Origin of the sequence: Kitasatospora sp. NBC_00240, from assembly GCF_026342405.1 — a bacterium.
Taxonomy (GTDB): Bacteria; Actinomycetota; Actinomycetes; order Streptomycetales; family Streptomycetaceae; genus Kitasatospora.
The window spans coordinates 5,956,699-6,187,384 of record NZ_JAPEMU010000001.1 but is presented as its reverse complement, the minus strand read 5'-3'; the positions used below and the strand labels follow the sequence as shown (position 1 = coordinate 6,187,384).

Genomic DNA, 230,686 nt, shown 5'->3' with positions numbered 1-230,686 from the left:
GGGTCCGACATGGCGGTGGAGTCCTGTTCGTGCGTCCCGCCGAGGGAGGACCTGGCCTCCTCGCCGGCATCGTGCGCCTTGTGGCGGAACCTGTCGAAGATGCCCATGTCTCCTCCTCCGGGTGGTTACCGGGCTGTCCTCACTCTCACACCGCGCCGCACGGCCCGCATCCGCAGGCCGGACCGGGCCCGCCCACCCCGCCGGCACCCGCACCGGCAGCCGGCGCAGGCCGGCGCCCCGGCCCGGCCTCACCGCAGGGTGCCGATCCGGGCACCGGTGTCCAGCAGGCCGGTCAGCCGCACCTCGCCCTGGCCGGCCCCGGGCACGGCCAGCGCGCGGGCCGGCACCTTGGTCTCGGGCATGGTGAGCGCGCCGGTGGCGGAGACGCTCACCAGCCGCCGGCTGCCCGCCATCAGCAGGTACGACCTGCCGGACTTCCCGCGCCACCAGGTGGCCGCCAGCACGTTCTGGTCGAAGCGGCTGCAGGCCCGGGTCTCCGGCGCCCCGGCCGTGCGCAGCGGCGCCGCGGCGGTGCGGCGCGGGTCGGGCAGCAGGATCGCGGTGGCCGCCGACCCGCCGCCGTCCCAGCCGTCCCGGCGGACGCAGACCCAGGTCGCGGCGCCCTCCCCCTCCGGGAGCTGCTGGGTGGCGAAGGCCCAGGTGTTCAGGGCCCGGGTGCCCGGGCCGGCGTCGGCCGGGCCGGCCCCGGGCAGCCCGCAGGAGGTACGGGCCCAGGCGGCCAGCGCCTCCGGACCGGTCGCCTCGCGCGGCGGGCCGGCCGGGGTGCCGTCCGGGGGCGGGGTCCAGGTCAGGTGGGCGGGCAGCAGGCCGCCGACGTCGGCCAGCAGGAAGGCGTGCTGCTCCGCCACCACCGGCGAGGAGCGCAGCTGCAGCACCGGCCGCCGGGTGCAGGAGCCGTCGCCGGTCATAGCCAGCACCGGGGTGAGGCCGTCGGGATGCGGCACCGGGCGGGCGGCCGCGTCCGGGGTGCGCAGGTCCCGGGTCTCGGCCGCGTCGACCCAGGGGGCGAGCAGGTAACGGGCGCCGTCGGGGGTACGGGTGACGGCGAGCGCCGCGGCCGTGGTGACGTCGGCGTCGTCGGCCCGGGCGAGGGCCAGCTCCGGCTGCCGGCCCTCGGTGTAGCGGGCCAGCCGGCCCTCGCCGTACAGGACGACCACGGCCGCGCCGTCCAGCCGCCCGGCGTACAGCAGTTGGGCGGCGCCGGGCGGGCCGTCGGGGGTGCCGGGCTCGGCGGTCCGGCGGACCTGCGGGGTGGGGCCGGCCCAGGCGGCGGCCGCCCGGCCGAGCAGGGCCTGGTCGGTGGTGAGGTCGCCGCGGGCGGGCCAGACGCCGAAGTCCAGCCGTGCGGTCTGCCGCCAGGCGTCGGCGGCCGCCCGGCGCGGCGCCGGGAGGGCCCGCCCGGCCGGGTCGGCGGCGGAGGCGGCCCGCTGCGGCGGCCGGGCCTGGCCCGGCAGCAGCGGCAGGCCCACCGCGGCGGCCAGCACGGCGGCGGCCGCCGCGGCCAGCATCCGGCCCTTGGCCCGGCGCCGGAGCAGGTCGGTGGGCTGGGCCCGGACGGCGCAGGGGTCGAACTCCGGTGAGCGGTCGAGGTCCCGGCCGGCCGCCCGGTGCCCCGCGTGGATCCGCTCGGCCTCGGCCAGTGCCCGGCCGGGGTCGGGCACGCCGGCCCGGGCGAGCAGCGCGGTGACCCGGTCGGAGGGCAGCCCCTCCAGGACCCGCAGGGCGTAGCCGGCCCGGGTGTGCGGCGTGGCCCGGGCCAGCTCCTGGTCGAGGGCGAGGTCCTCGGGGCTGCCGGCGGCGGTGAACAGCCGCAGCCCCCAGAGCCGGGGCAGCGGCAGCAGCCGGCGGCGCAGCGGGTGGGCGAGCGCGCCGCGCAGCACCTGCAGCCGGACGGCCTCCTGGGCGCGGCCCTCGTACGGCCCGGTGGAGGTGTCGGCGCACGGATCGTCCGGCGGGGCCCCGCGCAGGGCCCGCTGGACGACGGCGTGGGCGGCCAGGATCCGGTGGTGCCGGTCGGTGCCGCCGGGCAGCACCAGGTAGGCGAGTCTGGCCAGTTCGCGGTAGCCGCCGACCAGGGCGGCCTCGTGCTCCTTGAGCCGGGCGCGCCGGGCGGCTCCGGGCAGGCGGCGGGCCCGGGCGCGTGGGGGCGCGGCCGGGGACGGGTGCCGGGGCTCCTGCCGGACCTGCCGCGGGGGCTGCTCCGGGCCGGACGGTTCGAGTGCTATCGGTGCCACGGAGGTGGCGGCTTCCCGACCGTTCATACGGAGGCTCCCCTGCTGTGCGCCGCGCTGGCGCCCGCCCAAAGTCCGGCCGGGCGCCGCCTGACCCAGTGCCAAACGAACGGATCATGGGATCGTCACGATGTCCCACCTCCCGGCCCCGCGCTCCCGGCCCCGCGCTCCCGGCCGCCGCGGCCCGGCCCGCACGCTCCCCCGGCGGTTCCCCCGACTGTTTCCCCCCACCGGGGCGGGGCAGGCGAGGCCCATGGCCATCAACAGCGGTAGACGCGGCTCCCTCCTCTCCCGGGGACGGCGGCTGGGGCGCGGCCCGGTCGTGCGGGCCGCCGGGCGGGCCGGGTTCACGGCCCGCGGGGTGATCTACGTCCTGGTCGGCGTACTGGCGGTGCGGATCGCCCTCGGCGGCTCCGACGGCAAGGAGGCGGACCGCTCCGGGGCGGTGGCAGCCATCGGCGAGCAGCCGTTCGGCCAGGTGATGCTGTGGGCGCTGGCGGCCGGTCTGGCCGGGATGGCGCTGTGGCGGCTGTCGGTCGCCGTGCTCGGCCGGGGCACCGGTGAGGACGGCTGGACCGAGCGGGCCGCGGACCTCGGCCGGGCCGTCTTCAACGCCTTCCTCTGCTCCGGCGTGCTGCAGACCCTGCTGGTGGGCACCGGCGGGACACGCTCCGGCGACGAGTCGTCCAAGGAGTACACGGCGACGGTGCTGGGCTGGCCCGGCGGGCGGTGGCTGGTCGGCGCGGCCGGCCTCGCGGTGATCGTCACCGGCGTGGTGCTGGGCGTGCGCGCCGCGCTGCGGACGTTCGAGAAGAAGCTGGACACCGGCGCGATGGGCCCCCGGGTGCGTACGGCTGTCCGCACCCTCGGTGTGGTCGGCGGCGGGGTGCGCGGACTGGTCTTCGCCGGCGCGGGCGTGTTCGTCCTGCTGGCGGCGGTGGCCTTCGCCCCGGCCCGGGCGAAGGGCTTGGACGAGACGCTGCGCTCCTTCGCGGGCACGGCCGCGGGCCCGGCCCTGCTGGTCGCGGTCGGCGGCGGGCTGGCGCTGTACGGCTGCTTCTCGTTCTGCCAGGCCCGCTGGTACCGGCTGCGCTGAGCGGCCGGCACCGCCCCGGGTCCCGGCCACGCCGGGTGGCCGGGACCTGGGGCCCTACGAGACCGGTCAGCCGGTGACGCTCGCCGCGCCGGTCTCCAGGTGACCGGAGAAGCGCTGCGACCAGCTGCTGTCCGAGTTCACCGTGACGGTGAAGTCGTACCAGCCGTTCTGGCCCGCCACCGCGTTGAAGAAGTCGCTGACGTCGCCGCCGGCCGGCACCTGGTACGTCCAGGTGCCGGTGCGGTAGTTGTTCGAGGTGATGGTGAAGGTCACCGCCGAGGTGCCGGAGTTGGCGAGCTTGAACCAGATCGCCAGCTTGCCGCTGCCCGGCTCGATCGCGTAGGAGGCGGTGACCGCGGCGGTCCGGCCCGCCTTGGTGGCGTCGCCCTTGAAGCGGCGCAGGAAGCGGTTGGGGCCGGTGACGCCGAGGTCGTACGGGCCGTTGCCGTAGCCCGGGCCGCAGTTGAAGAAGTCGCTCTGCTCGCCGCCGGCGTCCACGGTGTACTGCCAGGGCCCGCCGCTGCGGTAGGCGTTGGCGTACGCGGCGAAGTGCGCGGCGCTGGTGGCGGCGGTGCCCGTGTTGGACATCTTGAGCCAGACCTTCATCACGCCGCCCGAGCCGAACTCCAGGTGGTCCAGGTTGGCGTTCGGCTGGTACGGCAGCGCGCGGGCCGGTCGGGTGCCGGACTCCTGGGCGGGCAGCGCGTTGGTGACCGGCGCCGGGTTGGGCAGCGGACCGCAGGCGGAGAGGCCGATCACGGCGTCGGTGTTGGGCAGCGCGGGCATCCCGTACACCGGGTGGGCGAAGTCGAAGACGCCGGTGAGGTCACCGGTGACCTTGCGGCGCCAGGCGCTGATGTTCGGGCAGGTGGCCGGCTTCCCGACGGCGGCCGTCCAGCGCTCCAGGAAGCGCAGCACCGAGGTGTGGTCGAAGGTCTCCGAGTTGACCCAGCCGCCGCGGCTCCACGGGGAGATGGCGATCATCGGGACGCGGAAGCCGAGGCCGATCGCGGTGTTGCTGTAGAACTCGCCGGCGGTGCCGGCCGGCGGCGAGGGCGGCGGGACGTGGTCGAAGAACCCGTCGTTCTCGTCGTAGTTGAGGAACATGATGGTGGAGTTGAAGACGTTCGGGTCCGCGTTGAGCGCGTCCATCACCATGTGGACGAAGTGCGCGCCGTCGTTGGGCGTGGCGTACGGGTGCTCGGAGGAGGCCTCGTCGGCGACCACCCAGGAGACCTGCGGGAGGGTGCCGTTGAGGACGTCCGCGCGGATCGCGGCGGCGATGTCGTCCGGCGTCCGCCCGGTGACCCTGGGGACCGAGCCCATGCCCTTGACGGCCAGGGCGCTGCCGGCCGGGGCGTCGGTGAACTGCTTGAAGTAGGCGAGGGCGTTGTCGCCGTAGTTGTCGGCGGCGTTCTGGTAGACCTTCCAGCTGACCCCGGCGTTCTCCAAAGCCTCGGCGTAGGTCTGCCAGCGCAGCCCGGACTCGTCGCCGCCGTTGTAGGCGGGGCCGCCGGCGGTGCCCGCCGGGTCGATGGTGCCGCTCCAGTGGAAGGTTCGGTTGGGGCCGGTGGCGCTCAGCGTGGAACAGAAGTAGGCGTCGCAGATGGTCCAGTTCTCGGCCAGCGCGAAGTGGAACGGGATGTCGGCGCGCTGCAGGTGGCCGAGGGTGCGGACGTTGCCCTTGGCGAGCACCCAGGAGTCGAGCTTGCCGCCGTTCCAGGCGGTGTGCTGGTCGTTCCAGGAGTGCGCGAGGTCGCCGTTGCACTGGGCCAGGCGCTCGGGGTCGGCGCCGCCGGCCGGCTTGGTGGCGCTGAAGGCCCACGGGTACTGCCGGCCGAGGCCGTTGGGCTGGTTGAAGACGCTGTAGCCGCCGGCGATCTGGATCGCGCTGCGGTCGGCGAAGCCGCGTACGCCGCGCAGCGTCCCGAAGTAGTGGTCGAAGCTGCGGTTCTCCTGCATCAGCACCACGATGTGCTGGGCGTCGGTGATGGTGCCGGTGCTCGTGAGCGCCGCCGCCGAGGCGGGAGCGGCGGCGCCGACGGCGGCGCTGCCCGCCACCGCCGCTCCGGCCGCCGCGCTCGCCGACAGTGCCATGAACTTTCTACGGCTCAGCTCGGACATCTGCCCGGCCCGTCCCTTCGCTAGCGATGTTGTACACACAGGTTGTGGACAACGTCGGTCGCGGAGCATCCTCACGCAGGGCATGCCAAGGAGACCAGACTCGTGCCGCATGATTGTCGGACTGTTCGCCCAACTGTCGGTGAACGGCCTGGAGATGAACAGCCGGGGCGGGGCGCGTGACGGCCCGGACACACCGCCCGGGCCGGCCGATCAGCGGTCCTTGACGGTGATGCCCAGCGCCTGGGCGAACTGCGGCGCCAGCTCGAACAGCTGGGTGCTGCTGATCAGCGCCCCGCGCAGCCCTTCGTGCCCGTCGGACAGCCCCAGCCGGACGGCGCCGCGCAGATCGGTCTTGCTCAGCTTGGCGCCGCGCAGCCGCACGTCCTCCAGGGTGGAGCCGGGGAAGGTCACCCCGGTCAGCTTGGCGTCACCGAAGTCGACGTCCCGCAGCACGCAGTCCTCGAACACCACGTCGCGCAGCACCGCCGCCCGCAGATTGACCGACTCCAGCTTGCACTGGCGCAGCACCACCCGGCGGAGCGCCGATCCGTGCGCCGCCACCCCGGCCAGCACCCCGCCGAGCACGGAGGCGTCCTGCCACTCGCTCTCCGACAGGTCGCAGGCCACCCATCGGCTGCCCTGCACCCACACCTCGTTGAACCGCGCCTGGCGCAGCTTCACGCCGCTCATCGCGACCGCGGTGAACGCGCACTCCAGGAAGCTCGCACCGGACGCGGCCTGGTCGGTGTACTCCCCGCCGTCGAAGTGCACCGTGTCGTACCGCTCGTCGCGCCGCAGCGGCCCGTCGTGCGGCCGGAGCAGGTGGCCGTACGGCAGGTCGTCGAACTGGTCGGGCACGGACGAGGGCATGGCGCGGCCTCACGGTCGGTGGCTGGTGCTGGCCCCGGCATCGTCGCACGGGGCACCGACAGTCCCGCCGGAGCGACCCGAACGGCACCGGTCCCGCCGGAGCGGCCCGCAGGCGGCCCTCAGTCCTCCCGGGCGTGCAGGGCCACCCCCACCGCCACCGTCGCCGCCGCGACCAGGCCGGCCGCGAGGACGCCCGACCCCCCGAGCAAGGTGCAGCCCAGCACCGCGACCGCGGCGACCGGCAGCACGGCCCGGGCCGCGCCGGACTTGCCGTGGCGGGCGTGCAGCAGCCAGACGGTGAACAGGTAGACGGCGCCGGGGACGGTGACGGCGGCGGTCGCGGCGGCGGCGGAGATGTGGGCCTTGCCGACGGCCTGTTCGACCGCCACCTCCAGTCCGGCGCCGATCGCGGCGGCGGACCCGAACACCAGGTAGTGGCCGTAGCCCCAGAGGAAGGCCTGCCGGTTGGAGGCCAGGATGTCCTCGACCGGGCGGGCGAAGTAGATCCACCAGGCGGCGAAGCAGAGCAGGATGCCGCCGATCGCGATCGGGATCAGCTCCCCCAGGGCCTCGTGCTCGTCCACGGCGGACTGCATGGCGACGGTCGCGGCCGCCACCGTCTCGCCGAGCACGATCAGGGTGAACAGCCCGTACCGTTCGGCGATGTGGTGCGGGTGCCAGCTGGTCCGGGTGGTCAGCTCGGCGATCACCGGGACGGCGAGCTCGGCGAGGATGCCCAGCGGGACGACGTACGGGCGGACGTCCTCCGGCACCAGGAGCACCAGTACCCAGCCGACCTGGACGAGGGCGATCCCGACCGCGTACCGCAGGGCGACCGTCCGGGCGGCGCCCTCCTCGCCGGCGGCGGCCCGCAGCCACTGGGTGACCATGGCGAGCCGCATCACCACGTACCCGGTGACGGCCAGGGTGAGGTCCTGGTCGGCGAACATCCGGGGCACGCCGGCCGCGAGGATCAGCACGCCGGTGATCTGGACGAGCGTGGTGATCCGGTACGGGACGTCGTCGCAGTCGTAGGCGGAGGCGAACCAGGTGAAGTTCATCCAGGCCCACCAGATCGCGAAGAAGGCGAACAGGTAGCCGACCAGTGCCACGTGCAGGTGCCCCTCCGCGAGGTCGTGGGCGAGTTCCCGCCCGGCCTGCGCGACGGCGACCACGAAGCAGAGGTCGAAGAAGAGTTCCAGCGGGGTCGCGGATCGGTGCGGCTCGTCCCGGCTGCGCGGGACCATCCGTTGGACCGGCCGGGGGTACGGGTGGTGCGGGCGGGGTGCGGCGGGTCCGCTGGTCATGGCTGGGCCTCCGGGAGGGTGCTGTCCCGGTGATCCTGACACGGGCCGGCCCGCGCGCACCCACCCGCGCGGCCGCCGGTCCGGGTGGTGGGGCCGCGGCCCGGGCGTACCCCCGTCCGTATGTGCGCGGCACGCCGGGCGGGCCGGTTTCACCCGTTTTGCCCTGCCGTCAGCCATAGTTGACGGTGCGGTGCGCGATCCGGGTGACAGCTCGGCCGGTTCCGGGCGCGCCCCGTGCGGCATGTCCTGTCCCTCTCCGGCTCACGGCTAGATTCGTCCCCGATCGGAATCACCTGGAAGGACGACCCGGGCGCCCTGCGGGCAACGCGGAAGGTCAAGGCCGGTGGTGGGACGCGGGGGCGGCGATGCCGTACCACCCGCGCCTCCGCCACCGGCCCCGTGATCACCGCGCTGCTCGTCAGCGCCCGCCGTCGGCCGGGCCGCACGCCGTTGCGGGCGGCCGGGCGTTCCGGGGCGGGGCCGGCGCTACTTCTCCCAGCCGATCCGGGCGAGGTCCCCGCTCGCCAGGCCGAAGGCGCCGTCGTTGGCGAGGCCCTTGCGGACGGCCAGCACGGAGGGCCGCTGGTAGAGCTCGACGGTGTGCCCGAGCTCCCAGATCCTGGCGTCGGCCGCGTTGTAGAGCTTGGCGGCCTCGGCCGGGTCGACCGTGCCGGCGGCCTTCTTCAGCAGCGCGTCGATCTCCGGCGATCCCAGCTTGGAGAAGTTGCCGAACACGTTGTCGCCCTGCGGCAGCCGGAAGTTGGACAGGCTGGTGGAGAGCGGGAACGAGTCGGTGTTGCGCCAGCTCGCGATGTCGAACTTGCCCTGGTTGACGTACTTGCCGAAGAAGTCGTTGCTCGGCACCTTGTCGACGTCGACCTTGACACCGGCCGCCAGCCACATGTTCTGGGCGGCGGTGGCCAGGTCGACCTGGGCCTGGGTGGTGCCGTCGTTGAGGATCCAGTGGAGTTCCAGTGCCTGGCCGTCCTTGGTGCGCGGCCGGCCCGGGCCGGCCTCCTTCCAGCCCGCCTCGTCGAGCAGCTTCTTCGCCGCCGCGAGGTCGAACCGGCCCCAGTCACCGGAGTTGTCCTGGTAGCCGGCCTGGTTGGGCATGAAGATGTGGTTGCCGAGCAGCTTGAAGTCCACCGGTACGCCGTTGTTGGCGATCTTGATCAGTGACTGCCGGTCCAGCGCCCGGCCGAGGCCCTGGCGCACCTTCAGGTCCGCCAGCGCGCCGCCGCCTCCGAAGGAGATGTGCACCTCGTCCCAGGGGCTGGCGGAGCGGACGACCGCGTCCTTGGCGTCCTTCAGCTGCCCGTAGGCCGTCGCGGTGCCCGCCGCCGCGAGGTCGATCTCGTTGTTGAGGAAGGCCTGGGTGGTGGCCGCCTGGGTCATCACCCGGTAGGTGACCTTGTCCAGCTTGGGCTTCTCGCCCCACCAGCCGGGGTCCGGGACGAGTTGCAGGGTCTGCGCGGTCTTGTCCGCGACGCCGATCCGGAACGGGCCGGCGGTGATCGGGATCTTCTCGACCCAGCCCTTGTTGAAGTCGTCGGGGGTGGCGATGCCGGCCGCCGGGAGCAGCGGCCGGAACAGGTTCTGCCAGTCCGCGTACGGCTCGGCGAAGGTGACCTTGACCTCGCTCGGGTCCGCGCCCTGCTCGACCCCGGAGATCAGCTCGTAGCCCGCCGGGTTGGCGATGTTGTACGCCGGGTCCTTGCCGCTGCTGGCCTGCCAGACGGCCTTGAAGTCCAGCTGGCTCAGCGGCTTGCCGTCGGACCATTTGGCCTTCGGGTTGAGCTTGTAGGTGACCACCTGCGGGGAGGTGGCGGTCACCTTGGCCTCGACCAGGTAGTCGGCCACCGGCTGGAAGGTGCCGCTCGCGTCCACCCGGAACAGGCTGGGCTCCAGGGCCCGCATGATCTCGACGGCGTCCCCGTAGTTGCCGTCCACCTGGTACGGGTTCCACTGGGTGATCCACTGGTAGAGCGCGTAGCGGACCTCGCCGCCGTCCTTGACCTGGTCCGGCGACTTGGGGTTGATGTCGTTGGTGCCCTGGCTCGGCGGCTCGCTCCTGGCCGCGCCGTCGGCCGAACCGCCGCCCCCCGAGCCGCACCCGGTGGCGGCCAGCGCCAGGGCGGCGGCGAGGGCGGCCGCCCTGGTGATCCGGCGGGCGGTGGCGGTTGCGTCCATGAGGGGTCTCCCCGGGAGTTTCGACGAGTTCGGCACCACCAGGTGTGGCGGCACTTGAGCGTGGGCAGCCAAGTCGGTGCCGACCAGCCGAACGTAACAGCCGATCAGGTCCGCTACCAGAGGGGGAAGTTCAGACCTGATCGGAATGAAACGGGCCGCAACACTGCCGCAACACCCCGGCTGTGGCGCGGTGCAACACTCTGACCTGCCGCTTCCCCGACCCGGGCGAATCGGCGCGCCTCGCACCCCCGGCGCGGCCCACCGGCCGAGGCCGGGAGCCGATGCGTGAACCTGCTGCAACCACCCCTTGAGCGAAGGCAAATCACCATGTCCACCAGGTGCACGAACGATGCCACCGCCCCCGGCGGTGGCTGATGCTCCGCTACCTGGCACAGCGCCTGGCCTACTACGCGGTGCTGCTGGTCGCCGCCGTCTTCCTCTCCTACGCGCTCTCCTCCGGGGCCCTGCAGCCCCGCACCTACTTCGAGGCGAAGGTGCCCCGGCCGGCCGCCGCCTCGATCGACCGCCAGCTCACCGCGCTCAACCTCAACGACCGCACCCCCGTGGTGGAGCGGTTCGGCCGTTGGGCCGGCGGTGTCCTGCAGCACGGCGACCTCGGCCGCACCATCCACGACACCCCGGTGAACGACGACTTCCGCCGCCGGATCGGGGTCTCGCTGCGGCTGCTGCTGATCGGCAGCCTGCTGGGCATGCTGCTCGGGGTGGCCGGCGGCGCCTGGAGCGCCGTCAAGCAGTACCGGATCACCGACCGCGCGCTGACCGTGGTCTCCTTCGTGCTGCTCTCCACCCCGGTCTTCCTGCTGGCGCTGCTCCTGAAGAACGGCGCCATCGCCGCCAAGGACGTCGCCGGCCACGAGGTGGTGCCGTTCACCGGGTACGAGACGCCGGGCCTCGCCGGCGGGCTCGGCGCCCACCTCGCCGACTGGGGCCTGCACCTGCTGCTGCCGACCCTCTCGCTCGCCCTCGGCGGCCTCGCCACGTACAGCCGCTACCAGCGCGGCACCATGCTCGACGTGCTGGGCTCCGACTACCTGCGCACCGCCGAGGCCAAGGGCCTGACCCGCAACCGCGCGCTGCTCAAGCACGGCCTGCGAACCGCCGTGATCCCGATGTCGACGATGTTCGCCTACAGCTTCCTCGGCATCTTCACCGGCGCCGCCTTCACCGAGACGATCTTCGGCTGGCACGGCATGGGCGAATGGTTCATCCAGTCCATCAACGAACAGGACGTCAACGCGGTGGTCGCCGTCAACCTCTTCGCGGCGGTGGTGGTGCTCGCCTCCGGCTTCCTCGCCGACACCCTGCACGCCGCCCTGGACCCGAGGGTGCGCCGCTGATGAGATACGTCCCGGAGAGCCTGCCCGCCCTGACCCCGGCACCCGCCGCGCCGCAGCACCCGCCGGGCCCGGCCGGCCGCGGCCGGCTGGTGCTCGCCCGGCTGCTGGGCGCCCGCTGGGCGGTGGCCGGCGCGGTGACCGTCCTGCTGCTGTTCGCGCTCGCCTTCGGCGGGCCGTACCTGACCCCGTGGGACTACGCCGCGCCGGACTACACCGCGCTGCGGCAACCTCCCTCCGCCGAGCACTGGTTCGGCACCAACGGGATCGGCCAGGACGTCTTCGCGCAGACTTTGCGGGGCCTGCAGAAGTCCCTGGTGATCGGCCTGCTGGTGGCGCTCCTCTCGACCGCGCTGGCCTCCCTGGTCGGCGCCTGCGCCGGGTACTTCGGCGGCTGGACGGACCGGCTGCTGATGTTCCTGGTCGACCTGATGCTGGTACTGCCGAGCTTCCTGGTGATCACCATCGTCTCGCCCCGGCTGAAGGGCTCCGGCTGGATCGCCTTCGTCGCGCTGCTCGCCCTGTTCAACTGGATGATCACGGCGCGGGTGGTCCGCTCGATGACCATCTCGCTGAAGTCCCGCGAATTCGTCCGCGCCGCGCGGTTCATGGGGGTGCGGCCGCTGCGGATCATCCTGCGGCACATCCTGCCGAACACCGCCTCCTTCCTGATCACCGACGCCACGATCGCCGTCGGCGGCGCGGTGATGAGCGAGACGGCCCTGTCCTACTTCGGCTTCGGCGTCCGCGCCCCGGACGTCTCGCTCGGCACCCTGCTCGCCGCCGGGACGTCCGAGGCCCCGGTGTTCCCCTGGCTGTTCTACTTCGCGGCCGGGCTGCTGGTGCTGTTCGTCCTGGCCGTCAACCTGATCGGGGACGGGCTGCGCGACGCGCTGGACCCCACCTCCGAGGCCGGCCGCCCCGCCCGCCGGGCCGGCCGGTGGGCCCGGCGCCGCCCCACGACCCCCCGCAGCAACCGGAGCAGCAGTTGAGCACCGCCGTCGGCACCGACCTCCTGACCGTCCGCGACCTGCGGGTCGACTTCGCCGGCCCGCGCGGCCGGGCCCCGGTACCCGCTCTCCGCGGGGTCGACCTCACCGTGCGGCGCGGCGAGACCCTCGGCATCGTCGGCGAGTCCGGCTCGGGCAAGTCGGTCACCGCACTGGCGGTGCTCGGGCTGCTGCCGGGCACCGCGGACGTGCGCGGCTCGGTGCGCCTGGACGGCCAGGAGCTGGTCGGCCTCCCCCGGGACGCCCTGGCCCCGATCCGCGGCCGCCGGATGGCGATGGTCTTCCAGGACCCGCTCTCCGCCTTCACCCCCGTCCACCGGATCGGCGACCAGATCGTCGAGGCGCTGCGGATCCACCGCCGGATCGACCGCGGCGCCGCCCGCCGGCGCGCCGCCGAACTCCTCGACCTGGTCGGCATCCCCGACCCGGGCCGGGCCCTGGACAGCTTCCCGCACGAGTTCTCCGGCGGCATGCGCCAGCGCGCGATGATCGCGATGGCCGTCGCCAACGACCCGGACCTGCTGCTCGCCGACGAACCCACCACCGCCCTCGACGTCACCATCCAGGCCCAGGTGCTGGAGGTGCTGCGCACCGCCCGGCGGGAGACCGGCGCCGCGCTGGTGCTGGTCAGCCACGACCTCGGGGTGATCGCGGGCATGGCCGACCGGGTCGCCGTGATGTACGCGGGACGGGTGGTGGAGAGCGCCGGCGTGGACGAGCTCTTCGCCCGGCCCCGGCATCCGTACACGCTCGGGCTGATCGGCGCCGTCCCCCGGGTGGACGCCCGGGGCGGGCCGCTGGTGCCGATACCCGGCGCCCCGGCCCCGATGGCCGCGCTGCCGGTCGGCTGCCCGTTCGCCGAGCGCTGCCCGCTGGCGCAGGACCACTGCCGCACCGCCGAGCCACCGCTGGCCGGCGCCGACGGCCACCTCGCCGCCTGCGTCCGGGCGGACGAGCTCGCCGCCCGCCGGCCCGCCCCGACCGAGATCTACCCGATGCCGCCGGTGCCCGCCGCGCCGCCCGCCCCGCCCCGGGCGGAGCGCGCCCCGGTGCTGCGGGTCACCGGACTCACCAAGACCTTCCCGGTGCTCAAGGGCAGCGTGTTCCGGCGCCGGACCGGCGAGGTGTACGCCGTCGACGGCGTGGACCTGGACATCCGGGCGGGCGAGACCCTCGGCCTGGTCGGCGAGTCCGGCTCGGGCAAGTCGACCACCCTGTTCGAACTGCTGAACCTGGCGAAACCCGAGTCCGGCCGGATCGAGCTCCTCGGCCAGGACACCGCCGGGCTCAGCCGGGCCGCCGCGCACCGGCTCCGCGCCGAGTTGCAGATCGTCTTCCAGGACCCGACGGCCGCCCTCGACCCCCGGCTGCCGGTCGGCGACCTCGTCGCCGAACCGCTGCGCGCGCAGCGGGCGCCCCGCGAGCTGGTCGCCCGGCGGGTGCCGGAGCTGCTGCGCCAGGTCGGGCTCGAACCGGCGCACGCCGCCCGCTACCCGCACCAGTTCTCCGGCGGGCAGCTCCAGCGCGTCTCGATCGCCCGGGCCCTCGCCGTCCGGCCCCGGCTGCTCGTCCTGGACGAGCCGGTGTCCGCGCTGGACGTCTCCGTCCAGGCGGGTGTGCTCAACCTGCTGCAGCGGCTGAAGGCCGACCAGGGGCCCGCGTACCTGTTCGTCTCGCACGACCTGTCGGTGGTGCGCCACCTCGCCGACCGGGTCAGCGTGATGTACCTCGGGCGGACGGTCGAACAGGGCGAGGTCTCCGCCGTCTTCGACCGCCCGCGCCACCCCTACACCCGCGCCCTGCTCTCCGCCGTCCCGCTGCCGGACCCGGCCGCCGAGCGCGCCCGCGAACGCGTCCTGCTGGCAGGCGACCCGCCCTCGCCCACCGAGCGGCACACCGGCTGCCGGTTCCGCACCCGCTGCCCGGTGTACGCGACGCTGGCCGACGGCCGCCGCACCGCCTGCGAGCAGCGGTCGCCGGCCCTGGCCGAGGCCGCGCCGGGCGTGGACCACGCGGCCGCCTGCCACCACCCGGACGCCCGCTGACGCTTCCCGGCCGTCCAGCCTGCCGCCCTGCCCACCGGCCCGACCCCGTACGTCGGCCGCCCCCGGACCGGTCACCCGGCTGCCCCGCCCGGCGGGCGGGACCGACGGACCGTCAGTAGCTTCCGAAGCAGTCGCACCCACGCCTGCACGGAGGAGCCCCGGTGACAGTGACCGAACCGGCGGACGCCCCGGCGCACGAGCATCCGCCCGACCCGCAGCCCGGCCGGCCGGTGACCGTCCGGGCCTCGCTGGTGGCCGGCGGGGTGACCGCGCTCCTCCTGGTCGCCATCGTGCTGGGCAGCCGGGGCCTGCGGGACTTCGACTCCGCGCTCGTCCCCTACACGGTGGCGACGCTCTTCCTCGCCTTCGGCGTCGCCTACCGGTACACCGTCTGTGTGTCCGCGCCGGCCTCCCGCCGCCTCTTCCGCAAGGGCTGGCAGGCCGCCCTCTCCTGGCGGAACCTGCGCGAGGCGCCGACCGCGCTGCCCCGCATGATCGCCACCTACCTGGGCTTCCAGAAGTTCCTCGGCGCCCGCTCGCACGCCCGCTGGCTGGCCCACCAGCTGATGTTCTGGGGCTGCCTGCTGGCCGCCGCGATCACCTTCCCGCTCACCTGGGGCTGGTTCACCTTCACCGCCTCCAGCGCCGCCGGGCCCGGCTACGAGATGCGGCTCTGGGGCTTCAAGGTGCTGGGCTTCGACTCCTCGGGCCTCTTCGGCTGGGCGATGTACCACGGCCTGGACCTCGCCGCCGTCCTGGTGATCGCCGGCGCCGGATACTTCCTCCACCGGCGCTTCCGCGACCGCGGGGCGATCACCGGCCAGCGCTTCGGCTACGACTTCGTACCGCTGATCGCGCTGCTCACCGTCTCGGTCACCGGACTGCTGCTGACCTTTTCCGAACTGGCCCTGGACGGCGGCGGCTACGAGTTCCTGTCGATCCTGCACATGGCCTCGGTGGTGCTGACCCTGGTGTACCTGCCGTTCGGCAAGTTCTTCCACATCGTGCAGCGCCCGGCCGCCGTCGGGATGCAGCTGTTCAAGTACACCGCCCGCCGGCAGGCCGGCGGGCAGCTGCTCGCCTGCCGCCGCTGCGGCGAGCCGGTCGACACCGCCCCGTACGTGGAGAACCTGCGCGCCACCATGCGGGACCTGCGGCTCGGCTTCGACGGCTGGGCCGAGTACTGCCCGCGCTGCAAGCGGGTGCTGCGCGGCACCGCGTATCTCTCCCAGGTGAAGCGGGGATTCAAATGACCGACCGGCCCGTCCCGCTCGACCCGGCCGTCGCCCCGCCCGGCACCCGCGACTTCCGCGACGCGGGCGGCCTGCCCGCCTCCGGCTGGCGGGCGGACCAGGCCGAGCAGACCCTCGTCCCCACCCACTGCTGCTTCTGCGGCGTCCAGTGCGGGATGTACCTGCGGGTGAACGCCGCGGGGAAGGTCTTCGGCGTGGAGCCCCGCAACCACGACATCAACCGGATGCGGCTCTGCCCCAAGGGCATCAACGCGTACCAGCAGGTCAACCACCCGGACCGGCTGACCGCGCCGCTGCTGCGCCGCTCCCGCGAGGAGCCGTTCCGGGAGGTCGGCTGGGAGGAGGCGCTGACGTACACCGTCGAGGAGATCCGGCGGATCCAGCGCGAGCACGGGGTGGACGCCTTCGGCCTGCTCGGCGGCGCCAGCCTGTTCTCCGAGAAGACGTACCTGGTGGGCAAGTTCGCCCGGGTGGCGCTGAAGACCCGGCACGTGGACTACAACGGGCGACTGTGCATGGTGAGCGCCGCCGGGGCCAACAAACTGGCCTTCGGCATCGACCGCGCGGCCAACCCCTTCTCGGACATCCTGCGGACCGACTGCCTGCTGATCGCCGGCTCCAACGTCGGCGAGTGCTTCCCGGTGATGACCCAGTACGTCTGGGGCGCCCGGGACCGCGGCGCCAAGCTCATCGTGGTGGACCCGCGCGAGACGGCGGTCGCCCGCACCGCCGACGTCCATGTCGCCCTGAAGTCCGGCACCGACTCGGCGTTCTTCAACGCGGTGCTGCACGTGGTCGTCCAGGACGGGCTGACCGACGAGGCGTTCCTGGCCGCCCACGCCACCGGCTGGCCGGAGCTGAAGGCCAAGGTCGCCGAGTACCCGCCCGAGCGGGCCGCGGCGATCTGCGGTGTCCCGGCCGAGCAGATCGTCCAGGTCGCGCGGCTGTTCGGGACGGCCGGGCGGGCGATGGCCTGGCACGCGCGCGGCATCGAGCACCACACCCAGGGCGTGGAGAACTGCCTGTCCGTCATCAACCTCTGCACGGCCACCGGGAACCTGGGCCGGCCCGGGGCCGGCTACGGCACCATCACCGGACAGGGCAACGGGCAGGGCGGCCGCGAGCACGGCCAGAAGTCCGACCTGCTGCCCGGCGGCCGCTCCATCAACGACCCGGAGCACCGCCGGCAGATCGCCGGGATCTGGGGCATCGAGGAGGCCGACCTCCCGCAGGCCGGCACCTCGATGATGGAGATGGTCCGGCAGATGCAGCGCCGCGAGATCCGCGGACTCATCGGCATCTGCAACAACCCCTTCGTCTCGCTGCCCAACTACGCGGTGGTGAAGGACGGGTACGACAAGCTGGAGTTCCACGCCCAGTTCGACTTCTTCCTCTCCGAGACCTCCGCCAACGCCCATGTGGTCTTCCCGGTGACCACCTGGGCCGAGGACGAGGGCGTGATGGCCAACGCCGAGGCCCGGGTGGTCAAGCACAACAAGGCCCAGGAGCCGCCGGGCGGGGTGCGCACCGACACCTGGGTGATGTGCGAGCTGGCCCGCCGGCTGGGCGTCGGCGACAAGTTCGCCTTCCCCGGCTCCCGGGAGGTCTTCGACGAGCTGCGCCGGGCCTCGGCCGGCACCGTGATCGACTACTACGGCATCACCTACGAGCGGCTGGAGCAGACCGGCGGCATCGCCTGGCCCTGCCCGGACACCTCGCACCCCGGCACCCCCCGGCTGTTCGAGGACGGGCGGACGTACCACCCGGACGGCAAGGTGCACCTGCAGGTGGTCGAGTGGCACCCGCCGGCCGACCCGTACGACGACGAGTACCCGATGACGCTGACCACCGGCCGGACCGTCGCGCACTTCCTGTCCGGCAACCAGACCCGGCGGCTCGGCGCGCTGGTCGAGCAGACCCCGCGGCCCTGGGTGGAGATCCACCCCTCGCACGGGTTCCGCAACGGCGAGGCGGTCCGGGTGGTGACCCGGCGCGGCGCGTCCGTGCTGCCGGCCCTGGTCACCGAGGCGATCCGGGCCGACCACGTCTTCGTGCCCTACCACTGGCCCCACCCGGTGGCGGCGAACGCGCTGACCAACGACGCCCTGGACCCGCGCTCCAAGATCCCCGAGTACAAGGTCTGCGCGGTACGGATCGAGCGGGCGGAGCGGCTCGACCCCGTCCCCGCACCGCCGATGCCCCCGGGCCGCGAGGCCTACCCCGAGGCTCAGCTCGCCCGCACCGACCCGCTGCCGCCGACCGCCCCGCAGGGCCGCGGCACCGCCGAGCGGGGCTGACCCGGCATGCTGGGGCGCACCATCTTCATCGACCCGGGCCGCTGCATCGGCTGCCAGGCCTGCGTCTCGGCCTGCCGGGAGTGCGACTCGCACCGCGGGAAGTCGATGATCCACCTGGACTACCCGGACGAGGGCCGCTCGGTCGCCTCGCTGCCGACCGTCTGCATGCACTGCGAGGACCCGGTCGCGCCCTGCGCCGAGGTCTGCCCGGCCGACGCGATCCTGATCACCGCCGACGGCGTCGTGCAGGAGGCCGACCCGACCCGCTGCATCGGCTGCGCCAACTGCGTCAACGCCTGCCCGTTCGGCGTCCCCAAGATCGACCTGGAATCCAAACTGCAGATGAAGTGCAACCTCTGCTACGACCGCACCTCGTACGGGCTGGCGCCGATGTGCGCCACGGTCTGCCCGACCGGCGCGCTGTTCTACGGCTCCCTGGAGGAGCTGCAGGCCGAGCGGCCCGGGGTCGACGTCTCCACCATGTTCGCCTTCGGGGACGTCACGGTGAGCACCGGCGTCGCCATGGTGGTGCCCGCCGAGCAGCGGGCCGCGGCGCTGCCGGGCGGGCTGCCGGCGGGCGGACTGCTGGTCGCGGACATGCTGGCCGGCACGGTGGACGACGGCTCCCGCTCGGACGGGCGGACGGCGGTCGGACCGGCGGACCGAAGGCAGGCGGACGGCGGTCGGACGGGCGGCGGCCTGCTCAGGGTGATCGAGGTCAACGGGCGCCCCACGCCCGGGAACGGAGCACCGGCATGAGCAGGCCGACCCCCGAGGAGCGGGCCCTGGTCGACCGGATCAGTGCCGACTCCCTCACCACCCGCCGGGACTACCTGCGGATCGTCGCCACCGTCTCCGGCGGCCTCGCCGTCGGCTCGACCCTGGTCTCGGCCGGCGTCCTGCACCGGCACGGCGACGGCGCCGCCGCCCCGCTGAAGGTCGCCGACCGGCTGCCCCCGGGCGCGGCCGTCACCTTCGACTACCCCGGCGAGGACGACCGCGCGATGGCGGTCCGGCTGACCGACGGCACCCTGGTCGGCTGGTCCACCGTCTGCACCCATCTGGCCTGCGGCGTGCTCCGGCGGGAGGACCACCCCGAGCGGGAGGGGCTCTACTGCCCCTGCCACGAAGGCGTGTTCGACGTCCGGACCGGCGAGGTCACCTCCGGACCGCCGCCCCGCCCGCTGCCCAAGGTGCTGATGGTGGAGGACGAACAGGGCGCGATCTGGGCGATCGGCACCGCGCGGTCCGGCGAGAGCGAGGAGGCCGGGCTCTGCCGCGGCCTGCGTGGACGCAACCCGGCCCTGGCCGAACGGGCCGGCTGCGGGGGGCAGCCGTGAGCTACCCGCCCGAGTACACCCCGGGCAGTTCCGAGCCTCGGCTGAACCGGCCGGTGCCCGAGCGCTACCCGCAGATCCGCGCCACCAGCGGCTACGCCGACCCCCGGGTGCGCCGCACCGGGCCGGGCCCGGGCGCCGGCACCGAGCAGGAGCCCGAACGCTCCGCCATGCTCACCGCCCGGCTGGCCGTCGCGTGCACCGTCGTGATCGGCCAGCTGTGGGCCCTGACGGTGGCGACCAACGCCTGGATGGCGGGCCGCACCGCCACCGCCTGGTGGTGCACCGGGTTCTCGGCGGCCTCCTTCCTGGTGGTCCTGCTCGCCTGGTGGATCGGCCCGCGCGACCGCTGACCGGGGCCGAGGGGTTGCCCGATGTCCGGCTACCCGGCGTGACCGGCCGGTGGCGATTCGGCGGATCCGCTCACCGGCGTGTAATGTTTTCCGGGTCAGCAGGCGCCGCTAGCTCAGTTGGTTAGAGCAGCTGACTCTTAATCAGCGGGTCCGGGGTTCGAGTCCCTGGCGGCGCACAGACAGCCGAGAGGCCCTTCGCGAGAGCGAAGGGCCTCTCGGCGTTTCCCCGTCAGGCGCACCGGGCATGGGCGGGCGGCAGGACCGTGCCCGGCACCGGACAGGAGACGCCCGTGACCCAGCCGTACGCCCGAACGATCCCCGAGGACCTGGTGCTGCTGTGCGCCGGGCCGGCCGGCGGAACGGTCCGGATGAGCGGCGGATTCCACCGGATGCTCGCCGGCGGGGTGCTCGCCGAGATGCTGGTCGGCGGCGCGATCGCGGTGGAGGGCAGGCACATCACGCAGTACCAGCCGTTCGCCGGTCAGGACCCGGTGGCGGCCGGGGTGCTGGCCCGGCTGGGCGAGGCCGGCAAGCGGCGGCGCCCGCCCACGCTCGACGTGGCCGTGCGGCGGATCGGCCGGGACGCCGTGGGGCCCGCGCTGGCCTCGCTCACCGCCCGCGGCCTGCTGAGCACCGAGCGGCGGCGCTTCCTCGGGGTCTTCCCGTACCGACGCCACCGGGTGACGGCGCCGGGGGCGGGCCAGGAGATCGCCGCCCGGGTCAGGATCGCGGCACTCGCCCCGGCCACCGCCGGTGCGCGTGACCGGCAGCTGGCCGGGCTGCTGGCGGCGGGCGGGCCGGCCCGGCAGGTCTTCCCCGGGCCGGCCGGGGCGGACGTCCGGCGGGCACTGAAGGCGCTGGTCCGGGAGCTGCCGATCGCCGGGGCCGTGCAGCGGGTGATCAGCTCGGACGCGGCCGCCGCCTCCTCGGGCTGACCCCTGCGCCCCCGGCGAAGGAGGGACGATTGCGTCCGGACCAGGACAGAACCGGCCGCGCCCTCCGGGGTGCCGCCGGGCGTTTCGCCGCGGCCCGGCGGAGCGTGTATTGTTCTCCAGGTCAGCAGGCGCCGCTAGCTCAGTTGGTTAGAGCAGCTGACTCTTAATCAGCGGGTCCGGGGTTCGAGTCCCTGGCGGCGCACAGACAGCCGAGAGGCCCTTCGCGAGAGCGAAGGGCCTCTTCGCGTTGCCGCGGCGACACCGGGCAGGGACGTGAGAGGCACCACATCGGGCCAATATGGGACAAAGGTCCCTAACCTTTTATGCGACCGCCTGTGCAGGCTGGCACGATCCGCCCGCAGGAAAGGCCCGCTGCTTTGCCACGTACCTCCCGGAGTGAGCGCAGCGCGCCGTCCAGCAAGAGCTCGTCCGAACGGCGCCCCCGGCGCACCGGCCCGCGGCGGCTGATCCCCACCTGGCGCGTGACGCTGGCCGGCCTGGTCGCCTCGCTGCTGCTGGGGATCGGCGGCTTCGTCCTCGCCGTCACCCTGGTGCAGGTGCCCGACGCGCACGCGGCCGCGACCGCGCAGAGCAACACCTGGCTCTACCAGGACGGCTCGGTGATCGCCCGGACCGGGCAGACCAACCGGCAGAACGTCGCCCTGGACAAGGTCTCCCCCGCCGCGCAGCACGCCGCGCTGGCCGCCGAGGACCGCGATTTCTACCACGAGGGCGCGGTCAACGTGCCCGGGCTGCTCCGGGCCGCGGTCAAGACGGCCAAGGGCGAGGGCACCCAGGGCGGCTCCACCATCACCCAGCAGTACGTGAAGAACACCTATCTGAGCCAGCAGCAGAGCGTCGGCCGCAAGGTGAAGGAACTGTTCATCGCCCTGAAGGTGGACGCCACCGAGACCAAGGACGACGTCCTCGCGGGGTACCTCAACACCTCGTACTACGGCCGCGGCGCCTACGGCATCCAGGCCGGCGCCCAGGCCTACTTCGGCGTCGACGCCGCCGCGCTCGACCCGGCGCAGGGCGCCTACCTCGCGGCCCTGCTCAACGCCCCCAGCGCCTACGACGTCGCCACCGCCACGGCCACCGGCAAGCAGAACGCGACGAACCGCTGGAACTACGTGCTGGACGGGATGGTCAAGGAGAACTGGCTCTCCGCCGACGAACGGGCCGCCGCGACCTTCCCCGAGGTCAAGGAGCCGCAGGCGGCGCCCGGGCTCTCCGGCCAGGCCGGGTACCTGGTGAACGCGGCCACCGACTACCTGGTCTCGCACCAGATCCTCGGCGAGGCCGCCCTGGCCAAGGGCGGCTACACGATCAAGCTGAGCATCGACCCGGCCCGCGAGCAGGACCTCACCAACGCCGTGCAGAGCCAGCTCACCGCCAACCTGAAGCCGGAGACCCGCCCCAAGGACGCCAACGCCCAGGCGGGCGCCGTCTCGGTGGACCCGAGGACGGGCGCGGTGCTCGCCCTGTACGGCGGCACCGACTACACCAAGCACTTCGTCGACAACGCGGCCCGGCGCGACTACCAGGCCGGTTCGACCTTCAAGGCGATCGCGCTGGCCGCGGCCCTGGACAGCAACGCCCGGACGCAGTCCGGGCAGACGATCGGCCCGCGCACGGTCTACGACGGCACCAGCGGCCGCAAGGTCCGCGGCGCCACCGGAACCCCGTACGCGGCGCCCAACGAGGGCGGCAAGGACTACGGTCAGATCACCCTGCAGCAGGCCACCGACTGGTCCGTGAACAGCGTCTACACCCAGCTCGCCCAGGACACCGGACTGGAGAGGGTCCGGGACACCGCGGTCGCGCTGGGGCTGCCCGCCGGCACCCCGGACCTCGGCGCCCAGCCGTCCCTGCCGCTGGGCGTGGCCACACCCAGCGTGCTGGACATGGCCGGCGTGTACGCCACGCTGGACAACGGCGGGCGGCAGATCACCCCGTGGCTGGTGCAGTCCCTGGCGTACGAGGGACAGCCGGTCGCGCTGCCCGCGCCGCAGGTCACCCAGGCGATCAGCGAGCAGGCCGCCGACCGGGTCACCGCGATGCTGCGCGGTGTCGTCGACGACCCGGGCGGCACCGGGTTCCGGGCCCAGGCACTCGGCCGGCCGGCCGCCGGCAAGACCGGGACGACCGACGACCAGAAGTCCGTCTGGTTCGTCGGCTACACCCCGGAGCTGGTGACCGCCGTCGCCCTGTTCGGCCAGGACCCGGCGACGGGCGCGCAGGTCAGCCTCAGCGGCACCGGCGGGACCGACGGCGCGGCCGGCGGGCAGTACCCCGCCCAGATCTGGACCGCCTACATGAAGGCCGCGCTCAGGGGGAAGCAGGTGACGAGCTTCCCCGTCGTCGCGGGCCAGGCCGACGGCGGCTCGGGCCGCGGGAGCGGCACCGCCCCCTCGGCGAGCGCCTCGCCCTCGCCGACCCCCTCGGCGCCGGCCACCGACGGCGGCGCCCCGACCGCGGGCACCGGCGGGGCGAGCCCCTCCGACCCCTCGGGGTGGGGCGCCGGCAACTCCACCGGCTCCGGCGGCCGGGGCGGCGCCACCACCCGCCCCGGCGGCGGCGCCTCCGGCGGTCCGACCGGCCCGGCCGGCAACACCCCGACGGCCGTCCCGAGGCCGAGCCGGGCGCCGTCGACCGCCCCCGCCCAGCCGTCGCCCCCGGCCTCCGCCCCGGCGTGGCAGGGCGACACCGCGGCCGGGGTGCCCGCCAACGCGGCTGCGGCCGACGGCGGTTAGCCCGCCCGGCGGGACCGGGCGGGCGGCGCCCGGGCGGGTCGGGCACGACCGGCCCGGTGCGGCGGCCCCGGCGCCACCGGCGCGTGAGGAGCAAAACTCCGAATGGCACCTTACCGAAATGGCCTCGCAGCTGGCACAATGCCCCGATGCACAGCTCTCAGCCCCTCCCCCGCAGCGCGTCGGGCCGCTCCCTCGGCCTGACCCTCGCCCTGATCTCGGCCTGCGCCTTCGGCGGCTCCGGCACGGCGGCCAAACCCCTGATCGAGGCCGGGCTCTCGCCGCTGCACGTGGTCTGGCTGCGGGTGACCGGAGCGGCCCTCGTCCTGCTCCCGCTGGCCTACCGGCACCGCGCCGCGGTGCTGCGCCGCCCCTGGCTGCTGCTCGGCTTCGGCCTGCTCGCCGTGGCCGGTGTGCAGGCCTGCTACTTCGCCGCGATATCCCGGATCCCGGTCGGGGTCGCGCTGCTGATCGAGTACCTCGGACCGCCGCTGCTGCTCGCCTACGTCAAGTTCGTCCAGCGCCGACCGGTCGGCCGGGGCGCGGCGATCGGCGCCGGCGTCGCGGTCACCGGACTGGCCTGCGTGGTCGAGGTCTGGAACGGGCTGAGCTTCGACGCCCTCGGCGTGCTCTTCGCGCTCGGCGCCGCCTGCTGCCAGGTCGGCTACTTCGTGCTCGCCGACGCGGGCAGCCGGGGCGAACGCCCGGTCGACCCGATCGCGGTCAGCGCGTACGGGCTGCTGATCGGCGCGCTGGTGCTGACCGGCGTCACCCGGCCCTGGCAGGCCGACTGGGGGATCCTCGGCGGTGACGTCCGGATGAACGGGCACGAGCTGCCCGCACTGCTCCCGGCCGCCTGGATGATCCTGGTGGCGACCGTCCTGGCGTACCTGACCGGCGTCGTCGCCGTCCGGCACCTCTCGCCGCCGGTCGCCGGTGTGGTGGCCAACCTGGAGGCCGTGGTCGCCACCGTGCTGGCCTGGGTGCTGCTCGGCGAGCACCTCGGCGCCCCGCAGCTCGCGGGCGGCCTGCTGGTGCTGGCCGGGGCCTTCGCCGCGCAGACCCGCAAGGCGGGCGGCGGCAAGGCGGGCGGCGGCAAGGCGGGCGCACCGGCCGGCGAGGCGGGCCCGGCGGCCGCGGCCGCGGGGGTGACGGCGGGGAACGCCGAACAGCCGGCGGGGGACGCCGGCACCGCGGACGCGGCCACGGAGCCGGCCGGACGCACGGCGGACCTCGCGACCGCGCCCGCACCCGGCCGCAAGGCCGTCGCCCGCTAGGTCAGTGGCCGGACCAGCCGAACCAGTCCAGGTGCCCGAGCGGCCACACCACGGCCGAGACCGGGCCGACCACGTTCTCGACCGGTACCGCGCCGCCGCCCTTCTCCTGCTGGTGGTAGCGGGAGTCCGCGGAGTCGCTGCGGTGGTCGCCCTCCACCCAGACGTAGCCGTCCGGGACGGTGACGGGCCCGAAGTCCATCCCCGCGCAGGAGTCGTCCCCGTGGAAGAGGTACGGCTCGCTGACCGGCGCGCCGTCGACCTTCAGGGTGGTGCCGGAGCACTGGACGGTCTGGCCGCCGGTCGCGATCACCCGCTTGACCAGGTAGTTGTCGTCCTTCGGCGGTACCAGGCCGACGAAGGACAGCACGTCGCCGACCGCGCCGGTGACGGGGTTGCCGCCGCTGGTGGCCTGCGCGGGCAGCCAGTCCCCCGGATCCTTGAAGACCACCGGCTCGCCCGGCTTCGGCTCCCAGCCGAAGAGCGGGGAGAGCTTGTTGACGCCGACCCGGTCGCCGATCCGCAGGGTGTTCTCCATCGACCCCGAGGGGATGGTGAACACCTGGAAGAGGCAGGTCTTGATCAGCAGGGCGACGAGCAGGCCGACCACCACCATCGCGGGGATCTCGGCCCACCAGGGCCAGCGGCGGCGGCGCCCGGTCCGGCCGGCGGCGCGGCGCGCCCGGCGCTTGCGGCCCTCGGGGGCGGCTCTGCGGCGACGGTCGGCCCGGCGCGGGCCGGTCAGCTCGGTCGTCATCGGGCGCACCCCGGGGCCGCGGCTATCCGCGCGGAGCGGGAGGTCCGGCCACAGGGGTGCGCGGGCCGGGCGGTGCGCTGCACCACCGGGCCGGCTCCATGCCGCTGCCGGGGCTCCCGCCGCCGCTGTGCCATCGCCGAAGCCATCGCGAACCGCCTCTCCGGACCGCGGCCCGTCACCCCGCGCCCTGACTGCGCGGGGTACCACGATCCACCGGATCAGCCGATCCAGGGAGACAGCACGCTAACGCCAACCATCAGGCGCCACGAAATCAGACATTTAGCCGCAGCCGACACGACCGGCCCCAAAGGGGCGCGGGCGACGCGGCCGGGCGGGCGCGGGCGACGGCCTCGTGGGCGGGCGCGGCAGCTCAGGCGCGGGCGATGGCCTCGTGGTGGCGGATCACCTCGGCGATGATGAACGTGAGGAACTTCTCGGCGAAGACCGGGTCCAGGTGGGCCCCGGCCGCCAGCTCGCGCAGCCGCTTGATCTGGTCACGCTCCCGGGCCGGGTCGGCCGGCGGCAGCTTGTGCTCGGCCTTGAGGCGGCCGACCCGCTGGGTGGCCTTGAAGCGCTCGGCCAGCATGTGGACCACGGCGGCGTCGATGTTGTCGATGCTCTCCCGCAGGCTGGTCAGCTCGGCCCGGACGGCATCGTCGATCCCCTCGGGCGAGCCGGCGTCGGGGGTCGTGGCGTGGTCCGTCATCGGGGCGGCTCCGGGGCTGAGCGGGCAAGGTGGCACCCGGCCGGACCGGTGGTCGGGCTCGGGCCCGGGCAAATCTAACAGGGCGGCCCGCGCGGGCCGCCATTGTTTGCCCTGGTTGTCCGCGATACGGACCGCAGGACGGGACGCGGACCGCCGGGGCGGGGCGGCGGCGGTCCGTCGCCCGGACCAGCACCGATCGCCCTCCGCACCCGTCACCCGTCGCCCGTCGCATCCGTGCGGTCACCGCTCCCGCCCGAGCACCGGACGCACCCCACGCCCCCGGCGCGGGCGCTGTCCCCGGCCCCGTGACCCACCCCGCCGTCGGCCCCACCACCGGCCCCACGACCGGCCCCGCCGCCGGCCGGGTCGGCGCCGCCGGCGGGTGGCCCACGGCCGGACCGGCCGAAAACCACCGGCCCTGGCGGATATGACGCTGTGTAAGTGGTCAGAGTGCCGCCCGCAACCGCCGCCGGGCCTGCCCTTAGGCTGTACGCGGCATGACCGGACGTAACCGATCAGCAGTCGCTCAGCACTGGAGGTACCGATCGTGGCAACCACTCGCACCGCCCACACCGTTTGGGAAGGCAACCTGCTCGACGGCAAGGGCGAGGTGACCCTCGCCTCGTCCGGCATCGGCACGTACCCCGTGTCCTGGCCGGCCCGTTCCGAGCAGCCGAACGGCAAGACCAGCCCGGAGGAGCTCATCGCGGCCGCGCACTCGGCCTGCTTCTCGATGGCGCTCTCGCACGGCCTGGCCGGCGCGGGCAACCCGCCCGCCAAGCTCGACACCCAGGCCGACGTGACCTTCCAGCCGGGTACCGGCATCACCGGCATCCACCTCACCGTCACCGGTGAGGTACCGGGCCTGGACGAGGCCGGCTTCGTCAAGGCCGCGGAGGACGCCAAGGCGAACTGCCCGGTCAGCCAGGCCCTGACGGGGACCACCATCACCCTGACCGCCAAGCTGGCCTGACGGCCCGCGCGCTCCCCGGCCGCCGTGCCGACGGGCCCTCGACGGGGCACCCGGCTCCACCGGGGAGCGCGCGACCTGCGCACACGCCCCTGACGCGCCTCCTGTGACGCATGTCGGGGGCGTTCGCGTGTGCTGACGTACCGGCACAACTGCTGCAAAACCAGGGCGACTCACCCGAGCGGCGGTCACCGCCCGATCCGTGCGCGCTTTATGATCGGCCGCAGCACCCCCGTTCCCCGCCGGTGCTCCGCAGCGAGCGCCCGGCACCAGGCTCCGGCGGCCATGACAGGTGTGCGGGTCTTCCGGCCCCCGCGGCAGCGACAGTCGGCCGGACCAGCGTCAGCAGCGGACGGGAGCATGCCGTGCCGGGCCAGACCGAGGGGGCCGACGCTCATCACACGAGCGTGCGGCACGAGGGATTTCGACACATCGACGAACGGCGCCGGTGGCCGCATCACGGCGACGCACCGGGCGGGAACGGCACCGCCATGAACGGCACCACGACGGACGGCGCAACGGCGCCCGACACCACCGGCAGCCCCCTGATGACCGTCTGCCCCACCTGCTCGGCGCCGCCGGCCGACGGCACCGACCAACTGCTCGACGCCCTGCGGGCCAGCGAGTCCCGGTTCCGGGCCGCGTTCGCCGACGCCGGCATCGGGATGGCGCTGATCGACGCCACCGACCGGGTCATCGAGGCCAACCCGGCCCTGGCCGCGATGATCGGGCGCGAGGTCTCGGAGCTGGTGCGCACGCACATCCACGACATCATCGAGGCCGAGGACACCCCGCGCCGGCTGTACCGCGAGCTGGTCCGCGGCGAACGCGACCGGCTCCGGATGGAGAAGCGGCTCAAGCACCGCGAGGGGCGGACGGTGCTGAGCAAGGTCACCCTCTCGCTGATCCGGGACGGCGCCGGCCGGCCGATGTACACCCTCGCCATGGTCGAGGACATCACCGAGCAGCGCAGGCTCTGGGACCGGCTCAAGTACCAGGCCCTGCACGACCCGCTGACCCGGTTGCCCAACCGCGCCCTGTTCTTCGAACGGCTGGACGCCGCCTGCCTCCGGGCGGACGACCACGCCGGACACGCCGCGCACGTCGGCCCCGCCCCGCACCCCGGACACCCGCTCCGGGCCGGCCGCGCACCCCAGGCCGACGGCACCGGCCCGCAGGCCCTGCGGCGCCCCGCGAACGGCGGCGCCATCGGCGCGCACGGCAAGGCCGACGGCAACGGCGGCCGCCCGGCGGCCCCCGCCTCCGGTGAGCGGCAGCCGAACGGCCGCCGGGTCGGCCTCTGCTACCTGGACCTGGACGGCTTCGCCGCCATCAACGAGACCCTCGGCCACCACATCGGCGACCAGCTGCTGGTGGCGGTCGCCGCCCGGCTGGAGATCGGCTTCGCCCGGGGCGAGGGCCGGCTGGTGGCCCGCCTCGGCGGCGACGAGTTCGCCGTGCTGGTCGCCGACAGCGAGGGGAACGAGCAGCTCACCGCCCTCGCCGGCCGGTTGGTCGCCGCCCTGCAGAAGCCCTTCGAGGTGGCCGGCCACCAGCTGGTGGTGACCGCCAGCGTGGGCGTGGTCGAACGCCCGGTCGACGGCACCACCCCGACCGACCTGGTCAAGGACGCCGACTCGACGCTGTACTGGTCCAAGGCCGACGGCCGGGCCCGCTGGACGCTCTACGACCCGGACCGCGGCGCCCACCAGCTGACCCGCCAGCTGCTCACCACCGCGCTGCGCCCCGCGCTGGAGCGGGGCGAGTTCTCGGTCGAGTACCAGCCGCTGGTGGGGCTGGCGGACGGCGTGGTGCACGGCGCGGAGGCGCTGGTCCGCTGGCGCCACCCCCGCTACGGGACGCTCTCGCCGGACCGCTTCATCCCGCTCGCCGAGGAGTCCGGGGCGATCGTCCCGCTCGGCAAGTGGGTGCTGGAGGAGTCGTGCCGTCAGGCCCGCCGCTGGCTGATGGAGTTCCCGGACACCGAGACCTTCGTCAGCGTCAACCTGGCGGCCCGCCAGATCTGGGACTCCGACGTCGTCGCCGATGTCGCCCAGGCGCTGGAGAGCAGCGGGCTGCCCGCCCGGCTGCTCCAGCTGGAGATCACCGAGAGCGCCCTGCTCGGCCCGGGCGGGCGACCGCTGCAGGCCCTGCAGGCGCTGGCCGACATGGGCGTACGGATCGCCATCGACGACTTCGGGACGGGCTACTCCAACCTGGCGTACCTGTCCCGGCTGCCGGTGCACGTCCTCAAGCTGGACGGCACCTTCATCGAGGGCTTCCGCGACCCGGTGCCGGGGCGCCCCGGCCAGGGGGCCCGGCGCACCGAGGCGGACGAGCAGATCGTCCGCGCGATGGTGCAGCTGGCCCACGCGCTCGGGCTGACCGTCACCGCCGAGGGCATCGAGAGCGCCGCCCAGGCCGAGCGGCTGCGGCTGACCGGCTGCGACACCGCCCAGGGCTGGTACTTCGCCCGCCCGGGTGAGGCCGAACTGGTCGCCGACATACTGCGCGGGAACCGGACCGGCGAAGCCCGGGCCCAGGGCCTGTCGGACAAATGATCAGCTGACCTCCCGCCGGCGGCCACACCACGGACGGCCCCGCCGATCCACCTGCGGCACCAGGGGCCCGAGCCCGCGCGTTCCGTCCGTCACCCCACCTCGACCCGCCACGGGACGATGATCGGGCCGGCTCTAAAGTCCCCCTGTGACGGATCATCAGGACGGGACCAGGGCGGCCTACGACGGGGTCGTCGAGCTGTACGCATCACTGTTCGCGGACCGGCTGGAGGGGCGGCCGTTCGCCCGGGCCATGATCGGCACGTTCGCCGAACTGGTGCGCGCGACGGGCAACCCGCGGGCGGCGGACGTCGGCTGCGGGCCCGGACATCTGACGGCCATGCTGCACGAACTGGGCCTGGACGCGTTCGGGGTCGACCTCTCCCCGGGCATGGTCGACCACGCCCGGCGGGCCCGTCCGGCGCTGCGCTTCCACGAGGCGCGGATGGAGTGCCTGCCTTTCGAGGACGGCACGCTCGGCGGCGTACTCGCCCACTACTCGATGATCCACACCCCGCCGGGAGAGCTGCCGGAGCTGCTCGCCGAACAGGTGCGCGTGCTGGCACCGGGCGGCCTGCTCCTGGTCTCCTTCTTCGGGACCGAAGGCCCGGAGCCGGTCCGGTTCGACCACAAGGTGACGCCCGCCTACAGCTGGCCGGTGGACCGCCTCGCCGAACTGCTGGTCGACGCCGGCCTCGTTCCCTTCGCCAGGCTGCTCCACGACCCGGCCTCCGAACGCGGCTTCCTCGACGCACACCTGCTGGCCCGCCGTTCGTAGGCCTGGTTGGCGCCGGCCTGCGGCGCCCGGGCCGGCGCGCCCGGCCGCACCTCCCCGCCCGGCTAGGCCTGCGCCGTCAGCCCGTACGCCTGGGCGATCAGCCCGTAGGAGCGGCGGCGCGCCTCGTGGCCGTGGATGTGCGAGGTGACCATCAGCTCGTCCGCGCCGGTGCGCTTACGCAGCGCCTCCAGACCGTCCGCCACCTCCCCCGGCGAGCCGAGGACGACCTTGGACAGCCAGTCGTCCAGGAAGTCCGCCTCGGCCGGGCTGTACGGGTAGGACTCGGCCTCCTCCGGGGTCGGGATCGGCCCCGGCATGCCGAGACGCAACCGGAGCATCCCCAGACCGGCCGAGCGGGCCAGCCGGCGGGCCTGCGCCTGCCCGTCGGCCGCGACCGCGCTGACGCCGATCAGCGCGTACGGCTCGGCCAGCACCTCGGACGGCCGGAAGCTGGAGCGGTACAGGTCCAGGGCGGGCACCGTGTTGTCGCCGCTGAAGTGGTGCGCGAACGCGAACGGCAGCCCCAGCCGCCCGGCCAGCCGGGCGCTGAACCCGGAGGAGCCGAGCAGCCAGATCGGCGGGCGGTCGTCGCCCTTGGGGACGGCGGTGAGCCGGGCGTACGGGTGGCCGGACGGGAAGTCCCCGTCCAGGAAGTGCGTCAGCTCGGCGAGCTGCTGCGGGAAGTCGTCCGCGCCCTCGGCCAGGCCCCGGCGCAGTGCCCGGGCGGTCGCCTGGTCGGTGCCGGGGGCGCGGCCCAGCCCGAGGTCGATCCGGCCCGGGTGGAGCGCCTCCAGCAGGCCGAACTGCTCGGCTATCGCCAGCGGCGCGTGGTTGGGCAGCATCACCCCGCCGGAGCCGAGCCGCAGGGTGCTGGTGTGCGCGCCGAGGTGCGCGAGCAGGACGGCCGGGGTCGAGCTGGCCACCCCCGGCATCCCGTGGTGCTCGGCGACCCAGAAGCGGTGGTAGCCCCAGGCCTCGGCGCTGCGGGCCAGCTCGGTGGTCGCGACCAGCGCCTCGGCCGGGGTGTGGCCGACGCCCACCGGGGCCAGGTCGAGGATGGACAGCGGCGCGGGCGCGGTGCCCCGGGCCACCCCGTGCACGGCTCCGGCGCCCGCGCCGATGCCGCCGGCGGTGCCGGGACGGTCCGGCTGCCCCGCTTCGCGTGCCTGCTGGTCCTCGGTGCTCATGCCGTCCGGCCTCCTGATCGTGTACGAGCGGGCCTCCCCGCCGTCGGGGGACAACCGCCCGGGACGGCGGCGTGTTCCCGCCACCGGGGGACGCCGGCCGGGGCCGCCGGGCGGCCGGCGCCGACGGGGTGCGGCGCCCGGCGTCCGGACGGCCCCGCACTCCCGTCGACCGGTCGTTCGGCAGGTCAGGCGCTGACTGACAGACAGCGCGCGGTCACGGGTGGCGAGTTCGCGCCAGCGCGGGAAGTCGCCAGTCCCAGGGCTCGCCCCGAGGCGCCATCGTCCGGCAGGCTACCGATGAGGGCGGATCGCGCATCGGATCCGCACCCGAAAGCAAGGTCAACGGGCTGGACCAGCTCCGTTCGATCCCCGCGAGCCCCTGGAGCGGCACCCCGCCCCAGGGGCTCGCGCCTGTCTGTGAGGCCTGCCACAGAGGGGGTGCTTCATGGCATGAAAGGTCGAGGCGCTAGCGTTGCCCCTTGCAACCACCTGCTCCCCCGGGCCGGTCTGGAGGGAGTAGTGCCTTGGACATCATCACCACACTGGTCGGATCGTCATGGATCTGCGCCGTGGCACTGTTCGCGGTACTCGGTGACGCCTTCCTCCCCTTCATCCCCAGCGGGACACTGGTCATCCTGGCCGTGCTGAACACCGCCCGGATCGACGGGGCCCCGCTGATGCTGGCCGCCGGCGTGGCGATGGCGTCCTTCCTGGGCGACATCCTGCTGCTGAGCCTGGCCCGGCGCGGCGCGCCGTCGGTCCGCCGCCGGCTGGAGCACCGGCCGCAGCTGGCCGCCAGCGTCGCCCGGGTGCAGGAGGCACTGGACGGGCGGACCACGGGTGCGGCCGCCGCCATCGTGGTGGTCGCCCGCTTCGTGCCCGCCGGGCGGACGGTGCTCGACCTCGCGATGGGCCACTCGCCGTCGCACCCGCGCAAGTTCCTGCGCTGGTCGGCGCTGGCCGCCCTGATCTGGGCCGCCTACATCGTGACCCTGGGCTGGCTGAACAGTCACTGGTTCGACACCGCCTGGCTGAGCCTGGCGGTCTCCTGCGCCGCCGCGACCACCATCAGCGCGGCCGTCGCCCGCGTGGTGCGCCGCAACCGCCGGCTCGCGACCGCCTGACCCGCGGCCCGTCCGACCTTGACCGCCCGACCCGGGACCGCCCGGATCGGGCGCCGCCGCAGGTCCGGGCCCGTGGTCCCGCCGCCCCGTGCGGCCGCCGACCACCGACCACAGGCAGCTCCCCCGTACCCGCCTGACGATCCGGCGGCTCCGTCACAGGACGGCAACAGAACGTCGCCGCACGCAGCCTCCCGCCCGCCGTCCGCGTGATGGGTAACGGCGGACCGAAGCCTTGGTCGGCCCCATCGCCGCATGACATGCTGATGGCGGAATATTCATTAATGTCCTATATGACCGGCAAAGCCATCTGTCCTGCCGACGCTCCCGCGAACCCGTCCGGGAGCCGCCCGCAGGACGTTTTCCTGGGCTCCGCCGCGCCATGCCCGGGCATCTGGCACCAGGGGAGATCATGACCGGCATCTCGCGCAGGACCATGCTGAGCGCCACCGTCGCCACGGCGGCGCTCGGGGCGGTCACGGCCTGCTCCAGCGGCTCCAAGGCGGGGTCGGACGCCGGGCCGGGCACGGGAACCGGGAGTGCCACCACGGCCGGCGGCGGCAAGCCGGGCAGCCCGGGCAGCAGCCCGGTGAAGGGCACGCCGATCGGGGACGGCTCCACCGCCGACACCGGCGCCCAGCCGAACCAGCCGAAGGCCGAGAAGCTCAAGCCGGGCGAGCGCCCGCCGCAGTTCGTGGTCTTCTCCTGGGACGGCGCGGGCGGCACCGACGACGGCCAGTTCCCCCGCTTCCTCAAGCTCGCCGAGGAGCACAAGGCGGCGATGACCTTCTTCCTCTCCGGCATCTACACCCTGCCCAAGGGCAAGTCGGACCTCTACCACCCGCCGAAGCACTCGGTCGGCGCCTCCGACATCCCGTACCTGTCCGAGGGCGCGGTGAAGAGCACCATCAAGCTGATCAGCCAGGCCTGGCTGGCCGGCCACGAGATCGGCACCCACTTCAACGGGCACTTCTGCTCGACCCGGCCGGACGGCAACGGCGTCAACAAGTGGACCCCCGAGGACTGGAAGAGCGAGATCGACCAGGCCGTCTCCTTCGTCACCCAGTGGCGGACCAACACCGGCTTCACCGACGTCGACCCGCTGCCCTTCGACTACCGCAAGGAGCTGATCGGCGGCCGCACGCCCTGCCTGGAGGGTCAGAAGGGGCTGCTGCCGACCGCCGCCGCGCTGGGCTGGAAGTACGACGCCAGCTCGTCGGGGGGCCTGCAGATCTGGCCCCAGAAGGTGCAGGACGGCAAGGTCTGGGACTTCCCGCTGCAGGGCCTGCCCTTCCCCGGGCACACCTTCCAGGTGCTCTCGATGGACTACAACATCCTCGCCAACCAGTCCGCCGGCAGCACCAAGGGCGACCCGGCCAAGTACCCGGAGTGGCGCGCCCAGGCCCGGGACTGCTACCTCGCCGGGTTCGACCGGGCGTACAACGGCAACCGGGCGCCGCTGTTCATCGGCAACCACTTCGAGCAGTGGAACGGCGGCATCTACATGGACGCCGTGGAGGAGACCCTGAAGACCGTCGCGGGCAAGCCCGAGGTGCGGCTGGTGTCCTTCCGGCAGCTGGTCGACTGGCTGGAGGTGCAGGACCAGTCCACCCTGCGCAAGCTGCGGTCGCTGAACGTGGGCCAGGCGCCGGCCGGCGGCTGGGAGAGCTTCCTCGGGGCGGCCGGCTGAGGTCGGGCGGCCGAGGTGGGGCGGCTGAGGTCGGGCCGCCGAGGTCGGGCGACGGGCCACTGCGGCGACGGTCCTGGCGGCCGCGTCACGCCCGTCGACCGCGGTGGGGCGGCGCGCCGGGTGCGCTACCGGGTGGCCAGGCCCAGGGCGTAGTCGAGCCAGAACTGGCCCGCCCCGGGCTCGCCCCGCCCGCAGTCGCCGTCCGACTCCCCCGGGATCTTCACCCAGAGGTAGGCGTCCACGCCCGGCCGGCCGGTCCGCTCGGTGGGGGTCTCGCCGATCGCCCGCCCCGGCGGGTTGCACCAGGCGCCGCCGCCCAGCGGGCCCTTGCCGTTGCGGCTGGTGTCGATGACGAAGTGCTTGCCGCCGAGCGCCGCGGACAGCCCGGCGCCGTACGAGGCGCTCTGCTCGGTGCCGTAGAAGTTGGCGACGTTGACCGCGAAGCCGTCCGCCTGCCCGATCCCGGACCGGTTCAGCGCGTCGACCAGCGCGGAGCGGTCCTGCGCCCAGCCCGCGTTGCCCGCGTCCAGGTACACCCGCACCCGCGGGTGCCGCTTCAGCTCCGCCACCGCGTGGGCCAGCAGCGCGTACCGCTCCGCGGCGTCGATGCCCTTGGCGCCGCACCCGTCCAAGGCGTGCGGCACGGCGTCCGGCTCCAGCACCACCCAGGCCCGGCGGTCGGCCAGGCCCGCCGACAGCCCGTCCACCCAGGCCCGGTAGGACGCCGCGTCGGGGGCGCCGCCGGCCGCGAAGCTGCCGCAGTCGCGCTGCGGGATGTTGTAGGCGACGAACAGGGCGGTGCGGCCGGCGGCGGTCGCCGCGCGGCCGAGCTCCTCCACCGCCGCCCGGTCGTCCCCGCCCACCAGCCAGTGCGCGGACGGCGCGCCGGCCAGCCGGGCGATCGCCTTCGCCTCGGCGGTGCGGCCCTGCGCGCGCAGTTCGGTGAGCCGGCGGGCCGCGGCCGTCCGGTCGGAGACGTAGAAGCTCTGGCCGTCCGGCTGTCGCGGGGCACCGGCACCCGGTGTGCCGGGCCCGTCGGCCGACGCCGAGGGCGGTGCGGCGGGCGGTGCGGCGGGCGGGCCGGTGGGCGGCGCCGCGTCGCAGGCCGCCAGGGGTGCGGCGAGGGCGAGCGCCAGGACCCCCACGACGGGCGCGCGCAGCAGGCCCCGCCATCCGGCGTGCAGCAAAACGGCCCCTCCCCCGTCCCCGTGGTCGATCAAGTCTCCCACGGTGCCGGGACCGGGCCGCGGGCCCGGGGAGCGGCCGGCGGGGGTGACGGGCGCTCAGCCCGCCACACCCCGCGCCACCGTGCTCAGCCGGCCTTGACGTCCGGCACCCGCCAGTCGATCGGGTCGACGCCGAAGCCGTCCAGCGCCTCGTTGATCTGCGAGAACGGACGGCTGCCGAAGAACAGCTTCGCGGACAGCGGGGAGGGGTGCGCCCCCTGCACCACCACGTGCCGCGAGGTGTCGATCAGCGGCAGCTTCTTCTTCGCGTAGTTGCCCCAGAGCACGAAGACGACCGGCTCCTCACGGTCGCTGACCGCCTTGATCACGGCGTCGGTGAACTTCTCCCAGCCCTTGGCCTTGTGCGAGTTGGGCTCGTGCGCGCGGACCGTGAGCACCGCGTTGAGCAGCAGGACGCCCTGCTCGGCCCAGTGCATCAGGTACCCGTTGTCGGGGGCCGGGATGCCGAGGTCGGCGTCCAGCTCCTTGAAGATGTTGCGCAGCGACGGCGGGGTCTTCACGCCCGGCAGGACGGAGAAGCTCATGCCGTGCGCCTGGTTGTCGTCGTGGTACGGGTCCTGCCCGAGGACGAGCACCCGGACCTTGTCGTACGGCGTCGCGTCCAGTGCCGAGAACTCCTGGCCGGCCGGCGGGAAGACCTGGTGCTCGGCACGCTGGTCCGCCACGAAGGCCGCCAGCTCGGCGAAGTACGGCTTGCCGGCCTCGTCGGCCAGCACCCCGCGCCAGGACTCCGGCAGTTCCAACCCCGCGCCCACGCCGGCCTCGACAGTGTCCGTCACGACTTCAACCTCCCACCAGGCGGCGGCACACGGCCGCGCCACCCCGACCTAGGCGTACCGCGCGGTGCCCGGTACGTCCTTCTTCCACCCCGAACGCTACACAGCCCCACCGACAACGCCCGCCTCAGCGTGGCTCGGGCACCGCGCGGGCCGGCGCCTCCCGGACCGCCGCCCCGGCAGCGGCCGCCCGCCGTACCCGCAGGTGCTCGACCACGTTCAGCGCGACCAGCAGGGCGGCCAGCGTCAGCAGCGCGGCGAGCGCGGGCAGCCGCATCACCACCGGCACCAGCACGAACACCAGGCAGGCGGCGGCGATCCGGGTGCCGGACACCTTCCGGAACATCATCCAGCGGGTGTAGCCGAAGCTCAGCAGGTAGAGGCCGCAGCCCCCGTAGAGCAGTCCGGCGGCGCCGCCGCCGAGCGCCTGCCCCGGGTGGGCGACCGTCTCGCCGAACCCGACCGCGACGGCGATCACCCCGGCGAGCAGGCTCAGATGCCCGTACTGGAAGACCCGCCGGATGACGTCCCGGCGGGACTCGGCGACCGTCACGGCGTGCCGCATCGCGTCCGCCGCGTAGACGAAGTACTGCCACCACAGGCCGCAGGAGATGGTGAACGCGGCCGCCACCGCGAGCAGTTCGGCCGCGTCCAGAGCCGCCCCGGCGGCCGCCGCACCGGTGCCGACGATCGACTCGCCGAGCGCGACCAGCAGGAACAGGCCGAACCGCTCCGGCATGTGGGCCGGGTGGTACGCCACCTTGGCCAGCCGGCGGCGCAGGACCACCGGCGCGGACAGGTCGCAGAGCGCCGCCAGCGACCAGAGCAGCACCCGCGGGCCGCCGTCCAGCAGCCCGCCCGCGAGCAGCAGCGGGCCGCTCACCAGCGCGCCGATCCCGTACGGCCCGCGCAGCACGCCGGGCACCCGGGCCAGCATCCCGAACAGCACCAGCCGCGCCGCCCAGTACGCCCCGCCGAGGAGCAGCCCCCGGCGGCCGTACGCGCCCGGCAGCGCCAGCGCCATGAACAGCCCGGCCAGGCCGACGGCGAAGATGCCGAGCCGGTCGCGGACGTTGTCGACGTCCCGGATGTTGGCCTGGACGGTCGTGCCGACCCAGCACCAGTAGACCGGGACGAAGACCACCAGCGCCTGCGCGACGCCCGCCCAGTCGTGGTGGTGGTGCAGCAGCGCCGAGACCTGGGTGATCGCGAAGACGAACACCAGGTCGAAGTAGAGCTCCGCCCAGGTGACCCGCTTCTCCGCGGCGCCGCTCGGCTCCCCGCCGGCCTGCTCGGCCTCCTCCACCGCCGCGACCGCCTCGGCCCGCGGCGGACCCGCCTTCGGAAGACTCATGATCCCTTCCCCCCTCAAGGAACGACGGGCCCCGCCCCGCGGCCGGCAGCCGTGGAGCGGGGCCCGTTCGGGCGTCGGCCGCTAGATCATCTCGATCAGGTCGGCGATGGACTTGACCACCCGGGTCGGCCGGTACGGGAAGCGCTCCACGTCGGCCGCGGCGGTGAGGCCGGTCAGCACCAGGATGGTCTCCATGCCGGCCTCCATGCCGGCGACGATGTCGGTGTCCATCCGGTCGCCGATCATCACGGCGGTCTCCGAGTGGGCACCGGCGCTGTTGAGCGCCTCGCGCATCATCAGCGGGTTGGGCTTGCCGACGAAGTACGGGTCGACGCCGGTCGCCTTGGTGATCAGCGCGGCGACCGAGCCGGTGGCCGGCAGCACGCCCTCGGTGGAGGGGCCGGTCTCGTCCGGGTTGGTGCAGATGAAGCGGGCACCGGCGTTGATCAGGCGGATCGCCTTGGTGAGGGCCTCGAAGCTGTAGGTGCGGGTCTCGCCCAGCACCACGTAGTCCGGGTTGTTGTCGGTCAGCACGTAACCGGCCTGGTAGAGCGCGGTGGTGAGACCGGACTCGCCGATGACGTACGCGGTGCCGCCCGGGCGCTGGCCCTTGAGGAACTTCGCGGTGGCGAGCGCGGACGTCCAGATCCGCTCCTCCGGCACGTTCAGGCCCATGCCGGCCAGTCGGGCGCTGAGGTCACGCGGCGTGTAGATGGAGTTGTTGGTGAGGACCAGGAACGGCTTGCCGGATTCCTGCAGCCGGCGGAGGAACTCCTCAGCGCCGGGAATCGGCGTGCCCTCGTGGATGAGGACGCCGTCCATGTCGGTCAGCCAGGACTCGATGGGCTTGCGGTCTGCCACGTGCGTGTCTCCCGAAGTCTTGCGATGGTCGTACGAAACGAGCTGCGCAACGTCTCCGGTGCGCGCCCCACCCGCCCGGACTCCCGCAGGGAACACCGGGCGGCCGGGGGTACTGCTGGCTGCCCCAACGGGGCACAGCCTAATCCGCACACCTGCCCGACGGCAGCACTGCCCGCCCACCGGACTTCGGGGCCGGCCCGCACGGCCCCCTCAACGACTCCTTAAGCCGCCCCTAACCGCACTGATTACCCATCAGTACGGCCGTCCGGCGGGGCTAGCGTGAGGCACCGAACCCTCACCCAGCTCCTCAGAAGGAGTCCCCCGCCCATGCTCAAGCGCCGCCTGACCACCGTTCTCCTCACCCTCGTCGGCTGCGCCCTGGCCGGCACCGCCGCAGCCCCGGAGGCCGTCGCGCACGGCTCCATGCAGAACCCGCTGAGCCGGGTCGAGGGCTGCTACCTGGAGGGCGCCGAGATCCCGAAGTCGGCCGCCTGCAAGGCCGCCGTCGCGGCCGGCGGCACGGCGGCGCTCTACGACTGGATGAGCCTGCGGATCGGCGACGCCGCCGGCCAGCACCGGGGCCTGATCCCCGACGGCAAGCTCTGCAGCGCCGGCAACGAGGTGTACAAGGGGATGGACCTGGCCCGTGCCGACTGGCCGGCCACCAACCTCACCTCCGGCAGCGACTTCACCTTCCGGTTCCGGGCCACCGCCCCGCACAAGGGCACCTTCCAGCTGTTCCTCACCAACAGCGGCTACGACCCCGCCAAGCCGCTGGCCTGGTCGAACCTCGACGCGCAGCCCTTCGTCACGGTCACCGACCCGCAGCTCGTCGACGGCTCCTACGTCCTGCCCGCCAAGATCCCCGCCGGGCGGACCGGACGCCAGCTGGTCTACGCGATCTGGCAGCGCTCGGACAGCCCCGAGGCCTTCTACTCCTGCTCCGACGTGGTCTTCGACGGCAGCGGCAGCGCCCCCGGCAGCACGCCCGTCCCGCCGGCCGGCGGCGCCGGGGCCGGTCACTCCCACCCCGCCACGCCGACCGCCCCGACCACCCCCGGCACGGGCAGCACGGCCGGCACCGGCGCCACCTCCGCCGGCAGCCCGACCGCGCCCGCGCCCGCCGCACCCGCCACCCCGGGCGGCGCCGGCGCCGTACCCGCCGCCGCGGCCGGCAGCACCGACCCGACCCCCGGACCGGCCCCCGCCGCCGCGCTGACCGCGAACCCCACCACCGCGCCCGGGACCGCCGACACCGAGGGAACCGCAGGCAGCACCGCCGTCGCCGACGCCGAGAGGCTCGCCCAGACCGGCTCCGACCGCTCACTCGGCATCCTCGCCTCGATCGGGGCCGCCTTCCTGCTCGCCGGCGCCACCGTCTTCGCGCTGCGCCGCGGCCGGCGCGCCCCCGGCACCCACGCGCGCTGAAAACGCCGCCGCGGCCGTGGTGGCGGAGCGACGGGCGGCGGGCGCGGTGATTGAGTGGGCGGCATGAGCACCGCGCCCCGCCCCCCGTTCCGTGTCGGCCTGGTCGGTTACGGCCTGGCCGGCTCCGCCTTCCACGCGCCGCTGATCGCCACCACCCCCGGGCTACGGCTGGAGGCCGTGGTCACCGCCAACCCGGAACGCCGCGCGAAGCTCCGCGCGGAACACCCCGACGCCCGGGCCGTCGACACCCCCGAGGACCTGTTCGCCGACCCGGACGCCCTGGACCTGGTCGTCGTCGCCTCCCCCAACCGCACCCACGTCCCGCTGGCCCGGGCCGCGCTCACGGCCGGGCTGGCCACCGTGGTCGACAAGCCGCTGGCCGCCACCGCGGCCGCCGCGCTGGACCTCTGCGAATTCGCCGAGAGCCGCGGCGTGCTGCTCTCGGTCTTCCAGAACCGCCGCTGGGACGGCGACTTCCTGACCGCCCGGCACCTGGTGGAGACCGGCGCGCTCGGACGCGTGCACCGCTTCGAGTCCCGGTTCGAGCGGTTCCGGCCCAAGCCCAAGGCCGGCTGGCGCGAGCTGGCCGACCCGGCCGAGGCCGGCGGCACCCTCTACGACCTCGGCAGCCACCTGGTCGACCAGGCGATCACCCTGCTCGGCCCGGTCGAGAGCGTGTACGCCGAGATCGACACCCGCCGGGACGGCGCCGTGGTCGACGACGACTCCTTCCTCGCCCTCACCCACGACGGCGGCGCCCGTTCCCACCTGTGGACCAGTGCCGTCACCCCGCTGGTCGGCCCGCGCCTGCGGGTGCTCGGCGACCGCGCCGGGTACGTCAAGTTCGGCATGGACCCGCAGGAGGCCGAGCTGAAGGCCGGACACCGGCCCGACGGCACCCGCCCCTGGGGCGCCGACGAGGAGGCCCACCACGGCGCCTTCGGCACCAACGAGAGCGCCGCGCCGCTCCCCACCCTGCCCGGCGACTACCCCGCCTACTACGCGGGCATCGCCGCCGCCCTGGCCGGCACCGGCCCGCTCCCGGTCGACCCGCGGGACGCGGTCGCCACGCTGACCGTGCTGGAGGCGGCGCGCGCCGGCGCCGCCACGGGCACCGTGGTGAGGCTGCCCCGGTAGACCGTCCGCCCGTCACGGCCGTCCCACCTGGCCCACCCGTCCCGGCACCGCGGAAGAGACCGGCGGGGCAGGCGGGAGGCCGGGCGGGCAGGCGGCTCGTCCGGGTCAGACCGCGATGACCTCGACCGCCGCGCCCAGCCCCCGGAAGTCCGCGATGTTGCGGGTGTAGAGCGGCAGGCCGTTCGCCGAGGCCACCGCGGCGATCATCAGGTCGATCCGGCGCGGGCGCGGCTGGCGCCCCGCCGCGATGGTCAGCGCCACCAGGGTGCCGTACCGGGCGGCGGCGGCGGCGTCGAAGGGCAGCGGGTCGAAATCGGCCGTCGCGGCCCCCAGCACCTCCAGCCGGGCGGCCCGGCTGAGCGCGTCGCGGGCCATCGCGACACCCTGCTGCAACTCCGCGAAGGTGATCGCGGTCAGCTCCGGCACGGCCGGCAGGTCCGCCGGGTCGAGCAGGGCCAGATCGATGTAGACACAGGTGTCCAGCACCCCGGCGGGGCGGCGCCGGGCGACTCGGCGGCGTTCAGCCACGGCGACGCTCGAACGGGTCGTCGTCCTCGCCGAGCAGGTCCTCGGAGCCGTAGAACTCCTCGGCCTCCTTGCGCATCTGCTGGTAGTCGACCTTGGGCAGCCGGCCGTGCCGGGCCACCAGTTCCTCGGCGCTGAGCCTGCGCCGGCCGGAGACCGGCCGCAGTTCGGCGACCTCGACGCCGTTACGGGTGATGTGGAACGTCTCGCCCGCCTCCACCGCGTCCATCACCGAGGCGGAGTTGTTGCGGAACTCGCGCTGGGTAATCGTCTTCATCCCTCCACGGTAGCCCCGTGTAGCACCGATGGCTACAGGTGCGCAACGGCTCGTACGAACCGCCCGCGCACCCGTACCATCGTCAGCGACGACAGCACGCGCGGCCCCGCGCACCCACCGCCCGCCGACCGGCCGGGCCCGCACCAGGAGGAGGACGACGATGACCCTGCTCGCCGCCCTGCTCGGGCTCCTGCGCGTCCTCACCGGTGACCTGCTCACCGGCTCCTCCGGCCTGACCGCCGTCGCGGCGGCCGCCGCCCTGGTGCTGCTCTCCGGCGTGGTCGCCGGCACCCTCGCCACCGGCCGGCTGCTCGGGGCACGGGCCCCGGCCGCCGTGCGCGACGGGACGCTGCGCCGCCACGCGCTGCGCACCGCCTTCCTCCCGCAACGGGATCCGGACGCCCGCGGCCGCCGCCGCCCCAGGGCACCGGGCGCGGCCCCGACGGCCGCGTAACCACCTCACCGCAGCAGCTCGCGGCCGTCCTCCGCCGACCTCTCGATCCCGAGACCCCGGAGGGCTCTCTTCACCATGTCCGTCCTGTCGATCCTCGACCCGGCGGTGGGCCTGGCCCACACCGCCGTGTCCGCGCTCGCGCACGTCCTGCCGACCGCCGTCGCGATCATCCTGTTCACCGTCTGCGTCCGGCTCGCCCTGCACCCGCTGGCCCGGGCCGCCGCCCGCGGCGAGAAGGCCCGCACCAGGCTCGCCCCGCAGGTGGCGGAGCTGAACCGCAAGCACAAGGGCAAGCCCGAGAAGCTCAAGGAGGCGCTGGCCGAGCTGTACCGGGAGGAGAAGGCGTCACCGTTCGCGGGGTGCCTGCCGATGCTGGTGCAGATCCCGTTCTTCTCGGTGATGTACCGGCTGTTCACCACGCCCAACGACCTGCTCGACCACACCGTCCTCGGCGTCCCGCTCGGCATGCACGTGAGCGGCGCGCACGGCCCGGCCCAGCTGGCGGTCTTCGGCGCCCTGTACGCGGCGCTGGCGGCCGTGGGCTACGCGAACTTCCGCCGGGCCCGGCGCACCGGCCTGCCCGGTTCCACCACGGCGGCGGGCGCCCCGCCGGCCCCCGGGGCGGCGCTGCTCCCGTACCTGTCCTTCGGCACGGTGCTGTTCGCGGCGCTCGTCCCGCTGGCGGCCGGGCTCTACCTGGTCACCACCACCGCTTGGAGCTCCGCCGAGCGCGCCTGGCTGCACCGCGGCACGCCGGCGCCGGTACTGCCGGCCGTCCCGGACGCCGGGCCGGCGAAGGCCGCGGAACCCGTGAAGGCGACAAAGGCGGCCAAGGCGGCCAAGGCGGCGAAGACCGTGAAGCTCGCGAAGCCCGCGCAGGAGGCCAGGCCGGCGCGGGACGCGAAGCCTGGCGCGCCCGCCCGGGCGGGCCGGGGCGGCGGAGCGGCGGCCGCGAAGGTCCCGGGGGCCAGGAAGGCGCCCCGGAGCGCCGAGCCCGCCGCCGGCGGCGCCAAGGCGGGCCGAGCGGCCGAGGCGGGCAAGGCTGCCAAGGCGCGCTGACACGGCGGTGGGCCCGCCCCGTGCGGGGCGGGCCCACCGGGCCGGACGGGAGGAACCGGACGTACCGGACGGGCTCGGGGGATCAAGGGCTCAGCCCCGGTCCCACCCGTCCAGGTAGGTGTCGATCTCACCGGTCAGCCTGGTCTTGCCGGCGGTGTCCAGGAAGGACGCCTCGACGGCGTTCTTCGCCAGCGCGGCGACGCCGGCCTCGTCGAGGTCCAGCAGCCGGGCTGCCACCCCGTACTCGGTGTTCAGGTCGGTGCCGAACATCGGCGGGTCGTCGCTGTTCACTGTGACCAGCAGCCCGGCGTCGACCATCTGGCGGATCGGGTGCTCCTCCATCCGCTCCACCACCCGGGTGGCGAGGTTGGAGGTGGGGCAGACCTCCAGCGGGATCCGGTGCTCACCCAGCCAGTCGACCAGTGCCGGGTCCTTCATGGACTGGGTCCCGTGGCCGATCCGCTCGGCGCCGAGCAGCCGCAGGGCGTCCCAGACGGTCTCCGGGCCGGTGCTCTCGCCGGCGTGCGGCACGCTGTGCAGGCCGGCCGCCCGGGCGCGGTCGAAGTACGGCTTGAACTGGGGGCGGGGCACGCCGATCTCGGGGCCGCCGAGGCCGAAGCTGACCAGGCCCTCCGGGGCCAGGTCGACGGCGAGCCGGGTGGTCTCCTCGGCGGAGGCCAGGCCCGCCTCGCCGGGGATGTCGAAGCACCAGCGGAGCACCACGCCGAGGTCCTTCTCGGCCGACTTGCGGGCGTCCTCGATCGCCTCCATGAAGGCGACGTCGGGGATGCCCCGGCGGACCGAGGAGTACGGCGTGACGGTCAGCTCGGCGTAGCGGATCTGCTGGCGGGCCATGTCCTCGGCGACGCCGTAGGTCAGCGCCCGGACGTCCTCGGCGTCGCGGATCAGGTCGACGACGCTGAGGTAGACCTCGATGAAGTGGGCGAAGTCGGTGAAGGTGAAGTACTCGGCGAGCGCGGCCGGGTCGGTCGGCACCTTCGAGCCGCGGTGGCGGGCGGCCAGTTCGGCGACCACCCGGGGGGAGGCCGATCCGACGTGGTGGACGTGCAGCTCCGCCTTGGGCATACCCGCGATGAACGCCTCGATGCCGCTCTTCCCGTCCGGCTGGACCACGGTGTGACCTTCTTTCTACGCGCGTCTCATCAGATCCCGCAAGGCTACGCGAGCCTCCCGGGGAGCAGGGAACGCACGCGCCACGGCGGGCCCGCCGGGCTCAGCCGCCGAGCGCCACCGCGACCGTGTGGATCAGCAGGCCGGCCAGGGCGCCGACCACCGTTCCGTTGATCCGGATGAACTGGAGGTCCCGGCCGACGTTCGCCTCGATCTTGCGGGAGGCGTCCTCGGCGTTCCAGCCGGCGACCGTGTCGGAGATCAGCGAGGTGATCTCGTCCCGGTAGGTGTCCACCACGTACTGCGCGGCGTCCTGCAGCCAGCTGTCGGCTTTGACCTGCAGCCGGGTGTCGGTGGCCAGCCGGGCGCCGAAGTCGCGCACCCCCCGGGTGATCCGCAGCCGCAGTTGGCTGTCCTCCTCCTCGGCGGCGGTCATCACCAGCGAGCGGACGGCGGCCCAGGTGGAGGCGATCAGGTCCTGCACCTCGGCGCGGGCCAGCAGTTCGGCCTTGGCCCGCTCCACCCGGGCGATGGTCTCCGGGTCCCGCTGGAGCTCGGCGGCGAAGTCGGCGAGGAAGTTGTCGACGGCGCCCCGGGCCGGGTGCTGCGGGTCGTCCCGGATGTCGGTGACGAACCGCATCAGCTCCTTGTAGACGCGCTCGCCGACCTGGTGGTCGATGAACCTGGGCGTCCAGCCCGGGGTCTTCTGGGTGACCCGCTGGACGACCTCCTCGTGGTTCTCGGTGAGCCAGTCGTGCACCCGGACGGCCACCAGGTCGACCACCCCGTGGTGGCCGCCGTCGGCGACCACCTTGCCGAGCATCCGGCCCATCGGCTCGGCCACCGAGGTCGCCGAGGCCCGCCGGGTGACGGCCTCGCTGACCACCGCCTGGACGTCCTCGTCCCGCAGCACCTCGAGCAGCCCGCGCAGCGCCGCCGAGGCCTCCTTGGTGACCCGCTCGGCGCTGCCGGGAGCGGCCAGCCACTCGCCGAGCCGCCGGGCGATGCCCAGCGCGGCCAGCCGGCGGCGGACCACCTGCCCGGACAGGAAGTTGTCACCCACGAAGTCGCCCAGGGACTTGCCGAAGGCGTCCTTCTTGGTCGGGATGATCGCGGTGTGCGGGATCGGCAGGCCGAACGGACGGCGGAACAGCGCGGTCACCGCGAACCAGTCGGCCAGCGCGCCCACCATGCCGGCCTCGGCCGCCGCCGCCAGATAGCCGGCCCAGGCGCCGGCGCCGGCGGCCTTCGCCCAGGTCGCCAGCGCGAAGACCAGGCTCGCGAAGCCCAGCAGACCGGTCGCGATCGCCTTCATCCGCCGCACGCCGCGGCTCTTCTCCTCGTCGGCCGCGGTGAACCTCACACCGGGGCCCGCTGGGTCGGACGCTTCGTCGCTCACCCCGCCAGTCTGCCCCGTACCGGCGCGCGTGATCCTCCCCACCCCTCTCCCGCGCGCCGCACGCCCCGGCCCGCCGCCCGGGCCGCGGGTGACCGGCCGTCGGGCGGGACACGCCCGCCGATCGGCCCGCACGACCGGAGCAACCCGAGCGGCCCGAACGCGGCCGGAGCAACCCGAGCGGCCGGCCCGGTGGACGGGAGCACCTTCCGCACACCGGGCGCCGGCTCAGCCGATCGCCACCCGGGCGTACATCTTCGCGATCACGTCCTCGATGGCCGGCTCGCGGACCGACAGGTCGACCAGCGGGTAGCGCTCCGCGACCGCGGCCACCACCGGTGCGGCGCTCTGCTGCGCGGGGAAGGCCAGCCACTGACGCGGCCCGTCCACCTTGACCACCCGGGCGCCCGGCACCTCGATCGGCGGACGGGCCTCCGCGAGGTCGACCACCAGGGTGCGTTCGCTCATCCCCACCGCGTGCAGCCCGGCCAGGTCGCCGTCGTGCACCAGCCGGCCGTGGTCGATCACCATGACCCGGTCGCAGAGCTGCTCGATGTCCACCAGGTCGTGGGTGGTGAGCAGCACGGTGGTGCCCTGCTCCCGGTTGACCTGGCGCAGGAACTCCCGGACCCGCCCCTTGCTGACCACGTCCAGGCCGATGGTCGGCTCGTCCAGGTAGAGCACCTGCGGGTCGTGCAGCAGCGCGGCGGCGAGGTCGCCGCGCATCCGCTGGCCGAGCGAGAGCTGGCGCACCGGGGTGTCCAGCAGGCCGCCGAGTTCGAGGAGTTCGACGCAGCGGGCCAGGTTGGCCCGGTAGCGGTCGTCGGGGATGCGGTAGATCCGGCGGGCCAGTTCGTAGGAGTCGCGCAGCGGGAGGTCCCACCAGAGGGTGGTGCGCTGGCCGAAGACCACGCCGATCCGGCGGGCGAGCGCGGTGCGCTCCCGGGCCGGGTCGACGCCGGCCACCCGCAGCTGCCCGGAGGAGGGGACCAGGATGCCGGTGAGCATCTTGATGGTGGTGGACTTCCCGGCGCCGTTGGGGCCGATGTAGCCGACGCACGCGCCGGCCTCGATGTCGAAGGTCAGCCCGTCCACGGCGTGGACCTCGCGTTTCTCGCGCCGCAGCCGGCCGGTCCGGGTGCGGACGGTGAAGCTGCGGCGGACGTCGTCGAGTTCGATCAGTGCCATGCCAGGGTCCTTTCGCTGGAACTGGAGGTGGGAGCCGGGGCCGAGCGGCCGGCGGCGGGGCTCAGCTGCCGGCGCCCCGGTAGGCCCGCAGCCCGGCCCGCCAGAGCAGGCCCGCCAGGTAGGCGCAGAGCACGGCGGCCAGCGGCGAGGCGTACTGGAAGGCGGTGGGGAGCCCGAGCGGGTCGGGGCGGTCGAGGATCCGCAGGGCGGGCAGCCAGTTGACGAAGGCCAGCGGGATGCCGAAGACGACCCCGGCGACCAGCTCCTTGGCGAAGATCGTCGGCGGGTAGTGCAGCAGGGTGGCGCCGCCGTAGGTGAAGGAGTTCTGGATCTCCTTGGCCTCCCCCCACCAGAACTGCAGGGTGGCGAAGCCGATGAAGAGGGCCGAGAAGATGACCGTCCCGCAGAGCAGCAGGACGGGCACCAGCAGCACGCGGTCCCAGGTCCAGGCCACGTCCAGCGCGGTCAGCGACCAGGCCAGCACGGCGGCGGCCTGCAGCGGGCGGCCGAGCCGGCGCAGCGAGAAGCGTTCGGCGCAGAGCTGGGCGAGCGCGGGGGCGGGCCGGATCAGCATGGTGTCGAGGGTGCCCGCGCGGATCCGCGCGCCGAGCGCGTCGGTGCTGCCGACGAAGAGGTTGGCCATGCCCAGGGCGAAGCCGGACGTCCCGTAGAGGAAGCCGAGTTCGGGCAGGGTCCAGCCGCCGAGCCGGTCGGTGTGCTGGAACATCAGCACCACCACCAGGAAGTCGAGCGAGGTGATCATGATGTTGGCGCCGAGCATCAGCACGAAGGACGCCCGGTAGGACATCACCGCCCTGGTCCACATCCCGGCCATCAGCCACCAGGCCCGCACCGACCAGCGGGTGCGCTCCAGCAGGGTGTCGGCCCGGGTGCCGACCCCGGAGCCGGCCATGGTGTCAGCCACCCTGGACCACCACCCGTCGGGTCGCCAGCAGTTGGACGACCCGGCCGAGCGCGAGCAGCACCACGGCCCAGGCGGCCTGGAAGCCGAGCGCGCCGAGCAGGCCGGCGCCGGTACTGCGTCCCAGGAAGACGTCGGTGGGCACCTGCACCAGCGACGCCCACGGCAGCAGCGGCGCGATCTCGCCGAGCAGGCCGGGGAACAGCCCGATCGGCAGCAGCATCCCGGAGAAGAACATCGACACCACCAGCATCACCGACCGCACGCCGTCCGAGTCGTGCAGCCAGAAGCCGGTGAGGACGACCAGGTAGCGCAGCCCGAAGCTGACCAGCACGGCGAGCAGCACCGACAGCAGGAACTCGGCCCAGACCAGCGGGTCGTGCGGCACCCGCAGGTCGAAGACGAGCGCCCCGGCGATCATCGGGGCCGCGCCGCGCGCCACCAGGTGGAAGCCGGCCCGCCCCAGGTCGCCGGCCAGCCACCAGCCCTGGAAGTCCACCGGACGGTAGAGGTCGATGGCGATGTCACCGGTGCGGAAGCGCTCCTGGACGTCGTCCTGGAAGCCGCCGCCCCAGACCGCGACGGTGACCAGCAGCGCCTGGCTGACCCAGATGTAGGTGACGGCCTGCGCGGTGTCGTAGCCGCCGAGGCCCGGCCGGGCCTGCCAGAGCGCGAGGAAGCTGTAGGCCAGGATGAAGCCGAAGACGGTGTTGGTGAAGGCGCCGGCCAAGGTCGCGGCACGGTAGGTGGAGTAGCGGCGGAAGCTGCCCGCGGCGACCGCGAGGTAGACCCGGGCGGCGCCGCCGGGGGCCGCCCCCGGCGGGCGGCCGCGGGGCGGTCCGCCGGGCTTCGCTGATACCGGCATATTGTCTCCTTGTCGACTTAATGGGAGCGGGTCAAGGGCTCGGACCAGGGGCGACCACGGGCCCCGGACGGGTCCGGGACACCCGCCGACTCGCGCGGACGCACGACGGACCGGCTCCGACCGGCCGGACCCCGGGGTGACCCAGGCGGCGGGCGGAGCTCGCACCCACTGGCTGCGCTATGCGGTTCTCACCTTTCACCGTACCGCCACCGATCATCCGGCGCAGCCGAATTCCCCGCCCCCGGACCCCACCGCCCGGCCCCCACGCCCCCGTTCGCCGCCCCCGCCTCCACCGGACCACCCACACCGCCCGGTTCCGCGCCCGGCCGCCGCCGAACCACCCCGCCACGACTCCCGGAAGAACCGCCTGATCACCGCTCAAATCGACATAATCACCCCATGAGCCAGGAGCCCGCCGACCACCGGCCCGACCCGCAGCCCCACACCGGCACACCCCCCGCGCTCACCGGGCCACCGACCGGCGGCCCCGCCCACGGCACCCGCCGCGACCGGCGCCGCGCCCGGCGCACCGACCGCCGCCGGGCCCGCCGCGCCCTGCCCGGCTGGCGCCGCGCCATCCCCACCTGGCGGATGCTCCTCACCGGCCTCACCGGCCTGCTCCTGCTCGGCATCGCCGCCTTCGTCACGCTCTACCTGATCGTCCCCGTGCCCGACGCCAACGCCCACGCCGTCGCCCAGAACAACATCTACTACTACGCCGACGGCACCGAACTGGCCCGCACCGGAGCCGTCAACCGCAGCGACGTCACCCTCGACCAGATCCCCGCCGACACCCAGCACGCCGTCGTCTCCGCCGAGGACCGCACCTTCTACCGCAACAAGGGCGTCGACCTCAAAGGCATGGTCCGGGCCGGCTGGAACACCGTCACCGGCCAGGGCACCCAGGGCGGCTCCACCATCACCCAGCAGTACGTGAAGAACTACTACCTGACCCAGGACCAGACCCTCTCCCGCAAGGTCAAGGAACTCTTCATCTCGCTCAAGGTCGACCAGCGGCAGAGCAAGGACCAGATCCTCGCCGGCTACCTCAACACCAGCTACTTCGGCCGCAACGCCTACGGCATCCAGAGCGCCGCCAACGCCTACTTCGGCACCGACGTCTCCCGGCTCACCACCGCCCAGAGCGCCTACCTCGCCGCGCTGCTGCAGGCTCCCAGCGCCTTCGACGTCAAGAACGCCACCCCCGCCAACCGCACCCGGGCCGTCGCCCGCTGGAACTACGTCCTGGACGGCATGGTCTCGCTCGGCTTCCTCGACCCCGCCGCCCGCGCCGCCACCAGCTTCCCCGAACCGATCGACCCCAGGCCCGCCGTCGGCCTCGCCGGCCAGAGCGGCTACCTCGTCGACATCGCCGACACCTACCTCGCCAGCACCGGCACCGTGGACGCCGCCACCCTCAAGGCCGGCGGCTGGCGGATCACCACCAGCTTCGACAAGGCCAAGCAGGACGCCTTCGCCGCCGCCGTCCAGCAGGAACTGACCGACGAGCTCGACCCCCGCGCCCGGCCCGGCACCGACACCGACGTCCGGGTCGCCGGTGCCTCCGTCGAAGCCGCCACCGGCCGGATCGTCGCCGCCTACGGCGGACCCGACTACGCCAAGCAGCCCTTCAACGACGCCCTGCGCCAGGACAACCAGATCGGCTCGACCTTCAAACCGCTCGAACTCGCCGCCGCCATCGAGGGCGAGGCCACCACCCAGGACGGCCGCCGGATCACCACCGAGACCGTCTACGACGGCACCAGCGGCCGCGACGTGGTCGGCGGCCCCACCCCCTACGACCCGCCCAACGAGGACGACACCGACTACGGCCCGGTGTCCCTGCGGCTCGCCATGGTGAAGTCCGTCAACTCCGTGTACGCCCAGGAGGGCGTGGACGCCGGCCTGCCCGAAGTCCGGGAGACCGCCCTGCGCCTGGGCATCCCCGCCGACGTCCCCGGCATGGACCCCGCCAACACCTCCATGACACTGGGCACCGTCACCCCCAGCGCCATCGACCTGGCCGGCGTCTACGCCGCCCTCGCCAACCACGGCCAGGCACTCAGCCCCTGGTCCGTCCTCAAGCTGGAGCACACCGGCTACTCCGACATCCCCCGGCTGCCCGAGCACGAGCCGACCACGGCCCTCGACCGGGGCACCGCCGACGCCGTCACCGGGGTGCTGCGTGACGTGGTCAGCGGCCGCGGCACCGGCGCCGCCGCCCTCGCCCTCGGCCGGCCCGCCGCCGGCAAGACCGGCACCACCGACGCCAACCTGGCCGCCTGGTTCGCCGGCTACACCCCCGAACTCGCCACCACGGTAAGCCTGTTCAGGGAGAACCCGAAAACCCACGCCAAGGAATCGCTGGCCGGCACCGCAGGCCTGTCCCGGATCAACGGCGGCACCTTCCCCACCGAGATCTGGACCGCCTACATGACCGACGCCCTCGAAGGCAGCCGGGTCCAGCACTTCGACCTGCACCCCGCCCAGGGCAACAACCAGCCCAGCCCGGCCGCCACCCCGGGCAACGGCGGTGGCACCTCACCGGCCACCCGGCCGGCCGGCACCCCCACGGCCGCGCCCAGTTCCGCCCCCACCCCCGCGCCCACCGGCAACCCCACCGGCAACCCCACCCCGCCCGCCGGGCCCGGGCCCACACCGCCGCCGAGCCCCGTCGTCACCCCCAGCCGCAGCGCCCCCAGCCGCGGCACCCCCACCTCGGCACCGACCCCGACCGGCGCCGCCAGCCCCGCGCCGGCCGTCGCGGCCCCGCCGTCCCCGTACCCGCCCAAACCGTGAACCCGCTCCCGGCCAGGCGCCCTGAAGACCGGCCCTGGACACCGGCCCTGGACACCGGCCCTGGACACCGGCCCGGCCCAGGGAGCGGCCGATCCCGCCCCTGGGCCACCCACCTTCTACCGCACCAGCTCACGCTCCAACGGCGTCCGGAACCGCGGCGTCACCCGCACCTCACCCAGCCACCCCGCCAACCGGACCGCCTCCGCCGCCACCGCGGCCTCCGCCTCCGCCCCCACGTCCGACAGCAACCGCCACACCAGCTCACCGTCCGCGCGCTGCGCCCAACCGCCCACCACCCGGCCGTCCCACCAGAGGGTCGGCCCGACGTTGCCGGCCCGGTCGAACAGCGCCGGCACGTCCTCCGCCCGCAGGTACCAGTCCCGGCCCCGCCACCCCATCACCGTCGGATCGAGCGCCGGCAGCAGCGCCGCCCACGGCCCGGACGCCCGCACCACACCCACGTCACCCGGCAGCACCACCCCGGCGGCGCCGTCCCCCAGCGCCACCTCCTGCGCGCCCACGTCCGCCAGCGCCCGCCGGGTGTCCCCGAGCGTCCAGCCCGTCCACCACTTGAGGTCCTCCACCGTGGCGGGCCCGTACGAGGCCAGCCAGCGGCGCGCCACCTCGGCCTTCGCCTCGCGCACCGGCAGCTCCGGCCACTGCCGCACCGGCGCGTACGGGTAGGAGCTGCTCAGCCACGAACCGCGCGGCCGGCAGCGCCGCACATGCCCGTCCGAGGCCAGCAGACGCAGCAGCCGGCTGCCCACGCTCTGCCGGGCCTCGTACGGCTTGCCCGCCGCCATCAGCATGGTCTCGCGCAACTCCGGCACGTCCGCCGACAGCTCCGCCGTGGTCGCCTCACCGCGCACCTCCAGCGCCGCCAGCACCGCCTGCTCGGTCCGCTCCAGCCGCGCCTCGTCCCAGCCCTCCGCGAACTCCCGCAGGTGCTTCACCAGCGTCGCCCGCTCCTTGGCCGCGATCGCCCGCGCCGTCGAGGAGCTGACGTACGGCGCGAACCCCTCGGTCACGGCGAAGATCGTGCGACGCATCGACAGCAGCTTCACCAGGGTCACGTCGTCGTACAGCGCCCGCTCCACCTCGGCCGCCGACGGCTCGGCCAGCCGCGCGCAGGCCGACAGGTACACCGTGGCGGCGTCCGTCGCGTGCAGCCCGACCACCGCGTCCGCCACCTGCTCCACCGACTCCGCCCGCCGGGCGGGCACCAGCAGATGCCGCTCACCCAGCCGGGCCCGGCGCTGCTCGTCACTGATCCTCGGGCGACTGCCACTCGTTCCGGTCATACCCGGGGACAGTAATGCAGCCGTCCGGCCCGATCACGGCGATCGGCGGGACCGGCAGCGGCAGACCGTCCGGGCGCCGGGACGACCGGCCCCCGGCGTCCGGGTGACCGCGGGCCGCCACGGTTCGACGATCCGGCCCTTTCCGGTCACACCGTGCAAACCTGACGGCACACGAACGAAGGCAGTTGTGCCCCAGGTACCCGCGGAGGAATCCTTGCCGAGGTCGCGCACGGGCGGTCCGACCACCTCGCCCACCACCCTGCGGGGCGCGCGGCTGCCACTCGCGGTGGGTCTCGTCCTGTTCTCCCTGGGCTGCTCCGACCCCACTCCTGACCCGTCCTACCGGCCGATCACTGCAGTGGAAACGCTGTTCCCGGGCAGCGGCGGAAACGGCACGGTGAAGACGATCAGCTTCCCCACCACGTCCCTGGGCTTCGTGGGCGCGGGCGAGCCACGGCCGGACACCTCGGGCGCCTCACCCCCGAGCAGCGTGGCCTCGTCACCCCTGAGCCACCCGGGCGCGTCACCGATGCTCCTCGTGTTCCAGGGACCGACCGGCCAGGCGAGCGGGCAGGCGAGCCCGGAGGTGGTCATCGTGCGCGGCGTGCACGTCTCGAACACCGACTTCGAGGTGACCGAGGACAACTGCACCGGCGCCACCATCGGAGCAGGCCGAACCTGCACGGTCAGCATCGACTTCTCCCCGGAGTCCGCAGGACAGAAAACAGCCGACCTCAGCGTCGAGACCTCCGGCCCGGACATCCACGCACAGCTCACGGGAACGGCCGTCGACGACCGGTCCCAGCCTCCGCCGTCCGCCGTTCCGGGAAGCACCGCCCCGGCCCCGGACACCCCGTCCGCCGGCCGCGCCTCCGCCCCCGTCACCTACTCACCGTAGCGCGCGGAGTCCCCCCGCACCTCCACCCGGACCGAGTCGTCGTCCGGCAGGACGACCGTCACATCGTTCCCCGGCCGCCACTCGTGCGACACCAGGTAGTAGCGGGACGCCGACTTCGCCAGGACGACGAAACCCGCGTACCGGTACCGGAACGGCCCGCCGCCCTCACCCATGTCCTGGAAGGCAATACCGGTGACGTCGTGAACCATCGGGTGGCGCAGGTAGACGAGGACGAACGCCCTGCCCTTGAAGCCCGACCCCGCGTCCGCGCCGGCCTTCGCCCGGCCCGCGTCGCCCGCATACCGGGCGAGCGCGAAGAAGACGGTCAGGACCAGCATCGCGACCAGGAAGGCCGCAGCCGCCGTCCACACCCGCTCACCCAGCAGACCCTCCTGCGGCGGCCGCCCGCCCAGCCGGCGCAGGGACACGGCCACGATCGCCAGCCCCGCACCCGCGGCCACCACCAACGGCGGAATCAGCTCACGCGGCCAGCCGGGCTGCAGCCGGGACACCACCGAGTGCGACCACCAGGCCGGCTCCAGGAAGACCGCGAACCCCAGCAACAGCACGACCAGACCCGCCAGGAACAGCCCGGGGCGGATCCGGCGCCACACCGCGGCGGAACCGGCCTGCCCCAGCCTGCCGTCAGCCAGACCGAGCACCAGGGTGGCCGTCAGGCCGCAGCAGAGCAAGAACCAGAGCGGGAGGAACACCGCGTTCGTACTGTTCCCCAGATAGGCCTGCACCGAGAACGACAGGTCACTCGTCGGCACGCCGAAGAACGCGTAGTACGCGGCGGTGTAGGTGCTCCCGAAGTAGTACAGCAACCCGACGACGACCGTTCCGGGCGCCACCACGTACGCGGCCTTCCTCAGCAGCGGGCCGAGGCCGCCGGCCGGGCGCTCCGCCCCGGGCTCCCCGGCCACCCGCTCCCCGCCGGGCCCCCGGCCGCCGCGCGGAGGCCGGTTCCTCGGCGGCCGGACCAGGACTCTCGGGCGGCGCGGCTCAGGCATAGGCCCAGCCTGCGCCGCACCCACCGGCGACGCATCCGCAGCTCCGCCGTCGGGCGGCACCTCGTCACCGGCTCCGGCCCACGCGGCTGCGGCCCGCCGGGCCTGGCACACCCGGCCCTTCGCCGGTACCCGGGCCGGGCACCCGGCCGCCGCGCCGATCGGAGGTACAGGCTGCTCAGAGGTACAGGCCGGTCGACCCCTCCGTGTCGCCGAAGCGCGTCGCCGCCACCGCGTGCAGGTCGCGCTCGCGCAGCAGCACGTAGGTCGCGCCGCGCACCTCGACCTCCAGCTTGTCCTCCGGGTCGTACAGGACCCGGTCACCCGGCTCCACCGACCGGACGCTCTGGCCGACTGCCACGGCCTCCGCCCAGGTGCACCGCTTGCTCAGCTCCGCGGTGGCCGGGATCAGGATGCCGCCGGTCGAACGGCGCTCGCCCTCCGCCCCCTCGGTCTTCACCAGCACCCGGTCGTGCAGCATCTTGATCGGCAGCTTCTCGCCCAGCCGGTCGTGGCGAGGTGCTTCGTCCTGCGGGGTCCGCGCGTCGTTGGTACTCACGCCCCGACCGTACCCGCCCCCGGGCACCCGCGTGACCCTGGCCCGGCATGCGGAAGGCCGGGTACGCACATCCGGCGCACCCGGCCCGCGCCCCGCTCCCCCGCCGGCTCCGCGGGCCGTACCCACGAGGGCCGGCCGGCGGGTACCGCGGCTCAGCCCCGCCGGCGCCTGCGCGCCGACGCCACCAGCAGCACCACACCGACGCCGACCAGCGCGGCCGGCACGATCCGCTCCTTGCGCGGGCGGCCCTTCTCGTCCGTGAACTGCGCCTTCGCCTTCTCCACCGCCCCGCTCGCCGCCACGTACGCCCGGCCGGCCTTCTGCTCCACCGACGCCACCGCCTTGGCCTTCACCTGCGCGGCGACCGTCGACGGGTGCACCCGCACCGCGAGCTCGTCCAGGGTCGACGCCAGCTTGGTGCGGGTCCGCGCGATGTCCGCCTCGATCTGGGCGGCCGTCCGCGTGTCCGCCTTGTCCTTCGTGCTCGCCTCGCCCACTAGGGCCACCCCATTCACCGATGTTGTCCTGTACGACCGACCCAGTTTGTCAGCTGACCCGCCGCCACGCGCGGCCCCACCCACCAACAGAGGTAAGTTTGCCGTGGTACGACCACCAGTCCACACGAGGAGAGATCCACCGTGAGCGAGCGCCTCCAGGCCGGAGACACCGCGCCTGCCTTCACCCTGCCCGACGCCGACGGCAAGCAGGTGTCCCTCGCCGACCACCTCGGTCGCAAGGTGATCGTGTACTTCTACCCCGCCGCCCTCACCCCCGGCTGCACCACCCAGGCCTGCGACTTCACCGACAACCTGGAGGCCTTCTCCGGCGCCGGGTACGAGGTCGTCGGCATCTCCCCGGACAAGCCCGAGAAGCTCGGCAAGTTCCGCGAGACGGAGGACCTCAAGGTCACCCTGCTCGCCGACGAGGACAAGTCCGTCCTGGAGGCCTACGGCGCCTTCGGCGAGAAGAAGCTCTACGGCAAGACCGTCGTCGGCGTGATCCGCTCCACCGTGATCGTGGACGAGCAGGGCAAGGTCGAGCACGCCCTGTACAATGTCAAGGCCACCGGCCACGTGGCCAAGCTGCTCCGTGACCTGAAGATCGCCGCGGCCTGATCCCGCCGCCCGACCGCCGGCGGGCCCCGCGCGGGCCCGCCGTGCCAGGGGTCCGCCGTGCGGGTCCCGCCGTGCCGGAGCCGCCGGCAGGGCCGAAACAGCCCGCAGGGCCCGTGGCGGTCTGTCACCGCTCTGTCCCGATGGTGTCCTGATGAGGCCAAGCACCGGCGGCCGGCGACCTGGCGCCCCTAGGGTACTGCGCACCGGGTCCAGCAGCCCGGTTCCCGCCGCGCCCCTGGAGTGACCGTGCCGAGCCACAGACCCGTCGCCGCCCGCCCCGCCCGCCTCGCCCTCGCCGCCGCGACCACCCTGGCGGCCGCCCTCGCGCTCACCGCCTGCGGACCGGAGGAGAATCCCGGCGTCGCCGACGGCCCCGCCGCGACCGCGCCCGTCGCAGCCCCGAGCAGTCCGGCCGCCGCCCCCGCGAGCACCGCGCCCGCGGCGAGCAGGACTCCCGCGCCGGCCCCCACCACCACTGCGGCCCCGGCCGGGAAGCGGCAGGTCGCAGCGGCGCGGACGGCCGGCGGGCTGGCCGTGTACACCGGGCCGGGCGCCGTGTCCGACGTGGTCATCGACCCCGGGGAGATGCGGCCCGGCATGAACCTGGTCGTCTCCGAGTACGCGCCGGCCGGCAAGGGGGACGGTCGCCGGATCCTCCTGGTCGCGGTCGACAACGTCCCGGAGGATTCGAACAAGCGCCGCGAGCACCTCTGGCGCGGCCTGATCGACCACGCCCTGCAGAACGGCTCCACCGGCACCCCCGGCACCGCCGCGCCCTACGGGCCCGGGCCGCTGGGCGGCTCGGTCGAGTGCCTGGGCCTGCCCGAGGCCCCCAGTACCGACGTGCTCTGCGGCTGGGCGGACGCCGGCACGGCGGGCGTCGCGCTCTTCCCCCGGACCACCGTCAAGGAAGCCGCCGCACTGTTCCTCGCGATGCGCTCCGACGTCGAGCACTGAGCCCGCGGGCGCGCCCCTGAGCCCCCTGGTCCGGCCACGGCCGCGGGGGCCGGGACGGAACGAAGCGGTGGCGGCACACCCCCCGACCGGGTGCACCGCCACCGCCGTCACTCACCTCGGTGAGCCGCTGTCATCCGATCAGCAGGCTCCGAGGTCGCTCCAGACGCCCCACGCACCGGTGGTCGTGGGGTCCTCGCCCTTGGTCCACCACTTGTTGCTGTAGTAGTGGCCCTTCCACGACACCTTGGTGGTGGTCGCGTAGGTCGCGCCGGCGTCCCAGCTCGGGGCACCGGTGCAGGCACCGGCGGTGGCCGTCGCGGTGGGCGAAGCGGTCGCCGTGGCGGTGGCGGTCGGCGAGGCCGTCGCGGTCGCCGTGGCGGTCGGCGAGGCGGTCGCGGTGGGCGAGGCCGTGACGGTCGGCGAGGCGGTGGCCGTCGCGGTCGGGCTCGGCGAGGAGGTGCCGCCGGTCGAGCCGCGGGTCAGGTCGCCGGTCAGGCCGTACAGCGTGCCCGCGACGTTCACCGTCCAGTTGGCCGGGGTCGAGACCGGCAGGTAGTAGGTGAAGTCCAGGTCGACGGAGGCGCCCGGCGCCAGCGACTGCCAGCCCGGCAGCTTCACCGAGACGCGGTTGTAGGTGCCCTTGAGGCCGCCCACGTTGCCCGGGCCCGGGTTGTCCTGCTTGATGACGGTCAGACCGAAGCCGGACTGGTCCTTGGCGTTGCCCGGGGCCGAGTTGCTGTAGTCGAACTGGAACTCGGTGCCGCCCGGCAGGGTCAGCGTCGAGTTGTTGACGATGTGGAGCTTCGGGTTGATCGGGTAGTTCGAGTCACCCAGAGCGAAGTTGGTGTACGTCACGTCGATCGGCAGGGTCTGCTGCGGCAGCGCGATCGTGGAGCGGGTCGCGCCGTACGGCGAGGCGGCCTTGAACTTGTCGTACATCAGCGAGGTCAGCGTCGAGCCCTGCACGTACTGGCCCTTGCCGCCGTTGGCGGCCGCGTCCCACTTGTAGTCGCCCGCGAGCTCCCAGATCATCGTGCCGCCGGCACCCTGGTTGACGATGTAGTCCGCCTTGGCGGCCACCGACTGCTCGTCCTCGGTCGAGAGGAAGACCTTCTTGGTGTCGTTCCACAGCCACGGCGCCACCAGGCTGGAGCTGTAGTTGCGGGTGTAGGTGCCCTGCAGCGCGGTGTCGGTCAGGCCGTACTTGGCGAGGTAGTCGGGGACGACGCCCTTCTCCAGGTTCTTGGCGTGCCACATCGGGTTCGACCCGGCCGGGGACTCCTTGCCTGCGGTGTCCTTGTCGTTCCAGATGTTGTCGATGCCGACGGCACCGTCACCGCACGCGGTGAGACCGGCGCCGGCCGGGCAGGTGGTGGCGCTCGCGGTGCCCCAGAGGCCGTTGGTGCCACCGGTGACGTTCTTGAACCCGCGGGTGTAGTACGGCAGGCCGACGTTGATCCGGCCGGCCGGCATCGCGCCGCGGAAGTAGTGGAACGCCCAGTCGGCGTTCAGGTAGCCGATGCCGCCGTACTGGGCGGTGCCGTAGACGTTGGCCGACGCCAGCTCGTTGTCCTTGCCGTCGTCGAACAGCGAGGCGTTCGGGCCGACGTACTTGTTCCAGGCGCCGTGCAGGTCGTACGACATGATGTTGACGTAGTCGAGGTACTGCGCCGGCTGGTAGGTCTCCATGCCGCGCAGCAGGTACCCGGACGACGGGGCCGCGACCGACAGCAGGTAGTGCTTGCCGTCGGCGGCGCCGGCCCGGTCCAGCTTCTCGCGCAGCGTCTTCATCAGCGCCGCGTAGCCCTTGGCCAGCGCGCCGCGCCGGGCGTTGGCCAGCGTCCAGTCCTGCGGGTTGCCCGCGTCCTTCATCGAGGTCGCGTACTCGTAGTCGATGTCGACGCCGTTGAAGCCGTACTTCTTGATGAAGTCGACCGCCGAGGCCGAGAAGGTGTCGATGCCCGCCTGGTTGACGGTGCCGTCGGCGTTGGTGGTCACCGAGTAGAAGCCGCCGGAGTTGACCCGGTTGCCGTCGTCGCCGAAGTAGCCGCCGGTCTCGGTCCAACCGCCCACCGAGATCATCGTCTTGACGTTCGGGTACTGCTTCTTGTACTTGGTCAGCAGGTTGAAGTGGCCCTTGTACGGGAGCGTCGGGTCCATCTCCGCGCCGGCCACGCCCGGGAAGGTCATCCCGGTGGCCTCGTTGTTCGGGCCGTCCGTGCCGACCGACAGCTTGTTGTCGCTGCCGATGTGCCCGAACGCGTAGTTCAGGTGGGTGACCTTGTCCCACGGGATGTTGTTGACCAGGTAGGCGGGGGTCCCGTCCTTACCGGTGCGCCAGCCCGTGAAGTAGCCGATGATGCGGCGCTGGTGGTCGGCGCCCATCTTCTCGCGGCCGGCCTCGTCGTAGACGGAGCAGTAGGGCACGTCCACGCCGGGCGTGGCGTACATGCCGTCGGGGCGACAGCTGGCGTTGTCGACGGTGGCCGACGCCTGCGAGGGCGCCGCGCCCAGCGTGGCGACCAGCAGGCCGGCCAGCCCGGCGGCGGCCAGCGTGGCGAGGCCCGCCCGGACGCCGGGGCTCTTCTCGCGGCGAGCAGCGGTGGGACGCTCCTCGGCCGTGCTTCGGATCAACACTCGGTCCTCCAGGAGAGAGTGCCGGCGCGTACCTGTGGGGGAGCACGCACGTGGGGGATACAAGATTGGCGCTGAAGCTATGTGGTCTGGACCACTCCGGTCAATAGGTCCGTACCAATTGGCAAAGAAGTTACCAACTTGCCACCTCAGCGCCCTGCGCCGGCCCAACTCTCCTGCATACCCGTGACCCAGACGCCCCAACAGTCGTTTGTACGAGTGGGGGACGGGTGCGCCATTTGACCCGGAGGGACACGCATGACCATCAAGTACACCCGCGAACTGCTCACCGAGCCGGCCGCCGGATCCAGCAGCATCGACGACATGATGCGGCGCCTCGGCGTCCCACTGGCGGGCGGCACCCACAGCTACCCGAGCAAGCGGCTCAAGCACTACGGGATCGACACCTCGCACTTCACCGGACAGGCGCACAATCAGGGCAAGGCACCCGCGAGCAGGCTGGCCCCCGAGGAGATCCTCGTGGAACGCCCTTCGGAAAACGGGCGGCTTCCGGGGAGGAGGATCCGCCAGGCCCTGACAGAGCTCGGCCGGCCCGAGAGCTGCGAAGGTTGCGGCATAGGGCCCGAGTGGCTCGGCGAGCCGCTCACCCTCGAAGTGGATCACATCAACGGGAACTGGTCGGGCAACCGCCCCGGCAACCTCAGGTCGCTCTGCCCGAACTGCCACGCCACCACGGACACCTACTGCGGGAGAAACCGGCGCGCGCGGGGCGCCACCCGATCAGCGTCCGGCCGGCCACCTCTCAAAGAGGGCTCGCCGGCCGGCCAGGCCTGAGCCCGAAAGCGGCGTGCATTTCGTTTCGGCAGCCAAGTAGCATGATGCCCAGCAGGGCAGGCGGCCGTGGCGCAGTGGCGACGCAGACGGTTTAGGTCCGTTGGTCCGTGAGGACTTGAGGGTTCGAATCCCTTCGGCCGCACCGCTGGAAACCTTGGAAACGAAGGCCTGCTCGGATCACTCCGAGCGGGCCTTCGACATGCCGGCGGACGCTCCGTCAGCCCAGCAGCTCCCGCACCACCGGCGCCAGCGCCCGGAAGGCCTGGCCGCGGTGGCTGATCGCGTTCTTCTCGTCGGCGGTGAGTTCGGCGCAGGTCCGGCTCTCGCCCAGCGGCTGCAGCACGGGGTCGTAGCCGAAGCCACCGTCACCCGCCGGGGCCGTGCGCAGGGTGCCGGGCAGGGTGCCTTCGACGACCCGCTCGGTGCCGTCGGGGAGGGCCAGGGCGGCGGCGCAGGCGAAGTGCGCGCCGCGGTGCTCGGGGGCGATGTCGGAGAGCTGGGCGAGCAGCAGGTCGAGGTTGGCCCGGTCGTCGCCGTGCTTGCCGGCCCAGCGGGCGGAGAAGATGCCGGGTGCGCCGTTCAGCACGTCGACGCAGAGGCCGGAGTCGTCGGCGACGGCGGGCAGTCCGGTGGCCTTGGCGAGGGCGTGCGCCTTGAGGAGGGCGTTCTCGGCGAAGGTGACGCCGGTCTCGGCGACGTCGGGGATCTCGGGGTAGGCGTCGGCGCCGACCAGTTCGACGTCCAGGCCGGCCCGGCCGAGGATGGCCCGGAGTTCGGTGACCTTGTGCTGGTTGCGGGTGGCGAGGACGAGTCGGCGGGTGCTCATGGCGTCCACCCTAGCCAAGTCGGGGCGGGTGCCGGCGCCGGTCCCGGCGGGGCGTCAGCCGGTGCAGACCTGGGTGAGGTTGCCGGCGGCGTCGCCGAGCGGCTTGAGGTCGGGGACCTGCTTGGCGTTGACGGCCTGCTGGACCTTGTCGACCTGGGTGGTGAGGTCGGTGATGGCCTGCGAGACGTCGGTGTTCTTGGAGTTCTTGCCGAGCTGGTCGAGGTCGTTCTTGAGCTTCTGCAGGGCCTGTCCGGCGGCGGCCGCGTCGTTGCTCGCGTTGTTGAAGGCGGTGGTGACGTCGGTGATGTCGCCGCTGATCTTGATGGCGGTGTTGCCGCAGTCGAGGGCCTTCTGGGCGGCCGAGCAGCTGACCGCGCTGAGCGGGAGGATCGCGATGAGCGCCGCCACTGCGAGGGTGGCGGGGCGGGTGATGCTCTGGGGCATCCGGTCCTCCTGGGTCCGCGGGTTCCGCAGGGAATGACGCTGGAGTTGCTCCGGCGGTTCCCGTGCAGGGTGCTGCGGGAACCGTACGGGCTCCGGGCCCGGCCTGTACAGAAGCCGATGTCCGGAGCCCGTGTCGCGCGGGCGGCGCGCCGTGGGGTCCGCGTGTGGTCCGGGGTGCGGGGCACGCCGTGGGTCCGCGGTGTGGTCCGCGGTGTGGTCCGCGGTGCGGTGCGCCCGGCGGCGCCGGTGCGGCTCACGGGCGGCGCGCCTCGCGGCGATTCGCGGCGCTGTCAGCCCTGGAGGGCCTTGCGCTGGATCTCGTCGAGCTCGGCGCAGCCGAGGGTGCCGAGGTCGAGCAGCTGATCGAGCAGGGCGCGGTCGAAGGGGGCGCCTTCGGCGGTGCCCTGGACCTCGACGAAGCGGCCGTCGGAGGTGCAGACGATGTTCATGTCGGTCTCGGCGCGGACGTCCTCCTCGTACTGGAGGTCGAGCATGGGGACGCCGTCGATGATGCCGACGCTGACGGCGCTGACGCCGCCGGTGATGGGCTGTCCCTTGGCGCGGAGGATCTTCTTGTCGCGGGCCCAGGCGACGGCGTCGACGAGGGCGACGTAGGCGCCGGTGATGGCGGCGGTGCGGGTGCCGCCGTCGGCCTGCAGGACGTCGCAGTCGAGCACGATGGTGTTCTCGGCGAGGGCGCGGTGGTCGATGACGGCGCGCAGCGAGCGGCCGATGAGGCGGCTGATCTCGTGGGTGCGGCCGCCGATGCGGCCCTTGACGGCTTCGCGGTCGCCGCGGGTGTTGGTGGCGCGGGGGAGCATGGAGTACTCGGCGGTGACCCAGCCTTCGCCGGTGCCCTTGCGCCAGCGGGGGACGCCTTCGGTGACGCTGGCGGTGCAGAGCACCTTGGTGTCGCCGTAGGAGACGAGGACGGAGCCTTCGGCGTGCTTGCTCCAGCCTCGTTCGATGGTGATGGGGCGGAGCTGGTCGGGGGTGCGGCCGTCGATGCGTGACATAGCGTCCGAGCGTAGTCGGTCGCGGGGTGCTGCCGGTGTGCGGTGGGTGTGCGCGGCGCCGGGCGGTACGGGCGTTCGGGCTGGTGGGCGGGGGCGCGCCGGGGGCGCGTGCGGGGGCGTCCGGCGGGCGGTACGCGGACGGCCCGCGCGGCAGCGGGTGCTGCTGGGCGGGCCGTGTGGGTGACCGGTGGGGTCAGGTCACATCATGTCTTCGATGTCGGCCGCGATGGGGTCGGCGTCGGTGCCGATGACGACCTGGATGGCGGTGCCCATCTTGACGACGCCGTGGGCGCCGGCGGCCTTGAGGGCTGCTTCGTTGACCAGGGAGGCGTCCTTGACCTCGGTGCGCAGGCGGGTGATGCAGCCCTCGACCTCTTCGATGTTGTCGATGCCGCCGAGACCGGCGACGATCTTCTCAGCCTTGCTGGCCATGTCTTTCTCCCTCTGTCTCGGCGTCGGCTGCTTTGCCGGGTGCCGTCCTGCCCTTGTGCTGCGGTGTGTGGTCGGTGCTGACGCGGGCTCATGTGCCGTGTTGCGTCAGCAGCGCGACCAGCATCGCCCGAGTTCGACCGGTTTGCCAGGTTAGTCCACGTTTGGCCCACTTCGGCGCGCGGGCTCTGGATCTTCGCCCGAGGATGTCGATCAGCGGGACCTCCGGCCCCCTGGCGCGCGCCCACCTCCTGCACCGCGAGTGGTCTACACCAATATAGGTCCACTCCGACGAACGCGGGAAACGCCCCAGGTGTTCCGGCGCCCCTGCGACCCGCACGGAACGGGCACTGCTCTCGGAGGGCGATGATGAGTTCAGCAGGCGCCGCAGCGTCACGGACGACATGGTGGCACGGCTTCTACGGCGGCCTCCAGAAGATGGGCCGCAGCCTCCAGCTGCCCGTGGCCGTGCTGCCCGCCGCGGGCATCCTGAACCGGCTCGGCCAGGACGACGTCTTCGGCAAGGACGGCCTCGGCTGGGACAACGTCGCCAAGGTGTTCGCGGCGGCCGGCGGCGCCCTGCTCGACTCGGGCCTCGGCCTGCCGCTGCTGTTCTGCATCGGCGTCGCGATCGGCATGGCCAAGAAGGCGGACGGCTCGACCGCGCTCGCCGCGGTGGTCGGCTTCCTGGTCTACTACAAGGTCCTCCAGGCCTTCCCGGAGGTCTGCCCGGCGCCGACCAAGCTGATCGGCAACCGCTGTGTGGACCCGCAGTCGCTCGCGGCCGAGGCCGCCGTCTACCAGAACCCCGGTGTGCTCGGCGGCATCGTGATCGGCCTGCTCTCCGCCTGGCTCTGGGTCCGCTTCCACCGCACCAGGCTGGTCGACTGGCTCGGCTTCTTCAACGGCCGCCGCCTGGTCCCGATGATCACCGCCCTGGTGGGCATGCTGCTCGCGTGCCTCGCGGTCTGGATCTGGCCGCCGATCGGACGCGCCATGACCGACTTCAGCCAGTGGCTGGTCGACCTCGGCTCCGGCGGCGCCGGAATCTTCGGCGTGGCCAACCGCGCCCTGCTGCTGATCGGCATGCACCAGCTGCTCAACACCTTCGTCTGGTTCCAGTTCGGCGACTTCACCAAGGCCAACGGCGAGGTGGTGCACGGCGACATCCCGCGCTTCCTGGCGGGCGACCCGACGGCCGGCCAGTTCACCTCCGGCTTCTTCCCGATCATGATGTTCGCCCTGCCGGCCGCCGCCCTGGCCATCGCCCACGCCGCCAAGCCGCACCGGCGCAAGGAGATCTACGGCCTGATGCTCTCGGTGGGCCTGACCTCTTTCGTCACCGGCGTCACCGAGCCGATCGAGTACTCCTTCGCCTACATCGCCCCCGCCCTCTACGCGGTGCACGCCCTGCTGACCGGCGCGTCGATGGCGATCACCTGGGGGCTCGGGGTGCACGACGGCTTCAGCTTCTCGGCGGGCCTGATCGACTACGTCATCAACTGGTCGCTGGCCACCAAACCCTGGCTGATCATCCCGATCGGCCTCTGCTTCGCGGTGGTCTACTACGCGCTGTTCCTCTTCATCATCAAGAAATTCAACCTCAAAACACCCGGCCGTGAGGACGACGAGGAAATCGAGGACGTCACCAAGGCCTGACGCCGAAATTCCGTCCGGAAAGACCCTCGGGGCCGATTCCCTCGGGGGCCTTCCCCGTATCAGGAGGATCGCTGCGACCGGTCGGCACGATGGACCGGAATTCGCAGGGATCGCTTTCCTCCGCCTTTCGGCGCCTCGTACCGGAACGATCTCCCGGCGCACCCGAGCCGGTGCCGGCGCCCGCCGGGCCGGGAACCCGCCGCCGGTGGGCCCGGGGGCCCGGCGCCGCCCGGCAGGGGGTGGGGCCGGCCTTCCGGTGGCCCCGCCGGGGGCGCCCCGGAGCAGGTCGGCGGCATTCCGCGCCGCCCGCGCCGCCGCTCCGGGCCGCCGGAACACGCGGCTCCGGAAATCCTGGGAAAGCCGGGCGGCACCCGGCGGCGGGACGAGTGTCGTGATCCGGCCGAAGTTGTGCAGTTCCGGCGATGATCGTCCGGATCGGATTCCACTGCCGCCGGTTCGTGGCAGGCTACTTGTTCGTGATGATGTCCGGTCAGCCGAGCACGGCGCACACCGCCGCAGGCCAGGCCCCGACGGCCGCCTTCCCGAGCCTTCCCGGCGGCCGCCGCGCGGCCGGATCGCGCCGCGCTCCCCCGGGCCGGGCGACCCCCGCCCGCCGTTCGCGATCGTCCGGTCCGGCGCCGGCCGGCCACAAACCCCCCGCGGGGACATCCCCGGGCGCCGACCGTTCGTCCACCACCACCCGGCCCGCCCGGCCCGCGAGCCGCCGGGCGGCATTTTGTTGCGCAAATCGCCAAAGTCCCAATCGCGCCGGGGAATCATGATCGCGAATCATCGGGAAGGTTTCGATTTCATAGCGCTTCCCACCTGCGCGGCTATCTGGGGTTCCCCCTCTTCTCGGCTCGTGCTACAAAACTGGTCTACACCACGTGTGGTGTAGACCAGTTCGCGGCGGTCCTCGTCCCCTGCACCACCCGACCGCCCCTGCCGTAAGGAACCTCCCCCATGACTACGTCTGCGAAGGCACCGGCGCCCGACGCGGCCCCGGCCCCGGCCTCGGCGCCGAGCCCCGCCAAGAAGTACGGCCAGAGCGTCCTCCAGGGGCTGCAGAAGATCGGCCGCAGCCTCCAGCTCCCGATCGCCGTGCTGCCCGCCGCGGGCCTGCTGCTCCGTCTGGGCCAGGACGACGTCTTCGGCAAGGACGGCCTCGGCTGGGGCAAGGTCGCCACCGTCTTCTCCACCGCCGGCCACGGGGTGTTCGACAACCTGCCGCTGCTGTTCGCGGTGGGCATCGCGATCGGCTTCGCCAAGAAGGCCGACGGCTCCACCGCGCTCGCCGCCCTGGTCGGCTTCCTGGTCTACAAGAACGTGCTGACCGCCTTCCCGATCACCGACGCCAAGATCGTCGACGGCAAGTACGTCGCCGCCACCTACCAGGACCCCGGCGTCCTGGGCGGCATCGTGATCGGCCTGCTGGCCGCCGTGCTCTGGCAGCGGTACCACCGCACCCGGCTCGTCGACTGGCTCGGCTTCTTCAACGGCCGCCGCCTGGTCCCGATCGTCATGGCCTTCGTCGGCACCGCGGTCGGCGTGCTGTTCGCCCTCCTCTGGGGCCCGATCGGCGACGCCATCAAGAGCCTGAACGACACCCTGATCGGTGCCGGGGCGCTCGGCGCGGGCGCCTTCGGCCTGGTCAACCGCGGCCTGCTGCCGGTCGGCATGCACCAGTTCGTCAACTCCTACGCCTGGTTCCAGACCGGTGACTTCACCCAGCCCGACGGCACCGTCGTGCACGGCGACCTGAACCGCTTCTTCGCCGGCGACCCCACCGCCGGACAGTTCATGTCGGGCTTCTACCCGATCATGATGTTCGCGCTCCCCGCCGCCGCCCTGGCCATCGCCCACGCCGCCAAGCCGCACCGCCGCAAGGCCGTGATGGGCATGATGATGTCGCTGGCCCTGACCTCCTTCGTCACCGGTGTCACCGAGCCGATCGAGTTCGCCTTCGTCTTCATCGCCCCCGCCCTGTACGTCATCCACGCGCTGCTCACCGCCGTCTCGATGGCCGTCACCTGGGCCCTCGGCGTGCACGACGGGTTCACCTTCTCGGCCGGCCTGATCGACTACGCCCTCGCTTGGAACAAGGCCTCCAGCCCCTGGCTGATCATCCCGATCGGTCTGGTCTTCGCGGCCCTGTACTACTTCCTCTTCCGCTTCGCGATCACCAAGTTCGACCTCAAGACCCCCGGTCGCGAGGACGACGAGGAGATCGAGGACGTCACCAAGGCCTGACGCCCACGCGTCACCACCGCCCCGCCCCGCCGCTCGCTGCCCGAGCGGCGGGGCGGGGCGTTCTCGTGCCCGGCGCCGCCCGCCCGACGGGGCCGCTTCCCCGAGGCCGGTTGACGGATCGGCAAGATCGCTGGTCAACTGGGGCGATGAAGGCCCGGCGCATTCTGGTCACCCGCAGCCACATCGACTTCGGTCGCGTGTGGTCCGCGGCGTGTCCCGCCTGACACCTTCCCCGCGGCTGCCCGGCTGACGTCCCGCCCGGCCCTGCCCGCCCCAGCAACTCGTGTCGCCCGCCAAGGGCTCCCCGCCACGTACCCGCACGAGGAAATCAAGGCCGCCCCATGCCCCGCCAACTGCACTTCTCCGCTGCCCTGGACAGCCCCGGACACGTCCGGGCCGACCACTACACCGCGCTCGCCCTCGCCGCCGAGCGGGCCACCCTGGACTTCGTCACCCTGGACGACTCCTTCACCGCCGCGCCGCGCCGGCCGGACGCCCTCGCCGCCCTCGCCCGGCTCGCCCCGGCCACCGACCGGATCGGGCTGGTCCCCACCGTCACCACCACGCACACCGAGCCCTTCCACACCTCGATCTCCGTCAACACCCTGGACTGGGTGAGCGAGGGCCGGGCCGGCTGGCTGGTCGCCGTCTCCGGCACCGAGGAGGAGGCCCGCGCCTTCGGCCGGCGCGAGCCGGTGCCCGAGCAGGCCCTGTGGGCCGAGGCGGCGGACGCCGTGGAGGTCGCCACCCGGCTCTGGGACAGCTGGGAGGACGACGCCGAGATCCGCGACGTCGCCACCGGCCGCTTCGTCGACCGCGACAAGCTGCACCACACCGACTTCCAGGGCCGGTACTTCTCGGTGCGCGGCCCGTCGATCACCCCGCGGCCGCCCCAGGGCCGCCCGGTCGTGGTGGTGGCGCTCACCACCGACGACCTGCCCGGGCGGACGGCCGTGGCGACCCGGTACGCCGACGTCGTCCTGCTGGACGCCCCAGGCCCCGAGGCCGCCCGGGCCGCCGCCGACCGGCTCCGGCTCCAGGCCGGCGAGCAGCTGCGGATCCTGCTGCGGCTCGACCTCGCCCTGCCCGACGAGGCGGCGGCGGACGCGCTGACCGGGCGGATCGCCGGGACGGCCGGGGTGGACGGGTTCCACCTGGTGCCCGCCGACCCCGGCCGTGACCTCGCCGCCTTCGCCGAACGGGTGGCGCCGGCGCTGCGGGCACGGGGACTGCTGCGGCCCGGGTACACCGGCCGTACCCTGCGCGACCACCTCGGCCTGGCCCGGCCCGCCAGCCGGTACGCCGCCGGTCGCGCCCCGGTCGCTGCCACCGCCCCCGCCGCCACCCGCTCCCCCGCCGAGGTGTCCCGATGACCGGCCGTCCGCTCAAGCGGATCCACCTCGCCGCGCACTTCCCCGGGGTCAACAACACCACCGTGTGGACGGACCCGGCCTCCCGCAGCCAGATCGAGTTCTCCTCGTTCCGGCATCTCGCCGAGACCGCCGAACGCGGGAAGTTCGACTTCTTCTTCCTCGCCGAGGGCCTGCGGCTGCGGGAGGTGAAGGGCCGGATCCACGACCTGGACGTGGTGGGCCGGCCCGAGTCGATCACCGTGCTGAACGCGCTGGCGGCGGTCACCGACCGGCTCGGGCTGGCGGCGACGGTGAACGCGACCTTCAACGAGCCGTACGAGCTGGCCAGGCGGCTGGCCTCGCTCGACCACCTGTCCGAGGGCCGGGCCGGGTGGAACGTGGTGACCTCCTCGGACGCCTTCACCGGGGAGAACTTCCGCCGCGGCGGCTACCTGGACCGCGCGGACCGGTACACCAGGGCGGCCGAGTTCGTCCGGCTCGCCCGGGAGTTCTGGGACGCCGACGGCGCGGAAGTACGCCACTCGGGACCGCAGTTCGACGTGACCGGCACCCTGTCGCTGCCGCGTCCGCCGCAGGGCCACCCGGTGGTGATCCAGGCGGGCGACTCCGAGGAGGGACGCGAGTTCGCCGCCTCGGCGGCGGACGTGGTCTTCAGCCGGCACAGCACGCTGGAGGCCGGGCAGGCCTTCCACGCCGACGTGAAGCGCCGGCTCGCCGCGTACGGGCGCAAGCCGGACGAGCTGAAGATCATGCCCGGGGTCACGTACGTGCTGGGCGACACCGACGCGCAGGCCCAGGAGCGGGCGGCCGAGATCCGCCGGGCCCAGGTCGGACCGCGGACGGCGATCGCCTTCCTGGAGCAGGTGTGGGGTGTCGACCTGTCCGACCACGACCCGGACGGGCCGCTGCCGACCGCCGACCCGGTGCCGGACAGTGCGCTGGTGCAGGGCCGCACCCGGCTGGGGGACCCGCTGGAGATCGCCGCCAGGTGGCGGGCCACCGCCGCCGAGAAGAACCTGACCACCCGTGAGCTGGTGATCGAGCTGACCGGGCGGCAGTCCTTCATCGGCTCGCCCCGCACCGTCGCGGCGCAGCTCGACGCGTACGTGCAGAACGACGCCGCGGACGGCTTCATCCTCGTCCCGCACCTCACGCCGGGCGGGCTGGACGACTTCGTCGACCAGGTGGTGCCGCTGCTGCAGGAGCGGGGGGTGTTCCGGACGGAATACACCGGCCGGACGCTGCGCGAGCACCTCGGGCTGCCGTCCCCGGGCGAGCGCTGAGGTCCGCTCCCGCGCGGTGGCGACTCGTGCGGGAGCACGCCCGCGCGGGCCTACAGCCGGCCGAGACGGGCGGCGTGCACGCCGGCCTGGAAGCGGCTGTCCGCTCCCAGGTCGGCGATCAGCTCCGCGACCAGGCGCCGGACGGTCCGCTCGGAGACCTCCAGCTTGCGGCCGATCGCGGCGTCGGTGAGTCCGGCGGCGAGCAGCCGCAGCACCTCCTGGTGGCGGTCGGCGGGCTCGGCCGGGGCGCGGTCGCCGGTGAGGAGTTCGGGCGGGGTCCAGGCGCCGGCCCAGAAGTACTCGAAGAGTTCGCGGATCATCGCCACCAGGGCCGGCTCGCGGACCAGGACGGCCGCCGCGGCCCGGGGTTCGTGGGCCTCGGCCGGGTCGGCCCCGGGGGCGTGCAACGAACCCGGGGCGTGGTCGGAGTCGGCGGCGGGCAGGATCGCGAGCCGGGCGTCGACGCAGATCAGCCAGAGCGGGAGGGTGTGGGCGACCCGGATGTGGGCGCCCGCCGCGGTGAGTTCCCGCAGGTGGGCAAGGACGGTGGGGCGGCGCAGCGCGGCGGCCGGGTAGACGGTGCGCATGGCGACGCCGTGGGCGAGGGCGAGGCGTTCGCGCGCGAGTTTGCCGGCCAGCGCCGGCTCGGAGGCGTCCTGGCCGGGCCGGAGCGAGAGCGCCTCGGTGCGGGCGCCGCGGGCCGCGTCCTCCAGCAGGGCGGCGATCCGGTCGGCGCCCCGGACGAGTTCGAGCGGGTGCTCGGCGCGGTGGCGTTCCTGCACCGGCAGGTATCCGTCGTGCAGCCGGCCGACCGCGTCGCGGGCCCGGCCGAGCGCGGCGACCAGGGCGGTGACCTGGGTGTCCGTGTCGAGCAGGAGCTGGCGGACGGCGGTGTCGACGGAGACCGCGGCGTGCCCGCCGGTGTCGGCGGCGGTGGGCTGGAGCAGGCCGAGCGCGCGCAGTTCGGCGGTGGCGGCGGCGAGTCGCGCTCCGGTCCAGCCGGGGTCGGGAGCGCCGGGCGGGCGGCCGGGGTCGGTGAGCAGGCGGGCGTAGAGCCGGACGGCGTCGCTGTCGCCGGGCGTCTGCGCGTGCTCGGTGCGCTCCATCGGCGCAGCCTAGTGAGGCGCGGGCGGGCCGGGTCGGGGTTTCCGAGGGACGAGACGGCCGCCGGTTCCGCTCCCGGCCACGACCTGTTCCGGCCACGCCGAGGAGGCTGACCCGCCCGGCCGAGGTGGCCACGATGGTGCGTATGGCTCTTCCCGAAGCTTCGACGATCTGGTTGGACGGCGCGCTGGTGCCCTGGCACGAGGCGCGGACCCATGTGCTGACGCACGGCCTGCACTACGGCACGGGGGTGCTGGAGGGCACCCGGGTGTTCGAGACCGCGGACGGTCCGGCGGTGTTCCGGCTGCCCGAGCACCTGCGCCGGCTGGAGCGCAGCGCCCATATGCTGCGCATGCACCTTCCCTACAGCACCGACGACTTGACGAAGGCGACGGCGGAGCTGGTCCGGGCCAACGGCCACCGGGCCTGCTACCTGCGGCACTTCGCGTTCCTCGGTTACGGCTCGATGGGGATCGACATGCGGCACTCGCCGGTCACCGTGTCGATCGCGGGCTGGGAATGGCAGGGCCAACTCCCCGGGGAGGAGGCCGGGATCACCCTGAAGACCAGCAGTTGGCGGCGGAACGACCCGAACGCGGTGCCGCCCGCCGCGAAGGCCACCGGCCCCTACCTGAACTCGGTGCTGGCCCGCCGGGAGGCGAACGATGCGGGCTACGACGAGGCGCTGCTGCTGGGCCCGGACGGCTCGGTGAGCGAGTGCACCGGGGAGAACGTGTTCGCCGTCCGCGACGGGGTGCTCCGCACGCCGCCGTCCAGTGCGGGCGCGCTGGAGGGGATCACCCAGGACACCGTGCTGACGCTGGCCCGGGATCTGGGGGTGGAGGTCCGGGTGGAGAACCTGCTGCGTTCGGACCTGTACGCGGCGGACGAACTGTTCGTCTGCGGGACCGCGGCCGGGGTGGTCGCGGTCCGCTCGCTGGACGACCGGGCGCTGCCGGCCGCGCCGGGACCGGTCACCGACCGGCTGCGGGAGGCGTACCGGGCCGCGGTCTCGGGCGCCGACCCGCGCTACCGGCGCTGGCTGACGCCGGTGGGCTGAGGCGCCGGTCCGGCCGGCCCGGCCGCGGGCGCGGCGGGGCCGGGCGGACGTCCGCTCACGCGGTGCCGTCGGCGCGCCGGCGCCGGACGACGACGAAGGCGGCGATGCCGGCGCCGATCAGGAGCGCGGCGATGCCCGCGAGGAGGCCGGTGCGGCCGCCGTCGGCGCCGGTGACGGCCAGCCGGCCGGCCGGCGCCGGGGCGTCGGCGGTCGCGGTCGCGGTCGCGGTCGGTGAGGCGCTGGTGACGGCGGCCGGGACGGCCGCGGCGGACGTGGCGGCGGTGGACGGCTGCGCCGGGGTGGCGGAGGTGCCGGCCGGGGCCGGGGTGGTGGGCCTGGGGGTGGCGGCCTCGGTGATCGCGATGGTCGCGCCCTTGGCGCAGAAGGTGGTGCCGTGGAACGGCGTGTCCTGGGACTCGTTGACGAAGACGCAGGTCCGGACCTCGCCCGCGGTGCCCGGAGTGCCCGCGGGGTAGCTGAGCCGGACCCGGTCGGTCGTCGTGCTGGCGGGCGCGGCCGAGGAGTTGCGGCCGTCCAGGTAGAAGCCGGCCTGCCCGGGGTTGCCGTCGGGCACGGTGATCCCCGTCAGGGTGCTCCAGGTGCCGTCGGCGCGGCGGACCTCGACCTTGGCGTGCTTGTCCGCGAACAGGACGTTGCCGAGGTTGGTGTAGGCGGACGGTGACGGGTTCCTGAGCACCGCGTCGAACTCGACCGGCGCTCCGCCCGCGACGGCCTTGGCCGGGACGCCGGCGAGCTCGTTGGAGATCGCGTCCACCTTGATGGTGCGGGTGTCCCGCACGGCGGGCTCCACCGGGGTGTCCTGCCACCAGCCCTTGACCTCCGAACGGAGGGTGACGGCCGGACCGACGCCGCCGTTGGACGCACCGTCGTGCGGCTTGCCCATCGGCGCGCCGAGGCGCAGGTGGACGTCCTTCTTCTCCCCCGCCGGTACGATGATCTTTCCGATCACCTCGGCCGAGAAGACGTCCTTGTCCTGCTCGTGGTGCAGGGTCACCGGAACCGCGTCCCACAGGCCGTTCAGCTCGTTGCGGGCTTCGATGCTGATGAAGTTCTCCCCGGCCCCCGCCGCGGTCTCGGCGGTGAGCTGGAGGACCACGGCCCAGCCCGTGCCGCCCGGGTTGGCGATCGTCTCGGTGAACTCGACCGGCCCGCCGGCGGCGCCGATCGAGGACGGCGGCTGCACGGTGAGGGTCAGCGGCGCCCCGCCGGCGAAGGCCGGGGCGGCGGTGACGGCGCCGCCGGCGAGCAGCCCGGCGGTGAGGACGGCGGCCGGGACGACGCGGCCGGCGCGGCGCAGGGCACGGTTGGTCTGAAGCATGGTGATCCCCCCTGGATCCGCCCGGGCACCGGCGAGGAGCCGTTTCCGGGCAGCACGAAACAAGCCTGATGAGTGGTGTGGCGGTGGCCGGCCCGACGGGCCCGGCGACTGTGCGCGGCTTCCGTGCCGCTCACTCATATGGACGTGCGGGGGCCCGGGAGGTTGCGGGTGGATCCGAAAAAACTTTCCGGAGTGCCGCGAAGGCCCTCCGACCGGTCAGATCTCGTAGACCGCGCCGGGTCGGGCGATCTCGACCGGCCCGGCGTACGCGGCGACGGCGTCCTTGCGGTTGCGTTCGGCGTCGGTCCACGGCGGGATGTGGGTGAGCACCAGACGGTGGGCGCCGGCCGCGGTGGCGTGCTCGCCGGCCTCGCGGCCGTTGAGGTGGACGGCCTGGTAGGTGTCCCGCCCGTCGGTGTAGGCCGCCTCGCAGAGGAAGAGGTCGCTGTCGCGGGCGAGGTCGACGAGGTCGGCGCACTCGCCGGTGTCGCCGGAGTAGACGAACGAGCGGCCCTGGTGCTCGACCCGGAAGGCATAGGCCTCGACGGGGTGGTTGACCTGGGCGACGGTGATCCGCAGCGGGCCGAGGTCGAAGCTGCCGGGGCGCAGCGTGCGGAAGTCGAAGACCTCGCGCATGCCGGGCTCCTCGGGCATGTCGTAGGCGCGGGCGAGGCGCTCGGCGGTGCCGGTCGGGCCGTACACGGGGAGGAGTTCGGGGCAGCCCTCGGCCCGGTAGTTGCGCGCCACCCAGTAGGCGCAGAGGTCGATGCAGTGGTCGGCGTGCAGGTGGCTGAGCAGTACGGCGTCGACGTCGTACAGGCCGCAGTAGTGCTGCAGGGCGCCGAGCGCGCCGTTGCCGAGGTCGATCACGACGCGGTAGCCGTCGGCCTCCACGAGGTAGCTGGAGCACGGCGATTCGGTGGACGGGAAGCTTCCCGAGCACCCCACCACGGTCAGTTTCATACCGAGCCCCTCCGCCCCGACACGTCCTGGCTGCTGTTGGTCATGGCTGTCCGGGCCCGGTCGTCCGTCGGGCCCGTCGCTACCCGTTGGTACACCGGTCGGTAGCACTGCGTTCGCGTGTCGAGAGTAAGGGCGCAGAGGCACTTTGCCCCCGTCTCCGTGCCGGGCTGTGGCTGGAATCACCAGAACGCTGCGGGACGGGGACGGTGGCGGGCGGCGCGCGCGGCCACCGGCGCGCCGGGGCCGGGAGTGCGCGCGGGGCCCGGACGGGAGTGCGGGCGGTGCTCGGGCGGCGGCCGTGGGCGGGGCGAACCGGACGAGGGGAGGGTCGGCGGGGCGGGAGGACCGGCGGGATGGGGGCCGGTCAGCGGTGGCGCGGGCGGCTGCGGGCCCAGGTCCTGATGGTGTCGGCGTACCAGCGGGGGTGCCCGGCGGTGTCGTGCAGGTCGGGTTCGGGCAGCAGCCCGTGCCGGCGGTAGTTGCGGACGGTCTCGGGCTGGACGCTGATGTGGCGGGCGATCTCGGCGTACGACCAGAGATCGGTGCTGCTCGGGGTCATGGGGCCACCTTCGGGCGGGGAGCTCCGAGGCCGGCCTCGGCTGCGGGTCCAGCCTTTCCGTCCGGCCGGGCGACTTGGCCGTGGATCGGACGCGGTGACTGTTTTGCGACGAATCAGGGACAGCGAACGGATAAATGCCCAAGTGTCACGGCGGTCACCGTGGTGGGGGGAGTTCCGGGCCCCGGCCCGGCCGGGTACGGTCGGGCGGATGAACGGGTACTGGGTGTGAACGCGTACTGGGTGGTCGGAGCCGCGGCGGTGGCGCTGGCCGTGCTGGTGGGGGTGCTGGCGCGCAGGTCGCGGCGGCGTCCGGGGCCCGGGCGCCCGCCGGGGGCCGGCTCACGGCCGGCGCGGGGCGGGCGGGGCGGGCGGCCGGTGCCGCGGGAGATCTGGTGGGCCGAGGTCCCGTTCGAGGACGGTCCCGGGGCCAAGGACCGCCCGTGCCTGGTCCTGCGGGTGAACGGCCGGACGGCGACCGTCGCGAAGATCACCAGTAAGCACCACGCGGAGCGCCCCGGGGTGCTGGCGCTGCCGCCGGGCGCGGTGGGCGACGCCCGGGGCCGGACCAGCTGGCTGGAGACGGACGAGTTGCGGGAGGTGCCGCTGTCCGCGTTCCGCCGCCGGATCGGCCCGCTCGACGAGCGGACCTGGGCGCGGGCCCGGCGCAGCGGCTGACCTGGCGCCCGGGCCGGGAGCGCCCGGCCACGGGCGCTCAGGGCAGAGGGCGCTCAGGGCAGAGGGCGCTCAGGGCAGAGGGCGCTCAGGGCAGGGGGCGCTCCGGGCGCCTGCGCGTGGGCGCCTGCGCGTGGGTGCCGGAGCTCCGGACGCCTGTCCGGTGGGCCGCCGGGCGTGGCCGGTCAGGCCCAGAGCTGGCCCTGCAGGGCCTCGACCGCGTCCTCGGTGCTCTCGGCGGTGTAGATGCCGGTGGAGAGGTACTTCCAGCCGCCGTCCGCGACCACGAAAACCACGTCCGCGCGCTCGCCGGCCGCCGCGGCCTTGCGGGCGACGCCCACCGCCGCGTGCAGGATGGCGCCGGTGGAGACGCCCGCGAAGATGCCCTCCTGCTGGAGGAGCTCCCGGGTGCGGCGGACGGCGTCCGCCGAGCCCACGCTGAAGCGGGTGGTGAGCACCTCGGCGTCGTACAGCTCGGGGACGAAGCCCTCGTCGAGGTTGCGCAGGCCGTAGACCAGGTCGTCGTAGCGCGGCTCGGCGGCGACGATCTGCACGCCGGGGACCTTCTCGCGCAGGAACCGGCCCACGCCCATCAGGGTGCCGGTGGTGCCGAGGCCCGCCACGAAGTGGGTGACGGTCGGCAGGTCGGCGAGGATCTCGGGGCCGGTGGTGGCATAGTGCGCGCCCGCGTTGTCGGGGTTGCCGTACTGGTAGAGCATCACCCAGTCGGGGTGCTCGGCGGAGATCTCCTTGGCGATCCGCACCGCGGTGTTGGAGCCGCCGGCGGCGGGCGAGCCGATGATCTCGGCGCCCCACATCCGCAGCAGTTCGCGGCGTTCCTCGCTGGTGTTCTCGGGCATCACGCAGACCATCCGGTAGCCCTTGAGCTTGGCGGCCATGGCGAGCGAGATGCCGGTGTTGCCGCTGGTCGGCTCCAGGATCGTGCAGCCGGGCGTGAGCAGGCCGGCGGCCTCGGCGCGCTCGATCATGTGCAGCGCCGGGCGGTCCTTGATGGAGCCGGTGGGGTTGCGGTCCTCCAGCTTGGCCCAGAGCGAGACCTGGCCGGCCTCGTTGCCGGGGACGCCGGCCGAGAGCCGGGGCAGCCGCACCAGCGGGGTGTTGCCGACGGCTTCGAGCGGGCTGTCGTAACGCAAGGGAGCCTCCGGCGGCGGGCGGGTGCGGCGTGGGTGAGGGTGGTGGAGCGCGTCGGCCCGTCCGCCGGTGCCGGCGGACGGGCCCGGGCCCGGCTAGCGGGCGCCGCCGGCCACGGCGGGGAGGATGGTCACGTTGTCGCCGTCGGCGAGGGCGGTGGAGATGCCCTCCAGGAACCGGACGTCCTCGTCGTTCAGGTACACGTTCACGAAGCGGCGCAGGTCGCCGCCCTCCAGCAGCCGGGCGGCGATGCCGGGGTGGCGGGCGTCGAGGTCCGCGATGAGCTCGCCGAGGTTGGCGCCGGAGCCCTCGACGGCCTTGGCGCCGTCGGTGTAGGTACGGAGGATGGTCGGGATGCGGACCTCGATGGCCATGAATGCGCTCCTGTGCAGGTGGAATGGGTGGGCCGCAGGGGCGCGGCAGGGCGTGGCCCCGGGCGTCGGTGCCGGGTGGCAGGCCGGGGCGGGCGGCTCAGCGGGAGCCGGCGGACGTACCGGGACAGATCGCGCTGGCGAGCCGGCACAGGTCGACGTGCAGGCGCGCCACGAGGCGGATGCCCGGTGCCTGAGTGCTCACATCGACGGAACGCATGGGCTCATCGTATAGATTCCCGGCCCCGCTCCGACATTCCCGTCTCGCGATCCGGATGATTCTGTATCTCCTGATGAGATTCGGGTGGACGGCGGGGATTCGGCCGGGGGCGTGCGAAGGCCCGCCGGGCGCTGGTGGGCGCCCGGCGGGCCGGAATCCAGGTGGGTGCGGTCAGGGCTGGTAGGCCTCGACGACCTGGACGTCTTCCTCCGTAATCTCCCCGTCCACGATCCGGTACGAGCGGAACTGGAACGGGTCGCCGGGCTCGGTACCTTCGGCGGTGGAGACGAGCACGTAGTGGGCGTGCGGCTCGGAGGCGAGCGAGACGTCGGTGCGCGAGGGGTAGGCCTCGGTCGCGGTGTGCGAGTGGTAGACGACCACCGGCTCCTCGTCGCGGTCGTCCATGTCGCGGTAGAGCTTGAAGAGGTCGCCGGAGTCGAACTCGTAGAACGTGGGCGAGCGCGCCGCGTTGAGCATCGGGATGAACCGCTCGGGCCGGCCGGTGCCGGCCGGTCCGGCGATGACGCCGCAGGCCTCGTCCGGGTGGTCGGCCCGGGCGTGGGCGACGATCGCGTCGTGCAGTTCGCGGGTGATGGTCAGCATGCGGCCAGGATAGCCAGCGTGCTCCGGGCCCGGACTCACCGTCCGCCGCCGGCGTGCAGGTGGTCGTGCGGCACCCCGTGGACCGCCTCCGGCCTGCGGCGCTTGAGCACCTGGTAGCCGATCACCAGGAAGGCGGCCCAGGCGGGGAAGACGTACAGCGAGATCCGGCTGTCCTCGTCGAAGGCGATCAGGACGACCACCAGGACCAGGAAGGCCAGCGCGGCCCAGCTGGACCAGACGCCGGTCGGCGCCTTGAAGCCGGGCTCCGGCAGGTGCCGCTTCTGCCAGGCGGCGCGGTAGCGGATCTGGCAGATCAGGATCATCGCCCAGGTCCACAGTCCGCAGACGGTGGCGACCGAGGTGATGTACTCGAACGCCTTGGCGGGGACCTGGTAGTTGAGCACCACGCCCAGGCCCATCAGCAGGGTGGAGGCGGTGATCGCCGCCGCCGGGGTGCGCCGGCCGTTCAGCGCGCCCATCCGGCGGGGCGCCTGGCCGCGCAGGGCGAGGTCGCGCAGCATCCGGCCGGTGGAGTACATCCCGGAGTTGCAGGAGGAGAGCGCCGCGGTGAGCACCACGAAGTTGATGATGCCGGCCGCCGCCGGGATACCGATCTTGCCGAAGGCGGCGACGAACGGGCTGACGCCGGGCTGGAACTCGGTCCACGGCACCACGCACAGGATGACCGTCAGGGCCCCGATGTAGAACAGGCCGATCCGCCAGGGCAGGGTGTTGATGGCGCGCGGCAGGGTCTTCTGCGGGTCCTCGCTCTCGCCGGCCGTGACACCGACCAACTCGACGCCCAGGTAGGCGAACATCACGATCTGAAGGGTCATCACGGTGGCGCCGACGCCCTTGGGGAAGAAGCCGCCGTCCTGCCAGAGGTTGGTGATCGACGCGGTGTCACCCGCGTCGCTGAAGCCCAGCGTGAGGACGCCGATGCCGATCAGGATCATGCCGATGATGGCCGTCACCTTGACCATCGAGAACCAGAACTCGATCTCCCCGAACAGCTTCACCGAGATCAGGTTGGCCGCGTAGAGGATCAGCAGGAAGACCAGCGCGCTGCACCACTGCGGGATCCCCGGCTCCCAGAACCGCACGTACACGGCGGCCGCGGTGGTCTCGGCCATGCCGGTGACGACCCAGAACAGCCAGTACGTCCAGCCGGTCACGTAGCCCGCGAACGGGCCGAGGAACTCCCGGGCGTACTCGGCGAAACTGCCCGACACCGGCCGGTAGGTGAGGAGTTCGCCGAGCGCGCGCATGATCACGAAGATCACCACGCCGGCGACGGCGTACGACAGGATCAGGCTGGGCCCCGCCTTGGAGATCGCGGTGCCGGCGCCCAGGAAGAGGCCGGTGCCGATCGCCCCGCCGATCGCGATCATCTGGATCTGCCGGCTGCCGAGACCGCGGGCGTAGCCCTCTTCGTCCGGTCGGGGATCCGACACCTCGTCGTAGATCTGCTCGGCCATGGTGCACCGTCCTGCTCTCGTGGGGTGGAGCAGTCGTACCACGCGATGCCCGGATAACGGTGCGCATCTGAGCGATATTTGAGCATGTCAGGTCAGCGTTTCGCCCGATTCGCCCGGGAATGCGGCGGCCCCCTGTCCACGATTCGGACAGGGGGCGAGGGGTCGCGCGCGGCGCCGCGGGCCGGTGGCCCGCGCCGCCGGACGGCGGGTCAGTCGGCCATCGCCTCCAGCAGCGACTCCTGCATGCCGCCGAGCCACAGGTACGCCATCACCAGCGGCTTGCGCTCGTCGCTGTCGGGCAGCCGGTAGAGGCCCTGCTCGTCCTCCTCGGTGATCTCCAGCCGGGCCGCCAGGGTGAGCCGCAGGTCGTTCATCGCGCCCAGCCAGTGCTGGCAGTCCGACGCCGCCAGCTTCAGTACGCCGCCCTCACCGCCGAGCCCGTCCAGCGCCCGGACCACGTGCAGCGCGTTGTCGCGCTTGCGCGCCCGCAGGTCGAGCTCGGTGTAGCGGCGGAACTCCGCGGCCGCCTCCCTGGTGTCGGCGTCGGCGGGCGCGCCCGGCTCGCCGTACGCGTCGGGGAAGAGCCGGGCGAGCGCCGGGTCGCTGGGGGCCTCGGACGGACCCTCGGCGAACAGGGCCGCGAGCGGGTCGTCACTGCCCTCCCCCGGCCCCGGCCCGATCAGCTCCAGCATCTGCACTTCCAGCGAGCGCAGGATGGAGGCCTCCAGCTCGTCCAGCGCGATCGCCGCGCCACCGCCGCCGGCACTCTCGAACAACCCAGCCATCTGTATCGGTCAGCCCGTCTCGTCGTCTGCTCGGTAGCACCGGTGCGCCCGCGTCCGGCCCGCTCCCGCGGGCCGCCGGGGCGTCAGTCGTGCTGAAGGGTGGCCCACAGGCCGTAGCCGTGCATCGCCTGGACGTCGCGCTCCATCTCCTCGCGGGACCCGCTGGAGACCACCGACCGGCCCTTGGTGTGCACCTCCATCATGAGCTTCCTGGCCTTGTCCTTCGGGTAGCCGAAGTAGGCCTGGAAGACGTACTGGACGTAGCTCATCAGGTTGACCGGGTCGTTGTGGACGATCGTCACCCACGGTGTGTCCGGCTCCACCACCGGCAGGCCTTCGACCTCCGGGCGCTCGATCTCGACGGGCGCGACACTCACCGCTGGCTCTCCTCCTCGCACGCTTCCCACATGCTCTTTCGCTCCCCATGCTGCCATCCGGGGGACCCGTGGGCGATTCCGGCCCGGGATCGACGGGAGGAACCGGACAGACCCTGCCGGAACGGCCGAACCCGGCCGGGCGGTACGCACCGAAGGGCGCTCCCCGGGGCGGCTCCCGGCATGGCGCGAGGCCCGGCCGCGCGGCGCGGGACGGACCGCGGGGCAGTGCTACGGACGGTCCGCCGACAGGGCGCCGGACGGGCGGCGGGCGGCGGGCGCGGCGTCCGGGAACCGGCGCCGGAGCGGGCGGCGGGTGACGGCCGCACGAATTTTCGAAGCTCGGCGGAACATCCCGGCGGAGAAATCGTCAAACTGACGCTAAGTGGTAGTAGCATCCTCCCCATGGACGCCACTTCCCGCGCGGCCGGCTCGACCGCGCTGCTCACCGACCGCTACGAGCTCACCATGCTGCAGGCCGCCCTGCGCAGCGGAGCCGCGCACCGCCGCTCCGTGTTCGAGGTGTTCACCCGCCGCCTCCCCAACGGCCGCCGCTACGGCGTGACGGCAGGCACCGGCCGGGTGCTGGACGCGGTGGAGAACTTCCGCTTCACCACCCCGCAGCTCGACTGGCTCGCCGACCAGGACGTGGTCGACGAGGACACCCTGCGCTACCTCGCCGACTACCGCTTCACCGGCGACATCCACGGTTATCCCGAGGGCGAGGTGTACTTCCCCGGCTCGCCGCTGCTCACCGTCGAGGGCAGCTTCGCCGAGGCGGTGATCCTGGAGACGGTCATCCTGTCGATCCTCAACTTCGACTCGGCCGTCGCGGCCGCCGCCTCCCGGATGACCTCGGCCGCCGGCGGGCGCCCGTGCATCGAGATGGGCGCCCGGCGGGCGCACGAGAGCGCCGCCGTGGCCGCCTCCCGGGCCGCCTACGTGGCCGGCTTCACCGCCACCTCCGACCTGCAGGCCGGCTTCACCCACGGCATCCCCACCACCGGGACGGCCGCGCACGCCTTCACCCTGCTGCACGACACCGAGCGGGACGCCTTCACCGCGCAGATCGACTCGATGGGCCGCGGCACCACCCTGCTGGTCGACACCTACGACCTGAAGGAGGCCGTCCGCACCGCCGTCGAGGTGGCCGGCCCGGAGCTCGGCGCCGTCCGGATCGACTCCGGCGACCTGACCCTGCTCGCCCACCGGGTCCGCCGCCAGCTGGACGACCTCGGCGCCCGCAAGACCCGGATCATCGTCACCTCCGACCTGGACGAGTACGCCATCGCCGCGCTCGCCGCCGCCCCCGTCGACGGGTACGGGGTGGGCACCAGCCTGGTCACCGGCAGCGGCCACCCGACCTGCGCGATGGTCTACAAGCTGGTCGCCAGGGAGAGCGTCCCGGGCGGGCCGCTGGTGCCGGTCGCCAAGCGCTCGGCCGGCGCCAAGAGCAGCGTCGGCGGCCGCAAGTGGGCCGCCCGGCGGCCCGACGCGGACGGCGTCGCCGAGGCCGAGGTGATCGGCACCGGCCCCGTCCCCGAGGAGCTGGCCGCCCACCTGCTGCAGGTCCCGCTGGTCCTGAACGGCGAGAGCGTCGGGCGCGAGCCGCTGGCGGCAGCCCGCGAGCGGCACCTGCGGTCCCTCGGCGCCCTGCCGCTGTCGGCCACCCAGCTGTCGAAGGGCGAGCCGGTCCTGACCACCGAGCGGACCGCCTGACCCGGGCGCCGGACGGCCGGTCCGGCCCCGGGGCACCCCGGCCGGGCGGAGCGAGTCGGGGCGCACGCGCCCCGCGGCACTTCCGCCCGGGCACGTCACTCCCTAGAGTTGCCAGCACCCAGCCCCACCACTTACCTGCCCCACCACCTTCACAACCGAGGATGCGACCCATGCACCGGGCACTGATCGTCGTCGACGTGCAGAACGACTTCTGCGAGGGCGGCAGCCTGGCCGTCGCCGGAGGCGCCAACGTAGCCGCCGCGATCACCGACCTGATCGCCGAGTCGTCCCCCGCCTACCACCACATCGTGGCCACCCGGGACCATCACATCGACCCCGGCGCGCACTTCTCCGCCGAGCCCGACTTCGTCGACAGCTGGCCCGTGCACTGCGTCGCGGGCACCGAGGGCGTGGGCTTCCACCCCAACTTCGCGCCCTCCGTCACCTCCGGCGCGATCGAGGCGGTCTTCGACAAGGGCGCCTACTCGGCGGCCTACAGCGGCTTCGAGGGCCTCGACGAGAACAACCTGGGCGCGGCCGAGTGGCTGCGCGAACGCCAGGTCACCGAGGTGGACGTGGTCGGCATCGCCACCGACCACTGCGTCCGGGCGACCGCGTTGGACGCGGCCAGGGCCGGGTTCACCACCCGCGTCCTGCTGGACCTCACGGCGGGCGTGGCACCGGACACCACCACCGCCGCGCTGGAAGAACTCCGGGCCGCGGGGGTCGTGCTGGTCGGCACTCCGGTGGTGGGCGGGTAGCCCTCACCCCGGTCGCGGGCGGGTCGCCCTGGACGGAGGCCGGAGGCCGGGACGGTTCGGCCGTGGACTCCGCGGACGCCGATCGCGGACGCCAGGGCCGGGCGCGACGGGCGACGCGACGGGCCGACGCGACGGGCCAGGCGCAACAGGCCGACAGGGCCGAAAGGGCCGACGCCGCAGGCGCCGGGCGGGCGGGTCAGCGCTCGGCGGCCAGCAGTTCCACCAGGTCGGTCCCGCCCAGCGCGACGGCCTGCCGCAGCTCGGCGCCGACCGCCTCGGGCTCGGCGGCCAGCCGCCGCCCCGACACCTGCACCACCCGCACCCCCACGTACTCCAGCCGGTGCCGGCCGCCGCGCGCCCAGGCGGACTCCCCCGCGCTGACGCAGCGCAGCTCCGGGTCGATCTCCAGCGCGACCCCGGCCTTCGGCCAGTAGAGGTCCGGTACGGCGATGAAGGTCCCGCCGCGCATCCGCAGTTCGGGGCCGGCCAGCGGGACGGGCAGCAGCCAGTCGTCGACCAGCCGGAGCGCCAGCTCGATCGCCGACTCCCGGGCCTCGGTCAGCAGTTCGTCCAGGGCGGCCCGGATCCGGGCCTCGCCGAGCAGGTCCGCCTCGATCAGCTCGGAGAGCAACTCGGCGATGGTGCAGCGGGCTTCGGGCAGCGCCACCGCCTCGCGCAGCACCGCCCGGACCGGCTGCGCGCCATCCTCCGGGCCGCCGGCATCGGTCCACTCCCGGAGCGCGTCCGCGACCGCCCTGGCGACCGGCGCACAGGCCAGCCCGTGCACCGAGTGCGCCTCCAACTCCCTTGCCGTGCGACGGATCCGCACCTCCCCCGCATCCTTCAGCCGGCGCTGACGCGGCACCAGCACCTCCACCCCGGTGAGGGCCGGCAGCCGCGGGACGGCGGCGAACCCGTACAGTGCGAGGGCGGCCGCACCGGTGATCACCGCACCGTCCCGGCGGCCGTCCTCGCGCCCGTTCTGCGCGGCGTAGAGCAACGCGGCCCAGATCCGCTGCTCAGGGGTCGGCTCGCCGTCCTGGAGCAGGTAGACCCTGGGCAGCAGGCGCTGCCAGGGGCCGCCCCGGCGGCAGTGCTCGCTGATCACCCGGGACGGCACGCCCCGGGCGCGCAGCTGGCCGGCGGTGATGACATTCTGCTGACGCTTCGCCAGTTCTTCCAGAGACGGCGACGGCGAAGGAATCTGGTAGCTCATGCCGACACCATCCCCAACAGCCCGTCCGGCCATCGGTTGCCTGACGCACTGTTACCCAAACGTCGCGAAACCGGGACCAGTCTGCGCTAAAGTCCCCATACCCTCACTCGTTCGGAGTAATCGGCGGCCTTAAGGTTGTCATCGTGGGCGGCCCCGGTATCCCCTGCCCGGCTGCCCGACGCGGCCTCCGGCGAGCGGCTCGGCCCGCCGGACCGGCCGGCCCGGACCACAGACCAGGGCGTTTGACCGTGGGTGACCAGGACCATACGCCGAAGCCCCTCACGGGAGTCCCTCCCGTCCGTAAGATTGCCTACCCTTACTCCATGTCACGTGACGAGACCTCCGGCCTTCGCGCGGCCCTGCTGCGCCTCGGCCGTCTCCCCGGATACGTCCGCCAGCCCGACCTCGCACGCCGCAGCGGCGAACAGGGTCATACGTACAAGAAGGGCTGGGAGGTCCGCTTCACCGCCCGGACCGAGGACGAGATAGCCGAGATCCGGGACCTGGTGGTCGCGGCCGGTTTCGCACCCGCCCGACCGTTCTTCAAAGGGCACCAGCTGATCCAGCCGGTGTACGGCATGGCGGTCGTCCAGGCCTACCTCGCCGCCCGGCAGGCCGTCGAGGAGAACGCCGCCCGGGCCGCCCGGGGCAGACTGGCGGACGGCACAGCCGAGGCCGGGTCCGACAGCGCGAGAGCGGACAGCGCGAGATCCGAGAGCGTGGGAGCCGAGAGCCTGGGAGCCGACGCCGCCACGAGCGACACCGCCAGGGCCGCCGCGGCCGCGGGCGCCGCAGCGGCGGCCGCGGCCGCCGGTGCCGAACGGGCCAGGCGTCGCGCGGTCGAGGCCTTCCCGGCCCAGGTCGAACGCGCCACCGCGGCCGACCGGATGGACTGCTCCGACCGGGCCCGGAAAGCCGGCCCGGCCGGCGCAACCCCGCAGGGCGCCGGACGCGCCGCCACCGACCGCTCCGCGGCGGGCGCCCGGGTCGGCGCGGCGGAAGCCGGCCGCAGCTGCTGAGAGCACGGACGGCCCGGCCGCCCCGAGGGGCGGCCGAAGGGCCGCCCGGCGCCGTCGGGGGCCCGCCGCCGGGCGGCCGGCCCCCGACGGGCCGCCAGCGGGCCCTCAGGACCCCGTGCGACCCCGTCCAGCTCCTGACCCACCCTCAGGACCGTTCACCCGGGCGGCTCGTGGTCGATGTGCACGGTGGCCCCGAGCAGCCGGGGCACCGCCCCCATCAGCGCCCGCTCGGCCGCCTCCGCGACCCGGTGCGCGGCCACCACCGAGAGCGTGCCGTCCACCACCACCTCGGCCTCGGCACGCAGGACGTGACCGATCCAGCGCATGCGCAGCGCACCCACGCCGCGCACGCCGTCCACCGCGCGCAGGGCCCGCTCGGCGGCGTCGACCAGCGCCGGATCGACCGCGTCCATCAGGCGGTGGCCGATCTCACGGACCGATCCGCGCAGCACCGCCAGGATCGCCGCCGTGATCAGCAGCCCGACCAGTGGGTCCGCCCACGGCAGCCCGAGCCCCGCGCCCGCCGCGCCGACCAGCACGGCGAGCGAGGTCAGCCCGTCGGTACGGGCGTGCAGGCCGTCCGCCACCAGCGCGGCCGAGCCGATCCGGCGGCCGGTGCGGATCCGGTAGCGGGCCACCCACTCGTTGCCCAGGCAGCCGACCAGCCCGGCGCCGGCCACCGCCCAGAGGTGGGTCGCCGGCTGCGGGTGCAGCAGCCGCTCGAAGGCGGTGACGGCGGCGAACACGGCGGAGGCCGCGACGGTCAACACGATCACCGCGCCCGCCAGGTCCTCCGCCCGCCCGTACCCGTACGTGTAGCGGCGGTCGGCCGCGCGCCGGCCGAGCAGGAAGGCGATGCCCAGGGGCAGCGCGGTGAGCGCGTCCGCGAGATTGTGGACGGTGTCCCCGAGCAGCGCCACCGAGCCGGACATCAGGACGACGGCGCCCTGCGCGAGCGCCGTCACCCCGAGCACCAGCAGCGAGACCCGGAGCGTGCGCAGGCCCTCCGCGGAGGACTCCAGGGCAGCGTCGACCTTGTCGGCCGCCTCGTGGGAGTGCGGGCGCAGCAGGTGGCCCAGCCGGTGCCGCAACCGCCCGTGCGGGTCGGGGTGACGGTGGCCCCGGCCGCCGTGGGCGGCCCGGTCGCCGGCCCCGTGCCCCCGCTCGTGGCTGTGATCACGGCCCCCGTGCGCATGCGGTTCCGGAGGAGAATCCGGGGGCGCTTGCGAAGGTGTCTTCGAAGCCGTGCTCGAAGACACCTTCGAAGACGGCCGCGGGTGCGGATTCGAGTGCGGATGAGGATGCGCGTGGACCTCCATATGGCTTACGGTGGCACATCAACTCCCTTGCAGCCACTGCCGTCCTACACCCTCCGACCAGGTGCGAGACCCTCGCAGGTGGGTCTTCCGCGCCCCTGCGCACCGGTCCGCACGGACGGCCCGGCCCCCGCACGCTCGCACCGGCCCGGCGCCGGCCGGACAGCGGCCCGCGACCCGGGCGGCGGACGGACGGCCGGACGCCCCCGGACGGCGCGGCCGCGACCGGGCTGACAGCGGCCCGCCCGGGACCGCCCGTCCACCACTGCGCCGCAGCCCCCAAGGATCACGTTCCGGGTATCCAATCCGATTGGTTACCCTGAGCACCGACCGATTCCCGTAGAGTGAGCACGGAAGATCCCCCCAGCCGCACATCTCCCTTGCCGAGAGGCAGAGATGACCACTCGTCACCCCCGCCCCGCCGGGCCGCCGGAGGAACCGGGCACTTCGCGTGCCAGGCCCCCGGAACCTGTCATGCCCGTGGAGTACGCGGCCTTCTGCGAACTGCACCGACCGCGCTATCTGAGCTACGCCCGGGTGTGGCTGCCCGACGCCGACGAGGCGGCGGACAGCGTCCAGGAGGCCCTCTGCGAGGTCGCGGTGCACTGGCGAGCCCTGTTGGTCAGCCGGAACCCCACGGCGGAGGCCTGGCACATCCTGCGCAGCACCGTGGCCGCGAGACTGCGGGCCGAGACCTCCGCCGCCCCCGAACCGCGCGGGTCCGGCCCGGCCGACGAGGACCTGGCGATCCTGCACTACGTGGTCGGGCTCGCGGCCCCGGAGATCGCGGACGTGGTCGGCTCGGACACCGCCAACGTGGCGGGCCGGCTGCGCCGCGCCCTGCTGCACGAGCCCGCCGACTGGTGACCGGCGTCACCGCGTGGCGCCGGGAGGTCCGCCGCCCGGCGGGGAAGGATCGTCCCGGCCGGTGAGCCCGCTCCGGCCGGCGAGCCGGAGGTGTGTCCATGGCCGACGAGCCACCCGCCGGGCCTGCCGGCCGCGCGCCCGCGCGACGGCCCGCTCGGCAGCCCGCTCGTGCCCGTACGGCCGAGCTGACCGAACAGCAGGCCACCGCCTGCGACCGGCTCGGCTCGCCGCTGTACGGCGCCCTGCTCCGCCGCGTCGCCGAGGACGTCACAGCCGGCGGCCCGTGCGCCGAGGCCCTGGCCGGGTACGAGCACGCGCCCGGCGCGGACGCCGTCGCCCTGCGGTTGCTCGGCGGCGTCCACGCGCTGGTCCTGACCGGTCGCGCGCCGGGGCTCGCGGCGCACTACCCGCGCGCGGGCGGCCGTCTCGACCCCGGTCGGCCGGACGCCGGCTGGCCGACCGTCCGTGCCGCCGTCAGGGACAACCTGCCCTGGGTCCGGGACTGGCTGACCCGGCCCCCGCAGACCAACGAGGTCGGCCGGGCCACCCTCCTGGTCACCGGCCTGCTCCGGGTCCTCCCGCCCGGGTACCCCGTCCGACTGTTCGAGCTGGGCGCCAGCGCAGGCCTCAACCTGCTCGCCGACCGCTTCCGGTACACCGCCGGCCCCTTCGGCTACGGCCCCGCCCACTCCCCCGTCGTACTGCGGAACGCCTGGCAGGACGCCCCGCCCGACCGGCTCCGGCAGGCCGCCGCAGCCACCCCCGCACTCACCTTCGCCGAACGCCACGGCTGCGACCTCCGCCCGATCGACCCCGCCTCCCCCGACGGCGCCCTCGCCCTGCGCGCCTACCTGTGGCCGGACCAGCCCGAGCGCACCGCCCGCCTGGCCGGTGCCCTGGCCGTCGCCGCCGAACATCCCCCCGAAGTCCGGCCGATCGGCGCGGCCGCCTTCCTGCGGGAGGTCACCGTCCGGCCGGCCACCCTCACCGTGCTCTGGCACTCGATCATGCGCCAGTACGTCCCACCGGACGAATGGACCGCAGTCGAGCGGGAGTTGACGAGGCCGGCGGAGTCCAGCAGCGCCGAGGCCCCGTTCGCGCACCTCACCTTCGAACCGCTCCGCCCGGGCGCCGGCGCCGGGCACCGCTTCGTCCTGACCGTCCGGGCGGGTACCGGCGAGCCGGAGGTGCTGGCCGAAGCCCCACCGCACGGCCTGCCCGCACGGCCGTTCGAGGAACGGCCGGCGTAGCCGGTCTCCTGGCTGCCAGGGCCGATCACTACGCCGCCGGCACACCCGTCACGTCGTGCAGGTGGTGCACCGGGTCGTGGATCAGGTAGCGCGAGAAGCTCTCGACCGTGAACCGCGCGCCGTCACTGCGGTCCCCGGTCCGCTGCCACTGCTCGCCGGAGACCCGGTCGAAGGCGCCCGCCAGGATCTCGGCCGCCTCGGCCAGGTCGGCGGCCACCGCCTTCGGGTCCTGCTCGCCGTACCGCTCGGCCAGCGCGGTCTCGTCCTGGTCCCAGTTGGGGAAGAGCGGGCCGTCCTGGTCGAGCATCAGGTTCAGCCGGACATGGAACAGCCGGAAGACGTCCCGCACATGGCAGGCGTACTCCAGCGCCGACCACACGTCGGGCCGGGGCCGGCGGCGCAGCACGTCCTCCTCCGCGTCGAGCACCGCCAGCCAGGAGGCCGCATTGGCGCGCACCAGTCCGGCCACCTCCTCGCGGACCACCGCCGGGGTGTCCAGACCGCAGTCGGGGCAGGACCGCTCCAGGACCCAGGTCCAGTCCTTGCCGTCCGGCGTGATCACGTCGGCGGTGGGAGCGATGACGGTGGCGGCGTTCTCCGGAGTGTTCATGCGTCCATGGTGGCGGTCCCCACACGCCCCTCACCAGCGGCCATCCCGCCACGGAACGCCGAAATGCCGCCAGGGAGCGGGCCAGCCCGGCCCGGGCCCGCTGCCGGTGGGGCTCAGGGGGTGGCGGGCACGGGCGGTGGAAGGCAGGGTGAGAAGTGCAAAGAGCCCGCTCATCGTGGAGCCTGCCCCTGCAAGGCGCCGGCGACTGCGTGCTCGGTCTGCTCGTACCCCTGCGCCGTCGTGTCGAGGTCGGTCGCCGCGTCGGCAAGTCGCTTCCGCAGTGCGGTCAATGCCGGTGCCCAGCCCCCCGCAAGCCGCTGCGGTGCATCGCTCATCGACCAGCCGAGGAGCTGCCCCGCGGTGCTGGATGCGGTGCCGACCGCCGCTTCGCCCGGCCGGCCGGCCGAAGTCAACCTCGATACTTCTGGCCGCCGCTGCCGACGCCCGCAACTCGCGCGGCTGCACTCAGATGTCGCTCATCACAGCTCCCCCCGAAGCAACTGACACCGCCCGCCACCCTGGGATCGCGCCCACCATCCGTGACCGTGAAAGTACTCAGCGAAACCTCTGGGTCAAGCCCGCCCGGTCGTTGCTGCCTGGACATGCGACCGCGTGGCACCGGATCGGCAGCACGGCGGAGAGCTGGCCGCATGCCCGTGCGGCAAACCCCCTGCGCGGCCGAAAACCGCTGGTCGGGCGGGTGGGTGGGAGCCATGCTGGACGGCATGTTCATTCGCGAAGCCACCGCCGCCGACTGGCCGCAGATCTGGCCCTTCCTGCACACGATCGTCGCCGCCGGTGACACCTTCACCTGGGACCGGGAGATCACCGAGACGGACGCCCGTGCGATGTGGATGAAGGCGGCCCCCGGCCGGACCTTCGTCGCGGTGGACGAGGACGGCACCGTCCTCGGTACCGCCGAGACCCACCGCAACCAGATGGGCGGCGGCTCGCACGTCGCCAACGCCGGCTTCATGGTCGACCCCCGCCACACCGGCCGGGGAGTCGCCCGGGCCCTGTGCGCCCACGTCCTGGAGCAGGCCCGGGCCGACGGCTACCGGTCGATGCAGTTCAACGCCGTCGTCGAGACCAACCACCGCGCGGTGGCGCTCTGGCAGTCCCTCGGCTTCGAGGTGCTGACCGCCGTCCCCGAGGCCTTCCACCACCCCGACAAGGGGTACGTCAGCCTGCTCGTGATGTACCGGAGGCTCTGACCCCCGCATGGCCCCGGGGCGGGGACCTCCCCGCCGGGGGCGGGCGTCCGGGTCAGAGCAAGGCCCTGATCCGGAGTGCCAGTTCGTCCATCCGCAGGTCCGTGACCGGCTGCTCCGCGCCGAGCAGTCCGAACACCCTGGGGCCGCGCAGCTCCACCGGGTGCTCCTCGGCGCGCGGCACGATGTGGAAGTGCACGTGGGAGAAGCCCTCCGCCTCCGCGAACTGCGCGACGTACGTCTTCGCGCACCCCGTCGCGGCGCCCAGCGCACGGGACAGCCGGACCTGCCAGCTCCCCAGCACGGCCGCCTCCGCGTCCGTCAGATCCCCGATCGTGGTGACATGACGGCGCGGCAGCAGCACCAGCCAGCCGGGGAGCGCACTCCCGACGGCATGCGCCACCCGCCAGTGCTCGTCCACGGCGATCCGCTCACGCGGCGGGAGGCCGGCGAACCCGGCCTCCCGCTCACAGCTGTAACAGTCCATGACCGGAGGCTAGTTCACCAGCCTCGCAGCCCGCGGGCGAACGTCAGCTGCCGCTCCCCTGCACCGCGCAGAGCGCGTCGACGGAACTCGCTCCCGAGCCGCCCGGCAGCACCCAGCTCAGCAGGCTCGAACAAATGGCCGCCTCCTGCGGGTTCTTGGGCCCGGTCGACCCCTCCGCCCGCGCCGGAGCGGCCAGCATCACCGCCGCGACGGCGGCGACCAGAACGAGAGCGAACAGAGAGACGAAGGCGGAGACGGATACGGGAACACGAAGCTGGGGTCGGAACATGACAGGGCCCTTCCGATAGTCGATGGAGAACCATCACTATCGGAAGGGCCCCGCCCTGCTCCGGCCATTCGCCTGACCGTGGGCGCGTCAGCGGTACGGCTGCCCCGACGGCGGCACGGGCGGCCCGGACGGCGGAGCCGGCGGCCCCTGCGGATACCCGTACGGCTGCTGCTGGACACCGCCGTAGGGCGCCTGCGGGGCCTGCCCGTACGTCGGAGGCTGCTCGTACGTCGGAGGCTGCCCGTACGGCGAGGGCGCCGGCGGCCCGTACCCCCCGCCGCCCGATGGCGGAGGCGGCCCGCTGCCGCCGTTCTTCCGGCCGCGCACGATCAGGACGGCGACACCCACCACGACGAGGAGCCCCAGCACACCGGCCAGGACGTAGACGTAGACCGGCACACCGGAACCGTCCTTCGCCGCCGCATCCTTGGCGTCCCCCGTCGGCACCGGATCCGGCGAATCCGGAGACCCCTGCGACTCCGGACGGGACAGCAGCGGATTCTCCTTCGGCCCGTTGTCGACCGCAGGATTGGCAGCCAAGGCCTTCGACGGCGAGGCGATCCCGTACCCGTAGTGGTCGTTGGGCACCGCCGAGCCGTCCGGCGGGGCCACCGCGCTCTTGATGATCCGATTGATCACCTGCCCGGCCGAAAGGTTCGGGTACTTGGACCGGACCAGGGCGGCGATGGCGGAGACGTAGGCGGTGGAGTCGGAGGTGCCGTTCGCGTTGCGGTAGGCGGAGGTGGACTTGATGTCCGCCGAATAGATGTCAACCCCGGGGGCTACCACTGTGGTCTCGGGGCCATAGCTCGACTTCTCCCACATCTGACCATTCTGGTCGACGGCACCTACCGCGATCACACCCGGAAAGGCCGCCGGATAAGCAACGGGAGTGGCGTGATTTCCTAGATTTCCCGTACTGGCCACGAGCACGACATCCTTGGAAAGCGCATAGCTGAGAGCCTCGCGGGCCCGTGCGTTTGTTCGCACACCACCACCGAAGGACATGTTGACCACCTTTGCCCCGTGATCAACGGCATAGCGAAGAGCTTCCGAGAAGTGATCCTCAGTGGGAACAAAGTCACCATCGCCTGAGAGCTTGATCCGCACCGGAAGAATCTTGGCCTTGGGCGCGAGCCCCATCACACCTGCCTGGTCCCCATGGCCATGGCCGGCAATCAAGCTCGCCATTCCGGTGCCGTGTCCCTCGGTGTCGGTCCGGCCGTCACCCTGGGCGTTCGAATAGTCGACACCTGACACGACCTGGCCGGTCAAGTCCTGATGGTCAGCCGAAACGCCGGTGTCAATCACGGCGACAACTACGCCATCACCCTGGCTGACCGGCCAGACCTTGCTCTCCGCCTCATATTTGGTCAGGGCCCATTGGCCGGCGCGAATATTGTCAGCGCTAGCAGGTCCCGCCGCCATACCCCAGAGCAAAGCACCTGCAGCCAGCGCGGCCATGCCGCGCACCGGTCGGCTGGTCCTCAAGCCTGGTCACCCCACTCAAGCGAAGCGGTCGTCCCGTAGATCAAGATCTACGGGACGACCGGTCAGATCGGACTGTCCACAGGCGGACAGGGAATCATTCCACCACGTTCGGATTGCTGTGCTGACCCGACACCCAGGTCTCCTCGTCCTCGACGAGGTAGTCCGGGCGCTTGCTGCCCTTCTCCCGGTCCTTCTTACGGCGCTGTGCGTCGCTGAGCGGCATGCCCTGACCCTGGGCACCCTTACCGCCCTGCGGACCTGCGCCGTGCTCGGCCTGGACACGGGCGCGTGCACCCAGACCGGATCCACCCTCGGTGAAGGCCTTGCGGCCGGAGCCGGCCCCCATCCCGGTGGACTGACCCGCGACGCCACCGGATCGCCGCACGGCGCTTGCGCCACCGCGGCCGCCAGCAGCGCCACGGCCGCCGCCGAAGCCGCCCTCGTTCATTCCGCCCGCGCCGAAGGCACTGCCGCCACGGGCGGCACCCGAACCTGTACCACCGCGGCCGAACTCCCTGCCAACCGCACCGGCCTTGTTCTGGCCGCCGGAGAGGCTTCCTGTACCGCCGCCCTGCGTCTTGTTGCCGGTGCCGATCCCGCCGAGACCCCCCTGGGGCACTCCGCCGGAGAGCCCGCCCGAACCCGCATGGCCGGTGCCGGTGCCACCTGCTCCGGTGCCGCCGAGATTCGACGAACCGGTGCCCGACCCGGCGGGCGACGGCGCCAGGACGGCGCCGTCGATTCCGGTACCAGGGCCGAAGTTGGCCGGGGTCGGCGGCTTGGGGGCGGGCTGCGCCGAGCCACCCTTGATGGCCGGGTCCGCAGGTGCCACGGCGACGTTTGTCTTGGGTGCCTTAGGGGTTGGGGCAACGCTTGTGCCGCCGGGCCTGGACTGCGAGGACCGACTGCCGCTACCACCACTCCCGGAACCGTTGGAACCCACCGTGCCCAGACCGGCTCCGGCGATCAATCCGACGATTGCCGCCCCGGTGGGATCCCCGGGAGCAACAATCTCACCCGATTCGTCGAACCGATCCCGCGGCGATTTGAGCACCGGCGTAGCCGCCTGGTACTTCCTCGCCAGGATCTGCATCACCGCGACGGCCTGGGCCTTCTTCTCGTCGGTGACGGCGGTCTTGGTGTCCTCGTCGTCACCGCCGAAGGTGGCGGAGACGGTGTCGCCGAAGCCGTCGGTGAACTGGTCCCAGAGGCCCGGTTCCTCGGGCATGGTCTTCTTCGCCTGGTCGATGGCCTGGGCCATGTGCTTCAGGGTCTCGGCGGCGTCCTGGGCGTACGACGCGGTGTTGTTGATGTTGTTCGCGAGCTTCGTCATCTTCGAGTAGAAGGCGTCGCTGGACGAGCCCTCCCAGTCGAGGGCGGCCTCGCCGGAAGTGGACTGGAGGGAGGTGTGGATCGCCTTGAGGGTGTCGGCGGCCCGCCGCCACGGGTCGCTGGCGCTCATCACCTCGCCCGAGTTCATGGCTTGCACCATGCTCCGGAGCGAGCCGTGGCTGTAGCTGTTGAAGTCGGTGAAACTCATGATCGGGCGTCTCCCGTCCCGCTCGCACGACCGGCCTGGGGCTGGATTTCAGTCATCATGGTGCGGCCTCTCACCATCCGGGCTGGGCCGGCTGGCCGGGTCGGCCGGCGGCCGCGGTCCGGGGCTGCACGGTACTGACGGGCGGGGTGGCTGCCTGGGTCACCGCGGCGGTGCTCGCGGCGGACGGGTTGGCCACCGACCAGCCGTCCGAGCTGAGCTTGAGCTTCTGCGAGGCGGCGTGCTCCTGCTCCTCGTAGTTGACGGCGGTGAGTTCGGCCTTGCGGTGGGCGTCGTTCACCGCGTCCTGAAGTTGGTTCATGACGTCGCGCAGGCCGTCCCGCATGACCTCGTACTGCGCGTGGAGGTCCTGGGCCTCCGCGAACGTGCCGAACGCGTTCTTGCCGATGGCGCTCTGTCCGTGCGTCTTGGTGCCGTCCGCGTACGCCTCGAACTCCGCCAGCAGTCGGCGTACCTGTGCGGCGAAAGCCTTCAGGTTGTCCACCTCAACGCGGTAGCCGCTTCCGGAGCCGCCGCTCGAACCTGTCCCCGTGCTCACGCCTCGTACCTCCCCCGTGCATCTCATGCATCCTGTGTGACCCGCCGGCATGCGGTCCGGTCGACGGACCTTCGGCGGGGCAGCATTCAAGCCGTAACCCTTATGTCTAACACATGGCACCGACGGGCAGAACGGCCCCTCCGGGGCGGATTGCCGCCGCCGTCCCTGACCTGCGATTCCGGGCCCGGCGGGCGCTCGGCGGTTCAGGCGGTGGTGTGCTGCAGGTCCGTCAGGGCGCGGCGGCAGAGGGAGTCGGCGCGGCGGGTGGTTTCGGGCTGGCGGTAGTCGCGGGCGAGGTGGAGGGTGCTGGCGGTGGCCTCGTCCAGGCCGATGCGGTGGCCGACGGAGACGAAGACCGGCTTGACGCCGGTGCGGGTGCGGACCGCGCGGCCGACGACTTCCTCGCCCTGGCCGTCGCCGGTCCGGGTGTCCATGAGCGGTGCCCAGGAGCCGCGTTCGGGCCCCGGGGCGGTGCCGGTGAAGGTGAAGGGCGTCTTGGCCACGCCGTAGGTGCGCAGGCCGGTGAGGACGCCGAGGTGACTGGCGAGACCGAGGCGACGGGGATGGGCGAGGCCGTACCCGTCGCAGACCACCAGGTCGGGGGTGCGGGTGAGGGCGGCCAGGGCGTCGAGTACGGCGGGGAGTTCGCGGAAGGCGAGCAGGCCGGGGATGTAGGGGAAGGCGATCCGGCCGACCGCGGTCGCCTCCTCGACGACCTCCAGGGTGCTGTGGTCGAGCAGGACGGCGGCGGCGACCACGAGGTCGCGTTCGTCGTCGTAGGCGACGTCGACGCCGGCCACGAGGTCGCCGTCGACCGGGCCCGGGCCGAACGGCTCCACCAGGGCGCGCAGGCGGTCCTGTTCGGCGAGGGCCTCGGTCTCGGTGGTCGGCCAGTCGGCGGGAATGGGCACGGGTCCCCCAGGCGGTGTCGGTGCGGATCGGGCGCCGGAGCCGCGGAGCGGACGGGCGCCCGGACGGAGCGGGGCGGAGCACAACGGTCAGGGCGGTACGGGCAAGCGGTACGGGCGGGCGGTTCGGGCGGGCGAGCCGTACGGGCGGCGGGCGGAGCCGTACGTACGAGGCGGTACGACGGGGTGCTGTGATCACCGTACCGAGGTCGGTTTTCGGCCGTCCGCAGGGGCGCACGACCGTGTGATGAGCCTGTGCGCCCCCTGTGCCCCGCATATGCCGAGTTAGGGTGAACTTACCGAACTCCCAAGCTGGGTAGGCATTCTCCCGTAGGCGTTCCACCTCGCACAGCTCCGCAGCCCGACCACTCCGCAGCCCCCGACGCGCGAAGGACCGACCGCCATGCCGCGCCCCACAGTCGCTCAGATCTGCACCGGCACCCTCACCGTCGTCGTCGCCACCGTGGCCCTGCTCAGCGTCTCGGGGGTCACCGGCGCCCTGGAGATCGCGGTCGTGGTGGCCGTCGCCCTGGCCCTCGGCACCCTTGCCACGGCGCTGTCCATGGCGGGCCGTCGCCGTCCGGCGGCCCCTCGACCCGTCGCGGTGCCGCCGGTCGTCCCGGCCGGGCCCGGCGTCCGGACCTCTGCCTCCCGGGAGTACGCGCGGCAGGGCTGAGCCGTGCCGGAAGGGCGTGGGGGAGGCCACCCGATGCGGGTGGCCTCCCCCACGCCCTTGTGTCCGGCGGCTCGGGCAAGGTCAGACGGTGGACACCACCACGGTCTTCGCCGACTTGTCGTGGATGCACTGGCGGTAGGGCTTGTCGAAGACGCCGAACAGGCCGTCGATCACCCACCAGAGCATCGCGCAGCAGATCACGGCGGGGACGATGAAGACGGCGGAGCGGGTCCAGGCGGCCGGCTTGGTAGGGATGTTGCCGTCGACCAGCATGGCGACGCGGACCTTCATGGCCTTCTTACCGAGGGTCTGGCCGTCCCGGCTGAGCATGAGGCCCTCGTAGAAGAACCAGAGGATGCAGGCCAGCCAGAAGGCTCCGGTCGAGCCGCTGCGGTTGCCGAGGCTGGCGAAGGGCAGCACCAGCAGGATCGCCACGATCTGCACCAGCAGGTAGTCGATGACGCGCGCCAGGATCCGGTTCGGCCAGCTGCCGAGCGGCGGCATGCCCGGCACCGGGCCGGCGCCGGGCGAGCCCTGGCCGCCGGGGCCGTAGCCCGTCCCGTAGCCCTGACCGGGCGGTGGCTGGTCGGAGGGGCCGCCTCCGTAGGTGCCGCCGTAGGCGCCGGGCCGATCGTACGGGCTGCCGGCCGGGGGCGGGGTGCCGTACGGGTCACCGGGCGGCGGTGTCGGAGTGCCGTACGGGTCGGACGGCGCACCTGACGGCGTGCCGCCCGCTGGCGGGGGGTTCTTGTCGAACGAGGGCTTACCGCCCTCCTCCGGCTCGGGCCCTGAGGGGTCGTAGGTGCTCATGCCCTGAGTAGAACATCACCCTTAGTGCAAATTCGGGACATTTAGTCCGTTTTATCCTGGCGCACGGCCCTTCAGGCCCTGACCACCCGGGTGCGGGCCGCCCGGTCCTGCCACCCGCGCCGGGCCTTCCGGTCGAACAGCGGCCAGCAGAGGCCGATCACCAGGACCGAGGCGAGCTGCCTGACGATCCATCGGAGGAAGGAGCGTCCCAGCGTGGGCGTTCCGGCTCCCCCCGGCCGCTGCTTCGCCTGGGGTGCGGCGGTCCCGCTACGGGCGCCCGGGCGGGCCGTGGCGCTCTCCTTGCCGCGGGCGCCCCCCTGGCCGCGGGCGGGCGGCCGGGCCTCGACGGTCGCATCGACCACGCGGATGCCCATCAGGCGCTTGCCGAAGGTCTGGCCGGTCCGGGCGGTCGGGAGGACTTCGTACAGGACGCCGACGAACAGCAGGACCGCCAGCAGGACGCCGGCCTTGCCCATCACCACGCCGTCCACCAGCCAGACCTGGACCTGACGGCCGGCCAGGGTGCTGGCCGTCCTGGCTCGGTCGAGCTTGTCCTGGACGTGTTCGGTGGCCGCGGAGGCGAGCGGCAGTCCGGCGGCGACCGCGACGATCGCCATCACCGTGGTGTCCACGATCCGCGCCACGAGCCGGCGGACCAGCCCTGCCGCCGGGCGGGGGGCGGGCCTCCGAGTCGCGGACGGGCGCCGGGCCGGGCCGGCGGCGGCCGGGCCGGACCGTGCCCCGGCGGTCGCGGCAGCGGTCGTGGCGACGGACACGGACACAGCGGCGGCGGCGCGTCCGGTGGTGGCGCCACGACCGACGGCGGTGCCACGGTCGGCGGCGGGAGGCCGGTCGGCGGCCGATGCGGGAGCGGCGGCACCGGCGGCACCGCCGTCGGTGCGGGCGGCCGTCCTGCCGTCCGGGGCGGCGGCCGGGCCGGGGAGCAGCGCGGCGGGCCGCCCCGCCGGGCTCGGGGCCGGGCCGGACCCGGGGCTCGCGGCCGTCACCCCGGACGCAGGTCCGTCGTCCACCCCCGCCGCAGGCGCGGGCCCCGCCTCGGGCTCCGTCCGCGGCTCGCCACGTAGCTCGACCCGGCTCCAGGCCGCCACCTTCGTCGGCGTGGGCTCCGGGGTCGCCGGCTGGATCTCGGTGGCGGCCTCGGGGTTCGCGGCGGACCGGTGTCCGGGCCGCTCCTGGGACATGGGCCAGGCCTGGATCTCGGACGGGGTTTCGGACAGGGCCTCGGGCGGGGCCTCGGCGCCGGGGAGCACGCCCCAGGAGACCCAGCGGGGCGAGCCGCCGGTCTCCAGCAGGCCGCGCTGGGCGCGCGGGTCGGCCTGCCAGCCCGAGCTGCCGACCGACGGCAGCGGGCCCGCCGGTTCGGCCCCGCCGGTCGACTGGTGCGGCACCGGCGCCGGCTGCGGGTCGGCGTAGGTGGTCGGGGCCTCGGCCCGGCTCGCGGAAGCGGCGGCGGCCGCGTTCCGCAGTACCGGCTCGGCGACCCGCAGGACGGCGCCGGCCACCTGCGGGGCGCGCTCCTCGTCCGCCGCCGGGAGCGGGGAGGAGAAGGGGTGCCCGCCCCACTGCGCCTTGGCCTCCCCCGGCCCCGGACCGTGTCCGTGCGCCTGCCCCGGCGCCTGCCCGTGCGCCGGTACCGACCCGTGCGCCGCCGACTGCTCCTGCGCCGCCCACGCCGCGATGTCCGCCTGCCGGCGCAGTTCCAGCTCCGCCTGCGGGGCGAGGACGAAGGACGCCCCGCCGGTCGTCTGGTCGAAGTAGACCGGCCCGGTGTCCCCGGGGCTGAGCACCGTCCCGCCGCCCGGGCCGCCGCCGGTGCCCGTCCCGGCCGTCCCGGCCGCACCACCGGCGCCGTCCGGCCGCCCGCCCGGCCCTGCACCCGGTCCGGCGCCCGTTCCGGCGCCCGTACCGCCCTCGGCCGCCAGCCCCGAACCCGACGGCGGCGGCACGTACCGGGCGCCCGCCGGCCGGCCGGGGCGGCCCAGGAAGCGCGGCGGCTCCAGCACCTCGCCCTCGGCCGGGGTGGGCCTGCTGGTGCCGGGCACCCAGGCGGTACCGCCCCAGTAGCGGACGTAGCCGGGGATCGAGGGGTCGGCGTAGTAGCCCGGGACGGGGCCGACGGTCGTGTCCGCGCCGCCGGCGAAGGGCAGGTCCGTCATGAGGGTCTTCTTTCCTGGCAGGGCCGGTGCGCCGTGCCGACGAGCGGCCGCGCCGATTGGCGGCTGCTCGCCTGCACTCATGGGCGGACAGTCGCCGGGCAGTCACAAAGGGTAGTACCTCGGCGCCCCTCAGGGCGGAACTTGGGCATTCCCCGGACAGCCGGGCGCCCGTACGGGTATGTCCGTGCCCTCCGGGGCCGCCGCGCGCCCGGCGCGCGGTCTCGGGCACGCGCCCGCCGGGGGAAGTTCACCCCTGCTCGACGGAATCCGGCGGAACCTCGGCCACGAATTGGCCGTGATTCCACGAAACCCGTGTAAGACCCCGGGCGGACCGTGCTCTCAACGGTGGCAGGGCCCGGCGCGGGCCGGGCCCGGACCGAAGGCAGAGCAGAGAGGAACGCGACGATGGAGCACTCGACGAGCGTGGTCGAGCACGAGCTGGAACTGAACCTGATTCTCTCCCCCGAGCACAGCGTGCCCGTCCCGGCCCGGCTGTCGTACGGCAGCCACGACCCGTTCGCGGTGCACATCACCTTCCACCTGGACACCGGGACACCGGTGACCTGGGTGTTCGCCCGGGAGTTGCTGGTGGAGGGCACCTTCCGGCCGTGCGGGCAGGGGGATGTGCGGATCTGGCCGGCCGCCGCCCAGTCCCGGGCCGGCGGCGGCGCGGCCGGGCGGCGCAGTGTGCTGTGCATGGCGCTGAGCTCGCCGGCCGGGGACGCGCTGCTGGAGGCGCCGCTGCCGGTGGTGGCGGCCTGGCTGGAGCGGGCGCATCGGCTGGTGCCGCCGGGCAGTGAGCTGGCGGCGCTGGACATGGACGGCTCGCTCGCCGCGTTGCTGGCATGAGCGGGCCGCGTCCGGGTGGCCCGGCCGGCCGGGCCGGGCTGCGCCGTCCGGGGGTGTCAGCCGGCCGCGGGGGCCTGCTGACGCTCGGGGGCGGGGCCGGCCGCTGCCGACCCGGCGGCGGGGCTCCGACCCGCGTCCGGCGGCGCATCCGCCCGGTTGCCGGGCTGCGCGTCCGTCCGCCCGTCCGCCCGGCGGTCGGTCCCCAGCAGCGGGAGGCCGGCGGCGCGGCGGCGTGAGGCGGTGCGCAGCGCGGCGACCAGCAGGAAGCAGACGCCGACCAGCGGGTAGACCGCGGCGGGGAGCTGGCTGAGCGGGCTGAGGTGCTGGTCGAGGTCGCCCTTGTGCGGGACCAGCCACATCGCGAAGGAGCAGAAGGCGATCAGGGTCGCCACGAAGATCGGCCGCCAGCGCAGTCGCCGGACGGCGGCCGGGCGCGAGGCCTCCTGGGCCGCCTCGGCGGCCAGCAGGACGAGCACCGGGACGCACCACACCCAGTGGTGGGTCCAGCTGATCGGGGAGACCAGCACGGCCGTGACCGCCGCGCAGCAGACGCCCCATGCCTCGGCGCGCGGGAGCACCCGGGCGCTGCGGAAGGCGTAGGCCGCGACGCCGACGCCGGCGAGGGCGACCAGGCCGCCCGCCAGCGTGGCGAGGGTGCCGGGCTCGGCGGTGTGCAGCAGCCGGGCGACGGCGCCGCGGACGGACTGGTTGTCGACGATCTCGGTCTTGCCGACCCGGGTGGAGTCGAACAGGTACTTGGTCCAGTAGCCCCAGGTGGCGTCGGGCAGGAACAGCGCGCCGAGCAGGAAGGTGCCGAGGAAGGCGAAGCCGGCCACGAAGGCCGCACGGATCCGCCCGGTGACGAGCAGGTAGACGGCGAACAGGCCCGGGGTGAGCTTGATGCCGGCGGCGATGCCGATGCCGATGCCCTTGGCGAGCCGGGCGTCGGAGCGGGTGAGGTCCCACAGGATCAGGCAGGCCAGCGCGAGGTTGACCTGCCCGTAGCGCAGGGTGGTGAAGACGGGCTCCAGCCAGACCCCGCAGCCGGCGATCAGGACCACCCCGACCGGGCGCAGCTCCCGGCGCGGCCAGCCGACCAGTTTGAAGGACAGGTGGGCGAGCAGCGCGAGCAGGGCGACGTTCCCGACCGTGATGGCGATCCGCAGGAAGCCGATCCCGAACCAGGTGGTGGGGACGAAGAGCATGGCCGCGAACGGCGGGTAGGTGGCGGGCAGGGCCCACTCGGTCACCCGGAACCCGTAGAGGTCCCCGCCGTTCACCACGGCGGAGCCCTCGGCCCGGTAGACGATCATGTCGACCATCGAGGTCCCGACGAAGTGCCGGACGATCGCGTAGGTGAGCAGTGAGACGAAGGCCACGGCGCCGGCGGTCAGCATCGGACGGCGCGGTGCCTGGCGCACCGCGCGGACGGGGGCCGACAGGGCGGCCGCCAGCCGTCCGGACGGCCGGTCCGGCGCGGCGGCGGGATCCGGGCCCGGCACGGCCTGCGCCGCCCTGCGCTCGTCATGCACCGCTGTCACTGTCAGCTCCGTCCGCCGTTCGACCAACTAGCGACCCTACCCGATGGGTGGCGGGCCGCCCGGGCGGTGGGCGGGGCCGGGCGGGAGGCCCGGCGGCCCCCCAGGCGCCCCGGCCCCCGCGACGGCGGTGCGTCGCGGGGGCCGGGGCGCCTGGGGGGCCGTTCTCAGGCCGGGCGGGCCTGCGCGGCCAGGCCGCGGGCGGTGCTGCTGATGGCGTCGAGCCGTGCGCTGAGGGCCTGGTCGGTGTCGGCGGCCCGCTCGACGATGTGGCCGATCCTGGCGCTGGTCTGCTCGGCCCGCTGCTTGAGGTCGGCGTCCGCCCGGGCCGCGGTCGCCTCGTCGGTGTAGGCGGTCGGGGTCGCCTCCCAGGAGACGCTGCCGTCGTCGCCGACGCGCAGGCCGTTGGCCGTCGCCTCGTCGATGGTCTGCCGGAGGTCGTTCTGGGCGGCCCTGATGTCGACGGCGCCCTGGTTCAGCAGTTTGCTCATCGGGGCGAGCCCCGTGGTGGTGTCGTCGAGCTTCTTGCCGGTCCGCCCGACGGACCCGTTGGCCGCGGAGGCGGCGGGGCCCTGCCAGCCGGAGTGGGCGACCGGGTCGGCGGTGCCGTCCCGCCACTCGCGCTGGTCCGCCTGGAGTGCGTCCTGCAGTTTGGCGTACGCCTGGGCGGCGGTTTCGAGGGCGCTCGGGTCGGCCTCGCGCAGCGTTCGGAAGTCCATGGTCACAGCCCCCTCGGTGCGGGACCCTCGCCCATGATGGCGCGGTGCATCTGCTCCTGCGCCTCCTTGGTCGGCGGGTCGAAGTGGTGGATCTCGAAGGGCTCGTCCGGCCCGGCGGGCGCGGGCAGGGGGTGGACCTTGCCCGGTACGAAGACCGGCATGACGTCCACCGGGTACGGCGCCGTGATCCAGTCGATCGGGGTGACGGCGGCGGGCCGGGTCACGCCGGGCGCGATCGGGTGGACGATCGCGGGCGCGGGGCCGGTCCAGGTCGGCGGGACGATTCCCGGCCGGCCGGGCGCGATCGGGTCGCGGCCGCCGGGCGCGATCGGGTGGACGATCGCGGGCCCCGGGCCGGTCCAGGTCGGCGGGACGGTCCCCGGCCGGCCGGGCGCGATCGGGTCGCGGCCGCCGGGGGCGACCGGGTGGACGACCCCCGGTTCCTCGGCGCCGGGCCGGTCCGGGTAGGGCAGGATCACCGCGTCCGGGCCGCTCCCGCTGCGGGGCGGGGCCGGGTAGGGCAGGGTGTGGGCGCCGTCGAGGTCGGTGGCGGCCATGGTGCTCATGGTGGCTGTGAGGCCGGTGGTGTCGCCGGCGGCCGCCATTCCGCCGGCAGTCGCCTGGTCGGCCGCGCGGTAGTTGGCGGCGGTCCTGACCAGGTTGTCCCCGCAGCGGTCCATGTCCGCGGCGGTGGAGTCCAGGGCCGCCTTCCAGCTGTCGGTGCAGCCGCTGAGGGCCGCGCCGCTCCCCCACCCCTTCAGGGCGCCCTGGGCCGCCTCGGCCGGCGCCAGCACGCCCTTGGCCTGGTCCGGGATCCGCGCCGCCGTCCGCCGGCCGTTCTGTCCCGCGCCCTCCAGGACCTCCGGATTCACCTCGAACCCGGATCCGCCCCCGCTCGTGTCGATCGGCATCGTCCGTTCGCCCCCGTTCACCGCCCGCCGTGGCGGGTCGTCCCCCGTCGCGCGGGCCGGACGCCGCGCGCTCTGTTCCCCAAAATAGCCCACCCCTTCGGCCGTCCGGTCGTGGGCGGCCGGTGTGCCCGGCCGGCGCTGACCGCCTGTCAGCCCCGGTCGCCGTGGCGTCCCGGCGGGTGGAACCGGTCCGGCCGCGGCTCCTGGCGGGAGTCGCGGCCGGGCGGGTGGGGGCCGGCGGGGGTCAGCCGGTGTAGGCGCCCAGGGCCCGGGTGAAGTCGAGCGGCTGCTGGACGATGCTGCTGCAGGAGGCGTCCGCGTACTGCTTGGCGCCGCCGTCGCAGGCCTTGTCCCGGGTGCCGGACCACATCGCCAGCCAGGCCAGGTGCTTGGACTTGGCGAAGTCGGCGAGCTGCTTGGCGTCGGCGACGGTGAAGACCTCGGTGGAGACGTCGTTGACGCCGATCATCGGGGTCACCGCCACCTTGCCCCAGGCGGCGCCGTCGTCGAGGCCGAGGACACTCTTGACCTGCGCCTGGGTCGCGGTGGCCGCGGCGATGGCGTACTTGCCCATCTGGCCCTGCGGGTTGGGGGCGACGCCGTCGCCGAAGTCCATCGCCATGATGTTGACGGCGCCGATCGCGACACCGTTCTTCTTGGCGTCGGCGACCAGGTTGACGCCCTCCTGGGTGAGGCCGGTGGGCAGCGCCGGGAGGGTGTAGGAGACGTCCAGGGTGCGGCCCTTGGCGGCGGCGTTCTTCTGCAGCTGCGCGATCGCCTGGGCGCGGCGGGTGTTGGCGGCGGCGTCGGCGATCGCGCCGCCCTCGACGTCGAAGTCGACCTTGGTCAGACCGAACGCGTCGACGGTCTTCTGGTACGCGGCGGTCAGATCGGCCACCGTGCCGCAGACCAGGGCGAGTTCGCTGCCGTTGGCGCCGCCGAAGGAGGCCCGGACGTCGCCGCCGGCGGCCCGCAGCCCGCCGATCTGCGCGGCCACCGCGTCGGTGGCGAGGTCGCTGACGCCGCCCCACTTCGGGGTGCAGCCGCCACCGGACACCACGAAGGCGAGGTTGAAGTTCTTGACGCCGGTGGCCTTCGCGGTGGCGACCAGGTCGTACGGCGGGTAGAGCGAGGTGTCGACGTACGGGGCGAAGCCCGTACCGGTGACCGGGGCGGCGGTCGGGGTCGGCGTCGGCGTCGCGCCGGTGGGCGTGGCGGTGGGGGTCCTGGTGGCGGTCGGGCTGGGTGCGGCGGTGGTGGGCGCGGCCGTGGCGGAGGCGCTGGGCTGCACGGTGGGCGTCGTGGTGGGCCGGCCCGAGGGGGTGGGCAGGGTGCCGTCCCCCGCCTTGCAGGAGGCGTTGTTGATGAGGCAGTTGCCGGGTTCGGCCTGGGCCGCGCCGGAGCCCTGGACCACGAAGCCCACCGAGAGGGTCTTGCCGGGGTCGAGGTGCTTGTTCCAGGACTCGGGCTTGACGGTGATGTGCTGCCCCGAGGCGGTGAACCCGGCGTTCCACAGGGAGCTGATGCTGGCGCCCGCGGGGAGGTCGAAGCTGAGCGTCCAGTCGTCGATGGCGCGGCTGTCGGGGTTGGTCACCAGGTACTGGCCGGTGTAACCGCCGTCCCAGGTGCTGGTGCGGCTGTAGACGGCCCCCAGCGAGGCCGCGCTGGCGGAGGTGGCCAGGGCGACCACCGCGCCGGCGACGACGGCGGCGGCGACCACCGAGGCTCCGACGACGGTGCCCTTGCGGCTGCGCCGGTGGTGGCCGGTACGACTGGTGGACTGGGACGTCATGGTGGGCGTACCTCCGCGAGGTGACCGTGGGAACAGGGGCCCGGGCGGGCGCGGGAGGCGTCGTCGGTGGGGGTCGCGACGCCTCGTCCGGCCCGGGCACGGCCGACGTTATCCGCGCGGTGCGGGGCCCGGCGGCCTGCTCAGGGAGGCGAACAGGTCCCTTACGGCGCACTTAAGGAAGATCTGTCGGCAGGCCCGCTCCGGTGGCTACGGGCGGGCCGCCCGGGCGACCAGGAAGTACGCGGCGGCGTCCGGGTCCAGCGGGGCGCCGAGCAGCCGGGAGGCGGCCGCCAGCTGGTCGGGGCCGAGTTCGAAGCAGGAGCCGATCAGGTCCGGGTGGTCCCCGACCAGGGCAGCGGCGTCGGCCGGGGTGAAACTGTCCGGCAGCGGGTGGTCGGCGAGGTGCTCGTCGCCGACCACCGCGAAGGCCTCGATCTGCCAGATCAGTTCGCCCATGGCCCGGATCGCCCTTCTGCGGACCGACTTTGACGGTCGGTCATCGCTGGAACAGGGTGCTGCGGGTGCGGCGGCGGCTGCCCCGGGCGGGGGTGCCGTCGGGGCGGCTCTGCAGGCGCAGCCGGATCTCGGCCCCGCCGAGGACGGCGGAGCGGCCGAGCGCCAGGTCGCCGCCGGTGGCCTCGGCGAGCTTGCGGACGATGTCCAGCCCGAGGCCGGTGGAGCCGTCGCCGCCGTGGCCCTGGCCGCGCTGCAGGGCGGCGTCGGGGTCGGTGAAGCCCGGCCCGGCGTCGCCGACCAGGACGATCACCGAGCTGTCGGTGGCCAGCACGTCGACGGAGAAGGCGGTGCCGACGACGGTGTGCCGGAAGACGTTGCCGAGCAGGGCGTCGACGGAGGCCGCCAGGTCGCCGCGCTGGACGGGCACGGGGGTGGGCCGCTCGGCGCCGGCCAGCTGCCAGCGGCGGCCTTCGTCCTCGGCGAGGGCGGACCAGAAGCCGACCCGTTCGCGGATCACCTCGGCGGCGTCGCAGCCGACCGTGACGGCGGGGGCGTCCTCGGGTGCCCGGCGGGCCGAGCGGATGATCTGGTCGACCTCGCGCTCCAGCTGGGAGACGGCGTGGCGGGTGGCGTCGGCGGCGTCGCCCTCGCCGAGCGAGGCGGCGTTGAGCCGCAGCACGGTGAGCGGGGTGCGCAGTCGGTGCGACAGGTCTGCGGCCAACTCCCGTTCGGCGGCCAGCAGGTGGACGACGCGGTCGGCCATGGCGTTGAACGCGTGGGCGGCTTCGCGCAGTTCCTCCGGGCTGCCGTCGGCCTGCTTGCCGTCGACCGGGACCCGGACGGCGAGGTTGCCGCCGCCGAGCGAGCGGGCGGCGGCGGCGAGCGAGCGGGCCGAGGTGACGATCCGGGCGCCCATCCGGTCGGCCACCAGGACGGAGATCGCGACCAGGGCGAGGGCGACGGCGGAGAGCACCAGCCAGGCGGTGGAGACGCCCCGGGTGAGGTCGCCGTCGTCGACGTAGACCTCGACCACCGCGACCCGGGCGGTGTCGACCGCAACGGGCTGCAGCAGGGCGTAGCCGCCGGGTACGTGGACGGTGTACGAGCGGCCCTGGCTGGCGGCGGCGGCGACGTCCGCGTCCAGGCTGCGGACCGAGCCGATGCTGGGCCCCAGGGCGACCGTGCCGGTCGAGGCGCCCCAGTCGACGCCCGTCCGGGTGGCACCGGGGGCCGGGGTGGGGGTGGGGGCCGCGCCGGCCGTCCCGGGGCCGGCGGCGGCCGCGCCGGGGCCCGCGACGGCGGGCAGGTGGACGGCCATCCGGCCCTGGGCGCCGGCGTCGGTACTGGCGACGGCGCGGGAGATGGCGTCCTGGTCGGTGGTGATGGCGAGGGCGGGGCCGAGCGCGCCGGCCTGCCGCTCGGCGGCGGTGAAGGCGCGGTCGCGCGCGGTCTGCTGGACCATCAGGCCGAGCGGGATCAGGAAGGCCAGCGCGACCATGGTGGTGCCGGCGACGGCGGCCTTGATCAGCGCCCAGCGCAGGGAGTGCCCGGACGGCCGCGCGTCGGGCGCCCCCCGGCCGCCCCGTACCCGCCTCACCTCCGGTGCTCCGCGGAGGTCGGCCCGGGGGCCTGCCCGGCTGCCTCCAGCCGGACGCCGACCCCGCGGACGGTGTGCAGGTAGCGCGGGCTGGAGGCGGTCTCGCCCAACTTGCGGCGCAGCCAGGAGAGGTGGACGTCGATGGTCTGGTCACCGCCGTAGGTCTGCCGCCAGACCTCGGCGAGGATCTCCTTGCGCGGGACGACGACCCCGGGGCGGGCCGCCAGGAAGGCGAGCAGGTCGAACTCACGCCGGGTCAGGTCGAGCGTGCGCCCGTCCAGGACGGCTTCGCGGCGCTGCAGGTCGATGGCGAGGCCGCCGACCCGCAGGATCTTGGCCGCGGGGGCGGTGCCGCCGCCGAGCCGGCGCAGCACGGCGGCCATCCGGGCGGACAGGTGCTCCCCGGAGAAGGGCTTCACCAGGTAGTCGTCGGCGCCGTCGTTGAGCAGTCGGACGATCTCGGCCTCGTCGTCCCGGGCGGTGGAGATGATCACCGGGACGTTGGTCAGGCCGCGGATCATCTTGAGCGCCTCGCTGCCGTCCAGGTCGGGCAGCCCGAGGTCCAGGATCACCAGGTCGCAGCCGACCTGGGCGACCTCGCGCAGGGCCTCAAGAGCGGTACCCACGCTGCGGACCGCGTGCCCCGAGTCGGACAGGTGCCGGATGAGGGCGGAGCGTACAAAGGGGTCGTCCTCGACCACGAGCACTGTTGCCATGGGCCAGCACGGTACGCCATCCAGGTCAGGTGGTCTGTACCTCGGGGTGGAGTTGGCGGCGGAGTTCAGGGCGCGGGCCCGGTCGGTCTCGGACGGATATCAGCTCGATCCCGATCCGGTCCGGGTGGTTTGTGCAAGTTCCCTTCCGAAGGCCAGGGGTGCTGAGCTGGTGCTCGTCCCGATACGGCAGGATGAGCGGGCGATGCGGAACGGACTGGTTCAACTCGGCGCCTGGGCGGCGGCCACCGGCGCGGCGGTGGCGCTGTCCTGGTTCGGCGTGCACGCGGTGCTGACCGGCGCCGCCTTCGAGCAGCCGACCGCGCTGCCGCTGCCCTCCCCCGCCGCGAAGGACGTCGCGGCGACGGAGTCGGAGTCGGCCTCCCGGTCACCCTCGGCCTCCCGGGTGGAGTCCACCCCGCAGGCCGCGCTCGGCACGGCGACCCAGCGGGCCGCCGCGCCCGGCACGCCGTCGCCGCCCCCGGCGCCGGCCCCGACCACCGCGGCGGCGCCGGCTGCCTCCCGCCAGCCCGCCGCGACCTCGGTGCGCAGCTTCCTGGTACCGGGCGGCCGGGTGGCGCTGGACCTGCGGCCGACCACCGCCGAGCTGGTCTCCGCGACGCCCGACCCGGGCTGGCAGATGCAGGTCTGGCACGGCGACCAGTGGATGCGGATCGACTTCTCCAAGGACGGCGACGCCAACTCGGTCTTCGTGACCTGGAACGGGCACGCGCCGGACGTCCAGACGGTGGTGCGCTGACCGTCGTCCCGGTCAATCCGTGCTGCTCGCACCGGTTCTGACGATCCGTCCGGCCGCCGGGGCGACGAACCCGGGCAGGTAGGGGCCGGTGTACCGGGAGCGGTCGACCAGGGTGTGCCGGATGCCGCCGGGCGCGCCGATGACGGCGAGCAGCACCGTCCCGTGGCGGTCCTGCGTCTCGTACGGCTCGGCGTAGGAGCGGGCGCCCCGGTCGACGGCGAAGTCGTAGGCGTAGTGGACGTCGGGCACGGCGACGGAGAGGTCGACCACGCCCTCGCCGTGCGTGACCAGGTGGGCGGCCAGGGTGCGGCCGCGCTCGCCGATCACCTGGACGACCGAGGTGAGGACGAATCTGCTGCCGGGCCCCTGCAGTACGTAGGAGACGGTCTCCGGCTCGCCGGTGTCCGGCCCGGCGTAGGCGCTGCAGCTGAGGCCGAGCAGGTCGAGGTAGCGCCGGGCGGCCCGTTCGGCGTCCCGGACGACGAAGACCACCGCGTCGGTACGGCCGCCCGGCAGGGGCCCGGCGTCGTCGTCGGTCGCGCCGGTCGCCGTCACGCCGGGCGCCGGGGCCGTGCCGGGAGCGTTCCCGGGGTGTCCCCCCGGGCGGGTCCGGGGCTCGGCGTCCGGGCCGATCTCCCGGGCCAGGTCGTACCCGGCCCCTCGGCCCGGCCCCATGTCGGTGCGGGTACGGGTGGGGAAGGTGTGCACGGTGGCGTGTTCGGCGGCGATCTCGGTCATGACGAGCCCTCCCGGTGGGCGTGCGGACCAGTACGCGTCCCGCCGGGCGGTGGGGGCCTGCCCGCGGGGTGTCGCTGGAGGGTGGCGCCCCGCACACCGATGCGCAACTGTTCCGATTCCTCCTGGTCAAGGTGCGCTGCCGGGCCGGAGAATTGGCGGCACCGTTGTACAGAATGCCCATCCGGACGGAGCCCGCGATGCCCCCCGCCAACTCCCCCAGTTCTCCCGGGCCCTCGGGCCTCCCCGGCGCTCCCGGGGTGGTCGGCGCCGCGGGAGCGGCCGGCCCGGCGGCGGCCCGCCCGGCCGGGTCGCTGAACGACGCGATCGACGCCCTGGACGGGAAACTGATCAGGCTGCTGGCGGAGGAGCCGCGGATCGGGGTGCTGGAGTGCTCGCGCCGGCTCCAGGTCGCCCGCGGCACGGTGCAGGCCCGGCTGGACCGGCTGCAGGCCAAGGGGGTGATCGGCGGATTCGGCCCGGAGGTGGACCCGGCGGCGCTCGGCTACCCGGTCACGGCCTTCGCCACCCTGGAGATCTCCCAGGGCCAGGGCGCCGACGTACGCGCCCACCTGTCGGCCGTCCCCGAGGTGCTGGAACTGCACACCATCACCGGCCACGGGGACATGATGGTGCGGATCGTGGCCCGTTCCAACGCCGATCTGCAGCGGGTGATCGACCGGGTGGTGGGCTTCGACGGGATCGTCCGCTCCTCCACCGCCATCGCCCTGGAGAATCCGGTGCCGTACCGGATCCTGCCGCTGGTGGACCAGGCCGCCGCGGAGTGAGGGCGCTTCAGGGGCGGTGAATCACGCCCCGCCCGACAGGCCAGGACGATCCCTTGCCCGGAGCACGATCCTCGGCGGCTGCACGTGCCCGACCCCAACCGTCGGTGACCGACGAGCGCGGGCGGGCGATGCGGCCCGGCACCGGCGGCCCGGTAAGCCCGGCGGGCCGGTACGTCGGCGGCCCGGTAAGCCCGGCGGGCCCGTACGTCGGCGGCCCGGCTCCTCGTCCATGACCCGGTACCGCCACGGCCCGGCACTCCGGCGGCCCGGTACCGCCACGGCCCGCTGCCTCAGCAGCTCGGTACGTCCCCGCCGTCCCGCAGCGCCTTGAGCGCCGAGACCGACTCGGCGAGCGTGGAGACCGGCACCAGCCGGAGCCCCTCGGGGGTGTTCACCCGGGCGTCCGAGCACTCGCCCTTGGGCACCAGGAACACCGTGGCGCCGTCCCGCGCCGCCGCCTGGGTCTTCAGCGGCACACCGCCGACCGCGCCCACGTTGCCCTGGTCGTCGATGGTGCCGGTGCCGGCGATGGTCCGGCCGGCCGTGAGGCTGCCGCCGTCGCCGCCGAGCTTGTCGACGATGCCCAGGGCCAGCATCTGCCCGGCGCTGGGCCCGCCGATGTCGCCCAGGTCGATGCTGACCTTCACCTGGGCCGGCGAGAGGTGCAGGTAGTCCAGCGCGGCGACCGTGGCACTGTCCTGCGACTCGGTCATCTGCTGGGCGTTGACCTGCTCGGACTTCACCGGGTCGGACTTGGGGTAGACCGAGTCGGTCGGCCGGACCGCCTCGTCCGGGTCCGCCCAGGCCTGCAGGGCCCGCCAGAGGCTGGTCCGCTCGTCCTGGTTGGTGGCCGAGATGGTGACCATCCGCAGCTGTCCGTCGGTCGGGCGCACGGGCGCCCCGGTGATGGTGATCACCGGCTGCCCCTGGTAGTCGCCCAGGGTGTCCGCCGTGACGCCGGGCATGGTGAGCGTGTACGGCAGCGGCACGAAGGCCGCCACGCCGAACAGCGCGGTGACGAGCGCGCCGCACAGCGTCAGCGCGCGCGTCCGGGGGGCGGTCAGGGCGGGGGGCAGCTTCAGGTCGGGCACAGAGGCATCCAAACACACCGGGGGCGCCCGGCGGGCCCGGGCGCGAGCGCCCGGCCGCGCCGGGCCGACGCGACGGCCGTCAGCGCAGCGCGTCGGCGACCTCGGTGGCGGCCTCGACCACCCGGGGGCCGACCCGCTCGGGGACGAGTCCGTTGAGCATCACCACGCCGACGCTGCCCTCGATGCCGCTCAGCCCGACCAGCGCGGCGGCGGCGCCGCTGGCGCCGGACTGCTCCTCCGCACGGGTGATCACGAACCCGTCCTCGGGCCTGCGCTGGCCGGGGAAGCCCCGGGCCTCCAGGATCGCCCGACCGGCCGCGCTCTCGCTCAGCGGGTGGCGCAGCCCGGTCCGGTAGGCGACGTGGAAGTCCGTCCAGCTGGGTTCGACCACGGCCACGGCGAGCGCCTCGTTGCCGTCCACCAGGGTCAGGTGGGCGGTGGCTCCGAGGTCCTCGGCGAGGCTGCGCAGGGCGGGCAGGGCGGCCTCGCGCAGCAGCGGGTGCACCCGGTGGGCGAGCCGCAGGACACCGAGGCCGACCCGGGCCCGGCCGCCGATGTCACGGCGGACCAGCCCGTGCTGCTCCAGGGTGGCGAGCAGCCGGTAGACGACGGTGCGGTTGACCGCGAGGCGGGCCGCCAGCTCGGTGACGGTCAGCCCGCGCTCCGAGTCGGCGAGCAGTTTGAGGACCCGTACTCCTCGGTCCAGGGTTTGGGAGGTCTCGGCAGTCACGACGCGCATTCCTTTCCGCGGCGGTCACCGGAGCGGCAGGGCCGTCCGGGTGGGGGTGTCGCGCGCAGGTTGGGTGGGCCGCGCCAGGGCACGCCGTTGCCGTCGTCGTTGACGGGCGTGCGGCCCTGCGGGGGTGCCCCGCTCGCGGGGGATTGCCTGGCGAGTGAGCGTGGGGGAAAGGTAGTGAAGGAGATGCTCGCTGGGGAAGTGCTTGTCCAAAATTCGGTCATGATCGTTTTGATTCGATCGGACAGAACCGGACAAAAGCACCTAATTCGCAATCGTTCCGTGGGCACCAGTTCGATCACAGTCCGGACTTCGGACACTCACCCCGGCCGGAATGCCGGTTTCAGAGCAGATTGCGGGCGATCGTCCACAGCACGGCCACCCCGAGGACCGCGGCCGTTCCCCGGCGCCCCAGCGCCGGCCGCCAGCTCCGCCCGGCCAGGCCGTGCCGCAGCCAGGTGACGTACAGCGCGGCCACCGCGGGGAGCGCGAGCAGCAGCGCCGCGTTGTCCTGCCAGGCCGCCGCGAGATCGCCGTGCAGCAGGTCGAAGGCCATCCGGGTGCCGCCGCAGCCGGGGCACTGCAGGCCGGTGAGCCGGTACCAGGGGCAGAACGGCAGCCACTGCCCCGGCAGGTGCGGATCGCGCGACCAGAGGTAGGCCGCCCCGGCGGCGCCGGCGGCGGCCAGCCCGAGCGGCGCGGCCGCGGTGCGCAGCCGCACGGCCGCGGGAACGGCGAAGCCTCCGCCCCGGGTACGGTCACCGGGGCGGAGGGATCGCGGCTCGCGCGCGGGGCGCGAGGAGCTCATGGCTCAGCTCTTCAGCAGACGACCCTGGGCGTCGGTGCGGTCGTTGCTGGTGAGGAAGAGGATGCCGTCGATCAGGGACCAGACGCCGAGGCCGCCGCAGGTCAGCAGCTGGGCGATACCAAGACCGATGTGACCGGTGTAGAAACGGCCGGCGCCGAGGTAGCCAAGGAGGATCTGCAGGACGCCCGCGACGACCTTGGACTTGTCGGACTGCTGGGCGTTGTTCTGGGGGTACGACACGTTCGGTCTGCTCCTTGTGACGACATGACCGGGCGGCAGGGGTCTCCGGCCGCCCGGGCGGAACGCTCGGACGGAGCGTTCGAAGAGAAGGGGACACGACACCGTTCGTCCTCGACAGGACCTCGGCGGGCCGCCCATGACGGCCCGAATGCCGTGGCGGTCCCCCCGTGGCGGCGTAGCACGCGGAACACTAGCGGATGATCACACCGGCTGTCTCCACGAATTCTTCGCCGATCCATTAATCCCCCATGACCATTTGGTTACGCTCCGTCAGAGAATCCGTCACGGCGCTCCGCACAGTGACGATGATTCGCCCACAACCCGTTTCATCCGACCGACGATCACTCCCACCGGTCCGCCCCACCGCGGCCCGCCACCCGGACGCCACGCTCCCGGCCGTCCGTCGCCCGCGGACGCCCCCTCGTCGGCGCCATCCGCCCCGTCGCGCGACACCGTGGCGGCCCGGCCGTCCGGCACTGCCCCCTCCCCCGCCGCTGGAGGGCCCCGCGCCCCCGCACCGGATCGCGGACCCGCCCGCCCCGGCGATCCGCCGGGCCCGCGCGCACCGGCGGCGGCCGGACGGCAGACCGCCGGGCGCCCCGGCCTCCGGCGCCCGGCGTTCTCCTCACGTCCCGTCAGCGCACCGACGGGACAGGGCGGTCAGGCCGCCCACTCCTTGACCTTGGCGATCCTGGCCTTGAGCTGATTGGCCGTCGCCTGCGCGGTGAGCGGCCCGCCGCACTGGCGGCGCAGCTCGTTGTGGATGGTGCCGTGCGGCTGGTTGGTCCGGTGGTGCCAGCCGGCGACCAGCCCGTTGAGCTCCTTGCGCAGATCCCGCAGTTCCTGATGGGTCACCACCGGCCGCTGGTCGGCGGGGAGTTCCAGCAGGTCCGCCTCCTCGGCGGGCTTGGCCTTGCTGCGCTGGATCTGCCGGTGCTGGCGCTTCTGCAGCAGCATCTGCACCTGGTCGGGTTCGAGCAGGCCGGGGATGCCGAGGTAGTCGTCCTCCTCCTCGCTGCCCGGGTGCGCCTGCATGCCGAATTCCATGGCGTTGTAGAGCACCCGGTCGAAGACCGCGTCCGAGCCGATCGCCTCGTAGGAGAACTCGTCGCCGCCGGCGCCGTCCGGCCCGTCGTTGGCGCGCTCGGCCTCGGCGAGCAGGCGGTCCTCCTCGTCGAAGAGGCCGTCGCCCTCCTTCTTCGGCCGGTCCAGCACGTGGTCGCGCTGGAGCTCCATCTCGTTGGCGAAGCCGAGCAGGGTCGGGACGGACGGCAGGAACACCGACGCGGTCTCGCCGCGCTTGCGGGCCCGGACGAAACGGCCGACGGCCTGGGCGAAGAACAGCGGGGTGGAGATCGAGGTGGCGTACACGCCGACGGCGAGCCGGGGCACGTCGACGCCCTCGGAGACCATGCGGACGGCGACCATCCAGCGGGAGGCGCCGGCCGCGAAGTCGGAGATCCGTTGGGAGGCCTCGGTCTCGTCGGAGAGCACGACGGTCGCGCCCTCGCCGGTGATCTCGCGGATCATCTTGGCGTAGGCGCGGGCCGCGTTCTGGTCGGTCGCGATGACCAGCCCGCCGGCGTCCGGGATGGCCTTGCGCACTTCGGTGAGCCGCTTGTCGGCGGCCCGCAGCACGTTCGGGATCCACTCGCCCTGCGGCGCCAGCGCGGTGCGCCAGGCCTGGGCGATCAGGTCCTTGGTCATCGGCTCGCCGAGCCGGGCCTCCAGCTCGTCGCCGGACTTGGTGCGCCAGCGCATGTTGCCGCTGTAGGAGAGGAAGATCACCGGTCGCACGACGTGGTCGGCGAGGGCGTGCCCGTAGCCGTAGGTGTAGTCGGCGACGGACTTGCGGATGCCGTCGCTGCCCGCCTCGTACTGGACGAACGGGATCGGATTGGTGTCGGAGCGGAACGGCGTACCGGTCAGCGCGAGCCGGCGGGTGGCCGGCTCGAAGGCCTCGAAGCAGGCCTCGCCCCAGGACTTCGAGTCACCGGCGTGGTGGATCTCGTCCATGATGACCAGCGTCTTGCGGGCCTCGGTGCGGTTGCGGTGCAGCATCGGGTTGACGCCCACGCCCGCGTAGGTGACCACGATGCCGTGGTAGTCCTTCGACAGCGGGCCCGAGGAGTACGCCGGGTCGAGCCTGATGCCTATCCGGGCGGCCGCCTCGGCCCACTGCTTCTTCAGGTGCTCGGTCGGCGCGATGACGGTGATCTGTTGCACCAGGTGGTTGTGCAGCAGGTACGAGGCCAGGGTGAGGGCGAAGGTGGTCTTACCGGCGCCGGGGGTCGCGACGGCCAGGAAGTCCCGGGGCTGCTTCTCGATGTACCGGTCGAGGGCACCCTGCTGCCAGGCTCGCAGCTTGCCCGCCGTGCCCCAGGGCGCGCGTCCGGGGAAGGCCGGCGAGAGGTGGTGCGACGGAGCCCCCGCGGCAGCCGGGCGGACCGGTGCGTGCGGCTCGACCGCGTCGGAGAACAGGGGCGACATGGCGGCGGAAGCGGCTGCGGTACTCACGGTCTCCGAGGGGGATCGTCGCAGGTCAGGGGCACTCTAGCGGCCCCGCCCCGCGGTCGGGCGGCGGTCGGACAACCCGCCTAGCCTACCGGGCCGGGCGCCGGAGCGGCGCCCGACACGGAGGGCGGACGGGGGTCAGGACTGCCCCTGGTGGAGTGCCCGCAGCTGTTCCGCGATGGCCTCCACGTCGCCGATCTCGCCGGCCGCGACGCCCACCACCAGCAGGTATGCGGCGTCCTGGTCGATGCCGGTCATCTCGGCCCCGTTGAGGTCGAGGAAGACCACCGCGCTCATCCAGGCCGTCCGTTTGTTGCCGTCGACGAAGGGGTGGTTGATCGCCAGCGAGTGCAGCAGCGCGGCCGCCTTCTCGAACAGCCCGGGGTACGCCTCGACGCCGAACATCTGGGACTCCGGCCGGTGCGCCGCGGAGGACAGCAGGCCGAGGTCGCGGACGCCGACCTCCTGCTCCTGGCAGGCGTACTCGGCGAGCTCCAGGATCTCCATCACGCTCAGGTACTTCATTCCCCGAGCCTTCGCAGCAGATCGGAGTGGCGGGCGGCGTACTTGGCGCCGAGCTTGCGCACGGCCTCGCGGTCGGTGCCCTCGTCCAGGTAGCGCTCGATCGCCCGGACGACCACCGCGTGCATGCTGCGGCCCTCCACCTCGGCCCGCTCGCGGAGGGCCTCCTGCTGTTCCTCGGTCAGTCGCAGATTCATCGCCATACCAAAACGGTACTGAATGTGGGGTCATTTCGGTACCAGTTTTCGCAGCGTCCGTGATCCAGGTCACCATGACCCGAGGGGCGAAGCCGGGTAATCGCCGGCGCCCCCGTGACTCTCCCCACAGGTGGGGCCGCAGCAGCCCCGTCCGTCACTCGGGCCCCACCCGTACCCCTCGGAGGAATCCCCCGTGCTCACCCCCGCCGTCGAGCAGCTCGTCCAGGCCCGCCTCGTCATCTCCACCCGGCGCTCCGCGCTGCTCCACGTCACCCTGCGCTACCGCGCCGACGACCCGCTGGCCGTCCGGATGCTCTTCCCCGCCGAGTACTCGCTGGACGCGACCGGGCCGGCGGAGGGGCCGGCCGGCCCCGAGGTGACCTGGGTCTTCGCCCGGCAACTGCTCGCCGCCGGGCTCACCGGGCCGGCCGGGATCGGGGACGTCCACGTCCGGCCCGCGCTCGGCCCGCAGACCACGGTCGAGCTGCGCGCCGCCGAAGGGGTCGCCCTGCTCCGGTTCGACACGGCCGACCTGCGGTACTTCCTCCGGCAGAGCTTCCTGGCCGTCCCCGAGGGCGAGGAGCACCGGCACCTGGACGCCGACCGGGCGCTGGCCGAGCTGCTCGGCTGACACCCGACCGGCCCGCCTCCCCCACCCGGCCCGCACCCGGGCGCCGGCACCCCCGCGGCACCGCCCGGCGCCCGTACCCCGCTGCCCTGCGGCGCCGGGGGGGCCGCCGCCGCGCCCGGTCATGCCCGTCTGCCCCGCGCGGTGTCCACCAGGAACGCGTACGCCACGACATTGCCCCGGTAGCCGTCCCGCTCGCTGAAGCCGCCGCCGCAGGTGATCAGCCGCAGCTGCGCGTCGCCCGCCTGGCCGTACACCCGGTCGTCGGGGAACTCCTGCTTGTCGTAGACCTCGATCGCGTAGATCTGGAAGACCGCCGTGCTGTCGTCCGCCCGGGCGATCTCGATCCGGTCGCCCTGGTGCAGGGCGCCCAGGCTGTAGAAGACCGCCGGGCCGCTGCGGGTGTCGACGTGCCCGGCCAGGATCGCGGTGCCGCGCTGCCCGGGGGTGACGGCGCCCCGGTACCAGCCGGCCAGATTGCGGTCCGTCTCCGGCGGGGGCTCCAGGTGCCCCGAGCCGTCCAGGCCCAGCCCGGTGACGGGGGCGTCCAGCCGGACCGCCGGGATCCTGATCCGGGTCGGGGTGGAGGCGTCCAGCGGCGGCACCACACTGACCGGCCCGAAGCCCGCCATCCGCTGCCCGGCGCCCGGCAGCGGCGGCAGGGTGCGCCCGCCGTCGTGCAGCATCCAGGCGCCCAGCACCAGGGCCGCGCCGACGACCAGCGTGCCCGGCCAGGGACTCCTGCTCTGCTGCCCGCCCACCCCGGTGCCCCTCTCGCTCCCGCTCCGTCGCGCTGCGGCCAGTGAACCGGTGGCGACCGCCCGGCACCGCCCGGCGATCCGTCGCCGGAGCCTGTACGAAGGCCCGTCCGTCCGGCGTCCTCGCAGGTCATCCCAGGTGCGGCCGGATCCGGCCGAAGGCACCGGCGGGCTGCTCCGAACGGGGCCCGCGGCCGCTCAGTCGCGCGTCCACGGCAGCTTGGGCCCGACCAGCCGGGGCCGGGTGACGAAGCCCTCGGCGGCGGCGTTGGCCGCCACGATCGCGAACAGCTCCGAGGAGCGCTCGTACAGCAGGAACCGCGGCTGCCAGGCCGGCTGGTACTTGGCGTTCGCCCGGTACAGCGACTCCAGCTGCCACCAGCGGGAGAACAGCAGCAGGACCCAGCGCCAGAGCCGCAGCACCGGGCCGGCGCCGAGCCGGCCGCCCTGCTCGAAGACCGAGCGGAACATCGCGAAGTTCAGCGAGACCCGGTCGACCGGTAGTTCACCGCGCGCCGCGCTCAGCAGCAGCTCGGTGACCAGGTACTCGACCAGACCGTTGTCGGACTCCCGGTCGCGGCGCATCAGGTCGAGCGAGAGCCCGTGCCCGCCCCAGGGGACGAAGCTCAGCAGGGCGCAGACGCGGTCGTTCTCGTCCCGGCACTCCAGCATCAGGCAGTCGCCGTCGGCGGGGTCGCCGAGCCGGCCGAGCGCCATCGAGAAACCCCGTTCGGTCCGGCCGTGCCGCCAGGCGTCGGCCAGCCGCACCAGGGTCTCCAGCTCCGCCGCCGGGATGTCGCGGTGCCGGCGCGCCACCACCCGGTAGCCGGACTTGCGGACCCGGTTGTACGCCTGCCGCAGCGGGCGCATCTGCCGGCCCTCCAGGCTGAAGCCGGCCACCTCGACCACCGCCTCGTCGCCGAACTCCAGCGCCTTCAGACCGGCCCGTCCGTACGCGGTGCCGGCCTGCTCGCTCGCCCCGGTGACGGCCGGCACCCAGGCGTTGGCCCGGGCCGCCGTCCGCCATTCCTCGATCGCCTGCGGCCATGCCTCGGGGTCGCCGACCGGGTCGCCGGAGGCCAGCGCCACCCCGAAGACCACCCGGTAGAGCACGGCCGCCTTGCCGGACGGCGACCAGCAGACGGACTTGTCCCGGCGCAGCGCGAAGTAGCCGAGCGAGTCGCGCTCGCCCTGCCGCTCCAGCAGGTCGCGCAGCCGCCGCTCGTCCTCGTCCCCCATCCGGACCCGGCCGCGCGGGGAGCGGAAGAACACCCGCAGCACGAACAGGAAGAGCACCGCGCCGAGGATGTTGAGGGTGAGGTCCACCCAGCCGGCCACGTCGATCCCGGTGTCCAGGACGATGCCGGAGACGGTGAACAGCCGCAGCGACGCGTACAGGAAGCTCGCGCCCCAGCTCGGCGGGATCTGCCCGGGCGCGGCGAGCCGCACCAGCAGCGCACCCAGCGCGGTGACCACGATCGCGCCGCCGATCAGCACGCCGAGGCCGAGCGCCACGTTGCCGTGCTGGCCGCGGACCCGGTAGGCCGGCCGGCCCAGCACCAGCGCGGCCAGCACGCCGAGGCTCAGGACGACCGAGATCCAGTTGAACGGGTGGGCGCGGTCCTCGGGGAGCAGCACCATCGCCAGCACGAAGATCGCCGTGTAGAGGCCGACCACGGTGGTGGCGACGATCCAGGCGGCCCGTTTGCGGCGGCGCAGCATGACGGCGAGCAGGCCGGCGAAGAGCGCGGCGGTGAAGCCGGCCGTCATCAGGACGGGGGTGAAGTACTCGCCGGAGTTGACCCGCTGGACCCGGTCGCGGAACGGCGCGATCGGGGCGGCGAGCAGGTTGAGCACCGCGGCCGCCCGCAGGTACCACTCGGCGGCCAGCGCGCAGCGGGCCCGCCAGGGCGGCAGCGGGCGCAGCGGTGCGGGGGCCGGGCCCGGCTCGGGCGCGCGCGCGGGTGGCGGTTCGGGCAGCGGCCCGGGTGCCGGTACGGGTGCGGGTACGGCCTCGACGGCCGGCGGGGCCTCGCTGCCGGGGGCCCGGTCGGGGGCGCCGGCCAGCACGTTGTAGGCGGAGGTCTTGAAGCGGACGATCCGCTGGTGGATCCGGGCGTCCCGGCGTTCGGCCCGGGCCAGCCGCTTGGGCCGGCTGCGGTAGCGCCAGCGCGCCCACGGGCTCTGCGGCCGGGCCAGCCGGATCGCGCCGACCAGCGGGAACAGCGGGACCATCAGGCCGATCAGGCCGGTCCACAGCTTGCCCTTGAGCAGGCTGACCACGACCAGGGCCAGAAGTACCGCGGCGACGACCAGCTGCCCGGCCGTCAGGTGCCGCTTGAAGCCGCCCAGCGGCAGCTCGCCGACCAGCAGCAGGCCGATGATGGCGACCGCCAGGATCACCGCGTCCACGGACTTGCGGCCCTGTTCCTTCCAGTACACGTCCTCCAGGTGCAGGACCAGCGCGAACTCGTCCAGCACCAGCCCGCAGCCGATGCCGAAGGCCAGGCCGAGGATGTCCCAGGGCGCCTCGCCGCAGCCCCGGACGGTGAACGAGCCGACGCCGGCGATCACCATCAGGGCCTGGCCGAACACCACGTGATGGATGTGCAGCCCGCCGGGACTGACGTTGCCGGGCCACCAGCTGGTACCGCGGCGGATCATCCGGACGCTGAAACGGATGAACAGGAAGGAGCCGATCAGGCCGATCAGCAGCAGGAAGAGCGGCTGGCGGCCGCTGTCGATGATCCGCTCCCGATAGGTGTCGACCAGCGCCTGCCACATAGGACCGTCCCCCCGCTCGGGCCGGCTGCCACTCAGCAGGACGGCTCGGCGATTTCTCCCATCTGACGCCGGTTCATCCCTTTTTTCCCTCCGGCTCGCCCGGCTGCTGCTCCGATCGGGCGATCACCCGGCCCCCGCCCGGGGTATCGCGTGGCACGTCCGCCCCGGTGACCGGACGGCATGCCATGCTGTGCGCACATCGGGCCCGAAGGCCTATCACCCCATTTGTCGGACTGGACGTCCGGACTTCCTCACGAACGGAGTGACCATGGACGCGCTCTCCCGTCGGACTCTGCTGGCCGCGGGCGCCGCCACCGCCGCCACCCTCGCGGCCGGCTGCTCCGGCAGCGGCACGGGCGGCGGGCAGGCGGCGGCCCCCGCACCGGTCGAGGCGGACCCGGCGGCGCGCACCGAGAGCCCCACGGCCGTCCCCAAGCCGCCGGCCACCACCATCGGCGACGGCTCCACCTCGGACACCGGCCCGCAGCCGAACCAGCCGAAGGTCGAGCAGCTGAAGCCCGGTGAGCGTCCGCCGCAGTTCGTGGTGTTCTCCTGGGACGGCGCCGGCGAGCTGGACAACCGGCTCTTCACCCGGTTCCGCAAGCTCGCCCAGGACCACAACGCCTCGATGACCTTCTTCCTCAGCGGGATCTACCTGCTCCCCGAGGGCAAGAAGGACCTCTACCACCCGCCGCAGCACAACGTCGGCGCCTCCGACATCGGGTACCTGACCGACCAGCACATCCACGACACCATCGAGCAGATCGGGGCGTCCTGGCTGGAGGGCCACGAGATCGGCACCCACTTCAACGGGCACTTCTGCGGCGCCAACGGCGGCGGCAAGTGGTCCCCCGAGGAGTGGGACAGCGAGATCGAGCAGGCGATGAACTTCGTCATGAACTGGAAGACCAACACCGGCTTCACCGACCTGCCCGCCCTGCCCTTCGACTACCGCAAGGAGCTGATCGGCGGCCGGACCCCCTGCCTGGAGGGGCAGCGCGGACTGCTGCCGACCGCGGCCAAGCGCGGCTGGAAGTACGACAGCAGCGGCCCCGGCGGGCTGCAGGTCTGGCCGCAGAAGTTCCAGGGCGGCGCGCTGTGGGACTTCCCGCTGCAGTCCGTCCCGTTCCCCGGGCACAGCTTCCAGGTGCTGTCGATGGACTACAACATCATGTACAACCAGTCCGGCAACAACACCAAGGGCGATTCGGGCATGTACCCCGCCTGGCAGACCCAGGCCCGGGACGCCTACCTCGCGGGGTTCGACCGGGCGTACAACGGCAACCGGGCGCCGCTCTACATCGGCAACCACTTCGAGCAGTGGAACGGCGGCATCTACATGAACGCCGTCGAGGAGGTGCTGACCACCATCGCGAGCCGGCCCGAGGTCCGGCTGGTGTCCTTCCGCCAGCTCGTCAACTGGCTGGAGGCGCAGGACCCGGCGGTGCTGCGCAAGCTCCAGGGCCTCAACCCCGGCCAGGCGCCGGCCGGCGGCTGGGAGAGCTTCCTGGGCACCCCCGCCGCCCCGCCGGCCGCACCGGCCCCGGCCACCGCGGCGGCCGGCTGAGCACTCAGGCCCGGGCCTTGGTCCGGCCGCTGACCAGGGCGCCCAGCAGCGCCACCCCGGTCATCGTCAGGAAGATCACCGCGAAGGCACCGGCCGAGCCGGTGCCTTCGGCCCCCTCGTGGGCGGCGGCGAGCGAGCCGCCGCCCAGAGCGCCGAACAGCACCCCCGCCAGACCCACCAGCAGGACGTTGCCCAACGCGTCGCTCATCTGCAGCGAGGCCGAGTTGGCACCGGCCTCCTCGGGGGTGGAGAGCTTCATCATCAGCACGCTGATGCTCGCCACCGCCAGGCCCATCCCGATCCCGCCGACCGCCCAGGCCACCGCGGCCACCCAGGTCGGCACCGCCGGGACGAGCACCAGGGCCGCGCCCGCGATCGCCACCGCGGTCAGCACGAAGCCCGCCCGGATCATCGCGTCGCGGTACTTCTCCGCCCCCGGCCGGCCCTGCAGCCAGGAGCCCAGCGCCCAGGACAGGCCGCCGCTGGTCAGGGTGAGCCCGGCGAGCGTCGGCGACAGGCCGCGCTGGGTCACCATCATCAGCGGGATGAACGCCTCGGCGGCGAAGAACGCCCCCGCGGCGACCCCGCGCAGCAGGATCACGGTCGGCAGCCCGCGGGCGGCCCGCAGGGTCCCGGGCGGCAGCAGCCGCAGGACGGCCGGCAGCAGCAGCGCCGCTCCGGCCACGGCGGGCAGCAGCCCCAGCAGGTCCAGCCGCTGGCCCGCGTACTGCAGCAGTCCGGCGCCGAGCGCGGCCATCGCGGCCAGGCCGCTGCGGCGCCGGTCGAACGGCTCGCCGGTGGCGGCCGGCTGCTCCTTCTCGGACCGGCGCAGCGCCGGGCCCATCACCGCCAGCGGCAGCAGGACCAGCACCGGTACGGCCAGGAACACCCAGCGCCAGCCGAGGTGCTGGGTGACGGCGCCGGAGACCACGGGCCCGATGATCGAGGGCAGCACCCAGGCGGAGGAGAAGGCCGCGAAGACGGCCGGCCGCAACCGCTCGGGGTACGCCCGGCCGACCACCACGTACAGGGCGACGATCACCAGCCCGCCGCCCAGCCCCTGCACCGCGCGGCCCGCCACGAAGGTCCACATGCCCGGCGCCGTACCCGCGACCACCAGGCCGGCACCGAACACCGCGATACCGGTGAACAGCGGCCGCAGCGGGCCGCTGCGGTCGCACCACTGGCCGGAGACGACCAGCGCGAAGAGGGTGGTGGTGAAGTAGCCGGAGAAGGCGAAGGCGTAGAGCGCGATCCCGTCGAGCTGGCGGGCCGCCACCGGCATAGCGGTGTTCACCGCGGTCGCCTCGAAGGCCAGCAGCAGCACCACCGAGACGATGCCGAGGGTCAGCGCCCGGTAGCGGCCGCCCATCACCCCGTCGGAGTCGCTCGTACCAGGGGGGAGCCGGTCGGGGGCAGGGTCGACCGAGGTGGGGGAGGCTGTGGTCATACCCGCCATGGTAAGGCGCAACGGCTCTGGTGACCCCTGACTTATGACCTGATCGGCTACATCGCGAGTCCTAGGCCGCGGGGCCGGCGGCCCGTGCCCGGAGGAGGGTCTCCGGGCCGGCCGCGCCGGAGGGTCAGTGCAGCACCTTGAGGCCGACCACGCCGGAGACGATCAGCAGCAGGCAGCCGATCCGGGCCATCGTGACGGCGTCACCGAGGACGGCCATGCCGTAGAGCGCGGTGCCGACGGCGCCGATGCCCACCCAGACCGCGTAGCCGGTGCCGATCGGGATGGTGCGCATCGCGTAGGCCAGGCCGCCCATGCTCAGCAGCAGGGCGACGGAGAAGACGAGGGTGGGGACGAGCCGGGAGAAGCCCTTGGAGTTCTCCAGGGCGACCGCCCAGACGGTCTCCAGGACGCCGGAGACGAGCAGAACGAGCCAGGCCATGACGGAACCGATCCTTCGCAGTGGTCGACGGCCGGGGTGGCCGCCGGTACTGCGCCGTCTTGTCGTTCCGGGTACGACGCGCTCGTCCGGGGTGATCGCTCACCTGTCTTCGACGGTAGCACGAGCCGCCACACGGAATTTACAAAAGGATATTGACGCACCCCACCCCGTTCCGCATAAGATGAATTCACCGAACAGCGCGACGACAGGAGTTGGACATGAACAGGAAGCCGGTGGCCCTCGCAGCGCCCCGCACCTGTGCCGCTCCCCGGTGTTGTCGCGCCTGTCCCTGCGCCTGAGCGCAGCTTCCCTCCCCCGACGAAGGGCTGAGCCCTCGTCACCCCACGGCCGTGTGCCCGAGTGGTTTAGGGAACCGCCTGCAAAGCGGTTTACACGGGTTCGATTCCCGTCATGGCCTCCCTTTGAATTGCCGGTCGGCAGAAAATTGCCGACCGGCAATTCTTCATGTCATTCTTCGGATATTCCCCGGGAATCCGCCGGTGAGATTCCCCTCCCCCGGCACGCGGCCGGGCCTGCGAGGACGGCCCCGGCCGGCGAATGGCCGCCGCCACGAGGACGCCCTCCCGGCTCCCGCCGAAGCGGGTCCCGGGAGGGCGTCAGAGGCCGGGCGGGCGGTCAGGCGCTGACGGCGTCCTCGGCCCGGATCGGCAGCCGGCCGACCGGGAGACCGGTGGCCGCGCGCACGGCGGCGGCGACGGCGGCGGGGGCGACCACGGCGGGGGCCGCGCTGACGGCCTTGGCGCCGAAGGTGGCGACCACGTCGCGCTCCTCCAGCAGGGCGGCGACCCGGACCTCGGGGGTGTCCAGCGCGGTCGGCAGGCGGTAGCCGGTGAGCGACGGGTTGACCAGCATCCCGCCCTCGGTGCGCAGGTCCTCCAGCAGGGCCAGGCCCACGCCCTGGGCGACGCCGGCCTCGATCCGGTCCTCGATCTGGCGCGGGTTGAGCGCCCTGCCGACGTCCTGGGCGACGGTGACGTCGACCACCCGGACGGCGCCGAGCTCGATGTCCACGTCCACCACGGCCCGCATCGCGCAGAACGCGATGGAGACGAAGGCGTCGCCCTGGCCGGCCTCGTCGAGCGGCTCGGTGGGGTGCGGGCGGCACTGCGCGGTGGCCCAGAGCTCCTTGCCCTCCAGCGCCTCGCCGACCGGCATGCCGAGCACGCCGTCGTAGGAGGTGATCTTGCCGTCGGCGATCGAGAGCAGCTCCACCGACATGCCGAAGTTGGCGGCGATCGGCTGGAGCAGCTGGTGGCGGACCATCAGCGCGGCCCGCTCCACGGCGCCGCCGGAGACCCAGGTGTGCCGGCCGCGGGCGGACGGCCCGGCGATCGACTGGTCGCTGTCGACCGGCGCGATGTAGACCTCGCTGACGCCGAGCACGCTCTGCACGATCTGCCGGGCCAGGGTCGCGAAGCCCTGGCCGGAGTCGACGGCGGCGCAGATCACGGTGGCGTGGTCGCCGCTGACCCGGACGGTCGCGGTGGAGACCTCGTCCTCGCCCTCGGCGCCGAGCATGTGCACCATGCCGACCGCGTAGCCGATGCCGCGCCGCACCGAGGCCGGGTCGCCGGCGCCGCCGGGCCCGCCCGGCAGCAGCCAGTCGGCGTCCGGGTCGTCCACCGGGAGGGCGGGCAGCGGCTCGGAGGCGACGGCGTCCAGCAGGGCGGTGACCGGCGCGGGGCAGGTGACGGCCTGCCCGGTGGGCATCGAGTCGCCGGTGGAGAGCGCGTTGCGGCGGCGGATCTCCACCGGGTCGAGGCCGAGCCGGACGGCGAGCTGGTCGAGCTGGGACTCGTACGCGAAGCAGGTCTGCAGGGCGCCCTCGCCGCGCATCCGGCCGGCCGGCGGGTTGTTGGTGCGGACCGCCCAGGCGTCCACGAACACGTTCGGGCAGACGTAGGGGCCCACCGAGAAGGCGGTGGCGGCGGCCAGCGCCTCGGCGGAGACGTCGGCGTAGGCGCCGCCGTCCAGCAGGATCTGCGCCTCGACCTTCACCAGCCGGCCCTCGGCGTCCGCGTGGTGGCGGTAGCGCAGCAGGGCCGGGTGCCGGGTGGTGTGGGTGTGGAAGGACTCCTCGCGGGTGAGGGTCATCTTCACCGGGCGGCCGGTGCGCAGTGCGAGCAGGGCCAGCGTGACCTGGAAGGAGAGGTCCTCGCGGTCGGCGGTGGCGCCGGGCACGCCGGTGACGACCAGGCGCACCCGGTCGGGCTCCAGGCCGAGGCAGGCGGCGGTGCGGTCGCGGTCGCCGTGCGGGTCGGTGGAGGACAGGTGCAGTTCGACACCGCCGTCGGGGCGGGGCACGGCGAGGCCGGCCTCGGCGCCGAGCGGCGCCGGGTCCTGCCGGCCGACCTGGTAGAGGCCCTCGACGACGATCTCGCCGACCGCCTCCGGGTCCCCGGTGCGCAGCGGAAGGTGGCGGAAGAGGTTGCCGTCCGGGTGCAGCGGCGGGGCGGTGAACGACTGCTCGGGGTCGGTGACGGGCTCCAGCAGCTCGTACTCGACCGCGATCAGGGCGGCGGCCAGCCGTGCGGTGTCGGGGTGCTCGGCGGCGACCGCGGCGACCGGCTCGCCGTGGTGGCGCACCACGCCGGCGGCCAGGATCGGTCGGTCGGCGACCACCGGGCCGTGCGGGGCGCCGTCGTGGCCGCCGTCCGGGCCGGCCGGCAGGTCCTCGGCGGTGACCACGGCGCGGACGCCGGGCAGCGCGAGCGCGGCGGAGGTGTCGACCGAGACGATCCGGGCGTGCGGGTGCGGGGCCCGCAGCACGGCGCCCCAGAGCAGGCCCTCGGCCCACAGGTCGGAGGCGTACGGGTAGATGCCGAGCGCCTTGGGGAGGGCGTCGGTGCGCAGCGGGGAGCTGCCGAGGCCGAAGGGCTCGGGCGGCTCGCCCTCGCCGGCGTCCGGCCGGGCGTTGTCCGCGGGGGGCATTGCCGCGATGTCGCTGGGCGAGGTCATACGTGGCGGTCCTCGGGAATGGAGGTCCCCGAAGGCTGGGGGACGATGCCGTGCGCGGGGTCGGCGCCGTACGGGACGCCCGCCGGGGCGCCGTCGGTCGGGACGCCGTGCGGGGGCGTGGGGGTGTACGGGGTGCCCTGCGCCGGGGTGCCGTCGTAGCCGGTGCCGTCGAAGGCGGTGCCGTGCGAGGGGGTGCTCTCGTAGACCGGGCCGTCGTACGGGGCGTGCTCGAAGTCGGTGGTGTCGTACTCGCCGCTGCGGTAGGCCGGGCCGGGGTAGGGCGTGCCGTGCGGGACGCCCTGCTGGCCGCCGTTCAGCTGGCCGTTCTGCTGGCCGCCGTTCTGCTGGACGCCCTGCTGACCGGGGACCTGGTAGGGCATTCCCTCGTACGGGGTCTCCTGGTAGCCGGGCGCGCCGGGCAGGTAGGTGCCGTGCGCGGGAGTGCCCGAGTAGGCCGCCTCGGGGTAGCCGGGCTGCTGGTAGTAGACCTGGCCGTTGGGCTGGCCCGGGTGCTGGCCGGTGTGCTGGCCGTTCTCCTGGCTGTTGTGCTGGCCGGCGGGGCCCTGCTGGGTCGGGAAGGACGGCACCGGCGGCAGCACCGCGGTGTCGTACACGCCGGCGTCGTAGGACGCGCCGGGCTGCCCGCCCTGCTCGTGGCCGCCGTAGGCCATCCCCATGCCGGTGCCGGTGCCGGCGGCGGTCGGCTGTCCGGCCGGGCCGGTGCCGTCGCCGTAGGGGCCGGCACCCGGCTGCCCGTGGTGCCCTTGCTGCCCCCGGTGCCCGGTGGGCGGCTGTTCGGCCGCAGGCGGCTGCGGGACGTGCTCGACCCAGGCCTCGGAGTCCGCGTAGACCGGAAGCTCGCCGGCCAGCGGGACGTCGGCGGAGGACTGCTCGGTGGCCACCGGGGCCGGGGCGGGCCGCTCGGCGGCGCTCTCCTCGGCCGGCGCGGAGCCCTCCTCGGCCTGCTCGGCCTCCGCCGCGCGCGCCTCGGCGACGGTCTGCACCGCCGCCAGCACACCGCGGTAGCCGGTGCAGCGGCAGAGGTTGCCGCAGAGTGCCTGGCGGGCCTCGACCTCGCTGGGCCGGTGGTTGCGCTGCAGCAGGTCGTGCACGGCCATCGCCATGCCGGGGGTGCAGTAGCCGCACTGCACCGCGCCCGACTCGGCCAGCGCCTGCTGGACGTCGCTGGCGGCGCCGCCGGCCGAGAGGCCCTCGACGGTGTTGATCTCGCTGTCGGCGGCCAGCGCGGCCGGGACCAGGCAGCCGGCCACCAGCTGGCCGTCCACCTGCACCGAGCAGGCCCCGCACTCGCCCTGCTCGCAGCCGTCCTTGGCGCCGGCCAGGCCGAGCCGCTCGCGCAGCACGTAGAGCAGGCTCTCGCCGATCCAGGCGTCGGTGACGGGGCGCTCGAAGCCGTTGACCCGCAGCGTGTACGAGGCGCAGGGGCGCATCTCCGCACTCACCGGCGGGGCCGGGTCGAGCGGGCCGGAGTCAAGAGATTCGGTGGTCACTTCAGCGCCCTTCCCAGTGCCCGGCGGGCCAGCACCGATACGGTACGCCGCAGCCGGACGGCGGCGGCGGTCGGCCCCTCGGTCACGGCCTCCCAGGGGCCCTCCGCGGCGTAGCTGTCGGGGACGCAGGCGGCGGCCACGTACTCGCCGAAGGCCGCGGTCGCGGCGGGGTCGATCTCGCGCGAGCCCTCCCAGTCGATGCAGCTGGCGACCCAGGTCTCGGCCTCCAGCGGCCGCAGCGGCACGGGTGCGACGGCGCCCACGGCGCAGCGCACGGCGCGGCGGGCCGGGTCCAGCACGACGGCGACGGAGGCGGTGGCGCGGGCCGGGCCGCTGCGGCCGGTGGCCTTGAGGAAGACCTGGGGGGCGTGCAGCAGCGGGACCCGCACCCAGGTGAGCAGCTCGCCGGGGCGCAGCGGGTCCAACCCGGTCAGCAGGTGGCTGACCGGGACCTCGCGGGTGGCGCCGGGCCGCGCGAGGGTGGCGGTGGCTTCGAGGGCGGCGAGCACCGGGAGGGTGTCGCCGGCCGGGGCGGCGGTGGCGATGTTGCCGCCGAGGGTGCCGACGTTGCGCACCTGCGGGGGGCCGGCGGTGCGCGCGGCGTCGGCGAGCGCCGGGATGAGGGCGGCGAAGTCGGGGCGGTCCATCCGGGCGTGGGTGAGGCCGGCGCCGAGGACGGCGGTGCCGCCGTCCTCGTAACGCCAGCCGCGCAGCTCGGTGATCCGGCCCAGGCCGATCAGGGCGGCGGGGCGCAGCCGCCCTGCGTTGACGGCCTCCATCAGGTCGGTGGCGCCGGCCACCGGTACCGCGGCCGGGGTGGCGGCAAGCGCCTCGACGGCCTCGTCGAGGGAGGCCGGCAGCATGATCGTCCGGTTCACCTGGGTCCCACCGTGCTCCACTTGCTCATCGACGACCCGCCCCCGTCTGGCAGCACGGCCTGGCCCGTAGGGTACGGGCGATCGGGCAGGGTTGGGCAACTCTGGCACACAATGCTTGATGATCATTTCTGGGCCGGTGGACAGGTGTGCCCGATTGTGGCTGAAACCAGCCGGTATCAGCTCCGGTCCGGTACGAACCGGAGCCGATTGTTCACCTTTTCTTGACGCACGACGACCGGGTCGAAGTTCCCGGCGCCGGCGTCACACCTGCGGCGTCCCGGTCACACCTGCGGCGGCGCGCCCTCGATCGGGCGGCCCAGCACCCCGGGCCACCGCTGCCACGGGTGCGGGCCCGCCGCCGGGCGGTACTCGACGCCGAGCGCGTCCAGCCGGGCCAGGTGGGCAGTCATCCGCCGCTCGAAGCCCGCCCAGTCGCGCGCCGCCGGGTCGACCGGCAGGCGGGACCACGCCACCTCGGCGAAGGCCGCCAACCGGGGGAAGGCCCGGTAGTCGATGTCCCGGGCGCTGTCCATGAACTCGGTCCAGAGGTTGGCCTGGGTGCCGATCACGTGCCGGGCGGCGACCTCGTCCAGCTCGGCCGGCACCGGCTCGAAGCGGTAGACGTCCTCCAGCGAGCGGACCCAGCCGACCGGGATCGGCTCGTCGTCGCCGGGCGCCTGCCGGTGGTCCAGGTACACGTGCTGCTCGGGGCACATCACCACGTCGTGCCCGGCCTTCGCGGCCGCCACCCCGCCGCCGTAGCCCCGCCAGGAGGACACCGTGGCGCCGGGCGCCAGGCCGCCCTCCAGGATCTCGTCCCAGCCGACCAGCCGGCGGCCGCGCCCGGCGAGCCAGCCGTCGAAGTGCCGGATGAACCAGCTCTGCAGCTCGTCCTCGTCGGCCAGCCCGAGCTCCTTGATCCGGTCCTGCGCGGCGGCACTGGCCCGCCACTGCTCCTTGGGGCACTCGTCGCCGCCGAGGTGGATGTACTCGGACGGGAAGATCTCCAGGACCTCCTCCAGCACCCCCTCCAGGAAGCGCAGGGTGTCGTCGGAGACGTTGAACACGTTCGGGCTGACACCCCAGTCGGTCCAGACACCGAGGGACGCGGTGTCCACCACGTCGCCGTTGCCGAGCTCCGGGTAGGCGGCGACGGCCGCCTGCGCGTGGCCGGGCAGCTCGATCTCGGGGACGACGGTGATCTGCCGCTCGGCCGCGTACGCGACGATCTCGCGCAGGTCGTCCTGGGTGTAGAAGCCACCGTGCGGACGATCGTCCCGGCGCTGCCCGGCCCGGTAGCCGGTCATCGAGCGCTCCCGCCAGGAGCCCGCCTGGGTGAGCCGCGGGTACCGCTTGATCTCGATCCGCCAGCCCTGGTCGTCGGTCAGGTGCAGGTGCAGGACGTTGAGCTTGTGGACGGCCATCAGGTCCAGGAAGCGCAGCACGTCCGACTTGGGCAGGAAGTGCCGGGAGACGTCCAGCAGGACGCCGCGCCAGGCGAACCGCGGCGAGTCCTCGACGTCGCCGCCGGGCAGCACCCAGCCGGTGCGGCGCAGCGGCGCCCGGCGGTAGGCGTCGGGGCCGAGCAGCTGGCGCAGGGTCTGCGCCCCCCAGAGCGCCCCGGCGGGGCCGCCGGCGGTGATCACGGCCCGGTCCGCCCGGACGGAGATCCGGTAGGCCTCGGCGTCCAGCGTGTCGTCGAGGGTCAGCTCGACGCCGGCCGCCGAGCCCGGCGGGGCCGGGCGCAGCGCCAGCCCGGTCGCCGCCGTGAGGGCGGTGCGCAGCCACTGCTCGACCGGCTCCAGGCCGGGCGCGGCGGTGAGCGTGGTGTCCTGGTCGAGGAGGAGGTCCTGGTCGGCGAGGCGGACAGAACTCAGCGGGGCAGGGATGAGGTCCATGCCGCCATCCTGCCCCGCCGAACCCGAATGGCATAGACCAATCAGGGGATCGATTCGACCGGGCCGCAGGATCGATCCGCCTTTGATCTGCGCAGGTCAGCCGTTGTCCTTGCCGCCGCCCTTGCCGTCGGCCGGCTGGCCGATGCCGTCGTAGATCTCCTTGCACATCGGACAGACGGGGTACTTCTTCGGGTCACGACCCGGCACCCAGACCTTGCCGCACAGCGCCACCACGGGAGACCCGGAGAGCGCGCTCTCCATGATCTTGTCCTTCTGGACGTAGTGCGCGAAGCGCTCGTGGTCGCCGTCCCCGTGGGACACCTGCGGGACGGGCTCGACCAGGGTGCCGGTGCCGAGGCCGCGCTCGGGCTCAAGAGTGCTCATGAGTGCCAAGTCTATGGGGGCGCCGCGAGGGCGGGCCAGTGTGCGGCGGCGGCGGCCCGCCGCCGGGCCGCGGCTCAGTTCAGCGTCGGGTCCTCGGGGTACGTCGCCAGCAGCGCCAGCGGCCCCCGCTGGCGCCGCAGCACCGCGCGCCAGAGCCGCTCCGGCTCGGGACTGGAGATGTCACCCGGCTCGCAGTCCACCAGGTACCAGGCGCCCTCGGCGATCTCCGCCTCCAGCTGGCCCGGGGACCATCCCGCGTACCCCGCGAAGATCCGCAAGCCCCCCAGCTCCCCCGCCAGCACCTCCGGCGGCGCCTCCAGGTCGACCAGGCCGATCGCACCGTGCACCCGCCGCCACCCGAGCGGCTCGGCCTGCCCCGGCTCGCCCGGTGCCACGGCCAGGCCGAGCGCCGCGTCCAGCGCGACCGGGCCGCCCTGGAAGACCACCGCGGGCTGCCCGACCATCGCGCCCCAGCCGTCCAGCACCGCCCCCACCTCGATCGGCGTCGGGTGGTTCAGGACGACGCCGAGCGCCCCCTCGGCATCGTGGTCGAGGAGGAGCACGACGGCCCGCGCGAAGTTGGGATCGGTGAGCACGGGAGTCGCGACGAGCAGCCGGCCGGTGTGCGAGTGCGCCGCGGTCATGCCTCACATGATCCCGCAGGAGAGCCCCTCCGGGGCACCTCAACACGAAACCCCGCAGGGCCCGTCGGCCACCCGTACGGCCCCCTGCGGGGGCGCGGCACCACCCGGAGAGAGCACCATCACCACAGGAGCAGACGGGAACCAATCACACGCCTACTACCATCTACTGATGGTGGACGCCCTTTCGCGGCGGAAACTCGCTCGCCCGGGCCCCACAGCCGCCCGATCGACCCCACCACGCCAGGCTCTCCCGCGGAGCCCGGACCCGACCTCTGGCACCCCGGATTGCGAGAACGATGACCGACGACGTCCTGCTGGTTCACGGCGGAAACCCGCTCGAAGGCGAGATCCGGGTCCGCGGTGCGAAGAACCTGGTCCCCAAGGCCATGGTCGCCGCCCTGCTCGGGCAGGGCCCCAGCCGGCTGCGCAACGTCCCGGACATCCGCGACGTCAAGGTCGTGCGCGGCCTGCTGCAGCTGCACGGTGTGACCGTGCGTACCGGCGACGAGGACGGCGAGCTGATCCTCGACCCCTCGCACGTCGAGAGCGCCAACGTCGCCGACATCGACGCGCACGCGGGCTCCTCGCGGATCCCGATCCTGTTCTGCGGGCCGCTGCTGCACCGCCTCGGCCACGCCTTCATCCCGGGCCTGGGCGGCTGCGACATCGGCGGCCGGCCCGTCGACTTCCACTTCGAGGTGCTGCGCCAGTTCGGCGCCACCATCGAGAAGCACCCGCAGGGCACCTACCTGGTGGCCCAGCAGCGACTGCGCGGCACCAAGATCGAGCTGCCCTACCCCTCGGTCGGCGCGACCGAGCAGGTCCTGCTCACCGCCGTCCTCGCGGAGGGCGTCACCGAGCTGCGCAACGCCGCCATCGAGCCGGAGATCGTCGACCTGATCTGCGTGCTGCAGAAGATGGGCGCGATCATCTCGCTGGGCACTGACCGCACCATCCTGATCACCGGCGTGGACGAGCTGGGCGGCTACAACCACCGCGCCCTGCCGGACCGCCTGGAGGCCGCCTCCTGGGCCTGCGCGGCGCTGGCCACCCGGGGCGACATCTACGTCCGCGGCGCCGACCAGATCCCGATGATGACCTTCCTCAACACCTTCCGGAAGGTCGGCGGGGCCTTCGAGGTCGACGACGAGGGCATCCGCTTCTGGCACCCGGGTGGCGAGCTCAAGGCGATCGCCCTGGAGACCGACGTGCACCCCGGCTTCCAGACCGACTGGCAGCAGCCGCTGGTGGTCGCGCTGACCCAGGCCAGCGGCCTGTCGATCGTGCACGAGACGGTCTACGAGTCGCGGCTCGGCTTCACCAGCGCGCTGAACCAGATGGGCGCGCACATCCAGCTCTACCGCGAGTGCCTGGGCTCCACGCCGTGCCGGTTCGGCGCGCGCAACTTCCAGCACTCGGCGGTCGTCTCCGGGCCGTCGAAGCTGATCGGCGGCGAGCTGGTCATCCCCGACCTGCGCGGCGGTTTCTCGTACCTGATCGCGGCGCTGGCCGCCGAGGGCACCTCCACCGTGCACGGGATCGACCTGATCAACCGCGGCTACGAGAACTTCATGGACAAGCTCCGTGACCTCGGCGCCCACGTCGAGCTGCCCAGCGAGGAGCTGGTGACGGCCTGACCGCCCGTACGAAGGCCGGTGGCCGGCTCCCCTCGGGGAGCCGGCCACCGGCCGTTCCACGCCCGTTCACCGGGCCGTACGACGCCGCCGGGGGCGGACCGACTCGCATCGGTCCGCCCCCGGCGGTTCACAGCTGCTGCGGGGCTCCTGGGAGCCTGCGGCGTCAGGCGCCCTTGGCGGCTTCCTTCAGCTTGGAGCCGGCGCTGACCTTGGCGCTGTAGCCGGCCGCGATCTGGATCGGCTCACCGGTCTGCGGGTTGCGGGCGGTACGGGCCGCGCGGTGGGTGCGCTCGAAGGTCAGGAAACCGGGGATGGTGACCTTCTCGTCGCCCTTGGCGACGACCTCGCCGACGATCTCGGCGAAAGCGGCCAGAACGGCGTCGGCGTCCTTGCGGGTCACCTCGGCGCGCTCGGACAGCGCGGCCACCAGCTCACTGCGGTTCATGTGTACTCCTGTGGTCTGTTCGCGTTGCGGTGTGCAGGGGACCCAGCGGTCGTCCCTCCGGGGGCACCCGGGTGGCCGCTGGTCCGCACACTGTGCTCATTCAGGCATGGGGTCGGTCAGGGGTCGGCTCGTACCCCGAGCCGCGCGCCGTGCATTTTCTGCCCGCGTGCCTGCCTGGGTACGAATCCTGCCCCGACCGGGCCCGAGAAAGCCAATCGGGCCCCGGCGCTGTTGACCCGAACAGCGCCCGCCCGTCGAAGCGGTGACGCTCCGTCGGCTCCGGTGCACCGGAGCGGGCGGCGGTCGGGACGACACGCCGGTAGGCCGGGGGGACGTTCCGTACTTGTCGGACACGCCTGCCCCGTTCAGGGCTACCGTACGCCCTGGCGCGGACAAGCCCAAACACGCCCCTCGCCCTTGTGTCGCAAGGGTTCGGGCCCGACTCGGACGGGTAGGGTCGCGAGTCGGTCATTTGCCCGGCGGCGTGACACCCCTGACGGCCCGCTCCGGACCGGCCGGCTCAGAGCTCGACGGCCGGGAAGGACGAGGTGTCGAGCGTCCCGACGAAGCCCGGGGTGGGCCGGTCGCGGGCGGGCTCGCGCGGGCCGGCGTTGGCCAGCGCGGCCTCGCGCACGGCCGCGGCGACGGTCTTGGCCACGTCCGGGTGGAAGACGCTGGGGATGATGTAGTTCGCGTTCAGCTCCTCGTCCGCGACCGTGGTGGCCAGGGCGCGGGCGGCGGCGAGCATCATCTCGGTGGTCACGTGGCGGCTCTGGGCGTCCAGCAGGCCGCGGAAGACGCCCGGGAAGACCAGCACGTTGTTGATCTGGTTCGGGAAGTCGCTGCGGCCGGTGGCGACCACGGCGGCGCTCTGCCGGGCGACGGCCGGGTCGACCTCGGGGTCGGGGTTGGCGAGCGCGAAGACGACCGCGTCCTTCGCCATGGTGGCGAGGTCGTCGCCGTCCAGCAGGTTGGGGGCCGACACGCCGATGAAGACGTCGGCGCCCGCCACGGCCTCCTTGAGGCTGCCGGTGCGGCCGGAGCGGTTGGTGTGCTCGGCGATCCAGCGCAGGCTGTCGTTGAGGTCGTCGCGGCCGCCGTGGACCACGCCGCGCACGTCCGCCACGGTGGCGTGCTCGACGCCGGCCGCCAGCAGCAGCTTGAGGATCGCGGTGCCGGCCGCGCCGGCGCCCGACATCACCACCCGGATCTCGGAGATGTCCTTGCGGACCACCTTCAGCGCGTTGGTGAGCGCGGCGAGCACCACGATCGCGGTGCCGTGCTGGTCGTCGTGGAAGACCGGGATGTCCAGGGCCTCGCGCAGCCGGGCCTCGATCTCGAAGCAGCGCGGCGCGGAGATGTCCTCCAGGTTGATGCCGGCGAAGCCCGGGGCGATGGCCTTGACGATCGCCACGATCTCGTCGGTGTCCTGGGTGTCCAGGCAGAGCGGCCAGGCGTCGATGCCCGCGAAGCGCTTGAACAGGGCGGCCTTGCCCTCCATCACCGGCAGCGCGGCGGCCGGGCCGATGTTGCCGAGGCCCAGCACCGCGGAGCCGTCGGTGACCACGGCGACGCTGTTGCGCTTGATGGTGAGCCGGCGGGCGTCCTCGGGGTTCTCGGCGATCGCCATGCAGACCCGGGCGACACCCGGGGTGTAGATCATCGAAAGGTCGTCGCGGTTGCGGATCGGCAGCTTGGACGACATCTCGATCTTGCCGCCGAGGTGCATCAGGAACGTACGGTCGGAGACCTTGCCGATGGTGACGCCGTCGATCGCGCGGAGCTTCTCGACGATCTCCTCGCCGTGCGCGACCGAGGAGGCGGCCACGGTGACGTCGATCCGCAGCGCCTCCAGGCCGGAGGCGGTGACGTCGAGGCCGGTGACCGAGCCGCCGGAGGACTCCACCGCGGTGGTGATGGAGCTGACGGCACTGCCCGAGGCCGGGACCTCCATCCGCACCGTGATCGAGTTGGAGACACTGGGCACGGTCGCCATCGACGTCCTTCTTCCGTCCACTGAGGGTATGACTCTGAGGGTCTGCACAGCGGGGCTCCTTCAACAAAATGTTGAAGATCGCGCCCAGCGCATGCTAGACCTCGATCGTCGCACCTACCAGGGGGTACGCAGAAATAAAGTTCATTGAGTGTCCGGACTCCACAAAAGAGTCTCCGGCCGGCGGAACCTCGCACCGGAAATCCGCCGCGTGCCCTTGGCGTCCGGGGCGGATGCGTTACATTGGACGGGACACCGGCTCGATCCAAGCCCCCGGGCCCAACCTTAGTCGCTTCGAGCGACCACTTGCCGCGAGGCGAGCATGGCGGGTCGGTGTCACCAACGTCGTGCGAAGGCCCCCACCACCGGTGGGGGCCTTCGCCGTTGACGGAGCGTCACCGGCCGGGCGACGGCGGTCGGCCGACCCGTCGGCGGCGCTGTCGCCGGACCGCCGGCACCGGCCGCCGGACCGCCGCCGACCCGGCCGTGAAGGCCGGTGGCGGCGGTCCGGCGCGGTCAGCCGAGCAGCATCGCGGGCACGCCGTCCGCGTCCGGCAGGTCGTCCGGCCCGGAGAGCACGGTCAGCCGCTGGGTGGCCCGGGTCAGCGCCACGTACAGCACCCGCAGGCCCGCCTCCGACTCGCCGGCGATGCCCGTCGGGTCGGCGACCACCGTGGCGTCGTACTCCAGGCCCTTCGCCTCCAGGCTGCCCAGGGCCACCGCCCGCTCGCCGAGACCGGCGATCCAGCCGGCGGCCTCCGCCCGGCGGTCCATCGGCACCACCACCGCCACCGTGCCGTCCACCTCGCCGAGCAGCCGGACCAGCTCGGCCCGCGCCGCGTCGGCGAAGACCTCCGGCGCCGGGTCGGTGACGGCCGCGAAGCGCGGCTCCACCCCGGTCGAGCGCACCGCGCTCGGCGAGGGGGTGCCCGGCGCGGCCAGCTCCAGCACCTTGGCCGCCACCTCGGCGATCTCCGCCGGGTTGCGGTAGTTGACCGTCAGCGTGTGCCGGCGGCGCGGCTTGCCGGAGAGCACCTCGTCCAGCGCCTCCTGCGCCTCCTTCGGGTGCGGCCAGGAGCTCTGGGCAGGGTCGCCGACGATCGTCCAGGTGGCCGTCCGGGCCCGGCGGCCGATCATGCGCCACTGCATCGGGGTGAGGTCCTGGGCCTCGTCCACGATGATGTGCGCGTACTCGGTGCGCTCCACCGGCACCCGCTCGCGCTGACGCGAGTTGCGGTCGGCGTAGGTGGTCACCTCGTCCAGGCCGGACAGCAGGTCCACCGCGTCCACCTCGCGCACCTTCGGCCGGGCCGCCTCGCCCAGCAGCAGCTGGAGCTCGTCGACCAGCGCCACGTCGTGCGGCGAGAGCGGCCCCTCGCCGCGGTCGGTCAGCCCGCGCCAGGAGGTGCCCAGCACCCGGGCCTCCTCCGGGGTGACGGCCCGGCGGGCGATCCGGTTGGTGTGCCGGGACTGCTTGAGCGTGGCCAGCACCCGACGCGGGGTCAGCGGGGGCCACCAGGCGTCCAGGAAGTCCAGGAAGGACGCCTCGTCCGAGACGTACTCGTCGAAGGACTCCTTCTCCTCCTGGCGCTGCTCGCGCGCGTAGTGGTCGGACGGCCTCGGCAGGTGCCGGGTCAGCTCCGACCAGAGCGCGTCCAGCAGCAGCCTGCGGGCCCGCGGGCGCAGCAGGTTGAGCGGGGTCCCGCCGGCGCCGACGATGTTGCCCCGGACGGCCTTCAGACGGCCCGCGTCCAGCCGCAGCACCTCGCCGCGCGCGACCACCTTCAGCTCGGTCGGCGCGCCCAGCTCCAGGGCCGCCCTGGCGGCCCTGCGCAGCAGCTGGACCATCCTGGCCGACCCCTTGATCCGGGCCGCCTCGGGCGTGTCGTAGGTGGCCGCCTCGATGCCGTCGACCAGCGAACCGACCGCGCGGATCGCGACCTGCCCCTCCTCGCCCAGCGAGGGCAGCACGCCCTCGGTGTACGAGACCAGCAGGGCGGTCGGGCTGACCACCAGGATGCCCCCGGCGTACCGGCGGCGGTCCTGGTAGAGCAGGAAGGCCGCCCGGTGCAGGGCGACCGCCGTCTTGCCGGTGCCCGGACCGCCGGTGACCAGGGTGGCGCCGGCGGCGGGCGCCCTGATCACCTCGTCCTGCTCCTTCTGGATGGAGGAGACGATGTCCCGCATCGAGTGGCTGCGGGCCCGGCCCAGCGAGGCCATCAGGGCGCCGTCGCCGACCACCGCGAGCTCCTCGCCGGCCAGGGTCGGGGTGAGATCGGGACGCAGCAGGTCGTCCTCGACGCCGATCACCTTGCGGCCCTTGGAGCGGATCACCCGGCGGCGGATCACCCGGCCCGGCTCCAGCGGGGTGGAGCGGTAGAACGGCGCGGCGGCCGGGGCCCGCCAGTCGATGACCAGCGGGCCGTACTCGGCGTCCAGCACCCCGAGCCGCCCGATGTGCAGGGTCTCGGCGACGGCCGGGTCGGCCGGGTCGAGCGGGGTGTTGGAGGGAATGCCGTGTTCCTCCGGGGCGTCCGGCTGCTGGAGGTCGATGCGCCCGAAGAGGAAGTCCTCGAACTCGTTGTTGAGCCGCTGGAGGTGCGCCCCGGCCCGGTAGACCTGGGCGTCGCGCTCGGCGAGCGCGCCGGGCGTACCGACCTGGACCCGCTTGGCGGCGTCCTCGAGGATGTACTCGGCCTCGGCGAGCTTCTCCTCCAACCGGTGGTAGACGTTGTCCAGGTGGCGCTGTTCCCCGGCGATCTCGCGGTCGCGGACGGTGTCGATCTCAGTGTTGCTCTGCATGGCCTCGGTGGTTGCGGCGGTGTACTGGGTTGAGCCGTGCGCGCCCAAGGAGCCCCCTGACGTACATCCTGCGGTGGTCGTCCGCCTCGGGAATGAGCGGACAGAAGATCCTACGCCCGAGGCGCCCACCGCCGCCGCACCACCTGCCGTTCAGACCCGTACGGCGGCCACCCCGTACTTGCCGTCCGGGTCGGGCGCCGGGCCCGGGGCGGGGTCGACCGCCAGCCGGTAACCGCGTTTGACCACGGTCGCGACCAGTCTGGGCACCCCCAGCGCGGCCCGCAGCCGGGCCATCGCGGTCTCCACCGCGTGCTCGTCGTCACCACTGCCGGGCAGCGCGCGCAGCAGCTCGGCGCGCGGGACCACCCAGCCGGGGCGGCGGGCCAGCGCCCGCAGCAGGGCCATCCCGGCCGGCGAGACGGGCCGCAGGCCGCCGTCGACCAGCGCGGCCTGTCCGCGCAGCTCCAGCCGGTGCCCGGCCACGGACAGCTGCCGGGAGCGTTCGGGCAGCTCGGCGGTGAGGGTCTGCACCATGGCGCCGAGCCGCATCCGCTCGGGCCACACGGTGGGGACGTCCAGCTCCTCCAGCGGGACGGCGGTGATCGGGCCCACGCAGACCGGCAGGACGTCCCGGCGCAGGGCGTGCAGCAGGTCGGCGGTCAGGCCGCGCTGCTCGGCGCGGTCCAGCAGTCCGAGCACGGCGGGGGCGCTGGTGAAGGTGACGGCGTCCAGGGCGCCGCCGCAGCAGGCGTCCAGCAGCCGGTCCAGCGGGGCCAGGTCGGCGGGCGGCAGCCAGCGGTAGACGGGCACCTCGACCACCTCGGCGCCGGCGGCCCGCAGCGAGTCCACGAAGTCCCGCAGCGGGGCGCCGTGCAGCTGCACGGCGATCCGGCGGCCCTCCACGCCCTGGTCCAGCAGGCGCTCCAGCACCTCCACCGAGGACTCGGAGCGGGCCGACCACTCCTCGCGCAGGCCGGCCGCCCGGATCGCGCCCTTCGCCTTGGGCCCGCGAGCCAGCAGGGAGGCCTTGGCGAGGCACTCGGTGAGTTCGTCGAACAGGCCCCAGCCCTCGGCGGCCTCGATCCAGCCGCGGAAGCCGATGCCGGTGGTGGCGACCGCGATGTCGGGCGGCTCGTTGATCAGGGTGTGGGTCGCGGCGAGCAGGTCCGCGTCGTCGGGCAGCGGCACGATCCGCAGGGCGGGGGCCCGCACGACGGCGGCCCCCCTGCGCTGGAGCAGGGCGGCGAGTTCGTCGGCGCGGCGGGCCGCGGTGATGCCGATGGTGAAGCCTGCCAGGGGCGGTACGGCTGCCGGCGGCGACACGGTCTCGGCGTCCGGCGCGCGGCCGGTCGTCTGGTCGTCCATGGTGCAGGTCCTTCGTCGGGTGGACCAAAATCGTCCCCCGGGGCGGTGTCGCCCCGGGGTCCGGATGGTTTCCGCAGCGTTTCCTTGTCCGCGGGCTACTGGCGGGTTGTCGGGTTCGCGTCGGTCCTGACCTGGTCAGACTTCGGCGAGTGCGGGGCGCTGGGCCTCGGCGGGGGCGGCCGAGGGGCGGCGCAGGTACACCGCCCAGGTGAGGACGAAGCAGATCCCGTACGCCGCCAGGAAGGAGACGAAGGCGGGCGTTCCGCTCTTGGCGGTCAGGAAGGACTGGCGGAAGGCCAGGTTGATCAGGAGGCCGCCGAGGGCGCCGACCGCCCCGATGACGCCGATCGCGGCACCGGACATCCGGCGGGACCACGCGGCGGCCTGCTCCGGGGTGTCGCCGTGGACGGCGATCCGGTCCTGGGCCTTGGCGTCGAAGATGCCGGGGATCATCTTGTAGGTGGAGCCGTTGCCGAGCCCGGCGAAGACGAACAGGGCGATGAAGCCGACCAGGAAGACCGGCAGCGACTTCACGGACGAGGCGTAGACGACCACGGTGGTGGCGGCGGCCATCGCGACGAAGTTCCAGAAGGTGATCCGGGAGCCGCCGAAGCGGTCGGCCAGCTTTCCGCCGATCGGCCGGATCAGCGAGCCGAGCAGCGGGCCGATGAAGGTCAGCTGGGCCGCCTGCAGCGGGGTGCGGCCGAACTGGTTCTGCAGGACCAGGCCGAAGGCGAAGCTGAAGCCGATGAAGGAACCGAAGCTGCCGATGTACAGGACGGACATCAGCCAGGTGTGCTTCTCCTTGATCACCGCGGCGAGCGCCCCGGTGTCGGACTTCATCGGCGCCAGGTTGTCCATGAAGAGGGCGGCGCAGACCGCGGCGACGATGATCAGCGGCAGGTAGATGCCGAGCACGATCCGGGGGTGGGTGGCGCCGGCCCAGGTGATCACGGCGAGCGCGATCAGCTGGATCACCGGGACGCCGATGTTGCCGCCGCCCGCGTTGAGGCCCAGCGCCCAGCCCTTGCGGCGCATCGGGAAGAACGCGTTGATGTTGGTCATCGAGGAGGCGAAGTTGCCGCCGCCGAGGCCGGTGAGCGCCGCCACCAGCATGAAGGTGGTGTAGGAGGTGCCGGGGTGCATCACATAGGCGGCCGCGAGGGTCGGCAGCAGCAGCAGGAGGGCCGAGACCACCGTCCAGTTGCGGCCGCCGAAGCGGGCCACCGCGACGGTGTACGGGATCCGGACGAAGGCGCCGACCAGGGTGGGCATCGCCACCAGGAAGAACTTTCCGGCCGGGTCCACGTGGTACTTGGGGCCCATGAAGAGGACCATGACCGACCAGAGGCTCCAGATCGAGAAGCCGATGTGTTCGGAAAGGACCGAGAAGATCAGGTTGCGGTTGGCGGTGCGCTTTCCGGTGCTCTCCCAGAAGCCCTCGTTCTCCGGGTCCCACTGCTGGATCCAGCGGCCGCCAGTTCTCGACGTACCTGCCGTGCTCGTGCTCATCGCTCTCCCCTTGCCTGCCGGCTCCTGTCCCAACTGACGCTAGGAGGCGGGAGTTTCCGCCTCGTTGTCTCCTGTGACGGCTACGGAACCGTCCTCTCACCCGCTCCGGGGGGTAGGTGTGAGGGATCCGGAACACACGAAAGCCGCCCTCCGCTGGGCGGAGAACGGCTTTCGGGCTGGATCTGCAACATGGGGTGGTGGAGATGCCGGGAATCGAACCCGGGTCCAGTGGAGTGGATTCAGGACTTCTCCGAGCGCAGTCCGCTGTGCTTTTCTCGGCCCTGGCAGTCACACGGACAAGCCGCCAACAGGCCCAGCTACTGTTTGATTTCCCATCCACCCTCGTAGCCCGGGTGGACGGTTGAGTTCCCTAGATTATGCCAGGGTCCGGGTCGGGAACTCCCCGGGCTGACACCCTTGCGCTATCGCTGCTTAATTAGGCAGCGAGAGCGAACTGGGAATCGCGCTTAGTGTTGGCGATTATTTTTTTGCGACAGATGGTTAACGAGATCATTGCCGCGTTCCTCGGCTCGCTTCTCCTGTTTCGACGTCCCCTGTCGAAACCGATCATCCCCATGTTTATTTGACAAACATCTACTACGACGAGCAGCTTTCTGCTCCGCAGCTCCGGTCGGTCGCCCTCCCGGTGATGCTGGAGCCATGGTACGCGGTCGGTCTGTCGGCGGTCCAGCTCATTAAGGGCGGGTGGACCGTGGTGGACGGATGGGCGGGGCTCAGCTCTGGCGCCGGCGGGCCGCCGCCACCGCGCGGGCCGTCTCCCGGGTGTCCTGCTTCTCCCGCAGGGTCTGCCGCTTGTCGTACAGCTTCTTGCCGATCGCGAGCGCGACCTCGATCTTCACCCGCCCGTCCTTGAAGTAGAGCGAGAGCGGGACGAGGGTGTGGCCCGCGTCGCTGAGCTTCGACTCGATCTTCCGGATCTCCATCCGGTGCAGCAGCAGCTTGCGCTTGCGCCGCGCCGAGTGGTTGGTCCAGGTCCCCTGGGTGTACTCGGGGATGAAGACGTTGTCGACCCAGACCTCGTGGTTCTGGATGTAGGCGTACCCGTCGACCAGGTTCGCCCGGCCCTCCCGCAGTGACTTCACCTCGGTGCCGGTGAGCACCATGCCGCACTCGTAGGTGTCGAGAATCGTGTACTCGTGCCGCGCCTTCTTGTTCTGCGCGACGAGCTTGTGTCCGGTTTCCTTTGCCATAGCGCCGATCATTCTCGCACCACCCGGCCGCGCCCGGCAGCCCCTTTACGCCCGCCCGCCGCGTTACGCCCCCCGCGGCGGGCCCCGCGCTCGACCGGCGGGCCTCAGGCCCGACCGGCGGCCCTCACGCCTGCCGGCCCAGCCCCGCCAGGACGCGCAGGGCCAGCGCGGGCGCGCCCGCGGCGTCCGGCGCCGGCACGTCGGGGTTCAGGCCGGTGCCCTCCGGCGAGCGGCCGGAGGGCGTGTAGTAGCGGCCGACGGTGAGCTCCAGGACGGAGCCGTCGGCGAGCCGGCTCGGCTGCTGCACGGTGCCCTTGCCGAAGGTGCGGGCGCCCACCACGACGGCGCGGCAGCGGTCCTGCAACGCGCCGGTGAGCAGTTCGGCGGCGCTCATGGTGCCGCCGTCCACCAGCACCACCAGCGGCGTGCGGGTGTCGCCGCCGCGTGCGGCGGTCAGCTCGCGCCGCTCGGCGCGCTCCTGGTAGGAGGCGACCGGGCCGCCGTCCAGGAAGACCGAGGCGGTGCCGACGGCCTCCTCGACCAGCCCGCCCGAGTTGCCGCGCAGGTCGAGCACCACACCGGCGTGCGCGCCGCGTACGGCGGCGCGCACCTGGTCGGCCACGCCGCTGGTGAAGGCCCGTACGGCGATCCGCACGACCCCGTCGTCGGTCCGGTCCACGGCGACCTGCCGGCTCTCCAGCAGGGCCCGGTGCAGGGCGACCTCGCGGACCTCGCCGTCCCGGCGCTGCACGGCGAGCGTGACGCTGGAGCCGACCCTCCGCTCCCCCTCCAGCCCGCGCAGCCGGGCCACCACCTCGGTCACCGGCAGGTGGTCCGCCTGCTCCGGGCCGACCTTCAGCAGCCGGTCGCCCGGGGCGATCCCGGCCGCCGCGGCGGGCCCCTCGGCCTGCACCTGGGACACCGCGGTCACGCCGTCCTGCCCCCGGCCCACCGAGAGGCCCACGCCGAGGTAGCGGCCGCCCAGGCCCTGGCTGAAGTCGGCGTACTCCTGCGCGCTGTAGTAGGCCCCCCAGCGGTCGCCGTTGGCGCCCAGCAGACCCTCGGCCTGCTGCGGGGAGAGCGCGGCGCCGGCCGGGTCCTGGCCGGCGGCCGGCGCGGGGACGGCGTCGGCCGAGATCGGCGGCGGAGCGGCGGGCGGGTCGCCCCACGCCCCGGTCGCGGCGCCGGCCAGCAGCACCGCGCCCAGCACCAGGCTGAGCGTGCTCGAGTGGCGCAGCACGGTACCGCTGTGGTGGCGCGGAGTTCCTGACATGGCATCGGAGTCTAGGCGCAGCTTCGCGGCCAGGGGGCCGAACCGGCCGCCCGGTCGGGTCGCCGGGAACGGGACGACCCCGGACGGCGCAGTGCCGTCCGGGGTCGTCCGGGGTGGTGCCGTGATCCGCGTCTCAGACCTTGAGGTACTTGCGCAGGGTGAAGAAGGCGGCGATGGCGGCCATGCCCATACCGACCACCACCAGCAGCGGAATCACCGCCAGCACCGAGGAGAGCCCGATGAAGTGGATGAACTGAACCCGGTCCGCGAGCCAGCTGTGGACGAAGAAGTGCCCGCCGAGCAGCAGACCGGAGGCCATCGCCGCGCCGAGCAGCGCGGCGAAGGCGGCCTCCGCGATGAACGGCATCTGGACGTAGAAGTTCGAGGCACCGACCAGGCGCATGATGCCGGTCTCGCGCCGCCTGCTGAAGGCCGACACCCGGACGGTGTTGACGATCAGCAGCAGGGCCACGAAGAGCATCAGCACCATGATCACGAAGGCGGCCGTCTGCAGGCCGTTGAGCAGCCCGAAGAGGTTCTCCAGGATCTTGCGCTGGTCCTCGACCGACTTCACGCCGGGCTTGCCGGCGAAGGCGCTCTGGATCACGTCGTACTTGGTCGGGTCGACCAGCTTCACCCGCCAGGACTGCGGGATGGCCTCCGGCCCGAGGACGGAGATGAGCGGGTTGTCCGGGTTCATCTCCTTCCAGTGCTTGTACGCGTCGGCGGAGTTCTCGAACGCCGAGGTCTGCACCACCTGCATCTTGTCCAGCGCCGTCTTGACGTCGGCGATCTGCTGGTCGGTGGCCGCGCCGTTCACGCACTGCGGCGAGTGCGCGGCGTCGGCCTTGGTGCAGAAGTAGATGCTCACCTCGACCTTGTCGTACCAGTAACCCTTCATCGAGTTGACCTGGTCACGGACGAGGAGGCTGGCTCCGGCGAGGGCGAGCGAGAGCGCGACGCTGACGACGACGGCGATGGTCATCGTCAGGTTGCGGCGGAGACCGACGCCGATCTCCGACAGGACGAACTGGGCGCGCATGCGTATCCAACTCCAGGGTCAAGGCTGGTCGGGCAACTTGGGCCGGCGGCCTACGGGATCAGTGCTGGTACCCGTAGACGCCGCGAGCCTGGTCGCGGACCAGCAGCCCCTTGTCGAGCTCGATGACGCGCTTGCGCATCTGGTCGACGATGGCCTGGTCGTGCGTGGCCATCAGTACCGTCGTCCCGGTCCGGTTGATCCGGTCGAGCAGCTTCATGATGCCGACGGAGTTCTGCGGGTCGAGGTTTCCGGTCGGCTCGTCCGCGATCAGCAGCATCGGGCGGTTGACGAAGGCCCGGGCGATCGCCACGCGCTGCTGCTCACCACCGGAGAGCTCGCCGGGCATGCGGTCCTCCTTGCCGCCGAGGCCGACCAGGTCCAGCACCTCGGGCACCACCTTGTTGATGGCGCTCTTGGGCTTGCCGATCACCTCGAGGGCGAAGGCCACGTTCTGCGCGACCGTCTTGTTGGGGAGCAGGCGGAAGTCCTGGAAGACCGTGCCCAGCTGGCGGCGCATGTGCGGCACCTTCCAGTTGGACAGCTTGCCGAGGTCCTTGCCCAGGACGTGCACCTCGCCGGTGCTCGGCCGCTCCTCGCGCAGGCACAGGCGCAGGAAGGTGGACTTCCCCGAGCCGGAGGACCCGACCAGGAAGACGAACTCGCCCTTCTCGATCTCTAGCGAGACGTCCGACAGGGCGGGACGGTTCTGCTTGGGATAGGTCTTGGAGACGTTGTCGAATCGGATCACGGCTGCATCACGGAGGCCATCCTAGGTGGAATGACGACCTGCTCTGCCGGGCCTCCGGGTCCCGAGCTGCGCAGCGGGGCCGGAGGACGCGACCCTGCGGCGCCGTTCCTCGGTCGGTACCACCCCCGGCATCCGGCCCGGGGCGGGCGGCGGGAGTGCGGTAGGCCACTCCCTCGGCTTGGGACCATACGCGAAGCGCCCGCGGGCCCGCAGGGCAGCCCGGGACACGGTCGGAGAATTGGCGGAGAATGTCCGGCTATACCCCGAAAATTGCGAGCGATCTCACAGCCCGGGGGCCTTCCCGCCCGGAACCTGGCAGAGTGGAGTCAGCGGCCGCGGTTGGCCGCTACCCCGTACAGGGCACGATAAGGAACCAAAGCCCCGTCCGGTGCGTTGGCTGTAGCAGCGAGGAGGAGATCGCATGACCTGCGACCATCTGGTGTGCGCCAACTGCAACGGCCGCGTGAGCGACGGCCGCTGCCCGGTCTGCCGCGCCAACCGGGCCCGGCTGCAGGAGCAGCAGGGGCCGCTGGCCGCGCTCTCCCCGGCGATGCTGCTCGCCCTGATCGCGGGCCTGCTCGCGGTGGCGTTCATCGCCCGGCAGGCGCTGGCCTGACCGGTCCGACCCGGAACAGAACGGCCCGGAACACCCGGGCGGCACCGCCCGAAAGACCCGGACAGCAGGCCCGAAAGGGCCAGGGCGCCCGGCCCGGACGGGCAGCCCGACACCGAACCGACAGGAGGGCCCCGACGGCGACGCCGTCGGGGCCCTCCTGCGCGGCCGCGGACCGGATCCGCGGCCGGACCACTACTCCGCGGTCTCCCGCTGCTTGCGCCAGCGGATGCCGGCCTCGATGAACCCGTCGATGTCGCCGTCCAGGACGGCCTGCGGGTTGCCGACCTCGTACTCGGTCCGGACGTCCTTGACCATCTGGTACGGGTGCAGCACGTACGAGCGCATCTGGTTGCCCCAGGAGCTGCCGCTGTCCTTGAGGGCGTCCATCGCGGCCCGCTCCTCCTTGCGGCGCAGCTCCAGCAGCTTGGCCTGGAGGACGTTCATCGCCGAGGCCTTGTTCTGGATCTGCGAGCGCTCGTTCTGGCAGGAGACCACGGTGCCGGTCGGGAGGTGGGTGATGCGCACCGCCGAGTCGGTGGTGTTGACGCCCTGGCCGCCGGGGCCGGACGCGCGGTACACGTCGATCCGCAGCTCGGACTCGTCGATCTCCACGTGGTCGCTCGACTCGACGACCGGCAGCACCTCGACACCCGCGAAGGAGGTCTGGCGGCGGCCCTGGTTGTCGAACGGCGAGATGCGCACCAGGCGGTGGGTGCCCTGCTCGACCGAGAGCGTGCCGTAGGCGTACGGCGACTTCACGGTGAAGGTCGCGGACTTGATGCCGGCCTCCTCCGCGTACGAGGTGTCGTAGACCTCGGTCGGGTAGCCGTGCCGCTCGGCCCAGCGCAGGTACATCCGCATCAGCTGCTCGGCGAAGTCGGCGGCGTCCACGCCACCGGCCTCGGCGCGGATGTTGATCAGCGCCTCGCGGGCGTCGTACTCGCCGGACAGGAGGGTGCGGACCTCCAGCTCCTCGACGGCCTTCTTCACCGAGGCGAGCTCGGCCTCGGCCTCGGTGCGGGTGTCCGCGTCGTTCTCGGCCTCGGCCAGCTCGAACAGCACCGCGAGGTCGTCGACCCGGCTGTGCAGGTTCTCCACCCGGCGCAGCTCGCCCTGGAGGAAGGAGAGCCGGCTGGTGATCTTCTGCGCGTTGGCCAGGTCGTCCCACAGGTTCGGGGCGGCCGCCTCCTCCTCCAGACGCGCGATGTCGGCCCGGATCTTCTCCAGGTCGAGGACGGCCTCGATGGACCCCATGGTCGTTTCGAGGGACTTGATTTCTTCGGAAGGATCGACGGCTGCCACGCCACCAGCCTAATGGTTAGCGGGGGGCGTTCGGCGACACCGGGGGCTGCGGGCCTCCCGGCCGCACTCCCGCATGCGTTCCGGCGCCCACTCCCGGCCCCGGGCCCGGCCCCGCGGGGGGCTCGGCGGCGAAGGCCGTCCAGGCCGCGGCGGCGCCCGCCAGCAGCAGCACCACGGCCAGCAGCACGGCCAGCAGCCGGCGCCGGCGGACCAGCGCGCGGCGCCCCTTGCGGTGCCCGGCGGGGGTGGCCGCGGTGCGCTGGGCCCGGGACTCGGCGGCGTACGAGGCGAGCTCCTGCGGGGACGGCCGGCGCAGGCTGGTGTGGGTGTCCCGGGTGGAGTCGGGGGACGGCCCCGGCACCAGCGGGACGGCGGGGCCGCGCCGGCGCTTGTGGGTGCCCGGGCCGGCGTCCACCTCCGCGTACACCGCCTCGGCGGGCGTCAGCGCCTCCTCCACCGGCGCCCGGCCCTGGGCGGGCACCACGATGCCGGGCAGGCCGGCCAGCGCGGGCAGCTGCTCGCGCAGCCGCTCGGCCAGCTCGGCGGCCCGCAGCCGGGAGGCGGGGGCCTTGGCCAGGCACTCGGCGATGATCCGCCACAGGCCGTCCGGCAGGCCCGGGACGGGCGGCACGCTCTCGGTCACGTGCCGGCGCAGCACCGCGCCGGTGTGCCCGCCGCCGAACGGCGTGAAGCCGGCCAGCAGCTCGTACAGGACGGTCGCCAGGGCGTAGATGTCGACGGCCGCGCGCGGCTCCAGGCCCTCGATGATCTCCGGAGCGAGGTAGTCCGGGGTGCCGATGATCCGGGTCGCCCTGGTCCGGCGCGGCGCGTCGACCAGCCGGGCGATGCCGAAGTCGGTGAGCTTGGCGCGCGGGGCGCCGCCGGGGCCGGGCGGGGCCGCGAGGTCGAGCAGGACGTTCTCCGGCTTGACGTCCCGGTGGACGATCCCGGCGGCGTGGGCGGCGGCCAGGCCGTCGGCGACGTCGGCGATCACCGAGACGGCGGCCTGCGGCGGCAGCACGCCGTCGCGCTCCAGCCGGGAGCGCAGGTCGGTGCCCTGCACGAGCTCCATCACCAGGGCCAGGTCGTCGCCGTCCACGACCATGTCGCGCACGCCGACCACCCGGGGGTGGTCGAGGCCGGTGAGGGCGGCCCGCTCCTGGACGAAGCGGCCGACGAGCACCTGGTCGGAGGCCAGGTCCTCGCGCAGCAGCTTGACCGCCACCGGGCCGTCCGGGCCTTCGCCGAGCCAGACCGTCCCGGCCGAGCCCCGGCCGATCACCTGGTGGACGGTGTACCGGCTGCCGATCTTGCGTGCCAATGCTGCTCCGTGGGCGGCGGGAGCGCACGGAGGGACGCTGTGCGCTCGGTAGGTCGGTGCGTCAGCGACCAACCTACGCGCCCGGACCGCCGCCGGGGGACGCCGCGGGCGTTCCGGCAGGCGGTACTTGGCGGGAAATATCGTGAAGTGTCGACATGTCGGCAATGCCGGGTGTTTCCCGGACGGCCCACGAACCGTTCCCCGCCGGTGTCCCGGCCCACGTCCCGGCGCCGCCGGGAGGAGCCGGACGGCGCGGGACGGAGCCGGGAGAAGCGGCGGGACGGAGCCGGGAGGAGCCGCGGGACGACCGGGCGCGCCCGGTCAGCCGCCGAACGACTTCCAGGTGGTGCTGACCCAGTCGCTGGCGTCCGCGAACCAGGTCTGGACGTCCGCCCAGTACTCGGGCAGCGGGGTGAAGTTCCACAGCGCGGCCGCGCCCAGCGCGAGCACCACCAGCACCATCAGGCAGCCCTTGAGGCAGCCGAGGCCCGGGATGTACATCCGGTTGCGGCTGCGCCGGCGCGGCTCCCGCTCCGGAGCCGGCTCGCGGACCGGGGGCTCCCGGCGGGCCGGCGGCTCCCGCCGCTGCGGGGCCGGCGGCTCGGCCCGGCGCGGCACCGCGGGCGGGGCCGGCGGGTACGCGCCCTGACCGCCCTGCGGCGCGGCCTGGTAGCCGCCCCCCTGCGGCGGCCGGGACTGCTGCCGTCCGGCGTCCTGCCGGCCGGCCCCCTGCGGCCGGCCCTGCTGGGGGCCCTGGGGCTGCTGGTACTGCTGGGGCTGCTGGTACTGCTGCTGGTACTGCTGAGGCTGCTGCTGCCCGCCCTGCGGCGGGCGGCCCGGCTGGTACGCCTGGTAGGGCGGGGGCGCCACCGGCGGGCGCTGGGCGTAGCCGCCCTGCGGGCGCCCCTGCCCGCCTCCCTGGCGCGGGTCCTGCCCGTGGCCCTGCTGCTGCCCCTGGCCCGGCGGGGGACCGTAGCCGCCCGGCGGCGGCTGCTGCTGGCGGCCGGCCTGGTAGGGCTGCGGCGCGACCTGGGGCGCCTGCAGCTCCTCCGGGTCGAGGTAGCCGATCTCGGTCTGCTGGTTGCGGTCACGGGCGGCGCGCAGCTGGGTCTGCCACGGGTGCGGGCTCTCCGGCGCGGGCGGCCCGGCCGGCGGGGCCGGGGGCTCCAGCGGCGGCATCATCCGGGTGCGGTCCCCCGCCCCGTACGCCCCGGCGGGCGGCAGCAGCTGGGTGGCCGCCGAGCCGCCGTCGCCGGCGGGGCCGAACGCCCCGGCCGGCAGCACCTGGGTGGCGTCGGCCGACCCGGCCGGCACCGGCGGCGGCAGGAACGGCGCGGCGGGCGCGCCCGGCAGGCCGGGCACCGTGACGTCCCCGCCGGTCACCGGGGCGGGCTGCGGGTCCGGCAGCAGCAGGGCGCCGACCGCGAGGGCCTCGTCCACCGCCGCCGGGGAGGCGTGCACGCCGATCCCGGCCGCGACCACCCGCAGCGCGCGGGCCAGCGAGGTGGCGCTCGGGCGCTGCGCCGGGTCCTTGCGCAGGCAGCGCTCGATCACCGTCCAGAGCGGTTCGGGCATGGTCGAGGGGCGCTGCGGTTCCTGTGCGAGGTGCGCCTGCAGGATCGCCAGCGGGCCGTCGCCCTGGAACGGCGGACGGCCGGTGACCAGCTCGAACAGCATGATCCCGGCGCCGTAGACGTCCACCGCCGAGGTCTGCGGCCGGCCGCCCGCGGACTCCGGCGCGACGTACGCCGGGGTGCCGACGAACTCGTGGGTCCGGGTGATCCCCGGGGAGTCCGCGAGCCGGGCGATGCCGAAGTCGGTGAGCATCGGGTGCATCTGCTCGGCTCCGTCGACCCGGACGGTGGCGAGCAGGACGTTCGCGGGCTTGAGGTCGCGGTGCACCACGCCGTCGGCGTGGCTGGCCGCCAGCGCGTCGGCGATCTGCGCCATCAGGAGCGCGCCGGCGATCGGGCTGAAGGGCCCGTTGCCGCGCAGGTAGTGGAACAGGTCCGGGCCCTCGACCAGGTCCATCACCAGGGCCAGCAGCTCGCCCTCCACCACCAGGTCGCGGACCCGGACGATGTTGGGGTGGCTGAGCCGCACCAGGACGGACCGCTCCCGCAGGAACCGCATCACGACGTCCGGGTCGGCCGCCAGCTCCTCCCGGAGCACCTTGATCGCGACCAGCTGCCCCGGCTCGCTGCCGGGCACCACGGCGTCCTCGCGCACCCGGGCACGCCACACGGTTCCGGTGGCCCCCCGTCCGAGGGTCTCCTCAAGCAGATACTTGCTGCCGACTGGCCGCACCTGTCGCACTCCTCGCCGTGCCGCTCGCCGCGGGACGCTCCCCGCCGGTGCGGTGAGCCTGCCGGGCCCGTGTTCCGGCCACTCTAACGGTGTCCGATCGTGTTTCCGATGTGTCCGGACCGCCCGCCACGCGGGGCCCGGGGGACATCCCGTAGGGGCTGTCCCGCGAGCCCGCCGACCGGCGCCTCCACCTGTGAGGACGCCCCGGGGGCGCCGGCGGTTGACCTGACTGCCCGTCGCCTCCACCATGGCGATGATCGCAAGATCGTCAAATCCGGTACCGTGCGCGGACTGTCGGTGATGGATGGCAGGATGAGCTGACCACTCTTGTGGCCCAAAGGCCGGCGCGGCCGTCCGTACCGGCCGCGGCGGCGCCGTCGGGACCGGCCCACCGCCGGGACCAGGCACGACGGCACCGGGCACGGTCAGCACGACAGCAGGCAGGCAGCAGACCTCCGGCGCCCGCCGGGCGGACGGCGGCCCGCGTTCGGCACCAGGCGTCAGTACCAGCAGAAGGGACCGCGGGCGAGATGCAGATCCGGCTGACCGTCCTCCGACCGCGCAGCGGCCCGGCAGTCGCCGGGTCCGTCATTCCCTCCGTGGACGTGCTGGTCACCGCCCCCGTCGGCACGGCGCTCGGCGCCGTCGCAGGCGCTCTCGCGGGCGCCGTGGGCGTACGCGGCCCGCGCGCGGCCACCCATGTGCATCTGTACGCCGGCGCGCGCCGGGTGGACGAGCACGCCCTGATCGGCCACCCCCCGCTGCTCGACGGCGCCGTCCTCAGCCTGGGCGAGCCCGACCCGTCCGCCGCCGACGACGACACCCCCGACCCCGCCGCCGCCGAGCTGCGGGTCACCGGCGGCCCGGACGCCGGCGGCGTCCACCGGCTGCACGGCCACGAGATCACCGTGGGCCGCTCCAGCGAGGCCGACGTCCCGCTCGACGACCCGGACGTCTCCCGGCTCCACCTCGCCCTGCACCTGGCCACCGACGGCACGGTCACCGTCCGCGATCTGGGTTCCACCAACGGCACCACCCTGGACGGCCGCTTCGTCAGCCCCGAGGAGGCCGTCCCGCTGGGCGAGCCCGGCCTGCTGCGGCTCGGCGAGTCCACCCTGCAGGTCAGCGCCGCCGGGGCAGGGGAAGGCCCCGGCCCGGCCGCCCGGTCCGCGCTGCCGGACGGCCTCGGCCACCTCCAGCTCTCCGCGCCGCTCGCCGCCAAACCCGCGCAGCCCGCACCCGAACCGCCCACCGCACCCGAGGCACCCGCCGCCGGCCGGGCCCGCGCCCTGCTCTCCCGCCGCCTCGGCCTCGGCTCCGCCCCGGCCGACGCCGGCCGCGACAGCGCCGCCCAGCAGCACAGCGCCGCCCGCACCCGGCAGGCCGCCAACCAGCGCGAACGCTGGCCCGACCCGGCCACCCTGCTGCTCAACGCCCTCGGCCCGGGCCCCCGGCTCTGGGAGCGCGGCCCCACCCACCCCGACGCGCTGACCCTGCGCCTGGGCACCGGCGACCGGCCTGGCGGCCCCGGCACGGCGCCCGGCACCCTGCTGCCCGCCGTCCCCGTCACCCTCGACCTGCAGACGGCCGGCAGCCTCGGCCTGGCCGGCCCGCGCGCCCGCCTCGACGCGCTCACCCGGGCCGTGGTCGCCCAGCTCGCCGCGCTGCACCCGCCGACCGGCCTCAGCCTGGTGGTGGTCGACGCCGACGCGGCCCGGCCGCCGCAGGACCGCGCCGACACCTGGGCCTGGGCCCTGTGGCTGCCGCACCTGCGCCCCCAGCACGGGCAGGACTGCCGGCTGCTGCTCGGCCTCGACGACGAGCAGGCCGCCGCCCGGCTGACCGAGCTGACCACCCGCCTCGCCGCCCCCGACAGCGCCGCCGGCCTGCCCGCCACCGTCGTCCTGGTCGACGGCGTGCCCGGCACCGAGCCCGCCCGGCAGGCCCTGGAGCTGCTGCTGCGGCAGGGCCCGGCGGTCGGTGTCTTCCCCGTCTGCCTGGCCGAGCGGCCCGAGCTGCTGCCCGCCGGCCTGGGCGCCACCGCGGTGATCACCGGCGAGGTCGGCACCCACCTGACCGTGGACCGGCCGGTCGCCGGCGGCCGCGAGACCGTCGAGGACGTCTCGCTGGACGCCGTCTCGGACCCGTGGGCGGAGCGCCTCGCCCGGGTCCTCGCCCCGCTGCGCGAGGCCACCCCCGCCACCCGCGGCCCGCTGCCCGAGTCCCTGCGACTGCTGGACCTGCTCCAGCTCGACAGCGTCACCCCCGCCAAGCTCTCCGCCCGCTGGCAGGCGGCGCCCACCGGCATCGCCACCGCCACCGCCCTGATCGGCACCACCCGCGACGAGCTCTGCGCCATCGACCTCGCCGACCCCGAGCTGACCCTGCCCTCCCCCGACCCCGGCGGGCCGCACCTGCTGGTCGGCGGCGCCAAGGGCGCCGGCAAGACGGAGCTGCTGCGCTCCCTGATCGCCTCGCTCGCGGTCTCGGAGCGCCCCGACCGGCTCGCGGTGACGGTGATCGAGGGCCGCGCCCCGGCCGACGGGGACGACCAGTCCGGTCTGCGCGGCTGCACCGAGCTGCCGCACGTCACCGGCCAGGTGAACGCGGCCGCCGACCCCCGGCAGGCGCTGCTGACCGCGGAGGCCCTGCTCGACGAGCTGACCCTGCGCGAACAGCTCTTCGACGGGCTCGACTTCGCCTCCTGGCACGCGGCCAGGATCTTGGACGGACACGGCCTGGACGCCGGCGGCCCGAACGGGCACGACACGAACGGGCACGGACCGGGCCGCGACGCCGCCCGTTCCGCCCCCGTGCCCGCCCTGAGCAGCGCCGGCCTGAGCGGCGCGGCCCTGAGCACCGCCGCCGTCGGCGCCGCCTCGGCCCCCGCCGGCACCGTCCCCGCGGCCGCCCCGGCCGCCGCAGAGCCCGGCGTCAAGGTCGGCCGCCCGCGCAACGGCTCGGCCCGGCCCCCCGTCGGCGGGCCGGTCGAACCGCCCGCCCGGCTGATCGTCGCGGTCGACGACTACGAAGCGCTGCTCGCCCCCACCTCCCCCGCCGGCCGCCCGCTCGCCCGGGCCCTGGCCGCCGTAGCCCAGCGTGGCGGCCCGCTCGGCATCCACCTGGTGGTCACCACCGGCCAGCCCGAGGAGACGGCGGGCACCGAGGTGGACGAGGCGGCGCTGCTGCGGATCGCTCTGCGCACCGAGTACCCGTCCGACTCCGACCTGCTGATCCATCTCGGCGACGCCGCCGCGCTCGACGAGGACACCCCCGGCCGCGGCTACCTGCGGCTGCCGGACGGCGGCGTGTCGGCCTTCCAGACCGCCCGGATCAGCGGCCGCATCCCCCGGACGGCCACCCTGCGGCCCACCGTGGTCGCGATAGACCCGGCCCAGCTCGGCGCCCCGCCGTCCCGCCGTCCCGTCCGGGAGCTGGGCAACGGCCCGACCGACCTGGCCCTGCTCGCCAGCGCCCTGCAGCGGGCCGCCGCACGATAAGGGCGGGCCCGGCGGAGGCCGACACGACGGATGGCGGGGCCCGGGCCTCCGCCCGGACCCCGCGCCCGTCACAGGACCGGCTACTGCTTCGGCCGCTCCCCCGCCGCGTCGACGACACCGCGGCCCAGCACAGCGCTCTGGCCGACCACCGTGCCCGGCGCGCCCCAGCTGTTGCCGGTGTCCACCACGACCTCACGCTCGCCCAGGAACTCGTAGCTGCTCCGGTCGAAGATCCACTCCGTCCGGGTCCCCCCGTGCACGAGGGCGACCGCGACGCCGTGCCGGCCCGAGGCGTCCACCGCGTCGTCCACGACGCTGACGCCGGGGATCTTCGCCGCAGCCCGGTACAGCGCCGCGCTCACCGCCGGCGGGGCGACCTGCTCGCGCAACAGGTCACCGATGGTGACGAAGGCCTCCTGGTCAGGGGTCTGCCCCTGGCCCTTGGTCTCCTTGTACACCTTCCGCAGCAGGGTGTCCGGGTCGGTCGGCAGCGCGGCCAGGTACTCGTAGGTCGGCCCGTTGAGACCGGGCTTGGGGTTCGGTTCCAACCAGCTGCCGCCGTCCGCGCGCGGAGCGGGCTCGCCGGGCCTGGCCTTGCCCTTGCCGTCGCGCGGGTCGGCCTGAAACGGCTTCCGGCCCTCCTCGATCAGCACCCCCCACTGCTTGCCGTCAACCGACAGCCAGAGCTCCCGCTGGTGCGGAACGCCATGGGTGACATCGGGCTCGGCGCCGGCGGCCGCGTTCATACTGCTGAACGCCACCAGGCTCTTGACGTAGGTGAACTGTCCGCCCGTCACCGCCCCGGCCGGCTTGCTCTCCGCGACCTGCGCCGCGTGGTCCAGCACCAGCGCGACGGCGACCGGCGCCACGTTCAGCGGCGCGCCCTGCGCCGTCGGCGGCGCAGCCGGGGCTCCGGGCCCTCCGTCGGCCAGCACCACGGCGAGCGCCAGGCCGCCGGCCAGCGCCGGCAGGGCCAGCCAGCCGAGCCTGCGGGTGCGGCGGGGTGCCGGCCGCGGTGCCTCGGTGATCTCGTTCATCAGGTGTCCCCTCAACAGCTGCTGACGGTCCGCGGTGAGTTCCGGCCGGGCCGGGGCCGGCAGCAGGCTGCTCAGCTCCGCGCGCTCGTCGGTGTCGCGCTTGGCGTTCATCGGCTCTTCTCCCGCATCGACCGGGCCGCTTCCGTGCGGCCACCCTGTACCTGTCCGCCGCCGTCACCGGGTTCCATCCGACTTCGGGCCCCGGCCAGCTCCTCCTGCGCCAGCTTCCGCAGCCGGGTCCGCGCCCTCGACAACCGCGAACGCACCGTCCCCACCGGAACCCCCAGCGCCTGCGCCGCCCCCGCGTAGTCGAGCCCGGCCCAGACACAGAGCGTGAACACCTCCCGCTCCCCGCGCCGCAGCCGGGCCAGCGCCCGGTGCGCCGCCGCCAGCTCCGCACTGTCGTCGAGCCGGGACACCAGCTCGTCCGCGAAGTCGGGCATCACCTCCCGGGCCGGCATCCGCGCCAGCGCCGCCTGGTGCCGCCGGGCCGCCCGCGCGGTGTTGCGCAGCACGTTCGCCGCGATCCCGAACAGCCACGGCCGTACGCTCTCCCCCTCCTCGCGCAGTTTCCCGCGCAGTCGCCAGGCCTCCAGGAAGGTCAGGGAGACGATGTCCTCGGCCATCGCCCAGTCCCCCGACGCCCGCACCGCGTACCGGTACAGGTCCCGCGCCTGCTCGTCGAACAGTTCCCCCAGCGCGCTCTGGTCGCCGGCTCGCAGCCGGGACCGTAGTGACAGTTCCACACCCCTACCTGTCCGCCCGGACGGGCGGGTTCCGTGTGATCCGGGCCACACCGCCCGACTCCCGCGCACGCCCTGCCGACCCGGGCGTCGCCGACCGTCCCGGGACATCGTGGCGGCTCCGGCCCGAGCGGATTCGGGCGGGGCGGCCCGGCAGATCGTACGGGTGCGCAAGGTGCTGCGGACGGGGTGAGGACCACGGGGCGCCGGCCCGCCGCACAACGGGTGAGGGCGGGACCGCAGTGCGGTCCCGCCCTCACCTCTCAGGCCCGTCCTCGGGCCTCACAGCGTCCGCGTCAGCGCATCGAGCCGGTGCGCAGCAGCGTGCGGATCACCCGCATCGCGACCGAGAGGCTGGACAGCTCGTAGTTGTCCGAACCCCTTATGTCGTCGAGGGTGCTCTTGGCGCGGTTGAGCAGGGTGGCGTTGAGCTCGGCCCAGGCGGTGTAGCGCTCCTCGGGGGTGGCGCCTTCGCCGCCGCAGGCCAGGATGTCGGCCGTGAGCGCCGCGTGGGCCGCGAAGAGGTCCTCGCGGATGGCCGCGCGGGCCATCGAGGACCAGCGGTCCACCCGGGGGAGCTCGATGATGCGGTCCAGCAGGTGGGTGATCTGCAGGCGGTCGGCCAGGTCGTAGTAGAGGTCGGCGACCTCGGCGACGTCCTTGCCGGAGCGGTCCGCGACCTCGGTGATGTCGAGGGTCGGGAAGGTCGAGGACAGGCCCGCGACCCGGGTGGCCAGGCTCTCCGGGACACCGGCCTCGGCCAGCTCGTTGTAGACGTGCTCGAACCAGACGAGGTCCTCGCCGCGCAGCGGCTTGGGGAGCGAGCCCCAGACCTGGTTCACCCGGTCGTGGAAGAACTCGATGGTGCCGGCGATGTCCAGCGGCTGGCGGCGGTTGTTGAGCATCCACCGGGTGGCGCGCTCGACCAGGCGGCGCGAGTGCAGGCGCATCCTGGTCTGTGCGCGGGCGGAGACCTTGGTGTCCAGGCCTTCGATCTCGGCCCAGATGTCCCCCAGGCCGAAGACGGCGCGGGCCGCGGTGTGGGTGCGGGCGATCTCCTCGTACGTCGCGCCGGTCTCCTCGCGGAGGCGGAACGCGAAGGTGCAGCCGCCGCGGTTGATCGTGTCGTTGACGATCAGGGTGGTGATGATCTCCCGGCGCAGGGCGTGGGCGTCGATCGCGTCGGCGAAGCGGGCCCGCAGGGCGCTGGGGAAGTACTCCTGGAGGGCGGCGCGGAAGAACGGGTCGTCGGGCAGCTCGGTGGCGAGCAGCTCGTCGGCCAGGGTGATCTTGGTGTAGGCGAGCAGGACGGACAGTTCGGGCTGGGAGAGCCCGCGGCCGTTCTGCTGGCGCTCGCGGATCTGACGCTCGGTGGGCAGGAACTCCAGGGCCCGGTCGAGCTGTCCGTCGGCCTCCAGGCGGTTGATCATCCGGGAGTGGACGTTCACCATGCTGACGGCCTGCGCGACGGCGTTGGCCAGCACCACGTTCTGCGCGTAGTTGTTGCGCAGCACCAGGTGGCCGACCTCGTCGGTCATCTCGGCGAGCAGCTTGTTGCGCTGCTTGACCGTCATGTCGCCGTCGGCGACCACCTGGTTGAGCAGGATCTTGATGTTGACCTCGTGGTCCGAGGTGTCGACGCCGGCCGAGTTGTCGATGGCGTCGGTGTTGATCCAGCCGCCGGTGGCCTCGGGGCCGCCGCTCGCCGCGTACTCGATCCGGCCGAGCTGGGTGCAGCCGAGGTTGCCGCCCTCGCCGACCACCCGGGCGCGCACGTCGCTGCCGTTGACCCGGATCGCGTCGTTGGCCTTGTCGCCGACCTCGGCGTTGGTCTCGGTGGAGGCCTTGACGTAGGTGCCGATGCCGCCGTTCCAGAACAGGTCGACGGGCGACTGCAGGATGGCCTTCATCAGCTCGGCCGGGGTCAGCCGGGCCTGCTCGATGCCGAGTACGGCCCGCACCTGGGAGCTGAGCTGGATCGACTTGGCGCTCCGCGGGAAGACGCCGCCGCCGGTGGAGATCAGCGACTTGTCGTAGTCGTCCCAGGAGCTGCGGGGGAGGTCGAAGAGCCGGCGGCGTTCGGCGTACGAGACGGCGGCGTCCGGGTTCGGGTCGAGGAAGATGTGCCGGTGGTCGAAGGCGGCGACCAGGCGGATGTGCTCGCTGAGCAGCATGCCGTTGCCGAACACGTCACCGGACATGTCGCCGATGCCGACGACGGTGAAGTCCTCGCTCTGGCTGTCGTGGCCCAGCTCGCGGAAGTTGCGCTTGACGGACTCCCAGGCGCCGCGGGCGGTGATGCCCATGCCCTTGTGGTCGTAGCCGGCCGAGCCGCCGGAGGCGAACGCGTCGCCCAGCCAGAAGCCGTAGGACTCGGCGACGCCGTTGGCGATGTCGGAGAAGGTCGCGGTGCCCTTGTCGGCGGCGACCACCAGGTAGGTGTCGTCCTCGTCGTGACGGACCACGTCCTGCGGGTGGACGACCTCGCCGGCCTTCAGGTTGTCGGTGATGTCGAGCAGCGCCGAGATGAAGGTCTTGTACGAGGAGATGCCCTCGGCCAGCCAGGCGTCGCGGTCCACCGACGGGTCGGGCAGCTGCTTGGCGACGAAGCCGCCCTTGGCGCCGACCGGGACGATGACGGTGTTCTTCACCATCTGGGCCTTGACCAGGCCGAGGATCTCGGTGCGGAAGTCCTCGCGCCGGTCGGACCAGCGCAGCCCGCCGCGGGCGACCTTGCCGAAGCGCAGGTGCACGCCCTCGACCTGCGGGGAGTAGACCCAGATCTCGAACGCGGGGCGCGGGGCCGGCAGGTCCGGGATGGCCTTGGGGTCGAACTTCATCGAGACGTAGCGGTGCCAGTCGCCGGTCTCGGTGGAGTGCTGGAAGAAGTTGGTCCGCAGGGTCGCCTGGATGAGGTGCAGGAAGGAGCGCAGGATGCGGTCCTCGTCCAGCGAGACGACCTCGTCGAGGGCGCCGGAGAGCTCCTCCACGATGCCCTCGGTCAGCTCCAGCGCGCCCAGCTGGTGGCTGGGGCTCAGGCGGGCCTCGAAGAGGTTGACCAGCAGGCGGGTGGTGTGGGCGTTGTTGCGGAGCGCGTCCTCCATGTAGTCCTGGGAGAACGTGCTGCCCGCCTGGCGCAGGTACTTGGCGTAGGCGCGCAGCATCATCGCCTGGCGCCAGGTCAGCCCGGCGGTGAGGACCAGGCCGTTGAAGCCGTCGTTCTCGGCCTGGCCGATCCAGGTGGCCGCGAAGGCCTCCTGGACGCGGTCGCGGGCCTCGTCGGTCAGCTCGGTGCCCTCGCGCAGCCGCAGGCCGAAGTCGTAGACCCAGGCGGTGCTGTGGTCGGAGCGGGTCAGCGCGTACGGGTGCTCGTCGAGCACCTCGACACCCAGCCGCTGCAGGACGGGCAGGACCTCGGTGAGCGAGATCGGGCCGCCGACCCGGTAGATCTTGAAGCGGCGCTCGTCGTCGCCCGCGCCGACCGGCTGGTACAGGTTCAGGCGGAAGTCGCCCGCGCCGGCCAGCGACTCGATCTGCTTGAGGTCGGCGACGGCGGTCCGGGCGGTGAAGTCGGCCCGGTAGCCGTCGGGGAAGGCGTTGGCGTACCGGCGGGACAGGTCGGCCGCCCGCTCCTCGCCCAGCTCGATGTGCAGTTGGTCGTTGAAGCCGTCCATCCAGAACCGGGCGGCCTCGGCGAGCTTGCCCTCGATCCGCTCGACCTCGGCGTCCGACAGGTGCGGCAGCTCGCTGCCGGGGGTGACCCGGACGACGAAGTGCAGGCGGGTCAGCACCGACTCGGTGGCGTACACCGTGTAGTCGATCGCGGCGCCGTTCAGCTCCTGCATCAGGATGTCCATCAGGCGCAGCCTGATGCGGGTGGTGTAGCGGTCGCGCGGCAGGTAGACCAGGGCGGAGAAGTAGCGCCCGTACTCGTCCTGGCGCAGGAACAGCCGCAGCCGGCGGCGTTCCTGCAGGTAGAGCACGCTGGTGGCGATCTGGAGCAGTTCCTCGGCGGGGGTCTGGAAGATCTCGTCCCGGGGGAAGGTCTCCAGGATCTGCAGCAGGTCGCGGCCGTCGTGGCTCTCGTTGGAGAAGCCGGAGGCGTTCAGCACGTCCTGCACCTTGCGGCGCACCACCGGGATGCGGGAGACCGACTCGGTGTACGCGGCGGCGGAGAACAGGCCGAGGAAGCGGCGCTCGCCGATCACCTCGCCGTTGGCGTCGAAACGCTTCACGCCGACGTAGTCGAGGTAGGCGGGGCGGTGCACGGTCGACCGGCTGTTCGCCTTGGTGAGGACGAGCAGCTTCTTCTCGTGCGCCTTGGCCCGCACCGGCGCGGAGAGCCGGCCGAAGGCCTCGCTGACCGGGTGGTGGTCGGTGTCGTGGCTGAGCGGGTCGGAGCGCAGGATGCCGAGGCCGGTGCCGGCGACGGCGCGCAGCACCTCCTCGCCCTCGTGCTCGACCAGGTCGTACTCGCGGTAGCCGAGGAAGGTGAAGTGGTCGTCGGCGAGCCAGCGCATCAGCTCCCAGGCCTCGCCGACCTCCTGCTCGGGCAGGTGGGCCGGGGGCTGCTCGGCGAGTTCGTCGGCCAGTCGCAGCGCGGACTCGCGCATCTTCGACCAGTCCTCGACGACCTCGCGGACGTCACCGAGGACGCGGCGCAGGTCGGACTCGATGGCGCGGAGGTCCTCGCGGTCCGTCTCGCGGTCGATCTCGATGTGCATCCAGGACTCGACCACGGCGTCGGCGGGCCACTCGGCGCCGGCGGCCTGGCTGCGCGAGCAGGCGTCGATGTCCAGGATCTCCAGCAGCTTGCCGGTGATGTCACGGCGGACGACCAGCTGGGGGTGGATCACGATGTGGATCGCGCGGTCCTGGCGGGACAGCTCGTTGGTGACGGAGTCGACCAGGAAGGACATGTCGTCGGTGACGACCTCGACCACCGTGTGGCCGCAGGACCAGCCGTTCTCCTCGACGCTCGGGGTGTGCACCCGGACCTCGGCGGTCCCCTGGGGCCGCTTGAGCCCGAGGCGGTAGTGCGAGGCGGCGGCCCCGTACACGTCGACCGGGTCCCGGCTGATCAGGTCCTCGGGGGCGGTGTGGAGGTAGTAGTGGTGCAGGTATGCGGTCAGAGCACCGTTGCTCAGACCCTCCCCTGGCGCCGCTCCCCCCACCTGGCTGTTCTCAGCGGCTGCTGCTGCCTTGGTGAGCAGTTCGGCCTTGGCTGCGTCCAGCTTGGTCTGCATGGCTGTTTGGCTCCTGTCGCGCGCCGTTGCGTGACTCGGTGGTGTGTGGGTGTGCACCGCCGGGTCATCCGCAATCCTGCCGCACCGTCCGACCGAAAGGCTTCCATGGCACGCATGAAATGCCCTTGTAACGGGTAAGAGACGATGTTTTGGCCTGCGGAGCCAACCCGACGACGTCAGCCAGCCTAACGGGAGGAAACGAAGGTGTCAGGGGACAGGGAGGCACAAACCCGCAGGAAGATCGGTCCGTCCTGGACACCTTGTCCAAAGCCCGGCCGCCACCGCACGCCGGTACGGCCGGCCGTCACCGTGGGTTCAGCCGCCCGCCGTCGGGCGCTCAGCCCATGTGCGGGTACCGGTACCCGGCCGGCGGTACGAAGGTCTCCTTGATCGACCGGGCCGAGGTCCAGCGCAGCAGGTTCTGCGCCGCCCCTGCCTTGTCGTTGGTGCCGGACGCCCGCCCGCCGCCGAACGGCTGCTGCCCGACCACGGCGCCGGTCGGCTTGTCGTTGATGTAGAAGTTGCCCGCCGCGAACCGCAGCTCCTCCACCGCCTGCGCGACGGCGTACCTGTCCCGCGCCATCACCGCGCCGGTCAGCCCGTACGGCGAACCCGAGTCGACCCGGCGCAGCACGTCGTCCCAGCGGGCGTCCTCGTAGACGTGCACGGCGAGGATCGGCCCGAAGTACTCGGTGCGGAAGATCTCGTTGCGGTGGTCGCCGCAGACCAGCACCGTCGGCCGGACGAACCAGCCGATCGCGTCGTCGTACTGGCCGCCGGCCGCCAGCTCCACCGTCGGGTCCTGGACGGCCCGGTCGATGGCGGCCTGGTTCTTGCGGAAGGCCCGGTGGTCGATCAGCGCGCCCATGAAGTTGCTGAAGTCGGAGACGTCGCCGACGGTGATCGCGTCCACCTCGGCCAGGAACTCGTCCTTGATCTTCTGCCAGAGGCTGCGCGGCAGGTAGGCCCGGGAGAGCGCCGAGCACTTCTGGCCCTGGTACTCGAAGGCGCCGCGGATCAGCGCCGTCCGCAGGCTGTCGGGGTCGGCGGAGCGGTGGGCGAGCAGGAAGTCCTTGCCGCCGGTCTCGCCGACGATCCGCGGGTAGCCGCGGTAGCTGCCGATGTTGGCACCGATGGTCTTCCACAGCGACTGGAAGGTGGCGGTGGAGCCGGTGAAGTGCAGGCCGGCCAGGGCGGGGTCGGCGAGGGCGACCTGGGACAGCTGGTGGCCGTCGCCGGTCACCATGTTGATCACCCCCGGCGGCAGCCCGGCCTCCTCCAGCACCCGCATCAGGTAGTGGGCGGAGAGCGTCTGGGTGGGGGACGGCTTCCACACCACCGTGTTGCCCATCAGTGCCGGCGCGGTCGGCAGGTTGCCGGCGATCGCGGTGAAGTTGAACGGCGTGACGGCGTAGACGAAGCCCTCCAGCGGCCGGTGGTCGGTGCGGTTCCACACACCCGGCGAGGAGAGCGGCTGGTCGGCCAGGATCTGTCGGGCGAAGTGCACGTTGAAGCGCCAGAAGTCGACCAGCTCGCAGGACGCGTCGATCTCGGCCTGCTGCGCGGTCTTGGACTGCCCGAGCATGGTGGCCGCCGCGACCGTCTCGCGCCACGGCCCGGCCAGCAGGTCGGCCGCGCGCAGGAACACCGCCGCCCGGTCGTCGAAGGAGAGCGAGCGCCAGGCCGGCCCGGCCGCCAGTGCGGCGTCCACCGCGAGCTGGGAGTCCTCCCGGGTGGCGTTGCCGAGCACGCCCAGCTTGGCGGCGTGGTGGTGGGGCTGGACGACGTCGATCCGCTCTCCGCCGCCGAAGCGCTGCTCGCCGGCGATGGTCATCGGCAGCGGGACGGTCTCGGCGGCGAGTTCGTCGAGCTTGCGCTCCAGCCGGGCCCGCTCGGGGCTGCCCGGCGCGTAGCCGTGCACCGGTTCGTTGACCGGGGTCGGGACCTGGGTCACTGCGTCGATGGGCATGGTGGCTCCGCTCGCTCTGGTGCACGCCGGGGTGGCGTCAAACCAGATTGACCAGTTCCGCCCCGTTCGGCCCGGTCTGACACGCCCTCGGGCGCGTGGCACCGGACACGCCGTCAGGCGCGCGAACTGCGGGGCGACCCGCCTGCCCCGGACCGGCCGGCCACCGCGGCCCCCGGCTCAGGCCGCCGCCAGCCGGCCCGCCAGCTCCACCGCCTCCGCCAGGCTGTCCACCACCGGCACCCCGACCGGCTCCAGCTTCTCGCGGGTGTGCGAGCCGCCGGTGTAGAGCACCGCGTGCGCCCCGACGCTCAGCGCGGCCAGCGCGTCGTCGGCGGCATCCCCGATCAGCACCGTGCGGGCCGGGTCGACCTGCTCCCCCAGCGCGGCCAGGTGCCGCGACAGGTAGGTGGCCTTCTGCCCGCCGGAGGGCCCGCTGCGGCCGTCGACCCGGACGAAGTGCCCGCTGATCCCGAACCGCTCGACCACCGGGACCAGCCGGTCGTGCTCGTACATCGACAGCAGCGACTGGCTGTGGCCGGACTCGCCCCAGGCGCTCAACAGCCCGAGCGCGCCCTCGGTCAGCCCGCACGCCGGGCTCAGCTCGTGGTACCGGTCGTGGAACGCGTCGTCGAGCAGGATCCACTCCGCCTCGCTCGGCAGCCGACCGAGCAGCCGCTGGTAGAACCGCGGGATCGGGATCTCGTACTGCTCCCGGTACTCCTGCAGGCTCAAAGGGCCGATGCCGAGGGTCGCGAAAGCGGCGTTGCTCGCGCCGAGCACCGCCTCCATGTCGTGGAAGAGCGTGCCGTTCCAGTCCCAGACGATATGAGTTCGCACCTCGGAACGGTAACCGGAGTGCCCGGCGGACCGGAAGTGCCGGGGGAGACGCCCGCGGCGGGCCCGCCGCCAGGCCCGCCGCGGGCGCCCCGCCGCGGTCGGGCCGGCAGGGGCGTCGGGCCGGCAGGGGTCAGGCCAGCAGGGACGCGATCTCCTGGGTGGCGAACCAGAGCAGATCGTGGTCCTCGGCGCCGTCCACGGTGAACTGGGCGTCCTGGTCGCCCGCGTCGGCGGCCGTGATCGCCGCCACCGCCGCGGTGACGTCGTCCACCACGTCGCTGTCGGCCACATCCGCGTGCACGGCGGCGGCCTTCGCCAGCGGCACCGGGCCCGCCAGCACCACCTGGCCCAGCGAGGCCTGGTCCTGGTACTCGTCGCCGGCGAACGGCCGGACCGCCGAGTCCGGCACGTCCAGCGCCAGCACCACGCGCCGGCGCGGGGCCCCGGGATCGGCGGCGAGCAGGCGCAGCGAGGACTGGGCGGCCCGGTTCAGTGCCGCGTACTCCAGTTCCTCCAGGTCGTCGCTGACGTACCACTCGCGCAGCGCGGGCGTCACGGCGTACGCCGCCGACTGCTCCAACGCGCCGCCCGGGTGCGCCGCCGCCAGGCCGTTCAAGGTGGTGGGCACGTACACGCGCATCGGGGCACTCTCCAGGTCTTCGTACAGCACGGCTCTCGGACGGCTGGGACGGAACGGCTAGGACAGAGAATACGGCGCGGGTGATCGCCGCTACATCCCGTTCGTACCCGCCGCTCACCGGCGCCACCGCGCCCGGGCGCCCGGGCAGGTCGGACGGGCGGGGTGCAGGCCCCCACCGGACGCGTTGGCCGCCTTAGCACCGACCCGGGAGCCGTGGGCACTGACGGGCGGGGTGCACGGGCCCGCGCGGGGCCCGCCCGCCGGGCGCCCGCGGCTCAGCGCACGCCGGCCAGGGCGGCCCTGCTGGTGCGCAGCGCGGTCTCCAGCACCTCGCCGCGGCGGGCCGGGTCCATCATGTTGGGCCCCATCACCGCCAGGTCCTCCAGGGTCGGCGCGAGCAGCTGCACCCGGACCCCGGTGGCCCGCAGCAGCCGGGCCTCGCGCAGCATCTGCCGGGTCACCGAGCGCCGGTAGCGGCTCACCAACTGGGCCAGCACGCCCCGGGGCCGGTCCCGCTCCCGCCACTCGCGCAGCGCGGCCAGCGTGCCCCGGCCGGGCTCCGCCCGGCCGCGCGGGTGCAGTCGCAGCGCCATCGGGGCGAGCACGTAGACCTCGTCCAGCCCACGGCCGAGCATCAGGTCCGCGTTGGTGGCCGACCAGCAGCCGCCGTCCACGTACGGGCTGCCGGCCACCTCCACCGGGGCGAACCAGCCGGGGATCGCGCACGAGGCCATCACCGCCTCGGCGAACTCGGCGGTGGGCGCGCCGTCGTCCCCGAAGACGACCCGGCGGCCGGTGCGGTAGTCCACCGCCGCCACCCGCAGCGGCGAGGCCCCCGGCGGGCCGTCCAGGCCGGGCAGCGAGCGGATCAGCTCGCCGATCGGCGCCACCGAGCCGCGCCCGGTGGGCACCACCGCCGACACCATGGTCAGCCAGGGGTACTCGCGCGGGTGGCGGACGGCGTCCCGCAGCAGGCCGGGCGAGCCGATGCCGGGCCGGGGCAGCATCGGCACGGCGCCGCCGACCGCCGTGTCGTAGTCGAAGTCGACGCCGGCCAGCGGACCGGTGGTGATCGGCAGTCCGCGCTGGTGGTCCCGCAGCTCCTCGGCGCGGACGCCGCCCGCCAGCAGAGCGCCGAGGATCGCGCCGGCCGAGGTCCCGAGGATCACCTCGGCCTGGCCGGGCTGGCGGCCGGTCGCCTCCCGGACGGCGCAGAGCGCGCCGATCGTCCAGGCCGCACCGAGCATGCCGCCGCCGCCGAGCACCAGACCGCGCCGTACCCCGTCCCGGGCGGGCAGGGCCGCCGTCCTGCCGTCGCTCGTCGAAGCCTGCGTCACCATGGCCTGCCGCCCCTCGTCTCCCGCGGGGACTCGCTGCGGGTCCCCGTCCGATCCTCCGCACTACCAACCAGTAGCAGTCCCGCCACGCGCGATCGGCCGCACAGAATTAACAGACGGACCGTCCCCCTTCGGGGCCGCTCCCCGCCCGCCGGAGGCGTCAACCGGGCTACCAGGGGGGCCGTGACCAGCCCCTGCGACGCCGGGCCGGGTCACCCGGATAGGTGACACCGGCCAGGACCGGGCGGGCCGTCCGGCCGCCGCTCACGCCCACGCTCCGGACGCCGATACCAGGGCTGCGGCCACCCGGCGAACGGCCGCACCCGCCCGTCCGGCCCGGGCCCGCGGCGGCCCGCCCTTCCCACCAGTCCCGTCCAGCCAGCCCAGCCCTTCCCGCCAGTCCAGCCCTTCCCGCCCGAACCGGGGGTACCGCGCATGATCGAGTCCTCAGCCTCCCCGCACAGCGCCGTCCGGCCGGCCCTCGCGCACGCGCCCGCCGTCCGCGGCCCGCGGATCCGGCCGCTCGCCCGGCAGCACGAGCCCCGCCGCCACGAGGCCCCGGTGCGGCACTCCCACGGCCACGGCCCCGGGCCGTACGGGAGCGGGCTGCCCGCCGGCACGCCCCTCGGCGCACCGGACGCCGCCCCGCCCCCGGGCACCGGCCACGTCGGCGCCGGCCACCTCGGTGCCCGCCTGCGGGAGACTCCCGGGCACGAGCACGCTCCCCCCGGCGGTCGGCCGCAGCCCGCCCACCACCGGGCCCCGCAGCACCCGCCGGGCCCGCACCGGGCCGCTGCGCCGCGCCACCCCCGGCACCCCCGCGAGGCCTGCGCCCCGGCCCGCGCCGGCGACATCGGCACCGGCACCGGCACCGGCACCGAACGGGCCGTCCGCGCCGAGCTGGCCGCCCGCTTCGCCCTGCGGCTGGTCGAGGTGCTCACCGGCGTCCGGCCGGCCGGCCAGCTCCAGCGCCACACCACCCTGGACGGCTACGGCGGGCTCACATCGCTGGTCCGCTCCGGTCCGCTGCGCCCGCGCGGCGCCGCGGCCCGCCCCCGGCTGGGCCGGGTGCACGACAGCGCGCCCTCGGCGGAGGCCGTGGAGGCGTGCGTCCGGGTCGAGCTCGGCCCCCGGCACCACATGGTGGCCTTCCGGCTGGAGCGGCACCGGCGCACCGGCCAGTGGCAGTGCGCGGCCGTCGAGGCCCGCTGAGCCGACCCCCGCGGACTCATACAGACCCGCTCCGGCCCGGGCAGCCCCGGGGCAGCCCCACGCAGCCCCGCCGGGCACGACGCAGGGCGCCGCCCCCCGAACCGGGGAGCGGCGCCCTGTGCGATCGTCGTCAGGCCTCGTGGATCAAGGCCTCACCGGCTCAGGCCTTGCGGCGGCGGCCCTTGGCCGACTTGGCGGCCTTGCGGCGCTCGGCCCGGGTCAGGCCGTCGCCCTCGTCCTCGACCAGGTCCTCGAAGTCGCCCTCGATCACGGTGTCGTCGCCGTCGACCGACGGAGCGGTGTAGTGCAGCCGCTGCGGCTTCGGCGCCTCCAGGCCCTTGGCCTTGATCTCCGGGCGGCTCTCCTTCTCCAGCGAGATCTCGCCGTCCGCGACCGGGACCTCCTCGACCTGCTGCTCGACCTGGACCTCCAGGTTGAACAGGTAGCCGACGGACTCCTCCTTGATCCCCTCCATCATGGCGGTGAACATGTCGAAGCCCTCGCGCTGGTACTCGACCAGCGGGTCGCGCTGGGCCATCGCCCGCAGGCCGATGCCCTCCTGGAGGTAGTCCATCTCGTAGAGGTGCTCGCGCCAGCGGCGGTCCAGCACGGAGAGCACCACGCGGCGCTCCAGCTCGCGCATGATCTCCTCGCCGAGCTGGTCCTCCCGGGCGCCGTACTGGGCCTGGATGTCCTCCTGGACGGCCTTGACCAGGAACTCGGAGGTCAGGCCCGCGGGGCCGCCGGCCTCCTCCTCCAGCTCCTCCAGGTCGAGGGTGACCGGGTAGAGCTGCTTCAGCGCGGTCCACAGCTTGTCGAGGTCCCAGTCGTCCTCGAAGCCCTCACCGGTCGCGGCCTTGACGTAGGCCTCGACGGTGTCGTCCATGAAGTGGCCGATCTGCTCCTGGAGGTCCTCGCCCTCCAGGACCCGGCGGCGCTCGCCGTAGATGACCTCGCGCTGGCGGTTCAGCACCTCGTCGTACTTCAGGACGTTCTTGCGGATCTCGAAGTTCTGCTGCTCGACCTGGGTCTGGGCCGAGGCGATCGCCCGGGTCACCATCTTCGACTCGATCGGCACGTCCTCCGGGACGTTCGCCATCGACAGCACGCGCTCGACCATGCCGGCCTTGAACAGGCGCATCAGGTCGTCGCCCAGCGAGAGGTAGAACCGGGACTCGCCCGGGTCGCCCTGACGGCCGGAGCGGCCGCGCAGCTGGTTGTCGATGCGGCGCGACTCGTGCCGCTCGGTGCCCAGCACGTACAGGCCGCCGGCCTCGCGGACCTCTTCCTGCTCGGCCTTGACCGCGGCCTTGGCCTTCTCCAACGCCTCCGGGAAGGCCGCCTCGTACTCGTCCGGGGTGTCGGTCGGGGCAAGCCCGCGCTGGGCCAGCTCGGCCGCCGCGAGGTGGTCGGGGTTGCCGCCGAGCATGATGTCGGTACCGCGGCCTGCCATGTTGGTGGCGACGGTGACGGCGCCCTTGCGGCCGGCCTGCGCGACGATCTGCGCCTCGCGCTCGTGGTGCTTGGCGTTCAGCACCTCGTGCGGGATGCCGCGCTTGCGCAGCTCCTGCGACAGGTACTCGGACTTCTCGACCGAGACGGTGCCGACCAGGACGGGCTGGCCCTTCTCGTGCTTCTCGGCGATGTCCTCGACCACGGCGGCGAACTTGGCCGGCTCCGACTTGTAGATCAGGTCGGGCTGGTCGATGCGGCGCGGATTCTTGTTGGTGGGGATCGGCACCACGCCGAGCTTGTAGATCTGGTGGAACTCGGCGGCCTCGGTGGTACCGGTACCGGTCATGCCGGAGAGCTTGTCGTACAGGCGGAAGAAGTTCTGCAGGGTGATGGTGGCCAGCGTCTGGTTCTCGTTCTGGACCTCCACCCCCTCCTTGGCCTCGATCGCCTGGTGCATGCCCTCGTTGTAGCGGCGGCCGGCGAGGATACGGCCGGTGTGCTCGTCGACGATCATGACTTCGCCGTTCATGACGACGTAGTCCTTGTCCGCCTTGTAGAGCTCCTTGGCCTTGATGGCGTTGTTCAGGAACCCGACCAGCGGCGTGTTGACCGACTCGTAGAGGTTGTCGATGCCGAGGTAGTCCTCGACCCGCGAGACGCCCTCCTCCAGGACACCCACGGTGCGCTTCTTCTCGTCGACCTCGTAGTCGCGGTCGATCTTGAGGCGCTGCACCAGCTTGGCGAAGTCGGCGTACCACTTGGTCGCCTGGTCGGCCGGGCCGGAGATGATCAGCGGCGTACGGGCCTCGTCGATCAGGATCGAGTCGACCTCGTCGACCACCGCGAAGTTGTGGCCGCGCTGGACGAGTTCGTCCTTCGACCAGGCCATGTTGTCGCGCAGGTAGTCGAAGCCGAACTCGTTGTTGGTGCCGTACGTGATGTCCATCCCGTACTGGCGCTTGCGCTCGGCGGGGGTCATGTTGCCCAGCACCACACCGACCTCGAGGCCGAGGAAGCGGTGCACCCGGCCCATCCACTCCGAGTCGCGCTCGGCGAGGTAGTCGTTGGTGGTGATCAGGTGAACGCCCTTGCCGGTCAGCGCGTTCAGGTACGTCGGGAGCGTACCGACGAGGGTCTTGCCCTCACCGGTGCGCATCTCGGCGACGTAGCCGAGGTGCAGCGCGGCGCCGCCCATGATCTGGACGTCGTAGTGCCGCTGGCCGAGCACCCGCTTGGCGGCCTCCCGGACGGTCGCGAACGCCTCGGGCAGAAGGTCGTCCAGGCTCTCACCGTCCGCCAGGCGCTGCTTGTACTCGTCGGTCAGCGCGCGCAGCTCGGCGTCGGTGAGGTTGGCGAAGTCCTCTTCGATGGAGTTGACCTGGGCAGCAATCCGCTGCAGCTTGCGAAGGATCTTGCCTTCGCCGGCGCGCAGGATCTTGTCGAAGACGGACACTAGAGCGGGCTCCTTGCCTGTATTGGCACTGGACGACTGCACGGGGGGTCCACCCCACCGCACGGGCCATCGTATGCGAGGAGTCCAATGCCCCGGGAGGTGCGTCAGCACGCTATTCCCGTGTCACCCCTGGGAGCACTTCCTCCGATAGCCCTGCCTACCGGGTCAAACCGGTCACCGGGCCCGTCCGTTGTCGGTGCCGCACCCTACGCTGCCAGGCATGACCGTCACCACGCTGACCGCCGACGAGGCCCGCCGGATCGCCCTGCGAGCGCAGGGCCTGCTCGGGGCGCCGGACCGCCGGGGCGGGGTCCGCGGGGTGCTGCGGCACCTGGGCGCCGTCCAGCTGGACACCATCTCCGTGCTGGCCCGCTCGCACGAGCTGATCCCGTACGCGCGGCTGGGCGCGGTCGGCCGGCCCGCCGTGGAGGCGGCCTACTGGGGCGGCGGCACCAGCTTCGAGTACTGGTCGCACGCGGCCTGCGTGCTGCCCGTCGAGGAGTGGCCGCTGTTCGCCTTCCGCCGCCGCGCCTACCGCGCGCGCGGCAACCTCTGGGGCCACCAGGTCACCCCCCGGACGTACCAGGGCGTGCTGGACAAGCTCCGCGCCGAGGGGCCGCTGACCTCGACCGAGCTGGGCGGCGCCAAGCGGACGGCCGAGTGGTGGGACTGGTCCGACACCAAGATCGCGGTGGAGCGGGCGCTGGCCTTCGGCGACGTGGTCTGCACCGAGCGGCGCAGCTGGAAGCGGGTCTACGAGCTCGCCGAACGGGCCGTCCCGGCCGAGCTGTTCGGCCGCGACCCGGACGACCACGAGTGCCTGCGCACCCTGGTCGCGCAGTCCGGCGCCGCGCTCGGGGTCGCGACCAGGACGGACCTGACGGACTACCACCGCCTCAAGGCCGAGCAGGTGGACACGGTGCTGGCCGACTCCGGCCTGGTGCCGGTGCGGGTCGCCGGCTGGGGCCCGCAGGGCGCCGCCGCCGACGCCTGGGCCGACCCGGCGGCGCTGGCCGCCGAGCCGCGCGGGCGGCACCGCACCACGCTGCTGTCCCCGTTCGACTCGCTGGTCTGGGACCGCGCCCGGACGGAGCGGATCTTCGGCATGGCGCACCGGCTGGAGGCGTACACGCCCCGGCACAAGCGGGTGCACGGCTACTTCGCCATGCCGTTGCTGGCGGGCGGCCGGCTGGTCGGCCGGGTGGACCCGGCCCGCGAGGGGCGCACCCTGGTGGCCCGTCAGATCTCCCTGGAGGCACCGAAGTACGTCGAGCCGCTGGCCCGCGCGCTGCGCGAGGCGGCCGACTGGGTGGGCTGCGGGAGCGTCCGGGTGGAGGCCCTCGCGGACGAGTCGCTGCGCCCGGCCCTGGAGAAGCTCCTGGGCGGCTGAGCCGGGCCGGCGAGGGCCCGGCGGGCCGGGACAACGGGCGGGAGCGGCGGGCGGACGCGGCGGGCGGTCACCCTATTTCGAGGATCTTCTCCCGCATCGCGTAGACCACGGCCTCCATCCGGGAGTGCAGCTGCAGCTTCTCCAGGATGTTGCGGACGTGGTTCTTCACGGTGTTCTCGCTGATGAAGAGCTCCTTGGCGATCTCCCGGTTGTTCATCCCGGTCGCCACCAGCTTGAGCACCTCCAGCTCCCGGTCGGTCAGCCGGGGCGCCGGCACCAGGTCCCGGTCGTCGGAGCGCCGCTGGATCATCGACTTGAACTCGGTGAGCAGCTTGGACGCCATCGACGGGCTGATCTGCGACTGGCCGTCGGCGACCGCGCGGATGGCGGTGGCGACCTCGTCGGTGGAGATCTCCTTGAGCAGGTAGCCGGTGGCCCCCGCCTTGATGGCCTCGTAGAGGTCGGCTTCCTCGTCGCTGATCGTCAGCATGATGATCTTGGCGCTGGGCACCACGTCCTTGATCGCGGTGCAGGCCTCGATCCCGCTGCGGCGCGGCATCCGGACGTCCATCAGGATGATGTCCGGCAGCAGATCGGCGGCCTTCAGCACAGCCTCGGCGCCGTCCCCCGCCTCCCCGATGACCTTGATGTCCTCCTCCTCGGCCAGCACGATCTCCAGGCCGCGGCGGAACAGGGCGTGGTCGTCCACCACCAGGACACGGATCGGCTCCCCCCTGCGAGGGGAGTAATCGGGCTCCAAGGCCTCCCCCGCACCCGCGGGTACCCCCGGGACCGGCCCACCGGCGGGCCCCAGCCCGAAATGATCCCCCATCCGCTCCTCCCCCGTCGCCGGTCGTCGTCGCGCCAATCATTCCACGAATGGCGCAGCCCCGATCACACTCCGAGTCGGCCCGGTTCCGCTTCGGTCACCGAGGGGCGCCGGACGGCCTCCCCCGCCCGCACGCGGGTGACCCCGGCGGCACCGGCCGCCGGGGTCACCCGCACTTCCTTCAGAGCTGCGGTCGGTCAGTCCTCGTCGTCAGGGCCGCCGATCGCGCCTCCGGCGCCACCGGCCTCACCGGCGACGGCGTTCCCGTCGGCCTTGAGGTGGATGACACCGTAGTGGTAGCCGTGCCGGCGGTAGACCACGCTCGGCAGGCCGCTGTCCTTCTCCACGAAGAGGTAGAAGTCGTGGCCGACCAGCTCCATCTCGTAGAGCGCCTGGTCCAGCGCCATCGGCGCGGCGGGGTGCGTCTTCTCGCGGACGACGAGCGGACCGTCGCCCTCCACCTCCAGGGATCCCATCTTGGTCTTGCGGACCGCCCCGTTGGCGCTGTTGTCGACCTTCTCCGCCTCCGGCAGGGCCGCGAGCGCGGCGGTCGCCTCCGCGACGCTGATCGGGGTACGGCCGTTGCCGCCCTTGTGCACGCGTCGCCGGTCGGCGGACTTGCGCAGCTGCGCGTCGAGCTTCGCCGAGGCCAGGTCGAGCGCCGCGTAGGGGTCCGCGGCGGCGGCCTCGGCCCGGATCACCGGGCCACGGGTACGGACAGTGATCTCCACCCGCTCGGACCGGTCGGCCTGGCGCGGGTTGTGTTCCTTGGACACCTCGACGTCGAGGCTGATCACCTTGCCGTCGAACTTCTGGACCTTCTCCAGCTTCTCGGCCACGTGCTCGCGGAACCTCTTGGGCACCTCGGTCTTGCGGCCCTTGACGACGATGTCCACGCAGAACTCCGATCCCTCGTGCTGACGCCGACCCGGATTGACTACCGGATCGGGCTGAGACCCAGCCGGACCAGCCCATTCTCTGCCGGCCCTCCGCGTCGCCGCGGGCGGCGAGCGCGACTGGCCCTCACCTCACTTCCTCCCCACCAGGGACGCTTGAAACCCCCTGGAGCCTCATGGAACACCTCGCACGGGGATTTCGCCTCTTCAGCGGGACGGAACGGTTCGAACCTAGCGCGGCCGGGCTGGCTGTAAAGCTGTTGCACCCTGCCTACCCTCCTGCGAGTGAAATACGGGTAAACACCTCGACAACTCCACTCGGACGGCTCATTCTGGCCTCACTCTCCGTGCCTGCGAGCGGTCAGGAGGAGCAATGCCCCTGTTCAGCGCCCTGCTGGGCCTGTTGCTGCCGGCTCCCTGCGCGGGCTGCGGAAGCGGCCGGATCCCGCTGTGCCCCTCCTGCCGGGCCGCCCTGACCGCCGCCCGGCCCGGCCCCACCGCCTTCACCGCGGTGCACGCCGCCGCCCTGTACGCCGATCCCGTCCGCCGGCTGCTGCTGGCCCACAAGGAACGCGGCGCGCTGCCGCTGGCCGGCCCCCTGGGCGAGGCCTTGGCCGGCGCCGTGCGCTCGGCCCTCGGCCCGGGCGGGGCCGGGTGCCCGGTGCTGCTGGTCCCGGTGCCCTCGACCCGCGGGTCCGTCCGGGCCCGCGGGCACGACCCGACCCTGCGGCTGGCCCGGGCGGCGGCCCGTTCCCTGCGCCGGGACGGCCGGCCCGCCGCGGTCGCCGCCGTCCTGCGGCACACCCGGCGGGTGGCCGACCAGTCGGGGCTCTCGGCCGCGGCGCGGCAGCACAACCTGGACGGCGCGCTGACCGTACCGGCCCGGCTGGCCGGGCGGCTGGCACCCTGTCGGCCGACGGCAGCTCACCCGACGGCAGCTCACCCGACGACTGCTCACCCGATGACTGCTCACCCGACGGCGGGTCAGCGCACGACCGGTCACCCGGCACCGGGTCGGGCGGCGACGGACCACGCCACATCGGGTGGGGCGGGAACGGATCAGGCGGGGACGGATCGTGCGACACCCTGCCGGCTCGTCCTGGTCGACGACCTGGTCACCACCGGCGCCAGCCTCACCGAGGCCGCCCGCGCCCTGACCATGGCCGGGGCACCGCCGAGCGCCGCCGCCACGGTGGCCGCGGCCGGCCTGCGCCGGGCGACCGCGGCGCGGCCGCCGGCCCCGGGCGGGCCGTCCGCCGCCCGCGTGGGGCTCGGGGGCGACAAGGGACGGGCCACCCACGGCCCAGAGGTCACCCGGGGTAGATGAAGGAACTCGCGGTGTACGGCAGGACGAGCTCACGCCACTGGTTGCCGATCAACCGGTAGATCTTGCCCTCGGTGACCTTGCTCTCCGCGATCTGCACCGCCAGGACCGGCGGCACGCTGCCGTTCTCCCGGCCCTCCGAGGCGGCCACCGTGGCCATCCCGCCGCCCTGCAACGGGGCGTCGGCGCTCTGCGAGCCGTCCGTACTGATGTAGTACAGCTGCTGCAGCCGGTCCTTCTCCTTGCCCATCACCAGCAGCTGGTCGGTGTCCGCCCAGGACACCGAGGCCACCTCGGCCAGCAGCGGAGCGACCGTGCGCAGCCCGGAGATCCGCACCTGCTGCGCGCCCGGCGTACCGCTGTGCACCACCACGCCCAGCGCCAGGCTCCGGGCACCGGTCCCGTCCTTCAGGACCAGCGCGACCCGGACGCCGTCCGAGGAGACCTTGAGGCTCTGCACCGTCCGGCTGCCCAGGTCGTCCACCGGCACGGTGACCGTCCTGCTCTCGCGGATCATGTTCACCCGCGGGGTGGGGGCGGCGCGGTCCACCACCCAGAGATCGCCCCGGCCGTCCCAGCTGGGCGAGGCCAGGCCGTCCTCCGGCTGGGCCGGGTGGCCGGCACTGGTCAGCACCGCCTGGCCCAGGGTGCTGCCGTCGGTGATGTTCACGGTGTACAGCTGCTGCCCGTCGCCGCTGACGACGGCGGCCCGCTGGCCGTCCCGGCGGACGGCGACCGTCCCGAACGGCGCGCGGCCGGGCGGCGGGACCTTGCCCAGCTCACCCGGCACCGGGGTGCCCTCACCCTGGTCGGCGGCCGTCATCAGCTGCCCGGTCTCGTGGCGCTGGTAGTACTGCCTGGTCGCGGTGGACCCGCCGGCCAGGCTGCCCGGCGCGACCTGCTCGGCCAGCGACCTGCTGGTCGAGCAGGAGCCGCTGCCGCTGCGCAGCTCCAGCCGGTCGATCTGGCCCTTGCCCTGGTCGGCGAGGGTGAAGAAGAGCTGTGCGGCCATCCGCTGGCAGAACTGCGGCCGGCCGCCGAGGTCGGAACCCTCGACCTCCACCCGGGCGACCTTGCTGTCGTCGACGGTCACCTGCTTCACCGCGACGCCTTCGAACGTGGTGCTGACCACCGGGGCCAGCCACTCCGAGGGCCCCCCGGCCAGCGCCTTGGCGGCGGCGGTCAGCGGGTCTATTCGCCGGCGCAGGTAGATCGGGTCGGCGACCAGCACCTCGCGCGCGGTCGGCAGCGACGGGTCGGAGCCGGTGTAGAAGAAGCGGGAGAACTGCCGGTAGCTGTTGCGGAAGTTGGTCTGGTTGACGAGCAGCCCGTCGGGCAGCCGGTCGATCCGCCACTCGCCGTTCTCCTTGACGAAGGTGAACTCCGACTTCGTCTCACCGTCGGCGTAGCGGTAGGTGTGCCGGGCGTCGACCTGGGCGACCTGGGTGCCCGAGGCCGTCAGGGCCGCCGTGGTGTCGCCCTCCTTGACCTCCTGGCCGCCGCTGTACGTCGGGTCGCCGGCCAGCACCGTGATGCCCGCCTCGGGGTTCCACCGGCTGTGCGCGCCTTCGGTGAGGTACTTCCTGGCGGTGTCGTACCCCTCCTCGTCGGATATCGAGGCGTCGAGGAAGCCCGCCAGCAGACGGCGCGGCTCCTCGCCCTTGTAGGGGGCCACCGGAAAGACCCGGACCTGCAGGTTCTTGTCCGCGGCGCCCTGGGAGAACTCCACCTTGCTGACCGGTCCGGAGTCCGGCATGGCCGCGCAGCCGCCCAGCAGCAGCGAGGCCAGCACGGCGCCGGCCGTGCCCGCCCGGCGCGGGTCAGCCTTCCTGCTGCTGGTCCTTCGCACGCTGCGACCCCTCCGTGTCCGTCCCGGCCCTGCTGTGGCTGCCCTGCCAACCGCCGTCCGCGCCTTCGTCGGCGTCCGGACCGGACGTGCGCTGCGTCACCGAGGGCATCGCGACCGTCCGGTCGACGACGATCTGGGCACCGGTGGCACCGTATCCCGCCCCGGCCGTGCTGACGTCCGAGGGGTTCGAGCGCGGCACCTCGGCCGCCCGGCGGCCGCCGAGGCCGGGACCGATGCTCAGCACCCCGCCGAGGCCGCTGCCGAAGCCGGTCGGTCCACCGTCCGGCGTCTCCGGCACGACCGTCGGCTCGCCGGCCGCGGTCAGCGCGGTGGCACCGGCCGGGCGCGCGGCCCGGCGGTACGGCGTACCGGTGGAGCCCAGGCCCCGGTTGTTGCGCGAGTCCTCCGGCTCCAGCCGGAACGGCGCGCGGTTGATCTCGCCGCCGCGGGTGCGCGGCATGGTGAGCCGGAAGTGCGAGCCGCCGCCGGGCTCGCCCCAGGCCTGCAGCCAGCCGCCGTGCAGATGCGCGTCCTCCACCGCGATGGACAGGCCCAGACCGGTGCCGCCGGTGGTCCGCACCCGGGAGGGGTCGGCCCGCCAGAAGCGGTGGAAGACCCGGGAGGCCTCGCCGGGCTTCAGGCCGATGCCGTAGTCCCGGACGCCGACCGCGACCGCGCCCTCGGCGGAGCCGAGCCGGATCACCACGTCCCGGCCCTCGCCGTGCTCCAGCGCGTTGACCACCAGGTTGCGCAGGATGCGCTCGATCCGCCGGGAGTCCACCTCGGCCACCACCGGCTCGCCGTCGCCGCGGATGACCACGGCGCTGCCCTTGGCCTGGGCGAGCGGGTCGGCGGCCTCGACCACCCGGGCGACGATGTCGCGCAGGTCGACGGGCTCGGCGTCGAGGATCGCGGCGCCGGCGTCGAACCGGCTGATCTCCAGCAGGTCGGCGAGCAGCGACTCGAAGCGGTCCAGCTGGCCCTGCAGCAGCTCCGCGGAGCGGGCCGCCATCGGGTCCAGGTCCTCGCGGCTGTCGTAGATCAGGTCGGCGGCCATCCGGACGGTGGTCAGCGGGGTGCGCAGCTCGTGCGAGACGTCCGAGACGAAGCGCCGCTGCACCCGGGACAGCTCCTCCAACTGGCGGATCTGCGCCTGCAGGCCGTTCGCCATCCGGTTGAACGAGTCGCCGAGGCGGGCGATGTCGTCGGTGCCGGTGACCTTCATCCGTTCTTCCAGGTGTCCGGCGGCCAGCCGCTCGGAGATCCCGGCGGCCATCCGGACCGGGGTGACCACCTGGCGCACCACCAGCCAGGCGATGCCGACCAGCAGGATCACCACGAACAGCCCGGCGGTGGCCAGGGTGCCGGTGACCAGGTCGAGGGTCTTGCTCTCCTGTTCGAAGGAGAAGACGTAGTAGAGCTGGTACTCGATGTCGCCCGGGCCGGTGAACTGCTTGCCGATCGCCAGACCGGGGTCGTGGCTCGGGTCGGATCCGCCGTCGGCCGAGCGGTCGATGACGGTCGGCTTCTCGAAGGAGGCACCGGGCTCGGCGGCGACCTGCTCGCGCAGGGCGGCCGGGATGCTGCTCGGCAGGATGTCGCCGGAGTAGCGGGGGCCGAGCAGGTCGGAGCTCTTGGCCGACACGTGCGCGCCGGTCGAGGGCACCATCGCGATGACGGAGTACAGGCCCTGGCCGCTGATGGCGAGGTCGGAGACCTGCTTGAGCAGCCAGGTGCCGATCTCGTCGTTGGTCGGGTCCCCGGTGCTGCCGACCTTGGACTTGAGGGCGACCGCCTCGTTGATCTTCTTCTGCTCGCTCTGGAACCCGCCGCCGGCCTGACTGCGGGCCGAGAGCTTCTTGGTGTCCAGCAGCCCGGCCCGGACCTGGGCGACCACCACGACACCGAGCACCAGCACCACGGTCACGGAGAGGAGCAGGGTCGCCGCGACCACCCGCAGCTGGATGGAGCGCCGGTAGAGCGCGGTCACCCGCATCAGCGGGCGGCGCAGCTGACGCGCCACCATCGCGAGCAGGGCCGCCGGACCACGCCGGGGCGCCCGGCCCTCGGTGGTCGAGCTCAGAACGTCCCCCTGCACGGTGGCCTCCCCGTCGAGGCTCTCGCCCGACGGGGAGTGGTCAGCCTGGTACGTCACGTCAGCTGGGCCCCGCCTTGTAGCCGACGCCCCGCACCGTCACCACGATCTCGGGCCGCTCGGGGTCCTTCTCGATCTTGGAACGGAGACGCTGGACGTGGACGTTCACCAGCCGGGTGTCCGCCGCGTGCCGGTAGCCCCACACCTGCTCCAGCAGCACCTCGCGGGTGAACACTTGCCAGGGCTTGCGGGCCAGCGCGACCAGCAGGTCGAACTCCAGCGGGGTCAGCGGGATGCCCCGCCCGTCCCGCTTGACCGAGTGCCCGGCCACGTCGATCACCAGATCGCCGATGGTGAGCTGCTCCGGGGTCGGCTCCTCGGCCCGCCGCAGCCGGGCCCGCACCCGCGCCACCAGCTCCTTGGGCTTGAACGGCTTGACGACGTAGTCGTCGGCACCCGACTCCAGGCCCACCACGATGTCGACCGTGTCGGTCTTCGCGGTGAGCATGACGATCGGGACCCCGGACTCGGCCCTGATCTGCCGGGCGACGTCGATGCCGTCGCGGCCCGGCAGCATCAGGTCGAGCAGGACCAGATCCGGCTTGGTCTCCCGGAACGCGGCTAGCGCCTTGTCCCCATCGGCGACGAAAAACGGCTCAAAACCTTCACCACGCAACACAATGCCGAGCATCTCGGCCAGTGCGGAGTCGTCATCAACGACGAGGACGCGTCCCTTCATGCGTCCATCTTCTCATTACCGGATTGTGACCTGGAGCACAGTGGTCCCATTTCTTGCCTTCTCCTCCACCGAAACACGTCCAAACCGGACGAATGGCGACAGCGCGCCCGTCCCGGGCGGCCTGTTGTCGATCAGCAACCGGATACCCCTGGGGCGTCCGCACCCACCATGGCACGATGGGCGGCACAGGACGCCGATCCGGCCTGTGAACCGAGCCCCCTCCCAGGAGCAAGTGATGACCGACACCCCGGGCTGGGCACCGCCCAGCTCGTCCGAGCAGCCCGGCGAGGAAGGCCGGCCGCCGGCCGGCGCACCCACCGTGCCCGGGCAGTCGTCACCACACGGGACCACCCCGCCGGCCTGGGGCGGCGGCTACGGCGGCCCCCCGCCCGGCGGCCAGCAGGCCTGGGGCGGCGCGCCCGGTGGCCAGCAGCCGTGGGGCGGCCAGCCCTGGGGCTTCCCGCAGAGCCCCAAGCCGGGCGTCATCCCGCTGCGCCCGCTGGGCGTCGGCGAGATCCTGGACGGCGCGTTCTCCACCGTCCGCCGGCACTGGCGCACCACGCTCGGCATCTCGCTCGGGCTGGCCGTCGTGCAGCAGACCATCGTCGTGCTCATCCAGTGGCAGGCCTACCAGAACCCGGACAGCGTGCTGCCGGTGGTCTCCGCCCTCGCCCAGGTACCGCTGACCCTGCTGATCGGGGTGGTCGCCACCGCGCTGCTCACCATGGTGGTCAGCAGGGCGATCCTGGGCCGGTCGGTCACCGTCGGCGAGGCCTGGCGCGACTCCCGGCCCCGGGTGCTCCAGCTGCTCGGGCTGACCCTGCTCAACGCCCTGATCATGCTCGGGATCATCCTGGTCTCGGCCGCTCCGCTGATCGGTTACGTGATCGCCAGCCGGCCCGACCCGAACCCCGGCCTCGTCGTGCTGCTCGCCATGGTCCTCGGCGCCGGCGTCCTGGCGGCCTTCTGGGTCACCGTCCAGCTCAGCCTCGCCGCCCCCGCCCTGATGCTGGAGAAGCAGGGCATCGGGGCCGCCTTCTCCCGCTCCCGCCGGCTGGTCCGCGGCTCCTGGTGGCGGGTCTTCTTCATCAGCGCGCTCGGCTCCGTCCTGATCACCATCATCGCCGGGATCATCGAGATGCCGTTCAGCCTCGTCGGTCTGGCGATGGCCGGGGACGAAGCATTCGGGGACTCCCTCAGCGCCGGCCTGGACCCCGCGCTGCCGCCCGCCGCCCTGGTCGTGATCGCCGTCGGCGGCGTGATCGGCGGCACCATCACCATCCCGGCCGGCGCCGCCATCAACGTGCTGATCTACGTGGACCAGCGGATCCGCCGCGAGGCCCTCGACATCGAGCTGACCCGGGCGGCCGGCCTGACCGAGCCCGGTCCGACCGGCCCCTCCGGCCCGACCGGACCGGCCGACGACGGCGATCCGGCAGCGGCGAGGCTCTGACCGGATGCCGACCTGGGGGGAGGGGGCGCTGCTGGCCGGCGGCGCCCCGGTCACCGTCCCGCGCGACCCGGCCCGTGACGCCGCCCGGCAGGAACTGCTCAACCCCGCCTACCACCGGCACGACCCGAGCCTGCTGCAGCGGATCTCCGACTGGTTCTGGGAGCAGATCTCCAAAGCATTGGAGGGCGTCGGCAGCGCCGCGAACGGAACCACCGGGCTGGTGCTCTTCCTGGTCGTCGCGCTGGTGATCGTCGCCGCCGTCTGGTGGCGCCTCGGCGCCCCGGGCCGCGCGGCCCGCAGCGCCACCGGCCTCTTCGACAGCCAGGGCCCGCGCACTGCCGACGGGTACCGCGCCGACGCCCGCGCACACGCGGCCGCCGGACGCTGGACCGAAGCCGTCCGGGACCAGATGCGCGCCCTGGTCCGTTCCCTCGAAGAGCGCACCCTGCTGGACCCGCGCCCCGGACGTACCGCCGACGAGGCGGCCGCCGAGGCCGGCCGCGCCCTGCCCGCGCACGCCACCGCCCTCACCGCGGCGGCCCGCACCTTCGACACCATCGCCTACGGCGACCGGGCTGCCGACCAGGGCGCCTACCAGCTGCTGAGCGACCTCGACCAGGCGCTGGAGCGCACCCGCCCCACCCTCGCCCCGGCCCCGGAGGGCGCGGTATGACCAGCACCGGCACGCCCGCCCCGGCCACCGGCCCGGACGTCCCGCACGCCCCTCAGGCCCCTCAGGCCGCACCGGCGGCCGCCGTCCTCCCGTCCGTCCAGGTACCGGCCCAGGGCGCGGCAGCGGGCCCGGTGGACGGCCGCGTGGACGTGCTGGTGGGCGGCCCGGCGGACGGCAGCGCCGGGAACGGTCCCGGCACCAGCCTGACGCCGACCTCCCGCGCCCTGTGGCTGCGCTCCCGCTGGTTCCTGCTCGCCGGCGCCGTCCTGCTGGTCACCGGCCTGCTGCTGGCCGGTCTCAAGGGCGAGGACCGGTACCCCCCGCTGGACCCGCGCTCCACCGACCCGGGCGGCACCCACGCCGTCGTCCGCCTGCTGGAGCAGCAGGGCCTCAGCACCGGCACCACCGGCGAACCGGCGACCCCGGCCGTCGGCGCCGAGACCTTCGTGGTGCCCGAGCCCGACCGCCTCACCGCCGACCAGCTGCGCGCCCTGGCCGCCGCCCGGCACTCGCGGCTGGTGCTGATCGCCCCCAGCAGCGAGACCCTCGACGCGCTGGCCCCCGCCGTCACCCCGTCCGGCGAGGGCGACCTCCAGGACTACGTGGCCCCCGCGACCACCTCGGCGGCCTGCTCGCAGCCCGACGCCGTCCGGGCCGGCAGCGCCCAGCTCGGCGGCCTGCTCTACCGGCCCGGCCCGAAGGGCACCGGCTGCTACCCGCGGCACAACGCGTACCCGCTGGTCCAGGAGCCCACCGGCCCCGGCACCGACGTGGTCGTCCTCGGCAGCGGCGCCTTCCTCACCAACGACAGGATCGACGAGGAGGGCAACGCCGCCCTCGCCCTCGGCCTACTCGGCTCCCGTCCCCGGCTCACCTGGCTCCTGCCCGACTACAGCGCCCCCGCCCCGGCCGACCGGCAGAAGCAGCTCACCGACTTCATCCCCGAAGGATGGTACTGGGCCGGCCTGCAGCTCGCCGTCGCGGCGCTGCTCGCCGCCGCCTGGCGCGGACGCCGGCTCGGCCCGGTGGTCGCCGAGAACCTGCCCGTCGTGGTCCGGGCCGCCGAGACCACCGAGGGCCGGGCCCGGCTCTACCGGCGGGCCAAGGCCCGCGGCCGGGCCGCCGAGGCACTGCGCCGGGCCGCGTCCACCCGGCTGGCGCCCGTGCTCGGCGTCCCGTCGGTCCACGGCGCCCCCGACCCCGTCGCGCTCTGCGCGGCCGTCGCCGACCGGCTGGCCGGCGACAGCACCGCCGCGGCCGTCCAGTTCCTGCTGTACGGCCCGGCCCCCACCGACGACGCCGCGCTGCTGCGGCTCGCCGACGACCTGGACGCCCTCGAAAGGCAGGTACGACAGCCGTGACCGAGCAGGCCACCGCCACCACCCCCCTCACCGCCACCGGCACGGCGGACGACGACCCGCGCCGGGCGCTCACCGCCCTGCGCACCGAGATCGCCAAGGCCGTGGTCGGCAACGACGCGGCCGTCACGGGCCTGGTCGTCGCCCTGCTCTGCGGCGGGCACGTCCTGCTGGAGGGCGTCCCCGGCGTCGCCAAGACCCTGCTGATCCGCACCCTCTCCACGGCCCTCAGCCTGGAGACGAAGCGGATCCAGTTCACCCCGGACCTGATGCCCGGCGACGTCACCGGCTCGCTGGTCTACGACGCCCGCACGGCCGAGTTCTCCTTCCAGCCCGGCCCGGTCTTCACCAACCTGCTGCTCGCGGACGAGATCAACCGGACCCCGCCCAAGACGCAGGCCGCCCTGCTGGAGGCCATGGAGGAGCGCCAGGTCACCGTCGACGGCCTCCCGCGGGCCCTGCCGGTGCCGTTCCTGGTCGCCGCGACCCAGAACCCGGTCGAGTACGAGGGCACCTACCCGCTCCCCGAGGCCCAGCTCGACCGCTTCCTGCTGAAGCTGATCCTGCCGCTGCCCTCCCGGGACCAGGAGTTCCAGGTGCTGGCCCGGCACGCCGCCGGCTTCGACCCGCGCAACCTCGCCGCCGCCGGCGTACGCCCGGTGGCGGGCCCGGCCGACCTGGTCGCCGCCCAGGCCCGGATCGCGAAGGTCACCGTCTCCCCCGAGGTGCTCGCCTACATCGTCGACCTGTGCCGGGCCACCCGGCAGTCGCCGTCCCTGTCGATGGGCGTCTCCCCGCGTGGCGCCACCGCCCTGCTCGGCGCCTCCCGCGCCTGGGCCTGGCTGGCCGGCCGCGACTTCGTCACCCCCGACGACGTCAAGGCCCTCGCGCTGCCCGCGCTGCGGCACCGGGTCCAGCTGCGGGCCGAGGCCGAGATGGAGGGTGTCACCGCCGACTCGGTGATCCAGGCCGTTCTGGCCCAGACGCCCGCTCCGCGCTGACCCGCCACCACCTCACCACCTGTTAGGGAGTCCCCGCATGGCCGTCACCGGGCGCACCGCCCTGCTCGCCGCACTCGGCGCGCTCGTCGTCGGCCTGCTGCTGCCGTCCTGGGCGGGGATCGGGGCGGTCACCGGTGCCCTGCTCGTGGCCGTGCTGGCCGACCTGCTGCTGGCGGCGCCGGTCCGCGGGCTGCGGATCGGCCGCGGTGGCGACACCGCCGTCCGGCTGGGCGAGCCGGCCGCCGTCGAACTCACCGTCACCAACCCGTCGGGCCGCCCGCTCCGGGCCGCCGTCCGGGACGCCTGGCCGCCGTCGGCCTGGCGTCCCGGCACCGCGCTCGCCGCGTCCCGGCACTCGCTGCTGGTGCCCGCCGGCGAACGGCGCCGGGCCACCACGCTGCTGACCCCCACCCGGCGCGGCGACCACCACGCGCACAAGGTGACGGTCCGCTCGCTCGGCCCGCTCGGGCTGGCCGGGCGGCAGGGCTCGCACCTGGTGCCCTGGACGGTCCGCGCGCTTCCGCCGTTCACCAGTCGCAAGCACCTGCCGTCCCGGCTGGCCCGGCTGCGTGAACTGGACGGCCGCACCTCGGTGCTGACCCGCGGCCAGGGCACCGAGTTCGACTCCCTGCGCGAGTACCTGCCCGGGGACGACGTCCGCTCGATCGACTGGCGGGCCAGCGCCCGCCGCAACACCGTGGCCGTCCGCACCTGGCGTCCCGAACGCGACCGGCACATCCTGATCGCCCTCGACACCGGCCGCACCTCGGCCGGCCGGGTCGGCGACGCCCCCCGGCTGGACGCCTCGCTGGACGCCGCCCTGCTCCTCACCGCCCTGGCTACCAAGGCCGGCGACCGGGTGGACCTGCTCGCCCAGGACGTCCGCCGGCGGGCCTCGGTGGCCGGTCGCTCGCCGTCCGAGATCCTGCCGGCCTTCACCCACGCGATGGCCGTGCTGGAGCCCGCGCTCTTCGAGACCGACATGCGCTCGCTGGTCTCCACGGCGCTGCGGATGGCCCCGCACCGGTCGCTGGTCGTCATCCTCACCGGCCTGGACGCGGCCCCGGTCGAGGACGGCCTGCTCCCCCTGCTGCCGCTGCTCACCAAGCGCCACGAGGTGGTCCTGGCCTCGGTCGCCGACCCGTACCTCGACGAACTGGCGGCCGGCCGGGGCACCTTGGACGCCGTCTACGCGGCGGCCGCCGCCGAGCAGACCCGCGCCGACCGCCGCCACACCGCCGAACACCTCACCCGGCTCGGCGTGACCGTCCTGGACGCTCCACCGACGGCACTGGCCCCGGCCCTGGCCGACGCCTACCTGGCCCTGAAGGCGGCCGGCCGGCTGTAGCGGGAGCCCCGGGTACCTCTCGCGGTTCAGACCGCCGCCCTCCCAGCGCGGGACCGACCGCGCCCGGGCCGTCCACCTAGTAGCGCGGCTTCACCCAGACGTGCACACCGCTGTGGCCGTCCTCCTCGTCCGCGCCGTCCTGCCCGGCGCGCTCGCGCCAGTCGGCCACACCCTGCGCCAGCGCGGTCGCCGAGGACTTGTCCCCGTGGAAGCCCTCACGCGCCGCCTGGTAGGCGAACCAGCGCTCGACGTGCGCCAGCCAGGCGGACTCGTCGGGCGCGAAGTGCATGGTGAACCGGGGGTGCACCCGCAGCCAGTTGATGACCGTCGGCGACTTGTGGGTGAAGTAGTTGTCGCAGATCAGGTGGACTTCGCCGCCCTCGGGCAGCTCCTTGTCCAGCCTGGCCAGGTACTGCCGGAAGGCGACGCCGCGCCGCCGGCGGTGCAGCGTGCCGGAGACCGTGTCGGTGGTGCTGTCCAGACCGGCGAGCAGGTCCGTGACGGCGGCCGGCAGCGGCTCGTCCTTCAAGGTCTCCAACGCGGTCCGCAGCTTGGGCCGCAGCAGCGTCTCGGCATCCACGTGCAGGGCGAGGACCCGCTCCGGGGGCGCCAGGTACAGGCCGGCGACCTCGTGCGAGGTCTCCAGGGCGAAGGGGTCGGTCGACAAGCTGAAGGGCTCGGTACGCGGCTGGGATTCGGGGTGGGCCTTGGGGCCAGGTCGTGCCATACCGCGATCGTATCCCGCACCAACGCAAAGAACCCCCACCCGGAATCGGGTGGGGGTTCTTCGGAATGATTGTTCGGCGGCGTCCTACTCTCCCACAGGGTCCCCCCTGCAGTACCATCGGCGCAATGAGGCTTAGCTTCCGGGTTCGGAATGTAACCGGGCGTTTCCCTCATGCTATGACCACCGAAACACTATGAAACTGTCACCGCACCACCCACCCGTGACCAGGGCAAGTGGGGTCGTTGTTTCAGAACAACACAGTGGACGCGAGCAACTGAGGACAAGCCCTCGGCCTATTAGTACCGGTCAGCTCCACCCCTTACAGGGCTTCCACATCCGGCCTATCAACCCAGTCGTCTACTGGGAGCCTTACCCTCTCAAGGAGGTGGGAATACTCATCTCGAAGCAGGCTTCCCGCTTAGATGCTTTCAGCGGTTATCCCTCCCGAACGTAGCCAACCAGCCATGCCCTTGGCAGGACAACTGGCACACCAGAGGTTCGTCCGTCCCGGTCCTCTCGTACTAGGGACAGCCCTTCTCAATATTCCTACGCGCACAGCGGATAGGGACCGAACTGTCTCACGACGTTCTAAACCCAGCTCGCGTACCGCTTTAATGGGCGAACAGCCCAACCCTTGGGACCTACTCCAGCCCCAGGATGCGACGAGCCGACATCGAGGTGCCAAACCATCCCGTCGATATGGACTCTTGGGGAAGATCAGCCTGTTATCCCCGGGGTACCTTTTATCCGTTGAGCGACGGCGCTTCCACAAGCCACCGCCGGATCACTAGTCCCTGCTTTCGCACCTGCTCGACCCGTCGGTCTCACAGTCAAGCTCCCTTGTGCACTTACACTCAACACCTGATTGCCAACCAGGCTGAGGGAACCTTTGGGCGCCTCCGTTACTCTTTAGGAGGCAACCGCCCCAGTTAAACTACCCACCAGACACTGTCCCTGATCCGGATCACGGACCCAGGTTAGACATCCAGCACGACCAGAGTGGTATTTCAACGTCGACTCCACAACCACTGGCGTGGCTGCTTCAAAGTCTCCCACCTATCCTACACAAGCCGAACCGAACACCAATATCAAGCTATAGTAAAGGTCCCGGGGTCTTTCCGTCCTGCTGCGCGAAACGAGCATCTTTACTCGTAATGCAATTTCACCGGGCCTATGGTTGAGACAGTCGAGAAGTCGTTACGCCATTCGTGCAGGTCGGAACTTACCCGACAAGGAATTTCGCTACCTTAGGATGGTTATAGTTACCACCGCCGTTTACTGGCGCTTAAGTTCTCAGCTTCGCCGAGACGAATCTCGACTAACCGGTCCCCTTAACGTTCCAGCACCGGGCAGGCGTCAGTCCGTATACATCGCCTTACGGCTTCGCACGGACCTGTGTTTTTAGTAAACAGTCGCTTCTCGCTGGTCTCTGCGGCCGGCCCCAGCTCAGAGTGCAAGACTCATCACCAGTTCCGGCCCCCTTCTCCCGAAGTTACGGGGGCATTTTGCCGAGTTCCTTAACCATAGTTCACCCGAACGCCTCGGTATTCTCTACCTGACCACCTGAGTCGGTTTGGGGTACGGGCCGCCATGAAACTCGCTAGAGGCTTTTCTCGACAGCATAGGATCATCCACTTCACCACAATCGGCTCGGCATCAGGTCTCAGCCTTAATGAGTGACGGATTTGCCTATCACTCGGCCTACACCCTTACCCCGGGACAACCACCGCCCGGGCTGGACTACCTTCCTGCGTCACCCCATCGCTCACCTACTACCCTGTTGGGTCAGCGGCTCCACCACGTCCCTTCGTCCGAAGACTCCAGGCCGGCTTCGCGGCTTTAGCATTCAGAGGTTCGACGTTGGCGCTTCAAAGCGGGTACGGGAATATCAACCCGTTGTCCATCGACTACGCCTGTCGGCCTCGCCTTAGGTCCCGACTTACCCTGGGCAGATCAGCTTGACCCAGGAACCCTTGGTCAATCGGCGCAAGAGTTTCTCACTCTTGTATCGCTACTCATGCCTGCATTCTCACTCGTGTCCCGTCCACAACTGGATTCCTCCGCTGCTTCACCCGGAACACGACGCTCCCCTACCCATCACAGCAGGCGTTGGCCCTGTTGCTGCAATGACACGACTTCGGTGGTGTGCTTGAGCCCCGCTACATTGTCGGCGCGGAATCACTTGACCAGTGAGCTATTACGCACTCTTTCAAGGGTGGCTGCTTCTAAGCCAACCTCCTGGTTGTCTCTGCGACTCCACATCCTTTCCCACTTAGCACACGCTTAGGGACCTTAGTCGGTGTTCTGGGCTGTTTCCCTCTCGACCATGGAGCTTATCCCCCACAGTCTCACTGCCACGCTCTCACTTACCGGCATTCGGAGTTTGGCTAAGGTCAGTAACCCGGTGAGGCCCATCGCCTATCCAGTGCTCTACCTCCGGCAAGAAACACGTGACGCTGCACCTAAATGCATTTCGGGGAGAACCAGCTATCACGGAGTTTGATTGGCCTTTCACCCCTAACCACAGGTCATCCCCCAGGTTTTCAACCCTGGTGGGTTCGGTCCTCCACGAAGTCTTACCTCCGCTTCAACCTGCCCATGGCTAGATCACTCCGCTTCGGGTCTTGGGCATGCAACTCGATCGCCCTATTCGGACTCGCTTTCGCTACGGCTACCCCACACGGGTTAACCTCGCTACACACCGCAAACTCGCAGGCTCATTCTTCAAAAGGCACGCAGTCACGAGACAGACGGGCAAGCCCACTGTCCGACGCTCCCACGGCTTGTAGGCACACGGTTTCAGGTACTATTTCACTCCGCTCCCGCGGTACTTTTCACCATTCCCTCACGGTACTATCCGCTATCGGTCACCAGGGAATATTTAGGCTTAGCGGGTGGTCCCGCCAGATTCACACGGAATTTCTCGGGCTCCGTGCTACTTGGGAGAAGCTCAAGTGAGCCGCTGATGTTTCGTCTACGGGGGTCTTACCCTCTACGCCGGACCTTTCGCATGTCCTTCGACTACACCAACGGTTTCTGACTCACCCAGCCGCCGGCAGACGACTGAAGAACTTTCCCACGACCCCTCATACGCAACCCCTGCCGGGTATCACACGTATCAGGTTTAGCCTCATCCGGTTTCGCTCGCCACTACTCCCGGAATCACGGTTGTTTTCTCTTCCTGCGGGTACTGAGATGTTTCACTTCCCCGCGTTCCCTCCACATACCCTATGTGTTCAGGTATGGGTGACAGCCCATGACGACTGCCGGGTTTCCCCATTCGGAAACCCCCGGATCAAAGCCTGGTTGACGGCTCCCCGGGGACTATCGTGGCCTCCCACGTCCTTCATCGGTTCCTGGTGCCAAGGCATCCACCGTGCGCCCTTAAAAACTTGGCCACAGATGCTCGCGTCCACTGTGCAGTTCTCAAACAACGACCAGTCACCCACCATCAAACCCCCGAAACGAGGATCATCAAGTAGGACCGGCACTGAAGCAACGACCATACGGCCGTTCCCTCAGGACCCAACAACGTGCCCGACCCACCAGACCCGCCAGAAACCCGTTCCACGCACCGAAGTGCAGTACTTGGGAGGCCTGACAGACCTCGTGTGCCGAATAGTCAACGTTCCACCCATGAGCTAGCACTTCAGGACATTCGCCCGAAGCTGCCATGTGCTCCTTAGAAAGGAGGTGATCCAGCCGCACCTTCCGGTACGGCTACCTTGTTACGACTTCGTCCCAATCGCTGGTCCCACCTTCGACGGCTCCTCCCCTTACGGGTTAGGCCACCGGCTTCGGGTGTTACCGACTTTCGTGACGTGACGGGCGGTGTGTACAAGGCCCGGGAACGTATTCACCGCAGCATGCTGATCTGCGATTACTAGCAACTCCAACTTCATGGGGTCGAGTTGCAGACCCCAATCCGAACTGAGGCCGGCTTTTTGGGATTCGCTCCGCCTCGCGGCATCGCAGCCCTTTGTACCGACCATTGTAGCACGTGTGCAGCCCAAGACATAAGGGGCATGATGATTTGACGTCGTCCCCACCTTCCTCCGAGTTGACCCCGGCAGTCTCCTGTGAGTCCCCATCACCCCGAAAGGCATGCTGGCAACACAGAACAAGGGTTGCGCTCGTTGCGGGACTTAACCCAACATCTCACGACACGAGCTGACGACAACCATGCACCACCTGTATACCGACCACAAGGGGGCGACCATCTCTGGCCGTTTCCGGTATATGTCAAGCCTTGGTAAGGTTCTTCGCGTTGCGTCGAATTAAGCCACATGCTCCGCTGCTTGTGCGGGCCCCCGTCAATTCCTTTGAGTTTTAGCCTTGCGGCCGTACTCCCCAGGCGGGGAACTTAATGCGTTAGCTGCGGCACCGACGACGTGGAATGTCGCCAACACCTAGTTCCCAACGTTTACGGCGTGGACTACCAGGGTATCTAATCCTGTTCGCTCCCCACGCTTTCGCTCCTCAGCGTCAGTAATGGCCCAGAGATCCGCCTTCGCCACCGGTGTTCCTCCTGATATCTGCGCATTTCACCGCTACACCAGGAATTCCGATCTCCCCTACCACACTCTAGCCTGCCCGTATCGAATGCAGACCCGGGGTTAAGCCCCGGGCTTTCACATCCGACGCGACAGGCCGCCTACGAGCTCTTTACGCCCAATAATTCCGGACAACGCTCGCACCCTACGTATTACCGCGGCTGCTGGCACGTAGTTAGCCGGTGCTTCTTCTGCAGGTACCGTCACTTGCGCTTCTTCCCTGCTGAAAGAGGTTTACAACCCGAAGGCCGTCATCCCTCACGCGGCGTCGCTGCATCAGGCTTTCGCCCATTGTGCAATATTCCCCACTGCTGCCTCCCGTAGGAGTCTGGGCCGTGTCTCAGTCCCAGTGTGGCCGGTCGCCCTCTCAGGCCGGCTACCCGTCGTCGCCTTGGTAGGCCATTACCCCACCAACAAGCTGATAGGCCGCGGGCTCATCCTGCACCGCCGGAGCTTTACACCAACCCCCATGCGGAGGAAGGTCATATCCGGTATTAGACCCCGTTTCCAGGGCTTGTCCCAGAGTGCAGGGCAGATTGCCCACGTGTTACTCACCCGTTCGCCACTGATCCACCCCGAAGGGCTTCACCGTTCGACTTGCATGTGTTAAGCACGCCGCCAGCGTTCGTCCTGAGCCAGGATCAAACTCTCCGTGAATGTCTGCCGGTAATCCGGCGAGCCACTCGCGTTGAGCGGCACGGCAACCACCGGAATTAGGTGATCCCGCGCACTGCGTCCTCGCTAGTGTTTTGTTACTAAAGGAATCTCCAACCCGGATCGAACGATCCAGGCCGGGGATGTCAACATATCTGGCGTTGACTTTTGGCACGCTGTTGAGTTCTCAAGGAACGGACACTTCCTTCGAGCCACTCTCGTGAACTCTCCGGGCGCTTCGTTCTTTCGTGTTCTCAGCTTATCAGATCCGCTCGGCCGGTTTGACCGGCGCTTGTTTCTCTGAATTCCCACTGAGGGGGCTTTCCTTCAACTTCGCTCCGAAGCCTATCAAAGGTTTCGGTGTGCTCAGTTCCGGGATTTACCGAATCGAGCAGGCATCCGTAAATGCATTCTGGCCCGAATTGGCGGTGTCGTGGACACTAGCGCCCGCATCCGACCTTTGTCCAGTCCGACGCAACCGTTTGAGTCTACTAGCCCCCACGGACCACGTCAATGGTTCGTGCGGGATGTAGGAAGACTAGCAGGTCAGGGGCCTACTCAGCACATCCGCCTCAGGCGGCCACGGGCTGCAGGTCCGCCCGGTCGGCCGCGTCCACATCGCCGTACTCGCCGTCGGCCGCGGCCTTGCGGCCCAGCACCAGTGCGTAGGCGAGGAAGAGCACCTCGGCGACGGCTCCGATGGTGATGCGTGCCCAGGTCGGCAGGCCCGAGGGAGTGACGAAGGCTTCGAGGAGGCCGCTCACGAAGAGCACCACCGTCAGGCCGATGACGGCGCCGATGATGGCCCGGCCCTCCTCGGCCAGCGCGGTCCGGCGGTCCCGGGGGCCGGGGTCGATGATCGTCCAGCCGAGCCGCAGGCCCAGGCCGGCGGCCACGAAGACGGCCGTGAGTTCCAGCAGACCGTGCGGCAGCAGGAGGCCGAGAAAGAGGTCCAGCCGGCCGGCCGAAGCCATCAGGCCGATGCCGAGGCCCAGATTGACCACGTTGCCGGCCAGCACCCAGAGCACCGGGATGCCGAAGAAGATGCCGTACATCAGGCACTGCGCGGCGATCCAGGCGTTGTTCGTCCAGACCTGGGCGGCGAAGGAGCTCGCGGGGCGGTCCGAGTAGTACGCCTCGTAGGCGCCGCCGGGCCTGGTCATCTCGCGGAGTTCGGCGGGCGCGGCGAGGCTGTCGCGGACCTCGGGGTGGTTGGCCACCCACCAGGCGACCAGGGCCGCGCCGAGCAGCGAGACCAGCGCGATCGGAATCCACCAGCGGCGCGCGCGGTAGAGCGTGGCGGGGAAGCTGACCGCGAAGTAGCGGCCGACGTCGCGCCAGCCGCTGCTCCGGCTCCCGGTCACCGCGTCGCGGCCGCGCGCGACCAGGGTGGTCAGCCGGCCTTCGAGGGTGGGGTCGGGCGCCGCGGCCTGGACCTTGGCCAGGTGGCCGGTGGCCCGCTGGTAGAGGGTGACCAGCTCGTCGGCCTGCTCCCCGGTGAGCCGGCGGGACCGGCTGAGGGCGTCCAGTCGGGCCCACTCCCCCTGGTGGGTGGTGACGAAGACGTCCAGGTCCATGCGGCACGCTCCAGGTTCGGCGGGAGGAGGTGGAGAACGGGGATGACGGGCGGGGCACGTACCCGGGCCGGGGCGGGGCCGCGGAACGGCTCGCCCCCGGGCGGTGCTCGGTGCTGCGCGGTGGTGCGGTGAAGATGGCCGGGCGGGGGCTAGCTTGCCAGAGGCCGGCCCGGCGTCCGCAGGGGGCGGCGAATCGCACTTCCCGGGCGGGCACGGCTCCCCGTATGTTGGCGGCGTCAGACCACGGGATCTCGGGGGCCGGTCTGCACGGGCCGGTCGGACGGCCCGCCTTCCCCGTCGGCGACGCAGTGGAACGGACGGGTGTTGTGAGCGACCTGGTGACGGGTGAGGCGGTCGTCCTCGGCCTTCGGGCGGCGAAGCTTCCCAGTCGCGCGCTGGCGGTCGCGCTCGACCTGCTGGTGCAGTGCGGCGGCCTGCTGCTGGCGATCGTCGTCCTCGCCTTCGCCGCGCCGGACATCGACACCGCCGCCGCCGTCGCGACGATGCTCGCCATGACGGTGTTCTTCCTGGTCGGGCTGCCGGTGATGGTCGAGACGCTGTCCGGCGGGCGCTCGCTCGGCAAGCTGGCGTTCGGCCTGCGGGTGGTGCGGCGGGACGGCGGTCCGGTGCGGTTCCGGCACGCGCTGGTGCGCGGCCTGATCGGCTTCTTCGAGATCATCTCGCTCAGCGGGGTGCCGGCGGTGGTCTGCTCGCTGGTGTCCCAGGACGGGCGCAGGCTCGGGGACGTCTTCGCGGGCACCCTGGTGGTGCGCGAGCGGGTGCCCGGAGCGGGCCGGGGCGGGGTGACCCTGCCGCCACTGCCCCCGCAGCTGATGCAGGCGCTGGGCGGCGAGCTGGTGGCGCTGGACCTGTCGGCCGTCCCGGAGGGTCTCTGGCTGGCGGTGCGGCAGTTCCTCGGCCGGCTGACGCAGCTGGATCCGCAGATCGCACAGACCATGGCCGTGCAGCTGACCGCCGACCTCGTCGCGAGCACCGGACATCCGGCCCCCGTCGGGGTGCATCCGGCCGCCTACCTCGGTGCGGTGCTGGCCGAGCGGCAGCGCCGGGAGTGGGCCAGGGCGACCGGTCCGGGCACCGTGCAGCCGGCCCCCTGGGGCCCGGGCCCCGCCGGACAGCCGTACCCGGGACAGCCCTACCCCGGACAGCCGTACGCAGGACAGCCGTATGCCGCGCAGCCCCTCCCCTGGCAACCCGCCGCCCCCCAGTACGCGCAGCACGCACCGCCGCCGTACGGACAGACGCCGTACGGTCAGGCAGCCGTCCCGGCCCAGCAGCCGGCGCCCCGGCAGACCCCGGGGGCACCCGTGGCCGCGGCCCAGCAGCCGGCGGCGCAGGCCCCGGAGGCGCGGGCGGCCACGGACACCGGTTTCGCCCCGCCCGCCTGAGGCTTTCCCGCCTCCGGCGGGCAGCCCCCCGAAGGCGCGACCCGCCGCCGGATCGACCCGTCAGCCGGTGAACTCGGCCGGCCACGGGTTGGGCGGCGAGGCGAGCTCCTCCAGTTCGATTCCCGGGGCGGCCAGCACCACGTCACCGGCCAGGTGGACCACCTGCTGCTCGCCCGTCTCCAGATCGGTGACCTGGTACCGCTCGACCAGCAGCGGGCCGGAGTCGGTCGGGTGCGTCTCGGTGCCCTCCAGCAGCCAGCCCTGGTCGAAGGTGCGCGGCGCCAGCACCGGGTCGCTGAAGCCGACCAGCCGGACCCGGGTGCTCGCACCCTCCCGCAGCCGGAGCATCCGCGCGGTGGCGATCAGGAAGGCGGGCGAGCGGCCGGCGAAGCCGTGGGCCCGGTCGTGCCCCTCCACCGCGTGCTGCCCGGCGGGGTCGGCGGCGTCGGTACGGACCCAGGCCACGCCGTCCACCGCACCGCCGCGCACCTGCCAGCCGCCCGCGCGGACTTCGAGCCGCAGCGGGCGGCAGCGCGAGTCGAGGGTGAGGTCGACGGTGCCGAGGGTGCTGCCGTCGGGGCCGTAGGTCTTGGAGACGTAGCGCCAGCCGGCCGGGCCGGGGGCGCAGCTGAACCGTTCCTCGCCGAGCAGGACGTGGTCGTGGCCAGGGGTTGCGGAGGTGTGGAGCGAGTACCGGCCGTTGGGCATGGACCGAAGCCTACGTCGCGGGCCGGGCCTCGCCGGACCCGGCCGGACCCCCCAGCCCGGGCTCGCCCGAGGCCCCCGCCCGGGACACCCGCCCCGGTCCCGCCGCCCGCCGCCCGCCGCCGGGAACGCGAACGGCCGGCGCCCGCGGGGGGCGCCGGCCGGACGGCTACGACCGGATCGACGGGCCGCCGGTTCGGCGGGCCCGCGGGTCCGTGTGATCAGTGGCGGTACCGGTCCGCCGTGATCATCAGTAGCGGTACTGGTCCGCCTTGTACGGGCCCTCGACCGGGACGCCGATGTAGTCGGCCTGCTCCTGCGACAGGACGGTGAGCTTCACGCCCAGCGCGTCCAGGTGCAGGCGGGCGACCTTCTCGTCCAGGTGCTTCGGCAGCACGTACACGCCGACCGGGTACTGCTCGGTCTTGGTGAAGAGCTCGATCTGCGCGATGGTCTGGTTCGCGAAGGAGTTGGACATCACGAAGGACGGGTGGCCGGTCGCGTTGCCCAGGTTCATCAGGCGGCCCTCGGAGAGCACGATGATGGTCCGGCCGTCGGCCTTGCGCCACTCGTGGACCTGCGGCTTGACCTCGGTCTTCACCACGCCGGGGAGCTTGGCCAGGCCGGCCATGTCCAGCTCGTTGTCGAAGTGGCCGATGTTGCCGACGATCGCCTGGTGCTTCATCTGCTCCATGTGCGAGGCAAGGATGATGTCCTTGTTGCCCGTGGTGGTGATGAAGATGTCGGCGATCGCGACGACGTCCTCCAGGGTGGTGACCTGGTAGCCGTCCATCGCGGCCTGCAGGGCACAGATCGGGTCGATCTCGGTGATGATGACCCGGGCGCCCTGGCCGCGCAGCGACTCGGCACAGCCCTTGCCCACGTCGCCGTAGCCGCAGACGACCGCGACCTTGCCACCGATCAGCACGTCCGTGGCGCGGTTGATGCCGTCGATCAGCGAGTGGCGGCAGCCGTACTTGTTGTCGAACTTCGACTTGGTGACGGCGTCGTTGACGTTGATGGCCGGGAACAGCAGCTTGCCGTCGCGGTGCATCTCGTACAGGCGGTGGACGCCGGTGGTGGTCTCCTCGGTGACGCCCTTGATGGTGGCGGCGACCTCGGTCCACTTGCTGGGGGACTCGGTGAGGGTGCGGTTGAGCAGCTCCAGGATGATCCGGAACTCGTCGTTGTCGGCGGTCGACGGGTCCGGTGCGGAGCCGGCCTTCTCGAACTCGACGCCCTTGTGGATCAGGAGGGTGGCGTCACCGCCGTCGTCCAGGATCATGTTGGGGGTCTGGCCGTCGGGCCAGGTCAGCGCCTGCTCGGTGCACCACCAGTAGTCCTCCAGCGTCTCGCCCTTCCAGGCGAACACCGGGACGCCGGCCGGGCTCTCGACGGTGCCCTCGGGGCCGACCGCGATGGCCGCGGCCGCGTGGTCCTGGGTGGAGAAGATGTTGCAGGAGCACCAGCGGACCTCGGCACCGAGCGCGGTGAGGGTCTCGATCAGGACGGCGGTCTGCACGGTCATGTGCAGCGAGCCGGTGATCCGGGCGCCGGCCAGCGGCTGCGCGGCGGCGTACTCGGCGCGGATGGACATCAGACCGGGCATCTCGTGCTCGGCCAGCTGGATCTCCTTGCGGCCGAACGGCGCCAGGGAGAGGTCGGCGACCTTGAAGTCACCGGTGGTGTTCGACGACATGCGTCTGCTCCTCGCTGCGTGGATGGGGGAAAGCGGGCCAAGGTCCGGTGTGCGTCGCAGCACGGCGGGGCCACGGGTGCGCGGCATCGCCTCAGGCACCGGCGGGGCCGGACCTGCTGCGCGGCACAATCCGTCGGAGGACCTCTCTCCCTCGACCGGGTACGGGCGGACGGACCGCCGTGACCGATCGACCGCCATCAGCAGCGACGTTTGGCACTGTGACGAATCTACACCGACGGCCCCCGCGGCCGGGCTCCGTATGGCCGGATCCGGCCGGGGAACCCGGCCGCGGAGGCCGGAGCGGACGGTGTCCGCGGCCGCCCGGGGCGAACGGGGCGGCGAACGGCGTGGGGTGCGGTGGCGGGTCAGTGGGTGGTGTCCGGCCCCGGGCCGCCCGGCGTGGCCAGCGGGTCGTCGCCGGCGGCGGCCTTCGCGGCGTCGTAGACGTCCGGCTCCAGGTAGATCGCACGGGCGATCGGGACGGCGCGCCGGACCCGGGCCTCGGCCGCGTCGATGGCTTCGGCCACCTGGGCGGCACTGTCCTCCGCGTTGACCCCGATCTTGGCCGCGACCAGCAGTTCCTCGGGCCCGAGGTGCAGGGTGCGCATGTGGATCACCCGGTTGACGGAGTCGTGGTCGACCAGCGCCTCACGGATCCGCTGGACGCTGTCCCGGTCGGCCGACTCGCCGAGCAGCAGGGACTTGGTCTCCATCGCCAGCACGACGGCGATGACCACGAGCAGGATGCCGATGCAGAGGGTGCCGATGCCGTCCCAGACGCCGTTGCCGGTGATCACCGTGAGGGAGACCCCGAGCAGGGCGAGCACCAGGCCGATCAGCGCGCCGGTGTCCTCCAGCAGGACGACCGGCAGCTCGGGCGCCTTGGCCCGGCGGATGAACTCGACCCAACCGAGCCGGCCCTTCGCCTTGTCGGACTCCTGGATGGCCGTCCAGAACGACCAGCCCTCCATCAGGATGGCGAAGACCAGGACGCCGACCGCCCAGTACCAGCCGTGCAGCTCGTGCGGGTCGTGGATCTTCTCGTAGCCCTCGTAGACGGCGAACAGGCCACCGACGCTGAACAGCACGATGGCGACCAGGAAGGCGTAGATGTAGCGCTCGCGGCCGTAGCCGAAGGGGTGCTCCTCGTCCGCCTCGCGGCGGGCCCGCTTGCCGCCGATCAGCAGCAGCACCTGGTTGCCGGAGTCGGCGACCGAGTGGACGCCCTCCGCGAGCATCGAGGAGGAGCCGGTGAACCCGAAGGCCGTGAACTTGGCCGCCGCGATCGCCAGGTTCGCGGACAGCGCCGCCACCAGTGCCTTGGTCCCGCCTTCGGTACTCATGCTCGGGTTCGTTCCCTCCGACGGGGCCGGTGCTACGGCCTGCGCTGCTCTGCTGTCGAGCGCATACGCTATCCCGCCCGGGCACGGCGGCCGGGCTTTGGTTCGCCCCTCGGGCTGCGCCCGGCCCTGCGGCGGCCGCAGCCGGACCCCGGGCCGGGCGGACGGCGTACGACGGCCGGGCCCGACGGCAGGCGCTGCGGGGCGGGCGGCGGGACACTTCGGGGCGGGCGGCGGGCGGCGCGCGATGAGCGACGCCGGGCCGGGTGGCGGCTGCGGTTGCGGCGGCCGGGTCAGCCGCCGGTGGCGGCCAGGCCCAGGTAGACGGCGGCGAAGTCGGTCAGCGCGACCAGGTCGGCCAGGGCGTGCAGCGGGTCGGTGCGGCCGCTGGCGTACTCGGTAAGCCTGACCTCGTGCGCGGCCGCCAGTCGGTGGGCGCGCGAGACGGCGACACCGCGCGGGGCGTCGTCGTCGGCCGGCTGCTCGTACGGGCCCTCGGTGTCGGCCTCCTCCGCCGGCTCCGTCGGCGCACCGGACCGGCCGGGGGTGTGGCGCAGCAGCAGGACCTGGAGCAGCAGCGGGTCCTGCTCGTCGATCCGGTCACGGAAGAAGTCGTCCGGGTCGGCGCCGCCGCCGAGCTGGCCGACGAACATGCCCCGGTGGGCGAGCAGCGCCTGCGGCAGCAGCCCGGCCAGCGCCGGGCGCCCGGCCCGGTCGGCCAGCTGCGCGGCGAACCGGACCGCCACCGCGCCGGCCAGCGGGCCCTCCGCCCAGAGCAGCGGCACGGTGCCCGACAGTCGGGCGGCCAGGCTCTTCGCCGGGTTGGTGTACGCGGCGGCGTCGGGGCGGCAGCGGACGGCGCTCTCGTCCAGGCGGTCCGCGGTGGCCGGCAGCGAGCCGGGCGGCAGCTGGGTGATGCCGGTCTTCTCGGTGAGGGCGAGCAGCGGCGCGAGGAAGGCCCAGAGGGCGCCCGGGTCCTCGGCGGGCAGGTCCGGCTCGGCGGGCCACCGGCCGTCGGCGGCCGGGTCCTCCTGCTCGGGCAGGGACGGCCGGACGTAGGGCAGCGGAAGCGCGCGGACCTGCAGGGCGGCGTCGGCCAGGCCGCTGCCCTCGGGGGCGATCACCACGATCGAGCAGCCGCGGGCGTAGGCCTGCTCGGCGAGCGTGATCAGGCCGCGCTCGCCGCCGTCGGCGGAGGCGATCACCAGGAGGTCCATCGGCCCGGCCCAGCCGGGGAGTTGCCAGGTCATCCCGGCGGCGAAGGCGGGCACCCGCAGACGGCGGTCCTCGCGGGCGACCGTCCCGGCGTCGGCCGGGGGCAGGCCGGTGACCAGGCAGGCGGTGCCGGCCAGGGCCGCCAGGATCTCGCCGGCCAGCAGGGCGCTGCCGTGGCCGGCGACCAGCACGCCGCGCGGCCGGCCGTCCGGACGCAGCGCGGCGACCCCCGCCGCGTCCGCGAGCCGCAGGGCGGTGCGCACCCGGGCACCGGCCCCGGCCAGGGCGAGCAGCGCGTGGTCGTGGTCGGCGCGCTGGAGGGCGTCCGGGTCGTCGAGCAGGGTGTCGTCGAGCATGCGCTGGCCTCCGGCCGAAGACGTGGTGCTACCGACGGGGTGGGGCGGCCCGGTGCCGGGCGCCCGGACCTCCGGATGTGGTCCCGCGGGCAGGGCCTCAGGCCGGGCGGCGGGCCTCGTCGACCAGCAGCACCGGGATGCCGTCCCGGACGGGGTAGGCCAGCCCGCAGCTCTTGCCGGTGCAGAGCAGCTCGGGCTGCTCCTCCGTGCCGCCCTCGGTGAGCGGGCCCCGGCACTCGGGGCAGACCAGGATCTCCAGCAGGAAGGGTTCCAGCTTCATTGGGCGTCAGGCTCCAGATCTCGCGGGGAGGGGCGGCAGAGCGGTGCCCCGGCCGGTAGCAACCCTACCGGCCGGGGCACCTGGGAGGTCAGAGCCGGGGCCCGGCCGCGACGGTGTCAGCCGTCGTGGTGTCAGGCCGCCGGAGGTCCGGGGCGTCCGGTGCCGGACGCCCCGCGGGAGCCCGGTCAGGCCCGGACGATCGCCAGCACGGCGTCACGGACCTCGGCCATCCTGGCCGCGTCCTTGGCCTCGGCGTTCAGGCGCAGCAGCGGCTCGGTGTTGGAGGCGCGCAGGTTGAACCACCAGTCCTGGCCGGCCACGGTGAGGCCGTCCAGCTCGTCGACGGTGGTGCCGGGCAGCTCGCCGTAGACGGCGCGGACGGCGGCGACCCGGTCGGCCTGGTCGGCGACGGTGCTGTTGATCTCGCCGGAGGCGGCGTAGCGGTCGTACTCGGCGGTGAGCGCGGAGAGCGTGCCGTCCTGTCCGCCGAGCGCGGCCAGCACGTGCAGGGCGGCCAGCATGCCGGTGTCGGCGCGCCAGAAGTCGCGGAAGTAGTAGTGCGCGGAGTGCTCGCCGCCGAAGACGGCGTCGGTGACGGCCATCTCCTGCTTGATGAAGGAGTGGCCGACCCGGGTGCGGACGGGCTCGGCGCCGAGCTCGCGGACCACCTCGGGGACGGTCCAGGAGGTGATCAGGTTGTGGATGATGGTCGGCTTCTCCTCGCCGGCCGCCCGGGCGCGGGCGATCTCGCGGGCCGCGACCAGGGCGGTGATCGCGGACGGCGAGACGGGCTCGCCGCGCTCGTCGATGACGAAGCAGCGGTCGGCGTCGCCGTCGAAGGCCAGGCCGATGTCGGCGCCGGTCTCCCGGACCTTGGCCTGCAGGTCGACCAGGTTCTTCGGGTCGAGCGGGTTGGCCTCGTGGTTGGGGAAGGTGCCGTCGAGCTCGAAGTACATCGGCACGAGGTCCAGCGGCAGGCCGTCGAAGACGGTGGGGACGGTGTGGCCGCCCATGCCGTTGCCGGCGTCCACCACGACCTTGAGCGGGCGGACGGCGGTGAGGTCGACCAGGCCGAGCAGGTGGTCGGCGTAGCCGCGCAGGCTGTCCTGGGTGGAGAGGCCGCCCGGCTTGACGTCCACGACGGGGACGGTGACGGTGTCGTCCTCGGCCGTCCAGGACTCGACCAGCTCGCGGATCTCGGTCAGGCCGGTGTCCTGGCCGACCGGCGCGGCGCCGGCGCGGCACAGCTTGATGCCGTTGTACTCGGCCGGGTTGTGGCTGGCGGTGAACATCGCGCCGGGCAGGTCGAGCTTGCCGCTGGCGTAGTACAGCTGGTCGGTGGAGCAGAGGCCGATCTCGACGACGTCGGCGCCGTACGCGGCCGCGCCCTCGGCGAAGGCCCGGCTCAGCGACGGGGAGGAGGGCCGCATGTCGTGGCCGACGACGATCGCGGCCGCCTCGGTGACCCGTACGAATGCGGCGCCGAAGGCGCGTGCCAGGCTCTCGTCCCACTGGTCCGGCACGACGCCACGGACGTCGTACGCCTTCACGAGCTGCTTGAGGTCACGCACTACGGCTCCACCCTGAGATTTCCGGTCTGCGGGCCGCTCGGCCCCTGGTCACGATACGTCCGGTCGCCGCGGGTAGCGGGTACTCGGTCAGGGCAGCGTACCGGGACACGGTGGCCGGGAGGTTTCCGGCCGGAGCGGGCAGGGAAAGGCCGGCGGTCAGTTCTCGGGCGAGCGGAGCACCCTCAGGTGTCCGCGGCGGCCGGCCTCGGTGGGATCGCCCTCGGGGCCGCGGCCCTGACGGGGCGTGCGCTCCTGCGGGCGGGCGGCCTCGCGGACGGCGTTGGCGAGGGCTTCCAGGTCGTCGCTGCTGCGGCGGAGCGGGCCGGCCTCGGCGGCGAGGCGGACGACGTCCCAGCCGCGGGGGGCGGTGAGGCGCTCGGCGTGCTCGGCGCACAGGTCGTAGCAGTGCGGCTCGGCGTAGGTGGCGAGCGGGCCGAGGACGGCCGTGGAGTCCGCGTAGACGTACGTCAGCGTCGCGACGGCCGGTCGGCCGCACGCGGTCCGCGAACAACGACGTACAGAGCTCACGAGGGTGGACGGTACCGCACTCGCCGCCGGGGAGCGAAGACCCGCCCCCGGCGAGTACCACGTGTCGTGGCGGCCGCGGCGGTGAGATGCCGCCGAGGTGGTCCACTTCGGAGCGTGCAAGGACTACGCTCGACAGTGATATGGAGAGCTCCGCACCTCAGTCATCACCGGGCCCCGCGCGCCGGCCCCGGCACCGCGACCGGCACGGCCGGGGTCTGCGCGGCCCGCTGGCGCCGCCTCAGGTGCCGATCTCGCTGACCCGATCCGAACTCTTCGACGACTACGTGCGCGAGTCGGTGGAGCGGCTGGAGCGGCGCTGGCCGCAGCTGATCGACGTGGAGTTCGCCGTCCAGGAGGTGCCGCAGCCCGGGCAGGGCGAGGCGGACCAGGAGGGCGGGGTACCGCTGGGCCGGCTGCAGCCGGCCAAGCAGGGCCGCAAGAGCCGGATCGTGGTCTACCGGCGGCCGGTGGAGATCCGGGCGAAGTCGCGCGAGGACCGCGCGGCGCTGGTGCACGAGATCCTGATCGAGCAGGTCGCGGACCTGCTGGGGATGTCGCCGGACGCCATCGACCCCCGCTACGACGAGGAATGACCCGCCGCCACGGCGTGGGCTGACACCCCCGGGGAGAACGCACGGGCGAGCGCGCGGGCGGGTGCGCCCGGGGCGGTGCCGCGGCGGGATGACGACGCGAGGTGGGGCCGCCCGGCCGGGCGGCCCCACCGGGGGCGTCAGCGGACCAGCAGGCCCGGGTCCTGGGCGGCGTGCGGCACGCTCACGGTGCTGCGGTCGTCCGCGAAGGACTGGATGGTGAACATCGGCACGTCCTTGAGCGGCAGCGCGAGCATCCGGGCCGCGACCACCGGACCGCCGGAGACCGTCTCCAGGGTGATCGCGAAGCTGCCGTTCAGCCCGGCCGGCTCGGGGGCCGGCAGGCCGACCGTGCCGCCCGCGGGGATCTGCACGTCCTGGGTGGCCGGGGTGCCGCCGCCGCTGCCCGCCGAGGAGGTCACCCGGACGGTCGCGGCCTCGCCGGTCGAGGTCAGGTAGAGCGTGCCGGCCTTGGACCGGTTGTCGGCGACGGTGGCCCGCTTGCCGACCGGCACCGCGCCGGCCAGCCAGGCCGCGTCCGACTTGCCCTTGTCCGTGCGGTCCACCCGCAGGCCGGCCACCACCGGGGTGGGGTGCTTCTCGTCGGTGGGCGACACCCGCAGCGAGGCGACCTCGTCCCGGGTGACCTTGCCGAGGTCGACGGCGGCCACCATGCCGGCCTTCACGTGGATCGACTCGTTGCCGGCCGGGGTGAACCAGCCGTTCTTGCCCGAGAGCTCGATCTTCAGGTCGGCGTCGTCGTCACCGGGGGCGGCCACCACCAGGCGCGCCGAGGCGGTGTCGGCGGGCAGGCCGGGCAGCACCTGGACGGGCGCGGGGGCCGCCGAGACCGGCACCCAGTCCGCGCCCTTGTTGCCGTCGGCGGCGTGCAGTGCCGCGCCGACCCGGCCGCTGCGGGCGACCACCTGCACCGCCAGGTCGGCCACCGGGCCCTTGCTCAGGGTGGAGAGCAGCACCGACTGCGAGGCACCCGGCGCGATGGTCAGTCCGGAGGCCGCCTCGTTGTCGATCTTGCCCTTGTCGCCGTACAGCTTGAGGTCGACCACCGCCGCGACCGAACCCGGGTTGGTCAGGCTGACGTAGTCGGTCCGGCCGTCGAGGGTGCTGGCGCCGGCGAACCAGAAGCCGGTGCCGGCCACGCCGCAGGTGACGCCGGACAGGCCCAGCCCGCGCTGGTCGGTGACGGTGGTGGTCTGGCCGACGGTGAAGCCGGGCGCGTACACGCCGGTCGCGGTGCCGAAGCTGCCCGGCGCGGTGTCGCCGTTCGCGGCCGGGGCCGCCACCGGGACGCCGGGCTTGGCCAGGGCCAGCCGGGCGTCGGGCGGCGGCGCGTCGGTGGCCGGGGCGGCCGCCGGGGTGGCAGCCGGCGCGGGCGCGGCCGGGGACGCCGCGGCGGCCGCGGACGGGGCGGCCGTGGGCGCGGCCGGCGGCGGGACGAGGTCGGCCGCGAAGCCGCTGCCCCCGGCGGCGGTGGCCCCCGGCGGGCTGAAGGCGGTCAGCGTGGTGGTGCCGGTCAGGCCCTGCAGGGGCTGCGGGCAGACCAGCGCGGTGCGCTCGACCTGCGCACTGCTCGCCGACCCGGCCGCGCCCTTGGCGACGGCCGGCGGGCGCAGTTCGGCGATGCCGAACACCGCGGCCAGCACCACGGCCGCCGCCAGCAGCGACTGCGTGGTCCGGGTCACGCCGGCGCCGCCGTCCGCCGGGGCGGACACCGCGCCGGACGGCGCGTCCGGCGCGGTGTCCGGCGCCGGCGAGGCCTTGGCCGGAGCAGTCCTGGCCGAAGAGGTCTTGAAGGTGGGCTTCTTCATCGCGGGTCAGCTCCCCGATCCGTTGTGGTGCGGGTACGGGCGGCCCTGGTGGTCCCGGTCGTCCGGGTCGTTGGGGTCGTTGGGGTCGTAGTAGGGATCGCCCTGCGGCTGGCCCGGCACCCACGGCTGCTGCTGGTCGCCCGGCTGCTGCTGGTAGGGGTCGTAGCCGTACTGCTGCTGGTACTGGTCGTAGCCGCCCTGCTGGTAGGGCTGCTGCTGGTAGCCGTCCTGGCCGCCGTAGGGCGCGGCGGCCGGCTGCTGCTGGTCCGCGTACGGGTACCCGCCGCCCTGGCGGCCGGCCCCGGCGGACTGGGACGGGTCCCAGCTGTACGGGTCGGCCTGCTGGTACGCCTGCTCCTGGTACGGGTCGGCGTAGGCGTCGGTATAGGGCTCGCCGCCCTGCTGCGCCGCGGCCTCGGCGGCGCGCAGCGGCTCGGGCGCGCCGGCGGGCTGCGCCGGGATGCCGCCCTCGTACACGCCGGTGTCGTCCCCGGCGGGGCCTTCGCCCTCGCCGCGCTCGGCCATCCGGCGGGCCCGGCGGCTGCCCGGGGCGGGTGCCTGCGCCTGGGCGGCGGCGGCCAGCGCGGCGGCGGCCACCACCTCCTCGGGGAGGTCGTCGTCGTTGTGGTTGCGCCGCCCGGGCAGGGCGAGCACCAGGACGGTCAGGCCGATCAGCAGCTGCGCCCAGATCCAGCCGGTGTGCGCCAGGCTGCTCTCACGGGTGACGGCGAGCTTGCCGCCGCCGGCCGGGAGCTTGAAGCCCTGCGCCCAGCCGTCCACGGTGACCGGCTCCAGCGCGGTGCCGTCCACGGTGGCCGTCCAGCCGGGGTCGGCCTGCTCGGCGAGCCGCAGCACCCGGCCGTCGGGGCCGGCCGCGACGGTGGTGGCGATGTCGCGCTCGCCGGAGGGGACCGCCACCGGGGCGGTCCCCGGCGCGGTGATCACGGCGCGGGTCGCGGGGACCCCGCCGACCTGCCAGAGCGCGGTGCCGGCGTCCTGGCTGACCTTGGTCAGACCGGGGGTGGCGTCCAGCACCTCCCTGGCCTTGGCGATCATCGGGTCCTCGACCAGGACGTACGCGACGCCGTAGCCGGCCAGCGCGCTCGCCTGGTCGGCGCCCGAGCCGGCCAGCAGGTTGCCGACCACGGTGTTCAGGCCGTTGCCGGCGGCGGAGCCCGCCTCGACCGTGCCCTCGGCCTGGCCGAGGCTCAGGCCGGCGCCGCGGACCAGCGCGAACCGCACCGCGGCGGCCTCCGCGTCACCGGTCAGCACCAGGGTGCGGGAGCGGTCGGTGGTGCCGGCCTCCTCCGCGATGAAGGCGGGCACCTGGGCGGCCGCGGCGGCCCGCCGCAGCGGCCCGTCCGCACCGTTGACGGCCCACCAGAGACCGGTGCCGAGCGGCGCCAGCGCGGCGGCGGCGACCACCAGCGCGGCCACCGGCTGGCGCCAGCCGAAGGCGATGCCGGCCACTCGGGCGTTGGCTCCGTCCGCGCCGATCGCCGCGGCGGCCAGCAGCGCGATGCCGGTGAGCAGGGTCGCCGGGCCGGCCCAGGCGGGCACCGCGGCGCCGCCGGAGGCGGGGGTGACGGCGCTGCCGGCCACCGCGACGGCGAAGACCATGCCGGCGGCCGCCGCGCCCCAGGCGACGAGTACGGCCCGCCGGCGGTCGGCGCGCAGCAGCGCGGCGAGCGCGGCGAGCACCACGCCGGCCGACAGCCACACCGGCGGGACGCCGGAGCCGCCGGGGTTGGCCAGGACGAGGCCGAGCGGCGTCGCCGGGTGACCGCTCGGGCCGGGCAGCCCGGCCTCCAGCAGCAGCCGCGACGGGTGCGCGAGGACGTGCAGCGACCAGGGCGCGAGCACCAGGACCGGCATCCCGAGGATGACCAGCACCCGCAGGCCGAGCAGGCGCAGCGCTTCCAGGCCGGAGCCGAAGGCGCCGCCGCGGGCCACCGCGGTGGCGAGCGCGGCCAGGCCGAGCGGGACGGCCAGGGCCCAGGCCAGCGGCACGAAGGCGGTCGCCAGGGTGAGCAGCAGGACGGCCATCCAGGCGCTGCGCCAGCCGGGGCGGGCGCCCTTGGCGGCGGTCTCGGCCCGGATGCCGAGGCCGACGGTGATGGCGGCGGCGCGGGCCAGCGGCGGCAGCAGCACGGCCAGGACGGCGGTGCCGATCCGGCCCTGGGCGAGCGCGCCGGTGGCGGCGGGCAGCACGGCGTAGGTGGCGCTGGCCCAGGCGCGGACGAGCTTGGAGTCCAGCAGCGGCCGGGAGACCAGGTAGGCGCTGACGGCGGCGAGCGGGACGGCGAGCACGACCAGCAGGGTCAGCGCGAGGTCGGCGTGGTCGAGCAGCAGCCAGGAGAGCACCGACAGGACGCCCAGGTAGGGCGGGGCGGTGGCGGTGGAGCCGGTGCCGACGGGGTGCCAGGAGCCGGCGTACATGCCCCAGAGGCCTGACGCGCCGTCGGCGGCGGGCAGCAGGGCGCCGCCGAGCAGGTAGCCGCCGCCGAAGAGCGGGCGGCAGGCGGCGAGCGCGAAGAGCAGCAGGCCGGCGAAGAGCACCGGCGCGGGGCGCCGGGCGAGCTTCTTGATCAGGGCGAACTGCTCGACGACCAGGTCCTCGGAGTCCTCGTCGCCGGGGCCGGCCTCGACCGAGCCGTGCCGGCCGGCGCCCGAGTCGTCGGTGCCGCCGATGCCGAGCGAGCTGATCGCGCCCTCGACGGCGAGCCGGGCGGTGGCGCCGGGGGCGGGGAAGAGCGTGCGGTCGTCGCCGGGGTCGGCGGCCCTGGTCCTGGCCCGGCGTTTGCGGGCGAGCAGGAGCCGGGGCAGCCGGATCAGTTCGTGGCCCAGGCCGGCGATCTCGTCGAAGGCCTGCTTGGGGTCCTTGCCGACCAGGTTGGCGAAGACCCGCAGCAGGGTGCCGAGGACGAGCCGCAGCAGGACGTACGGCAGCAGCAGGCCCTTGGAGTTGGCCAGCAGGGTGTAGACGGCGCCGGCCTTGTCGACCCGGTGCGGGTGGGCGGGGGCGCAGTCGATGGCCCGGCGCTCGCGGCTGGCGGCCTCGGCGTGCCGCAGGACGGCGTCGGGGGCGATCACCACCCGGTGGCCGGCGGCGTTGACGCGCCAGCAGAAGTCGGTGTCGTCGCGCATCAGCGGGAGCGCCTTGTCGAAGCCCCCGAGGTCCTCGAAGACGTCGCGCCGCACCAGCATCCCGGCGGTCGAGACGGCGAGGACGGGCCGGACCTGGTCGTGCTGGCCCTGATCCTGCTCGCGGCGGTCGAGGCCGGTCCAGCGGCGGCCGGAGCGGGCGATGCTGACGCCGACCTCCAGCAGCTGGCGGCGGTCGTACCAGCTGCGCAGCTTGGGGCCGACGACGGCGGCGGTGGGGGTGGAGTCGGCGACCTGCAGGAGCCGGCGCAGGGCGTCGGTCTGCGGTTCGCAGTCGTCGTGCAGCAGCCAGAGCCATTCGACCGGCTGGGTCTCGCGGGGGCCGCCGCGGCCGAGTTCGTCCTCGGCGCCGAGCGGGTCGCCGAAGTCGTCCCAGCCGCCGGTGACGGGGTCGTAGCCGGAGGGGTCGAGGCTGTAGGGGAGGTCCTCGGGGCGCAGCGGGGGGCTGTTGAACACCGCGTCGGCGACGGCGGTGCCGAAGCCGGCCCGGCGGCCGAGGATCAGCGGGCCGCTCTCCGGGAGCCAGTCGCCGAGGGTGTCGGCGAGCAGCTGCGGGGAGGCGTCGGTGGAGCCGGTGTCGACGGCGAGGATGCGCTGCACCTGACGGTCCTGGCCGAGCAGGCCGGCCAGGGCCTGCGGCAGCCAGCGGGCGCCGTCGTGGGAGACGATCACGGCGGTGACCAGGTGGCGCGGGTACGCGGGCGGCCTGGCAGCTGAGAAGCCGCTCTGGTGGCTGTAGACAGTCATCGAGTGCGCTGGCCCCAGTTTTTCAGTGGATGCAGCCGGTGGATGCAGCCGGTGCACGGCAGGTGGTGCGCGGTACCGGTCCGGGCGAGCCGTTCGACGGCCGGGGCGGGCGGCGCTGCGCGGGCCGGGAGCAGCGGCACCCGGATGGCGCACCACACTAACCGCTCCGGCCGGTATCGGTGGCAGCGGTGTCGGTGCAGTGCGGGTCCGGGAACGCATGAGCGCCCCACCATGTGGTGGGGCGCCGGTGCAACTGTCGTGGTGGTCGGCGGGCCGCTGGCCGCGGTGGACGCCGCCGGGTCCGGGGCCTGGTCGGCTCAGACCGCGCTCTTCTTGAGCCGCCGGCGCTCGCGCTCGGAGAGACCACCCCAGATCCCGAACCGCTCGTCGTTGGCGAGGGCGTACTCCAGGCACTCGGAGCGGACCTCGCAGGCGAGGCAGACCTTCTTGGCCTCCCGGGTGGAGCCGCCCTTCTCCGGGAAGAAGGACTCGGGGTCGGTCTGGGCGCACAGTGCGCGCTCCTGCCAACCGAACTCCTCCTCTTCCTCCTCGATGCCCTCACCGATCAACAGCTCAAAGAGCTCGCTCATGTGGCGCGCCTCCTCTGCCCCTCTTGGCGTCCCCGTGTTGCCGCTGCTGGGTGCGGCTGAACGACACGAGTGAAATTACAGTTGCGTCACTCTGGCCCAGTCAAGCCGAGCTCTGGTATTGGGTCGAGGATTCACTCCCCGGCACCAAGCCGTTACGAATAGTGTACATATACGGACATTGGGCACTTGTCGTCCGGATGCCGTCGAACCATCCGCAACCATCCGCCCGCTGACCCCTGGTCACCCCGGTTCGCGTCGATCTTGACCGTCCCTCACGAAGAAGGACGTCCACCGGGCGGGCGGGGGTTCCGGGAGACCGGCCCTGGGTGCGGGTACCCGCCCGAACCGGTCATCGGGCTGCCTTCCCGGCGATCTTCACATCGAAACATAGAGGGTGATTTATCACCCCATCCGGTGGTTCATGGGCACTGCCCACCCAATGTCCGGTCGAGCAGGTTGACACACGCACCCCCCTTGCGGTCTCCTTGCTCCCATGTCAGAGTCCGCCGCCCCCCGGAGCCGCCAGGCCGAGCTCCGCCGTGCCGCGAACTCTTTCCGCTGTTGTCGCCTCTGTTCCTGCTGTATCTAGGCGCTCGCGTCCCACCGCGCGCCGCCCAGGACCACAGAGGCCGCCCGCGCGCTCCCGCCCCAGGACCCCCGCGGATCCGGCTGATCCCCGTTCGAACCAGCCGCCTCCGAGGACGATCCCATGCGAATGAACCGCATCCGCAAGCGGAACCGTGACCGCAACAAGCCCGCCCGCCGACCCCTGGCCGCCCTTCCGGTCCTTCTCCCGTCGCCCGCCACGGAGCCCGTCCGCCCCTGGGCCGACGGCCTGAGCGACCTCTCCATCGCCGGCGACCCGCTGGCCTTCCCGCACCTGGCCCGCACCGACCTGCCCCAGCACCCCACCACCGTCGCCGGGTACGCGCAGCTCGTCCGCGAGATCGCCGCCGACCGCGACCGCTGGGAGCCGCTGGTCCGCTACGACGCGCTGACCCGCTGGTACGCCCGGCTGGAGACCGGCCCCGGCTACGAGGTCTGGCTGCTCAGCTGGCTGCCGGGCCAGAGCAGCGGCTTCCACGACCACGGCGACTCCTCCGGCGTGATGACCGTCGTCGGCGGCGAACTCGTCGAGCGCTCGCTCACCCTCCCCCGGACTCCGTCCGGGGGTGCCCCCAGCGGCGAGGACGCGCGCACCCTGCGCCCGGGAGGGCAGCGAGTGTTCTCCTCCGGCTACCTGCACGAGGTGGTCAACGCCTCGCTCGAACCCGCCGTCAGCATCCACCTCTACTCCCCCGGTCTGACCGAGATGCACCAGTACGGCGCACCGGTCGTCCCCGAGACCCAGCCCGTCGAGCAGAGCGCCGACCCGGCCGGAGCCCGCTGACGCCCCGTCCGCCTGGCAGGATGGGCTCATGCGCATCGTGGCACTGGCAGGCGGAATCGGTGGAGCGCGCTTCCTGCGCGGCCTCAAGGAGATCGTTTCCCCCGCGGACGAGATCACCGTCATCGGCAACACCGGCGACGACATCCACCTCTTCGGACTGAAGGTCTGTCCGGACCTCGACACCCTGATGTACACCCTCGGCGGTGGCATCCACGAGGAGCAGGGCTGGGGCCGGGCCGACGAGACCTGGTCGATCAAGACCGAGATGAAGGCCTACGGCGTCGGGCCCGAGTGGTTCGGGCTCGGCGACCGCGACTTCGCCACCCACATCGTCCGCACCCAGATGCTCGGCGCGGGCTACCCGCTGAGCGCCGTCACCGAGGCGCTCTGCGACCGCTGGCAGCCCGGCGTGCGGCTGCTGCCGATGAGCGACGACCGGGTGGAGACCCACGTCCGGATCACCGACGAGCAGGGCCCCCGGGTGGTGCACTTCCAGGAGTACTGGGTCAGGCTGCACGCCGCCGTCGCCGCCGAGGCGATCGTCCCGGTCGGCGCCGACACCGCGAAGCCCGCGCCCGGCGTGCTGGAGGCCCTCGCGGCCGCCGACGTGATCCTCCTCCCGCCCTCCAACCCGGTCGTGAGCATCGGCACCGTGCTGGCCGTGCCCGGGATCCGGGAGGCCGTCCGCGCGGCGGCCGCCCCGGTGGTCGGGCTCTCCCCGATCATCGGCGGGGCGCCGGTGCGCGGGATGGCCGACAAGGTGCTCGCGGCCGTCGGCGTGGAGGCCACCGCCGAGGCGGTGGCGCTGCACTACGGCGCCCGGGCCGGCGAGGGCCTGATCGACGGCTGGCTGGTCGACACCGCCGACGCGGCGTCGGTGGCCGCCGTCGAGGCGGCCGGCATCAGCTGCCGGGCCGTCCCGCTGCTGATGACCGACACCGGGGCGACCGCGGCGATGGCCCGCGAGGCGCTGGCGCTGGCCGAGTCGGTCCGCCGGTGAGCCTGCACGTCCTGCCCGTCACCGGCCTGCCGGAGATCGACGCGGACTCCGACCTCGCCGAACTGATCGCCAAGGCCGGCGATTTCGAGGACGGCGACATCCTGCTCGTCACCTCCAAGATCGTCAGCAAGGCGGAGGGCCGGCTGCTGCGCGCCGCCGACCGCGAGGCCGCCATCGACGCCGAGACCGTCCGGGTGGTGGCCCGGCGCGGCCCGGCGCGGATCGTCGAGAACCGCAACGGCCTGGTGATGGCCGCCGCCGGCGTGGACGCCTCCAACACCGCCCCCGGCACCGTCCTGCTGCTCCCCGAGGACCCGGACGCCTCCGCCCGCGCCCTGCGCGCGCGACTCCAGCAGCTGACCGGCCGCCGGCTCGCCGTCGTCGTCACCGACACCTTCGGCCGGCCCTGGCGCAACGGCCTGACCGACGTCGCGATCGGCGCCGCCGGCCTGCCCGTCCTGGAGGACCACCGGGGCCGCACCGACAGCCACGGAAACGAACTGGCGCTGACCGTCACCGCCACCGCCGACGAGCTCGCCGCCGCCGGCGACCTGGTCAAGGGCAAGGCCACCGGCACCCCGGTCGCCGTCGTCCGGGGCCTGGCCGGCCTGGTCACCGCCGAGGACGGCGCGGGCGCCCGCCCGATGGTCCGGGCGGCCGCCGACGACATGTTCCGGCTCGGCACCTCCGAGGCGCTGCGCCAGGCGGTCACCCTGCGGCGCACCATCCGCGCCTTCACCGCCGAGCCGGTCGACCCGGCGGCCGTCCGCCGGGCGGTGGCGGCCGCCGTCACCGCGCCCGCCCCGCACCACACAACGCCCTGGCGCTTCGTCCTGCTGGAGACCCCCGAGGTCCGCACCCGGCTGCTGGACGCGATGCTCGCCGCCTGGCAACGCGACCTGCGCGAACTCGACGGGTGGGACGACGCGAAGATCGCCCGTCGCACCGCCCGCGGCAACGTGCTGCGCGACGCGCCGTACCTGGTCGTCCCCTGCCTGGTGATGGACGGCTCGCACGCCTACCCGGACCCGCGCCGGGCCGCCGCCGAACGGGAGATGTTCACCGTCGCGATCGGCGCCGCGGTGGAGAACCTGCTGGTCACCCTCACCGGTGAGGGCTACGGCTCGGCCTGGGTCTCGTCCACCATGTTCTGCCGGGACACCGTCCGCGCCACCCTGGACCTCCCCGCCGACTGGGACCCGATGGGCGCCGTCGCCGTCGGCCGCCCCGCCGAACCGCCGCGCGAGCGGCCGGACCGCGGCGCGGACGCCTTCGTCACGGTGCGCTGACCCGCGGCGGGCGCCCTCCCCTGGCCCGGCCTCCCGCCGGGCGGGCGGACCGGGCGGACGGACCGGCGGGCGGGAGCCCCCGGAGCCGGACCGGCCCCGCTCAGCGCCCCCGGTGGTCGTTCGGCGCCAGCCGCGGGCCGTAGCGCGGGGCGTGGCCCGCGGTGGCGAGCAGCAACCGGCAGACCCGGTGGCGCTGCGGGCGGTAGGGCTCCAGCAGGGCCAGCATCTGGGTGTCGTCGCTGCGGGGCCGGCCGGCCAGCGCCCAGCCGACCAGGTTCGGCAGGTGGAAGTCGCCGACCGAGACGGCGTCCGGGTCGCCGTTGCTGCGCTGCAGGGTCTCGGCGGCCGTCCAGATCCCGATGCCGGGCACCGAGGTCAGCCGGGCGAAGGCCTCCTGGTGGGCGAAGCCGGAGGCCTCCTCCAGCCGGGGTGCCAGCCGGGCCGCCCGCACCACGGTGGCGGAGCGCTTGGGGTCGACGCCGGCGCGGTGCCACTCCCAGCTGGGCAGCATCGCCCACTCGCGGGCGGACAGCGGCACCCGCATGCCCTCGGCCGGCCCGGGGGCCGGGGTCCCGAAGTCGCGCAGCAGGACCCGCCAGGCGCGGTACGCCTCGTCGGTGGTGACCTTCTGCTCCAGGACGGCCGGGACGAGCGACTCCATCACCAGCCCGGTCCGGCCCAGTCGGGCCCCGGCGAGCCGGCGCTGCGCGTCGCGCAGCGGCCCGGGGGGCAGCACCAGCGCGGCGGGGTCGTCCTGGGCGCCGAGCAGTGCGGGCAGCTGCTCCAGCAGCCACCCGGCGCCCGGGCCCCAGGCCCGCGCCTCGACCTCGCCGTCGCCGGGGCGGCCGAGCACCCGCAGGGTGCCGATCCCGGCCGGGGTGCGCGAGGCCCGCCAGACGGCGCCGTCGCCGGTCCGGCGGTACGAGGGGTCGGCCGGGCCGCGGCGCAGCGGCAGCAGGGCGCGGCCGGGGTCGACCGGGAATCCGGGCCGCCAGCGCCGTACCGCTTCCTCCGTCACCGCACCAGCCTCCTGTGCGCCGGGCCGTCCGTCGGCCCCGCTCCGCTGTCCCGCCGGGCGGCCTTCGCCGACGATGGACCTATGAACGATACGCGGCTGCCGGAGCTGTCCCCCGCCGACGAGAGTGCCGTCCGCGGCCTCTACCACCGGGTGCTGGAGGGCTGGAACATGGGCGACGGATCGGCCTTCGCCGGGCCGTTCGCCACGGACGGCGAGGCTGTCGGCCCGGACGGGGTCCGCTACGTCGGGAGGTCCGGCATCGCCGCCGAGTTCGGCCGGATCCTCGCCGAACGCGAGCCGGCGGAGTATGTGGCGAGGGTGCGCCGGGTCCGCCCGCTGGCTCCCGGGGCGGCCCTGCTGGACGCGGTGGCGGGCATGGTGCCGCCGGACGCCGTCGACATCGATCCGGCGCTCAACTCGCTGCACACGGTGATCGCCGTGAACCGGGGCGCCGGCTGGCGGATCGCGCTGCTGCAGCAGACCCCGGCGGGGTACGGCAGCCGCCCCGATCTGGCCGCGGCGCTGACCGCGGAGCTGCGGGCGCTGGTCGCCCGCACCCCCGGCCCGGTCGGCTGAGCGCTCCCGGCCGGGCACACCCGTTCGGGGCGGCCGGCACCGCCCGGGCGCAGCGGCCGTGAAACCGGGCGCGCGGCAGCCGCGAGCAGCGGGCGCGCACAGCGGCCGTGAGCACCGACTGTCAGCGCGCGCCGTCCGCACGCGCCGTCCGCGGAACCCTCCGCGCCGGCCGACCGGGCGCCCGGCGTGCCCCGGGGCGGCCGGGTGCCCAAGATCACATTCGCCGACCGCCGTCCCGGGCCGGGCCGGGCACCGGTTTCTGACGCCACGCCGCTTCTCACGAGGCCCTTCACCCCTCCCGGTGGCGACCCCCTAGGCCGTAGGCTGGGGTGCACCATGACTGCGCCTTTCGCTGCCGATGCCCGCACCCCTGTCGAGCTGCTGCACGCATATCTGCGAGGTGGCACTCCCGCTGCGGATCCCTCACTCCCGCTGGTCACCTTCTACGACGACGCGACCGGCGAGAGAGTCGAACTCTCCGCCCGGACCTTCGACAACTGGGTCGCCAAGACCGCCAACCTGCTCCAGGACGAGCTGAACGCCGGGCCCGACGACCGCGCCTCGCTCCTCCTACCCGCCCACTGGCAGAGCGCCGTCTGGCTGCTGGCCTGCTGGTCGGTCGGGGTGACGGCCGCCCCGGGCGGCGACCCCGCCGACGCCGACCTGGTGGTCAGCGGCCCGGACGGCCTGGAGGCCGCGCAGGCCTGCACCGGCGAACGGGTGGCCCTCGCGCTGCGCCCACTCGGCGGGCGCTTCCCGCAGCGGCCGGACGGGTTCCTGGACTACGCCGCCGAGGTGCCCGGCCAGGGCGACCGCTTCGCACCGTACTCGCCCGTCCCGCCGGACGCGCCCGCGCTGGAGACCACGGTGGACGGCCTGCCGCTGAAGCTGACCGGCGAGCAGACCGTCCAGCTGGCCCGCGAGGGCGCGGCCCGGCTCGGCATCGGCCCCGGCGACCGGGTGCTCTCCACCCTGAGTTACGAGGACTGGTCCGGCCTGGAGGCCGGCCTGCTGGCGCCGCTGGCGGTCGGTGCCTCGGTGGTGCTGTGCCGCAACTCCGGGTCGCTGACGGCCGATCAGTGGGAGAAGCGGACCGACTCCGAACGGGTGACTCTGCGCCTGGGGTGACCCGGCGCCCCCGGGCCGGCGGGTAGGCATCCCTGCCATGGCCGAGGACGAGAACACCCAGGACTCCCCGACTGCACCCGAACAGAGGAAACCCGGCCGAGGGCGCCGACGATGGTTGCTGATCATCGCCGGCGCCCTCGCCATCGTCCTGCTGGCCTGCGGCGCGCTGGTCCGGATCGCGTACCGCAAGCTCGACGGGAACATCAGGACGGACACCGCGACCCAGCGGCTGCTGGCCAAGCTGGAGGCCGAGCGTCCGAGCCGCACGGCCGGCGCCCGGGGCGCCGAGAACATCCTGCTGATCGGCAGCGACGACCGGACGGGCGCCAACGCCGCGTACGGCTCGGTCGGCGGCCGGCGCTCCGACACCACGATCCTGCTGCACATCGCGGCCGACCGCCGGCACGCGACGGCGGTCAGCATCCCGCGCGACGTGATGGTGACCGTCCCGTCCTGCGAGCTGCCCGACGGCACCCGGACCGGCACCCGGCTGGTGCAGTTCAACGCGGCCTTCGAGACCGGCGGGCCGGCCTGCTCGATCCGCGCGGTGGAGCAGCTCAGCGGCATCCGGATCGACCACCACATGATCCTGGACTTCACCGGCTTCAAGTCGATGGTGGACGCGGTGGGCGGGGTGGAGGTCTGCGTCCCGCAGCCGATCCACGACAAGGACGCCAAGCTCGACCTGCCGGCCGGGCGGCAGACCCTGCACGGCGAGCAGGCCCTCGGGTACGTACGGGCCCGCGAGAGCCTGGGGGACGGCAGCGACACCCAGCGGATGGGACGTCAACAGCAGTTCCTGGCCGCGCTGATCCGCAAGGTCCAGTCGCAGGGGGTGCTGCTGAACCCGGCCAAGCTCTGGCCGGTGCTGGACGCGGCCACCTCCTCGGTCGAGGCCGACGAGGGCCTGTCCTCGCTCGGTTCGCTGTACGACCTGACCTGGGACCTGCGTTCGATGGAGCCCGCGAACGTGGTCTTCCTGACCGCGCCGCGCCGCCCCTACCGGCCCGACCCGGACCGCGACGAGTTCGTGCAGCCGCAGACCACCCAGCTCTTCACCGAGCTGCGCGAGGACCGGCTGCTCACCATCCGGCCTCCCGGCTCGGGCAGCGCGGCCTCGCCGGGCGCCCAGGCCGCCGGCGGGCCACCCGACCGGGCGGCCTTCGGGACGGGCGTCCCGCCGGGCCCGAGCCCCTCCCCCGTTTTCGAGGGAAGGACGGCCGACGCGGACGGCTGCGTGACGCATTGATCACGTTCCGTACCGGAACGATTCCGCCGGGAGTTCGTCAGCCGGGCGGGCGAGAATCCCCGAAAGAGTCCATTTCCTGAAGTCGCGGGCGGCGTTCCGACGAAATGTTCAGGGCTTTGTCCGTGAATGCCCGGAATACAGGGCATGGCAGAGATCACAGTCTGTTCAATCCCCCCGCCGGGCTCGTCTAGGGTGTCCGGGTCGGCCACGAACCACGTGCCGCGCACCGCACCGGGGAGGGAGACGGCCGTGCAGGAAACCCCGCAGGAGGTCGACCCCGCCGACCGGTGGGTGCTGGACCCGGACACCGGTCAGTACCGGCTCGACCTCGCCCCCAGGGTGCCGAGGCCCCGCGCCGCGCCCGCCGGGCCGCCCTCGGACACCCCGCCGCCGGGCGGGCGGGCCGCCCGCCGCCGCGGTGCCGGCGCCGCCCGGACCCGCCGCCGCCGGGCGCTCAAGTGGACCGCCGGGGCCGCCGCGCTCGCCCTGGTGGCCGGCTGCGGCGGCGCGCTGTACCTGTACGAGCACTTCAACAACAACATCACCGCCGTGAAGGTGCAGCTGGGCGACGAGGCCGACCGCCCGCAGCCGGCCGGTGACGCGATGAACATCCTGGTGCTGGGCACCGACAGCCGCGAGGGTCTCGGGAGTTCGTACGGCGACGCGGGCAGCACCGGGCACGCCGACACCACCCTGCTGTTCCACATCGCGAAGGACCGCAGCAACGCCACCGTGCTGAGCATCCCGCGCGACCTGATGGTGCCGATCCCCGATTGCCAGAGCGGCGACAAGAGGATTCCCGGGGAGGCCCGGGCGATGTTCAACACGAGTCTCGGGCAGGACGGCCGTGATCCCGGCTGCAGCTGGAAGACGGTCGAAAAGCTGACGGGTATTCGGATCGACCACTTCGTGATGGTCAACTTCGACGCGGTGAAGACGCTCTCCACCGCGGTCGGCGGCGTGGAGGTCTGCGCCGCGAAGGACATCAACGACCCGGATTCCCATCTGCGGATGACCAAGGGCAAGCACCTGGTGCAGGGCGACGAGGCGCTGGCCTTCGTCCGCACCAGGCACGCCGTCGGCCTCGGTGGCGACCTGACCCGCATTCCGTTGCAGCAGCAGTTCCTGAGCTCGATGATCCGCGCGGTCAAGAGCGGCGACACCCTGACCAGTCCGACCAAGCTGTGGAACCTGGCGAACGCCGCCACCAAGGCGCTGACCGTCGACTCGGGGCTGAACACCGTCGACCGCCTGAAGGACCTCGCGCTGGACGTGAGCAAGGTGGACACCAAGCACATCACCTTCGCCACCGCGCCGGTGCTGGACGACCCGCAGGACAAGAACCGGCTGGTCCTCAAGCAGCCGGACGCCGGCCAGCTGTTCTCGATGGTGGCCGGCGACCGCTCGCTGACCGACGCCCCGGCCCCGGAGTCCCCGGCGGCCGGCCAGGCCACCGCCGCCCCGGCGCCCCCGGCGGCCGGCCCCGCGGCAGCCCCGGCGGTCGACCCCAAGGCCGTGCCGGTCACGGTACGCAACGGCACCGGGACGCCCGGGCAGGCGCAGAAGACCGTCGACCGGCTCCAGGCCGCGGGCTTCACCCGGGCCGCCACCGCCGCCAACGCCACCGCGACGGCGGCCAGCTCGATCGGCTACCCGGCCGCCCGGGCGGGCCAGGCGGCCGCACTGGCCACCGCCCTCGGACTGCCGGAGGCGGCGCTCAAGGAAGACCCCCGGGCCGGGGCGAAGGACCCGCTGGTCGTGGTGCTCGGCAAGGACGCGGTCGCTGCCGCGCAGGCCGCCGCCGCACCCGGGGCGGCGGCCGCGGAGGCCCCCAAGGACCTGCAGCGGGTCGAGGCGGACGACGCCGACCTCTGTGCCAAGTGACCGTCCCAGCATTGTTCTGACTATGTAACACATCCGATCAGCTGTCGTGACCTCCGGTAGGTTCCCCACCGGACGGCCCATCAGGGGCCACGGTCACGAGGGGTGGCGGACCGCCATGGCAGTACACGCGCCGGCCAGGCCGGGCCATCACCGCAGGCCCGCCGCCGAACGACCGGACCGCCGCCGCTGGCTCCGGCCGGTGGCCCTCGCGACCGGGCTCACCCTGGTCGGGGGCTGCGCCGGCGCCTACCTCTACATCAGGCACCTGGACGCCAACATCCAGCACGCGCCGCTCGGCGCCGGCAACGCGCCGCCGCCCGGCGGGGCCGCCGACGAGCACGGCCGGACGGCGATGAACATCCTGATCATCGGCACCGACAGCCGTAAGGACCTGGGCGGCGCCTACGGCGACCAGGAGAACGTCGGCCAGGGCAACAACGACGTCAACATCGTGCTGCACGTCTACCCCGACCGGCGCTCGGCCGTCGCGCTCGACCTCCCCCGGGACACCCTGATCGACCTGCCCGCCTGCAAGGACCCGCAGAGCGGGCGCACCTCCCCCGCCGTCAAGCACCGGCCGCTCAACGAGGCGATGGGCCGCGGCGGTCCCGGCTGCGTGCAGGACACCGTGCAGTCCGTCACCAACCTGAAGATCGACCACTTCGCGGTGGTCAACTTCCAGGGCGTCAAGGACCTCACCGACGCCGTCGACGGCGTGGACGTCACCCTCTGCCGGGCGATCAAGGACAGCGACTCGCACCTCGACCTGCCCGCCGGCCGCAGCCACCTGACCGGGGAGCAGGGCCTGCAGTTCGTCCGGACCAGGTACGCCGTGCAGGACGGCACCGCCGTCGGCCGGTTCTCGATGCAGCGGGACTTCCTCTCCGCGCTGCTGCGCAAGCTCACCGACCGGGGCACCCTGCTCGACCCGACCAAGGCGTTCCCGGTGATCGAGGCCGCCACCCGGTCGATCACCGTGGACGACGCGATAGCCGGCACCACCAAGCTGGTCGGGCTGGCCTCCGAGCTGAAGAACATCAAGCCGGCCGAGGTCGCCTTCGCCCAGCCGGCGGTGGAGTACACCAACGACGACCCGGACCGGGAGCTGAAGAAGAAGGACCGCTTCGTCCAGCCCGCCGCCGACCAGCTGTTCGCGCTGATCCGCGCCGACAGGTCGCTCACCGGCGGCCCCGACCAGGCGCCGGACCCGGCCGCCACCGCACCGGCCGCGGGCGCACCCGCCACCTCGGCCCCGGCGCCCGCGCCGCCCGCCGACCCGCCCGCCGCACCGGCCACGGTCGATGTGAACGTGGTCAACGGCGTCGGTACCCCGGGCCTGGCCACCTCGGCGCAGAAGACCCTCACGGGACTCGGTTACCCGGTCACCGTCGGCCACAACACCGCCAAGCCCGTCGCCACCAGCACCGTGGCGTACGGCCAGGCCGACCGCAAGGGCGCCGCCGAGGTCCTGGCCAAGGCGCTCGGCCTGCCGGAGTCCGCCGTCAGCGCCACGGGCGGCGGCCGGAGCGTCCTGGTCACCCTGGGCGCGGACTACCGGGCGGGCACCGCGGTCGGTACCGCGACCGCCGGGCCGGCCCCGGTGCCGACCGCGGTGCCGAGCGACACCTCGGTGCACACCGGCGACGAGACCGCCTGCTCGGGCGGCGCCAAGTTCGGGACCTTCACCCGCTGAGGCGGTCGCGGGCCGGGAGCGGGCCCTGGAACGGGCCCTGGAGCGGGCCGCCGAACGGCCCGGCAGCAGCCCTTCAGTGGCCCTTCAGTGGCTCTGAGCACCCCGACGGCGGCCCGGGCCGGCGGGGGCGCACCGCGGCCGGCCGGCTTTCCGCCCAGCCTGTCCCAGCGCCTCCCCGCCGGCCCCAGCCGGTCTCAGCCCGTCTCAGCCCGTCTCAGCCCGTCGCACCGTGGTCGCGGTGCTGGCCGGCGGACGGCTCCCGATGACCTTGCGGGCCAGCGACCGGGGCGAGGTGAGGAAGCCGAAGCCCCAGCTGAGGTGCATGGTGGCGAAGGCCACCGGCAGCTGCGCGCGGGCCTTGAAAGAGAGGCCGCGGCCCTCGGTCACCGCTCCGCCGAGGATGCCGAGCAGGTAGCCGGCCGGCAGCGCCAGGAAGGCCGGGTGGACGGCGCTCAGCGCGAGGCCCAGCACCACGGCCAGGAAGGCGGCCGGCGGGGCCAGGTACCGCATGTTGACCGAACCCCGGTGGTAGCGGGTGACCACCCGGCGCCAGCGGCCGTAGTCCTTGTACTGCTTGGCCAGCGCCCGTACGGTCGGGCGCGGGCGGTAGGTGACCCGCAGCTGCGGGGTGAACCAGATCAGGCCGCCGTTCTGGCGGATGCGGTAGTTCAGCTCCCAGTCCTGGGCGCGGACGAACTCCTCGTTGTAGCCGCCGAGCCGCTCCAGCACCTCGCGCCGGAAGACACCCAGGTAGACGGTGTCGGCCGGGCCGGCCAAGCCGCCGGTGTGGAACGCCGCGTTGCCGACGCCGATCTTGGACGTCATGGCGGCGGCGACCGCCTTCTCCCACTCCGTCTCCCCCTCGGCGAACATGATGCCGCCGACGTTGGCGGCCTCCATCTCGCCCAGCAGCCGCACGGCCGTGGTGACGTATCCGGGCGTGAGCAGCCCGTGACCGTCGACGCGCACCACTATCGGATGGCTGGACCCGCGGATCGCGGCGTTCAGCCCCGCCGGGGTGCGCCCGGTGGGATTGCGCACCGTACGGACCCGGGAGTCCTCCGCGACGAGTTCGGCGGCGATCTCGTCGGTCCGGTCGCTCGACGGACCGAGGGCGATCACCACCTCCATCGGGCCGGCGTAGTCCTGTTCCAGGATGTGCCGGACAGCGGTGCGAAGGTGTCGTTCCTCGTTGAGCACCGGCATGATCACGGAGACCGCCGGCAGCTCCTCAGCAGCCTTGGTGTTCATCGAGGCCAACCGTACCGGTGCAGGTGGGTCCCAGTCTCGTCCCGGTCCTGGCACTCCTGCGAACTCGCCCGGGAACGGGCGTTCCGGCAGGTGCGTGCCCGCCCCGGCGAGCCCGGCGTGCCCTCACCCGGCCCGGCCGCACGCACGCATACCATCCGGAGGATGCCCTCGTCGCCGTATCCCTCCTCGCCCGTGCCGCACCGCCGCTGGACCCGGCGGCTGGCCGGCGGCGCCGCGTTGGCCGTGCTGGCCACCTCGTGCGGGGGCTGGGCGGTGCTGAACGGGCTCGGGTCCGCGGTGGACCGGGTGGACGCCTTCAGCGGTGACCAGGCCCGCCCCGCCGAGGACGGCGCCACCACCTTCCTGGTGGTCGGCACCGACGACCGGGAGGGCATCCCGGAGGAGACGCTCAAGAACGTCCTGCACGCGGGTGGCAAGTCCTGCCACTGCACGGACACCATGATGATCGTCCAGCTCGCCGGGGACGGCGGCCGGGCCAGCGTGATCAGCATCCCGCGCGACTCCTACGTGGACATCCCGGCGCACCAGGACCAGGCCACCCGCAAGGAGGTGCCGGCCGGCAAGGGCAAGATCAACGCGGCGTACGGGATGGGCGGCGCGCAGCTGGCCGTGCGGACCGTCGAGCAGAACACCGGCCTGCGGATCGACCACTACCTGCAGCTCGACTTCGTCAGCTTCGTCTCCACCGTGGACGCCCTCGGCGGGGTGCCGGTCTGCACCGCCAAGCCGCTCAAGGACGAGTACTCCGGCCTGGACCTGCCGGCCGGGACCACCACCCTGGACGGCGCGGGCGCGCTCAAGTACGTCCGGGCCCGGTACGTGGACGGCAGCGCGGACCTCGGGCGGATGCACCGGCAGCACCGGTTCATGGCGCAGCTGCTGCACCAGGCGGCCGGTTCGGGGACGCTCCTCAACCCGGTGAAGCTCGCCCGGCTGACGGACGGTGTGCTCAGCTCGATCAAGGCCGACAAGGACCTCGACGTCGGGGAGCTGGTCACGCTGGCCACCCGGCTGCGGGGCCTGTCCGCCGGGAACACCGACTTCGCGACCGTGCCGCTGGGCGTCGTGGACCACCCCGTGCCGGGCTGGGGCTCCACCGTGCTCTGGGACCAGGCCGGCGCCAAGGCCCTGTTCGACGCCGTCCGGGCCGGGCGGCCGCTGGTCGCCGCGCCCGCCGCACCGCCGCCCGCCGCGGCCGCCCCGGCCCCCGTCGGCGCCGCCCCGGTGGCCACCCCCGCCACGGTGCCGGCGACGGCGCCCGAACAGGTGCACGTCCAGGTCCTCAACGGCGCCGGGACGGCCGGGCTCGGCGCCCGGGTGGACGCCGACCTGCGCCGGGCCGGCTTCGCGACCACCGGCGCCCCCGCCAACGCGCCGGGCGGTGAGGCGGCGGCCCGGACGGTCGTCCGGTACGACCCGCGCTGGGACGAGTCGGCGCGCACGCTGGCGGCCGCGCTGCCGGGCGCCGAGCTGGTCGCCGTCCCCGGGCTGGGCGGGACCCTGCAGGTGGTGGCGGGCAGCGACTACCAGGGTCCGGCGGCGCAGGCCCCGGCCGGTGCCCCCGGCCCGCCGGCCGCGGCCGCGACGCCCGCCGGCGGCGCCGGTCCCGCCCCCGCCGCGCCTTCCCCGGCACCGGCCGGGCCCGCCGCACCGTCCGCCGCCGGCGGCGCCGCCACGGCCGCCGAGATCGCCTGCCCCTGACCCGCCGGGGCCGCCGTCGCCCGTGTGCCGAGGGGCGGTACCGCCGGGCGCCCGGTCAGAACGCGAACCGGGCGATCACGAACACGATGTAGCCGGTCAGCGCGGCCCGGTTCACCAGCAGCTGCGGGCTGAGCAGCCGCTCGCGCAGGGCCGCGCCCGGGCGGCGGGCCGGCCGGTGGGCGGCGGTGGCGATGGCCGCGGCGACCGCCTCCGGGTCGTACGGGCCGCCGAGGTGGCGGCTGAGCAGCCGGGCCGGCCGGCTGCCGATCCGCAGCTCCCGGCCGTCGGTGAGCTGCACGGTGAGGCGGTGCCGGTGCACGGCCGCCGCGTTGATCCGCTCCCACGGGACGAGGCGCCGGGTCATCCCGGAGACCACCGCGACCCCGCGACCGTCGATCGCCGCCTGCCAGGTCAGCGCGCCGGCCGCGGCCAGGAACACGGGTATGCCCGCGAGCAGCGGGTGCACCAGCCCGGCGCCCCAGGACCGCGAGCCGAGCAGGTGCACCAGCAGGGCCATCGCCAGGGCCACCAGCGGCCCGGCCGACAGCCGCAGGGCCAGCGGCATCTCCCAGCGCTGCGGCGGCAGCGGCGGGCCGTCGGCCGGGGCGGCCGCGATCGTCCGCGCGGCCAGTGCGGGGACGGCCAGCTCGTCCTCCAGGTAACGCCGGTGGCGCGGGCCGCGCCTCGGCGGCAGCACGCCCTCCCGGCAGACCACGGCCAGCCAGCCCGGCTCCGGCCCGTCCGGCGACATCTGCGGCCGGACCAGCAACTGCGCGTAGGGCCCGTCCGGCCCCCGGTAGAGCATCGCGGGGACGGGCCGGTTGGCGGCCTCGAAGACGGCGGCGGCATGCTCCGGCAACGCGACCGACAGCTGCTCCCCGGGCTCCTCCCCCTGGTCCTCCTCGTCGTACTCCTCGTCGTCGCCGTCGCGCGGTTCGTCCTCCCGCCAGCCCCGGCGCACGCTCCACACGTACGACTCGGCGGCCCGCAGCCGCCACAGCGGCCGGCCCTCGGCCGCGCCGTCGCCGTCCACCGGCCGGACCAGCAGGCTGCCCCTGCCGTCCAGCTGGACGAGTACCGCGAGCGCCGGCGCGCAGGGCTCCCCCAGCCCCCGCCGGATCCGCACCCAGCGGCTCGCCGAGCCCAGCAGCAGGGCGCCCAGCAACGCCGGCAGCGCTCCCGCGAACGCCAGGTCGGTCGGGTCGTAGGGCTGGCCCTCGATCCTGACCCAGTCCTCGCCGTCGACCAGCAGCGGCACCGCGTCGCCGGCCACGGGCGGCGGGCTCCACAGGACGTCCGCCTCGAACTCGTGGTCGGGCCGGCCGGCGGCGCTCTGCCCGGCGCCGGCGCTCCCCTCGGCCCGGGCCGCGTCCCCGGCCGGCAGCCGGTAGCCGATCCGGGCGGTGCCGGACGCCTCGTCGACGGACAGCACGGTGCCCGGTACGCGCGCCGCACCGTCCGCCCGGTGCTCGCTCTGCGCCTGGCGCACCAGCCCGGTCAGCGCGAGCAGCACACCGACCGCGACCAGCAGCCGGCCCAGCACGCGCCGCCCGCCCCGGCGGGTCGGCGGCGGCACCGGCGACGGCACGCCGGCGAGCGTCCAGGGGTAGGGCTCGGGGGTGCCCATCAGGACGTCCAGCTGGTGCCGGGCCCGCCGCCGGCCCAGCTCCGCGCCGATCAGGACGACGGCCAGGAAGCCCTGGCTGCCCAGCGCCGTCCAGCGGCAGATCTCGTTCTGCAGGCCGCCGGGCAGGTACCAGAGCCCGGCCGCCACCGCGAGGGGTACGAGCGCCAGCCCGCGCGGCCTGGCGAGCAGCAGGATCACCTCGGCGAACACCGAGAAGGTCGCCAGGGCGCTCGGCCAGGACTGCACGCAGGGCTGCGCCGGGGTGCAGGCGCTCGCGACCGGTTCCAGCGCGGTCGCCAGCACGATGAAGGCGACCGGCACCAGCGCCAGCAGGCGGCTGTCCAGCCGCCGCCGCTCCGGCGGCCAGAGGGTCCGGGCGGCCCGCCAGCGGGAGGCGGCCGCGGCGGTGAGCGGCGGCGCGTCCGGCAGAGCCGGTGACGGCCCGCCCGGGCCGGACAGGTCGGGACCGCTCATGTCGGGACTGGGCATGCGTCGATGCTCTCAGGCGGGCCGGCCGGTCCCGGCGAAGGGGTCCGCCGAAGCGGGCGGAGCGGACCGGGGTACGCGAAGGGGCCGGGTGCAACGCACCCGGCCCCGGTTTGACGGGAGGTCAGTCCGTGGCGATGGCCCCCAGGACGTTCATCCGGCCGGCCCGGAAGGCCGGGACGAGGGCCGCGAGGAGCCCGATCAGGACGGAGGCGAACAGGGTCGCCACGATCGTGGTGGTCGGGACGGCCAGGACGGCCAGGCCGTTGCCGGCCAGGACCTTCTGCGCGGTGACGCCCCAGGCGAGGCCGAGGCCGGTGCCGAGGACGGCGCCGAAGAGGGCGATCACCACCGACTCCAGACGGATCATCCGGCGCAGCTGGCGGCGGGAGAGCCCGATCGCCCGCAGCAGGCCGATCTCCCGGGTGCGCTCGACCACCGACAGGGCGAGGGTGTTGACCACGCCGAGCACCGCGACCACGATCGACAGGAAGAGCAGGCCGTAGATCATGTAGAGCAGGGTGTTGATCTGCTCCTGCATGAGCTTCTTGTAGCCGGCCTGGTCCTTCACCATCAGCTGCGGGTACTCCTTGAGCGATCCCTCGAGCGCGGCGAGCGTCTGCTTGACGTCGGCGCCGGCCGTGGCCTTGCCGTAGAGCGCGTCGACCGGAGCCTGCGCGGCCGGCGGAACGGCCTTGGTCAGGGTGTCGGAGCTGATGAAGTTCGCACTGCCGAAGAGCGAGCCGCCCTTGGCCCGGACGACGCCGACCGGCACGGACTGGCTGTGCCCCTGGCCGTAGTCGATCTTCACCGGGTCGCCGACCTTGAGCTTGTGCTCGTCGGCGAAGTCCTCGGCGATCATGAGCGATCCCTGGTTGAGGGAGTCCGCGGCGCCGGACTTCAGCGGGAAGTGGAAGTCCTCGTTGAAGCGGGACGTCACGGCGACGACGCCGTCCTTGACGGTGTCACCGTTCGGCATGGTGAGGATCGCCCGGCTGGACCTCTGCTCGGTGAAGTGGTCGATGCCCGGGGTGTTCCTCGCGGCGTTCAGCATCTCCGCGGAGATGGCGGTGCCCATGCCGTCGATGACGAAGTCCGCACCGACCTGCTGGTCGATCTGCTCGCTGGTGGACTTGATCGCCGAGGCGGTGAAGACCGAGGTGCCGATCACCAGCGCCAGTCCGATCATCAGCGCGGCCGCCGTGGCACCGGTACGACGCGGATTGCGCATCGCGTTGCGCTGGGCCAGCTTGCCGGACGGGCCGAACAGCTTCGGCAGCAGCGCGCCGAGCACCCGCACCAGCGAGGTCGCCAGCAGCGGGCCGAGCACCACGAAGCCGATCAGGGTGCACAGCACACCGAGGCCGAGGAGCTGGCCGCCGGTACCCGCCGAGTCGGCGTTGGCCGCGAGCACCAGCAGGGCGGCGCCGCCGCCGGTGAGCACCAGGCCGATGACCGTGCGGACGATGTTCGAACGGCCCTCGGCCGGGGTGCCGTGATCGCGCAGCGCGGCGATGGGCGCGATCCTGCTGGCCCGGCGGGCCGGGATCCAGGCGGCGACCACGGTGATCAGGACACCGACCAGATAGCCGGCGATCGGCACGTCGGCCCCGATCTCCAGCGAGGTCGAGAGGTTCATCCCGGCGGCCTTCATCAGCTTGACCAGGCCGAGGGCGAGGCCGAGGCCGGCCCCGATGCCGAGCGTCGAACCGAGGACGCCGAGAGTCAGCGCCTCGATCAGCACCGACTGGTTGACCTGGCGGCGGCTGCCGCCGACGGCCCGCAGCAGGCCGATCTCCCGGGTGCGCTGGGCGACCAGCATCGAGAAGGTGTTGATGATCAGGAAGCCGCCGACCAGCAGCGAGATGCCGGCGAAGCCGAGCATCGCCTTCTCCATGAAGTCGAGGAACTGGCCGACGTCCTTGTTGCCCTCCTCCTTCTGCTCGGCGGCGGTCTTGATCTGGTAGCCGCCGCCCAGCGAGCCGAGCGTGTCGGTCTTGAGCTGCTCGTCGGTGCGGCTGCCGTCGCCGAAGACCTCGACCGAGGTGAAGGCGGTGTTGCCGGCCAGCAGGACCCGCTGGGCGGTGGGGGTGTCCAGGAAGGCCAGCGCCGCACCCGGGTTGGTGGTCTTGAAGGTGGCGATGCCCGCGATGGTGAAGTCCTGCTTGGCCTCCCCGGCGAGTACCCGGAGCTTGCTGCCGAGGCCCAGCGCCGCCTTCTTGGCGGTGTCGGCGTCCAGCACGATCTCGCCCGGGCCCTGCGGCACATGACCGGAGGTGATCTCCACCGAGTTGCGCGGGGTGTCGGTCCAGTTGCCGGCCAGGGTCGGGGCACCGGTGGTGGGGCCCACCACCTTGTTGGTGGCCGGGTCGACCAGGATGGCGCTCTGGATCATGATCTGGCCCAGCGCCGCCTTCACGCCCGGCTGGGCGGCGACCTTCTGCACGGTCTCGACCGCGAGGGTGGCGGGCTTGCCGCGCCGCGCCTCCTCGTCCTCGTTGCCGTCGTCGACGCCGGTTCGGGCGGGCTGGACGGAGATGTCGGAGGCGGTCGAGGCGAACAGCTTGTCGAAGGTGCTGGTGGCGGTGTTGGAGAAGACGAGCGTGCCGGAGACGAAGGCCACCGACAGGACGACGGCGATGAGCGAGAGGATCATGCGCCCCTTGTGGGCGAGGAAACTCCGTAGTGAGGTCTTGAGAAGCATCGGTCCGTATCCCCCGGGCTCAGCTGGTGCGCTTGCCGTCGAAGCGGCGCATGCGTTCGAGGACGGAGTCGGCGGTCGGGGCGTGCATCTCGTCGACGATCACGCCGTCGGCGAGGAAGAGCACGCGGTCCGCGTAGCCGGCGGCGACCGGGTCGTGGGTGACCATGACGATGGTCTGGCCGAGCTCGTCCACCGAGCGGCGCAGGAAGGTCAGCACCTCGGAGCCGGAGCGGGAGTCCAGGTTTCCGGTCGGCTCGTCACCGAAGATGATCTCGGGGCGGGCGGCCAGTGCGCGGGCGACGGCGACGCGCTGCTGCTGGCCGCCGGAGAGCTGGGTCGGCCGGTGCTTGAGCCGGTCGGCGAGGCCGACGGTCTCGACGACCTGGTCGAGCCAGGCGGCGTCCGGCTTGCGGCCGGCGATGTCCATCGGCAGCGTGATGTTCTCCAGCGCGTTGAGCGTCGGGAGCAGGTTGAAGGCCTGGAAGATGAAGCCGATCTTGTCGCGGCGCAGCTTGGTCAGCTGCTTGTCCTTCAGGCCGGTGATCTCGGTGTCGCCGATCCAGATCCGGCCTTCCGAGACGGTGTCCAGCCCGGCCAGGCAGTGCATCAGGGTCGACTTGCCGGAGCCCGAGGGGCCCATGATCGCGGTGAACCTGCCGCGCTGGATGTCCACGTCGACCGAGTCCAGTGCGGTGACCCGGGTCTCCCCGGCTCCGTACGCCTTGGTCACCTGCCGCGCGGACGCGGCGACGGCGGACGCTCCGCCGGGAATCTGGGGGTCGTACACGGCCGCTGCTGCCGTCGTCACTGGGTTCTCCTAAAGATGTGTGCCCGCCCGTTGACCCGAGTCTGTCCCGTGCCGGATGTCCGCGGACATGGTGGCAGGGGGTGTGTAGGACCGGGGGTTAGCCCCACCCTCGGGGTGCCGTCTCCGGTACCGGGTGGGGATAAGGACCACGTTAGGAGTTCTCGGGGTGCGTCTCGTCATCCGCCGGGAGGAAGCCGCCCAACCTCAGATGTACGGGACGCGGGGCCCCTCCCCCTAGGGGTCCCCGCCGCCCGGATCAGGGTCCGGCGCCGCCGGCGCGGCGCCGGTGGCGGTGCGTCAGTGGGCGAGGGCGGGTTCGACCCGCCGCTCCAGTGCCACCGCGAAGGCGTCCACCACCGGGGTGAGCAGTACGTCCGTCTCGCGTTCGACGACGGTGGTGCCGTCCTCGCGGACGGTGATGTGGCGGTCCAGCACGAACCAGCCCTGGGTGATGTGCCCGGCGCCCATCGAGCTGAGCACCGGGCGCAGCGCGTAGTCCACCGCGAGGACGTGCGCGGTGGAGCCGCCGGTGGCGAGCGGCAGGACGGCCTTGCCGGCCAGCGCGTACTGCGGCAGCACGTCCAGCAGGGTCTTCAGCAGGCCGGAGTAGGCGGCCTTGTAGACCGGGGTGCCGATCACCACGCCGTCCGCGGCGGCGAAGAGTTCGAGGGCCGCGGCGATCTCGGGGTGGGAGGTGTCGCCGGCGA

Annotated in this window: 183 protein-coding genes, 4 tRNA genes, 3 rRNA genes, 1 other RNA gene, 2 pseudogenes and 1 riboswitch (2 of these 194 running past the window's edge); of the genes and pseudogenes, 70 read left to right on the top strand and 123 right to left on the bottom strand. The window is 73.5% G+C overall.

The window, feature by feature from the left end; translation table 11 throughout:
- Positions 1 to 107, bottom strand: partial view of a hypothetical protein gene (locus OG689_RS26410; RefSeq protein WP_266323360.1) — the 5' end (the start) only. It extends 163 nt beyond the left edge of the window; 107 of the gene's 270 nt are visible here — the first part of the coding sequence; it begins with the start codon at positions 105 to 107; its stop codon lies off the left edge, out of view.
- 141 nt (positions 108 to 248) lie between these two features.
- Positions 249 to 2,282: a hypothetical protein gene (locus tag OG689_RS26405; RefSeq protein ID WP_266323359.1), complete on the bottom strand. Its 2,034-nt coding sequence runs from the start codon at positions 2,280 to 2,282 to the stop codon at positions 249 to 251.
- Between the two features lie 223 nt (positions 2,283 to 2,505).
- Between OG689_RS26405 and OG689_RS26400 the strand changes: the two genes are divergently transcribed.
- Complete coding sequence (locus OG689_RS26400; protein WP_266323358.1) at positions 2,506 to 3,348, top strand: DUF1206 domain-containing protein; 843 nt, start codon at positions 2,506 to 2,508, stop codon at positions 3,346 to 3,348.
- Between the two features lie 66 nt (positions 3,349 to 3,414).
- Here the strand turns inward: OG689_RS26400 and OG689_RS26395 are convergent, their stop codons facing one another.
- From OG689_RS26395 to OG689_RS26380, 4 genes are all read right to left on the bottom strand, one after another.
- A complete protein-coding gene (locus OG689_RS26395; RefSeq protein WP_266323357.1) occupies positions 3,415 to 5,472 on the bottom strand; it encodes a phosphocholine-specific phospholipase C in 2,058 nt (685 codons plus the stop codon).
- A gap of 210 nt (positions 5,473 to 5,682) precedes the next feature.
- On the bottom strand, positions 5,683 to 6,342 hold the full coding sequence (locus tag OG689_RS26390) for a pentapeptide repeat-containing protein (protein WP_266323356.1): 660 nt from the start codon (positions 6,340 to 6,342) through the stop codon (positions 5,683 to 5,685).
- Positions 6,343 to 6,461: 119 nt separating this feature from the next.
- On the bottom strand, positions 6,462 to 7,649 hold the full coding sequence (locus tag OG689_RS26385) for a low temperature requirement protein A (protein WP_266323355.1): 1,188 nt from the start codon (positions 7,647 to 7,649) through the stop codon (positions 6,462 to 6,464).
- Positions 7,650 to 8,135: 486 nt separating this feature from the next.
- The gene (locus OG689_RS26380) at positions 8,136 to 9,839 is read right to left on the bottom strand and encodes an ABC transporter family substrate-binding protein (RefSeq protein WP_266323354.1); all 1,704 of its coding nucleotides are present in this window, start codon (positions 9,837 to 9,839) and stop codon (positions 8,136 to 8,138) included.
- 374 nt (positions 9,840 to 10,213) lie between these two features.
- Between OG689_RS26380 and OG689_RS26375 the strand changes: the two genes are divergently transcribed.
- From OG689_RS26375 to OG689_RS26315, 13 genes and pseudogenes are all read left to right on the top strand, one after another.
- The gene (locus tag OG689_RS26375) at positions 10,214 to 11,197 is read left to right on the top strand and encodes an ABC transporter permease (protein ID WP_266323353.1); all 984 of its coding nucleotides are present in this window, start codon (positions 10,214 to 10,216) and stop codon (positions 11,195 to 11,197) included.
- A complete protein-coding gene (locus OG689_RS26370) occupies positions 11,197 to 12,186 on the top strand; it encodes an ABC transporter permease (RefSeq protein ID WP_266323352.1) in 990 nt (329 codons plus the stop codon). The genes OG689_RS26375 and OG689_RS26370 overlap by 1 nt, the downstream gene beginning before the upstream one ends.
- Before the next feature lie 23 nt (positions 12,187 to 12,209).
- Positions 12,210 to 14,249, top strand: a complete 2,040-nt coding sequence (locus tag OG689_RS26365; protein WP_323189388.1) for an ABC transporter ATP-binding protein — start codon at positions 12,210 to 12,212, stop codon at positions 14,247 to 14,249.
- A 167-nt stretch (positions 14,250 to 14,416) separates the two neighbouring features.
- Positions 14,417 to 15,502: an MFS transporter gene (locus OG689_RS26360; RefSeq protein WP_266327445.1), complete on the top strand. Its 1,086-nt coding sequence runs from the start codon at positions 14,417 to 14,419 to the stop codon at positions 15,500 to 15,502.
- Positions 15,499 to 17,799 (top strand): molybdopterin oxidoreductase family protein, encoded by a 2,301-nt coding sequence (locus OG689_RS26355; protein WP_266323350.1) that lies wholly within the window; start codon positions 15,499 to 15,501, stop codon positions 17,797 to 17,799. The genes OG689_RS26360 and OG689_RS26355 overlap by 4 nt, the downstream gene beginning before the upstream one ends.
- 6 nt (positions 17,800 to 17,805) lie before the next feature.
- A pseudogene (locus OG689_RS26350) lies at positions 17,806 to 18,372 on the top strand (4Fe-4S dicluster domain-containing protein); the annotation flags it as partial.
- Between the two features lie 182 nt (positions 18,373 to 18,554).
- Positions 18,555 to 19,139 (top strand): Rieske (2Fe-2S) protein, encoded by a 585-nt coding sequence (locus OG689_RS26345; protein WP_266323349.1) that lies wholly within the window; start codon positions 18,555 to 18,557, stop codon positions 19,137 to 19,139.
- A complete protein-coding gene (locus tag OG689_RS26340; protein ID WP_266323348.1) occupies positions 19,136 to 19,489 on the top strand; it encodes a hypothetical protein in 354 nt (117 codons plus the stop codon). The genes OG689_RS26345 and OG689_RS26340 overlap by 4 nt, the downstream gene beginning before the upstream one ends.
- A gap of 102 nt (positions 19,490 to 19,591) precedes the next feature.
- Positions 19,592 to 19,665, top strand: a tRNA-Lys gene (locus OG689_RS26335).
- A gap of 114 nt (positions 19,666 to 19,779) precedes the next feature.
- Positions 19,780 to 20,424: a GPP34 family phosphoprotein gene (locus tag OG689_RS26330; protein WP_266323347.1), complete on the top strand. Its 645-nt coding sequence runs from the start codon at positions 19,780 to 19,782 to the stop codon at positions 20,422 to 20,424.
- Positions 20,425 to 20,552: 128 nt separating this feature from the next.
- Positions 20,553 to 20,626: transfer RNA gene (locus OG689_RS26325), tRNA-Lys, on the top strand.
- A gap of 175 nt (positions 20,627 to 20,801) precedes the next feature.
- Complete coding sequence (locus OG689_RS26320) at positions 20,802 to 23,180, top strand: transglycosylase domain-containing protein (protein ID WP_266323346.1); 2,379 nt, start codon at positions 20,802 to 20,804, stop codon at positions 23,178 to 23,180.
- Positions 23,181 to 23,326: 146 nt separating this feature from the next.
- Positions 23,327 to 24,454, top strand: a complete 1,128-nt coding sequence (locus OG689_RS26315; protein ID WP_266323345.1) for an EamA family transporter — start codon at positions 23,327 to 23,329, stop codon at positions 24,452 to 24,454.
- Between the two features lies 1 nt (position 24,455).
- Here the strand turns inward: OG689_RS26315 and lepB are convergent, their stop codons facing one another.
- Together lepB and OG689_RS26305 are read right to left on the bottom strand one after the other, a co-directional pair.
- Positions 24,456 to 25,208 carry a signal peptidase I gene (gene lepB / locus OG689_RS26310; protein WP_266323344.1) on the bottom strand — a complete coding sequence of 251 codons (753 nt, stop codon included), beginning with the start codon at positions 25,206 to 25,208 and terminating at the stop codon, positions 24,456 to 24,458.
- Between the two features lie 370 nt (positions 25,209 to 25,578).
- Positions 25,579 to 25,914 (bottom strand): chorismate mutase, encoded by a 336-nt coding sequence (locus tag OG689_RS26305; protein WP_266323343.1) that lies wholly within the window; start codon positions 25,912 to 25,914, stop codon positions 25,579 to 25,581.
- A 547-nt stretch (positions 25,915 to 26,461) separates the two neighbouring features.
- Between OG689_RS26305 and OG689_RS26300 the strand changes: the two genes are divergently transcribed.
- From OG689_RS26300 to OG689_RS26290, 3 genes are all read left to right on the top strand, one after another.
- A complete protein-coding gene (locus OG689_RS26300) occupies positions 26,462 to 26,887 on the top strand; it encodes an OsmC family protein (protein ID WP_266323342.1) in 426 nt (141 codons plus the stop codon).
- A gap of 488 nt (positions 26,888 to 27,375) precedes the next feature.
- On the top strand, positions 27,376 to 29,445 hold the full coding sequence (locus OG689_RS26295; protein WP_266323341.1) for an EAL domain-containing protein: 2,070 nt from the start codon (positions 27,376 to 27,378) through the stop codon (positions 29,443 to 29,445).
- A gap of 145 nt (positions 29,446 to 29,590) precedes the next feature.
- On the top strand, positions 29,591 to 30,220 hold the full coding sequence (locus OG689_RS26290; protein WP_266323340.1) for a class I SAM-dependent methyltransferase: 630 nt from the start codon (positions 29,591 to 29,593) through the stop codon (positions 30,218 to 30,220).
- A gap of 62 nt (positions 30,221 to 30,282) precedes the next feature.
- Here OG689_RS26290 and OG689_RS26285 read toward each other — a convergent pair whose 3' ends face one another.
- Positions 30,283 to 31,407, bottom strand: a complete 1,125-nt coding sequence (locus OG689_RS26285) for an LLM class flavin-dependent oxidoreductase (RefSeq protein ID WP_266323339.1) — start codon at positions 31,405 to 31,407, stop codon at positions 30,283 to 30,285.
- Positions 31,408 to 31,931: 524 nt separating this feature from the next.
- Between OG689_RS26285 and OG689_RS26280 the strand changes: the two genes are divergently transcribed.
- Positions 31,932 to 32,531 (top strand): hypothetical protein, encoded by a 600-nt coding sequence (locus OG689_RS26280; RefSeq protein ID WP_266323338.1) that lies wholly within the window; start codon positions 31,932 to 31,934, stop codon positions 32,529 to 32,531.
- Positions 32,532 to 32,940: 409 nt separating this feature from the next.
- Positions 32,941 to 34,218, top strand: coding sequence for a hypothetical protein (locus OG689_RS26275; RefSeq protein ID WP_266323337.1), 1,278 nt, complete (start codon positions 32,941 to 32,943; stop codon positions 34,216 to 34,218).
- A 125-nt stretch (positions 34,219 to 34,343) separates the two neighbouring features.
- Here OG689_RS26275 and OG689_RS26270 read toward each other — a convergent pair whose 3' ends face one another.
- From OG689_RS26270 to OG689_RS26255, 4 genes are all read right to left on the bottom strand, one after another.
- Positions 34,344 to 35,405, bottom strand: a complete 1,062-nt coding sequence (locus OG689_RS26270; RefSeq protein ID WP_266323336.1) for a glycoside hydrolase family 6 protein — start codon at positions 35,403 to 35,405, stop codon at positions 34,344 to 34,346.
- Between the two features lie 125 nt (positions 35,406 to 35,530).
- A complete protein-coding gene (locus OG689_RS26265; protein ID WP_266323335.1) occupies positions 35,531 to 36,244 on the bottom strand; it encodes a uracil-DNA glycosylase in 714 nt (237 codons plus the stop codon).
- Between the two features lie 124 nt (positions 36,245 to 36,368).
- Entirely contained in the window at positions 36,369 to 37,595 is a 1,227-nt protein-coding gene (locus OG689_RS26260) for a low temperature requirement protein A (RefSeq protein WP_266323334.1), read from the bottom strand.
- Positions 37,596 to 37,676: 81 nt separating this feature from the next.
- Positions 37,677 to 38,456, bottom strand: a complete 780-nt coding sequence (locus OG689_RS26255; protein ID WP_266323333.1) for an HAD-IIA family hydrolase — start codon at positions 38,454 to 38,456, stop codon at positions 37,677 to 37,679.
- 327 nt (positions 38,457 to 38,783) lie between these two features.
- On the opposite strand from OG689_RS26255, the gene OG689_RS26250 reads away from it, so the two are divergent.
- Together OG689_RS26250 and OG689_RS26245 are read left to right on the top strand one after the other, a co-directional pair.
- On the top strand, positions 38,784 to 39,884 hold the full coding sequence (locus OG689_RS26250) for a lytic polysaccharide monooxygenase (protein WP_266323332.1): 1,101 nt from the start codon (positions 38,784 to 38,786) through the stop codon (positions 39,882 to 39,884).
- A gap of 63 nt (positions 39,885 to 39,947) precedes the next feature.
- Positions 39,948 to 41,021 carry a Gfo/Idh/MocA family oxidoreductase gene (locus OG689_RS26245; RefSeq protein ID WP_266323331.1) on the top strand — a complete coding sequence of 358 codons (1,074 nt, stop codon included), beginning with the start codon at positions 39,948 to 39,950 and terminating at the stop codon, positions 41,019 to 41,021.
- 105 nt (positions 41,022 to 41,126) lie between these two features.
- Here the strand turns inward: OG689_RS26245 and OG689_RS26240 are convergent, their stop codons facing one another.
- A complete protein-coding gene (locus OG689_RS26240; RefSeq protein ID WP_266323330.1) occupies positions 41,127 to 41,549 on the bottom strand; it encodes a type II toxin-antitoxin system VapC family toxin in 423 nt (140 codons plus the stop codon).
- Positions 41,542 to 41,823, bottom strand: coding sequence for a type II toxin-antitoxin system prevent-host-death family antitoxin (locus OG689_RS26235; protein WP_266323329.1), 282 nt, complete (start codon positions 41,821 to 41,823; stop codon positions 41,542 to 41,544). Before OG689_RS26235 ends, OG689_RS26240 begins: the two co-directional genes overlap by 8 nt.
- 160 nt (positions 41,824 to 41,983) lie before the next feature.
- On the opposite strand from OG689_RS26235, the gene OG689_RS26230 reads away from it, so the two are divergent.
- Positions 41,984 to 42,277 (top strand): DUF6412 domain-containing protein, encoded by a 294-nt coding sequence (locus OG689_RS26230; RefSeq protein ID WP_266323328.1) that lies wholly within the window; start codon positions 41,984 to 41,986, stop codon positions 42,275 to 42,277.
- Between the two features lie 75 nt (positions 42,278 to 42,352).
- Complete coding sequence (locus tag OG689_RS26225) at positions 42,353 to 43,336, top strand: YidC/Oxa1 family membrane protein insertase (protein WP_266323327.1); 984 nt, start codon at positions 42,353 to 42,355, stop codon at positions 43,334 to 43,336.
- Between the two features lie 90 nt (positions 43,337 to 43,426).
- Here the strand turns inward: OG689_RS26225 and OG689_RS26220 are convergent, their stop codons facing one another.
- From OG689_RS26220 to OG689_RS26200, 5 genes are all read right to left on the bottom strand, one after another.
- On the bottom strand, positions 43,427 to 44,470 hold the full coding sequence (locus tag OG689_RS26220) for an adenosine deaminase (protein WP_266323326.1): 1,044 nt from the start codon (positions 44,468 to 44,470) through the stop codon (positions 43,427 to 43,429).
- A gap of 100 nt (positions 44,471 to 44,570) precedes the next feature.
- Positions 44,571 to 45,866 (bottom strand): DUF445 domain-containing protein, encoded by a 1,296-nt coding sequence (locus OG689_RS26215; protein WP_266323325.1) that lies wholly within the window; start codon positions 45,864 to 45,866, stop codon positions 44,571 to 44,573.
- A gap of 225 nt (positions 45,867 to 46,091) precedes the next feature.
- A complete protein-coding gene (locus OG689_RS26210; protein WP_266323324.1) occupies positions 46,092 to 47,051 on the bottom strand; it encodes an ATP-binding cassette domain-containing protein in 960 nt (319 codons plus the stop codon).
- A 61-nt stretch (positions 47,052 to 47,112) separates the two neighbouring features.
- Positions 47,113 to 47,976 (bottom strand): ABC-2 family transporter protein, encoded by an 864-nt coding sequence (locus OG689_RS26205; RefSeq protein WP_323189329.1) that lies wholly within the window; start codon positions 47,974 to 47,976, stop codon positions 47,113 to 47,115.
- Positions 47,969 to 48,838 (bottom strand): ABC-2 family transporter protein, encoded by an 870-nt coding sequence (locus OG689_RS26200; protein ID WP_266323323.1) that lies wholly within the window; start codon positions 48,836 to 48,838, stop codon positions 47,969 to 47,971. The genes OG689_RS26205 and OG689_RS26200 overlap by 8 nt, the downstream gene beginning before the upstream one ends.
- Before the next feature lie 399 nt (positions 48,839 to 49,237).
- Between OG689_RS26200 and OG689_RS26195 the strand changes: the two genes are divergently transcribed.
- Positions 49,238 to 51,637 (top strand): transglycosylase domain-containing protein, encoded by a 2,400-nt coding sequence (locus OG689_RS26195; protein ID WP_266323322.1) that lies wholly within the window; start codon positions 49,238 to 49,240, stop codon positions 51,635 to 51,637.
- A gap of 116 nt (positions 51,638 to 51,753) precedes the next feature.
- On the opposite strand, the gene OG689_RS26190 is transcribed toward OG689_RS26195, so the two are convergent.
- A complete protein-coding gene (locus OG689_RS26190; RefSeq protein WP_266323321.1) occupies positions 51,754 to 52,938 on the bottom strand; it encodes a winged helix DNA-binding domain-containing protein in 1,185 nt (394 codons plus the stop codon).
- A gap of 214 nt (positions 52,939 to 53,152) precedes the next feature.
- Here OG689_RS26190 and OG689_RS26185 point away from each other — a divergent pair, with 214 nt between their 5' ends.
- Positions 53,153 to 53,836 carry a hypothetical protein gene (locus OG689_RS26185; RefSeq protein WP_266323320.1) on the top strand — a complete coding sequence of 228 codons (684 nt, stop codon included), beginning with the start codon at positions 53,153 to 53,155 and terminating at the stop codon, positions 53,834 to 53,836.
- On the opposite strand, the gene OG689_RS26180 is transcribed toward OG689_RS26185, so the two are convergent.
- The 3 genes from OG689_RS26180 to OG689_RS26170 all read right to left on the bottom strand — a co-directional run bounded on the left by OG689_RS26180 (position 53,824) and on the right by OG689_RS26170 (position 55,902).
- Positions 53,824 to 54,849 carry a hypothetical protein gene (locus tag OG689_RS26180; protein WP_266323319.1) on the bottom strand — a complete coding sequence of 342 codons (1,026 nt, stop codon included), beginning with the start codon at positions 54,847 to 54,849 and terminating at the stop codon, positions 53,824 to 53,826. The genes OG689_RS26185 and OG689_RS26180 overlap by 13 nt on opposite strands.
- A 175-nt stretch (positions 54,850 to 55,024) precedes the next feature.
- Positions 55,025 to 55,327: a co-chaperone GroES gene (locus OG689_RS26175; RefSeq protein ID WP_229912727.1), complete on the bottom strand. Its 303-nt coding sequence runs from the start codon at positions 55,325 to 55,327 to the stop codon at positions 55,025 to 55,027.
- A gap of 230 nt (positions 55,328 to 55,557) precedes the next feature.
- Positions 55,558 to 55,902 carry a DUF3618 domain-containing protein gene (locus tag OG689_RS26170; protein ID WP_266323318.1) on the bottom strand — a complete coding sequence of 115 codons (345 nt, stop codon included), beginning with the start codon at positions 55,900 to 55,902 and terminating at the stop codon, positions 55,558 to 55,560.
- 141 nt (positions 55,903 to 56,043) lie between these two features.
- Here OG689_RS26170 and bcp point away from each other — a divergent pair, with 141 nt between their 5' ends.
- Together bcp and OG689_RS26160 are read left to right on the top strand one after the other, a co-directional pair.
- Positions 56,044 to 56,520, top strand: coding sequence for a thioredoxin-dependent thiol peroxidase (gene bcp / locus OG689_RS26165; protein ID WP_266323317.1), 477 nt, complete (start codon positions 56,044 to 56,046; stop codon positions 56,518 to 56,520).
- Between the two features lie 246 nt (positions 56,521 to 56,766).
- A complete protein-coding gene (locus OG689_RS26160; protein WP_266323316.1) occupies positions 56,767 to 57,477 on the top strand; it encodes a hypothetical protein in 711 nt (236 codons plus the stop codon).
- Positions 57,478 to 57,615: 138 nt separating this feature from the next.
- Here OG689_RS26160 and OG689_RS26155 read toward each other — a convergent pair whose 3' ends face one another.
- Positions 57,616 to 60,030 carry a chitinase C-terminal domain-containing protein gene (locus OG689_RS26155; protein ID WP_266327441.1) on the bottom strand — a complete coding sequence of 805 codons (2,415 nt, stop codon included), beginning with the start codon at positions 60,028 to 60,030 and terminating at the stop codon, positions 57,616 to 57,618.
- 339 nt (positions 60,031 to 60,369) lie between these two features.
- Here OG689_RS26155 and OG689_RS26150 point away from each other — a divergent pair, with 339 nt between their 5' ends.
- Positions 60,370 to 60,906, top strand: a complete 537-nt coding sequence (locus OG689_RS26150; RefSeq protein WP_266323315.1) for an HNH endonuclease signature motif containing protein — start codon at positions 60,370 to 60,372, stop codon at positions 60,904 to 60,906.
- Between the two features lie 60 nt (positions 60,907 to 60,966).
- Positions 60,967 to 61,048, top strand: a tRNA-Leu gene (locus tag OG689_RS26145).
- A gap of 75 nt (positions 61,049 to 61,123) precedes the next feature.
- Here OG689_RS26145 and rdgB read toward each other — a convergent pair.
- The 4 genes and pseudogenes from rdgB to OG689_RS26125 all read right to left on the bottom strand — a co-directional run.
- Complete coding sequence (gene rdgB / locus OG689_RS26140) at positions 61,124 to 61,732, bottom strand: RdgB/HAM1 family non-canonical purine NTP pyrophosphatase (protein WP_266323314.1); 609 nt, start codon at positions 61,730 to 61,732, stop codon at positions 61,124 to 61,126.
- 54 nt (positions 61,733 to 61,786) lie between these two features.
- Complete coding sequence (locus OG689_RS26135) at positions 61,787 to 62,176, bottom strand: hypothetical protein (RefSeq protein ID WP_266323312.1); 390 nt, start codon at positions 62,174 to 62,176, stop codon at positions 61,787 to 61,789.
- Between the two features lie 290 nt (positions 62,177 to 62,466).
- Positions 62,467 to 63,192: a ribonuclease PH gene (gene rph / locus OG689_RS26130; RefSeq protein WP_266323311.1), complete on the bottom strand. Its 726-nt coding sequence runs from the start codon at positions 63,190 to 63,192 to the stop codon at positions 62,467 to 62,469.
- 198 nt (positions 63,193 to 63,390) lie between these two features.
- A pseudogene (locus OG689_RS26125) lies at positions 63,391 to 63,645 on the bottom strand (glucose PTS transporter subunit EIIB); the annotation flags it as partial.
- A 345-nt stretch (positions 63,646 to 63,990) separates the two neighbouring features.
- Here OG689_RS26125 and OG689_RS26120 point away from each other — a divergent pair.
- From OG689_RS26120 to OG689_RS26105, 4 genes are all read left to right on the top strand, one after another.
- Positions 63,991 to 65,280, top strand: coding sequence for a PTS transporter subunit EIIC (locus OG689_RS26120; RefSeq protein WP_266323310.1), 1,290 nt, complete (start codon positions 63,991 to 63,993; stop codon positions 65,278 to 65,280).
- A gap of 963 nt (positions 65,281 to 66,243) precedes the next feature.
- Positions 66,244 to 67,530 (top strand): PTS transporter subunit EIIC, encoded by a 1,287-nt coding sequence (locus tag OG689_RS26115; RefSeq protein WP_266323309.1) that lies wholly within the window; start codon positions 66,244 to 66,246, stop codon positions 67,528 to 67,530.
- Between the two features lie 341 nt (positions 67,531 to 67,871).
- The gene (locus tag OG689_RS26110; RefSeq protein ID WP_266323308.1) at positions 67,872 to 68,903 is read left to right on the top strand and encodes an LLM class flavin-dependent oxidoreductase; all 1,032 of its coding nucleotides are present in this window, start codon (positions 67,872 to 67,874) and stop codon (positions 68,901 to 68,903) included.
- The gene (locus OG689_RS26105) at positions 68,900 to 70,186 is read left to right on the top strand and encodes an LLM class flavin-dependent oxidoreductase (protein WP_266323306.1); all 1,287 of its coding nucleotides are present in this window, start codon (positions 68,900 to 68,902) and stop codon (positions 70,184 to 70,186) included. The genes OG689_RS26110 and OG689_RS26105 overlap by 4 nt, the downstream gene beginning before the upstream one ends.
- A gap of 50 nt (positions 70,187 to 70,236) precedes the next feature.
- On the opposite strand, the gene OG689_RS26100 is transcribed toward OG689_RS26105, so the two are convergent.
- A complete protein-coding gene (locus OG689_RS26100) occupies positions 70,237 to 71,292 on the bottom strand; it encodes a helix-turn-helix transcriptional regulator (protein WP_266323305.1) in 1,056 nt (351 codons plus the stop codon).
- Positions 71,293 to 71,435: 143 nt separating this feature from the next.
- Here OG689_RS26100 and OG689_RS26095 point away from each other — a divergent pair, with 143 nt between their 5' ends.
- Positions 71,436 to 72,350 carry a branched-chain amino acid transaminase gene (locus OG689_RS26095; RefSeq protein WP_266323303.1) on the top strand — a complete coding sequence of 305 codons (915 nt, stop codon included), beginning with the start codon at positions 71,436 to 71,438 and terminating at the stop codon, positions 72,348 to 72,350.
- 55 nt (positions 72,351 to 72,405) lie between these two features.
- On the opposite strand, the gene OG689_RS26090 is transcribed toward OG689_RS26095, so the two are convergent.
- The 3 genes from OG689_RS26090 to OG689_RS26080 form a co-directional block, all read right to left on the bottom strand.
- Positions 72,406 to 73,689 carry a hypothetical protein gene (locus OG689_RS26090; protein ID WP_266323302.1) on the bottom strand — a complete coding sequence of 428 codons (1,284 nt, stop codon included), beginning with the start codon at positions 73,687 to 73,689 and terminating at the stop codon, positions 72,406 to 72,408.
- Between the two features lie 216 nt (positions 73,690 to 73,905).
- A complete protein-coding gene (locus tag OG689_RS26085; protein ID WP_266323301.1) occupies positions 73,906 to 74,652 on the bottom strand; it encodes an MBL fold metallo-hydrolase in 747 nt (248 codons plus the stop codon).
- Between the two features lie 364 nt (positions 74,653 to 75,016).
- Positions 75,017 to 75,211, bottom strand: coding sequence for a MarR family transcriptional regulator (locus OG689_RS26080; protein ID WP_266323300.1), 195 nt, complete (start codon positions 75,209 to 75,211; stop codon positions 75,017 to 75,019).
- A gap of 225 nt (positions 75,212 to 75,436) precedes the next feature.
- Here OG689_RS26080 and OG689_RS26075 point away from each other — a divergent pair, with 225 nt between their 5' ends.
- Positions 75,437 to 75,886 carry a type II toxin-antitoxin system PemK/MazF family toxin gene (locus OG689_RS26075; RefSeq protein WP_266323299.1) on the top strand — a complete coding sequence of 150 codons (450 nt, stop codon included), beginning with the start codon at positions 75,437 to 75,439 and terminating at the stop codon, positions 75,884 to 75,886.
- Between the two features lie 182 nt (positions 75,887 to 76,068).
- Here OG689_RS26075 and OG689_RS26070 read toward each other — a convergent pair whose 3' ends face one another.
- From OG689_RS26070 to clpS, 7 genes are all read right to left on the bottom strand, one after another.
- Positions 76,069 to 77,037, bottom strand: a complete 969-nt coding sequence (locus OG689_RS26070; protein WP_266323298.1) for a cysteine synthase — start codon at positions 77,035 to 77,037, stop codon at positions 76,069 to 76,071.
- Between the two features lie 93 nt (positions 77,038 to 77,130).
- On the bottom strand, positions 77,131 to 77,409 hold the full coding sequence (locus tag OG689_RS26065) for a MoaD/ThiS family protein (protein WP_266323297.1): 279 nt from the start codon (positions 77,407 to 77,409) through the stop codon (positions 77,131 to 77,133).
- 97 nt (positions 77,410 to 77,506) lie between these two features.
- On the bottom strand, positions 77,507 to 77,626 hold the full coding sequence (locus OG689_RS44880; RefSeq protein WP_323189328.1) for a putative leader peptide: 120 nt from the start codon (positions 77,624 to 77,626) through the stop codon (positions 77,507 to 77,509).
- Positions 77,627 to 77,797: 171 nt separating this feature from the next.
- Positions 77,798 to 78,229, bottom strand: a complete 432-nt coding sequence (locus OG689_RS26060; protein ID WP_266323296.1) for a M67 family metallopeptidase — start codon at positions 78,227 to 78,229, stop codon at positions 77,798 to 77,800.
- A 35-nt stretch (positions 78,230 to 78,264) separates the two neighbouring features.
- Positions 78,265 to 79,707 carry an amino acid permease gene (locus OG689_RS26055; RefSeq protein ID WP_266323295.1) on the bottom strand — a complete coding sequence of 481 codons (1,443 nt, stop codon included), beginning with the start codon at positions 79,705 to 79,707 and terminating at the stop codon, positions 78,265 to 78,267.
- Positions 79,708 to 79,916: 209 nt separating this feature from the next.
- Positions 79,917 to 80,492 carry a DUF2017 domain-containing protein gene (locus OG689_RS26050; protein ID WP_266323293.1) on the bottom strand — a complete coding sequence of 192 codons (576 nt, stop codon included), beginning with the start codon at positions 80,490 to 80,492 and terminating at the stop codon, positions 79,917 to 79,919.
- A gap of 83 nt (positions 80,493 to 80,575) precedes the next feature.
- On the bottom strand, positions 80,576 to 80,869 hold the full coding sequence (clpS, locus tag OG689_RS26045) for an ATP-dependent Clp protease adapter ClpS (protein ID WP_073923055.1): 294 nt from the start codon (positions 80,867 to 80,869) through the stop codon (positions 80,576 to 80,578).
- Positions 80,870 to 81,271: 402 nt separating this feature from the next.
- Here clpS and OG689_RS26040 point away from each other — a divergent pair, with 402 nt between their 5' ends.
- Together OG689_RS26040 and OG689_RS26035 are read left to right on the top strand one after the other, a co-directional pair.
- The gene (locus OG689_RS26040) at positions 81,272 to 82,585 is read left to right on the top strand and encodes a nicotinate phosphoribosyltransferase (protein WP_266323291.1); all 1,314 of its coding nucleotides are present in this window, start codon (positions 81,272 to 81,274) and stop codon (positions 82,583 to 82,585) included.
- Positions 82,586 to 82,755: 170 nt separating this feature from the next.
- On the top strand, positions 82,756 to 83,346 hold the full coding sequence (locus OG689_RS26035) for an isochorismatase family protein (RefSeq protein ID WP_266323290.1): 591 nt from the start codon (positions 82,756 to 82,758) through the stop codon (positions 83,344 to 83,346).
- A 196-nt stretch (positions 83,347 to 83,542) separates the two neighbouring features.
- Here the strand turns inward: OG689_RS26035 and OG689_RS26030 are convergent, their stop codons facing one another.
- Positions 83,543 to 84,562, bottom strand: a complete 1,020-nt coding sequence (locus OG689_RS26030) for a hypothetical protein (protein WP_266323289.1) — start codon at positions 84,560 to 84,562, stop codon at positions 83,543 to 83,545.
- Positions 84,563 to 84,885: 323 nt separating this feature from the next.
- Between OG689_RS26030 and OG689_RS26025 the strand changes: the two genes are divergently transcribed.
- Positions 84,886 to 85,581: a hypothetical protein gene (locus OG689_RS26025; RefSeq protein ID WP_266323288.1), complete on the top strand. Its 696-nt coding sequence runs from the start codon at positions 84,886 to 84,888 to the stop codon at positions 85,579 to 85,581.
- A 155-nt stretch (positions 85,582 to 85,736) separates the two neighbouring features.
- Here the strand turns inward: OG689_RS26025 and OG689_RS26020 are convergent, their stop codons facing one another.
- Positions 85,737 to 86,900, bottom strand: coding sequence for a cation diffusion facilitator family transporter (locus OG689_RS26020; RefSeq protein ID WP_266323287.1), 1,164 nt, complete (start codon positions 86,898 to 86,900; stop codon positions 85,737 to 85,739).
- 471 nt (positions 86,901 to 87,371) lie between these two features.
- On the opposite strand from OG689_RS26020, the gene OG689_RS26015 reads away from it, so the two are divergent.
- Complete coding sequence (locus OG689_RS26015; protein WP_266323286.1) at positions 87,372 to 87,764, top strand: sigma factor; 393 nt, start codon at positions 87,372 to 87,374, stop codon at positions 87,762 to 87,764.
- 98 nt (positions 87,765 to 87,862) lie between these two features.
- On the top strand, positions 87,863 to 89,014 hold the full coding sequence (locus tag OG689_RS26010) for a DUF2332 domain-containing protein (RefSeq protein ID WP_266323285.1): 1,152 nt from the start codon (positions 87,863 to 87,865) through the stop codon (positions 89,012 to 89,014).
- Between the two features lie 28 nt (positions 89,015 to 89,042).
- Here the strand turns inward: OG689_RS26010 and OG689_RS26005 are convergent, their stop codons facing one another.
- Positions 89,043 to 89,624 carry a DinB family protein gene (locus OG689_RS26005; RefSeq protein WP_266323284.1) on the bottom strand — a complete coding sequence of 194 codons (582 nt, stop codon included), beginning with the start codon at positions 89,622 to 89,624 and terminating at the stop codon, positions 89,043 to 89,045.
- Between the two features lie 725 nt (positions 89,625 to 90,349).
- Here OG689_RS26005 and OG689_RS26000 point away from each other — a divergent pair.
- Positions 90,350 to 90,838: a GNAT family N-acetyltransferase gene (locus OG689_RS26000; protein ID WP_266323283.1), complete on the top strand. Its 489-nt coding sequence runs from the start codon at positions 90,350 to 90,352 to the stop codon at positions 90,836 to 90,838.
- 52 nt (positions 90,839 to 90,890) lie between these two features.
- Here the strand turns inward: OG689_RS26000 and OG689_RS25995 are convergent, their stop codons facing one another.
- The 6 genes from OG689_RS25995 to OG689_RS25970 all read right to left on the bottom strand — a co-directional run bounded on the left by OG689_RS25995 (position 90,891) and on the right by OG689_RS25970 (position 96,109).
- Positions 90,891 to 91,322, bottom strand: a complete 432-nt coding sequence (locus OG689_RS25995) for an HIT family protein (protein WP_266323282.1) — start codon at positions 91,320 to 91,322, stop codon at positions 90,891 to 90,893.
- Positions 91,323 to 91,365: 43 nt separating this feature from the next.
- A complete protein-coding gene (locus OG689_RS25990; RefSeq protein WP_266323281.1) occupies positions 91,366 to 91,611 on the bottom strand; it encodes a hypothetical protein in 246 nt (81 codons plus the stop codon).
- Positions 91,612 to 91,698: 87 nt separating this feature from the next.
- The gene (gene mycP, locus OG689_RS25985) at positions 91,699 to 93,075 is read right to left on the bottom strand and encodes a type VII secretion-associated serine protease mycosin (protein WP_266323280.1); all 1,377 of its coding nucleotides are present in this window, start codon (positions 93,073 to 93,075) and stop codon (positions 91,699 to 91,701) included.
- 121 nt (positions 93,076 to 93,196) lie between these two features.
- Entirely contained in the window at positions 93,197 to 94,642 is a 1,446-nt protein-coding gene (locus tag OG689_RS25980; protein WP_266323279.1) for a WXG100 family type VII secretion target, read from the bottom strand.
- A gap of 70 nt (positions 94,643 to 94,712) precedes the next feature.
- Positions 94,713 to 95,198 (bottom strand): hypothetical protein, encoded by a 486-nt coding sequence (locus OG689_RS25975; RefSeq protein ID WP_266323278.1) that lies wholly within the window; start codon positions 95,196 to 95,198, stop codon positions 94,713 to 94,715.
- 203 nt (positions 95,199 to 95,401) lie between these two features.
- Complete coding sequence (locus OG689_RS25970) at positions 95,402 to 96,109, bottom strand: endonuclease V (RefSeq protein ID WP_266323277.1); 708 nt, start codon at positions 96,107 to 96,109, stop codon at positions 95,402 to 95,404.
- A 400-nt stretch (positions 96,110 to 96,509) separates the two neighbouring features.
- Here OG689_RS25970 and OG689_RS25965 point away from each other — a divergent pair, with 400 nt between their 5' ends.
- Positions 96,510 to 96,782: a hypothetical protein gene (locus tag OG689_RS25965; protein WP_266323276.1), complete on the top strand. Its 273-nt coding sequence runs from the start codon at positions 96,510 to 96,512 to the stop codon at positions 96,780 to 96,782.
- Between the two features lie 81 nt (positions 96,783 to 96,863).
- Here the strand turns inward: OG689_RS25965 and OG689_RS25960 are convergent, their stop codons facing one another.
- Both OG689_RS25960 and OG689_RS25955 read right to left on the bottom strand, forming a co-directional pair.
- On the bottom strand, positions 96,864 to 97,592 hold the full coding sequence (locus OG689_RS25960) for an RDD family protein (protein WP_266323275.1): 729 nt from the start codon (positions 97,590 to 97,592) through the stop codon (positions 96,864 to 96,866).
- 71 nt (positions 97,593 to 97,663) lie between these two features.
- Positions 97,664 to 99,769: an RDD family protein gene (locus tag OG689_RS25955; protein ID WP_266323273.1), complete on the bottom strand. Its 2,106-nt coding sequence runs from the start codon at positions 99,767 to 99,769 to the stop codon at positions 97,664 to 97,666.
- Between the two features lie 405 nt (positions 99,770 to 100,174).
- On the opposite strand from OG689_RS25955, the gene OG689_RS25950 reads away from it, so the two are divergent.
- The gene (locus OG689_RS25950) at positions 100,175 to 100,618 is read left to right on the top strand and encodes an SsgA family sporulation/cell division regulator (protein WP_266323272.1); all 444 of its coding nucleotides are present in this window, start codon (positions 100,175 to 100,177) and stop codon (positions 100,616 to 100,618) included.
- Positions 100,619 to 100,674: 56 nt separating this feature from the next.
- Here OG689_RS25950 and OG689_RS25945 read toward each other — a convergent pair whose 3' ends face one another.
- The 7 genes from OG689_RS25945 to OG689_RS25915 all read right to left on the bottom strand — a co-directional run bounded on the left by OG689_RS25945 (position 100,675) and on the right by OG689_RS25915 (position 108,347).
- Positions 100,675 to 102,159, bottom strand: coding sequence for a glycosyltransferase 87 family protein (locus OG689_RS25945; RefSeq protein ID WP_266323270.1), 1,485 nt, complete (start codon positions 102,157 to 102,159; stop codon positions 100,675 to 100,677).
- A gap of 164 nt (positions 102,160 to 102,323) precedes the next feature.
- Complete coding sequence (locus OG689_RS25940) at positions 102,324 to 102,875, bottom strand: WXG100 family type VII secretion target (RefSeq protein WP_266323269.1); 552 nt, start codon at positions 102,873 to 102,875, stop codon at positions 102,324 to 102,326.
- A gap of 2 nt (positions 102,876 to 102,877) precedes the next feature.
- A complete protein-coding gene (locus tag OG689_RS25935; protein ID WP_266323268.1) occupies positions 102,878 to 103,786 on the bottom strand; it encodes a hypothetical protein in 909 nt (302 codons plus the stop codon).
- Positions 103,787 to 104,030: 244 nt separating this feature from the next.
- Positions 104,031 to 105,578 carry a cellulose binding domain-containing protein gene (locus tag OG689_RS25930; RefSeq protein ID WP_266323267.1) on the bottom strand — a complete coding sequence of 516 codons (1,548 nt, stop codon included), beginning with the start codon at positions 105,576 to 105,578 and terminating at the stop codon, positions 104,031 to 104,033.
- A gap of 207 nt (positions 105,579 to 105,785) precedes the next feature.
- Positions 105,786 to 106,034 (bottom strand): hypothetical protein, encoded by a 249-nt coding sequence (locus OG689_RS25925; protein WP_266323266.1) that lies wholly within the window; start codon positions 106,032 to 106,034, stop codon positions 105,786 to 105,788.
- Positions 106,035 to 106,074: 40 nt separating this feature from the next.
- A complete protein-coding gene (locus OG689_RS25920) occupies positions 106,075 to 107,574 on the bottom strand; it encodes a HAMP domain-containing sensor histidine kinase (protein ID WP_266327439.1) in 1,500 nt (499 codons plus the stop codon).
- 53 nt (positions 107,575 to 107,627) lie between these two features.
- Complete coding sequence (locus tag OG689_RS25915; RefSeq protein ID WP_266323265.1) at positions 107,628 to 108,347, bottom strand: response regulator transcription factor; 720 nt, start codon at positions 108,345 to 108,347, stop codon at positions 107,628 to 107,630.
- 202 nt (positions 108,348 to 108,549) lie between these two features.
- Between OG689_RS25915 and OG689_RS25910 the strand changes: the two genes are divergently transcribed.
- Entirely contained in the window at positions 108,550 to 109,104 is a 555-nt protein-coding gene (locus OG689_RS25910; protein WP_266323264.1) for a hypothetical protein, read from the top strand.
- 12 nt (positions 109,105 to 109,116) lie between these two features.
- On the opposite strand, the gene OG689_RS25905 is transcribed toward OG689_RS25910, so the two are convergent.
- Complete coding sequence (locus OG689_RS25905) at positions 109,117 to 109,842, bottom strand: VOC family protein (RefSeq protein WP_266323263.1); 726 nt, start codon at positions 109,840 to 109,842, stop codon at positions 109,117 to 109,119.
- A 311-nt stretch (positions 109,843 to 110,153) separates the two neighbouring features.
- Here OG689_RS25905 and OG689_RS25900 point away from each other — a divergent pair, with 311 nt between their 5' ends.
- Positions 110,154 to 110,627, top strand: a complete 474-nt coding sequence (locus OG689_RS25900; RefSeq protein WP_190214877.1) for an Lrp/AsnC family transcriptional regulator — start codon at positions 110,154 to 110,156, stop codon at positions 110,625 to 110,627.
- Between the two features lie 290 nt (positions 110,628 to 110,917).
- Here OG689_RS25900 and OG689_RS25895 read toward each other — a convergent pair whose 3' ends face one another.
- From OG689_RS25895 to OG689_RS25865, 7 genes are all read right to left on the bottom strand, one after another.
- Positions 110,918 to 111,718, bottom strand: a complete 801-nt coding sequence (locus OG689_RS25895; protein WP_266323262.1) for a S16 family serine protease — start codon at positions 111,716 to 111,718, stop codon at positions 110,918 to 110,920.
- A 79-nt stretch (positions 111,719 to 111,797) separates the two neighbouring features.
- Positions 111,798 to 112,448 carry an IclR family transcriptional regulator gene (locus OG689_RS25890; protein WP_073923031.1) on the bottom strand — a complete coding sequence of 217 codons (651 nt, stop codon included), beginning with the start codon at positions 112,446 to 112,448 and terminating at the stop codon, positions 111,798 to 111,800.
- 349 nt (positions 112,449 to 112,797) lie between these two features.
- A complete protein-coding gene (locus OG689_RS25885) occupies positions 112,798 to 113,262 on the bottom strand; it encodes a DUF2752 domain-containing protein (protein WP_266323261.1) in 465 nt (154 codons plus the stop codon).
- 3 nt (positions 113,263 to 113,265) lie between these two features.
- Entirely contained in the window at positions 113,266 to 113,502 is a 237-nt protein-coding gene (locus tag OG689_RS25880; protein ID WP_323189327.1) for a TM2 domain-containing protein, read from the bottom strand.
- 660 nt (positions 113,503 to 114,162) lie between these two features.
- Entirely contained in the window at positions 114,163 to 115,992 is a 1,830-nt protein-coding gene (locus OG689_RS25875; protein ID WP_266327437.1) for a DEAD/DEAH box helicase, read from the bottom strand.
- A gap of 162 nt (positions 115,993 to 116,154) precedes the next feature.
- Positions 116,155 to 116,541, bottom strand: a complete 387-nt coding sequence (locus OG689_RS25870) for a type II toxin-antitoxin system death-on-curing family toxin (RefSeq protein ID WP_266323260.1) — start codon at positions 116,539 to 116,541, stop codon at positions 116,155 to 116,157.
- Positions 116,538 to 116,735, bottom strand: a complete 198-nt coding sequence (locus OG689_RS25865; protein WP_323189387.1) for a ribbon-helix-helix protein, CopG family — start codon at positions 116,733 to 116,735, stop codon at positions 116,538 to 116,540. Before OG689_RS25865 ends, OG689_RS25870 begins: the two co-directional genes overlap by 4 nt.
- A gap of 193 nt (positions 116,736 to 116,928) precedes the next feature.
- On the opposite strand from OG689_RS25865, the gene OG689_RS25860 reads away from it, so the two are divergent.
- A complete protein-coding gene (locus OG689_RS25860; RefSeq protein ID WP_266323258.1) occupies positions 116,929 to 117,366 on the top strand; it encodes an SsgA family sporulation/cell division regulator in 438 nt (145 codons plus the stop codon).
- Positions 117,367 to 117,485: 119 nt separating this feature from the next.
- Here the strand turns inward: OG689_RS25860 and OG689_RS25855 are convergent, their stop codons facing one another.
- Entirely contained in the window at positions 117,486 to 118,049 is a 564-nt protein-coding gene (locus OG689_RS25855) for a class F sortase (RefSeq protein ID WP_266327435.1), read from the bottom strand.
- Positions 118,050 to 118,319: 270 nt separating this feature from the next.
- A complete protein-coding gene (locus OG689_RS25850) occupies positions 118,320 to 120,905 on the bottom strand; it encodes a phosphatidylglycerol lysyltransferase domain-containing protein (protein ID WP_266323257.1) in 2,586 nt (861 codons plus the stop codon).
- Positions 120,906 to 121,173: 268 nt separating this feature from the next.
- Between OG689_RS25850 and OG689_RS25845 the strand changes: the two genes are divergently transcribed.
- Positions 121,174 to 122,472, top strand: a complete 1,299-nt coding sequence (locus OG689_RS25845; protein WP_266323256.1) for a hypothetical protein — start codon at positions 121,174 to 121,176, stop codon at positions 122,470 to 122,472.
- A gap of 4 nt (positions 122,473 to 122,476) precedes the next feature.
- On the opposite strand, the gene OG689_RS25840 is transcribed toward OG689_RS25845, so the two are convergent.
- Together OG689_RS25840 and OG689_RS25835 are read right to left on the bottom strand one after the other, a co-directional pair.
- On the bottom strand, positions 122,477 to 123,922 hold the full coding sequence (locus OG689_RS25840) for an MFS transporter (protein ID WP_266323255.1): 1,446 nt from the start codon (positions 123,920 to 123,922) through the stop codon (positions 122,477 to 122,479).
- Positions 123,923 to 124,055: 133 nt separating this feature from the next.
- On the bottom strand, positions 124,056 to 124,370 hold the full coding sequence (locus tag OG689_RS25835) for an SMR family transporter (protein WP_266323254.1): 315 nt from the start codon (positions 124,368 to 124,370) through the stop codon (positions 124,056 to 124,058).
- A gap of 48 nt (positions 124,371 to 124,418) precedes the next feature.
- Positions 124,419 to 124,478: riboswitch (guanidine-III (ykkC-III) riboswitch) on the bottom strand.
- Positions 124,479 to 124,716: 238 nt separating this feature from the next.
- On the opposite strand from OG689_RS25835, the gene OG689_RS25830 reads away from it, so the two are divergent.
- Positions 124,717 to 124,788: transfer RNA gene (locus tag OG689_RS25830), tRNA-Cys, on the top strand.
- Between the two features lie 218 nt (positions 124,789 to 125,006).
- Here the strand turns inward: OG689_RS25830 and OG689_RS25825 are convergent.
- The 6 genes from OG689_RS25825 to OG689_RS25800 form a co-directional block, all read right to left on the bottom strand.
- Complete coding sequence (locus OG689_RS25825) at positions 125,007 to 127,322, bottom strand: xanthine dehydrogenase family protein molybdopterin-binding subunit (protein WP_266327433.1); 2,316 nt, start codon at positions 127,320 to 127,322, stop codon at positions 125,007 to 125,009.
- A gap of 23 nt (positions 127,323 to 127,345) precedes the next feature.
- Entirely contained in the window at positions 127,346 to 128,860 is a 1,515-nt protein-coding gene (locus OG689_RS25820) for a 2Fe-2S iron-sulfur cluster-binding protein (RefSeq protein ID WP_266323253.1), read from the bottom strand.
- Positions 128,857 to 129,723 carry a xanthine dehydrogenase family protein subunit M gene (locus OG689_RS25815; protein WP_073923132.1) on the bottom strand — a complete coding sequence of 289 codons (867 nt, stop codon included), beginning with the start codon at positions 129,721 to 129,723 and terminating at the stop codon, positions 128,857 to 128,859. The genes OG689_RS25820 and OG689_RS25815 overlap by 4 nt, the downstream gene beginning before the upstream one ends.
- A gap of 296 nt (positions 129,724 to 130,019) precedes the next feature.
- Positions 130,020 to 131,636 carry a beta-N-acetylhexosaminidase gene (locus tag OG689_RS25810; RefSeq protein WP_266323252.1) on the bottom strand — a complete coding sequence of 539 codons (1,617 nt, stop codon included), beginning with the start codon at positions 131,634 to 131,636 and terminating at the stop codon, positions 130,020 to 130,022.
- 96 nt (positions 131,637 to 131,732) lie between these two features.
- A complete protein-coding gene (locus OG689_RS25805; protein ID WP_073923022.1) occupies positions 131,733 to 132,020 on the bottom strand; it encodes a DUF3039 domain-containing protein in 288 nt (95 codons plus the stop codon).
- A gap of 74 nt (positions 132,021 to 132,094) precedes the next feature.
- Positions 132,095 to 132,664: a YqgE/AlgH family protein gene (locus OG689_RS25800; protein ID WP_266323251.1), complete on the bottom strand. Its 570-nt coding sequence runs from the start codon at positions 132,662 to 132,664 to the stop codon at positions 132,095 to 132,097.
- 296 nt (positions 132,665 to 132,960) lie between these two features.
- On the opposite strand from OG689_RS25800, the gene murA reads away from it, so the two are divergent.
- Positions 132,961 to 134,301, top strand: a complete 1,341-nt coding sequence (murA, locus tag OG689_RS25795; RefSeq protein ID WP_266323250.1) for a UDP-N-acetylglucosamine 1-carboxyvinyltransferase — start codon at positions 132,961 to 132,963, stop codon at positions 134,299 to 134,301.
- A 163-nt stretch (positions 134,302 to 134,464) separates the two neighbouring features.
- Here murA and OG689_RS25790 read toward each other — a convergent pair whose 3' ends face one another.
- From OG689_RS25790 to ftsE, 10 genes are all read right to left on the bottom strand, one after another.
- Positions 134,465 to 134,746 carry an HU family DNA-binding protein gene (locus tag OG689_RS25790; RefSeq protein ID WP_030059737.1) on the bottom strand — a complete coding sequence of 94 codons (282 nt, stop codon included), beginning with the start codon at positions 134,744 to 134,746 and terminating at the stop codon, positions 134,465 to 134,467.
- A 520-nt stretch (positions 134,747 to 135,266) separates the two neighbouring features.
- Complete coding sequence (locus tag OG689_RS25785) at positions 135,267 to 136,742, bottom strand: NAD-dependent malic enzyme (protein WP_266323249.1); 1,476 nt, start codon at positions 136,740 to 136,742, stop codon at positions 135,267 to 135,269.
- 513 nt (positions 136,743 to 137,255) lie between these two features.
- On the bottom strand, positions 137,256 to 139,541 hold the full coding sequence (locus tag OG689_RS25780; RefSeq protein ID WP_266323248.1) for a UvrD-helicase domain-containing protein: 2,286 nt from the start codon (positions 139,539 to 139,541) through the stop codon (positions 137,256 to 137,258).
- A gap of 150 nt (positions 139,542 to 139,691) precedes the next feature.
- Positions 139,692 to 140,906, bottom strand: a complete 1,215-nt coding sequence (locus tag OG689_RS25775; protein WP_266323247.1) for a uroporphyrinogen-III synthase — start codon at positions 140,904 to 140,906, stop codon at positions 139,692 to 139,694.
- A gap of 135 nt (positions 140,907 to 141,041) precedes the next feature.
- Positions 141,042 to 142,418 carry a nitrate/nitrite transporter gene (locus OG689_RS25770; RefSeq protein ID WP_266323246.1) on the bottom strand — a complete coding sequence of 459 codons (1,377 nt, stop codon included), beginning with the start codon at positions 142,416 to 142,418 and terminating at the stop codon, positions 141,042 to 141,044.
- 195 nt (positions 142,419 to 142,613) lie between these two features.
- Positions 142,614 to 142,993, bottom strand: a transfer-messenger RNA (tmRNA) gene (gene ssrA, locus OG689_RS25765).
- Between the two features lie 159 nt (positions 142,994 to 143,152).
- Complete coding sequence (smpB, locus tag OG689_RS25760; RefSeq protein WP_266323245.1) at positions 143,153 to 143,629, bottom strand: SsrA-binding protein SmpB; 477 nt, start codon at positions 143,627 to 143,629, stop codon at positions 143,153 to 143,155.
- Between the two features lie 124 nt (positions 143,630 to 143,753).
- Entirely contained in the window at positions 143,754 to 144,902 is a 1,149-nt protein-coding gene (locus tag OG689_RS25755) for a S41 family peptidase (RefSeq protein WP_266323244.1), read from the bottom strand.
- 133 nt (positions 144,903 to 145,035) lie between these two features.
- Positions 145,036 to 145,944 (bottom strand): permease-like cell division protein FtsX, encoded by a 909-nt coding sequence (gene ftsX, locus OG689_RS25750; protein ID WP_073923014.1) that lies wholly within the window; start codon positions 145,942 to 145,944, stop codon positions 145,036 to 145,038.
- A gap of 58 nt (positions 145,945 to 146,002) precedes the next feature.
- Complete coding sequence (gene ftsE, locus OG689_RS25745; RefSeq protein ID WP_073923013.1) at positions 146,003 to 146,692, bottom strand: cell division ATP-binding protein FtsE; 690 nt, start codon at positions 146,690 to 146,692, stop codon at positions 146,003 to 146,005.
- A 421-nt stretch (positions 146,693 to 147,113) separates the two neighbouring features.
- Between ftsE and OG689_RS25740 the strand changes: the two genes are divergently transcribed.
- Positions 147,114 to 147,308 (top strand): hypothetical protein, encoded by a 195-nt coding sequence (locus OG689_RS25740; RefSeq protein ID WP_073923012.1) that lies wholly within the window; start codon positions 147,114 to 147,116, stop codon positions 147,306 to 147,308.
- 192 nt (positions 147,309 to 147,500) lie between these two features.
- Here the strand turns inward: OG689_RS25740 and prfB are convergent, their stop codons facing one another.
- The 3 genes from prfB to OG689_RS25725 form a co-directional block, all read right to left on the bottom strand.
- Positions 147,501 to 148,610 (bottom strand): peptide chain release factor 2, encoded by a 1,110-nt coding sequence (gene prfB, locus OG689_RS25735; protein ID WP_266323243.1) that lies wholly within the window; start codon positions 148,608 to 148,610, stop codon positions 147,501 to 147,503.
- A gap of 16 nt (positions 148,611 to 148,626) precedes the next feature.
- Positions 148,627 to 149,931 (bottom strand): serine/threonine-protein kinase, encoded by a 1,305-nt coding sequence (locus OG689_RS25730; protein ID WP_266323242.1) that lies wholly within the window; start codon positions 149,929 to 149,931, stop codon positions 148,627 to 148,629.
- A gap of 321 nt (positions 149,932 to 150,252) precedes the next feature.
- Complete coding sequence (locus OG689_RS25725) at positions 150,253 to 152,238, bottom strand: serine/threonine-protein kinase (protein ID WP_266323241.1); 1,986 nt, start codon at positions 152,236 to 152,238, stop codon at positions 150,253 to 150,255.
- 530 nt (positions 152,239 to 152,768) lie between these two features.
- Between OG689_RS25725 and OG689_RS25720 the strand changes: the two genes are divergently transcribed.
- The gene (locus OG689_RS25720; RefSeq protein WP_266323240.1) at positions 152,769 to 155,738 is read left to right on the top strand and encodes an FHA domain-containing protein; all 2,970 of its coding nucleotides are present in this window, start codon (positions 152,769 to 152,771) and stop codon (positions 155,736 to 155,738) included.
- Positions 155,739 to 155,818: 80 nt separating this feature from the next.
- On the opposite strand, the gene OG689_RS25715 is transcribed toward OG689_RS25720, so the two are convergent.
- The 7 genes from OG689_RS25715 to OG689_RS25685 form a co-directional block, all read right to left on the bottom strand.
- Positions 155,819 to 156,886: a CU044_5270 family protein gene (locus OG689_RS25715; RefSeq protein ID WP_266323239.1), complete on the bottom strand. Its 1,068-nt coding sequence runs from the start codon at positions 156,884 to 156,886 to the stop codon at positions 155,819 to 155,821.
- On the bottom strand, positions 156,883 to 157,521 hold the full coding sequence (locus tag OG689_RS25710) for an RNA polymerase sigma factor (RefSeq protein WP_266323238.1): 639 nt from the start codon (positions 157,519 to 157,521) through the stop codon (positions 156,883 to 156,885). Before OG689_RS25710 ends, OG689_RS25715 begins: the two co-directional genes overlap by 4 nt.
- A 293-nt stretch (positions 157,522 to 157,814) precedes the next feature.
- Complete coding sequence (locus tag OG689_RS25705; protein WP_266323237.1) at positions 157,815 to 162,764, bottom strand: NAD-glutamate dehydrogenase; 4,950 nt, start codon at positions 162,762 to 162,764, stop codon at positions 157,815 to 157,817.
- Between the two features lie 337 nt (positions 162,765 to 163,101).
- Positions 163,102 to 164,727 (bottom strand): L-glutamate gamma-semialdehyde dehydrogenase, encoded by a 1,626-nt coding sequence (gene pruA, locus OG689_RS25700; RefSeq protein ID WP_266327430.1) that lies wholly within the window; start codon positions 164,725 to 164,727, stop codon positions 163,102 to 163,104.
- 183 nt (positions 164,728 to 164,910) lie between these two features.
- Entirely contained in the window at positions 164,911 to 165,570 is a 660-nt protein-coding gene (locus OG689_RS25695; RefSeq protein WP_266323236.1) for an HAD hydrolase-like protein, read from the bottom strand.
- Positions 165,571 to 165,700: 130 nt separating this feature from the next.
- Entirely contained in the window at positions 165,701 to 166,210 is a 510-nt protein-coding gene (locus OG689_RS25690; protein ID WP_266323235.1) for a hypothetical protein, read from the bottom strand.
- Positions 166,211 to 166,485: 275 nt separating this feature from the next.
- Positions 166,486 to 167,550 (bottom strand): patatin-like phospholipase family protein, encoded by a 1,065-nt coding sequence (locus tag OG689_RS25685; protein WP_266323234.1) that lies wholly within the window; start codon positions 167,548 to 167,550, stop codon positions 166,486 to 166,488.
- A 432-nt stretch (positions 167,551 to 167,982) separates the two neighbouring features.
- Here OG689_RS25685 and OG689_RS25680 point away from each other — a divergent pair, with 432 nt between their 5' ends.
- Positions 167,983 to 168,759, top strand: a complete 777-nt coding sequence (locus tag OG689_RS25680; RefSeq protein WP_266323233.1) for an Rv3235 family protein — start codon at positions 167,983 to 167,985, stop codon at positions 168,757 to 168,759.
- 160 nt (positions 168,760 to 168,919) lie between these two features.
- Here the strand turns inward: OG689_RS25680 and secA are convergent, their stop codons facing one another.
- A complete protein-coding gene (gene secA, locus OG689_RS25675) occupies positions 168,920 to 171,667 on the bottom strand; it encodes a preprotein translocase subunit SecA (RefSeq protein WP_266323232.1) in 2,748 nt (915 codons plus the stop codon).
- Between the two features lie 220 nt (positions 171,668 to 171,887).
- Here secA and OG689_RS25670 point away from each other — a divergent pair, with 220 nt between their 5' ends.
- Positions 171,888 to 173,057: a crosslink repair DNA glycosylase YcaQ family protein gene (locus OG689_RS25670; RefSeq protein ID WP_266323231.1), complete on the top strand. Its 1,170-nt coding sequence runs from the start codon at positions 171,888 to 171,890 to the stop codon at positions 173,055 to 173,057.
- A gap of 67 nt (positions 173,058 to 173,124) precedes the next feature.
- Here OG689_RS25670 and OG689_RS25665 read toward each other — a convergent pair whose 3' ends face one another.
- Positions 173,125 to 173,817 (bottom strand): response regulator transcription factor, encoded by a 693-nt coding sequence (locus OG689_RS25665; RefSeq protein ID WP_229912723.1) that lies wholly within the window; start codon positions 173,815 to 173,817, stop codon positions 173,125 to 173,127.
- A gap of 266 nt (positions 173,818 to 174,083) precedes the next feature.
- Complete coding sequence (raiA, locus tag OG689_RS25660; protein ID WP_266323230.1) at positions 174,084 to 174,782, bottom strand: ribosome-associated translation inhibitor RaiA; 699 nt, start codon at positions 174,780 to 174,782, stop codon at positions 174,084 to 174,086.
- 373 nt (positions 174,783 to 175,155) lie between these two features.
- Here raiA and OG689_RS44875 point away from each other — a divergent pair, with 373 nt between their 5' ends.
- Positions 175,156 to 176,109, top strand: coding sequence for a ComF family protein (locus tag OG689_RS44875; protein ID WP_323189326.1), 954 nt, complete (start codon positions 175,156 to 175,158; stop codon positions 176,107 to 176,109).
- On the opposite strand, the gene OG689_RS25650 is transcribed toward OG689_RS44875, so the two are convergent.
- The 3 genes from OG689_RS25650 to mtrA all read right to left on the bottom strand — a co-directional run bounded on the left by OG689_RS25650 (position 176,093) and on the right by mtrA (position 180,789).
- Complete coding sequence (locus OG689_RS25650; RefSeq protein ID WP_266323229.1) at positions 176,093 to 177,955, bottom strand: LpqB family beta-propeller domain-containing protein; 1,863 nt, start codon at positions 177,953 to 177,955, stop codon at positions 176,093 to 176,095. The genes OG689_RS44875 and OG689_RS25650 overlap by 17 nt on opposite strands.
- Complete coding sequence (gene mtrB, locus OG689_RS25645) at positions 177,927 to 179,981, bottom strand: MtrAB system histidine kinase MtrB (protein WP_266327428.1); 2,055 nt, start codon at positions 179,979 to 179,981, stop codon at positions 177,927 to 177,929. The genes OG689_RS25650 and mtrB overlap by 29 nt, the downstream gene beginning before the upstream one ends.
- A 130-nt stretch (positions 179,982 to 180,111) precedes the next feature.
- On the bottom strand, positions 180,112 to 180,789 hold the full coding sequence (gene mtrA / locus OG689_RS25640) for an MtrAB system response regulator MtrA (RefSeq protein ID WP_073922994.1): 678 nt from the start codon (positions 180,787 to 180,789) through the stop codon (positions 180,112 to 180,114).
- A gap of 235 nt (positions 180,790 to 181,024) precedes the next feature.
- On the opposite strand from mtrA, the gene OG689_RS25635 reads away from it, so the two are divergent.
- The 5 genes from OG689_RS25635 to OG689_RS25615 all read left to right on the top strand — a co-directional run bounded on the left by OG689_RS25635 (position 181,025) and on the right by OG689_RS25615 (position 186,622).
- Entirely contained in the window at positions 181,025 to 182,242 is a 1,218-nt protein-coding gene (locus OG689_RS25635; RefSeq protein ID WP_266323228.1) for a hypothetical protein, read from the top strand.
- Positions 182,243 to 182,246: 4 nt separating this feature from the next.
- Entirely contained in the window at positions 182,247 to 182,915 is a 669-nt protein-coding gene (locus OG689_RS25630; RefSeq protein ID WP_266323227.1) for a DUF4129 domain-containing protein, read from the top strand.
- Positions 182,912 to 184,276, top strand: coding sequence for a DUF4350 domain-containing protein (locus OG689_RS25625; RefSeq protein ID WP_266323226.1), 1,365 nt, complete (start codon positions 182,912 to 182,914; stop codon positions 184,274 to 184,276). Before OG689_RS25630 ends, OG689_RS25625 begins: the two co-directional genes overlap by 4 nt.
- 77 nt (positions 184,277 to 184,353) lie before the next feature.
- Complete coding sequence (locus tag OG689_RS25620; protein ID WP_266327426.1) at positions 184,354 to 185,274, top strand: MoxR family ATPase; 921 nt, start codon at positions 184,354 to 184,356, stop codon at positions 185,272 to 185,274.
- Positions 185,275 to 185,311: 37 nt separating this feature from the next.
- Positions 185,312 to 186,622 carry a DUF58 domain-containing protein gene (locus OG689_RS25615; protein WP_266323225.1) on the top strand — a complete coding sequence of 437 codons (1,311 nt, stop codon included), beginning with the start codon at positions 185,312 to 185,314 and terminating at the stop codon, positions 186,620 to 186,622.
- Positions 186,623 to 186,698: 76 nt separating this feature from the next.
- On the opposite strand, the gene OG689_RS25610 is transcribed toward OG689_RS25615, so the two are convergent.
- From OG689_RS25610 to OG689_RS25590, 5 genes are all read right to left on the bottom strand, one after another.
- A complete protein-coding gene (locus tag OG689_RS25610) occupies positions 186,699 to 187,349 on the bottom strand; it encodes a transposase (RefSeq protein ID WP_266323224.1) in 651 nt (216 codons plus the stop codon).
- Positions 187,350 to 187,420: 71 nt separating this feature from the next.
- Positions 187,421 to 187,537: ribosomal RNA gene (rrf, locus tag OG689_RS25605) — 5S ribosomal RNA — on the bottom strand.
- Positions 187,538 to 187,625: 88 nt separating this feature from the next.
- A 23S ribosomal RNA gene (locus OG689_RS25600) occupies positions 187,626 to 190,747 on the bottom strand.
- 288 nt (positions 190,748 to 191,035) lie between these two features.
- A 16S ribosomal RNA gene (locus OG689_RS25595) occupies positions 191,036 to 192,559 on the bottom strand.
- The 16S, 23S and 5S rRNA genes sit together here, the layout of an rRNA operon.
- Positions 192,560 to 193,128: 569 nt before the next feature.
- Entirely contained in the window at positions 193,129 to 194,133 is a 1,005-nt protein-coding gene (locus OG689_RS25590) for a stage II sporulation protein M (RefSeq protein ID WP_266323223.1), read from the bottom strand.
- Positions 194,134 to 194,459: 326 nt separating this feature from the next.
- On the opposite strand from OG689_RS25590, the gene OG689_RS25585 reads away from it, so the two are divergent.
- Positions 194,460 to 195,539, top strand: coding sequence for an RDD family protein (locus OG689_RS25585; protein ID WP_266323222.1), 1,080 nt, complete (start codon positions 194,460 to 194,462; stop codon positions 195,537 to 195,539).
- A 60-nt stretch (positions 195,540 to 195,599) separates the two neighbouring features.
- Here OG689_RS25585 and OG689_RS25580 read toward each other — a convergent pair whose 3' ends face one another.
- The 7 genes from OG689_RS25580 to OG689_RS25550 form a co-directional block, all read right to left on the bottom strand.
- Positions 195,600 to 196,247 carry a hypothetical protein gene (locus OG689_RS25580; protein ID WP_266323221.1) on the bottom strand — a complete coding sequence of 216 codons (648 nt, stop codon included), beginning with the start codon at positions 196,245 to 196,247 and terminating at the stop codon, positions 195,600 to 195,602.
- A 247-nt stretch (positions 196,248 to 196,494) separates the two neighbouring features.
- Complete coding sequence (ahcY, locus tag OG689_RS25575; RefSeq protein WP_266323219.1) at positions 196,495 to 197,943, bottom strand: adenosylhomocysteinase; 1,449 nt, start codon at positions 197,941 to 197,943, stop codon at positions 196,495 to 196,497.
- A gap of 365 nt (positions 197,944 to 198,308) precedes the next feature.
- Complete coding sequence (locus OG689_RS25570; protein ID WP_266323218.1) at positions 198,309 to 199,286, bottom strand: cation diffusion facilitator family transporter; 978 nt, start codon at positions 199,284 to 199,286, stop codon at positions 198,309 to 198,311.
- Between the two features lie 290 nt (positions 199,287 to 199,576).
- Entirely contained in the window at positions 199,577 to 200,854 is a 1,278-nt protein-coding gene (locus OG689_RS25565) for an SIS domain-containing protein (protein WP_266323217.1), read from the bottom strand.
- 97 nt (positions 200,855 to 200,951) lie between these two features.
- Positions 200,952 to 201,134, bottom strand: a complete 183-nt coding sequence (locus OG689_RS25560; protein WP_266323216.1) for a Trm112 family protein — start codon at positions 201,132 to 201,134, stop codon at positions 200,952 to 200,954.
- Between the two features lie 185 nt (positions 201,135 to 201,319).
- A complete protein-coding gene (locus OG689_RS25555; RefSeq protein WP_266323215.1) occupies positions 201,320 to 202,705 on the bottom strand; it encodes a phosphomannomutase/phosphoglucomutase in 1,386 nt (461 codons plus the stop codon).
- 156 nt (positions 202,706 to 202,861) lie between these two features.
- Complete coding sequence (locus tag OG689_RS25550) at positions 202,862 to 203,233, bottom strand: DUF3499 domain-containing protein (RefSeq protein WP_073926809.1); 372 nt, start codon at positions 203,231 to 203,233, stop codon at positions 202,862 to 202,864.
- A 140-nt stretch (positions 203,234 to 203,373) separates the two neighbouring features.
- Here OG689_RS25550 and OG689_RS25545 point away from each other — a divergent pair, with 140 nt between their 5' ends.
- The gene (locus OG689_RS25545; protein ID WP_266323214.1) at positions 203,374 to 203,826 is read left to right on the top strand and encodes a metallopeptidase family protein; all 453 of its coding nucleotides are present in this window, start codon (positions 203,374 to 203,376) and stop codon (positions 203,824 to 203,826) included.
- A 137-nt stretch (positions 203,827 to 203,963) separates the two neighbouring features.
- Here the strand turns inward: OG689_RS25545 and OG689_RS25540 are convergent, their stop codons facing one another.
- From OG689_RS25540 to OG689_RS25530, 3 genes are all read right to left on the bottom strand, one after another.
- Entirely contained in the window at positions 203,964 to 205,652 is a 1,689-nt protein-coding gene (locus OG689_RS25540; RefSeq protein WP_266323213.1) for a DUF5719 family protein, read from the bottom strand.
- A gap of 6 nt (positions 205,653 to 205,658) precedes the next feature.
- Positions 205,659 to 209,564 (bottom strand): glycosyltransferase family 2 protein, encoded by a 3,906-nt coding sequence (locus OG689_RS25535; RefSeq protein ID WP_266323212.1) that lies wholly within the window; start codon positions 209,562 to 209,564, stop codon positions 205,659 to 205,661.
- A gap of 317 nt (positions 209,565 to 209,881) precedes the next feature.
- Positions 209,882 to 210,154 (bottom strand): WhiB family transcriptional regulator, encoded by a 273-nt coding sequence (locus OG689_RS25530; RefSeq protein WP_073926812.1) that lies wholly within the window; start codon positions 210,152 to 210,154, stop codon positions 209,882 to 209,884.
- 709 nt (positions 210,155 to 210,863) lie between these two features.
- On the opposite strand from OG689_RS25530, the gene OG689_RS25525 reads away from it, so the two are divergent.
- Genes OG689_RS25525 through OG689_RS25515 form a run of 3 tightly spaced genes read left to right on the top strand, consistent with a single transcriptional unit; the run spans position 210,864 to position 213,833 of the window.
- A complete protein-coding gene (locus OG689_RS25525; protein ID WP_266323211.1) occupies positions 210,864 to 211,544 on the top strand; it encodes a cysteine dioxygenase family protein in 681 nt (226 codons plus the stop codon).
- A gap of 28 nt (positions 211,545 to 211,572) precedes the next feature.
- A complete protein-coding gene (cofD, locus tag OG689_RS25520) occupies positions 211,573 to 212,544 on the top strand; it encodes a 2-phospho-L-lactate transferase (RefSeq protein WP_266323210.1) in 972 nt (323 codons plus the stop codon).
- Positions 212,541 to 213,833: a coenzyme F420-0:L-glutamate ligase gene (locus OG689_RS25515; RefSeq protein ID WP_266323209.1), complete on the top strand. Its 1,293-nt coding sequence runs from the start codon at positions 212,541 to 212,543 to the stop codon at positions 213,831 to 213,833. Before cofD ends, OG689_RS25515 begins: the two co-directional genes overlap by 4 nt.
- Positions 213,834 to 213,933: 100 nt before the next feature.
- On the opposite strand, the gene OG689_RS25510 is transcribed toward OG689_RS25515, so the two are convergent.
- Positions 213,934 to 214,851 carry a DNA-3-methyladenine glycosylase 2 family protein gene (locus OG689_RS25510; protein WP_266323208.1) on the bottom strand — a complete coding sequence of 306 codons (918 nt, stop codon included), beginning with the start codon at positions 214,849 to 214,851 and terminating at the stop codon, positions 213,934 to 213,936.
- Positions 214,852 to 214,932: 81 nt separating this feature from the next.
- Between OG689_RS25510 and OG689_RS25505 the strand changes: the two genes are divergently transcribed.
- The 5 genes from OG689_RS25505 (at position 214,933) to OG689_RS25485 (ending at position 221,381) form a co-directional block, all read left to right on the top strand.
- Complete coding sequence (locus OG689_RS25505; RefSeq protein WP_266323207.1) at positions 214,933 to 215,427, top strand: SgcJ/EcaC family oxidoreductase; 495 nt, start codon at positions 214,933 to 214,935, stop codon at positions 215,425 to 215,427.
- Positions 215,428 to 215,763: 336 nt separating this feature from the next.
- Positions 215,764 to 216,555 (top strand): TIGR03089 family protein, encoded by a 792-nt coding sequence (locus OG689_RS25500; protein WP_073926817.1) that lies wholly within the window; start codon positions 215,764 to 215,766, stop codon positions 216,553 to 216,555.
- Positions 216,556 to 216,670: 115 nt separating this feature from the next.
- Positions 216,671 to 217,804: an LCP family protein gene (locus tag OG689_RS25495; protein WP_266323206.1), complete on the top strand. Its 1,134-nt coding sequence runs from the start codon at positions 216,671 to 216,673 to the stop codon at positions 217,802 to 217,804.
- 249 nt (positions 217,805 to 218,053) lie between these two features.
- The gene (locus tag OG689_RS25490; RefSeq protein WP_266323205.1) at positions 218,054 to 219,688 is read left to right on the top strand and encodes an LCP family protein; all 1,635 of its coding nucleotides are present in this window, start codon (positions 218,054 to 218,056) and stop codon (positions 219,686 to 219,688) included.
- A 115-nt stretch (positions 219,689 to 219,803) separates the two neighbouring features.
- Positions 219,804 to 221,381 carry an LCP family protein gene (locus OG689_RS25485; RefSeq protein ID WP_266323204.1) on the top strand — a complete coding sequence of 526 codons (1,578 nt, stop codon included), beginning with the start codon at positions 219,804 to 219,806 and terminating at the stop codon, positions 221,379 to 221,381.
- Positions 221,382 to 221,585: 204 nt separating this feature from the next.
- Here OG689_RS25485 and OG689_RS25480 read toward each other — a convergent pair whose 3' ends face one another.
- Positions 221,586 to 222,632: a glycosyltransferase family 2 protein gene (locus tag OG689_RS25480; RefSeq protein ID WP_266323203.1), complete on the bottom strand. Its 1,047-nt coding sequence runs from the start codon at positions 222,630 to 222,632 to the stop codon at positions 221,586 to 221,588.
- A 162-nt stretch (positions 222,633 to 222,794) separates the two neighbouring features.
- Between OG689_RS25480 and OG689_RS25475 the strand changes: the two genes are divergently transcribed.
- Entirely contained in the window at positions 222,795 to 224,354 is a 1,560-nt protein-coding gene (locus tag OG689_RS25475; protein ID WP_266323202.1) for an LCP family protein, read from the top strand.
- 55 nt (positions 224,355 to 224,409) lie between these two features.
- On the opposite strand, the gene OG689_RS25470 is transcribed toward OG689_RS25475, so the two are convergent.
- The 4 genes from OG689_RS25470 to ssuE form a co-directional block, all read right to left on the bottom strand.
- Positions 224,410 to 226,470, bottom strand: coding sequence for a hypothetical protein (locus OG689_RS25470; RefSeq protein ID WP_266323201.1), 2,061 nt, complete (start codon positions 226,468 to 226,470; stop codon positions 224,410 to 224,412).
- Positions 226,471 to 226,591: 121 nt separating this feature from the next.
- Positions 226,592 to 229,171, bottom strand: a complete 2,580-nt coding sequence (locus OG689_RS25465) for an ABC transporter permease (RefSeq protein WP_266323200.1) — start codon at positions 229,169 to 229,171, stop codon at positions 226,592 to 226,594.
- Positions 229,172 to 229,190: 19 nt separating this feature from the next.
- Complete coding sequence (locus tag OG689_RS25460; RefSeq protein ID WP_266323199.1) at positions 229,191 to 229,979, bottom strand: ABC transporter ATP-binding protein; 789 nt, start codon at positions 229,977 to 229,979, stop codon at positions 229,191 to 229,193.
- A gap of 297 nt (positions 229,980 to 230,276) precedes the next feature.
- Positions 230,277 to 230,686 carry the 3' portion of an NADPH-dependent FMN reductase gene (ssuE, locus tag OG689_RS25455; RefSeq protein ID WP_266323198.1) on the bottom strand. Its footprint extends 145 nt past the window's final position, so 410 of the gene's 555 nt are visible here — the last part of the coding sequence; its start codon lies off the right edge, out of view — the gene reads right to left on this strand; the stop codon is at positions 230,277 to 230,279.

Bases quoted from the DNA above. Each gene is read 5' to 3' on its own strand.
- OG689_RS25615 (WP_266323225.1), top strand. From the start codon at position 185,312: ATGGCCGTCACCGGGCGCACCGCCCTGCTCGCCGCACTCGGCGCGCTC.
- OG689_RS25720 (WP_266323240.1), top strand. From the start codon at position 152,769: ATGCAGATCCGGCTGACCGTCCTCCGACCGCGCAGCGGCCCGGCAGTC.
- mtrA (WP_073922994.1), bottom strand. From the start codon at position 180,789: ATGAAGGGACGCGTCCTCGTCGTTGATGACGACTCCGCACTGGCCGAG.
- OG689_RS26380 (WP_266323354.1), bottom strand. From the start codon at position 9,839: ATGGACGCAACCGCCACCGCCCGCCGGATCACCAGGGCGGCCGCCCTC.
- OG689_RS26405 (WP_266323359.1), bottom strand. From the start codon at position 2,282: ATGAACGGTCGGGAAGCCGCCACCTCCGTGGCACCGATAGCACTCGAA.
- OG689_RS25885 (WP_266323261.1), bottom strand. From the start codon at position 113,262: ATGAGCTCCTCGCGCCCCGCGCGCGAGCCGCGATCCCTCCGCCCCGGT.
- OG689_RS26285 (WP_266323339.1), bottom strand. From the start codon at position 31,407: ATGAGCACCGAGGACCAGCAGGCACGCGAAGCGGGGCAGCCGGACCGT.
- OG689_RS26295 (WP_266323341.1), top strand. From the start codon at position 27,376: ATGAACGGCACCACGACGGACGGCGCAACGGCGCCCGACACCACCGGC.
- OG689_RS25865 (WP_323189387.1), bottom strand. From the start codon at position 116,735: ATGAATCTGCGACTGACCGAGGAACAGCAGGAGGCCCTCCGCGAGCGG.
- OG689_RS25915 (WP_266323265.1), bottom strand. From the start codon at position 108,347: ATGGCAACAGTGCTCGTGGTCGAGGACGACCCCTTTGTACGCTCCGCC.
- OG689_RS26305 (WP_266323343.1), bottom strand. From the start codon at position 25,914: ATGACGGACCACGCCACGACCCCCGACGCCGGCTCGCCCGAGGGGATC.
- OG689_RS25560 (WP_266323216.1), bottom strand. From the start codon at position 201,134: ATGAAGCTGGAACCCTTCCTGCTGGAGATCCTGGTCTGCCCCGAGTGC.
- OG689_RS26395 (WP_266323357.1), bottom strand. From the start codon at position 5,472: ATGTCCGAGCTGAGCCGTAGAAAGTTCATGGCACTGTCGGCGAGCGCG.
- OG689_RS25580 (WP_266323221.1), bottom strand. From the start codon at position 196,247: ATGCCCAACGGCCGGTACTCGCTCCACACCTCCGCAACCCCTGGCCAC.
- OG689_RS25670 (WP_266323231.1), top strand. From the start codon at position 171,888: ATGACCGTCACCACGCTGACCGCCGACGAGGCCCGCCGGATCGCCCTG.
- OG689_RS25800 (WP_266323251.1), bottom strand. From the start codon at position 132,664: ATGACCGCGGCGCACTCGCACACCGGCCGGCTGCTCGTCGCGACTCCC.
- OG689_RS26120 (WP_266323310.1), top strand. From the start codon at position 63,991: ATGAGTTCAGCAGGCGCCGCAGCGTCACGGACGACATGGTGGCACGGC.
- OG689_RS25955 (WP_266323273.1), bottom strand. From the start codon at position 99,769: ATGACGGACCTGCCCTTCGCCGGCGGCGCGGACACGACCGTCGGCCCC.
- OG689_RS26035 (WP_266323290.1), top strand. From the start codon at position 82,756: ATGCACCGGGCACTGATCGTCGTCGACGTGCAGAACGACTTCTGCGAG.
- OG689_RS25705 (WP_266323237.1), bottom strand. From the start codon at position 162,764: ATGCAGACCAAGCTGGACGCAGCCAAGGCCGAACTGCTCACCAAGGCA.
- OG689_RS26375 (WP_266323353.1), top strand. From the start codon at position 10,214: ATGCTCCGCTACCTGGCACAGCGCCTGGCCTACTACGCGGTGCTGCTG.
- OG689_RS25505 (WP_266323207.1), top strand. From the start codon at position 214,933: ATGAACGATACGCGGCTGCCGGAGCTGTCCCCCGCCGACGAGAGTGCC.
- OG689_RS25755 (WP_266323244.1), bottom strand. From the start codon at position 144,902: ATGTCAGGAACTCCGCGCCACCACAGCGGTACCGTGCTGCGCCACTCG.
- OG689_RS25925 (WP_266323266.1), bottom strand. From the start codon at position 106,034: ATGGGCGAACTGATCTGGCAGATCGAGGCCTTCGCGGTGGTCGGCGAC.
- OG689_RS25465 (WP_266323200.1), bottom strand. From the start codon at position 229,171: ATGCTTCTCAAGACCTCACTACGGAGTTTCCTCGCCCACAAGGGGCGC.
- OG689_RS26015 (WP_266323286.1), top strand. From the start codon at position 87,372: ATGCCCGTGGAGTACGCGGCCTTCTGCGAACTGCACCGACCGCGCTAT.
- OG689_RS26040 (WP_266323291.1), top strand. From the start codon at position 81,272: ATGGACGCCACTTCCCGCGCGGCCGGCTCGACCGCGCTGCTCACCGAC.
- OG689_RS26025 (WP_266323288.1), top strand. From the start codon at position 84,886: ATGTCACGTGACGAGACCTCCGGCCTTCGCGCGGCCCTGCTGCGCCTC.
- OG689_RS26260 (WP_266323334.1), bottom strand. From the start codon at position 37,595: ATGAGTCTTCCGAAGGCGGGTCCGCCGCGGGCCGAGGCGGTCGCGGCG.
- OG689_RS26010 (WP_266323285.1), top strand. From the start codon at position 87,863: ATGGCCGACGAGCCACCCGCCGGGCCTGCCGGCCGCGCGCCCGCGCGA.
- OG689_RS26230 (WP_266323328.1), top strand. From the start codon at position 41,984: ATGACCCTGCTCGCCGCCCTGCTCGGGCTCCTGCGCGTCCTCACCGGT.
- OG689_RS25775 (WP_266323247.1), bottom strand. From the start codon at position 140,906: ATGGACGACCAGACGACCGGCCGCGCGCCGGACGCCGAGACCGTGTCG.
- OG689_RS26385 (WP_266323355.1), bottom strand. From the start codon at position 7,649: ATGACCAGCGGACCCGCCGCACCCCGCCCGCACCACCCGTACCCCCGG.
- OG689_RS26180 (WP_266323319.1), bottom strand. From the start codon at position 54,849: ATGCCTGAGCCGCGCCGCCCGAGAGTCCTGGTCCGGCCGCCGAGGAAC.
- OG689_RS25835 (WP_266323254.1), bottom strand. From the start codon at position 124,370: ATGGCCTGGCTCGTTCTGCTCGTCTCCGGCGTCCTGGAGACCGTCTGG.
- OG689_RS26190 (WP_266323321.1), bottom strand. From the start codon at position 52,938: ATGACCGGAACGAGTGGCAGTCGCCCGAGGATCAGTGACGAGCAGCGC.
- OG689_RS26195 (WP_266323322.1), top strand. From the start codon at position 49,238: ATGAGCCAGGAGCCCGCCGACCACCGGCCCGACCCGCAGCCCCACACC.
- OG689_RS25610 (WP_266323224.1), bottom strand. From the start codon at position 187,349: ATGGCACGACCTGGCCCCAAGGCCCACCCCGAATCCCAGCCGCGTACC.
- OG689_RS25995 (WP_266323282.1), bottom strand. From the start codon at position 91,322: ATGGACTGTTACAGCTGTGAGCGGGAGGCCGGGTTCGCCGGCCTCCCG.
- OG689_RS25840 (WP_266323255.1), bottom strand. From the start codon at position 123,922: ATGACCACAGCCTCCCCCACCTCGGTCGACCCTGCCCCCGACCGGCTC.
- OG689_RS26400 (WP_266323358.1), top strand. From the start codon at position 2,506: ATGGCCATCAACAGCGGTAGACGCGGCTCCCTCCTCTCCCGGGGACGG.
- OG689_RS25570 (WP_266323218.1), bottom strand. From the start codon at position 199,286: ATGAGTACCGAAGGCGGGACCAAGGCACTGGTGGCGGCGCTGTCCGCG.
- OG689_RS26175 (WP_229912727.1), bottom strand. From the start codon at position 55,327: ATGCTGCACGACCGGGTGCTGGTGAAGACCGAGGGGGCGGAGGGCGAG.
- OG689_RS25965 (WP_266323276.1), top strand. From the start codon at position 96,510: ATGCCGCGCCCCACAGTCGCTCAGATCTGCACCGGCACCCTCACCGTC.
- OG689_RS26095 (WP_266323303.1), top strand. From the start codon at position 71,436: ATGGCTCTTCCCGAAGCTTCGACGATCTGGTTGGACGGCGCGCTGGTG.
- lepB (WP_266323344.1), bottom strand. From the start codon at position 25,208: ATGACGACCGAGCTGACCGGCCCGCGCCGGGCCGACCGTCGCCGCAGA.
- OG689_RS26135 (WP_266323312.1), bottom strand. From the start codon at position 62,176: ATGCCCCAGAGCATCACCCGCCCCGCCACCCTCGCAGTGGCGGCGCTC.
- smpB (WP_266323245.1), bottom strand. From the start codon at position 143,629: ATGGCAAAGGAAACCGGACACAAGCTCGTCGCGCAGAACAAGAAGGCG.
- OG689_RS25770 (WP_266323246.1), bottom strand. From the start codon at position 142,418: ATGAGCACGAGCACGGCAGGTACGTCGAGAACTGGCGGCCGCTGGATC.
- OG689_RS25845 (WP_266323256.1), top strand. From the start codon at position 121,174: ATGGACGCGCTCTCCCGTCGGACTCTGCTGGCCGCGGGCGCCGCCACC.
- OG689_RS25935 (WP_266323268.1), bottom strand. From the start codon at position 103,786: ATGCCGATCGACACGAGCGGGGGCGGATCCGGGTTCGAGGTGAATCCG.
- OG689_RS26105 (WP_266323306.1), top strand. From the start codon at position 68,900: ATGACCGGCCGTCCGCTCAAGCGGATCCACCTCGCCGCGCACTTCCCC.
- OG689_RS25905 (WP_266323263.1), bottom strand. From the start codon at position 109,842: ATGACCGAGATCGCCGCCGAACACGCCACCGTGCACACCTTCCCCACC.
- OG689_RS25960 (WP_266323275.1), bottom strand. From the start codon at position 97,592: ATGAGCACCTACGACCCCTCAGGGCCCGAGCCGGAGGAGGGCGGTAAG.
- OG689_RS25680 (WP_266323233.1), top strand. From the start codon at position 167,983: ATGATCGAGTCCTCAGCCTCCCCGCACAGCGCCGTCCGGCCGGCCCTC.
- OG689_RS25990 (WP_266323281.1), bottom strand. From the start codon at position 91,611: ATGTTCCGACCCCAGCTTCGTGTTCCCGTATCCGTCTCCGCCTTCGTC.
- OG689_RS26225 (WP_266323327.1), top strand. From the start codon at position 42,353: ATGTCCGTCCTGTCGATCCTCGACCCGGCGGTGGGCCTGGCCCACACC.
- OG689_RS26005 (WP_266323284.1), bottom strand. From the start codon at position 89,624: ATGAACACTCCGGAGAACGCCGCCACCGTCATCGCTCCCACCGCCGAC.
- rph (WP_266323311.1), bottom strand. From the start codon at position 63,192: ATGTCACGCATCGACGGCCGCACCCCCGACCAGCTCCGCCCCATCACC.
- OG689_RS25545 (WP_266323214.1), top strand. From the start codon at position 203,374: ATGGAGAGCTCCGCACCTCAGTCATCACCGGGCCCCGCGCGCCGGCCC.
- OG689_RS26100 (WP_266323305.1), bottom strand. From the start codon at position 71,292: ATGGAGCGCACCGAGCACGCGCAGACGCCCGGCGACAGCGACGCCGTC.
- OG689_RS26055 (WP_266323295.1), bottom strand. From the start codon at position 79,707: ATGGCCGAGCAGATCTACGACGAGGTGTCGGATCCCCGACCGGACGAA.
- OG689_RS25540 (WP_266323213.1), bottom strand. From the start codon at position 205,652: ATGAAGAAGCCCACCTTCAAGACCTCTTCGGCCAGGACTGCTCCGGCC.
- OG689_RS26235 (WP_266323329.1), bottom strand. From the start codon at position 41,823: ATGAAGACGATTACCCAGCGCGAGTTCCGCAACAACTCCGCCTCGGTG.
- OG689_RS26245 (WP_266323331.1), top strand. From the start codon at position 39,948: ATGAGCACCGCGCCCCGCCCCCCGTTCCGTGTCGGCCTGGTCGGTTAC.
- OG689_RS25785 (WP_266323249.1), bottom strand. From the start codon at position 136,742: ATGGCGACCGTGCCCAGTGTCTCCAACTCGATCACGGTGCGGATGGAG.
- OG689_RS25940 (WP_266323269.1), bottom strand. From the start codon at position 102,875: ATGGACTTCCGAACGCTGCGCGAGGCCGACCCGAGCGCCCTCGAAACC.
- OG689_RS25500 (WP_073926817.1), top strand. From the start codon at position 215,764: ATGACTGCGCCTTTCGCTGCCGATGCCCGCACCCCTGTCGAGCTGCTG.
- OG689_RS26250 (WP_266323332.1), top strand. From the start codon at position 38,784: ATGCTCAAGCGCCGCCTGACCACCGTTCTCCTCACCCTCGTCGGCTGC.
- OG689_RS26085 (WP_266323301.1), bottom strand. From the start codon at position 74,652: ATGAAACTGACCGTGGTGGGGTGCTCGGGAAGCTTCCCGTCCACCGAA.
- OG689_RS25630 (WP_266323227.1), top strand. From the start codon at position 182,247: ATGCCGACCTGGGGGGAGGGGGCGCTGCTGGCCGGCGGCGCCCCGGTC.
- OG689_RS25625 (WP_266323226.1), top strand. From the start codon at position 182,912: ATGACCAGCACCGGCACGCCCGCCCCGGCCACCGGCCCGGACGTCCCG.
- OG689_RS44875 (WP_323189326.1), top strand. From the start codon at position 175,156: ATGCCCCTGTTCAGCGCCCTGCTGGGCCTGTTGCTGCCGGCTCCCTGC.
- rdgB (WP_266323314.1), bottom strand. From the start codon at position 61,732: ATGAGCACCCGCCGACTCGTCCTCGCCACCCGCAACCAGCACAAGGTC.
- cofD (WP_266323210.1), top strand. From the start codon at position 211,573: ATGCGCATCGTGGCACTGGCAGGCGGAATCGGTGGAGCGCGCTTCCTG.
- OG689_RS26030 (WP_266323289.1), bottom strand. From the start codon at position 84,562: ATGAGCTACCAGATTCCTTCGCCGTCGCCGTCTCTGGAAGAACTGGCG.
- mycP (WP_266323280.1), bottom strand. From the start codon at position 93,075: ATGGCCGCGCTGGCTGCAGGTGCTTTGCTCTGGGGTATGGCGGCGGGA.
- OG689_RS25475 (WP_266323202.1), top strand. From the start codon at position 222,795: ATGCCCTCGTCGCCGTATCCCTCCTCGCCCGTGCCGCACCGCCGCTGG.
- OG689_RS25685 (WP_266323234.1), bottom strand. From the start codon at position 167,550: ATGGTGACGCAGGCTTCGACGAGCGACGGCAGGACGGCGGCCCTGCCC.
- OG689_RS25825 (WP_266327433.1), bottom strand. From the start codon at position 127,322: ATGCCCCCCGCGGACAACGCCCGGCCGGACGCCGGCGAGGGCGAGCCG.
- OG689_RS25815 (WP_073923132.1), bottom strand. From the start codon at position 129,723: ATGCTGCCGGCCTCCCTCGACGAGGCCGTCGAGGCGCTTGCCGCCACC.
- OG689_RS26210 (WP_266323324.1), bottom strand. From the start codon at position 47,051: ATGGCACTGATCGAACTCGACGACGTCCGCCGCAGCTTCACCGTCCGC.
- ftsX (WP_073923014.1), bottom strand. From the start codon at position 145,944: ATGCGCGCCCAGTTCGTCCTGTCGGAGATCGGCGTCGGTCTCCGCCGC.
- OG689_RS25875 (WP_266327437.1), bottom strand. From the start codon at position 115,992: ATGTCGCCCCTGTTCTCCGACGCGGTCGAGCCGCACGCACCGGTCCGC.
- OG689_RS25565 (WP_266323217.1), bottom strand. From the start codon at position 200,854: ATGCTCGACGACACCCTGCTCGACGACCCGGACGCCCTCCAGCGCGCC.
- OG689_RS25870 (WP_266323260.1), bottom strand. From the start codon at position 116,541: ATGAAGTACCTGAGCGTGATGGAGATCCTGGAGCTCGCCGAGTACGCC.
- OG689_RS26060 (WP_266323296.1), bottom strand. From the start codon at position 78,229: ATGCTGACCATCACCCGCGAACTGCACGACGCGATCGTCGCCCACGCC.
- OG689_RS25715 (WP_266323239.1), bottom strand. From the start codon at position 156,886: ATGAACGCCAAGCGCGACACCGACGAGCGCGCGGAGCTGAGCAGCCTG.
- OG689_RS25535 (WP_266323212.1), bottom strand. From the start codon at position 209,564: ATGACTGTCTACAGCCACCAGAGCGGCTTCTCAGCTGCCAGGCCGCCC.
- OG689_RS25690 (WP_266323235.1), bottom strand. From the start codon at position 166,210: ATGCGCGTGTACGTGCCCACCACCTTGAACGGCCTGGCGGCGGCGCAC.
- OG689_RS26020 (WP_266323287.1), bottom strand. From the start codon at position 86,900: ATGGAGGTCCACGCGCATCCTCATCCGCACTCGAATCCGCACCCGCGG.
- mtrB (WP_266327428.1), bottom strand. From the start codon at position 179,981: ATGGTGGCGCGTCAGCTGCGCCGCCCGCTGATGCGGGTGACCGCGCTC.
- OG689_RS25850 (WP_266323257.1), bottom strand. From the start codon at position 120,905: ATGTGGCAGGCGCTGGTCGACACCTATCGGGAGCGGATCATCGACAGC.
- OG689_RS26390 (WP_266323356.1), bottom strand. From the start codon at position 6,342: ATGCCCTCGTCCGTGCCCGACCAGTTCGACGACCTGCCGTACGGCCAC.
- OG689_RS26050 (WP_266323293.1), bottom strand. From the start codon at position 80,492: ATGGCTGGGTTGTTCGAGAGTGCCGGCGGCGGTGGCGCGGCGATCGCG.
- OG689_RS25950 (WP_266323272.1), top strand. From the start codon at position 100,175: ATGGAGCACTCGACGAGCGTGGTCGAGCACGAGCTGGAACTGAACCTG.
- OG689_RS25980 (WP_266323279.1), bottom strand. From the start codon at position 94,642: ATGAGTTTCACCGACTTCAACAGCTACAGCCACGGCTCGCTCCGGAGC.
- OG689_RS26315 (WP_266323345.1), top strand. From the start codon at position 23,327: ATGCACAGCTCTCAGCCCCTCCCCCGCAGCGCGTCGGGCCGCTCCCTC.
- OG689_RS25485 (WP_266323204.1), top strand. From the start codon at position 219,804: ATGGCAGTACACGCGCCGGCCAGGCCGGGCCATCACCGCAGGCCCGCC.
- OG689_RS25525 (WP_266323211.1), top strand. From the start codon at position 210,864: ATGCGAATGAACCGCATCCGCAAGCGGAACCGTGACCGCAACAAGCCC.
- OG689_RS25480 (WP_266323203.1), bottom strand. From the start codon at position 222,632: ATGAACACCAAGGCTGCTGAGGAGCTGCCGGCGGTCTCCGTGATCATG.
- OG689_RS25910 (WP_266323264.1), top strand. From the start codon at position 108,550: ATGCGGAACGGACTGGTTCAACTCGGCGCCTGGGCGGCGGCCACCGGC.
- OG689_RS44880 (WP_323189328.1), bottom strand. From the start codon at position 77,626: ATGCGTTCCGTCGATGTGAGCACTCAGGCACCGGGCATCCGCCTCGTG.
- OG689_RS26115 (WP_266323309.1), top strand. From the start codon at position 66,244: ATGACTACGTCTGCGAAGGCACCGGCGCCCGACGCGGCCCCGGCCCCG.
- OG689_RS26080 (WP_266323300.1), bottom strand. From the start codon at position 75,211: ATGACCCCGAGCAGCACCGATCTCTGGTCGTACGCCGAGATCGCCCGC.
- OG689_RS25790 (WP_030059737.1), bottom strand. From the start codon at position 134,746: ATGAACCGCAGTGAGCTGGTGGCCGCGCTGTCCGAGCGCGCCGAGGTG.
- OG689_RS25930 (WP_266323267.1), bottom strand. From the start codon at position 105,578: ATGACGTCCCAGTCCACCAGTCGTACCGGCCACCACCGGCGCAGCCGC.
- OG689_RS26150 (WP_266323315.1), top strand. From the start codon at position 60,370: ATGACCATCAAGTACACCCGCGAACTGCTCACCGAGCCGGCCGCCGGA.
- OG689_RS25590 (WP_266323223.1), bottom strand. From the start codon at position 194,133: ATGGACCTGGACGTCTTCGTCACCACCCACCAGGGGGAGTGGGCCCGA.
- OG689_RS25530 (WP_073926812.1), bottom strand. From the start codon at position 210,154: ATGAGCGAGCTCTTTGAGCTGTTGATCGGTGAGGGCATCGAGGAGGAA.
- OG689_RS26275 (WP_266323337.1), top strand. From the start codon at position 32,941: ATGACCGGCATCTCGCGCAGGACCATGCTGAGCGCCACCGTCGCCACG.
- OG689_RS25805 (WP_073923022.1), bottom strand. From the start codon at position 132,020: ATGAGCACTCTTGAGCCCGAGCGCGGCCTCGGCACCGGCACCCTGGTC.
- OG689_RS26090 (WP_266323302.1), bottom strand. From the start codon at position 73,689: ATGCTTCAGACCAACCGTGCCCTGCGCCGCGCCGGCCGCGTCGTCCCG.
- OG689_RS25780 (WP_266323248.1), bottom strand. From the start codon at position 139,541: ATGCAGAGCAACACTGAGATCGACACCGTCCGCGACCGCGAGATCGCC.
- ahcY (WP_266323219.1), bottom strand. From the start codon at position 197,943: ATGTCGTCGAACACCACCGGTGACTTCAAGGTCGCCGACCTCTCCCTG.
- OG689_RS26065 (WP_266323297.1), bottom strand. From the start codon at position 77,409: ATGGCCATCGAGGTCCGCATCCCGACCATCCTCCGTACCTACACCGAC.
- OG689_RS26110 (WP_266323308.1), top strand. From the start codon at position 67,872: ATGCCCCGCCAACTGCACTTCTCCGCTGCCCTGGACAGCCCCGGACAC.
- OG689_RS26355 (WP_266323350.1), top strand. From the start codon at position 15,499: ATGACCGACCGGCCCGTCCCGCTCGACCCGGCCGTCGCCCCGCCCGGC.
- OG689_RS25740 (WP_073923012.1), top strand. From the start codon at position 147,114: ATGACCTGCGACCATCTGGTGTGCGCCAACTGCAACGGCCGCGTGAGC.
- murA (WP_266323250.1), top strand. From the start codon at position 132,961: ATGACCGACGACGTCCTGCTGGTTCACGGCGGAAACCCGCTCGAAGGC.
- OG689_RS25810 (WP_266323252.1), bottom strand. From the start codon at position 131,636: ATGGACCTCATCCCTGCCCCGCTGAGTTCTGTCCGCCTCGCCGACCAG.
- OG689_RS26370 (WP_266323352.1), top strand. From the start codon at position 11,197: ATGAGATACGTCCCGGAGAGCCTGCCCGCCCTGACCCCGGCACCCGCC.
- OG689_RS26200 (WP_266323323.1), bottom strand. From the start codon at position 48,838: ATGCCGGTATCAGCGAAGCCCGGCGGACCGCCCCGCGGCCGCCCGCCG.
- OG689_RS26000 (WP_266323283.1), top strand. From the start codon at position 90,350: ATGTTCATTCGCGAAGCCACCGCCGCCGACTGGCCGCAGATCTGGCCC.
- OG689_RS25635 (WP_266323228.1), top strand. From the start codon at position 181,025: ATGACCGACACCCCGGGCTGGGCACCGCCCAGCTCGTCCGAGCAGCCC.
- OG689_RS25470 (WP_266323201.1), bottom strand. From the start codon at position 226,470: ATGCCCAGTCCCGACATGAGCGGTCCCGACCTGTCCGGCCCGGGCGGG.
- OG689_RS26345 (WP_266323349.1), top strand. From the start codon at position 18,555: ATGAGCAGGCCGACCCCCGAGGAGCGGGCCCTGGTCGACCGGATCAGT.
- OG689_RS25855 (WP_266327435.1), bottom strand. From the start codon at position 118,049: ATGCTGCACGACGGCGGGCGCACCCTGCCGCCGCTGCCGGGCGCCGGG.